Source organism: Kitasatospora sp. NBC_01250 (assembly GCF_036226465.1).
Taxonomy (GTDB): domain Bacteria; phylum Actinomycetota; class Actinomycetes; order Streptomycetales; family Streptomycetaceae; genus Kitasatospora.
The window spans coordinates 1,423,706-1,654,391 of record NZ_CP108476.1 but is presented as its reverse complement, the minus strand read 5'-3'; the positions used below and the strand labels follow the sequence as shown (position 1 = coordinate 1,654,391).

192 protein-coding genes, 2 pseudogenes and 2 riboswitches (2 of these 196 cut by a window edge) are annotated in these 230,686 nt (G+C 73.4%); of the genes and pseudogenes, 107 read left to right on the top strand and 87 right to left on the bottom strand.

The features are described from left to right. A protein-coding gene (locus tag OG500_RS07380) for an ArnT family glycosyltransferase (protein ID WP_329577917.1) crosses the window boundary here: on the top strand, positions 1-1,325 show its 3' portion. 673 nt of this gene lie to the left of the window's left edge; 1,325 of the gene's 1,998 nt are visible here — the last part of the coding sequence; its start codon lies beyond the left edge, outside the window; its stop codon occupies positions 1,323-1,325. 7 nt (positions 1,326-1,332) lie between these two features. Here OG500_RS07380 and OG500_RS07375 read toward each other — a convergent pair whose 3' ends face one another. Next, positions 1,333-1,821: a nucleotide triphosphate diphosphatase NUDT15 gene (locus OG500_RS07375; protein WP_329577914.1), complete on the bottom strand. Its 489-nt coding sequence runs from the start codon at positions 1,819-1,821 to the stop codon at positions 1,333-1,335. Positions 1,822-1,866: 45 nt separating this feature from the next. After that, positions 1,867-3,435 (bottom strand): SDR family NAD(P)-dependent oxidoreductase, encoded by a 1,569-nt coding sequence (locus OG500_RS07370; RefSeq protein WP_442907008.1) that lies wholly within the window; start codon positions 3,433-3,435, stop codon positions 1,867-1,869. 222 nt (positions 3,436-3,657) lie between these two features. On the opposite strand from OG500_RS07370, the gene OG500_RS07365 reads away from it, so the two are divergent. The 14 genes and pseudogenes from OG500_RS07365 (at position 3,658) to OG500_RS07300 (ending at position 21,127) form a co-directional block, all read left to right on the top strand. Continuing rightward, positions 3,658-4,626 (top strand): 2-hydroxyacid dehydrogenase, encoded by a 969-nt coding sequence (locus OG500_RS07365; RefSeq protein ID WP_329577911.1) that lies wholly within the window; start codon positions 3,658-3,660, stop codon positions 4,624-4,626. Between the two features lie 158 nt (positions 4,627-4,784). Then, positions 4,785-5,177: pseudogene (locus OG500_RS07360) on the top strand (metallophosphoesterase); the annotation flags it as partial. A gap of 134 nt (positions 5,178-5,311) precedes the next feature. Beyond that, on the top strand, positions 5,312-7,057 hold the full coding sequence (locus OG500_RS07355) for an ABC transporter substrate-binding protein (protein WP_329577908.1): 1,746 nt from the start codon (positions 5,312-5,314) through the stop codon (positions 7,055-7,057). Next, the gene (locus OG500_RS07350; protein ID WP_327065589.1) at positions 7,058-8,008 is read left to right on the top strand and encodes an ABC transporter permease; all 951 of its coding nucleotides are present in this window, start codon (positions 7,058-7,060) and stop codon (positions 8,006-8,008) included. It abuts the gene before it with no gap. Then, a complete protein-coding gene (locus OG500_RS07345) occupies positions 8,005-8,994 on the top strand; it encodes an ABC transporter permease (RefSeq protein ID WP_329577906.1) in 990 nt (329 codons plus the stop codon). The genes OG500_RS07350 and OG500_RS07345 overlap by 4 nt, the downstream gene beginning before the upstream one ends. Then, positions 8,991-10,676 carry an ABC transporter ATP-binding protein gene (locus OG500_RS07340; RefSeq protein ID WP_329577903.1) on the top strand — a complete coding sequence of 562 codons (1,686 nt, stop codon included), beginning with the start codon at positions 8,991-8,993 and terminating at the stop codon, positions 10,674-10,676. Before OG500_RS07345 ends, OG500_RS07340 begins: the two co-directional genes overlap by 4 nt. Before the next feature lie 230 nt (positions 10,677-10,906). Next, a complete protein-coding gene (locus OG500_RS07335) occupies positions 10,907-11,440 on the top strand; it encodes an NUDIX domain-containing protein (protein WP_329577899.1) in 534 nt (177 codons plus the stop codon). Between the two features lie 95 nt (positions 11,441-11,535). Continuing rightward, on the top strand, positions 11,536-12,765 hold the full coding sequence (locus tag OG500_RS07330; RefSeq protein WP_329577896.1) for a helix-turn-helix domain-containing protein: 1,230 nt from the start codon (positions 11,536-11,538) through the stop codon (positions 12,763-12,765). Positions 12,766-13,168: 403 nt separating this feature from the next. After that, the gene (locus OG500_RS07325) at positions 13,169-13,663 is read left to right on the top strand and encodes an ATP-binding protein (protein ID WP_329577893.1); all 495 of its coding nucleotides are present in this window, start codon (positions 13,169-13,171) and stop codon (positions 13,661-13,663) included. Positions 13,664-13,775: 112 nt separating this feature from the next. Continuing rightward, a complete protein-coding gene (locus OG500_RS07320) occupies positions 13,776-13,916 on the top strand; it encodes a hypothetical protein (protein WP_329577890.1) in 141 nt (46 codons plus the stop codon). Continuing rightward, complete coding sequence (locus OG500_RS07315) at positions 13,913-15,103, top strand: methyltransferase domain-containing protein (protein WP_329577888.1); 1,191 nt, start codon at positions 13,913-13,915, stop codon at positions 15,101-15,103. The genes OG500_RS07320 and OG500_RS07315 overlap by 4 nt, the downstream gene beginning before the upstream one ends. Positions 15,104-15,255: 152 nt before the next feature. After that, the gene (locus OG500_RS07310; protein ID WP_329577885.1) at positions 15,256-18,141 is read left to right on the top strand and encodes a helix-turn-helix transcriptional regulator; all 2,886 of its coding nucleotides are present in this window, start codon (positions 15,256-15,258) and stop codon (positions 18,139-18,141) included. A 343-nt stretch (positions 18,142-18,484) separates the two neighbouring features. Next, complete coding sequence (locus OG500_RS07305) at positions 18,485-20,173, top strand: hypothetical protein (protein ID WP_329577882.1); 1,689 nt, start codon at positions 18,485-18,487, stop codon at positions 20,171-20,173. Positions 20,174-20,350: 177 nt separating this feature from the next. Further along, positions 20,351-21,127, top strand: coding sequence for a thioesterase II family protein (locus OG500_RS07300; protein WP_327065579.1), 777 nt, complete (start codon positions 20,351-20,353; stop codon positions 21,125-21,127). 70 nt (positions 21,128-21,197) lie between these two features. Here OG500_RS07300 and OG500_RS07295 read toward each other — a convergent pair whose 3' ends face one another. From OG500_RS07295 to OG500_RS07255, 9 genes are all read right to left on the bottom strand, one after another. Next, the gene (locus OG500_RS07295) at positions 21,198-22,547 is read right to left on the bottom strand and encodes an ammonium transporter (RefSeq protein ID WP_329577879.1); all 1,350 of its coding nucleotides are present in this window, start codon (positions 22,545-22,547) and stop codon (positions 21,198-21,200) included. Further along, entirely contained in the window at positions 22,544-23,914 is a 1,371-nt protein-coding gene (locus OG500_RS07290; RefSeq protein WP_329577875.1) for an ammonium transporter, read from the bottom strand. Before OG500_RS07290 ends, OG500_RS07295 begins: the two co-directional genes overlap by 4 nt. Positions 23,915-23,999: 85 nt before the next feature. Beyond that, positions 24,000-24,935 (bottom strand): urease accessory protein UreD, encoded by a 936-nt coding sequence (locus OG500_RS07285; RefSeq protein ID WP_327065576.1) that lies wholly within the window; start codon positions 24,933-24,935, stop codon positions 24,000-24,002. Beyond that, complete coding sequence (gene ureG / locus OG500_RS07280) at positions 24,932-25,552, bottom strand: urease accessory protein UreG (RefSeq protein ID WP_327065575.1); 621 nt, start codon at positions 25,550-25,552, stop codon at positions 24,932-24,934. Before ureG ends, OG500_RS07285 begins: the two co-directional genes overlap by 4 nt. Positions 25,553-25,593: 41 nt before the next feature. Continuing rightward, on the bottom strand, positions 25,594-26,307 hold the full coding sequence (locus OG500_RS07275) for an urease accessory protein UreF (RefSeq protein WP_327065574.1): 714 nt from the start codon (positions 26,305-26,307) through the stop codon (positions 25,594-25,596). Continuing rightward, positions 26,304-28,028 (bottom strand): urease subunit alpha, encoded by a 1,725-nt coding sequence (ureC, locus tag OG500_RS07270; protein ID WP_327065573.1) that lies wholly within the window; start codon positions 28,026-28,028, stop codon positions 26,304-26,306. The genes OG500_RS07275 and ureC overlap by 4 nt, the downstream gene beginning before the upstream one ends. Then, entirely contained in the window at positions 28,028-28,456 is a 429-nt protein-coding gene (locus tag OG500_RS07265) for an urease subunit beta (RefSeq protein WP_329577870.1), read from the bottom strand. The genes ureC and OG500_RS07265 overlap by 1 nt, the downstream gene beginning before the upstream one ends. Before the next feature lie 85 nt (positions 28,457-28,541). Then, on the bottom strand, positions 28,542-29,435 hold the full coding sequence (locus OG500_RS07260) for a cobalamin biosynthesis protein CbiX (RefSeq protein WP_329577867.1): 894 nt from the start codon (positions 29,433-29,435) through the stop codon (positions 28,542-28,544). Between the two features lie 3 nt (positions 29,436-29,438). Then, the gene (locus OG500_RS07255; protein ID WP_327065570.1) at positions 29,439-29,744 is read right to left on the bottom strand and encodes an urease subunit gamma; all 306 of its coding nucleotides are present in this window, start codon (positions 29,742-29,744) and stop codon (positions 29,439-29,441) included. A gap of 527 nt (positions 29,745-30,271) precedes the next feature. Between OG500_RS07255 and OG500_RS07250 the strand changes: the two genes are divergently transcribed. Together OG500_RS07250 and OG500_RS07245 are read left to right on the top strand one after the other, a co-directional pair. Then, complete coding sequence (locus OG500_RS07250) at positions 30,272-31,918, top strand: APC family permease (protein ID WP_327065569.1); 1,647 nt, start codon at positions 30,272-30,274, stop codon at positions 31,916-31,918. 311 nt (positions 31,919-32,229) lie between these two features. Then, complete coding sequence (locus tag OG500_RS07245; protein WP_327065568.1) at positions 32,230-33,669, top strand: GuaB1 family IMP dehydrogenase-related protein; 1,440 nt, start codon at positions 32,230-32,232, stop codon at positions 33,667-33,669. Between the two features lie 81 nt (positions 33,670-33,750). Here the strand turns inward: OG500_RS07245 and OG500_RS07240 are convergent, their stop codons facing one another. The 3 genes from OG500_RS07240 to OG500_RS07230 all read right to left on the bottom strand — a co-directional run bounded on the left by OG500_RS07240 (position 33,751) and on the right by OG500_RS07230 (position 37,295). After that, on the bottom strand, positions 33,751-35,388 hold the full coding sequence (locus OG500_RS07240) for a cellulose binding domain-containing protein (RefSeq protein ID WP_327065567.1): 1,638 nt from the start codon (positions 35,386-35,388) through the stop codon (positions 33,751-33,753). 247 nt (positions 35,389-35,635) lie between these two features. After that, positions 35,636-36,325 carry a DUF5995 family protein gene (locus OG500_RS07235; protein WP_329577860.1) on the bottom strand — a complete coding sequence of 230 codons (690 nt, stop codon included), beginning with the start codon at positions 36,323-36,325 and terminating at the stop codon, positions 35,636-35,638. Between the two features lie 115 nt (positions 36,326-36,440). Continuing rightward, positions 36,441-37,295 carry an NAD-dependent epimerase/dehydratase family protein gene (locus OG500_RS07230; RefSeq protein ID WP_329577858.1) on the bottom strand — a complete coding sequence of 285 codons (855 nt, stop codon included), beginning with the start codon at positions 37,293-37,295 and terminating at the stop codon, positions 36,441-36,443. A gap of 158 nt (positions 37,296-37,453) precedes the next feature. On the opposite strand from OG500_RS07230, the gene OG500_RS07225 reads away from it, so the two are divergent. After that, positions 37,454-38,305 (top strand): helix-turn-helix transcriptional regulator, encoded by an 852-nt coding sequence (locus tag OG500_RS07225; RefSeq protein ID WP_329577856.1) that lies wholly within the window; start codon positions 37,454-37,456, stop codon positions 38,303-38,305. A gap of 63 nt (positions 38,306-38,368) precedes the next feature. Here OG500_RS07225 and OG500_RS07220 read toward each other — a convergent pair whose 3' ends face one another. After that, positions 38,369-40,096: a class I adenylate-forming enzyme family protein gene (locus OG500_RS07220; RefSeq protein ID WP_329577853.1), complete on the bottom strand. Its 1,728-nt coding sequence runs from the start codon at positions 40,094-40,096 to the stop codon at positions 38,369-38,371. Further along, positions 40,093-41,880 carry a CoA transferase gene (locus OG500_RS07215; RefSeq protein WP_329577851.1) on the bottom strand — a complete coding sequence of 596 codons (1,788 nt, stop codon included), beginning with the start codon at positions 41,878-41,880 and terminating at the stop codon, positions 40,093-40,095. The genes OG500_RS07220 and OG500_RS07215 overlap by 4 nt, the downstream gene beginning before the upstream one ends. A 252-nt stretch (positions 41,881-42,132) precedes the next feature. Then, a riboswitch (FMN riboswitch) is annotated at positions 42,133-42,260 on the top strand. Positions 42,261-42,448: 188 nt separating this feature from the next. Between OG500_RS07215 and OG500_RS07210 the strand changes: the two genes are divergently transcribed. The 9 genes from OG500_RS07210 to OG500_RS07170 all read left to right on the top strand — a co-directional run bounded on the left by OG500_RS07210 (position 42,449) and on the right by OG500_RS07170 (position 50,018). Next, positions 42,449-43,159: a riboflavin synthase gene (locus OG500_RS07210; protein WP_329577848.1), complete on the top strand. Its 711-nt coding sequence runs from the start codon at positions 42,449-42,451 to the stop codon at positions 43,157-43,159. Further along, positions 43,156-43,803 (top strand): nicotinamide mononucleotide transporter family protein, encoded by a 648-nt coding sequence (locus OG500_RS07205; protein ID WP_327065560.1) that lies wholly within the window; start codon positions 43,156-43,158, stop codon positions 43,801-43,803. Before OG500_RS07210 ends, OG500_RS07205 begins: the two co-directional genes overlap by 4 nt. Continuing rightward, positions 43,800-45,050, top strand: a complete 1,251-nt coding sequence (locus OG500_RS07200) for a bifunctional 3,4-dihydroxy-2-butanone-4-phosphate synthase/GTP cyclohydrolase II (protein WP_327065559.1) — start codon at positions 43,800-43,802, stop codon at positions 45,048-45,050. Before OG500_RS07205 ends, OG500_RS07200 begins: the two co-directional genes overlap by 4 nt. Before the next feature lie 46 nt (positions 45,051-45,096). After that, complete coding sequence (ribH, locus tag OG500_RS07195) at positions 45,097-45,570, top strand: 6,7-dimethyl-8-ribityllumazine synthase (protein WP_329577843.1); 474 nt, start codon at positions 45,097-45,099, stop codon at positions 45,568-45,570. Positions 45,571-45,706: 136 nt separating this feature from the next. Continuing rightward, positions 45,707-45,979 carry a phosphoribosyl-ATP diphosphatase gene (locus OG500_RS07190; protein WP_327065557.1) on the top strand — a complete coding sequence of 91 codons (273 nt, stop codon included), beginning with the start codon at positions 45,707-45,709 and terminating at the stop codon, positions 45,977-45,979. Positions 45,980-46,056: 77 nt separating this feature from the next. Then, positions 46,057-46,902 (top strand): ATP phosphoribosyltransferase, encoded by an 846-nt coding sequence (gene hisG / locus OG500_RS07185; RefSeq protein ID WP_327065556.1) that lies wholly within the window; start codon positions 46,057-46,059, stop codon positions 46,900-46,902. 43 nt (positions 46,903-46,945) lie between these two features. After that, the gene (locus tag OG500_RS07180; RefSeq protein WP_327065555.1) at positions 46,946-47,431 is read left to right on the top strand and encodes a PH domain-containing protein; all 486 of its coding nucleotides are present in this window, start codon (positions 46,946-46,948) and stop codon (positions 47,429-47,431) included. A gap of 227 nt (positions 47,432-47,658) precedes the next feature. Beyond that, complete coding sequence (locus tag OG500_RS07175) at positions 47,659-48,981, top strand: hemolysin family protein (RefSeq protein ID WP_327065554.1); 1,323 nt, start codon at positions 47,659-47,661, stop codon at positions 48,979-48,981. Continuing rightward, positions 48,978-50,018 carry a hemolysin family protein gene (locus OG500_RS07170; RefSeq protein WP_327065553.1) on the top strand — a complete coding sequence of 347 codons (1,041 nt, stop codon included), beginning with the start codon at positions 48,978-48,980 and terminating at the stop codon, positions 50,016-50,018. Before OG500_RS07175 ends, OG500_RS07170 begins: the two co-directional genes overlap by 4 nt. A 94-nt stretch (positions 50,019-50,112) precedes the next feature. On the opposite strand, the gene OG500_RS07165 is transcribed toward OG500_RS07170, so the two are convergent. Both OG500_RS07165 and OG500_RS07160 read right to left on the bottom strand, forming a co-directional pair. After that, positions 50,113-52,296 carry an AAA family ATPase gene (locus OG500_RS07165; RefSeq protein ID WP_442907007.1) on the bottom strand — a complete coding sequence of 728 codons (2,184 nt, stop codon included), beginning with the start codon at positions 52,294-52,296 and terminating at the stop codon, positions 50,113-50,115. A gap of 302 nt (positions 52,297-52,598) precedes the next feature. Then, a complete protein-coding gene (locus tag OG500_RS07160; protein WP_329577839.1) occupies positions 52,599-53,252 on the bottom strand; it encodes a uridine kinase family protein in 654 nt (217 codons plus the stop codon). Between the two features lie 232 nt (positions 53,253-53,484). Here OG500_RS07160 and OG500_RS07155 point away from each other — a divergent pair, with 232 nt between their 5' ends. Then, positions 53,485-54,654: an acyl-CoA dehydrogenase family protein gene (locus tag OG500_RS07155; RefSeq protein ID WP_327065551.1), complete on the top strand. Its 1,170-nt coding sequence runs from the start codon at positions 53,485-53,487 to the stop codon at positions 54,652-54,654. A 94-nt stretch (positions 54,655-54,748) separates the two neighbouring features. Here the strand turns inward: OG500_RS07155 and OG500_RS07150 are convergent, their stop codons facing one another. Continuing rightward, positions 54,749-55,177, bottom strand: coding sequence for a hypothetical protein (locus tag OG500_RS07150; RefSeq protein ID WP_327065550.1), 429 nt, complete (start codon positions 55,175-55,177; stop codon positions 54,749-54,751). Between the two features lie 263 nt (positions 55,178-55,440). Here OG500_RS07150 and OG500_RS07145 point away from each other — a divergent pair, with 263 nt between their 5' ends. The 4 genes from OG500_RS07145 (at position 55,441) to fxsA (ending at position 60,303) form a co-directional block, all read left to right on the top strand. After that, positions 55,441-55,881: an Lrp/AsnC family transcriptional regulator gene (locus OG500_RS07145; RefSeq protein ID WP_101384131.1), complete on the top strand. Its 441-nt coding sequence runs from the start codon at positions 55,441-55,443 to the stop codon at positions 55,879-55,881. Positions 55,882-55,964: 83 nt separating this feature from the next. Beyond that, the gene (locus OG500_RS07140) at positions 55,965-57,614 is read left to right on the top strand and encodes an amidohydrolase (RefSeq protein WP_329577833.1); all 1,650 of its coding nucleotides are present in this window, start codon (positions 55,965-55,967) and stop codon (positions 57,612-57,614) included. A gap of 192 nt (positions 57,615-57,806) precedes the next feature. Continuing rightward, on the top strand, positions 57,807-59,627 hold the full coding sequence (lnt, locus tag OG500_RS07135) for an apolipoprotein N-acyltransferase (RefSeq protein WP_442789116.1): 1,821 nt from the start codon (positions 57,807-57,809) through the stop codon (positions 59,625-59,627). 58 nt (positions 59,628-59,685) lie between these two features. Then, positions 59,686-60,303, top strand: coding sequence for an FxsA family membrane protein (gene fxsA / locus OG500_RS07130; protein WP_327065548.1), 618 nt, complete (start codon positions 59,686-59,688; stop codon positions 60,301-60,303). A gap of 181 nt (positions 60,304-60,484) precedes the next feature. On the opposite strand, the gene OG500_RS07125 is transcribed toward fxsA, so the two are convergent. From OG500_RS07125 to OG500_RS07115, 3 genes are all read right to left on the bottom strand, one after another. Beyond that, a complete protein-coding gene (locus OG500_RS07125; protein ID WP_101384134.1) occupies positions 60,485-60,859 on the bottom strand; it encodes an RNA polymerase-binding protein RbpA in 375 nt (124 codons plus the stop codon). A 301-nt stretch (positions 60,860-61,160) separates the two neighbouring features. After that, complete coding sequence (locus OG500_RS07120) at positions 61,161-62,768, bottom strand: hypothetical protein (protein WP_329577830.1); 1,608 nt, start codon at positions 62,766-62,768, stop codon at positions 61,161-61,163. Positions 62,769-62,895: 127 nt separating this feature from the next. Beyond that, positions 62,896-63,090 (bottom strand): hypothetical protein, encoded by a 195-nt coding sequence (locus OG500_RS07115; protein ID WP_327065546.1) that lies wholly within the window; start codon positions 63,088-63,090, stop codon positions 62,896-62,898. A gap of 457 nt (positions 63,091-63,547) precedes the next feature. Between OG500_RS07115 and OG500_RS07110 the strand changes: the two genes are divergently transcribed. The 4 genes from OG500_RS07110 (at position 63,548) to OG500_RS07095 (ending at position 65,778) form a co-directional block, all read left to right on the top strand. Next, the gene (locus OG500_RS07110) at positions 63,548-63,979 is read left to right on the top strand and encodes an ankyrin repeat domain-containing protein (protein WP_327065545.1); all 432 of its coding nucleotides are present in this window, start codon (positions 63,548-63,550) and stop codon (positions 63,977-63,979) included. A gap of 100 nt (positions 63,980-64,079) precedes the next feature. Next, positions 64,080-64,559, top strand: coding sequence for a GNAT family N-acetyltransferase (locus OG500_RS07105; protein WP_327065544.1), 480 nt, complete (start codon positions 64,080-64,082; stop codon positions 64,557-64,559). 212 nt (positions 64,560-64,771) lie between these two features. Next, positions 64,772-65,104 (top strand): hypothetical protein, encoded by a 333-nt coding sequence (locus tag OG500_RS07100; protein WP_327065543.1) that lies wholly within the window; start codon positions 64,772-64,774, stop codon positions 65,102-65,104. An 11-nt stretch (positions 65,105-65,115) separates the two neighbouring features. Continuing rightward, positions 65,116-65,778: an acyl-CoA thioesterase gene (locus OG500_RS07095; protein ID WP_327065542.1), complete on the top strand. Its 663-nt coding sequence runs from the start codon at positions 65,116-65,118 to the stop codon at positions 65,776-65,778. A gap of 60 nt (positions 65,779-65,838) precedes the next feature. On the opposite strand, the gene OG500_RS07090 is transcribed toward OG500_RS07095, so the two are convergent. The 3 genes from OG500_RS07090 to OG500_RS07080 form a co-directional block, all read right to left on the bottom strand. Beyond that, entirely contained in the window at positions 65,839-66,246 is a 408-nt protein-coding gene (locus tag OG500_RS07090; RefSeq protein ID WP_329577821.1) for a RidA family protein, read from the bottom strand. Between the two features lie 109 nt (positions 66,247-66,355). Next, positions 66,356-67,096, bottom strand: a complete 741-nt coding sequence (locus OG500_RS07085) for an IclR family transcriptional regulator (protein ID WP_327065540.1) — start codon at positions 67,094-67,096, stop codon at positions 66,356-66,358. Next, positions 67,093-68,127: a sugar kinase gene (locus tag OG500_RS07080; RefSeq protein WP_329577818.1), complete on the bottom strand. Its 1,035-nt coding sequence runs from the start codon at positions 68,125-68,127 to the stop codon at positions 67,093-67,095. The genes OG500_RS07085 and OG500_RS07080 overlap by 4 nt, the downstream gene beginning before the upstream one ends. Before the next feature lie 117 nt (positions 68,128-68,244). Between OG500_RS07080 and OG500_RS07075 the strand changes: the two genes are divergently transcribed. From OG500_RS07075 to OG500_RS07065, 3 genes are read left to right on the top strand one after another with little or no spacing between them, the layout of a single operon-like run. Continuing rightward, positions 68,245-69,531 (top strand): amino acid deaminase, encoded by a 1,287-nt coding sequence (locus tag OG500_RS07075; protein WP_329577815.1) that lies wholly within the window; start codon positions 68,245-68,247, stop codon positions 69,529-69,531. Further along, complete coding sequence (locus OG500_RS07070; RefSeq protein WP_329577812.1) at positions 69,531-71,126, top strand: N-acyl-D-amino-acid deacylase family protein; 1,596 nt, start codon at positions 69,531-69,533, stop codon at positions 71,124-71,126. Before OG500_RS07075 ends, OG500_RS07070 begins: the two co-directional genes overlap by 1 nt. Next, the gene (locus OG500_RS07065; protein ID WP_327065536.1) at positions 71,123-71,749 is read left to right on the top strand and encodes a bifunctional 4-hydroxy-2-oxoglutarate aldolase/2-dehydro-3-deoxy-phosphogluconate aldolase; all 627 of its coding nucleotides are present in this window, start codon (positions 71,123-71,125) and stop codon (positions 71,747-71,749) included. Before OG500_RS07070 ends, OG500_RS07065 begins: the two co-directional genes overlap by 4 nt. A 21-nt stretch (positions 71,750-71,770) precedes the next feature. Here OG500_RS07065 and OG500_RS07060 read toward each other — a convergent pair whose 3' ends face one another. Both OG500_RS07060 and OG500_RS07055 read right to left on the bottom strand, forming a co-directional pair. After that, complete coding sequence (locus OG500_RS07060) at positions 71,771-72,649, bottom strand: SGNH/GDSL hydrolase family protein (RefSeq protein WP_329577807.1); 879 nt, start codon at positions 72,647-72,649, stop codon at positions 71,771-71,773. Positions 72,650-72,790: 141 nt separating this feature from the next. Next, entirely contained in the window at positions 72,791-73,687 is an 897-nt protein-coding gene (locus OG500_RS07055) for a hypothetical protein (RefSeq protein ID WP_329577804.1), read from the bottom strand. A gap of 243 nt (positions 73,688-73,930) precedes the next feature. On the opposite strand from OG500_RS07055, the gene OG500_RS07050 reads away from it, so the two are divergent. The 5 genes from OG500_RS07050 to OG500_RS07030 all read left to right on the top strand — a co-directional run bounded on the left by OG500_RS07050 (position 73,931) and on the right by OG500_RS07030 (position 79,986). Then, positions 73,931-74,389: a DUF6299 family protein gene (locus tag OG500_RS07050; RefSeq protein WP_329577801.1), complete on the top strand. Its 459-nt coding sequence runs from the start codon at positions 73,931-73,933 to the stop codon at positions 74,387-74,389. A 535-nt stretch (positions 74,390-74,924) separates the two neighbouring features. After that, positions 74,925-76,562, top strand: coding sequence for an APC family permease (locus OG500_RS07045; protein ID WP_327065532.1), 1,638 nt, complete (start codon positions 74,925-74,927; stop codon positions 76,560-76,562). Positions 76,563-76,662: 100 nt separating this feature from the next. Continuing rightward, positions 76,663-77,505, top strand: coding sequence for an SAM-dependent methyltransferase (locus OG500_RS07040; RefSeq protein ID WP_329577797.1), 843 nt, complete (start codon positions 76,663-76,665; stop codon positions 77,503-77,505). Between the two features lie 145 nt (positions 77,506-77,650). Further along, positions 77,651-78,907: an esterase/lipase family protein gene (locus OG500_RS07035; RefSeq protein ID WP_329577795.1), complete on the top strand. Its 1,257-nt coding sequence runs from the start codon at positions 77,651-77,653 to the stop codon at positions 78,905-78,907. Positions 78,908-78,957: 50 nt separating this feature from the next. Then, complete coding sequence (locus OG500_RS07030) at positions 78,958-79,986, top strand: alpha/beta fold hydrolase (protein WP_327065529.1); 1,029 nt, start codon at positions 78,958-78,960, stop codon at positions 79,984-79,986. A gap of 27 nt (positions 79,987-80,013) precedes the next feature. On the opposite strand, the gene OG500_RS07025 is transcribed toward OG500_RS07030, so the two are convergent. From OG500_RS07025 to OG500_RS07010, 4 genes are all read right to left on the bottom strand, one after another. Beyond that, positions 80,014-80,460 carry an SRPBCC family protein gene (locus OG500_RS07025; RefSeq protein ID WP_327065528.1) on the bottom strand — a complete coding sequence of 149 codons (447 nt, stop codon included), beginning with the start codon at positions 80,458-80,460 and terminating at the stop codon, positions 80,014-80,016. A 4-nt stretch (positions 80,461-80,464) separates the two neighbouring features. Continuing rightward, positions 80,465-80,620 (bottom strand): hypothetical protein, encoded by a 156-nt coding sequence (locus OG500_RS07020; protein ID WP_327065527.1) that lies wholly within the window; start codon positions 80,618-80,620, stop codon positions 80,465-80,467. A gap of 87 nt (positions 80,621-80,707) precedes the next feature. Next, positions 80,708-81,406: a transcriptional regulator gene (locus OG500_RS07015; protein ID WP_327065526.1), complete on the bottom strand. Its 699-nt coding sequence runs from the start codon at positions 81,404-81,406 to the stop codon at positions 80,708-80,710. A 133-nt stretch (positions 81,407-81,539) separates the two neighbouring features. Next, the gene (locus OG500_RS07010) at positions 81,540-82,451 is read right to left on the bottom strand and encodes a glutaminase (RefSeq protein ID WP_329577788.1); all 912 of its coding nucleotides are present in this window, start codon (positions 82,449-82,451) and stop codon (positions 81,540-81,542) included. Between the two features lie 122 nt (positions 82,452-82,573). On the opposite strand from OG500_RS07010, the gene OG500_RS07005 reads away from it, so the two are divergent. Together OG500_RS07005 and OG500_RS07000 are read left to right on the top strand one after the other, a co-directional pair. Beyond that, the gene (locus tag OG500_RS07005; RefSeq protein ID WP_329577785.1) at positions 82,574-83,452 is read left to right on the top strand and encodes an Fpg/Nei family DNA glycosylase; all 879 of its coding nucleotides are present in this window, start codon (positions 82,574-82,576) and stop codon (positions 83,450-83,452) included. Positions 83,453-83,566: 114 nt separating this feature from the next. Beyond that, positions 83,567-85,201 carry an AMP-binding protein gene (locus OG500_RS07000; protein WP_329577782.1) on the top strand — a complete coding sequence of 545 codons (1,635 nt, stop codon included), beginning with the start codon at positions 83,567-83,569 and terminating at the stop codon, positions 85,199-85,201. Positions 85,202-85,207: 6 nt separating this feature from the next. On the opposite strand, the gene OG500_RS06995 is transcribed toward OG500_RS07000, so the two are convergent. The 6 genes from OG500_RS06995 to OG500_RS06970 all read right to left on the bottom strand — a co-directional run bounded on the left by OG500_RS06995 (position 85,208) and on the right by OG500_RS06970 (position 92,447). Then, positions 85,208-87,319, bottom strand: a complete 2,112-nt coding sequence (locus tag OG500_RS06995; RefSeq protein ID WP_327065522.1) for an elongation factor G-like protein EF-G2 — start codon at positions 87,317-87,319, stop codon at positions 85,208-85,210. Between the two features lie 156 nt (positions 87,320-87,475). Next, entirely contained in the window at positions 87,476-88,942 is a 1,467-nt protein-coding gene (locus OG500_RS06990; protein WP_329577776.1) for an MFS transporter, read from the bottom strand. A 75-nt stretch (positions 88,943-89,017) separates the two neighbouring features. Further along, entirely contained in the window at positions 89,018-89,869 is an 852-nt protein-coding gene (locus OG500_RS06985; protein WP_329577774.1) for an isocitrate lyase/PEP mutase family protein, read from the bottom strand. Between the two features lie 82 nt (positions 89,870-89,951). Continuing rightward, positions 89,952-90,839 carry a DMT family transporter gene (locus OG500_RS06980; RefSeq protein WP_327065520.1) on the bottom strand — a complete coding sequence of 296 codons (888 nt, stop codon included), beginning with the start codon at positions 90,837-90,839 and terminating at the stop codon, positions 89,952-89,954. An 84-nt stretch (positions 90,840-90,923) separates the two neighbouring features. Further along, complete coding sequence (locus OG500_RS06975) at positions 90,924-91,382, bottom strand: YchJ family protein (protein ID WP_329577770.1); 459 nt, start codon at positions 91,380-91,382, stop codon at positions 90,924-90,926. Between the two features lie 69 nt (positions 91,383-91,451). Next, positions 91,452-92,447: a LysM peptidoglycan-binding domain-containing protein gene (locus tag OG500_RS06970; protein WP_329577767.1), complete on the bottom strand. Its 996-nt coding sequence runs from the start codon at positions 92,445-92,447 to the stop codon at positions 91,452-91,454. 68 nt (positions 92,448-92,515) lie between these two features. Beyond that, positions 92,516-92,682, bottom strand: a riboswitch (cyclic di-AMP (ydaO/yuaA leader). A gap of 289 nt (positions 92,683-92,971) precedes the next feature. On the opposite strand from OG500_RS06970, the gene OG500_RS06965 reads away from it, so the two are divergent. The 6 genes from OG500_RS06965 (at position 92,972) to OG500_RS06940 (ending at position 101,353) form a co-directional block, all read left to right on the top strand. Further along, a complete protein-coding gene (locus tag OG500_RS06965; RefSeq protein ID WP_327065517.1) occupies positions 92,972-93,397 on the top strand; it encodes a PPOX class F420-dependent oxidoreductase in 426 nt (141 codons plus the stop codon). Between the two features lie 167 nt (positions 93,398-93,564). Further along, a complete protein-coding gene (locus OG500_RS06960) occupies positions 93,565-94,155 on the top strand; it encodes a hypothetical protein (RefSeq protein ID WP_329577764.1) in 591 nt (196 codons plus the stop codon). A gap of 160 nt (positions 94,156-94,315) precedes the next feature. Continuing rightward, a complete protein-coding gene (locus OG500_RS06955; protein WP_329577761.1) occupies positions 94,316-95,500 on the top strand; it encodes a hypothetical protein in 1,185 nt (394 codons plus the stop codon). 324 nt (positions 95,501-95,824) lie between these two features. Then, positions 95,825-97,465, top strand: a complete 1,641-nt coding sequence (locus OG500_RS06950) for an APC family permease (protein WP_327065514.1) — start codon at positions 95,825-95,827, stop codon at positions 97,463-97,465. 127 nt (positions 97,466-97,592) lie between these two features. Next, positions 97,593-100,052, top strand: coding sequence for a SpoIIE family protein phosphatase (locus tag OG500_RS06945; protein WP_329577756.1), 2,460 nt, complete (start codon positions 97,593-97,595; stop codon positions 100,050-100,052). 149 nt (positions 100,053-100,201) lie between these two features. Then, on the top strand, positions 100,202-101,353 hold the full coding sequence (locus OG500_RS06940; protein WP_329577753.1) for an alpha-hydroxy acid oxidase: 1,152 nt from the start codon (positions 100,202-100,204) through the stop codon (positions 101,351-101,353). 12 nt (positions 101,354-101,365) lie between these two features. On the opposite strand, the gene OG500_RS06935 is transcribed toward OG500_RS06940, so the two are convergent. After that, positions 101,366-101,791, bottom strand: a complete 426-nt coding sequence (locus tag OG500_RS06935; protein ID WP_327065511.1) for a DoxX family protein — start codon at positions 101,789-101,791, stop codon at positions 101,366-101,368. 111 nt (positions 101,792-101,902) lie between these two features. Then, positions 101,903-102,607, bottom strand: coding sequence for a Mut7-C RNAse domain-containing protein (locus OG500_RS06930; RefSeq protein WP_442907126.1), 705 nt, complete (start codon positions 102,605-102,607; stop codon positions 101,903-101,905). 307 nt (positions 102,608-102,914) lie between these two features. On the opposite strand from OG500_RS06930, the gene OG500_RS06925 reads away from it, so the two are divergent. Further along, positions 102,915-103,571, top strand: coding sequence for an NAD(P)H-binding protein (locus OG500_RS06925; protein WP_329577749.1), 657 nt, complete (start codon positions 102,915-102,917; stop codon positions 103,569-103,571). 13 nt (positions 103,572-103,584) lie between these two features. On the opposite strand, the gene OG500_RS06920 is transcribed toward OG500_RS06925, so the two are convergent. Further along, complete coding sequence (locus OG500_RS06920; RefSeq protein WP_329577745.1) at positions 103,585-104,292, bottom strand: DUF5825 family protein; 708 nt, start codon at positions 104,290-104,292, stop codon at positions 103,585-103,587. A gap of 42 nt (positions 104,293-104,334) precedes the next feature. Beyond that, entirely contained in the window at positions 104,335-106,251 is a 1,917-nt protein-coding gene (locus OG500_RS06915) for a RiPP maturation radical SAM C-methyltransferase (RefSeq protein WP_329577742.1), read from the bottom strand. A gap of 542 nt (positions 106,252-106,793) precedes the next feature. Here OG500_RS06915 and OG500_RS06910 point away from each other — a divergent pair. Beyond that, entirely contained in the window at positions 106,794-108,563 is a 1,770-nt protein-coding gene (locus OG500_RS06910; RefSeq protein WP_327065507.1) for an ABC transporter ATP-binding protein, read from the top strand. Here OG500_RS06910 and OG500_RS06905 read toward each other — a convergent pair. The 3 genes from OG500_RS06905 to OG500_RS06895 all read right to left on the bottom strand — a co-directional run bounded on the left by OG500_RS06905 (position 108,491) and on the right by OG500_RS06895 (position 114,823). Continuing rightward, a complete protein-coding gene (locus OG500_RS06905; protein WP_329577738.1) occupies positions 108,491-110,827 on the bottom strand; it encodes a LuxR C-terminal-related transcriptional regulator in 2,337 nt (778 codons plus the stop codon). The genes OG500_RS06910 and OG500_RS06905 overlap by 73 nt on opposite strands. Before the next feature lie 193 nt (positions 110,828-111,020). After that, positions 111,021-114,026: an AfsR/SARP family transcriptional regulator gene (locus OG500_RS06900; RefSeq protein WP_329577735.1), complete on the bottom strand. Its 3,006-nt coding sequence runs from the start codon at positions 114,024-114,026 to the stop codon at positions 111,021-111,023. Further along, on the bottom strand, positions 114,026-114,823 hold the full coding sequence (locus OG500_RS06895; protein ID WP_327065504.1) for an exodeoxyribonuclease III: 798 nt from the start codon (positions 114,821-114,823) through the stop codon (positions 114,026-114,028). Before OG500_RS06895 ends, OG500_RS06900 begins: the two co-directional genes overlap by 1 nt. A 316-nt stretch (positions 114,824-115,139) precedes the next feature. Here OG500_RS06895 and OG500_RS06890 point away from each other — a divergent pair, with 316 nt between their 5' ends. Then, complete coding sequence (locus OG500_RS06890; protein ID WP_327065503.1) at positions 115,140-115,919, top strand: GntR family transcriptional regulator; 780 nt, start codon at positions 115,140-115,142, stop codon at positions 115,917-115,919. Between the two features lie 86 nt (positions 115,920-116,005). On the opposite strand, the gene OG500_RS06885 is transcribed toward OG500_RS06890, so the two are convergent. Further along, positions 116,006-117,163 carry an ROK family protein gene (locus OG500_RS06885; RefSeq protein ID WP_327065502.1) on the bottom strand — a complete coding sequence of 386 codons (1,158 nt, stop codon included), beginning with the start codon at positions 117,161-117,163 and terminating at the stop codon, positions 116,006-116,008. Between the two features lie 561 nt (positions 117,164-117,724). Between OG500_RS06885 and OG500_RS06880 the strand changes: the two genes are divergently transcribed. Both OG500_RS06880 and OG500_RS06875 read left to right on the top strand, forming a co-directional pair. Continuing rightward, positions 117,725-118,429, top strand: a complete 705-nt coding sequence (locus OG500_RS06880) for a class I SAM-dependent methyltransferase (RefSeq protein WP_327065501.1) — start codon at positions 117,725-117,727, stop codon at positions 118,427-118,429. Between the two features lie 121 nt (positions 118,430-118,550). Further along, complete coding sequence (locus OG500_RS06875; protein WP_329577729.1) at positions 118,551-118,976, top strand: GNAT family N-acetyltransferase; 426 nt, start codon at positions 118,551-118,553, stop codon at positions 118,974-118,976. Positions 118,977-119,001: 25 nt separating this feature from the next. On the opposite strand, the gene bioD is transcribed toward OG500_RS06875, so the two are convergent. From bioD to bioB, 3 genes are read right to left on the bottom strand one after another with little or no spacing between them, the layout of a single operon-like run. Then, positions 119,002-119,724 (bottom strand): dethiobiotin synthase, encoded by a 723-nt coding sequence (gene bioD / locus OG500_RS06870; protein WP_329577726.1) that lies wholly within the window; start codon positions 119,722-119,724, stop codon positions 119,002-119,004. A gap of 52 nt (positions 119,725-119,776) precedes the next feature. Beyond that, the gene (locus OG500_RS06865; RefSeq protein ID WP_329577723.1) at positions 119,777-121,069 is read right to left on the bottom strand and encodes an adenosylmethionine--8-amino-7-oxononanoate transaminase; all 1,293 of its coding nucleotides are present in this window, start codon (positions 121,067-121,069) and stop codon (positions 119,777-119,779) included. A 10-nt stretch (positions 121,070-121,079) separates the two neighbouring features. Beyond that, complete coding sequence (gene bioB, locus OG500_RS06860; protein ID WP_329577720.1) at positions 121,080-122,369, bottom strand: biotin synthase BioB; 1,290 nt, start codon at positions 122,367-122,369, stop codon at positions 121,080-121,082. 306 nt (positions 122,370-122,675) lie between these two features. Here bioB and OG500_RS06855 point away from each other — a divergent pair, with 306 nt between their 5' ends. Then, on the top strand, positions 122,676-123,491 hold the full coding sequence (locus OG500_RS06855) for a hypothetical protein (RefSeq protein ID WP_329577717.1): 816 nt from the start codon (positions 122,676-122,678) through the stop codon (positions 123,489-123,491). Positions 123,492-123,595: 104 nt separating this feature from the next. Here OG500_RS06855 and OG500_RS06850 read toward each other — a convergent pair whose 3' ends face one another. Next, positions 123,596-126,091, bottom strand: coding sequence for a DEAD/DEAH box helicase (locus OG500_RS06850; RefSeq protein ID WP_442907125.1), 2,496 nt, complete (start codon positions 126,089-126,091; stop codon positions 123,596-123,598). A 161-nt stretch (positions 126,092-126,252) separates the two neighbouring features. Here OG500_RS06850 and OG500_RS06845 point away from each other — a divergent pair, with 161 nt between their 5' ends. Further along, positions 126,253-127,434, top strand: coding sequence for an 8-amino-7-oxononanoate synthase (locus tag OG500_RS06845; RefSeq protein WP_329577711.1), 1,182 nt, complete (start codon positions 126,253-126,255; stop codon positions 127,432-127,434). An 8-nt stretch (positions 127,435-127,442) separates the two neighbouring features. Here the strand turns inward: OG500_RS06845 and OG500_RS06840 are convergent, their stop codons facing one another. Further along, positions 127,443-128,870, bottom strand: a complete 1,428-nt coding sequence (locus OG500_RS06840; protein ID WP_329577708.1) for an MFS transporter — start codon at positions 128,868-128,870, stop codon at positions 127,443-127,445. A gap of 193 nt (positions 128,871-129,063) precedes the next feature. Here OG500_RS06840 and OG500_RS06835 point away from each other — a divergent pair, with 193 nt between their 5' ends. Beyond that, positions 129,064-129,837, top strand: a complete 774-nt coding sequence (locus tag OG500_RS06835; RefSeq protein WP_329577705.1) for an enoyl-CoA hydratase/isomerase family protein — start codon at positions 129,064-129,066, stop codon at positions 129,835-129,837. A 4-nt stretch (positions 129,838-129,841) separates the two neighbouring features. On the opposite strand, the gene OG500_RS06830 is transcribed toward OG500_RS06835, so the two are convergent. Continuing rightward, positions 129,842-130,498, bottom strand: a complete 657-nt coding sequence (locus OG500_RS06830) for a GNAT family N-acetyltransferase (protein ID WP_329577702.1) — start codon at positions 130,496-130,498, stop codon at positions 129,842-129,844. Positions 130,499-130,761: 263 nt separating this feature from the next. Here OG500_RS06830 and tdh point away from each other — a divergent pair, with 263 nt between their 5' ends. From tdh to OG500_RS06810, 4 genes are all read left to right on the top strand, one after another. Next, positions 130,762-131,793, top strand: coding sequence for an L-threonine 3-dehydrogenase (gene tdh / locus OG500_RS06825; protein WP_327065490.1), 1,032 nt, complete (start codon positions 130,762-130,764; stop codon positions 131,791-131,793). Positions 131,794-131,801: 8 nt separating this feature from the next. Continuing rightward, complete coding sequence (locus OG500_RS06820; RefSeq protein ID WP_327065489.1) at positions 131,802-132,995, top strand: glycine C-acetyltransferase; 1,194 nt, start codon at positions 131,802-131,804, stop codon at positions 132,993-132,995. Between the two features lie 51 nt (positions 132,996-133,046). Beyond that, entirely contained in the window at positions 133,047-133,958 is a 912-nt protein-coding gene (locus OG500_RS06815) for a LysR family transcriptional regulator (protein WP_327065488.1), read from the top strand. Between the two features lie 122 nt (positions 133,959-134,080). Beyond that, positions 134,081-134,986 (top strand): Gfo/Idh/MocA family protein, encoded by a 906-nt coding sequence (locus OG500_RS06810; RefSeq protein WP_329577698.1) that lies wholly within the window; start codon positions 134,081-134,083, stop codon positions 134,984-134,986. 97 nt (positions 134,987-135,083) lie between these two features. On the opposite strand, the gene OG500_RS06805 is transcribed toward OG500_RS06810, so the two are convergent. Beyond that, entirely contained in the window at positions 135,084-135,671 is a 588-nt protein-coding gene (locus tag OG500_RS06805; protein ID WP_329577695.1) for a hypothetical protein, read from the bottom strand. Between the two features lie 182 nt (positions 135,672-135,853). On the opposite strand from OG500_RS06805, the gene OG500_RS06800 reads away from it, so the two are divergent. Continuing rightward, positions 135,854-136,669: a Clp protease N-terminal domain-containing protein gene (locus OG500_RS06800; protein ID WP_329577692.1), complete on the top strand. Its 816-nt coding sequence runs from the start codon at positions 135,854-135,856 to the stop codon at positions 136,667-136,669. Positions 136,670-136,700: 31 nt separating this feature from the next. Here OG500_RS06800 and OG500_RS06795 read toward each other — a convergent pair whose 3' ends face one another. Further along, on the bottom strand, positions 136,701-137,270 hold the full coding sequence (locus OG500_RS06795) for an AAA family ATPase (RefSeq protein WP_329577689.1): 570 nt from the start codon (positions 137,268-137,270) through the stop codon (positions 136,701-136,703). Between the two features lie 135 nt (positions 137,271-137,405). Here OG500_RS06795 and OG500_RS06790 point away from each other — a divergent pair, with 135 nt between their 5' ends. The 7 genes from OG500_RS06790 to OG500_RS06760 all read left to right on the top strand — a co-directional run bounded on the left by OG500_RS06790 (position 137,406) and on the right by OG500_RS06760 (position 149,068). Further along, entirely contained in the window at positions 137,406-139,154 is a 1,749-nt protein-coding gene (locus OG500_RS06790) for an acyclic terpene utilization AtuA family protein (RefSeq protein WP_329577686.1), read from the top strand. After that, on the top strand, positions 139,151-140,749 hold the full coding sequence (locus OG500_RS06785) for an acyl-CoA carboxylase subunit beta (RefSeq protein WP_329577683.1): 1,599 nt from the start codon (positions 139,151-139,153) through the stop codon (positions 140,747-140,749). The genes OG500_RS06790 and OG500_RS06785 overlap by 4 nt, the downstream gene beginning before the upstream one ends. A 57-nt stretch (positions 140,750-140,806) precedes the next feature. Beyond that, positions 140,807-142,819 carry an ATP-binding protein gene (locus tag OG500_RS06780; RefSeq protein WP_329577680.1) on the top strand — a complete coding sequence of 671 codons (2,013 nt, stop codon included), beginning with the start codon at positions 140,807-140,809 and terminating at the stop codon, positions 142,817-142,819. A gap of 15 nt (positions 142,820-142,834) precedes the next feature. Beyond that, positions 142,835-144,016, top strand: a complete 1,182-nt coding sequence (locus tag OG500_RS06775; protein WP_327065481.1) for an acyl-CoA dehydrogenase family protein — start codon at positions 142,835-142,837, stop codon at positions 144,014-144,016. 94 nt (positions 144,017-144,110) lie between these two features. Further along, positions 144,111-145,679, top strand: coding sequence for an AMP-binding protein (locus tag OG500_RS06770; RefSeq protein WP_329577677.1), 1,569 nt, complete (start codon positions 144,111-144,113; stop codon positions 145,677-145,679). Between the two features lie 166 nt (positions 145,680-145,845). After that, positions 145,846-146,523, top strand: coding sequence for a TetR/AcrR family transcriptional regulator (locus tag OG500_RS06765; protein ID WP_327065479.1), 678 nt, complete (start codon positions 145,846-145,848; stop codon positions 146,521-146,523). Positions 146,524-146,587: 64 nt separating this feature from the next. Further along, positions 146,588-149,068 carry a SpoIIE family protein phosphatase gene (locus OG500_RS06760; protein WP_327065478.1) on the top strand — a complete coding sequence of 827 codons (2,481 nt, stop codon included), beginning with the start codon at positions 146,588-146,590 and terminating at the stop codon, positions 149,066-149,068. A gap of 52 nt (positions 149,069-149,120) precedes the next feature. On the opposite strand, the gene OG500_RS06755 is transcribed toward OG500_RS06760, so the two are convergent. The 4 genes from OG500_RS06755 to OG500_RS06740 all read right to left on the bottom strand — a co-directional run bounded on the left by OG500_RS06755 (position 149,121) and on the right by OG500_RS06740 (position 152,560). Further along, positions 149,121-150,662, bottom strand: a complete 1,542-nt coding sequence (locus tag OG500_RS06755; RefSeq protein ID WP_442907006.1) for an MFS transporter — start codon at positions 150,660-150,662, stop codon at positions 149,121-149,123. Beyond that, on the bottom strand, positions 150,659-151,213 hold the full coding sequence (locus tag OG500_RS06750) for a TetR/AcrR family transcriptional regulator (protein WP_329577672.1): 555 nt from the start codon (positions 151,211-151,213) through the stop codon (positions 150,659-150,661). The genes OG500_RS06755 and OG500_RS06750 overlap by 4 nt, the downstream gene beginning before the upstream one ends. A 157-nt stretch (positions 151,214-151,370) precedes the next feature. After that, entirely contained in the window at positions 151,371-151,763 is a 393-nt protein-coding gene (locus OG500_RS06745; protein WP_327065476.1) for a cell division protein SepF, read from the bottom strand. A gap of 281 nt (positions 151,764-152,044) precedes the next feature. Beyond that, positions 152,045-152,560, bottom strand: coding sequence for a DinB family protein (locus OG500_RS06740; RefSeq protein WP_327065475.1), 516 nt, complete (start codon positions 152,558-152,560; stop codon positions 152,045-152,047). Positions 152,561-152,709: 149 nt separating this feature from the next. Here OG500_RS06740 and OG500_RS06735 point away from each other — a divergent pair, with 149 nt between their 5' ends. Then, positions 152,710-153,444 carry an SDR family oxidoreductase gene (locus OG500_RS06735; protein ID WP_327065473.1) on the top strand — a complete coding sequence of 245 codons (735 nt, stop codon included), beginning with the start codon at positions 152,710-152,712 and terminating at the stop codon, positions 153,442-153,444. Here OG500_RS06735 and OG500_RS06730 read toward each other — a convergent pair. After that, a complete protein-coding gene (locus tag OG500_RS06730; protein ID WP_327065471.1) occupies positions 153,402-154,106 on the bottom strand; it encodes a TVP38/TMEM64 family protein in 705 nt (234 codons plus the stop codon). The genes OG500_RS06735 and OG500_RS06730 overlap by 43 nt on opposite strands. Next, positions 154,103-155,293: an MFS transporter gene (locus OG500_RS06725; protein ID WP_327065470.1), complete on the bottom strand. Its 1,191-nt coding sequence runs from the start codon at positions 155,291-155,293 to the stop codon at positions 154,103-154,105. Before OG500_RS06725 ends, OG500_RS06730 begins: the two co-directional genes overlap by 4 nt. 141 nt (positions 155,294-155,434) lie before the next feature. On the opposite strand from OG500_RS06725, the gene OG500_RS06720 reads away from it, so the two are divergent. Both OG500_RS06720 and OG500_RS06715 read left to right on the top strand, forming a co-directional pair. After that, complete coding sequence (locus OG500_RS06720) at positions 155,435-156,625, top strand: ROK family transcriptional regulator (RefSeq protein WP_327065469.1); 1,191 nt, start codon at positions 155,435-155,437, stop codon at positions 156,623-156,625. 367 nt (positions 156,626-156,992) lie between these two features. Then, entirely contained in the window at positions 156,993-161,069 is a 4,077-nt protein-coding gene (locus OG500_RS06715; RefSeq protein ID WP_442907005.1) for a Pls/PosA family non-ribosomal peptide synthetase, read from the top strand. Between the two features lie 150 nt (positions 161,070-161,219). Here the strand turns inward: OG500_RS06715 and OG500_RS06710 are convergent, their stop codons facing one another. The 3 genes from OG500_RS06710 to OG500_RS06700 form a co-directional block, all read right to left on the bottom strand. After that, entirely contained in the window at positions 161,220-162,050 is an 831-nt protein-coding gene (locus tag OG500_RS06710) for a hypothetical protein (protein ID WP_329577662.1), read from the bottom strand. Next, a complete protein-coding gene (locus OG500_RS06705; protein ID WP_329577659.1) occupies positions 162,034-162,522 on the bottom strand; it encodes a hypothetical protein in 489 nt (162 codons plus the stop codon). The genes OG500_RS06710 and OG500_RS06705 overlap by 17 nt, the downstream gene beginning before the upstream one ends. 165 nt (positions 162,523-162,687) lie before the next feature. Beyond that, complete coding sequence (locus OG500_RS06700) at positions 162,688-164,052, bottom strand: hypothetical protein (RefSeq protein ID WP_327065465.1); 1,365 nt, start codon at positions 164,050-164,052, stop codon at positions 162,688-162,690. 309 nt (positions 164,053-164,361) lie between these two features. Here OG500_RS06700 and OG500_RS06695 point away from each other — a divergent pair, with 309 nt between their 5' ends. The 14 genes from OG500_RS06695 (at position 164,362) to OG500_RS06630 (ending at position 180,360) form a co-directional block, all read left to right on the top strand. Then, complete coding sequence (locus tag OG500_RS06695) at positions 164,362-164,706, top strand: ATP-binding protein (RefSeq protein WP_327065464.1); 345 nt, start codon at positions 164,362-164,364, stop codon at positions 164,704-164,706. Positions 164,707-164,982: 276 nt separating this feature from the next. Continuing rightward, a complete protein-coding gene (locus OG500_RS06690; protein ID WP_329577656.1) occupies positions 164,983-166,899 on the top strand; it encodes a nucleotidyltransferase domain-containing protein in 1,917 nt (638 codons plus the stop codon). Next, positions 166,896-168,023 (top strand): hypothetical protein, encoded by a 1,128-nt coding sequence (locus OG500_RS06685; RefSeq protein WP_327065462.1) that lies wholly within the window; start codon positions 166,896-166,898, stop codon positions 168,021-168,023. The genes OG500_RS06690 and OG500_RS06685 overlap by 4 nt, the downstream gene beginning before the upstream one ends. Next, a complete protein-coding gene (locus tag OG500_RS06680; RefSeq protein ID WP_327065461.1) occupies positions 168,004-168,795 on the top strand; it encodes an SDR family NAD(P)-dependent oxidoreductase in 792 nt (263 codons plus the stop codon). The genes OG500_RS06685 and OG500_RS06680 overlap by 20 nt, the downstream gene beginning before the upstream one ends. Before the next feature lie 35 nt (positions 168,796-168,830). Further along, entirely contained in the window at positions 168,831-169,262 is a 432-nt protein-coding gene (locus tag OG500_RS06675; RefSeq protein ID WP_327065460.1) for an NUDIX hydrolase, read from the top strand. A gap of 302 nt (positions 169,263-169,564) precedes the next feature. After that, positions 169,565-169,981: a TOBE domain-containing protein gene (locus tag OG500_RS06670; protein ID WP_327065459.1), complete on the top strand. Its 417-nt coding sequence runs from the start codon at positions 169,565-169,567 to the stop codon at positions 169,979-169,981. 55 nt (positions 169,982-170,036) lie between these two features. Next, positions 170,037-170,510, top strand: coding sequence for a hypothetical protein (locus tag OG500_RS06665; protein WP_327065458.1), 474 nt, complete (start codon positions 170,037-170,039; stop codon positions 170,508-170,510). Beyond that, entirely contained in the window at positions 170,507-171,253 is a 747-nt protein-coding gene (locus OG500_RS06660) for a glycerophosphodiester phosphodiesterase (RefSeq protein ID WP_329577650.1), read from the top strand. Before OG500_RS06665 ends, OG500_RS06660 begins: the two co-directional genes overlap by 4 nt. Then, the gene (locus OG500_RS06655; RefSeq protein ID WP_327065456.1) at positions 171,253-172,383 is read left to right on the top strand and encodes a winged helix DNA-binding domain-containing protein; all 1,131 of its coding nucleotides are present in this window, start codon (positions 171,253-171,255) and stop codon (positions 172,381-172,383) included. Before OG500_RS06660 ends, OG500_RS06655 begins: the two co-directional genes overlap by 1 nt. Positions 172,384-172,467: 84 nt before the next feature. After that, positions 172,468-173,571, top strand: coding sequence for an AI-2E family transporter (locus OG500_RS06650; protein ID WP_327065455.1), 1,104 nt, complete (start codon positions 172,468-172,470; stop codon positions 173,569-173,571). 88 nt (positions 173,572-173,659) lie between these two features. After that, entirely contained in the window at positions 173,660-174,616 is a 957-nt protein-coding gene (locus OG500_RS06645; RefSeq protein WP_327065454.1) for an alpha/beta hydrolase, read from the top strand. 143 nt (positions 174,617-174,759) lie between these two features. Beyond that, positions 174,760-175,548, top strand: a complete 789-nt coding sequence (locus OG500_RS06640) for a spermidine synthase (protein WP_327071459.1) — start codon at positions 174,760-174,762, stop codon at positions 175,546-175,548. A gap of 140 nt (positions 175,549-175,688) precedes the next feature. After that, entirely contained in the window at positions 175,689-176,516 is an 828-nt protein-coding gene (locus tag OG500_RS06635) for a class I SAM-dependent methyltransferase (protein ID WP_329577646.1), read from the top strand. Between the two features lie 121 nt (positions 176,517-176,637). After that, positions 176,638-180,360 (top strand): TIR domain-containing protein, encoded by a 3,723-nt coding sequence (locus OG500_RS06630; RefSeq protein ID WP_327065452.1) that lies wholly within the window; start codon positions 176,638-176,640, stop codon positions 180,358-180,360. Here the strand turns inward: OG500_RS06630 and OG500_RS06625 are convergent, their stop codons facing one another. From OG500_RS06625 to OG500_RS06610, 4 genes are read right to left on the bottom strand one after another with little or no spacing between them, the layout of a single operon-like run. Further along, positions 180,361-181,353 carry a hypothetical protein gene (locus OG500_RS06625; protein ID WP_329577641.1) on the bottom strand — a complete coding sequence of 331 codons (993 nt, stop codon included), beginning with the start codon at positions 181,351-181,353 and terminating at the stop codon, positions 180,361-180,363. Positions 181,354-181,357: 4 nt separating this feature from the next. After that, positions 181,358-182,311 carry an AAA family ATPase gene (locus OG500_RS06620; protein WP_327065450.1) on the bottom strand — a complete coding sequence of 318 codons (954 nt, stop codon included), beginning with the start codon at positions 182,309-182,311 and terminating at the stop codon, positions 181,358-181,360. A gap of 26 nt (positions 182,312-182,337) precedes the next feature. After that, complete coding sequence (locus OG500_RS06615) at positions 182,338-183,615, bottom strand: toll/interleukin-1 receptor domain-containing protein (protein WP_329577638.1); 1,278 nt, start codon at positions 183,613-183,615, stop codon at positions 182,338-182,340. Positions 183,616-183,628: 13 nt separating this feature from the next. After that, positions 183,629-184,516, bottom strand: a complete 888-nt coding sequence (locus OG500_RS06610; protein ID WP_329577635.1) for a DUF4231 domain-containing protein — start codon at positions 184,514-184,516, stop codon at positions 183,629-183,631. Between the two features lie 136 nt (positions 184,517-184,652). Here OG500_RS06610 and OG500_RS06605 point away from each other — a divergent pair, with 136 nt between their 5' ends. Further along, positions 184,653-189,683, top strand: coding sequence for a DNA/RNA helicase domain-containing protein (locus OG500_RS06605; RefSeq protein WP_329577631.1), 5,031 nt, complete (start codon positions 184,653-184,655; stop codon positions 189,681-189,683). 17 nt (positions 189,684-189,700) lie between these two features. On the opposite strand, the gene OG500_RS06600 is transcribed toward OG500_RS06605, so the two are convergent. Together OG500_RS06600 and OG500_RS06595 are read right to left on the bottom strand one after the other, a co-directional pair. Next, positions 189,701-191,167 carry an MFS transporter gene (locus tag OG500_RS06600; RefSeq protein WP_327065446.1) on the bottom strand — a complete coding sequence of 489 codons (1,467 nt, stop codon included), beginning with the start codon at positions 191,165-191,167 and terminating at the stop codon, positions 189,701-189,703. Beyond that, on the bottom strand, positions 191,164-191,844 hold the full coding sequence (locus OG500_RS06595; protein WP_329577626.1) for a TetR/AcrR family transcriptional regulator: 681 nt from the start codon (positions 191,842-191,844) through the stop codon (positions 191,164-191,166). The genes OG500_RS06600 and OG500_RS06595 overlap by 4 nt, the downstream gene beginning before the upstream one ends. Before the next feature lie 172 nt (positions 191,845-192,016). On the opposite strand from OG500_RS06595, the gene OG500_RS06590 reads away from it, so the two are divergent. From OG500_RS06590 to OG500_RS06575, 4 genes are all read left to right on the top strand, one after another. Continuing rightward, positions 192,017-192,682, top strand: coding sequence for a DedA family protein (locus OG500_RS06590; protein ID WP_327065444.1), 666 nt, complete (start codon positions 192,017-192,019; stop codon positions 192,680-192,682). Positions 192,683-192,791: 109 nt separating this feature from the next. Then, on the top strand, positions 192,792-193,460 hold the full coding sequence (locus OG500_RS06585; protein ID WP_327065443.1) for an O-methyltransferase: 669 nt from the start codon (positions 192,792-192,794) through the stop codon (positions 193,458-193,460). A 284-nt stretch (positions 193,461-193,744) separates the two neighbouring features. Then, complete coding sequence (locus OG500_RS06580) at positions 193,745-194,338, top strand: hypothetical protein (RefSeq protein WP_329577620.1); 594 nt, start codon at positions 193,745-193,747, stop codon at positions 194,336-194,338. A 101-nt stretch (positions 194,339-194,439) separates the two neighbouring features. After that, on the top strand, positions 194,440-195,510 hold the full coding sequence (locus OG500_RS06575; RefSeq protein WP_327065441.1) for a hypothetical protein: 1,071 nt from the start codon (positions 194,440-194,442) through the stop codon (positions 195,508-195,510). A gap of 35 nt (positions 195,511-195,545) precedes the next feature. Here the strand turns inward: OG500_RS06575 and OG500_RS06570 are convergent, their stop codons facing one another. The 6 genes from OG500_RS06570 to OG500_RS06545 all read right to left on the bottom strand — a co-directional run bounded on the left by OG500_RS06570 (position 195,546) and on the right by OG500_RS06545 (position 203,791). After that, positions 195,546-196,970, bottom strand: coding sequence for a family 2B encapsulin nanocompartment shell protein (locus OG500_RS06570; protein ID WP_327065440.1), 1,425 nt, complete (start codon positions 196,968-196,970; stop codon positions 195,546-195,548). A 293-nt stretch (positions 196,971-197,263) separates the two neighbouring features. Then, complete coding sequence (locus tag OG500_RS06565; RefSeq protein ID WP_329577617.1) at positions 197,264-198,250, bottom strand: aldo/keto reductase; 987 nt, start codon at positions 198,248-198,250, stop codon at positions 197,264-197,266. Positions 198,251-198,329: 79 nt separating this feature from the next. After that, positions 198,330-199,652, bottom strand: a complete 1,323-nt coding sequence (locus tag OG500_RS06560; protein ID WP_329577614.1) for a vWA domain-containing protein — start codon at positions 199,650-199,652, stop codon at positions 198,330-198,332. Further along, positions 199,649-200,917 carry an AAA family ATPase gene (locus OG500_RS06555; RefSeq protein ID WP_327065437.1) on the bottom strand — a complete coding sequence of 423 codons (1,269 nt, stop codon included), beginning with the start codon at positions 200,915-200,917 and terminating at the stop codon, positions 199,649-199,651. Before OG500_RS06555 ends, OG500_RS06560 begins: the two co-directional genes overlap by 4 nt. A gap of 96 nt (positions 200,918-201,013) precedes the next feature. Then, positions 201,014-202,447: a hypothetical protein gene (locus tag OG500_RS06550; protein ID WP_329577611.1), complete on the bottom strand. Its 1,434-nt coding sequence runs from the start codon at positions 202,445-202,447 to the stop codon at positions 201,014-201,016. 252 nt (positions 202,448-202,699) lie between these two features. Continuing rightward, on the bottom strand, positions 202,700-203,791 hold the full coding sequence (locus OG500_RS06545; protein WP_327065435.1) for a hypothetical protein: 1,092 nt from the start codon (positions 203,789-203,791) through the stop codon (positions 202,700-202,702). 124 nt (positions 203,792-203,915) lie between these two features. Here OG500_RS06545 and OG500_RS06540 point away from each other — a divergent pair, with 124 nt between their 5' ends. Further along, on the top strand, positions 203,916-204,683 hold the full coding sequence (locus tag OG500_RS06540; RefSeq protein WP_329577608.1) for an SDR family NAD(P)-dependent oxidoreductase: 768 nt from the start codon (positions 203,916-203,918) through the stop codon (positions 204,681-204,683). 79 nt (positions 204,684-204,762) lie between these two features. Here OG500_RS06540 and OG500_RS06535 read toward each other — a convergent pair whose 3' ends face one another. Both OG500_RS06535 and OG500_RS06530 read right to left on the bottom strand, forming a co-directional pair. Next, positions 204,763-205,494, bottom strand: a complete 732-nt coding sequence (locus OG500_RS06535) for a bestrophin-like domain (RefSeq protein WP_327065433.1) — start codon at positions 205,492-205,494, stop codon at positions 204,763-204,765. Next, positions 205,491-205,628 carry a hypothetical protein gene (locus OG500_RS06530; RefSeq protein ID WP_329577603.1) on the bottom strand — a complete coding sequence of 46 codons (138 nt, stop codon included), beginning with the start codon at positions 205,626-205,628 and terminating at the stop codon, positions 205,491-205,493. Before OG500_RS06530 ends, OG500_RS06535 begins: the two co-directional genes overlap by 4 nt. A 444-nt stretch (positions 205,629-206,072) precedes the next feature. Between OG500_RS06530 and OG500_RS06525 the strand changes: the two genes are divergently transcribed. After that, a complete protein-coding gene (locus OG500_RS06525; protein WP_329577600.1) occupies positions 206,073-206,216 on the top strand; it encodes a hypothetical protein in 144 nt (47 codons plus the stop codon). A gap of 181 nt (positions 206,217-206,397) precedes the next feature. Here the strand turns inward: OG500_RS06525 and OG500_RS06520 are convergent, their stop codons facing one another. After that, positions 206,398-207,153: a TetR family transcriptional regulator gene (locus tag OG500_RS06520; protein WP_329577597.1), complete on the bottom strand. Its 756-nt coding sequence runs from the start codon at positions 207,151-207,153 to the stop codon at positions 206,398-206,400. A 648-nt stretch (positions 207,154-207,801) separates the two neighbouring features. Here OG500_RS06520 and OG500_RS06515 point away from each other — a divergent pair. Then, positions 207,802-209,160 (top strand): GH1 family beta-glucosidase, encoded by a 1,359-nt coding sequence (locus OG500_RS06515; protein WP_329577593.1) that lies wholly within the window; start codon positions 207,802-207,804, stop codon positions 209,158-209,160. Here the strand turns inward: OG500_RS06515 and OG500_RS06510 are convergent. Together OG500_RS06510 and OG500_RS06505 are read right to left on the bottom strand one after the other, a co-directional pair. Further along, positions 209,158-209,281, bottom strand: a pseudogene (locus OG500_RS06510) (FAD-dependent monooxygenase); the annotation flags it as partial. The gene OG500_RS06515 and the pseudogene OG500_RS06510 overlap by 3 nt on opposite strands. A gap of 64 nt (positions 209,282-209,345) precedes the next feature. Beyond that, the gene (locus OG500_RS06505) at positions 209,346-210,251 is read right to left on the bottom strand and encodes a LysR family transcriptional regulator (RefSeq protein ID WP_329577590.1); all 906 of its coding nucleotides are present in this window, start codon (positions 210,249-210,251) and stop codon (positions 209,346-209,348) included. Between the two features lie 140 nt (positions 210,252-210,391). Between OG500_RS06505 and OG500_RS06500 the strand changes: the two genes are divergently transcribed. From OG500_RS06500 to OG500_RS06490, 3 genes are all read left to right on the top strand, one after another. Beyond that, the gene (locus OG500_RS06500) at positions 210,392-211,246 is read left to right on the top strand and encodes a 3'(2'),5'-bisphosphate nucleotidase CysQ (RefSeq protein WP_329577587.1); all 855 of its coding nucleotides are present in this window, start codon (positions 210,392-210,394) and stop codon (positions 211,244-211,246) included. 48 nt (positions 211,247-211,294) lie between these two features. Beyond that, positions 211,295-211,891 carry an NADPH-dependent F420 reductase gene (locus OG500_RS06495; protein WP_329577584.1) on the top strand — a complete coding sequence of 199 codons (597 nt, stop codon included), beginning with the start codon at positions 211,295-211,297 and terminating at the stop codon, positions 211,889-211,891. A 319-nt stretch (positions 211,892-212,210) separates the two neighbouring features. After that, a complete protein-coding gene (locus OG500_RS06490; protein WP_329577580.1) occupies positions 212,211-212,768 on the top strand; it encodes a hypothetical protein in 558 nt (185 codons plus the stop codon). Between the two features lie 124 nt (positions 212,769-212,892). On the opposite strand, the gene OG500_RS06485 is transcribed toward OG500_RS06490, so the two are convergent. The 4 genes from OG500_RS06485 to OG500_RS06470 are packed head-to-tail and all read right to left on the bottom strand — an operon-like array spanning position 212,893 to position 217,919. Continuing rightward, positions 212,893-213,528, bottom strand: a complete 636-nt coding sequence (locus tag OG500_RS06485) for a sarcosine oxidase subunit gamma (RefSeq protein WP_329577577.1) — start codon at positions 213,526-213,528, stop codon at positions 212,893-212,895. Next, on the bottom strand, positions 213,518-216,388 hold the full coding sequence (locus OG500_RS06480; protein WP_329577574.1) for a sarcosine oxidase subunit alpha family protein: 2,871 nt from the start codon (positions 216,386-216,388) through the stop codon (positions 213,518-213,520). Before OG500_RS06480 ends, OG500_RS06485 begins: the two co-directional genes overlap by 11 nt. Next, positions 216,385-216,678: a sarcosine oxidase subunit delta gene (locus OG500_RS06475; RefSeq protein WP_327065423.1), complete on the bottom strand. Its 294-nt coding sequence runs from the start codon at positions 216,676-216,678 to the stop codon at positions 216,385-216,387. Before OG500_RS06475 ends, OG500_RS06480 begins: the two co-directional genes overlap by 4 nt. 23 nt (positions 216,679-216,701) lie before the next feature. Next, positions 216,702-217,919: a sarcosine oxidase subunit beta family protein gene (locus OG500_RS06470; protein ID WP_327065422.1), complete on the bottom strand. Its 1,218-nt coding sequence runs from the start codon at positions 217,917-217,919 to the stop codon at positions 216,702-216,704. A gap of 366 nt (positions 217,920-218,285) precedes the next feature. On the opposite strand from OG500_RS06470, the gene betA reads away from it, so the two are divergent. Then, positions 218,286-219,965 (top strand): choline dehydrogenase, encoded by a 1,680-nt coding sequence (gene betA, locus OG500_RS06465; protein ID WP_329577567.1) that lies wholly within the window; start codon positions 218,286-218,288, stop codon positions 219,963-219,965. Positions 219,966-220,113: 148 nt separating this feature from the next. On the opposite strand, the gene OG500_RS38055 is transcribed toward betA, so the two are convergent. Beyond that, entirely contained in the window at positions 220,114-220,332 is a 219-nt protein-coding gene (locus tag OG500_RS38055; RefSeq protein WP_442907004.1) for an FAD-dependent oxidoreductase, read from the bottom strand. Next, the gene (locus tag OG500_RS06455; protein ID WP_327065420.1) at positions 220,329-220,649 is read right to left on the bottom strand and encodes a bifunctional 3-phenylpropionate/cinnamic acid dioxygenase ferredoxin subunit; all 321 of its coding nucleotides are present in this window, start codon (positions 220,647-220,649) and stop codon (positions 220,329-220,331) included. The genes OG500_RS38055 and OG500_RS06455 overlap by 4 nt, the downstream gene beginning before the upstream one ends. A gap of 214 nt (positions 220,650-220,863) precedes the next feature. Between OG500_RS06455 and OG500_RS06450 the strand changes: the two genes are divergently transcribed. Further along, positions 220,864-221,613: an IclR family transcriptional regulator gene (locus OG500_RS06450; protein WP_329577563.1), complete on the top strand. Its 750-nt coding sequence runs from the start codon at positions 220,864-220,866 to the stop codon at positions 221,611-221,613. Positions 221,614-221,691: 78 nt separating this feature from the next. On the opposite strand, the gene OG500_RS06445 is transcribed toward OG500_RS06450, so the two are convergent. Then, complete coding sequence (locus tag OG500_RS06445) at positions 221,692-223,263, bottom strand: amino acid permease (RefSeq protein ID WP_327065418.1); 1,572 nt, start codon at positions 223,261-223,263, stop codon at positions 221,692-221,694. A gap of 107 nt (positions 223,264-223,370) precedes the next feature. After that, a complete protein-coding gene (locus tag OG500_RS06440) occupies positions 223,371-224,867 on the bottom strand; it encodes an aldehyde dehydrogenase family protein (RefSeq protein WP_329577560.1) in 1,497 nt (498 codons plus the stop codon). A gap of 194 nt (positions 224,868-225,061) precedes the next feature. Here OG500_RS06440 and OG500_RS06435 point away from each other — a divergent pair, with 194 nt between their 5' ends. From OG500_RS06435 to OG500_RS06415, 5 genes are all read left to right on the top strand, one after another. Beyond that, positions 225,062-227,584, top strand: coding sequence for a GcvT family protein (locus OG500_RS06435; protein ID WP_442907003.1), 2,523 nt, complete (start codon positions 225,062-225,064; stop codon positions 227,582-227,584). A 77-nt stretch (positions 227,585-227,661) separates the two neighbouring features. Beyond that, positions 227,662-228,783: an aromatic ring-hydroxylating oxygenase subunit alpha gene (locus OG500_RS06430; protein ID WP_329577554.1), complete on the top strand. Its 1,122-nt coding sequence runs from the start codon at positions 227,662-227,664 to the stop codon at positions 228,781-228,783. A gap of 305 nt (positions 228,784-229,088) precedes the next feature. Then, the gene (locus OG500_RS06425) at positions 229,089-229,928 is read left to right on the top strand and encodes an SDR family oxidoreductase (RefSeq protein WP_329577551.1); all 840 of its coding nucleotides are present in this window, start codon (positions 229,089-229,091) and stop codon (positions 229,926-229,928) included. 7 nt (positions 229,929-229,935) lie between these two features. Next, the gene (locus OG500_RS06420) at positions 229,936-230,091 is read left to right on the top strand and encodes a hypothetical protein (RefSeq protein ID WP_329577548.1); all 156 of its coding nucleotides are present in this window, start codon (positions 229,936-229,938) and stop codon (positions 230,089-230,091) included. 195 nt (positions 230,092-230,286) lie between these two features. Beyond that, positions 230,287-230,686 carry the start of a cytochrome ubiquinol oxidase subunit I gene (locus OG500_RS06415; RefSeq protein ID WP_329577545.1) on the top strand. The gene runs 1,082 nt beyond the window's last position, so the window shows 400 of its 1,482 coding nt (coding positions 1-400); it begins with the start codon at positions 230,287-230,289; the stop codon falls past the right edge of the window.

The following is a 230,686-nucleotide window of genomic DNA, read 5'->3' as shown; positions in this document are numbered from 1 at the left end:
GCCGGCTGGCCCAGCTGGCGCTGGCCGGCCTGGTGACGGTGGCCGTCTCGGCCGCCTGGATGGCGCTGGTGACGCTGACGCCGGTCGCGGACCGGCCCTACGTGGACGGGACCACGGACAACTCCGCCTACAGCATGGTGGTGGGCTACAACTTCCTGAACCGGTTCTCCGCCGTGGGGCTGACGGCCGAACGCACCGGCAGCGTGACCGTCGACCGCAGCCGCACCACGGCCATGCCCGCGCAGGACGGCGGCCCGCAGCTGAATCCGACGGACGGCCGCACCGGCACGGCGGGGCCCCCGCCCGGCGACCAGGGCGACGGCGGCTGGGCGAAGCTGCTGCGCTCCCGGTTCGCCTCCCAGGTCGGCTGGCTCTACCCGCTGGCCGCGATCTCGCTGCTGCACGCCCTGCTCCGGCGGCGCCGCGCACCGCGCACCGACCCGCTGCGCGCCGGGTACCTGCTGTGGGGCGGCTGGGCGACGGTCTTCTTCCTGTCGCTCAGCGCGGGCAGCATCGGCATGCACACCTACTACCTCGGCTCGCTCGCGGTCGCCCTTGCCGCGCTCGGCGGCGCCGGGACGGTGCTGCTCTGGCGGGACTTCGGCGAGGGCGGCCCGCGGGCGCTGGCGCTGCCGGCCGCGGTGGCCGCGAGCGTGCTGTGGAGCGGCTGGCTGAGCTGGCGGCTGCCCACCTTCCTGCCCTGGCTGGCGCCGACCGCCGTCACCACGGCGGCCCTCGCGCTGGCCCTGCTCGGCACCGCGAAGAGCCGCTGGTTCGCCGGGCTCGGCGCCGGCAGGGCCAGGATCGCCACGGCGGGCATCGTCGCGGGCCTGGTGGCCGCGCTGCTGGCACCCACCGCCTGGGCCGCCTCGGTGCTGGACCCGAAGTACGGCAGCGACCTGCGCGGTGCGGTGGGGCCGATGGCGGCGCACCGCGCCGCCGCGCAGCCCGTCAGCACCCGGCTGACGCCGCAGGAGCAGGAGCTGTTCGCCTATGTCCAGGCGCACAACGGCGGCGCCCGGTACCTGCTCGCCGCCTACCCCTGGCAGGCCTCCTCGCCGTACATCCTGGCCACCGCCGCCAGGGTGCTGCCGATGGGTGGTTTCACCGGCCAGGTGCCGTCGCCGACGGCCGAGCAGCTGCGCGAGCTGGTCGCCGACGGCCGGCTGCGCCACGTGCTGATCGGCCGGGAGCCGAGCGGCGGGGTGATGCGGGGCACCACGGACTGGGTGCGCGCGCACTGCACCCAGGTGCCGCCCGGCGACTACGGACAGCCCACCGCCACCGCCCAGGTGCTCTACCGGTGCGGCCAGCAAGCAATCTGACGGCTCGTCAACTACCTTGCGCGGTAGGGTAGGTGAAGACGCCCGGTGGCAGCGGTGCCGGGTCCGCCAGCCAGCGTGCCAGCACCCAGGCGGAGGGCCCGAACATCGGCTCGGGCAGTGCCGTCAGGGCGACCCGCTCCCAACCGCCGCACGCGTGCGGCTCGGTGACCTCGGCCACCGCGTCGCTCGGCGGCGCGAGCACCGCGGCGGTCAGCCGCGGGCGCCCCTCCAGGTGGTCGAGGACCACCCCGAGCACCCGCATCCGCTCGGTGGGCAGCCGGATCCCGGTCTCCTCGGCCAGCTCGCGGGCCGCCGCCTGCTCGAACGACTCCCCGGGGTGGTCGACCTTGCCGCCGGGCAGGCTCCAGGTCGGCGGCTCGCCGGCCACCGTCCGGCGCCCGACCAGGACGCTGCGCCCGTCCGGCGTCGGCACGATCACGCCCGCGCCGATCAGCGGACCGCGCGCCGCCCGGGGTCCGCCCGGCTCCGTACTCACCACGTCACCACCCTCACCGTTCACGACACGCCCCCTGCGCCGGACTCACCAGGCCGAGGGCTCGAAGTCCTTGAGGAAGCATCCGTACAGGTCCTCGCCGCGCTCGCCGCGCACGATCGGGTCGTAGACCCGGGCGGCGCCGTCCACCAGGTCCAGCGGCGCGTGGAAGCCCTCGTCGGCCAGCCGCATCTTGTCGGGGTGCGGCCGCTCGTCGGTGATCCAGCCGGTGTCCACGGCGGTCATCAGGATGCCGTCGCTCTCCAGCATCTCCTTGGCGCTGGTGCGGGTCAGCATGTTCAGCGCGGCCTTGGCCATGTTGGTGTGCGGGTGGCCGGCGCCCTTGTAGCCGCGGCTGAACTGGCCCTCCATCGCGGAGACGTTCACCACGTACTTGCGCCGCGCCGGGGAGGCCGCCATCGCCTTGCGCAGGCGGCTGACCAGGATGAACGGCGCCGTGGAGTTGCACAGCTGGACTTCGAGCAGCTCGATCGGGTCGACCTCGCTGACGGTCTGCACCCAGCTGTTGGAGTCGGCCAGGTCCGGGACCAGGCCGCCGGCGTCGATCGCGGTGCCCGCCTCGATCCGGGCCGGCGAGGCCGACCCGCTGACCAGCGCCAGCGAGGTGACCTGCTCGGCGCTGAGCGCCTCGCGCGCCCCGGTGGCCTGCCCCGGCAGGGCGGGCCGGTCGACGCTGCCGCTGCCGAAGGTGCCGATCACCTCGCTGGCCGGCAGCTGGCCGGCGGGCAGCGGCGCGGACTCGGCGGCCACCAGCTCCGCGTAGGCGGCGGGGGAGCGGCGCACGGTCTGCGCCGCGTTGTTGATCAGGATGTCGAGCGGCCCCTCGGCGGCCACCGCGTCGGCCAGCGCGACCACCTGGGCGGGGTCGCGCAGGTCGATGCCGACGATCTTCAGCCGGTGCAGCCAGTCCGCGCTGTCCGGCATCTCCTTGAAGCGGCGGATCGCGTCCTTGGGGAACCGGGTGGTGATCGTGGTGTGGGCACCGTCACGCAGCAGGCGCAGCGCGATGTACATGCCGATCTTGGCCCGGCCGCCGGTGAGCAGCGCGCGCCGGCCCGTCAGGTCCGTCGTGTCGTCGCGCTTGGCGCGGCTGGAGCGGGCGCAGTCCGGGCAGAGCTGGTGGTAGAAGGCGTCCACCTCGACGTAGCGCTGCTTGCAGATGTAGCAGGAGCGCGGGCGCTGCAGGATCCCGGCGATCTCGGTGGTGGTCGGGGTGGAGAGGCCGAAGACACCGGCGGTCTCGTCGTCGATCCGCCCCGGCGCGCCGGTGGCGGTGAGCGAGGTCACGGCCTTGTCGTTCGCGGTCTTGGCGGCGCGGGTGGCCTGGCGGCGGCGCTGCTTCACGGTGCGGAAGATGCCGGCCACGGCCCGCCGGACGGCGATCGCGTCCGGGTGGTCGACCGGGAGCTCGTCCAGCTCGGCCAGCACCTCCAGGCAGAAGCTCAGCCGCTCGGGGTCGATGCCCGGGCCGAACTCGACCGCCTCGTCCGAGGCGGTGCCGTCCGTGCTCTCCGCGACCTGCGTGGTCGTGCCGGTCGGCATCGGGTCGTCGATCGGCCCCCGCCGGTCGTGCCGCTGCTCCTCTGCCGTCGTCATGCCTCTGCCGCTTCCTTGATCGCTCGATCGTGCTGGATGTACCAGTGAACTTTACGGAGTGGCCGGGGGAGGGCCAAACGGGGTGCCGGTCGCGGGCCCCGCCCGGCCCGCCGCCCGGTTGCCGAGGTCGGGCAGGCGTGCTACTGCCGCGTCACGCCGGGGGCGGGTCGTGGTCGAGCAGGCCAGCGGCACCGGTCGGTGGGCGCTCGGTAGATTCGGGCCATGACCACTGAGCCGACCGCCCCGCCGTCCGAACCCGTCGTCCTGCTGCCGTACCCGCCCGAGGAGATCCCCGGGCTGCCGGACGGCCTGGAGGCGCACGTCTTCGACGGCGACGCCTGCGACGGCCGGCCGGGGCCGCCGCCGGCCGAACTGCTCGCGCGCGTCGAGCTGTTGGTGACCCCCTACCTGCGGACCGGAACGGTGCTGCCGCTGCTGCCGGCGATGGAACGGCTGCGGGTGGTGCAGACCCAGACCGCGGGCGTGGACGACATCCTGCCGCACGTGCCGTCCGGCGCCCTGCTGTGCAACGCCCGCGGCGTGCACGACGCCAGCACCGCCGAGCTCGCGGTGGCGCTCACGCTGGCCGCGCTGCGCGACATCCCGGGCTTCGTCCGCGGCCAGGACGCCGAGCAGTGGCGGGCCGGCTTCTACCCGGCGCTCGCCGACCGCACGGTGCTGATCGTCGGCTACGGCGCGGTCGGCGCGGCGATCGAGGAGCGGCTGCGGCCCTTCGAGTGCGAGGTGCTCCGGGTGGCCCGCACCGCGCGGACCGGACCGGCGGGACCGGTGCACGCCCTGGCCGAACTGCCCGCCCTGCTGCCGCGGGCGGACGTGGTGGTGCTCGCCGTGCCGCTCTCGGCCGAGACGAAGGGCCTGGTGGACGGCGCCTTCCTCGCGGCCATGGCGGACGGCGCGCTGCTGGTCAACGTGGCGCGCGGGCCGGTGGTGGTCACCGAGGCGCTGCTGGCCGAGCTGACGGCGGGGCGGCTGCGGGCGGCGCTAGACGTCACCGACCCCGAGCCGCTGCCGGCGGGCCACCCGCTCTGGCACGCGCCGGGCGTGCTGATCACCCCGCACGTGGGCGGCAGCTCCTCGGCCTTCCTGCCCCGCGCGCGCCGGCTGATCGGCGCCCAGCTGGCCCGCTTCGCCAAGGGCGAGCCGCTGGCGAACGTGATCCCGCTGGGCTGAGCCGTGATCCCTCCGGGCTGAGCCCCCTGGCGCCGACCGGCGCGTGGGGGAGAATGGGCGCAGCGTCGAGAGCGGTTCCCGGCCCGGCCGCCGCGACGCCGGCACCCTACGGGCGGCCCCGCCGAGGAGGCAACGGCTTGACCGGCACCCTGTGGGCGGCCGGCATCGTCGCCACCGACGAGGCGCTGCTGCACCACGACCCGTACCCGAGCCGGGAGGCCTGGTGCGCGGCCCGGGTCGAGCTGACCGAGGCCCGGCTGGCGCAGTGCGACCCGGCGCTGCCCACGGTGCTGGTCAGCCACTTCCCGCTGCACCGGGAGCCGACCCGGGTGCTGCGCCACCCGGAGTTCGCGCAGTGGTGCGGCACCGAGCGGACCGCCGACTGGCACCGGCGGTACCGGGCCGCCGCCTGCGTCTACGGCCATCTGCACATTCCGCGCACCCTGCTGATCGACGGCGTGCGCTTCGAGGAGGTCTCGGTCGGCTACCCGCGCGAGTGGCGCCCGCGCGGCGGTCCGGCCCGGCCGCGAGCGGTCTTCCCCGCGGCCTGACACCGGTCTTCCCCGCGGCTTGACCTGGCATCAACTGCCCTCACTGGCACCAACTGTGTCGTCCCGTAACGGGCGTATGGCAGTTCCCTGCTGATCCTTGACCGTCCGAATGCCGCCCCCGCATAGTTTCGGGCATGTCCCTGCCCAGTACCGCGGATCGACCCCGAAGCGCTTTCTCCGGCAAGCGCAGTCTCCTTCCAGCGGCGGCCGGACTCGTCCTGCTCGCCGGCCTGACCACCTCCTGCGGTGGTGCGGCCGGGGGCAAGGCGAGCGCCGCCTTCGATCCCGCCACCTGCCAGGGCGGCACGCTGACCGTCCTGGCCCACGTCGGGCAGGGCAAGTTCGACCCGGCGGAGCTCTACACCTCGGGCGGCGGCAAGGTGCCGACCCTGGTGTTCCGCACCCTCACCACCCGCGACCACACCACCGACGGCCCGAACGGCGCCAAGGTCGTCCCGGACCTGGCCACCGACACCGGCGAGCCCAGCCAGGACGCCACGGTGTGGACCTACCACCTCAAGCCGGGGCTGAAGTTCGAGGACGGCACGCCGATCCGCTCGGCGGACATCAAGTACGGCATCGAGCGTTCCTTCGCCCCCGAGCTGCCCGGCGGCCCGCCCTACCTGCGGGACTGGCTGATCGGCGGCGAGCAGTACCAGGGCCCGTACAAGGGCGGCGGCGACCTCGCCTCGATCGAGACCCCGGACGACTCCACCATCATCTTCAAACTCACCAAGCCCGAGGGCGACTTCCCCTACCTGGCCACCGCCACCCAGTTCGCGCCGGTGCCCAAGGACAAGGACACCGGCACCGACTACCAGAAGCACCCGATCTCCTCGGGGCCCTACGAGGTGGTCAGCAACGACAACGGCAAGCAGATGGTGCTGGCCCGCAATCCGTACTGGTCGCGCGGCATCGACGACCAGCGGCTCGCCTGCCCCGACAAGATCGTCTACACCTCGGGGCTGGACCAGTCGGTGATCAACCAGCGGCTGATGGCCAGCAGCGGTGACGACGCCCGCGCGGTCAGCGGCGACACCGACATCGACGCCGGCGTGCTGGCCCGGCTGAACAGCGACTCGGCGCTGCGCAAGCGGGTGGCGGTCGGCACCTTCGGTGAGACCTACTACCTGGCCTTCAACCCGAAGGTGAAGCCCTTCGACAACCCCCTGGTGCGGCAGGCGATTTCGTATGCCGTCGACCGGCAGGCGGTGATCAACGCGGTCGGCGGCACCGCGGTGGCCAAGCCCGCCACCACCTTCCTGCCCGACCAGCCCGCCTTCGGTTACACGCCCTACGACTACTTCCCGGCCGGTGCCGACGGCGACCCGGCCAAGGCCAAGCAGGTGCTGGCGCAGGCGGGTTACCCGAACGGCCTGAGCATCACGCTGAGCCACGACACCGGAACTCCGGAGACCGGCCCGAGTGTTGCCACCGCGGTCCAGCAGGCGCTGGCCAAGGCGGGGATCACGGTGGGCCTCGATCCGTCCGCGGACGACGACTACGACACCAAGATCCAGACGCCCGCCCAGGAACCCGGCTTCTTCCTCTCCGGCTGGGGCGCCGACTGGCCCTCCGGCGGCCCGTTCCTGGCACCGATCTTCGACGGGCGCCAGATCCTCTCCGAGGGCGGCAACTTCAACACCGCCCAGCTCGACGACCCGCAGGTGAACGCCCAGATCGACGCCGCCAACCGGCTCACCGACCCGGCGCAGTCCGCCAAGGCCTGGGGGCAGCTGGACGCCGAACTGGGCAAGCAGGCCTGGCTGGTGCCGCTCTTCCACCCGGTCTACCAGCGCCTGTTCGGCACGGCGGTGAAGAACGCCTACGTCAGCCAGTGGAACGGCGTCTACGACCTGTCCCGGATCTCGGTGAAGTAGGTGGCGACGACCACCGGCACGCTCTGGCGCCGGCTGCGCGCCGACCGGACGGCGCTGGCCGGCCTGGCGGTGGCCGCCCTGCTGGTGCTGATCGCGGTGGCCGCCCCGCTGATCAGCGCCCTGGAGGGGCAGAACCCGACGACCTTCCACAACGAGCTGATCGACTCCGCCACCGGCGGGGTCCCGATCGGCCCGTTCGGCGGCGCCAGCGCCCGGCACTGGCTGGGCGTGGAGCCGGGCACCGGGCGCGACCTGCTCTCCCGGCTGGTCTACGGCGCCCAGATCTCGCTCGCGGTGGCGCTCGGCGCCACCCTGGTGCAGAGCCTGCTGGGGCTGCTGCTGGGCCTGGCGGCCGGGCTCGGCAACCGGCTGGCCGACACCGTGCTGAGCCGCGCGATGGACCTGGTCATCGCCTTCCCCGGCCTGGTCTTCGCGATCTCGCTGATGGCCGTGGTGCCCGGCGGCTTCCCCCGTCCGGTGCTGCTGATGCTGGTGCTCGGGGTGCTGGGCTGGGGCGGTACCGCCCGCCTGGTGCGCGGTCAGGTGCTCACCCTGCGCGGGCTCGACCACGTGGCGGCGGCCAGGCTCGGCGGCGCCCGGCCCTGGCGGATCGCGCGCCGCGAGATCCTGCCCGCGCTCGGCGCCCCGGTGATCACCTACGCGGCGCTGCTGCTGCCGGCCAACGTCACCGCCGAGGCCGGGCTCTCCTTCCTCGGGGTGGGGGTGCGACCGCCCACCGCCTCCTGGGGCCAGATGCTCGCCAGTGCCAGCACCTGGTTCCAGGCCGATCCGACCTTCGTGCTGCTGCCCTCGCTGCTGCTCTTCGCCACCGTGCTCGGCTTCACGCTGCTCGGCGAGGGCGTGCGGGTCGCGCTCGACCCGCGGGCGGTGTCCCGGGTGCGGCGCCCGGGACACCGCCCGCGCGCCGTCCCGGAGAGGACGAACCCGTGATCCGCTTCCTGATCCGACGGATCGTCAGTTCCCTGGTCCTGATGCTGATCCTGTCCCTCGTCGTCTACCTGGTCTTCTACGCGGCCCCGCACGATCCGGCCCGGCTGGTCTGCGGCAAGGGCTGCGACGGGGCCCGGCTGGCGGCGGTGCGGCACAAGCTCGGCACCGACCTGCCGCTCTGGCAGCAGTACTGGCAGTTCCTGCACGGCCTGGTGGCGGGACGGCGGTTCGACGCCGGTGCCGACACCACCACCTGCGCCGCGCCGTGCTTCGGCTGGTCCTTCCAGAGCGACCAGCCGGTGTTCACCCTGATCACCCAGCGGCTGCCGGTGGACGTCTCGCTGGCCGCCGGGGCATCGGTCATCTGGCTGCTGCTCGGCATCGGCACCGGTCTGCTGGCCGCGCTGCGACGCGGCCGGCTCAGCGAACGGGTGCTGACCGGGGTGACGCTGGCGGGCGTGTCGATGCCGGTCTTCCTGGTCGGCCTGCTGCTGATGCTGCTCTTCTGCGCCGAGCTGCAATGGCTGCCCTTTCCGGCCTATGTGCCGATCACCCAGGACCCGTTGGCGTGGGCGGGCAACCTGGTGCTGCCCTGGTTCGCGCTGGCCCTGACCATGGCCGCCGCCTACGCCCGGATGAGCCGCGGGCTGCTGCTGGAGACGCTCGCCGAGGACCACATCCGCACCGCCCGCGCCTACGGCCTCACCGAGCGCCGGATCGTGATCGGCCACGCGCTGCGCGGCGCGCTCACCCCGGTGATCACCATGCTCGCCATGGACCTGGGCGGGCTGATCGGCGGCGCCCAGCTCACCGAGTCCGTCTTCGGGTTCGACGGTGTCTCGCGCCTCCTGGTGGACGCCGTCAACCAGGTCGACCTGCCGGTGGTGGTCGGCGTCACGCTGGTGGCCGGCTTCTTCATCATCCTCGCCAACGCCGCCGCCGACGTCCTCTACGCGGTGGCCGACCCCAGGGTACGGTTGCAGTGAACCAGGTCGCCGAGAATCTCCAACCCCTGCTGGCGGTAGACGACTTGACGGTCGCCTTCGGCGGCCCGGTGACCGCCGTCGATGGCCTCTCCTTCACGCTGGGCGCGGGCGAGTCGCTCGGGCTGGTCGGCGAGTCGGGGTCGGGCAAGAGCACGGTGGCCGCGGCGCTGCTCGGTCTGCACTCCGGCACCGCCGCCACGGTGGCCGGCAGCGTGCGGCTGGACGGGGTGCAGGTGCTGGGTGCCACCGAGCCTCAACTGCGCCGACTGCGCGGCGCCGTGGCCGCGATGGTCTTCCAGGACCCGCTCTCCGCACTCGACCCGTACTGGCCGATCGGCGCCCAGATCGCCGAGGTGTACCGGGTGCACACCGGGGCGAGCCGGGCGGCGGCGGAGCGGCGCGCGGTCGAGGTGCTCGACCGGGTCGGCATCGCGGACGCCGCCCGCCGCTCCCGCGCCCATCCGCACGAGTTCTCCGGCGGCATGCGCCAGCGGGCGCTGATCGCCATGGCGCTCTCCTGCTCACCCAAGCTGCTGATCGCCGACGAGCCGACCACCGCATTGGACGTCACCGTCCAGGCCCAGATCCTCGACCTGCTGCACGAACTGCGGGTCGAGCACGCGATGGCGCTGCTGCTGGTCACCCACGACCTCGCGGTGGTGGCCGGTACCACCGAACGGGTGCTGGTGCTGCGCGACGGGCGGGCGGTGGAGCAGGGGCCGGTGGCCCAGGTGCTGGGCGAACCGCGGGAGCCGTACACCCGCGAGCTGCTCGCCGCCGTGCCGCGCCTGGACCAGCGGCGCCCGGAGGCGCCGGCCCTGCTCGACTCCCGTGGTGACGTGCTGATGAGCGTCCGGGAGTTGCGAAAGGAGTACCCGGGAACGGCGCGCGGAACGCTCGGGCGGCGCAGCCGCCTGGCGGCGCTGGACGGCGTCGACCTCGACCTGCACCAGGGCGAGGCGCTGGGCGTGGTGGGGGAGAGCGGCAGCGGCAAGACCACCCTCGGGCGGCTGCTGGTCAGGCTGCTGGAACCCACCGCCGGACGGATCGAGTGGACCGGTCGCGAGATCGGCCACGCCTCCGAGCGCGCGTTGCGGCCGATCCGCCGTGACCTGCAGATGGTCTTCCAGGATCCGCTCTCCTCGCTCAACGCGCGGCGCACGATCGGCGACGCGATCGCCGACCCGCTGCTGCTGCGCCGTCCCGCGAGCAGCCGCGCCGAAATCCGTGACGAGGTCGGACAGTTGCTGGAACGGGTCGGCCTGGACCCACAGTGGTCAGTGCGCTACCCGCACGAGCTCTCCGGTGGCCAGCGCCAACGCGTAGGCATAGCACGGGCATTGGCGCCAGCGCCGCGGCTGCTGGTGTGCGACGAGCCGGTCTCCTCGCTGGACGTCTCCACCCAGGCGCAGATAGTCCGGCTGCTGGCCGAGCTGCGCGCGGAACTTGGGCTGACGCTGGTCTTCATCGCCCACGACCTCGCGGTGGTCCGCCAGGTCAGCGACCGGATCGCGGTGATGCGCGCAGGCAAGGTGGTCGAACTCGGCCCCGCGGACACGGTCTATGAGCAGCCACGGCACCCGTACACCCGCTCCCTGCTGGCCGCGGTGCCGCTGCTCGATCCGGATGCCGAGCACGAGCGCCGCCGGGTGCGGGCAGCGGGGGTGCTGCGGTCGGCGTGAGGGGCGCGTAGATCGACATGGGTGAAGCGGCGGCGTCGAGAGCGGCGTACGGCGACCTCTGCCCGTTGGCTCGAAACCCACGTTCTCCGAGATTTCCCGGATCCAAGTCCAGCGGCAGGCGCCAGGCTGTCGGGACCCGCTATTCGTCAACGTGACGCAAATTCGCTGGAACAGTCCAGTGAACCCTGACGGTCTGACATGCTGAAGGTCCATAGAGAGAGGCCGCAGCGATGCAGTGGAAGATCCACGGGGAACGTCCGATCTATGAGAACCCCTGGGTGAACGTTTGGCTGGTTGATGTCGAGCAGCCTGACGGGCGCCGTTGGGAACATCACGTGCTGAAGCTGCGGCACTTGGCTGTGACCGCTGTGGTCAACAGCGAGAAGCAGGTTCTCATGATGTGGCGGCACCGCTTCATCACCGACTCGTGGGCGTGGGAACTGCCCATGGGCCTGATCGAGGAGGACGAGACTCCGGCTGAGGCTGCGGCTCGTGAGGCGCTGGAGGAGACGGGCTGGCGGACCGGAGAGGTCAAGCCGCTCATCTACGCTCAGCCGGCGAACGGGATCATCGACTCTGAGCACTTCGTCTTCCGGGCCGAGGCCGTCGAGTACGTGGGGCCACCGACCGAGCGCAACGAGTCGGACAGGATCGAGTGGATTCCCCTGTCCGACCTGCGCGGCATGATCGACCGCCGCGAGATCGTCAGCAGCGGGTCGCTGGTCGGCGTGCTTTACCTGTTGCTCGATGAGGCGGGCATCTGAATCAGTCCGGTGGCACATGTTCCGGGTACTGTCTCTCAAGAGGCTGAGTCGTCAGGCGCAGGCGGCATCATTGCGGACCAGCAGGGAGGGCCACAGTGCTTGAAGAGCGCGAATCGATCGGGAAGCGCATCCGCCGTCAACGACTCCGGCTGGGCATGCCGCAAGCTGACTTCGCGGCTGCTGTGGGTAGGACGCAGGGGTGGGTTTCGAAGGTCGAGCGAGGGTTGATCGAGCTTGATCGCGCCGCCGTCATCAACGAGGTTGCGGCGGCTCTGCACTGCCACCCGAACGACCTGATCGAACGGCCCTTTGTCGCGGGGAAGGCGTCCGAGAATCAGTGGCAGGTGGCTGCGGCATCGATTCTTCGGGAACTGCGCCGCTACGACTTGGTGCCGGTTTTCGACGGAACACCACGCTCTTCGGCGAGTCTGTGGCAGGAGACGGCTCGACTTCACCGACTCCGCGATTCGGCGGCGAACGTCGCGATTCTGCGTGTCTTGCCTGATCTCCTGCGCGAGGCCCGTGCCCTGGCTGAGGCCGCAACGGGCCACGAACGGGAAGAGGCATTCGGGATCTACGCGGTGTGCTGCAAGTTCGCCCACACGGCAGCGCATACCCTCGGCCACCCCGAGTTGATCGCCATGGCTTGCGAACGCGCGGCCTGGGCGGCCGGCCGGTCCGGGGACGCGGTGCTGCCGGCCGTGGCCGACTGGATGCGGGTCTGGGACATGTGGGCCACCGCGGACTGGGAGGACGCGCTGGCACTCTCGGACAAAGCGCTCAGGTCGATTGACTCCGAGTATGAGGCTGGTAAACCCCTCGCGGTCCGGGCCTGGGGCACTCTGCAACTCCGTGCGGCGGTGTCGGCCGCTCGCGCCGGCAACCCCGAGGAGACAGAAGACCGGATCTCCCGCGCGCGGTCAGCGGCAGCCAGGCTGGAGACCACGGATGCTTCCGTGTTCGATCGGCACTCGCTGACCTTCTCCCCCGGGAATGTTCAAATCCACGCCATCTCCGTCCAGTTGGAGATGGGGGACCACGCCAAGGCTCTGATTCTGCACGAGCGTGCAGACCCCGCGCAGGTCGCCACGCTCCCCAACTCCCGGCGTGGTCACTATCGGATGGATCTCGCCCGCGCGTGGCTGTGGGACGGCAACCGGGAGAGAGCACTTGTCGAGCTAGAAGAAGCCGAGCGCATCGCCCCCCAGCTCGTTCGGAACCACCCGATAGCACGGGCCACCCTGCGCAAGATCGTGTACGCCGAGCGAAGCAGTACCCGGGAGAAGCTGCGCCGTATGTCGGACCGCTTCCACCTGGACGGATAGCGGTATTCCTCGGATTCATATTCAGCTGTAATCGGCCGCCTACTGTCTGTTGCATGAGCGGACGACGCATCAACCCCGCAGGCGCGAACGGTCCCGCATCGACCTGGACGCCCCGGTTGGGAGATCTGGCAAGGGACTCGGCCACCGAGCGCACAGGCGTTGTGGTCGACGTGCCCGGCGAGGGCGTCTACTCCTACCACCTTCGCCCCCCGGGCGGTGGAGAGGAGTGGACGGCCCGGCGCGACGGTTCCACCCTCCAGCCGGCCGAGGGGCAGGGGCCACGGCGTACATCGAGTCAGAAGTGCTGCCGGAGTGAGTTGCTCAACATCTCCTCCGGTGGGGAAGACCCACCCGCCGCGACCGCCCTTGAAGCCGGCCCGCAACCCGAGACGGGGGCGCGCTGATGAGTCCGTTGGACACGGCGGCGTTCCCGGTGCCGTACGAGTGGGGTGTCGAGCCCGACGCGGCGGCTGTTCCGGCGGCCCGGCGGTTGATCGTCGACATCGCGCGCTTCTGGAAGGTCCCGCTGTCGGAGGACGCGTTGCGGGATGTGGAGCTGTGCGCGGGCGAGTTGCTGGCGAACGCGGTGGAGCACACCAAGGCCCGGTGCCTGGTGACCGTCCGCTGGACGGGCCTGCGGCTGCGGGTCGAGGTGGCGGACAGCAGCCTGCACCTGCCCGATCCGTCGGCCACACAGGACATGGTCACCGGTGGTCGGGGGCTGCTGCTGGTCGCCGGTCTGGCGCACTCGTGGGGCTGGGCCCCGGCGGGTGCAGGCAAGGTCGTGTGGTTCGAGTGCGCCGCCGACCAGCCGGTGACCGGCGACCAGCGCATTGCCGTCCTGGTGGACGCCGCGCAAGCCAGAACACCATTCACCTCGAAGGGAGCTCACGCGTGAGTACACCTCCCCCGCCGCACCGCCCGCCGATACCCGGTCCGATGCCGCCGGACGGCAATCGCACGGCGGCCTGACCGAGTGCATCGACCAGCGAGTCAAGGAGAGAGCAGATATGGGATGGGGAACCGGTAAGGGTGGAAGCTCCGGCGGCGGCAAGCACGGCGGAGACAAGGACTTCAGCAAGGACAAGCCGTCCAAGGACGGGCAGCGGCCGACGCCGGACCCGAAGCACAAGGGCGGCGCGGAGAAGTGACGCACGATCCCCAGCTTGACGAGCAGGCCGCCTCGCGCGGCCTGCTCCGCTCGGTGACGGCCGACCTCGGGCACGAGATCCCGGACGAGTGGGCCAAGGCGCTCACCGCGGTCCCCCGTCACCTCTTCATCCCCGATCGGATCTGGGTCGGCGACGACAACGAGCCGCTCATCCGCGCGGACGACCCGGCCGGCTGGCTCCGGGCCTCCTGTGCGAACGCTCCTGTGGTCACCCAGGTGAACGACGGGGCGGCCCCGGGGGAGGGTGCGGTGTGGCCGTCCTCGTCCGCGTCCATGCCGTCGGTGGTGGTGCGGATGCTCGAAGACCTCGATGTCCGCGAGGGCATGCGGGTGCTGGAGATCGGAACGGGAACGGGGTGGAACGCCGGTCTTCTCGCGTACCGTCTCGGCGATGCCAACGTGACCTCGGTCGAGGTGGATGCCCAGGTGGCTGCCACCGCCCGTACCGCGCTCGGTGCCGCCGGCCTGCGTCCCGAGGTGGTCTGCGCCGACGGCGGTGGAGGGTGGCCTCCTCGTCAGCCCTTCGATCGGATCATCAGCACGTGCGCGGTCAACCGGGTACCGACGGCCTGGCTCGCTCAGGCGCGCCCCGGCGCGGTCATCCTCACGCCGTGGGAGAACCCGTGGATCGGCTGGGGCACGCTGCGCCTGGTGGTCGGCGACGGCCGCGCCGAGGGCCGTTTCATGCCCTACGGGTCGTTCATGCTGATGCGCTCGCACCGCACGGATCTGCGGATCTTCCGCGACGTGGTGCGTGACGACCACCTGCCGGACGAGTCGACGACCGACCTGGACCCCTGGGTCGTGTCCGGATCGGACGCCGATGTCCAGTTCGCCATGGGCTCCCGGCTCGGCGATGTGTGGCACGCCCGGCAGCACGATCCGGACGTGGACGGTGTCGCGGTGCGGCTGTGGCTGGCCACCACCGACGCCTCCTCATGGGCGGCGGTCGACTGGGACGGGGACCCGGAAGCAACGCGGTTCGCGGTGTGGCAGCACGGGCCCCGCCGGCTCTGGGACGAGACCGAAGCCGGCTACCGCTGGTGGCTCGACAACGACCGCCCCGGGCCCGGCAGGTTCGGCCTCACCCTGACCGGCAACGCTCAGCGCCTCTGGCTGGACGCCCCGGGCACTGTGCTGCCGCGCTTCGGGGAGTCGGTGGCGTGATGGTCCCTGGATACTCGGGAGGTGCGCTCAGCCGCAGAGCGGCGGTGCTCCTTCAGCCGGCCGCGAAGACACCCATGGGTGACGAGCCGTCATAAACTGGACATTGCTTAAGGACTAGACCATTGCAGCGCCTCGGCGCCACACTCTTCGTCATGAACGACGTGACGGCTCTCCTGGGTCGCGAGACGACCCTGCTGCGTTGCCGGGCCGGTCTCGCGGGTGGTGGCGCGGTGCTGCTGACCGGGCCGGGCGGGATCGGGAAGTCCGCGGTGCTGGACGCCATGGCCGCCGAGGCGTCCGCGAGCGGAACGCTGGTGCTGCGCAGCGGTTCCTCGGCGCTGGAGGCCGGGTTGCCGCATCTCGCGCTCTACGACCTGTTCGCGGGCCCGCTCGCGGAGCCGGACGCGCGGGTCGGGGGGCCGGGCGACGGGCTGATAGCCCCGCACCTGCGTGCCGCGCTGGACGTCGCGCTGCTGCGCGCCCCGGCCGGTGAGGGCTCGCCCGGCCGGCCCGCCGGTCCCCGCCCGGATCCCCGCACCGACCGGGCGGTGGACCAACTCGCCCTTCGGGTCGCCGTGCTGGAGCTGCTGCGGGCGCTGGCCGCGCGCCGTCCGGTGCTGCTGGTCCTGGACGACGCGCACTGCCTGGATCAGGAGAGCGCCCGGGTGCTCGCCTTCGCCGCTCGCCGGATCGGCGGGCACCGGGTCCAGGTGCTGGCCACCGAGCGGCTCACCGAGGGAGCCGAGCCCAGCTGTCTCGACCTGCTGCCGGAGCCCGTGACCGAACTCGGGCTGAACCCGCTGCCGCCCGCCGTCATCGATGAACTGCTCCGCACCCGAGGCCGGCTGACGCCGAGCGATCCGGTCACCGGGCGGATCAGGCTGGCCAGCGGCGGCAATCCCGGCTACGCCCTCGAACTCGCTCAGGCGGCAAGCCGCTTGCCGACCGCGATCCGCGCCGACGACCCGCTGCCGGTGCCGCGCAGACTGCACGTCCCGCACGCGGACCGGCTGGCGACGCTGCCGCGCGCGACCCTCGACGCGTTGCTGCAGCTGGGCGCAGTCAGCCGGTTGTCTGCGGCGCACGTAGATCAGGCGGCGCACGCAGGTCATGGCGTTCACGCAGATCATCGGGCTCACGGAGATCATGCGGCACAGGCAGCCCGCCCCGGTGCCGACCGGCAGGCGCTCGCCCCGGCGCTCGCCGCCGGCCTGCTGGTCCACGGGCCGGGCGGCGAGCCGCACTTCGCCCACCCGCTGCTGCGTGAGCTGGTCTACGCCGACGCCACCCCGGAGGAGCGCCGGCAGTGCCACGCCCGCCTCGCGGCAGAGCTGGAGGACCCGCTGGAGCGGGCCCGCCACCGCGCGCTGGCCTGCCCCGAACCGGACCCGGGCCTGGCGGCCGAGCTGGCCGCCGCCGCCCGCATCGCGGTCGATCGCGGGGCGCCCGCACTGGCCGCCGAGCTGGCCCGCCTCGCCGCCGAACGCACGGCCGACGAACCGGAGTTGGCCGCCGACCGACTGCTCGACGCGGCCCGCCACGCGCACGACGCGGGCCAGGGCGAGGCCGCCGAGCAGGCCTGCGCGGCCGTCCTGCGCACCGCCAACCGGGCAGCCCGGGTGGGCGCGCGGCTGCTCCTGGTGCAACTGGCCGGCGGCGACCGGTCGTCGGTGCCCGCGCTGCTCGACGCGGCGCAGGCGGACGCCGGCGAGGACCCGCGGCTGCGTGCCGCCGTCCAGCTGCACCGCGCGGAGCACGCGCTCAGCACCGGGCGCTGTGACCTGGGCCTGGCCGAACTCGCCGAGGCCGAGCGCCACGCGCAGCACAGTGGCGACCCCGAGCAGCAGATCGAGGTGATCGCGCTGCGCACCCCGATCGAGATGCAGCTGCGCCCCGACCGGGTGCTGCCCTCGCTGCGGCAGGCCGCCGCGCTCGCCGCCGGGCGTCCGGCCGCCGCGCTGACCGCCGCCTCGATCCAGGTCCGCTGCTGCCGGGTGGTGTGGCTGCTGCGCGCCGGGTCGGTCACCGAGGCACTGGCGGAGGTCGACGAGCTGCGCCGGGAGGTGGAGGGCGCCGGGCGGCTCAAGGACCTGGCCGACGTGCTGCACCTGGTCGCCTCGGCGAACGAGCGGGCCGGGCGCTGCGCCCAGGCCTACCAGGCCGGCCGCTACGGGGGCCGGCTGCGCCGGGAGCTGGGGCCGACCCCCGCGCCCGGACTGGTGCTCAGCGCGGCGGCCGAGCTCAACGGCGGCACCGTCGAGCGTGCCACCGAGCTGGCCACGGCCGCCGTCCGCGCCGCCGAGGCGGCCGGTGACATCGAGTGGGCCGCCTACGCGGTGGGCCTGCTGGGCCGCGCCGACCTGCTCGGCGGACGCTTCCCGCAGGCCGCCGAGCACCTGGGCCGCTGCCGCTCGCTGCTGCGCGGGCTCGGCTACACCGATCCGGCACTCTTCCTGGTGGACGCCGACCTGGTGGAGGCGCTGTGCGCCTCGGGCGCGCCGGAACGGGCCTGGCGGGCGCTGGAGGAGGCCACCTCGGAGGTCGCCCGGCTGGACCGGCAGGTGCTGCGGCTCGGACTGGCCCGGGCCCGCGCGCTGCTGACGGCGCGGGACGGCGATCCGCGCGGCGCCGCCGACGAACTGCGCGCCCGGCTGCCGCGTGCGCACCCCTACCCGCTGGAGCGCGCCCGCGCGCTGCTCACCCTCGGTGACCTGGAGCGGCGGGCCAGGCGCCGGGCCGCCGCCCGGGCGGACCTGCGAGCGGCGGCCGAGGTCTTCGCCGCCGCGCGCTGCCTGCCCTGGCTGGCCCACACCCAGGAGCGGCTGGCCCGGCTGGACGGGGTCGACGGTCCCGCGCCCGCGCTCAGCGACCTGGAGGGCCGGATCGTCGAGCTGGTGCGCGGCGGCGCGACCAACCGGCAGATCGCCACCACCCTGCACGTCTCGGTCAAGTCGGTGGAGGGCAGCCTGACCCGGCTCTACCGAAGATTCGGCGTGCGCGACCGCACCGAACTGACGGCCCGTCGACTGGTGGGCTGAACGCGCCCGGCGCGGCCGGTGGCGACGGACAGCCATGACGGCGGCCCGTCAAGGGTCTCCCCTCGGAATCGCAAGTCATGGGCAAGGGTGGCACTTTGACTTCGATTCATTGACCGGGCCGGGGTCGCGGGCTACGTTTTGCGCTCGACGCGGCATGCGCAGACCCCCACCCTTCTCACACCGCGTCGTGCCCGCCATCCTCTGCCGCCCCGGCCGTCGCCCCGGTCCCGGTTCGCCGTGCCCGGGTGCCGTGCCGACGGCGCGGGATGCGCTCGCGGGCGACCCCGCCCGCCGAGCACTCGTCCGCCCCCACACCAAGGGCGATGTCCGCCAAGGAGTCCGTATGGACAAGCACCCAACGGAACGCCGATCTCGATCCGCACGACTGGCACCGCTCTCCGTCCTCGGCCTGCTGGTCGTCTCGCTGTCCACGGCCTTCGCCGGCAGCGCGAGCGCCGTCCCGTCCGCCGGGGCCGACGGCTCCGCCGGGGTCTCCGTGACCCGCTCGTGCGCCGCGCCCACCCACCCGGGTGAGCTGGCCTGCCTGGCGCTCAAGCGCACCGACCTCCACCAGCTCGCGCTCTCGCCCGACGCGGCCCACTCCGGCTACGGCCCGACCGACCTGGCCAGCGCCTACAACCTGCCCACCACGGGCGGCTCCGGCCAGACGGTCGGCATCGTGGACGCCCAGGACGACCCGAACGCCGAGTCGGACCTGGCCACCTACCGCTCCACCTACGGGCTGCCGGCCTGCACCACGGCGAACGGCTGCTTCAAGAAGGTCGACGAGAACGGCGGGACCAGCTACCCGACCGGCGACACCGGTTGGGCCGGTGAGATCTCGCTCGACCTCGACATGGTCAGCGCGGTCTGCCCGAACTGCCACATCGTGCTGGTCGAGGCCACCTCGGCGAACATGAGCGACCTGGGCACCGCGGTCAACCAGGCCGTCGCGCAGGGCGCCAAGTTCGTCTCCAACAGCTACGGCGGCTCCGAGGACTCCTCCGACCTCAGCGCGGACAGCCAGTACTTCAACCACCCCGGGGTGGCGATCACCGCCAGCGCCGGTGACTCCAACTACGGTGCCGAGTACCCCGCGACCTCGCAGTACGTGACCGCGGTCGGCGGCACCGCGCTGACCAAGGCGTCCAACGCCCGCGGCTGGAGCGAGAGCGTCTGGAACACCAGTGCCTCCGAGGGCACCGGCTCCGGCTGCTCGGCCTACGACCCCAAGCCGTCCTGGCAGCACGACACGGGCTGCGCGAACCGGATGGAGACCGACGTCTCCGCGGTCGCCGACCCGGCCACCGGCGTCGCGGTCTACCAGACCTACGGCGGCAGCGGCTGGGCCGTCTACGGCGGTACCAGCGCGGCCTCCCCGATCATCGCCTCGGCCTGGGCGCTGGCCGGCGCCCCGAACCCGGGCGACCGCGCCAACCAGTACCCCTACAACCACACGAGCAGCTTCAACGACGTCACCACCGGCAACAACGGCAGCTGCTCGCCGTCCTACTTCTGCACCGCGGGCCCGGGCTACGACGGCCCGACCGGCCTCGGCACCCCGAACGGCGTGAGCGGCTTCACCGCGGGGACCACGACCACCGAGACCGTCACGGTGACCAACCCGGGCAGTCAGAGCAGCACGGTGGGCACCGCGGTGTCGCTGGCGGTCTCCGGTTCCGACTCGGCGGGCAAGGCATTGACCTACAGTGCGACCGGGCTGCCGGCGGGTCTGTCGATCAGCTCCGCCGGTGTGGTCTCGGGGACGCCGACCACGGCCGGTACCTCGAACGTGACGGTGACGGCGAGCTCGGGCAGCGCCTCGGGCAGCACCAGCTTCAGCTGGACCGTCGCCACCGGCGGCGGCGGTGGCTGCACCGGGCTGACGGCGTGGAGCGCGAGCAGCTCGTACGCACCGGGCGACCAGGTCTCCTACAACGGCCACAAGTGGCTCTCGACCTGGTACTCGACCGGGGCCGCCCCGGGCGCGCCGGGCTCCTGGGCCGTGTGGACGGACCAGGGCACGTGCTGACCTGATCAGCAGCGGACCCGGTGGGCGATCGTAGGGGAGAGCGGTGGCCCACCGCAGGGCCGGGCCGCGATGGCGGGGACCATCGCGGCCCGGGCGCGTTCCACCGGCCGACCAGGTGTGACCGGGGCGGCAGGCCGGACCTTTGCCTGCGTCCGCGATACCTGAAAGGCTCCCCTCATGTCTCTGCTGCCCATGAACCCCACCAACTCCACCGGCGCCTGGGTCCGCCCGGTGGTCGCCCGACCGCAGGCCCGCCGTCGGCTCTTCTGCTTCCACCCCGCCGGTGCCGGCGCCCTGCTCTACCGCGACTGGCCGGCCGCCATGCCCGCCGATGTCGAGGTGCTCGCCGTCCAGCTGCCGGGCCGTGAGGCGCGGCTGGCCGAGCCGCACCTGACGGACTACGGGCAGGTCGTCGAGCAGCTCTTCGCGGCGATACGGCCGCTGCTGGACCGTCCCTACGCGCTCTTCGGGCACAGCATGGGCGCACTGATCGCCTACGGCATCGCCATGGCCGCCCCGCGGACCGGCCCGCAGGCGCCCACCCGGCTGACGCTCAGCGGCTGCCCGGGTCCGGGCTCGGCCCCGCGCAAGCCGGGCCGGGCGCGCTGGTCGGACGCGCAGCTGGTCCAGGACCTGCGCGAGATGGGCGGCACCCCGGAGGAGGTGCTGGAGAACGCGGGCCTGCTGGAGCTGATCCTGCCGACGCTGCGGGCCGACTACGCCGTCTACGAGTCCTTCCGGCCCCCGGCCGGCCCGCAGCTGGCCTGCCCGGTCTCCGTCCTCGGCGGGCAGGACGACTCCGTGACGGTCGAGGAGCTGGAGCGCTGGGCGGGCACCACCACCGCCGACAGCTCGGTGCGGCTCTTCCCGGGCGGTCACTTCTTCCTCACCGGGGAGTCCACCCAGGCGGTGTTCGACGCCGTGACCGCCGACCTCGCGGGTCAGAACACCTAGGACCTGGCCGACCGGAACGCCGTCGCCCCGGACCCGGCGCGGGCCCGGGGCGACGGCGTTCCCGCAGGCCCTACTCGCCCAGCCGCTGCGGGTCGGCCGCCAGCATCCGGCGCACCTGGTCGAGCAGCGCGCTCGCGTCCACCCCCTCGCCGCCCGGGCCGCCGCTCGAGCCCTCGGAGTCGCCCCGCAGTGCGTCCGCGATCTCCTTGAACTGCGCGTCCCAGTCGTTCTGGTAGACCTGCTCGTGCTCCTCGGCCGCGCTGGACTGGCGCAGCCCCACCGTCAGGTCCACCAGCTTGCCGATCAGCGCGGTCATCCCGAACGAGAAGAGCCCGAGCACCAGCACCGCCACCAGCTGTTTGCCCAGCAGGTCCCAGCCGCCGCCGTAGAAGACGCCCTTCTTCGCGGTCATCACGCCGGTGGCCGCCAGCCCCACCATCACCATGCCGAACAGCCCGCCCCAGCCGTGGATGCCGACCACGTCCAGTGTGTCGTCCACCCCGAACCGGTACTTCCAGCTGATCGCGAAGGCGCAGGTCAGTCCGGCCAGGAAGCCGATCGCGGCGGCCCAGGCGGGCGTCACGTCGCCGGCCGCCGGCGTCATCGCGACCATGCCGGTGACCGCGCCCATGCACATGTCGAGCAGGCCGACCTGCCGGGTGCGCCAGTAGCCGGTCACCGCCCAGCCCGCCATCGCGGCCCCCGCGGCCAGCTGGGTGTTGACGAAGCCCATCGCCGCCGCGCCCGGCACACCCAGCGACGAGCCGGTGTTGAAGCCGAACCAGCCGAACCAGAGCAGCGCCAGGCCGATCACCACCAGCGGCAGGTTGTGCGGCCGGATCGGCTGGCGCTCGAAGTCCGCGCGCCGCCCGGCGACCACCGCCAGTGCCAGCCCGGCCGCGCCGGAGCTCAGTTCGACCACCGTGCCGCCGGAGAAGTCGACCGCGCCGACCTGCCGGGCCACCCAGCCCTCCGGCGCGAAGACCCAGTGCGCCATCGGGACGTAGACCAGCAGGGTCCAGGCGCAGACGAAGACCAGCCAGCCGCGCATGGTGGCGCGCCCGGCCACCGAGCCGCTGATCAGGGCCACGGTCACGATGGCGAAGGACATGTGGAACACCGAGAAGGTCACGGTGGGGGTGTCGCCGGTGCGCGAGTCGAGCCCGACACCGGTCATGAAGACGTGGTCGAGCCCGCCGATCAGCCCGTGCCCGCCGACGTCGGTGCCGAACGCGAGCGAGTAGCCGACGGTGAACCAGATGACGCTCACCAGCACCACGCAGCCGAAGCACATCTTGAGCATCGCGATGACCTGGCCGGTGCGCACCATGCCGCCGTAGAAGAAGGCCAGGCCCGGCGCCATCAGCAGCACCATGGCGGCGGCCATCATCAGCCAGGCGCTGTCCCCGCTGTTCGTCACTTCTCCTGCTCCCGTCGGGTCAGCACCGCGCGCAGCTCGGCCAGCAGCGCGGCGTCCGCCGCCGGGCTCCGGTCCCCGGTCTCCTCGGCGCCGACCGGGACGGGCACCCGGGCGGCGACCAGGCGCCGGCGGATCTCGGCGATCGTCTCGTCGTCGTAGGCCTGCTCCTCCTCCGCGCCGGGCACGTGCTCGTACTCCTCGGCGGCCCGGAAGCCGACCGTCTTCTCCACGGCCTGGGCGATCAGCCAGGTCACCCCGAAGGAGAAGGCCGCGCAGGCCAGCACGGCGACCGCCTGGCGCCACAGCAGGTCGAGGCCGCCGCCGTAGAACAGGCCCTCGCGGCCGCTCATCCGGGCGGTGGCGAACAGGCCGATGGCCAGGGTGCCCACGATGCCGCCCCAGCCGTGCACGCCCACCACGTCGAGCGTGTCGTCGTAGCGCATCTTGTACTTGAGGTTGATCGCGAAGGCGCAGACCACACCGGCGACGAAGCCGATCACCAGCGCGCCCACCGGCGAGACCTCGCCGCAGGCCGGGGTGATGGCGACCATGCCGGCCACCGCCGCCGAGGCGACCCCCAGCATCTCGACGTGCCCCAGCCGCCACTTCTCGATCAGCGGCCAGCCCACCATCGCGCCGCAGGCGGCCAGTTGGGTGTTGAGGAAGGCCATCGGCGCGTTGTGCACGTCCTGCAGCGCGGAACCGGCGTTGAAGCCGAACCAGCCGAACCAGAGCAGCGCGAGGCCGACCACCACCAGCGGCAGGTTGTGCGGGCGGATCGGCTCGCGCTCGAAGTCCCTGCGCTTGCGGACCACGATTGCCACCGCAAGCCCGGCCGCACCGGAGTTGATCTCCACCGGCAGGCCCCCGGCGAAGTCGAGCGCCCCCAGGTGCCGGGTGATCCAGCCGTCGGGCGCGAACACCCAGTGCGCCATGGGCACGTAGACGAAGAGCGTCCAGGCGACGACGAACCAGAGCCAGCCGCGCATGGTGGCGCGGCCGGCGATCGAGCCGCTGATCAGCGCCACGGTGATGATGGCGAAGGCCATCTGGAAGCAGGAGAAGATCACGGTCGGGATGGAGCCGGTGCGGCTGTCCAGGCCGACGTCGTGCATCATCCAGTGGGCCGGGGAGCCGATCAGGCCAAGGCCCCCGACGTCCTTGCCGAAGGCCAGGCTGTAGCCGATCGCCAGCCAGAGCAGGGTGACCAGGGCCAGGCAGACGAAGCTCATCTTGAGCATCACCAGCACGTGTTTGGTCTTGACCATGCCGCCGTAGAAGAAGGCCAGGCCGGGGGTCATCAGCAGCACCATCGCGGTGCTGGCCATCAGCCAGGCGGTGTTGCCCGTGTCGAGCGTGGTTGGCATCCGAGGATTCTCCGGTTCGGGTCGCCGCGCCTGTCCTTCGCGGTGACGGTTCGTCAGTTCGTCGGGGTGAGGAGGTGACGGTTCGTCAGGACTTGCGCACGGCGGGCGCCGGCACGCCGATCAGCAGCCGGCGCACGGCGTCCCAGGCGTGGTGCAGGGCCGCGCCGACGGTGGGGGAGTCGCCGCCCAGCAGCCGGACCCAGGCCCCGGCCTCCTCGGGCAGCACGCTGACCCCGTACAGCAGGCCGCTGCCGGCCAGGGCCCGGTGCAGCACCTCGGCGACCTCGGCCGCCGGTGCCAACGGGGTGACGGCGTAGAGGGTGGCGACCAGGTCGTGCCCGCCCAGCACCGCGGGGCCCTCGACCCCGTCGGGACCGGCGGCGGGTGTCAGGCGCACGGTGTCCAGTGCGAGGAGGCGCCCGTCGGGCCGGCGCCACTCCAGGTCGGCGGCGAACACCCGGTAGGCGTTGCGCTCGCCGTGCGCCAGCCGGCCCGCCAGGACGGTCTCCCAGGCCAGCACCGTGGCCGAGGGGTCGGCGCTGATCACGGTGCGCTGGTAGAACCGCGATTCCCGGAACGGGATCACCGGCTCGGGCAGGTACTCGACGTAGGCCCCCTCGCCCGCGCTCAGGTGGACCTGCTGGGTGGCGTAGTCGGTGGTCATCGAGTGGATCCGGGTGGCCGCCTGGGTGCTGAGGTGGACGGCGGTGCCGGCGCCGCACCGCAGGTCCAGGCGCAGCCGGTCGGCCTGCACGATGCCGCCGCCGGTGGACATCAGATAGGTGATCGCGAGGTCCGGGCGGGCCGGGTCGAAGTAGAGCGGCCGCATGATCTGCAGTGGCGACTTCTGGTAGTGACCGACCAACTCGGTGCGCCCGCCCGCCTGTTCGAAGTCGAGCTCCAGCAGTCCGACCTTGCCGGGCGCGCCGACGCCGAGGGTGGCCGGCCGGCCCGCGTGCCGGCGCACCTCGGCGGGCACCCGGGCCGGCTCGTAGTGCGCGGGCGCCAGCCGGCTGCTCACGCGGGCACCGGCCGGAAGGACTCCAGCAGCTCCGCCACGCGGTCGAGACCGTCGCCGGTCAGGCTGTTGGTGAGCACCACGGGGCGCCCCTCGCGGACCCGATGCGCGTCGGCGGTCATCGTCGCCAGGTCGCAGCGGACGTAGGGGGCGATGTCGACCTTGTTGATCACCAGCACGTCCGAGTCGGTGATGCCGGGGCCGCGCTTGCGGGGCATCTTGTCGCCCTCCGCCGTGTCGAGCACGAAGAAGAACATGTCGACCAGTGCCGGGCTGAAGGTGAGCGTCAGGTTGTCGCCGCCCGACTCGTAGAGCAGGGTGTCGATGTCCGGGTACCGCTCCAGGAGTTCGGCCCCGGCCGCCAGGTTCATCGTCGGGTCGTCCCGGACGGCGGTGTGCGGGCAGGCGCCGGTCTCCACGCCCACCACCCGCCCCGGCTCGAGCACCCCGGCCAGGCTGCGGCGCACGTGCTGGGCGTCCTCCTGGGTGTAGATGTCGTTGGTGACCACCGCGGGCCGCCGGCCCCGGGCGATCAGCACCGGGACCAGCGCCTCGATCAGCGCCGTCTTCCCGGAGCCGACCGGCCCGGCGACACCCACCCGCAGCACCTCGTCCGCCATGTCCTGTCCTCTTCCTGCTCGATCCGACCCCTGAGGGGGTGTCATGTGGCGAACAGCCGTGCCTCGGCCCGCTCGTGGCGTGCGGACATGGCATCGGCGATCGGCGCGAAGCCGCCGAGGTCGGCCAGCTCCCGTCCCAGGGCCGCCGCGGTGACCTCGGTGATCACCGGCGCCGTGGCCCGCAGCGTCGACTGGGCGCGGCGGTGGTCGGTCAGCCGCAGGCGCAGCGCCGCTCCGGTGAAGCTGACGGCGAAGGCGAACAGGTCGCTGGCCACCGCCTGTTCGGCCGACACACCACCGGCCGCATAGGCGACGCCGGCGGCCACCGGCTGGCAGCCGGGTGCCACCTTGGCCGCCACCAGCTCGGCGTACCGGTCCAGCAGCGGGCTCTGAAGGGCGAGTTGGGCGGTGTCCAGCAACTGCCGCCCGGTGCGCACGCAGGCCTGGCGCAGCTCGCGGTTGAGCTTGCTCGCGAGCAGCCGCTGGTCGACCTCGGCCACCGCCGCGAAGTCACCGGCCTCGGCGGCCCGGTGGGCCAGCGCCAGCGCGGTGGCGTCGGCCGGGCCGACCGAGTGGCGCAGCAGGTCGGCCAGCAGCTCCGGCATGCTCTGCTGGTCCACCTGCTTGGCCTGCAGATAGCCCTCCAGGCCGTGCGAGAGGGTGTAACGGCCGCTGGGGAACGCCGAGTCGGTCAGCTGCAGGCCGGCCAGCAGGGCCGACAGCGGGCTCGGCGCGGGCGTGGGCGCGGCGCTCACGCGAGGTAGAAGAGCTGGTTGAGCGGCAGCGTCTCGGCGGGCGCGATGGTGGCCGGCACCCCGTCCAGGGTGACCTGGTAGGTGTCCGGGTCCACCACGATCCGCGGGGTGGCGCTGTTGCGCACCATGTGCTGCTTGCCCACGGTCCGGCAGTGCCGCACCGCCAGCACCCGGCTCTCCAGGCCGAGTCCGCCCGGCACGCCGAGGTCGAGGGCCGCCTGCGACATGAAGGAGACCCGGGTCGCCTGCCGGGCGCGCCCGTACGCCCCGTACATCGGCCGGTAGTAGATCGGCTGGGTGGTGGGCAGCGAGGCGTTCGGATCGCCCATCAGCGCCCAGTTGATCAGGCCGCCCTTGATCACCAGCTTCGGCTTGGCGGCGAAGGAGTTGATCGGCCACAGCACGATGTCGGCCAGCTTGCCGGGCTCCAGCGAGCCGATGTGCTCGGCGGTGCCCGCGGCGATGGCCGGGTTGATGGTCAGCTTGGCCAGGTAGCGCAGCACCCGGGCGTTGTCGTGGCGTTCACTGTCCTCGGCCAGCTTGCCGCGCTGGTCCTTGCAGTGGTGCGCGGTCTGGAACGCCCGGGCGAAGGACTCGCCGACCCGGCCCATCGCCTGCGAGTCCGAGGAGAAGATCGAGATCACCCCCTCGTCGTGCAGCACCGTCTCGGCGGCCACCGTCTCGCTGCGCACCCGCGAGTCGGCGAACGAGACGTCCTCGGGGATGTCGTGGCTCAGGTGGTGGCAGACCATCACCATGTCGAGCAGCTCGTCGATCGAGTTGACCGTGTAGGGCAGCGTCGGGTTGGTCGAGGAGGGCAGCACATTGGGCTCGCCGGCGATCCGCATGATGTCCGGTGCGTGGCCGCCGCCGGCGCCCTCGGTGTGGAAGGTGTGGATGGTGCGGCCGTCGATCGCGGACAGGGTGTCCTCGAAGAAGCCGGACTCGTTGAGGGTGTCGGTGTGGATCGCCACCTGCACGTCGTACTCGTCGGCCACCGACAGCGCGGTGTCGATCGCGGCGGGCGTGGTGCCCCAGTCCTCGTGCACCTTCAGCCCGCAGACGCCCGCCTCGACCTGCTCGCGCAGCGCCTGGGGCAGCGCGGCGTTGCCCTTGCCCAGCAGGCCGACGTTGACCGGCAGGTCCTCCACCGCCTGGTACATCCGCCCGATGTTCCACGGCCCCGGGGTGCAGGTGGTCCCGTTGGTGCCGTCCGAGGGGCCGGTGCCGCCGCCGATCAGGGTGGTGATGCCGTTGCTCAGCGCCTCCTGCGCCTGCTGCGGGGCGATGAAGTGGATGTGGGTGTCGATCCCGCCCGCGGTGGCGATCAGGTGCTCGCCCGAGATCACCTCGGTGCCCGGGCCGATCACCAGCTTGGGGTGCACGCCGCTCTGCAGCCGGGGGTTGCCCGCCTTGCCGACGGCGGCGATGAAGCCGTCCTTGACCCCGAGGTCGCCCTTGACGACGCCGAGCACCGGGTCCAGCACCACCACGTTGGTGATCACCAGGTCGAGGGCGCCCTGCAGGTTGGTGGCGGCCGGGTCCTGCGCCATGCCGTCCCGGATGCCCTTGCCGCCGCCGTAGACCGCCTCGTCGCCGTAGTGGCCCTGGTTGAAGTCCTGCTCGACCTCGACCACCAGGTTGGTGTCCGCCAGGTGGAAGCGGTCGCCGACGGTGGGACCGAACAGGTCGGTGTACTGCTTGCGGGGGATCAGCGCCATCAGGACTCGCCCCCGCCGTGCTCGCCCGTGCCCCGGACGCCCGGGACGGGCTCGCGCCGCGCCCCCAGGAAGCCGCGTGCCACGGCGCGCTCCAGCGCCCTGACCCGGGTGTCGGCCGAGCCGAGGCCGCCGTCGACCAGCCCACTGAAGCCCACCAGGCGCCGGTGGCCGGCGTAGGTGGTCAGCTCCACCTCGCGGGTGTCACCGGGCTCGAACCGCACGGCGGTGCCGGCCGGCAGGTCCAGGTGCATGCCGTAGGCCCGGTTGCGGTCGAAGTCCAGCGCCCGGTTCACCTCGTAGAAGTGGTAGTGCGAGCCGACCTGCACCGCTCGGTCGCCGGTGTTGCTCACCGTCAGCCTGGCCTTCGGCCGGCCGGCGTTCAGCTCGACCGGATCGTCTCCGTACAGGTACCGGGCACTGCCTGACATCGGGCATCTCTCTTCGGACGTGGGGGGTGGGTACGTGAGCGGGGGAAGGGAGGGGAGTGCTGCTGCTGGGGCGCCGCGACGCCGTTCAATGGCGGTGGGGCGCCAGGGAGTTGTGCGAGTGCGGGAACCCGTGTCCGTGCTCGGCGTCGAGCCCGGCGGCGATGCCGTCGACGCCCTGGAGCAGCCGGCCCACCGCGCCGGCGGCCCGGGCCCGCAGCACGCCCGCGACGGCGCGGGAGCTGAGCAGCGGCCCGCCGTCCTCGGCGCCGGGGACCACGGGCGCGGCTCCGAAGGCGGCCGGCAGCAGGACGACCCGCCGCGCGCCGAGCAGCCGGCAGCGCTCGACGCCCTCGGCCGGGCTCGGGTCGCCGTTCTCGAAGGCGACCTCGACCCAGCGGTGCGTGCGGTACTGGCGCACCAGGCGGGCGATCCGGAACAGCTCCGCGTCCTCGAAGGGCCCGGCGGCCGGCGCCGTCAGCAGGATCGCGGTCGGCTCGCCCGCCGCCTGCTCGCCCGCGGCCCCGTCGCCCGCCGTCCCGGTGCCTCCCGCCGGGGCTCCCTCCGGCGGCGCCAGGGCGCGGCCGGTGCCGCCGCGCAGCCAGCCGATCAGGTGCTCGGTGCCGCCGAACGGCTCGGCGAGCGCGAGCCGCCCGCTGTTCGCCGGGCCGGAGAGCCAGCGCAGCGTCCGCGCGGTGTCGGCGATCAGTCGCGGATCGCGGCCCAGGCTCATCGGGACCACGCAGACCGGGCGGTCGGACTGCGCCAGCAGCGCGGCGACCGCGCCCGCCAGCGCGCGGCCGGGCCCGACCGCGCGCCACTCGGACCGGCCCCCGGCCAGCGCCCGCAACCGCTCGCCGCCGCCGCTCTCGTGCCCGCCGACCAGCACCAGCGCGGCCTCGCCCGCGCTGCCGGTCGCGGCCCCGGTCGCGGTCGCCCGTGCCGCCGCCGGGTCCAGTGCCGTGTCTCCAGCCGTCGGCACGGCTCAGACCCCGACCGGGTCGTGGCAGGAGACGAGCTTGGTGCCGTCCACGAAGGCCGCCTCGATCTGCAGCAGCGGCAGCATCTCCCGCACCCCGGGCATCACCTCGTCGGTGGTGACGACCTTCTTGCCGATCTCCATGCACTCGGCCACCGTGTGGCCGTCCCGGGCCGACTCCAGGATCGCCTCGCTGATCAGGGCCACGGCCTCGCTGTAGTTCAGCTTGACGCCGCGGTCACGGCGCCGCCGCGCCAGCTCGGCCACCACGTAGACGTAGAGCTTGTCGATCTCCCGCGGTGCGAGATTCATCGGGGCACTCCTTTCGGATGCGGGGGTGGTGGGCCGGAAGGCGGCGTGGCCGCTGCACGGTCGATGCCGATCGATTCCACATGGTGGAAGAAAAGTTCCGGATGGGAGAAACGTAGATCGGCCACCCAGTGCCGTCAACATCCTGTTGAAAGGCTTGGCCATCTTTTGAGAGGTTTGGCCATCTCTTGGGGATCGCGGCGCGGCGCGGCCCGGTGATCGGCATACGCCCAGGTGGGGACCCCTGTACGCTGTTCGTCCGAGTGAACGAAAAACGGACACGAGATGACAACGATCGGACGATTTGAGCTTGATCTGAGGCTTACGTCCGCTTTCGTCGCCTAACTTGGGCCAGATTGCCCGGCCCAGGCCGCGCCGTTCGCCGACCCTGCAACCTGCAGCAGCTGCGAGCCGCGGACCCCGCCGCCGGCGGCCCCTGCATCCGGCAGGCCGTCGCGCCCCGCGGACCCTGGGCCACCAAGCACAGGGCCCAACCCGGGGCGCCTGGGGACAAGACGGAGGACGATACGTTGAGCGCGCCCGAGTCGGGGACTGCGTCCCAGAATTACCGCCGCACGCTCGGCACGATCAGCCTCACGGCCGTGGGCCTGGGCTCGATCATCGGCTCCGGCTGGCTGTTCGGCGCCGAGCGCGCGGCCCGCCTGGCCGGGCCGGCCGCGATCATCGCCTGGGTGATCGGCGCCGCGGTGGCCCTCACCATCGCCCTGACCTACACCGAGCTGGGCTCGATGTTCCCCAAGGCCGGCGGCATGGTGCGGTACGGCCAGTACTCGCACGGCTCGCTGACGGGTTACCTCGCAGCCTGGGCCAACTGGATCGCCATCGTCTCGGTGATCCCGGGCGAGGCCACCGCCTCCGTGCAGTACATGAGCTCCTGGCACTTCGGCTGGGCGCACCACCTGTACAACGGCAAGGAGCTGACCGGCACCGGCGTGGCCCTGGCGAGCGTGTTGTTGATCGGGTACTTCCTGCTCAACTGGTTCGCGATCACGCTCTTCGCCAAGACCAACACCGCGATCACCGTCTTCAAGGTGGTCGTGCCGACGCTGACCGCGGGCAGCCTGCTGCTGGCGCACTTCGACACCCACAACCTCCAGGACCACGGGGGCTTCACCCCCAACGGCTGGAGCTCGGTGTTCACCGCCGTCGCGCTCTCCGGCATCGTCTGGGCCTACAACGGCTTCCAGTCCCCGCTGAACCTGGCGGGCGAGGCCCGCAACCCGGGCAAGTCGCTGCCCAAGGCGGTGATCAGCTCGATCCTGATCGCGCTGGTGATCTACATCGCGCTGCAGTGCGCCTTCCTGCTCGCGGTGCCCTCCCACGACCTGGCCAACGGCTGGGGCGGTCTGAACTACGACTCGCCGCTCGCCAACCTGTCGATGGCCTGGGGCCTGAACTGGCTGGCCATGCTGCTCTACGCGGACGCCTTCATCTCGCCCACCGGGACCGGCATGATCTACGCCGCCACCACCTCGCGGATGATCCAGGGCGTGCAGGAGAACGGGCAGCTGCCCTCGATCTTCGGCCGGGTCGACCCCAAGACCGGCATCCCGCGCCCGGCGCTGCTGCTCAACCTCTTCATCGCCTTCCTCTTCCTCGCGGTCTTCCGCGGCTGGGGCTCGCTGGCCGAGATCGTCTCGGTCGCCACGGTGATCTCCTACATCACCGGCCCGGTTGCCGTGATGGCGCTGCGCCGCCTGGCCCCGGACCTGCACCGCCCGGTCAAGCTGCGGGCGATGCCGGTGATCGCCCCGATCGCCATGATCTTCGGCTCGCTGGTGCTCTACTGGGCCCGCTGGCCGCTGACCGGCAAGGTGATCTTCCTGATGGCCGCCGGCCTGCCGATCTGGGCCTGGTACGAGCTGCGCAAGCCGTGGGCCGAGATCAAGCCGCACCTGAAGGCCGGTGTCTGGGTGATCGGCTACCTGCTGGTGATGGCCGGCACCTCGTGGGCCGGGTCCAAGGACTACGGCGGCCACGGCTACCTGCCCGAGGGCTGGGACCTGCTGGTGGTCGCCCTGATCGGCCTGGCCTTCTACGCCTTCGGCGTGCGCAGCGCCTGGGCGAACCCGTCGCTGGCGCAGATCCGCCAGGAGCTCGCGGAGGCCGAGGCCGAGCGCGAGGTGGCCGAGGAGCCCGCGTCCGCGCGAGCCTGACGCCGCCGGCGCGAGCCTGACCGACCGAGACACCCGAAGCCGGCTGACGGAATCCCGTCAGCCGGCTTCGGCCGTTCCGCAGCCGTGGTGAGCGGCCATGGCAAGCCCGCTGCCTTTGGAGCTTCCTCCAAGGCCATCCGCCGCTCTGGTGATCTCCCTTGTGTGGATCTTCAAGGATCGCGTGTGAACTGGCTTTCGAGCCGGGGATCAGTCAGGATCGACGGTTGGGTGCGGGGCGCCCGAGTGCGCCCTGCGGCCGAGCCGCATCCGCACCTGAGGTGTACTTTTCTCCCAGCCAGAGAGCCCCATTCATGCGCTTCCTGAACGACCTCAAGCCCGCGTACGACCTGACGTACGACGACGTCTTCATGGTCCCCAGCCGTTCCGCCGTGGGCTCCCGGCAGGGTGTCGACCTCTCCTCCAACGACGGCACCGGGACCACCATCCCGCTGGTGGTCGCCAACATGACCGCGATCGCCGGGCGCCGGATGGCCGAGACCGTGGCCCGCCGCGGCGGCCTGGTGGCCATCCCGCAGGACATCCCGACCGAGGTCATCGCCGACGTGATCGGCTGGGTCAAGCAGCGCCACCTGGTCTTCGACACCCCGATCACGCTGGCGCCGAGCGCCACCGTCGCCGACGCGCTGGCGCTGCTGCCCAAGCGCGCCCACGGCGGCCTGGTCGTGGTCGAGGACGGCAAGCCGGTCGGTGTGGTCACCGAGGGCGACTGCCAGGGCGTGGACCGGTTCACCAGCCTCGCCCAGGTGATGTCCCGCGACCTGCTCCTGCTGGAGTCGGACATCGACCCGCGGGCCGCCTTCGAGAAGCTCAACGAGGGGCACCGCAAGCTGGCGCCGGTCGTCGACGCGGCGGGCGAGCTGGTCGGCATCCTGACCCGCAAGGGCGCGCTGCGCGCCACCCTCTACACCCCGGCGGTCGACGCGGGCGGCAAGCTCCGGGTCGCCGCCACCGTCGGCATCAACGGCGACGTGGCAGGCAAGGCCAAGGCGCTGATCGACGCCGGTGCCGACGTGCTGGTGGTGGACACCGCGCACGGCCACCAGGAGTCGATGATCAGCGCGCTGCGCGCGGTGCGCGGGCTGGACCCGCGGATCCCGATCGTGGCGGGCAACGTGGTCTCCGCCGCCGGTGTGCGCGACCTCGTCGAGGCCGGTGCCGACATCCTGAAGGTCGGGGTCGGCCCGGGCGCCATGTGCACCACCCGGATGATGACCGGCGTCGGCCGCCCGCAGTTCTCCGCGGTGCTGGAGTGCGCCGCCGAGGCACGCCGCCTGGGCAAGCACGTCTGGGCGGACGGCGGCGTGCGCCACCCGCGTGACGTCGCGATGGCGCTGGCCGCCGGTGCCTCCAACGTGATGATCGGCTCCTGGTTCGCCGGCACCTACGAGTCGCCCGGCGACCTGCAGACCACCGCCGACGGCCGCCAGTACAAGGAGAGCTTCGGCATGGCCTCGGCCCGCGCGGTGCTCAACCGCACGGCCGACGAGTCCGGGTACGACCGGGCCCGCAAGGCGCTCTTCGAGGAGGGCATCTCCACCTCGCGGATGTTCCTGGACCCGGCCCGCCCGGGCGTCGAGGACCTGATCGACTCGGTGATCGCGGGCGTCCGCAGCTCCTGCACCTACGCCGGGGCCGCCAGCCTGGAGGAGTTCCACGAGAAGGCGATCGTCGGCGTGCAGAGCGCGGCCGGCTACGCCGAGGGCAAGCCGCTGCACTCCAGCTGGGCCTGATCGCCCCGCGCGGGTGACCGAGCCCCCCGACCCGTTCGCCGGGTCGGGGGGCTCGGCCGTGTGGACGGACGCCGGGAGCGCTCAGCCCTGGTAGGTGGCCCAGAGCTTGGAGAACTGGTACGGCGTCTGCTGGATGTTGGTGCACTTGAACAGGCTGCCCGTGCAGGCGTTGCCGTCCCGGGTGACCTCCCAGAACGACAGCTCGCCCAGGTGGTTCTGCTGCGCGAAGGTGAGCAGCTGCTGGGCGTCGTTCAGACCGAACACCTCGTCCGCGTTGTCGTTCTGGCCCAGCATCGGGGTGACCCCGACCATGGCCCAGGTCTGCGCGGTGGTCAGGTTCGGCCAGACCTGGGCGATCTGGGCCTGGGTGGACTGCGCCGCCTTGATCGCGTAGGCGCCCATCTGGCCGGACGGGTTGGGCGCCTCGGTGTCGCCGAAGTCCATCGCCATCACGTTGACCGCGTCCACGGTGACGCCCGCGGCCTTGGCGGACTGCAGGATGTAGACGCCGTCGGTGGTCAGCCCGCTGGGCAGCACCGGCAGGGTCAGGGTGACCTTGAGGTCACGGCCCTTGGCCCGCTGGGCGGCCTGCACGGCGGCGATCGCGGCCGAGCGCCGGTCCACCGAGGCGTGGTCGGAGACCGCGGAGCCCTCGATGTCGAAGTCGATCCGGTCCAGCCCGTAGGCGTCGACCACCTTCTGGTACTGGGCGGTCAGGGTCGGCACGTCGGTGCAGGACTGGGCCAGCTCGGTGCCGTTGGCGCCGCCGAAGGACGGGCGCACGTCGCCGCCCGCGGCCCGGACGGCGTCGAAGTCCGCCTTGTCCCAGCCGGTGCCGGGGTCGTAGGCGTTGAACCAGCTGGCCGTGCAGGGCGTGGTGCCGTTCACGATGAAGCCCAGCGAGAACTGCTTGAGGCCGGTGGTCTGGGCGATCTGCGCCAGGTTGGGGGTGGGGTAGGCGCCCAGGTCGACGAAGGGGGCGGCCACGCCGGGGGAGGTGCCGCTGCCCGCGACGCCGGTCACCGGGGCGGACTGCGCGGATTCGTTGCCGAGCGCGTCGAAGGCGGTGACGGTGAAGGTGTGACTGCTGCCCGCCAGCAGGCCGTTGACCGTGACCTTGGTCGCGGTGGTGGTGGAGGCGACCACCGAGGAGCCCTCGTAGACGTTGTAGCCGGCCACCCCCGAGGGGTCGGTGGAGGCGTTCCAGGAGAGCGAGACCGCGTCCGGGCCGGTGCCGGAGACCGCCAGTCCGGCGGGGACGGTGGGCGGGGTGTTGCTGACCGGCACACCGGCACACGGCTGGTTGTTGATCAGGCAGTTGGCCGGCGGCACCTGGGTGCCGGTGGTGGCGATGTCCATCCCGACCGCCGGGGCGCTCGCCCCGGGGGCCAGCGGCGCGGCCCAGCTCGGCGAGGTGACCGTGTAGTGGGTGCCGGTACTGGTCGCCGTGCTGGTCAGGGTGCCGTTCCAGGTGCTGCTGACACTCTCGCCGGTGGGCAGGTCGAAGGCGAGGGACCAGGAGTTGACGGTCGCCTTCGTGTCATTGGTGATCGTGTAGTCGGCCTCGAAGCCGCTCTGCCAGGTCTGCGGCTGGGTCAGGGTGGCGACCAGCCCGGTGATCCCGCTGGCGGCCTGCGCACCCGTGGGGAGCGAGAGCGGCAGAACGACGCCGGTCAGTAGCGTGGTGGCTACGAGGGTGGGCAGGGTGACGCGCCTCATGGGCGGGTCCTCCTTGACGTGGGGCGGCAGCACGGAGCACGCCGCCAGGACAGTGGGGGAGTGCCGCGGCACCCCCACATTGGTAGAGACCAATGCAGCACGTCAATAGGGGTGGGGCGAACCGCTCGTGATTTAAGGTCAGCTTCTGGTTCGGCCCCGGCAGCCCCCTGTCCGGCCCCTGACCAGGCCCTGGAGGACGGGCGGCCGGACCCTTGCCGGCTCGGCGGAACACCCTTGCCGCCCCTGGTCAGCCTTCCACCGGGGTGAGCAGAGCGCGGCTGACCATGCCCACCGAGTCGTCCAGGGCGGCGACCACGGCCCGGTAGGCGAGCGGTGCGTGGCGCAGCTCGCGCAGCGCCAGCACGGTGGCCCAGGCCGCCGCCCGGGCACGGTCGATGCTCCAGGCCCCGAGCACGTGCAGCAGCGGCTCGGTGAGCCTGAGCGGGTCGGACTCCGGCAGCAGCTCCGCCCGGACCTGCGCCTCCACCTGGGCCAGCAGATCGTTGATCCGGTGGTAGTCCGCCTCGAAGGAGAGCGGATCGCGGCCGAGCCGCGCGGCGGTGTCCATCACGGCGAGCGGCAGGTCGTGCTCGATGTGGGTGTTCATCCCGGACAGCGCGGCCTGGAGCGGGTGCACCCCGGGCCGCCGGCGCAGCTCGAAGAGCGGGCGCCAGCAGGCCGGCGGGCGCCGCCCGGCCGCATCCGCGTCGACGGCGGCCAGGTACCGCCCGGCGAAGAGCACGTCCAGCGTCGCCAGCGCAGCGGGGTCGGCGAAGTATCCGTCACCCAGTCTGGCGTCGACCAACTCGGTGACGGTCAGGTACATCCGGTGGAAGACGCCGACCCCGTCGCCCGGCGGGAACCCGGGCGCGAGCCCGCGCATCCGGGCAATGACCTGATCGACCGTCAGGATCGGCTCCTGGAGCAGCTCTGTCATGGCGTCACCTCCGGCCTCCGGGTGGGGAGTCCAGCCTGTCAAATCGAGCGGCTGTGCGGGATCGACCGGACGGGTGATCCTGGTGTTCGGACGCTTCGCGGCTGGGGGCAGGGCCTCACAGCGCCCCGGCGTCGCGGGCCGTCCACACCGACGGGTAGAGCGGTCGCCAGCCCAGCTCCGCGCGGAGCGCCGCGTTGCTCGCCGTCATCTCCCACGGGTCCCCGTCCACCAGCGCCGCCGCCCCGGCCGGCAGCGTCTGCCCGTGCAACTGGTGCAGGTCGAGGCTGCTGACCGGGGCGTCGTCCGCCACGTTGTAGGTCCGCCCGGCCGCCTGCGGTGAGCTCAGCGCCCGCCGGAGCGCCTGCGCGACGTCGGCGTGGTGCACCACCGTCAGCCGCTTGTGCGCGGGCCACCGGCCGGTGAAGCGCAGTGCGTCGCGCAGGTGGCTGTCGCCCTCCCCGTACACGAAGGCCAGTCGCAGCACGGTCAGCTCCAGCGCTCCGCCCAGGGCCCGCAGCCCGGCCTCCGCCTGCGCCTTCGAGACGGGGTAGGCGGTCGCCCCCGCCCCGGGCTCGGCCGGGTCGCTCTCCACGGCCGGGCGCCCGAGGCCGCCGGGGTGGACCAGGTTGGTGCTGGCCTGGACGAACCTGGTCACCCCAGCCCGAGCCGCCTGCTCGCCCAGCGCGACGGCCGCGTCCCGGTTCACCGCGAGGGCCTCCTCGTCGGGCACCCCGCGGAAGGCCGCCGCCACGTTCACCACCGCCGTGGCGCCCGCCAGCGCCTTCGCCCGGTCCCCGGCGTCGCGCAGGTCGCCGGTCACCACCTCGACCCCGGCCCGGGCCGCCGCCTCGACCCGCGCGGCATCGCGGACCAGGACCCGCACCGCGTCGGCCCCCGCCCACTGGACGAGCCGCGGCAGGAACCGCCGCCCCACCTGGCCGGTCGCTCCGGTCAGCAGGATCTTCGTCATCGTGCGCTCCTCATGCTCTGCCCGGACGGGTGTGCCGGGCTCGGCACCACAGTGCAGCGCCCGGGCGCCGGGCGGCAGAGACCTCCTGAGCAGCGGATGCGCCAGCCAGGGACCGGCGGTCCCTGGATCCGGCGGCCGGAAGGTCCGATGCTAGAGGCATGACCGATCGCCGGGAACTCGCCGACTTCCTCAGCCGCCGCCGGGCCCGCCTCACGCCCGCGGCCGTCGGGCTGCCGCCCGGCGCCCGCCGCCGCACCCCCGGGCTGCGCCGGGAGGAGGTCGCCGGGCTGGCCGGGCTCTCGGTCGACTACTACGCGCGCCTGGAGCAGGCCCGCGGCCCGCAGCCGTCACCGCCGCTGCTCGCCGCGCTGGCCCGGGCGCTGCGGCTGAGCGACGACGAGCGGGACCACCTCTTCCACCTCGCCGGCCACGAACCGCCGCGCGGGCAGCGGACGCTGACGCATGTGCGGCCCGGGCTGCTGCTGATCCTGGACCGTCTGCACGACACGCCCGCCCAGGTGATCTCCGACCTCGGCGACGTGCTGGCGCAGAACGCGATGGCCGCCGCGATGAGCGGGCCGCTGGGCCAACTCCCGCCGGGGGAGCGGAATATCGTGCGGCGCTGGTTCACCGTGCCCGGGGCCAGGGGCCTGTTCCCGGCAGCCGATCACGAGCAGCTCGGCCGGGCCCACGTGGCCAGTCTGCGGGCCGTCCACGCGGCCCGGCCCACCGATCCCGAGGCGGCCGCACTGGTGGCGGAACTGCTGGCCAGGAGTGCCGAGTTCCGCGAGCTGTGGGAGCGGCACGACGTCGCGGTCCGGCGCAGCGGGCGCAAGACCTTCCTGCACCCGGTGGTCGGGCCGCTCGAACTGGACTGCGAGGTGCTGGCGGGGGCGGGCGAGGGGCAGTTGCTGGTGGTCTACACGGCCGACCCCGGCAGCGACACGGCCGGGCGGTTGGAGCTGCTGCGGGTGGTCGGCCAGCAGCAGCTGGCCGGGCAGCGCGGCTGACTGCCCTGGCTGACCGGCATGGCCGACCAGTGCGGCCGGCCAGCCGTCAGAACTGCTTGCCGGTCAGCGCTCAGCGCAGGCCAGGGCGGTCAGCTCGGTGCGGGAGAGCTTGCCGGCCGCGCTGATCGGCAGCGCCGCCAGGGCCAGCAACTGCTCCGGGAGCTTGCGGCGTTCGAGTCCGCGCTCGGACTCCAGGAACCGGTTCAACTCGGCCAGGGTGGGGGTGGGCAGGCCCTGGCGCGGTACCACGCAGGCACAGAGCCGCTCGCCGAGGTCCGGGTCCGGGACGCCCACGCAGACGGCCTCGGCCAGCGCCGGGTGGGCGCCCACGTGCCGCTCCACCTCGGCCGGACTGATCGAGTAGCCGCCGCGCTTGACCAGTTGGCTGCTGCGGCGCAGCAGCCGCAGCCGCCCGTCGGTGGTCAGCAGGCCGTGGTCGCCGCTGCGGACCCAGCCGCCCGGCGCCCGGCGCCGCGCGTCCAGCTCGGGTGCGCCGAGGTAGCAGAGCGGGGTCATCGGGCCGCGCGTCCACAGTTCGCCCGCAGTGTCCGGCGGCAGTTCCCGGCCGTGCTCGTCCCGGACCGTGAACGCGCAGACGGCCGGGTCGGGGTGGCCGAGCAGCGTCGTGTCCTCGGTCCAGGCGTGGTGCTCGATACGGCAGTTGACGCCGTCCGAGGAGCCGTAGAGGTTGCTCACCGGGCAGCCGAAGCGCTCCAGGCAGGCGGCGAGCAGCGGGGCGGGCAGCCCGTCACAGCTGGCGATCACCGCGCGCAGCGAGCCGAGGTCCTCGTCCGGCTCGGGGGGCAGCAGGGTCATCCGGCGGAGCATGGTGGCCACCCCGAACAGGTGGGTGGGGCGGTGGCGGGTGACGGCCCGCAGCGCGGTGCGGGCGTCGAAGCCGTCCAGCAGGACGAGGGTGGCGCCGTGCCGGTAGAGCGAGACGACGCCCAGCGAGCCGTACGAGGAGGCCAGCGGCACCAGCACCAGCGGGCGTGGCCGCGGGACGCCCGCGTACACCGCGCGCAGGTAGTTGCCGCGGCCGCCCGCCATCGCATTGTGCGAGTAGGCGATCATCTTGGGCGCGGACTCGGAGCCGGAGGAGACCAGGATCCGGGCCGGCGCCTGCGGGTCGGCGCCGACCGGATCAAAGGCGGCCGGGTCGAAAGCGCCCCCATCGAGGGCACCCGGATCAAGGGCGGCCGGGTCGGTGCCCGGCCGCTGAGGATGCAGCAGCGGGGTGCCGGACGGCGCAGCCCGGTCGAAGCTGAACAGCAGCGGCTCGACCGGGAGCCGACCGAGCAGCGGTGCGATCTCGCGGACCGTCGCCGCGGTGGCGATCAGCGTGCCGGCCCGGGAGCGGGCCAGCAGCGAGAGCGCCTCGCCGCTGCCCCGGCCGTCCGGGAAGGTCAGGGCGACCGCGCCGAGCGCCGCCACCGCCAGCTCGGCCACCACGGCCGGCCAGCCGTTCGGCAGCCGGATCGCCACGATCTCCCGTTCCGCGACCCCGGCCCGGCGCAACCGCCCGGCGACCGCGCACACCCGGCGGTCGAGCTCGGCGTAGTCCAGGCTCCCGCCCGGGTCGATCACCGCAGGCCGGTCGGGGTGGCTGTGCACCCGCTGCCGGAACAGCCGGTAGAGGTCCTGGTCCGGGTAGTGGCCCTGCGCCGACCAGGTGCGCCGCAGCTCCTGGGGCACCAGATCGGGCAGTTCGACGCCCCGCCGGGAGAGCCAGGGCCCGCGCTCGTCGGCCGTGCGGTGGCCGGGCGCACGGCGCCGGGTCGGTGCGGTCATCGGTGGAACTCCCAGGGGGCGCGGGGCAGCAGGCAGCCGTCGCGGTGGAGGGCGTCGGCGAAGCGGGGGTCGGCGGCCAGCTCGGCGGGTGTCGCCGGGCGGGCAGCGGGGCTGGGCGCGGGCGCGGCGGACGCGCCGGCCGGGGAGACCGTGTCGAGCAGGGTGACGGCGGCCGACCAGAGCGAGGTCTCCACCCGCTGGCCGCGGCCCGTGACGGTGCGCGCCAGCAGTGCGGCGAGCACCGCCTCGGCGCTGATCAGGCCGCCGAAGACGTCGGTGATGGTCATCAGCGAGGGCGCGGCCGGCCGTCCGGGCGGGGTGACCAGGGCCGCCAGCCCGCTGTGCGCCTGCACCGGGTAGTCGGTGCCGAACGGTGCCTTCGCCCCGAACACCTCGCCCCAGCCGGAGGCCCAGGCGTGCACCAGCCCCGGCCGCTCGGCGAGCAGCCGCTCCGCGCCCAGCCCGAAGGCCTCGGCCTTGCCGGGGGCGAGGTTGTGCAGGAAGACGTCGGCCGTGTCGACCAGTTCGCGGATCGTGCGCTGCCCGCCGGGCGAGCGCGGATCCGCCTCGACCACCTGCTTGCCGTGGTTGAGCGCGTGGAACCGGGCCGAGACCTCGCCCGTCATCGGCGGCACCCCGCGCAGCGGGTCGCCGCCGAGCGGCTCCACCCGCACCACCCGGGCGCCGAGCAGGGCGAGCAACCGGCTGGCCAGCGGCCCCTGCAGGCGCCGGGTCAGCTCCACCACGACCACTCCGTCCAGCGGTCGCCCCGGTGGTCCCGGTGGTCCCGCTGCGCGCTGCTCGCCCCGGGGGCCCGGCGGGCCGACCGCACCGGGCGCCGGGGCGATCCGCCACGGCGGCCCCGGGTGGCCGGCGGGGCCGCCCGTGCGGACCGGGAGGATCCCGACACCCGCGGCGGTCGCCGCCGCGGCGAGCTCGTGGTAGGGCAAAGCGGCGGTGGCCGCGCAGAGTTCGGTGGGCAGCGAACAGCGAGCGGTGGCGTACCGCAACTGGAAGGGCGGCCAGCCGCGCCCGATCACCCGGCGGTCGACGCCGAGCCGCGACCAGAACGCCAGCCACTGGCCCGGCTCCAGCGCCTCGATCTCGAACCGCACGCCGTCGACACTGCTGAACGGCGGCCCGTCCACACCAGGCCCGTCCACGGCCGACCCGTCCACACCAGGCCCGTCCACGGCTCCCGGTGCCCGCGCCGGTTCCGCCCGCTCCTCGAACTCCGCCGCTTCGTCGGCGGTGGCCGCCGCGATGTACTGGCCGACCGTCACCAGCGCCGCTCCCGCGACGGAGGTGCGCACCTCACGGACCGGGTGCCCGTGGAGCCCCGCGTACCTCGCGGCGAGCAGGCCCTGCACCGCCAGCACCCCGGCCGCCGCGCTCGCGTAGTCGATGCCGAGCGGTGTCGGCCGGCCGTAGCGCCGCCCGTGCACCGCGCTGATCCCGCAGGCCGCCTGGACCCCGGCCTCGTCGGCGAGCGGGAGCCGCACCGGCCCGGCCCAGTCGATCACGCAGTCGACGCCCGGTGCTCCGGAGCCGCCGAGCCCCAGCCACCCGGCCGCGCTCCCGCAGCTGCGCTCCGCGGCCCGAGGCGGCGCCGCCGTGCAGCCCAGCGCCAGCAGGTGACGGGTGGCCAGCCGAACCGCCGTGCCGGTACCGGCCGTTGCCAGCGGTACGCCGGTGAGCGGGGCGGTCGGGGAAGGCGTGCTGCCGGATCGGCGAAGGAGCGAACCGTCGGCCACGGCGGGCCAGTTCGCGCTGCTCCGTGGCATCGGTCCTCATGGGGGTGACAGCGGGCGGCGGAAGGTGCGGGTGAGCCTGATGGGGCACGGATGAACTCGCGTGCTCTCTGTGACGAGAGTATCACTTGAGGTGATGGCTGATGATCGAGTGCCCCGCGCGCACATTCCCGCCCATCGAGTGAAAGAGAGCACAGTGCAGGCCTCTCCCGGAGCGCTTGCGGATCATGGCACAATGACGGCAGAACCAAGCAGCAGTACAGAGCAGTGCAATCAGTGACGTTCAGCGCACTCCGGGGTCGGTGAAAATCCGAACCGGCGGTTACAGTCCGCGACCCGTCCGCAGCCAGCGGCCGGTTGACCAGGTGAAACTCCTGGACCGACGGTTAAAGTCCGGATGGGAGGCGTGCGCGACGGATCGAGCGGTGCCGTGGTCCCCTTCCCGGGGTGGCCGCGTTCTTCAGGCGGTGGCGCGGTGCGTCCACTCCCGTTCAGGGGTGGCGTCTCCGGCGTTGCGACGCCTGTGCTCCCGTTGGATCCGTGTCTGCTTCCCAGTCTTTGCCGCCCCGGAGTCCGCGCCTCTAGCGCGAGGAGAACCCGGGTGTTCACCGGCATCATCGAAGAGCTCGGCGAGGTCGTCTCCATCGAGGAGTTCGGCGATTCCTCGCGCATCCGCCTGCGCGGCCCCCTGGCCTGTACCGGTGCCCGCCACGGCGACTCCATCGCGGTCAACGGCGTCTGCCTCACCGTGGTCGACAGTCCCGAGGAACTCGGTTCCGGGAGCGGCGAGTTCAGTGCCGACGTGATGGCCGAGACGCTGCGCCGCTCCAGCCTCGGGGCGCTCGGGCCCGGTTCGCGGGTCAACCTGGAACGCGCGATGGCGCTCGGCGCCCGGCTCGGCGGCCACCTGGTCCAGGGGCACGTCGACGCCACCGGCGCCCTGGTCGGCCGCGAGCCCGGCGAGCTCGACGCGGACGGCAAGCCGCGCTGGGAGGTGCTGCGGTTCTCGCTCCCGGCGGACATCTCGCGCTACCTGGTGGACAAGGGCTCGATCACCGTCGACGGCGTCAGCCTCACCGTGGTGGAGGCCGCCGCGGACAGCTTCACGGTCAGCCTGATCCCGGCCACCCTCGCGCTGACCACCCTCGGGGCCAAGAAGGTCGGCGAGCCGGTCAACCTCGAAGTGGACGTGCTCGCCAAGTACGTCGAGCGACTGCTGGAGTCCCGGGCGATCCCCGGCCTCACCACCGCCGGCCTCACCGTCGCCGGCCTCACCACCGCCTCCGACGAAGCCCCGAAGGACGCCTCGTGAACTGGCTCAACAGCGTCGCCTTCTCGATATTCGGTCAGCGCGTGCTGTGGACCGACATGATCGGCAACCTGCTCGGCCTGGGTGCGCTGGCGCTCGGCTGGCGTCGCTCGATCGCCAGCTGGCCGGTCCAACTCCTCTCCGGCGTAGTGCTGTTCGGCGCCTTCGCGACGGGCCACCTGTCCGGCCTGGCCGGCAAGCAGGTGATCGTGATCGTCACCGCGCTCTGGGGCTGGCTCCAGTGGCGGCGCGGCAAGCGCGACACGGGTGAGATCGAGGTCCGGTTCGCCACCTGGACCGAGCGCCTGCTGCTCGTCGGCGCCACCGCGGTGGCCACCGTGGGCCTGGCGCTGCTCTTCACCCACTACTCCTGGATGTCCTGGAGCCCGTGGTCCGACGCCTACATCTTCACCGGCACGCTGGCCGCGATGGTCGCCCAGGCCCGCGGCTGGGTGGAGTTCTGGATCGCCTGGATCGCCGTCGACGTGGTCGGCGTCCCGCTGGCCTTCAACAACGGCTACGCCTTCTCCGGCCTGACCTACAGCATCTACTTCGTCCTGGTACTGGCGGGCCTGCGCGCCTGGTGGCTGCGCAGCCGCACCCCCCGTACCGCCCCCGCCCCGACCTTCCAGGGAGTAACGGCATGAGCACCAGCTCCACTGACCTGACCCTCGACCCGGTCGAGCGCGCCATCGCCGACATCGCGGCCGGCCGCGCGGTGATCGTGGTCGACGACGAGAACCGCGAGAACGAGGGCGACCTGATCTTCGCCGCCACCGCCGCGACGCCCGAACTGCTGGCCTTCACCATCCGCTACACCTCCGGTGTGATCTGCGTGCCGGTCACCCAGGAGGACGCCGACCGGCTGAACCTGCCGCCGATGACCCGGGTGAACGAGGACCGCAAGGGCACCGCGTACACCGTCTCGGTGGACGCCCGCGAGGTGGAGTCCACCGGGATCTCCGCCGCCGACCGCGCGCTGACCGTCCGTCTGCTGGGTGAACCGGACAGCACCGCTTCGGACTTCACCCGTCCGGGGCACGTCTTCCCGCTGCGCGCCGTGGACGGCGGCGTCCTGGTCCGGCCGGGCCACACCGAGGCCGGCGTCGACCTGGCCCGGCTGGCCGGCCTGCCCCCGGCCGCCGCGATCTGCGAGGTGGTCAACGACGACGGCACCATGGCCCGGCTGCCCGACCTGGTCGCCTTCGCCCGCGAGCACGGCCTGGCGATCATCTCGATCGAGGACCTGATCGCCTACCGCCGCCGCACCGAGCAGCACGTGGACCGGGTCGCGGTCACCGGGCTGCCCACCCTGCACGGCGAGTTCACCGCCGTCGGCTACCGCAGCACCCTCGACGGGGTCGAGCACATCGCCCTGGTCGCTGGCGGCCTGGACGCCGAGGGCCGGCTGCCCGACGGCGAGGACGTGCTGGTCCGGGTCCACTCCGAGTGCCTGACCGGCGACGTCTTCGGCTCGCTGCGCTGCGACTGCGGTCCGCAGCTGCAGTCCTCCCTCGCACAGGTGGCCGAGGCCGGCCGCGGCGTGGTGCTCTACCTGCGCGGGCACGAGGGGCGCGGCATCGGCCTGGGCCCCAAGCTGCGCGCCTACGAGCTCCAGGAGCGGGGCCACGACACGGTGGACGCCAACCTGGAACTGGGCCTGCCCGCCGACGCCCGCGACTACAGCATCGGCGCCCAGATGCTCACCGACCTCGGGGTGCGCTCGCTGACCCTGCTCACCAACAACCCGGAGAAGCTCACCGCGCTCACCGACCACGGACTCAAGGTCAAGGGCCGCGAGCCGATCCCGGTGCAGGCGGGCGAGCACAACCTGGCCTACCTGCTGACCAAGCGCGACCGGATGGGCCACGACCTGCCGTGGCTCGTCGGCTGAACCCGTTTCGTCCCACCCGACGTACCGACCGGAAGGAACCACCATCGTGAGCGGCCACGGAGCCCCCGAGATCACCGTCGACAACGCCCAGGACCTGCGGGTCGCGGTGGTCGCCGCCCAGTGGCACACCCAGGTGATGGACGGGCTGCTGGACGGTGCCCGGCGCGCCCTGAAGGAGCTGGGGATCGCCGAGCCCACCGTGCTGCGGGTGCCCGGCACCTTCGAGCTGCCGGTCGCCGCCAAGCGCCTGGCCGAGCGCGGCTACGACGCCGTGGTCGCCCTCGGCGTGGTGATCCGCGGCGGCACCCCGCACTTCGACTACGTCTGCGAGGCGGCCACCCTCGGGCTCACCCAGGTCAGCGTCGACACCGGCGTCCCGGTCGGCTTCGGCGTGCTGACCTGCGACAACGAGGAGCAGGCGATCGACCGCGCCGGCCTGCCCGGCTCGGCGGAGGACAAGGGCCACGAGGCGGTCACCGCAGCGGTCGCCACCGCCGCCACCCTGCGCGCGCTGGGCTGACGCGCGCCGTCACCGGGCGGGACGCCGACCGTCGAACCGGCGTCCACCTCGGTGTCCAGCTGGGTGTCCAGCGCGGTGTCCACCGTGCGGGACGCTTTCCACCCGCCCCGCGATACCCCGTATGGTGAGAGCCATCATGGCTTCCAAGACATTCGAGGAGCTCTTCGTCGAGCTCCAGCAGAAGGCCGCCACCGGCGACCCCGCGTCCTCCCGTACCGCCCAGCTGGTCGAGCAGGGGGTCCATGCCATCGGCAAGAAGGTGGTCGAGGAAGCCGCCGAGGTCTGGATGGCCGCGGAGTTCCAGACCAAGGAGCAGACCGCCGAGGAGATCTCGCAGCTGCTGTACCACCTTCAGGTGATGATGGTCGCCCGTGGTCTGACCCTCGACGACGTCTACGCCTACCTCTGACCCGCCCCGCGCGCGTCCCACCGCAGTTCTCCCACGTTCCGTACCGCACCGCTCCCACAGCGAAGGACTCTCCTCTCATGCTGCGCATCGCCCTCCCCAACAAGGGTTCGCTCTCGGGTCCCGCGGCGGAGATGCTCCATGAGGCCGGCTACCGCCAGCGCAAGGACCCCAAGGAACTGGTCCTGGTCGACCCGGAGAACCAGGTCGAGTTCTTCTTCCTGCGTCCGCGCGACATCGCGGTCTACGTCGGTTCGGGCCGCCTGGACGTCGGGATCACCGGGCGTGACCTGCTGCTGGACTCCGCGGCCGGTGCCGAGGAGGTGCTGTCGCTGGGCTTCGGCGGCTCGACCTTCCGGTTCGCCGGGCCGGCCGGCTCGCCCAAGGACGTCAAGGGCCTGGAGGGCCGGCGGATCGCCACCTCCTACACCGGCCTGGTCGAGCAGCACCTGGCCGAGCACGGCGTCACCGCCACGGTGACCAAGCTGGACGGTGCGGTGGAGACCGCGGTGCAGCTGGGCGTGGCCGATGTGATCGCCGACGTGGTGGAGACCGGCACCAGCCTGCGCAATGCCGGTCTCGAGGTCTTCGGCGAGCCGATCCTGGTCTCCGACGCCGTGGTGATCCGCCCCAAGGGCGCCGGCGAGGACCCGCGGATCGAGCAGTTCATGCGCCGGCTGCAGGGCGTGCTGGTGGCCCGCCGCTACGTGCTGATGGACTACGACATCCGGGCCGAGAAGGTCGGCGAGGCGGTCGCGCTGACGCCGGGGCTGGAGTCGCCGACCGTCTCCCCGCTGCACACCGAGGGCTGGGTCGCGGTCCGTTCGATGGTGCTCCGCAAGGAGGCCCAGCGGATCATGGACGACCTGTGGGGGATCGGCGCCCGGGGCGTCCTGGTCACCAACATCCACGCCTGCCGCCTCTGACGTCCCCGTCGACGTCCCGTACGTGACCGGGAGTTCCACCGCCATGCCTGCCACCGCCGACAACCGCCCCGACGCGCCCGTGCTGCCCGCGCTGCCCACGGTGTGGGCCCCGCGCCGCAACCGCCTGGTGCTGCTGCCGGCCAGCGCGCTGCTGGTGCTGGTCTTCGGCGGCATGGCGGTGATCCTCCCGGCCAGCTGGCAGCTGAACGACCGGATCATGCTCACCCTGCTGGGCCTGGTCTTCGCCGGGGTGGGCCTGATGCTGGCCCGCCCCAAGGTGCTGGCCGACGCCGAGGGCATCACGGTGGTCAACTTCCTGCGCAGCCGTCGCCTGCAGTGGGCGGAGATCGTGCGGGTGAACCTGCGCCAGGGCGACCCGTGGGTCACCCTGGACCTGACCGACGGGACCTCGCTGGCCGCCGTCGGGATCCAGCCGGGCGGCGGGCGCGAGCAGGCGGTGCGGGCCGCCCGCGGCCTGCGCGACCTCGTCGAGGTGCACGGCGCGGCGAGCGAGCCCAGCACGGTCTGAGACCCGCTCCGACGGGTCCGGGAGCAGGCTCCAGGGCACCCCCACAGGTGCCAAGGTTTCGAACAGGTATCGTTTAGCCTGGTAAAGGCAGGGCAAAACCGCCCTGGCCCTGTGGCCCAGCGACCTGAGGAGTGACTCTCCCCCTCGATGGACGATCCGTCCGGCAGTAGTACCGCCGCCTCTCTCCCGAAACCCAGACCCTGGACCGATCGAGAGCAGGCGGCACTGTGATCACCGCCTGGCTGCTCCTGGGAGCGGCCGTTCTGCTGATTCTCGCCAACGGCCTCTTCGTGGCCGCCGAGTTCTCCCTGGTCACCGTGGACCGCAGCGCGGTCGAGCGGGCCGCCCAGGGCGGCGACCGCCGAGCGGTGGGCCTGCGCAAGGCGCTGCGCCACCTCTCCTTCGAACTGTCCGGCGCCCAGCTCGGCATCACCGTCACCTCCCTGGTGGTCGGCATGCTCGCCGAGCCGGCGCTCTCGGTGCTGCTCGGCCCGGTGCTCACCGGGATCGGTGTGCCCGAGGGAGCCGCCACCGGCGTGGCCGTGGTGGTCGGCATGCTGGCCGCCACCGTGCTGCAGATGGTGATCGGCGAGCTGGTCCCGAAGAACTGGGCGATCTCCCGCCCGTTCCAGGTGGCCCGGGCGCTGGCCGGCCCGCAGCGCGCCTTCTCCGCGGTGTGCCGCCCGCTGATCGCGGGCCTCAACGGCAGCGCCAACCGCCTGGTGCGCTCGCTCGGGATGGAGCCCACCGAGGAGCTGGAGCACGCCCGCACCCCCGGCGAACTGGCTTTCCTCGCCCAGCACTCGGCCAGGGCCGGGGCGATAGAGGAGGACGCCGCGCTGCTCTTCGTGCGCACCCTGAGCCTGGCGGAGCTGACCGCCCAGAGCGTGATGACGCCCCGGGTGGACGTCGCGGCGCTGCAACGCGACGCGACCGCCGCCGACGTGGTGAACCTGACCCGGGCCACCGGCTTCTCCCGCTTCCCGGTCTACCGGGACAGCCTGGACGAGGTCACCGGGACGGTCACCCTCAAGGACGCGCTCGGCGTGCCGCCCGAGCGCCGCGCCGAGGTGCGGATCGCCGAACTGGCGGGCGCGCCGCTGCTGGTGCCCGAGACCCTGCCGGCCGAGCAGCTGCTCGACCAGCTCCGCCGCCGCCAGCCGATGGCCATCGTGATCGACGAGTACGGCGGCACGGCGGGCGTGGTGACCCTGGAGGACATCGTCGAGGAGATCGTCGGCGAGGTGCGCGACGAGCACGACCCGGGCACCACCCCCGAGCTGCTCGCGGTGCCGCCGGTGGCCGGCCGCCCGACCTGGCTGGCCGACGGACGGGCCCGGATCGACCAGCTGGAGAGCATCGGCCTGAACGCCCCGCACGGGCCGTACGAGACGCTGGCCGGCCTGCTCGCCGACCGGCTCGGCCGGCTGCCCGCCCCCGGTGACCAGGCGGACCTGCCCGGCTGGGAGCTGACCGTGCAGGCCGTGGACCGGCACCGCACCAGCCGGGTGCGCCTGGTGCGCCTGCCCGAGGCGGGGGAGTCGAAGTGATCTTCCTGCAGCTCTTCGCCTCGGTCCTGCTGCTGCTCGGCAACGCCTACTTCGTCGGCGCCGAGTTCGCGGTGATCTCGGTGCGCCGCAGCCAGCTCGAACCGCTGGCCGAGGCCGGCGACAAGCGGGCCAGGACCATGATGGGCGCGCTCTCGCAGGTCTCGGCGCTGCTGGCCGCCGCCCAACTGGGCATCACGGTCTGCTCGCTGCTGCTCGGCGCGCTCGCCGAACCGACCATCGCCCACCTGCTGGAGGGCCCCTTCCAGGCGGTCGGGATCCCGGCACTGCTGGTGCACGGGGTCTCCTACGTGCTGGCGCTGGCCCTGGTGGTCTTCCTGCACATGGTGATCGGCGAGATGGTGCCGAAGAACGTCGCGCTGGCCGCTCCGGCACGGGCCGCGCTCCTGCTGGGCCCGCCGCTGGCGGGGCTGGCCCGGCTGCTGGCGCCGCTGATCCGGTTCCTGAACGCCTTCGCCAACCTGGTGCTGCGGGCCTTCAAGGTCGAGCCCAAGGACGAGGTGGAGTCGGTCTTCACCTCCGAGCAGCTGCTCTGGATCATGGCCGAGTCGCGGGCGGCCGGTCTGCTGGCCGAGGCCGAGCAGGAGCGTCTGGAGGACGCGCTGGAGCTGGGTCACCGCCCGGTCCGCGAGGTGCTGCTGCCGTTCGACCAGCTGGTCACGGTCGACCCGACGGTCACCGTGCGCCAACTGGAGCAGCTGGCGGTGGCCACCGGGTTCTCCCGCTTCCCGGTGCTCGACGCGGAGCAGCAGATCGTCGGCTACCTGCACATCAAGGACGTGCTGGAGCTGGAGGACCCGCAGGCGCCGGTGCCGGTGCGGCTGTGGCGGCCGGTCACCGTGGTGGGGGAGCGGATGCCGCTGGACGACGCGCTCACCGCGATGCGCCGCGCGGCGGCCCACCTGGCGGCGGTCACGGCGGCGGACGGGCGCACGCTGGGCCTGGTGACGCTGGAGGACGTGCTGGAGGAGCTGGTCGGCGAGATGCACGACCCGGACCACCGGCAGGCCGTCGCCTGACCGCTCGCCATGACCGATGCCGGGGCCGACCCGGGCGCGCCGCTCGGGCCCGCCCGGGTCGGCCCCGTCCGTCGATCGCTCGGGCCCGCCCGGGTCAGCCCCGTCCGTCGATCAGCTCGCCGTAGGCCTGCACCAGGTCGGGCAGCCGCAACGTCGCCAGGTCCTCCCGGTTCGGGCGCTCGCGGCACAGGGTGAGCCGCAGGTCCCGGTAGGCGCAGGACTTCTCGTAGAGGGTCCGGATGAACCGCCCGTTGCCCAGCTCGTCGATCCAGCCCTCGCCGACCACGTGGGCGCAGATGCTGGCCAGCTCGTCCGCCGCGTCCTCGTCCCAGCCGTCGCCGACCCGGGCGGCCAGCGCGCTGCCGATCGCGGTGAGCTCGGCGGGGCGGTAGCTGGGGAAGTCGACCCGGGTGGTGAAGCGGGAGTTGAGGCCGGGGTTGGCGGCCAGCAGGCGGTTCATCCCCTCGGGGTAGCCGGCCAGGATCACCACCAGCCGGTCCCGGTTGTCCTCGGCCCGCTTGAGCAGCACCTGCAGCGCTTCGTCGCCGTACGCGTCGCCCTTGCTGTAGCCGGAGTTGGCCAGGCTGTACGCCTCGTCGATGAAGAGCACGCCGTCCAGCGCCGAGTCGATCAGCTCGTTCGCCTTCACCGCGGTCTGACCGAGGAACTCGCCCACCAGGTCGGCGCGCTGGGCCTCCACCAGGTGGTCCCCGGAGAGCAGGCCGAGGGCGTGGAAGACCTGGCCGAGGATCCGCGCCACCGTGGTCTTGCCGGTGCCGGAGGGCCCGGAGAAGACGAAGTGGCGCTTGGGCGGCTGCACCGGCAGGCCCTGCTCGGCCCGCAGCCCGGCCATCCGCAGCTGCGCGGAGAGCGCCCGCACCTGACGCTTGACCGGGTCCAGGCCGACCATCTGCTCCAGTGCCGCCAGTGCGGCGTCCAGCCGCCGCTGCCCGGCCGCCGGATCCTCGGGCGTGCCGGCGGCACCGCCCGCCCGGAGTGCGGCCGGTTCGCCGCGGCCCGCCTCCTGGCCGGCGCCGGGGCCACCGTCGGCGGGCAGGCCCTCGGCCGCCACGCCGTCGGTGGGCGCGCCGTCGCCGCCCCCGGCCTCGGTCCCGCCGGACCGCTCGGCCACCGGCCGATCGGTCACCTGGAGCGGCCCGAGGTCGGGCTCCTCGGCGCCGGTGCCGTTCTCCGGCCCCGCGCCCTCCAGCTCCCCGCCGCCGGGGAAGCCGGCCTCCGGACCGCCGCTCTCCGACCAGCCCGCTTCGCCGAACGCGCCCTCACTGAACGCGCCCTCACTGAACGCGCCCTCACTGAACGCGCCCTCACTGAACGCGCCCTCGCCGTAGCCCGGGTCGCTGTAACCGCCTTCGCCGAACGCCGTCTCCAGCACCCCGCCGGTCCCGCCGAGCAGGTCCAGCGCGGCGGTGTCCACCCCCGTCGGCCCCTCCGCCAGGCCCTCCCCGGCGCCGAAGGCGGGCAGCTCCTCCAGCAGTCCGAGACCGTCCTCGGCGGCGATCGCCGCCAGCCGGGCGGCGGTGTCCATGAAGGCCGGGTCGGCCCGGTGCACCGAGCGGTAGAGCGGCAGCGCGGCCGCGCTGCGCCCGGCGCCCTCGTAGGCCCGGGCCAGCCAGTAGCGCAGCTCCTTGCGCTGCGGCTGCTCCGAGCGGCAGCGGGCCAGCGAGGCGGCCAGCGGGGTCTGCGCCTGGGCGCACATGTCCAGGCGCACCCGGGCCATCCCGCCGAACAGTCCGGCCTCGATGCCGAGCAGCGGGTCGTCGAGCAACTGGTCGGTGTCCCTGATGAGTTGCTCCCAGTCCTTGAGCAGGTAGGAGCGGCAGGCGTGCAGGAAGCGCACCGAAGGGTCCTGGTCGGCGGGCGGGCACTGGACCATCGCGCGGTCGAGCTCGGCCAGGTGCCGGCCGTCCAGCCAGTGCGAGGCGTGCGCCAGCGCCAGGTCCCGCTGGTCCTCCAGCACCGGCTGCACCCACCAGCCCAGCCAGTACCAGGAGCTGAGCGGGCGCTGGTGGCGACGGCGCTGTTCGCCGAAACGTTTCTTGTGGCGGTGCATGGCCAGCAGCGCGCCCGAGGTGTCGCAGCGCAGCGCGTGCAGGCCGAGCCAGGCGTCGGCCATGCTCGGGTCGAGCCGGACGGCGGTGCGGAACTCCTCCTCGGCGCGCGCGTAGGCGCCGGCCGTGTAGGCGTCCATCGCCCGCAGCCAGGCCCGGTCGGCGGGCCCGTAGGGCCCGGTGCCGCCGGAACGGTCAAGACTGGTCACTCACGCCCCCCGTGGTGTGCACCGAGGCCCGGTCGTTGGCGGGTCAGCGCCGTGCACCCCGGACGCAGCAGCGTCTGCCCGGAATCGTACCCGCGTGACGCTGATCCGGAAGAGTGCCGTGCAAGTCCAAATCACTGGTACGCGTTGACCGTTGGCGTACTGACGGTTTGCTGTCGTGTCTGCTCGGGACCATGCCCAGCGCGGGCCGCCGGAAAACGGCGCGGCACCTCCGGCTCACGGGGGAACGAGTCGGAGGTGCCGCGTCTAGTTGCGAGATCAACAATCTCGCTCCGTGGAAGAACCTAGTTCCTTCGGCTGTCCCCGGTCAAGCGACCGCTTAGCGGGCCGCTCGAGCGATCACCGGGCGCGGTCGCGGCTGGTGGGAGCGGTTCACCGGTGCGCCCGTCCACCAGCAGGTCCGCGTGCGGACGGCTCGGGTCGGCGGCGAAGTGCGCGTTCTCGGCGCTCGACCAGTCCGCCCAGAAGTCGGCCAACTCCGGCCCGTCCCGGCGCAGTCCGCGGGCCCTGGCGTCGGCGGCGGGCAGCTCCATCCAGATCAGCGCGGCCAGCGCGGGCCGCACCGCCCGCCGCCCGGCGCCCACCCCCTCCAGCAGCACCACCGGAGCGGGGGCGATCTCGCGCGCTCCCCGGAAGCGCCGGGCACCCCAGTCGTAGGCCTCGAACCGGGCCTTCGCCCCGTGGGCCAGTGGCGTCAGCACCCAGTCCCGCAGCCGTCCGGTCCACTCGAAGAACTCCTGGTGGGTGGCCAGGTCGTCCAGGTGCACCACCGGTGCGCCGCCCAGCGCCTCGGACAGCCGGCCGGCGAAGGTGGTCTTGCCGCTGCCCGCGTGGCCGTCCACGGCGACCAGCCGCACCGCGCCGCAGGACGGTGGCAGCGCCCGCAGGCGGTCGGCGAGGGCGGTGAGCTCGGGGCCGCGGCCGTGCGGGTGATCCATGGAGCTACTGTACGGGCGCTGACCTGTGGCTTTGGGCCTGATGGCCGATTGTCGGCGGGAACAGGCGAGGGTGAAACGGGAGGGTCGTGACGGATTGCCCTTGATCGGGCATACTCGCTTGGCCAGACATGTGAACGCCCGTTCACCGCGACCCGGTCGCGGGGGTTCACCCAGCTCCCCCACCCTGCGCCCGACGGACACCCCGGGGCCCGACCGAGGAGGCGACCACCTCATGAACGCCGCACCCCCCAAGCCCGTGGAGCGCCGGCTGCCCAGCGACGAGGCCAGGGAACTGCTCGCGCTGACCCGCGAGCTGGTCGACCGCGAGCTGCGGCCCCGGGCCGCCGAGGACGAGGCGGCCGGCCGGTTCCCGCGCGAGGTGTTCCGGACCCTGGGCGAGGCGGGCCTGCTCTCGCTGCCCTACGCGGAGGAGCACGGCGGCGGCGCGCAGCCGTACGAGGTCTACCTGCAGGTGCTGGAGGAACTGGCCGCCGGCTGGCTCGCGGTCGGGCTCGGGGTCAGCGTGCACACCCTGTCCTGTCACGCGCTGGCCGGTTTCGGCAGCGAGGAGCAGCGCAAGCGCTGGCTGCCCGGGATGCTCGGCGGCACCCAGCTCGGCGCCTACTGCCTCTCCGAGCCGCAGTCCGGCTCCGACGCCGCCGCGCTGCGCACCCGTGCCGACCGCTCGGCCGAGGGCGGCGACTACCTGGTGCGCGGCACCAAGGCCTGGATCACCCACGGTGGCCGCGCCGACTTCTACAGCGCGCTGGTGCGCACCGGCGAGGACGGCCCGCGGGGCATCAGCTGTCTGCTGATCCCGGGCGACGCGCCGAACCTCTCGGCCGCTCCGCCGGAGCACAAGATGGGCATGAACAGCTCGCCCACCGCCCAACTGCACTTCGACGGCGTCCCGGTGGCCGCCGACCGGCTGATCGGCGAGGAGGGGCAGGGCTTCCAGATCGCGCTCGCCGCGCTGGACTCGGGCCGCCTCGGCATCGCGGCCTGCGCGATCGGCGTGGCCCAGGCGGCGCTCGACCTGGCGGTCGAGTACGCGGGCAACCGCAAGCAGTTCGGCCGCCCGATCGCCGACTTCCAGGGCCTGTCCTTCATGCTCGCCGACATGGCCACCCAGATCGAGGCCGGGCGCGCGCTCTACCTGGCCGCCGCCCGCCGCCGGGACGAGGGCCTGGCCTTCTCCAAGGAGGCGGCGATGGCCAAGCTCTTCTGCACCGACACCGCGATGCGGGTGACCACCGACGCCGTCCAGGTGCTCGGCGGCTACGGGTACACCCAGGACTTCCCGGCCGAGCGCTACATGCGCGAGGCCAAGGTGCTGCAGATAGTGGAGGGCACCAACCAGATCCAGCGTCTGGTGATCGGCCGTCACCTCACCCGCGGCTGAGCCGGATCGGGCCGGGGCCGGAGCAACAGCCTCCGGCCCCGGCCCGACGCGTATCCGCCGGGCCCTGCCCCAACTCGCCCCGGGGTCAGAACACCTAGGCCGTCCGCTGCAGCGGCAGCGAGCCGGCCCCGCCCACGTGCGAGAACGGCTGGGTGCGCCAGTCGAGTTCGGCCGGCAGGGTGAGCAGCGCGTCCAGTGCGTCGGCCGGCTCGGCACCGGGTTCCGGCTCGCACTCGGCCAGGTCCTCGGCGGGCAGCCCCGAACCCGCGCACAGCGCGGGGGAGAACGGGTGCCAGGCGGTCCGCAGCACCGCGTGCTGCGGCAACTGCTCCTCGTCGCCCAGCAGGGCGATCGGGCGGTCGCACTCGGGACAGTGCACCCGGATGATCTCCCAGGTCTCGGCCTCGCCCGGATCGGTGCCGGGGATGTGGCCGAAGCCCGGGACGAGATCGTCGCCCTCCGGTTCTTCGTGCGACATCAGAGTGCTGTCGGCGCCGACGGCGCGCTGCTCAGCTGCAGGCATGTGATCCCCCTTGGATCTGGCCGGGCCAACTCGGCCGGGCCACCAGCAGCCTTTCCCTGTCCCACCCGCTCATAACCCTGCAGGTCGGCGCAGGGTGATGCACTCCGGTGTGGCCTTCGCCACATCCCGCTGGCATGTGCCGCCCGCCGCGACCCGGAGCGCCGGTACGGCACCGCCGCCGGACGCGCACGCCACCCGGGCCGTCGCCCGCCGGCGCCGTGCGTGTCCGGCGCGCGCCGGGCTTTCGGGTAGGTTTGCGCCTTGTGGAGGATCTCGATCAGCGCATTGTCCAGTTGCTCGTCCAGGACGGGCGGATGAGCTACACCGACCTGGGCAAGGCCACCGGCCTGTCCACCTCGGCCGTCCACCAGCGGGTCCGGCGCCTGGAACAGCGCGGGGTGATCCGCGGCTACTCCGCGATCGTCGACCCGGACGCCGTCAACCTGGCGCTGACCGCCTTCATTTCGGTCAAGCCGTTCGACCCCAGCGCCCCGGACGACGTCCCCGAGCGACTGGCTCCGCTGCCGGAGATCGAGGCCTGCCACAGCGTCGCGGGGGACGAGAACTACATCCTCAAGGTCCGCGTCGGCGCACCCGGCGACCTGGAGGACCTGCTGGCCCGCATCCGCAGCGCGGCCGGCGTCTCCACCCGCACCACGGTGGTGCTCTCCACCCCGTACGAGGCACGGCCGCCCAAGCTCTGAGCCGGCCGGTGCGGGCGGCCGGTCGGTCCAACTCACGGGGGTACCGTCCAGAACCGGGACAACTCGGGTGCAGACTGTCCCCTATGACCGAACGCACCTCCCGCACCGTGCTGCTGCGCGGCGGCACCGTCTACAGCCCGGCCGACCCCTTCGCCACCGCGATGCTGATCGAGGGCGAGCAGATCGCCTGGGTCGGCAGCGAGGGCGCCGCCGACGCCTACGCGAGCGTCGCGGACGAGGTGGTCGACCTCGCGGGCGCGCTGGTCACCCCGGCCTTCGTGGACGCGCACGTGCACGCCACCGCCGCCGGTCTCGCGCTCACCGGCCTGGACCTCACCGACTGCCCCTCGCTGGCCGAGGCGCTGGCCCGGATCGCCGACTTCGCGCGCGGTGCCGAGGGCGTGCTGATCGGGCACGGCTGGGACGAGACCCGCTGGCCCGAGGGCCGCCCGCCGACCCTGGCGGAGCTGGACCGGGCGGCCGGTGGCGCCCCGCTCTACCTCTCGCGCACCGACGTGCACTCCGCGCTGGCCACCACCGCGCTGCGCGCCCGCACCCCGGGCCTGGCCGAGCTGCCCGGCCACCACCCCACCGCGCCGCTGCGCGCCGACGCCCACCACGCCGTGCGCCGCGCCGCGCTCGACCAGCTGACGGACGATCAGCGCCGCGCGGCCCAGCTCGCCACCCTGCGGCGGGCCGCCTCGCTCGGCATCGCCGCGCTGCACGAGTGCGCGGGCCCCGAGATCTCCTCCGAGCACGACCTGGCCGCGCTGCTGGCGCTGGCCGCCGAGGAGCAGGGGCCGGAGGTCTACGGCTACTGGGGCGAGCTGAGCGAGCGCGGTGGCGTCGAGCGGGCCCGCCGGCTCGGGGCGGTCGGCGCGGGCGGCGACCTCTTCGTGGACGGCGCCTTCGGCTCCCGCACCGCCTGCCTGCACGCCCCCTACGCCGATGCCGCCGGGCCGGACGCCTCCCAGGGGGAGGTCCCGCAGACCGGCACCGCCTACCTGACGGCCGACCAGGTGGCCGACCACGTCACCGCGTGCACCGAGGCCGGTCTGCAGGCGGGCTTCCACGCGATCGGCGACGCCGCGGTCGACGCCGTGCTGACCGGCGTGCGCACGGCCGCCGACCGCCTGGGCGTGGCCCGGGTCAAGGCGCTGCGCCACCGGGTGGAGCACGCCGAGGCCCTGGACGACAAGACCATCGCGGCCTTCGCCGAGCTCGGCCTCACCGCCTCGGTGCAGCCGGCCTTCGACGCCGCCTGGGGCGGCGAGGAGGGCATGTACGTCCAGCGCCTGGGCAGCGAGCGGGCCCGCGCGCTCAACCCGTTCGCCGCGCTGCTGCGCGCCGGCGTGCCGCTGGCCTTCGGCTCCGACGCCCCGGTCACCGCGCTGGACCCGTGGGGCACGGTGCGCGCCGCCGCCTTCCACCGGACCCCCGAGCACCGGATCTCGGTGCGGGCCGCCTTCGCCGCGCACACCCGGGGCGGCTGGCGGGCGCTGGGCCGCGACCAGGAGGGCGTGCTGGTCCCGGGCGCCCCCGCCACCTACGCGCTGTGGCGTGCCGGCGAGCTGGTGGTCCAGGCGCCCGACGACCGGGTGGCCGGCTGGTCCACCGACCCGCGCTCCGGCATCCCCGGCCTGCCCGACCTCACCCCGGGCACCGAGCTGCCGCGCTGCCTGCGCACCGTGGTGCGCGGCCGGACCGTGTACGAGCGGGCACTCTTGGGCTGACCTGCGGATTCTCAGACAACGGCGACTTCCGGTCGGTGCCGCCCGGCGGGTACGGTCGTGCCAAAACCCAGCGCGGGAACCCGCGCGCCCGCCCGGCCGGAACCGCGTTCCGGCCGGGTTCCCGCACAGGTCCGACCCACGAAGGTCGGGTTCGGCACCAACGTCCGATTCAGCCAGAGAGATGGTGCGCAGGTGGCATTGCCCCTCGACGAGGCTCCGCACGCCCTTGACCCGGAGCCCGGGAAGAGCACGCCGCAGGAGCCGCAGCCCGCGCCGGCGGGCCGACTTCAGCGCCTGCGCACCAAGGTGCGCGGCGGCTGGCGCCGCAGCGCGCTGGCCGCCGCGGCCGGGCTCGCGCTGGCCGCCGCCTTCCCGCCCTACGACGTGTGGCCGCTGTCGGTGCTGGCGGTCGCCGCGCTGTCGCTGCTCACCCGGGGCCGCACCTTCCGCCAGGGCGCCTGGACGGGCTTCGCGTTCGGCCTGCCGTTCTTCCTGTGGCTGCTGGACTGGATCCGGGTGATCGGATCGGACGGCTGGGTGGCGCTCTCCGCCATCGAGGCGCTCTTCCTCTGGGCGCTGGGCGGCGGCCTCGCGCTCACCTCGCGGTTGCGCTGCTGGCCGCTGTGGGCCGCCTGCCTGTGGGTGACCGAGGAGTGGGCCCGCGACCGGGCGCCGTTCGGCGGATTCCCGTGGGGCCGGCTGGCCTTCGCCAACACCTCCAGCCCGTTCACGCCGCTGGCCGCGCTCGGCGGCGCACCGCTGGTCACCTTCGCCGTGGCGCTGACCGGCACGCTGCTCGGCTACCTCGCCCTGCCCTGGCTGCGCCGCCTGGCCGCCCGCCGCTCGGCCCCGGCGGTCGAACCGGCCGGCGGCCGGGGCGCTGGCCAGGGTGTCGCGGCAGCCGCTGATCCGGCCGCCGAGCCCGCTGCCGCCCCGCCGGCCGACCAGCGCGACGAGCCGGTCACCCCCGCCGCGCCGCGCCCCCGCCACCGGGTGCTGCTGCCGCTCGGCGCGGGTGCCTGCGCGGCGCTGATCGTGGTCAGCGGCTACGCCGTCCCGGTGCCCACCACCTCCAAGGACACCGCCAAGGTCGCGGTCATCCAGGGCAACGTCCCGCACCCCGGGATGGACTTCCTGGGCCGCCCGATGCAGGTCCTGGACAACCACGCCGCCGAGACCGAGGCGCTGGCCGCGAAGATCAAAGCCGGCCAGGCGCCCCAGCCCGACCTGGTGATCTGGCCGGAGAACTCCTCCGACCTCGACCCCTACAGCGACCCGCTGGCCTACGAGCGGATCACCGAGGCGGTGCGCACGATCGGCGTCCCCACCCTGGTCGGCGCGCTGGTGGACGGCCCCGACGCCCAGCACGTGCAGAACGAGGGCATCGTCTGGGACCCGATCAGCGGCCCCGGCGCGCACTACACCAAGCAGCACCCGGTCCCGTTCGGCGAGTACGTGCCGTTCCGCTCGGTGCTGGCGAAGGTGATCACCCGGTTCCAGCGGGTGGCGCACGACTTCTACCCCGGCAAGGGCACCGGCGTCATGCAGCTGGGACCGGCCCGGATCGGCGACGTGATCTGCTTCGAGGTCGCCTACGACGAGATCGTCCGGGACACCGTCAACGACGGCGGCCGGGTGCTGGTGGTGCAGACGAACAACGCCACCTACGCCCGCAGCGGGCAGCCCGACCAGCAGTTGGCGATGTCCAGGCTGCGGGCGGTCGAGCACGGGCGGGCCGTGCTGATCGCCGCGACCAGCGGCATCAGCGCGATCATCCGCCCCGACGGCAGCATCGAGAGCCGCACCAGTGAGCTCACCGCTGCCGCGCTCAGCGCCGACGTGCCGCTGCGCGACGGCAAGACGCTGGCGGACCGGCTGGGCGCGGCGCCGGAGTGGGCGCTGGCCGTCATCGGCCTGCTGGCCTGCGGCGCCGCCGTGCTGATCGAGCGCCGTCGCCGGCCCGGCAGCGGAACACAGCCGACCGCCGAACCGTTGTCCACGGTGGCGCCCTGAGCGCTCGGGAGCGGCCCGAGTGGCGGGCGGGGGCGTCGCGATGGAGTGGACTCGTACCGTGACCCAGCACGTTGACCCGACCCGCGTTCCCGGCCAGCCCGGGGCCCCGAGCCGCCGCCGCGGCCGACTGCGCCGTGTGCTGCCGCTGCTGGTGGCCGCCTGGCTGGTGCTGGAGATCTGGCTGGTGATCCAGGTCGCGTCGGTGACAGGGTGGCTGGCGGTGCTGCTCCTGCTGCTGCTCGGCGTCGTGGTCGGCGGGCGGCTGATCAAGCGCGCCGGGCTGAAGGCGCTGCGGGCGGCCTCCGCCTCCTTCGAACAGGGCGCGGTGCCGCCCTCGGGCGCGGCCGAGACGGGCACCAGCCTGACGGTGCTGGCCGGGCTGCTGCTGATCCTGCCCGGCTTCCTCTCCGACCTGATCGGGCTCACCCTGCTCTTCCCGCCGACCCGGTCGCTGTGGCGCCTGGCCGGGCGCCGGGCGGCCGTCCGGGTGCTGCGCACGCCCGGTGGCGGCGACCCGCTGGCCGACGCGCTGCGGCTGCAGGAGCAGATGCGGATCCACCGGCCCGACGGCAAGATCGTCCAGGGCGAGGTGGTCGACCCGGCCGATCACCAGGGCGGTGCCGGGTCGGCCTGGCGCCCGGGCGAGGACGACCAGCGACCGCCGCTGGGCCGCTGACGGAGCCCGACCCGACGGCCGGTCCGCGCCGTTGACGGCGCGGACCGGCCCGGGCGTCGGACGGCTTCTCGGACGGCTCACAGAGAGCCCTCGGACCTCAGCGGTCCGAGGGCGTCCGACCGGACATGCACGTGGGCCCCGATCCGGATGGATCGGGGCCCACGTGTTCGTGCACTTCTGGTCAGGCGCTCTTACGGGTGTCCCGCGGGTGGACCGCCAGGTTCATCCCGCCGGAGCGGAGCACGGCCAGCCGCTCGGCCAGCACCTCCTCCAGCTCCTCGCGTGTCCGGCGCTCCATCAGCATGTCCCAATGGGTCCGGGTCGGCTTGGTCTTCTTCTCCTCCGGCTCGTCACCGTCGAGCAGGACGGCCTCGGTGCCGCAGAAACGGCACTCCCACACCGAGGGGATCTCCGCCTCGACGGAGAAGGGCACCTCGAACCGGTGTCCGTTCTGACATGCGTACTCGACGGTCTGGCGCGGAGCCAGGTCAATGCCACGGTCGGTCTCGTAGCTAGTGGCGCCGAGTCGCGTGCCTCGGAGAGCTCGCTCGCTCATGAATCGTGCCTCCAGGGCTTATGGCCCACAGGACTAGTTGGGGTCGCTGTCTTCGTCGTTCGGTCAACGCTCGACTTGCGACGAAGATTCCCGTCCCGGGACATGCGTCGTCTGTCGTGCCGCCCCTGTTTGTACCCATCTCCGTCCGATTTGTCACATCTGGACTGGGTTATCACCCTGAGTGTCACGAAATTCGCGCCCCGTGACCGAATCGGCTTTCTTAACGTGCAAGGACGGCTTGCCGGAGCGTATCGGGGTGCTTGCCGAATTGGCCATTCGTCCAGCTCATCCGGCTGCCGGTTCAGCGCGGGTTGCCCAGCTCCGCCTTGCGCAGCTCCACCCGGGACGCGGTGGCCCCGGCCGTGGGCGGGACGGCGGGCTGGGCCACCTGGGGCTGGTGCTGCGGAAGCGGCGGGGCGGCGGCCTCGATCCGGGTGTCGCGGTGCGGCATCAGGGCGATCACCGCGTCCCGCAGCCGGGGCGGTGCCTCCTCGTCCAGCGGGTCGACGGTGGCCGGCACCTGGAGGCGGACCGGTGGCTGGCTGCCGATCCGGGCGTAGCCGCGCCCGGGCGGGGTGTGAGCGGCGGGCACCAGGTCCAGGGGCACGCCGAGGGCGAGCCGCAGGTCCTGCGCGCCGTGGCCGCCGAGCACCACCCGGGCCCGGGCGGCCGCCCGCACGGTGGGCGAGATCCGGTCCACCGCCTCGATCGCGTCCACCACCACCACGGTCACCCGGGCCGCCCGGCCCTGTCGCAGCGGCAGCTCCAGCAGGCCCTGCGGGTCGGGCCGGCCCTCGGCCTGGGCCAGCTCGGACAGCTCGGTGGGGTGGTCGAGCAGCAGCCACAACGGGCGGGTGGCGTCGGCCGGCGCGGGCTCGCCGTGGTAGCGGGCGGCGTTCAGCGCGGCCAGCCGGCGCTCGGTCTCCCGGGCCGCCCAGTCGAGGGCGGCCAGCGCGCCGCGCAGGCTGGTCTCCACCGTGTGCACGCCCGGGCGGTTGACCAGGCAGGCGTGCTCGCCGGTGCCCGCGCCGTCGATCACCAGCACGTCGCCGTGGGCCAGCGCCTGGAGCGCGATGGTGCGCAGCAGGGTGGAGGTGCCCGAGCCGGCCGAGCCCAGCGCCAGCAGGTGCGGCTCGCCCGAGCGGGCGCCGGTGCGCCAGATCACCGGCGGCTGGTGGCCCGAGCCGCCGTCGTGGCTGACCGGGATCATCCGCTGGGTGGCCTGCGGGTCGGTGAAGCCGAGCACGATCTCGCCCGGCGTGGTCACCCAGGTCTGCGCGGGGACGTTGCCGGGCAGCGGGGCCAGCGCGGTGATCTGCAGGCGGCTGCACTCCAGGTCCCAGTCGAAGCGGTACTCCCGGGCCCGGCCCGCCTTGGCCTGCACCACCTGCTCGATCCGGGCCCGGGCGGCGGGTTCGGTGTCGGTGAAGTAGGCCGGGTAGCCGAGCTCCAGGCCGGCGAGGCGGCCCTCGGCGTCGAAGGACCAGGTGGCGAAGGCGTCCTGGTACCGGCCGTCGGGGCGGTAGAGCGGGCAGACGTCGTCCGGCGCGGCCAGGTAGGGGGTGAGCGCGGCGTAGAGCGCGGGCAGCTTGACGTCGGCCGGGTCGGGCTCGGGGACGGGGGCGGGCTTGCGCTCGCGTCCGCTCCAGGCGGCGCTGGCCACCAGGGCGACCACCGCGAAGAGCGGCCCGTGCGGCAGCAGCACCACGCCGACCAGCGCGGCGACGGTGAGCAGCAGCGTCGGGCCGCGCCGCTCCTTGGGCGTGGCCTGCCAGCGGGACCTGGCCCAGTCGGTGTGCCGGCGCAGGCCGCGCGCGATCAGGGTGAGCGGCGCGAACATGTCGGCGGCGTGGTCGCCCGCGGTGCGGGCGAGGTCGCGGCTGCGGGTCAGGTGGCGATTGAGGGACATGGTCCTGTGACTCCCCGGGCGATCGGACGGGCTGGGCGGCGGGACGGCCGCTGTCCGCCGCCGGCTGGCGGCGGGCCGGCGGCGGCCCGGGGCGGTGGGACCCGCACCCGGACCGCCGGTGCGCGGCTCAGAACTTCAGGCCGCCGACCAGGTTGGCCAGGCTCGCGCCGCCGGCCTGGATGCTCGGCGCGATCGCGGTGCCCGCGAGGTAGAAGCCGAAGAGGGCGCAGACCAGGGCGTGCGGGACCTTGAGGCCGTCCCGGCGGAAGAAGAGGAAGGCGATGAAGCCGAACAGGACGACGCCGGAGATGGAGAGGATCACGGGGACTGCTCCTCGGTGAGGCGGGACAGGGGCCACTGCCGTGGACTGGCAGCGCCGGGGCGTTCCCCTGCTGCCACACAGTTGGGACAGTGTCACGGAAAGTGCCACAATCGTGACAAAAAGTAATAGATGATGGAACGGGGCAAATGGGTGGTCTTCCGGCGAACCCGCAGGCCGGGGGTGGGAACGCGGGTTCGGGCCGGCGCCCGGTGTGGGCCGGGCGGGCGGTTTTCCCGCCTTTTCCGTCGCGGTGGGTGTGACCGGCGTGAATCTCCCGCGGCGCGCCGAATTCGCTCGAACGGCGGCGCGGCCCGGGCCCACGCGTGTCGGGTCGGCGTCCGGCGCGGCACGGCTTGCCGGGCGGGCCCCAGGGCGGGCTCTGGTCACGAAGATCGCGGACGACTACCGTTCCGAGGGCTGGACCGCTGGTGTCCGCCACCGATCGAAAGGGCTTGTGATGACCGACTCAGCCGAATCCCTGCCGTCCGCCGCCGGCGCCGAGGAGCCCGAGGAGGCCGCGCTGATCGAGCTGGCCGGCCGGATCTTCGAGGCCGCCCGCGGTGGCGACGCCGAGGCGCTGGGTGCCTTCCTGACCGCCGGGGCTCCGGTGAACCTGGCCAACGACCGCGGTGACACGCTGCTGATGCTGGCCGCCTACCACGGCCACGCCGCCGCCGTGCGCCTGCTGCTCGACCGCGGTGCCGACCCGAACCAGGCCAACGACCGTGGCCAGACCCCGCTGGCCGGTACTGTCTTCAAGGGGGCCGACGAGGCGCTCGACGCCCTGCTGGCCGGTGGCGCCGACCCGCACGCCGGTCAGCCCTCGGCCTTCGACACGGCCCAGATGTTCGGCAAGCAGGAGCTGGTGGAGCGGTTCTCCGGCCGCTGAACCACGCGTGGCGGCGGATCCCGGCGGGGTGGTGCCAGGGGTGCTTGGTAGAGGAAAAGGTCCAATCATCGGATAATCCGGTGGCCTTATGATTGCCGTCATGGAGCTGCGGATCACCGGATACGACCACCCCGACGCCGAACTGCTGACCGCGGAGGTGCAGCAGGAGTACGTCCGCCGTTACGGCGACATGGACATCACCGAGATGCGGGCCGAGCACTTCGCGGACCCGCACGGGGTCTTCGTGGTCGGCTATCTGGACGGTGTGCCGGTCGCCTGCGGCGGCTGGCGGGTCAAGGACAGCAGCTATCCGTACCTGCGTGACGGCGATGTCGAGCTCAAGCGGATGTTCGTGGTCCCGACCGCCCGGGGCCGGGGCCTGGCCCGGCTCGTGCTGCGCCACCTGGAGGCGGCGGCCGGCGCGGCCGGGCGCACCCGCGTGGTGCTGGAGACCGGCACCGAGCAGCCCGAGGCGGTGGCGCTGTACGAGTCGGAGGGATACCGGCCGATCACCAAGTTCGGCGTCTACCGGGATGCCCCCGAGTCCATCTGCCTGGGCAAGGAGCTCGACCCCCGCTGAATTCCGCGCGCGGTGCCGCCGATTGGCTGGTTACTTGACTGATGACGGTGAATTATCCGTACTCCGGTCGTGGGGAACTGCCATCAGGTGGCGGAAGATTCGTGAATTGGGCGGTTGGACTGGGTTAGCGTCGTCCTCGCTGCGTCCTTGGGCACTCCCGGTAAACCCGGGTGTGCCCGTCCCTGTCCAACCCCTATTTCTCGGGAGACACCGTGCACGACAATTGCCAGCCGGAAAGCACTGCGGTCGCCGCCGACGGGGTCCAGCTCGCGGTGAACGCGCTCGCCGAATTCCCCGTCAAGGGTGGGGCCGGAAACATGGCCGGGCGCATCGCCGCGGCTGCCGACCTGTGCCGGGCGGTGGACAAGGCGCTGGACACCCTGGTGGTGCGGATCGCGGCCGAAGCCGCCGAGGAGGGCTGGACCGCGGGCCGGATGCGGGCCGCGAACGCCGGCTACCACGCCCGCCTGGAGCAGGCCCTGGCCGGGCCGCGGCGCAGCGCCGGCTCGGTCGGGGCGGCCGCCCGCACCCAGGCCAACGGGTGAGGGGACACCACATGACGACGCACCGCAACGCCCACGTCCTGCACTGCCCCACCCGCTGGAGCGATGTCGACCAGAACGGGCACATCAACAATGCCCGACTGGTCGGCTACATCCAGGAGGGAATCTACGACCTCTTTCACCACCACGCGCAGGCCGTTCAGGATTCGCTCTTTTCGGCGGGTTTCCTGATCGCCCGGCACGAGATCGATTATCTGGAACAGTTGCACCACCGGCCGGAACCGCTGCTGGTGCGGTTGATGGTCGAGCGGCTCGGCCGCAGTTCGGCACACGTTCGGGTGGACGTCTGCCGTGACCCGTTCACCTACATGACCGCACGGACCGTCGTGGTGGCCAGGGACCGCGCCTCGGGGCGGTCGCGCAAGCTCAGCCAGCCCGAGCGGCGGTTCCTGTCCGACTATCTGACGGTCACCCCGTCGGTGATGGCCGCCAGCAAGCCGCGGGTGCCGACCCCGTCGGTGCTGGCCGGTTCCAAGCCGCGGATGTCGACGCCGTCCGTGGCGGCCGGCCCCAAGCCGGTGACGGCCCGCTCGGTGCTCACCTACCAGAGCACCTCCGCGACCCGCCCCGGCACCGTGCCGCGCGGCCAGGGCCAGCAAGTGCGCAAGGTGCCGCTGCCGAGCCGGCTGCCGGCCCGGGTGCTCTGCCGGGCCTGACCCGGTGCCCGCCGCGGCCGGACCCCGTCGGGGCCGGCCGCGGCCGCCGGGTCCGCGCACTCAGTCCAGCACGGCCTGTGCGTCGATCTCCACCAGCATCACCTCGTGGGGCAGTTCGACGAAGACCGTGGTGCGGCACGGCTTGACCCCGCCGGGCGGCAGGTTCTCCTCGATGAAGGCGGCGTAGGCCTCGTTCATCGGCGCGAAGTGGGCGTGCTCGGTCAGGTAGACGCGGAACATCACCACATCCGCCACGGTGGCGCCGCCGGCGGTCAGGATCGCCTTGATGTTCTCCAGGGTGCGCCGGGTCTGCGCCCGGACGTCACCCTCGTGGAGGTAGGTGCCGGTGGCCGGGTCCTGTGGGCCCTGCCCGGAGACCTGCAGGATCGGGCCCTTGCGCACGCCCTGGGAGAACACCCAGGCCGGGGCCGGGGCGCCGTCGGTGCGGATCTCGGTCTTCTCGCTCATGCTGCTCTCTCGGGGGTTCGGGGGCGGTGGGTTCTGGGGTGCTGGTTCTGCGGATGCCGGTTCCGGGGGCGGCGGTTCGGGGTGACGCTCCGATCGCGCCGACGGCCGCTCAGCAGGCGCCGCAGGCGGCGGAGACCGCGGCGGTGGTGGCGAGCAGTTGGGGCAGCAGCTCCAGCACCTGCTCGTAGGGCAGCACCAGGTCGGGCACCGAGAGCGAGGCCGCCGCGACCACCCGCCCGGTGGCGTCGCGGATCGGGGCGGCCACGCAGTTCATGAACGGCTCGTGCTCGGCCCGGTCCTGGGCCCAGCCCTGCTGGGCCACCTGGGCCAGCTCGGCCAGCAGCGCCTTCGGCGTGGTCAGGGTGCGCTCGGTGAAGGGCGTGAACGTCAAGGCGGCCACCAGCTTCTGGCGCTCGGGCAGCGGCAGGTCGGCGAGCAGCACCTTGGCCACCGCCGCGCAGTGCATCGCCACCGGCAGCCCGATCCGGGAGTACATCCGCACCGGCTGGCGGGACTCGAACTTGTCGATGTAGACTACCTCGCCGCCCTCCAGTGCCGCCAGGTGGACGGTCTGGCCGGTGGCCGCGTTCAGCTCGGCCAGGTGCGGGGCGGCGGTGCGGCGCACCGAACGCTGCTCCAGGGCCCGGCTGGAGAGGGCGAACAGGCCCGCGCCCAGGTGGTAGCGGAACTCGCCGTCGCGGTAGACCAGCCGGGCCTCCTCCAGGCTCTGCAGCAGCCGCAGCGCGGTGGTCTTGTGCACCCCGAGCAGCCCGGCCAGCTGCTCCAAGGAGCGCTCTCCCTCGGCCAGTTCGGTCAGCAGGGTGAGCGCGCGGGTGACCGTCTGGCTCATCCGGCACCGCCCACGGGGGTCTCCACGCCCGCCGGGTGGACCCGGGTGGCCGCCCACTGGGTCTCGGTGGCGCCGAGCAGCGCCGCCACCAGGTCCGGTGGCGGCAGGGTGCCCTGGTCGCCGGCGGAGGTGAGCGCGGCGGCTGCGGCCAGGTGGCCCAGCCGCAGCCGCCGGCGCTGGTCGAAGCCGCGCAGGGTGCCGGCCAGGTAGCCGGCGGCGAACGCGTCGCCGGCCCCGGTGGGCTCCACCACCTCGACCCGCAGCGCCGGTTCGCTCACCCGCCGGCCGTCCGCGTCGATCGCCGTGACGAGCCGGCCGGCGTCCTTGACCAGCACGGTGGCGGGGGAGGGCAGCAGGGCGCGCAGTTCGTCCGGGTCGCCGGTGCCGAGTGCGGCGGCGGCCTCGTCGGCGCCGAGCAGGACCAGGTCGGCGGCGTCCAGCAGGGCGGGCAGCACGGCCGGGTCGCGGTGCTGCCAGAGCGCGGGGCGCCAGTTGAGGTCGAAGCTGACCAGCCGCCCGGCCCGCGGCGCCGCCAGCAGGGCGCGGACCAGCGCCAGGCAGCTGTCCGAGAGCGCGGCGGTGATGCCGGACAGGTGCAGCAGCCGGGCGCCGGCCAGCAGGGCGGTGACCGCGGGCTCCGCGAGCAGCTCCGGGCCGAGCGCCGCGGCGGCCGAACCGGTGCGGTAGTAGTGCAGCCGGCTCTGCCCGGGGCCCAGGTCGTGCGGGTGCGGCCCGGCGCTGCCGACCTCCTTCACGTACAGCCCGGTGGGGCGGTGCGGGTCGAGGGCCACCGCGGAGGTGTCCACCCCGTGGGTGGCCAGCGCGGCGAGCAGCCGCCGCCCGAAGCCGTCGGCGCCGACCCGGCTGAGCCAGGCCGTGGGCACGCCGAGCCCGGCCAGCGCGCAGGCGACGTTCGACTCCGCGCCGCCGACCCGGCTGTGGAAGCACTCCACGGCCTCCAGCGGCCCGGGCCGGTCGGGGAGCAGCACGGCCATCGATTCACCGAGGCAGACGGCTTCCACCGTTGTCACCAGGCGCTCCCTTCGTTGACCGGTGTCGTGCCGCATGTTAGAACGGCATAGCAACATATGCAAAGGATGTTGCAACATGTGCAACAATCCACGTCAAGGGCGGTATAGGGCGCAGTGGTGGAGCAGCGGACAGCAGGGATCGACCGGGCCGCGGTGGCCGCACTCGCGCAGGAGCGGCTGGACTGGCGGTTCAAAGCCGTCCCGGCCGAGGCCTGGGGGCTGACGGTGCGCGAGTACCTCGCCACCGGCCCCACCCTGGACCAGCTCGCCACCCCGCTGCTGACCCTGGACGCGGGCGCGCTCGACCACAACCTGCACACCATGGCCGACTGGTGCGCGCGGGCCGGTGTCCGGCTCGCCCCGCACGGCAAGACCACCATGGCCCCGGCGCTCTGGCAGGCCCAGCTGGACGCCGGTGCCTTCGGCATCACGCTGGCGAACCTGTCGCAGCTGCGGGTGGCCAGGGCCTTCGGGGTGAGCCGGGTGCTGGTCGCCAACACGCTGCTCGATCCGGGCGGACTGGCCTGGCTGGCCGGCGAGTTGGACGCGGACCCGGACTTCCGGGTGAGCAGCTGGGTGGACTCGGTGGGCGCCGTCCAGCAGATGGACCGGGCGCTGCGGGCCGCCGGGGCCGAGCGCCCCCTGGACGTGCTGCTCGAACTCGGTGGCCCCGGTGGGCGCACCGGCGCCCGTGACCAGGCCACCGCGCTCGCCGTGGCGCGGGCGGTCGACCAGGCGCCCACCCTGCGGCTGACCGGCGTCGGCGGCTACGAGGCCGCGCTCGCGCACGACAGTACGCCCGCGGGCCTGGCGGCGGTGGAGGCGTACCTGGCCGCCCTGGTCGAGCTGCACGATGCGCTGCGCGCCGCCGGCCTCTTCGCCGCGGCGGACCAGGTGCTGGTCAGCGCGGGCGGCAGCGCCTACTTCGACCAGGTCGCCCGGGTGCTGGCGCCACTCGCCGCCGCCCACCGCGACACCGTCGTGGTGCTGCGCTCTGGCGCCTACCTGGCGCACGACGACGGCTTCTACCGCGCGATCTCGCCGCTGATCCGCGGTGCGGGCGGCCGGCCGCTGCGCTCCGCGCTGCACGGCTGGGCCCGGGTGGTCTCGCGCCCCGAGCGCGGTCTTGCGCTGCTGGACGGCGGCAAGCGCGACTTTCCGGCCGACCTGGGTCTGCCGGAGCCGCAAGTCACCCGTGCCGGACGGCCGTTGGCCGGAGCCGTGACCGCCCTCAACGATCAGCACGCGTTCCTGCGCGACAGCGACGCCGAGATCGGCGAGGTGGTCAGGCTCGGCCTGTCCCACCCCTGCACGGCCTTCGACCGCTGGACCCTGATCCCGGTGCTGGACGACACGACGGCCGAACACCCCCGGGTGGTCGACCTGGTGCGGACCTTCTTCTGATGTCCGGCCTGCTCTTCCGCGGGGCCACCGTGGTCGACGGCACCGGCGCGGACCGCTACCGCGCCGACGTGCTGGTGCGCGACGGCGTGATAGCCGACCTGGGCAAGGGGCTGACGGCACATCAGGTCGTCGATGCGCACGGGCTGGTGCTCGCACCGGGCTTCATCGACATGCACAGCCACTCCGACCTGCGCGTGCTGGTCGAACGCGACCACCTCTCCCGGGTCACCCAGGGCGTCACCTGCGAGGTGCTCGGCCAGGACGGCCTGTCCTACGCCCCGGTGGACGACCGCACACTGCCCGAGCTGCGCCGCCAACTGGCCGGCTGGAACGGCGATCCGGCCGGTTTCGGGTGGGACTGGCGGACCGTCGGGCAGTACCTGGACCGGCTGGACGCGGGCATCGCCGTCAACGCCTGCTACCTGGTCCCGCACGGCACGCTGCGCACCCTGGTGCTGGGCTGGGAGCGCCGCCCGCCGAGCGCGGCCGAGCTCGACGCGATGCGCGAACTGCTGGCCCAGGGGCTGCGCGAGGGCGCGGTGGGCCTGTCCAGCGGCCTGAGCTACACCCCGGGCATGTACGCCGACACCGACGAACTCGCCGCGCTCTGCGCGGTGGTGGCCGCCCACGGCGGCTACCACTCGCCGCACCAGCGCTCCTACGGCGCCGGCGCGCTGGCCGGCTACGCGGAGATGGTGGAGATCTCCCGGCGCACCGGCTGTCCGCTCCACCTGGCCCACGCGACCATGAACTTCGCGGTCAACCGGGGCCGGGCCGGCGAGCTGCTGGCCCTGCTGGACCGGGCCCTCGCGGACGGCCTGGACCTGAGCCTGGACAGCTACCCCTACCTGCCGGGCTCCACCACCCTGGCCGCCATGCTGCCCAGTTGGGCCACCGAGGGCGGCCCGGACGCCACCCTGGCCCGGCTCGCCGATCCCGCCGCGCGCGAGCGGATCCGGCTGGCGCTGGAGGAGCAGGGCAGCGACGGCTGCCACGGGGTGGTCGCCGACTGGTCCGCGGTCCAGATCTCCGGCGTGCGCACCCCGCAGCTGGCCGACGCCGTCGGGCGCACGGTGGCCGAACTGGCCGCCGCGCGCGGCGGCACCGGCACCGAGGCCTTCTTCGCGCTGCTGCGCGCCGACGAGCTGGGCACCACCGTCCTGCAGCACGTCGGGCACGAGGAGAACGTGCAGGCGATCATGCGCCACCCGGCGCACACCGCCGGCAGCGACGGCCTGCTGGTCGGCGCCCGCCCGCACCCCCGGGCCTGGGGCACCTTCGCCCGCTACCTCGGCCGCTACAGCCGGGAGTTGGGCGTGCTGACACTGGAGCAGGCGGTGGCCAGGATGGCCGGACGCCCGGCCCGGCGGCTGCGCCTGCTGCGCCGCGGCACCATCGCGGTCGGCCACCACGCCGACCTGGTGCTCTTCGACCCCGCCACGGTCGCCGACACCGCCACCTTCGAGCAGCCGCGCCGAGCCGCCACCGGAATCCAGCACGTCTACGTCAACGGCACCGCCGTGCTGCGCGACGCCCGCCCCACCGGAGCGCTGCCAGGCCGCGCGCTGCGCCGCACCGATCGAGGGACCCGATGACCTTCCGCAACCAGCTCGCCGCAGCCCGGGTGATCGCGGTGGTCCGCGCCGCCGTGATACCCGATGCCGCCGCGCTCTGCGCCGCGCTCGCCGAGGGCGGCATCCACTGGGTCGAACTCACCTGCACCACACCGAGGGTGACGGAGCAGCTGGCCCGGGCGGCGGCGGTGGACACCGGCTGCCGGCTGGGCCTGGGCACGGTGCTGACGGCCGAGCAGGCCCGGGCGGGGATCGAGGCCGGGGCCGAGTTCCTGGTCACGCCCGGTTGCCGCCCGCCGGTGGCCGAGGCGGCGCGCGCGGCCGGCGTCCCCGTGGTGCTGGGCGCACTCACCCCCACCGAGGTCGCGCACGCCGTGGAGCTCGGGGCCGACGCCGTGAAGATCTTCCCGGCCCGGGCGTTCGGCCCCGGCTACTTCAAGGACCTGCGCGGCCCCTACCCGGAGGTCCCGCTGGTCGCCTCCGGCGGGGTGGACGCCGCGAGCGCGCCCGGCTACCTGGCGCAGGGCGCGCTCGCGGTCTGCGCGGGCGGCGAGGTGGTGCCCGCGGCGGCGGTCGAGGCCGGCGACTGGGCCGAACTCACCCGCCGCGCCCGGGCGTTCACCGCGGCACTGGCACCCGCCTGACGAGTCCCCGGGCCGCCCCGGTCAGAGTCTGGCCTGGAAGGCGTCCGCGATCACCTGGTAACCGGTGTCGTTGGCGTGGATGTCCTCGCGTGCCATGTTGGTCCAGCCCATGATCCGGGCGACGTTCAGCGGCACCCGCTGCCCGTCCAGCGGCACCAGCGGCAGGAAGGAGTTGGTGCTGAACGCCTTGGCCACGTCGGCGGTCGGCACCCCGTGCAGCGCGTCCACCAGGTCCAGCGTGCCGTTCAGGGCGTCGGCCACCGGAACCGACACCGAGGCCAGCACCTTGCCCTGGGTGCCGGTCAACCAGGCTGCCAGGAAGGGGTCGTAGAGGTTCATCCCGACGATCCGGGTGTGCGGCCCGGCGGCGGCCCGCAGCCGGGCCAGGATCGTGCCCAGGTCGCGGCCCGCGGTGGCGACGCCCTTGGCGGCACAGGCCGCGTCCAGGCTCTCGGCGGTCGCGCAGCCGTCCACGTCGTTGGCGCCGATGTCCAGCGTGACCACCACGTCGTCGTGCCGGTGCGCGGCCAGGAAGGCGGTCGCCGCCCCCAGTTGGGGCTGAGTGTACGGGTGCGGGTAGTCGCAGCCGCCGTTGATCATCGAGCCGCTGGTCTCGCCCGGGCAGCCCAGGTCGGTGAAGGAGAACGGGTGGCCGTCCCGGGCGGCCCGCCGCCCCAGGGCGGTGGCCAGGTCCTGCGCGTAGCCGTGGCCCACCTCCGAGCCGCCGCCCGGCAGGCTCTGGTACCCGGCCGCCAGCGAGTCGCCCAGTGCCAGGTAGTAGCGGGTGGCCGGGGCGGTGGCGGCGGAGGCGGGCGGGACGCCGAGGCCGAGCACGGTGGCGCCGAGCAGTGCGGTGCAGACGGCCGCGGACAGGCGGCGGCCACGACGGTGCGAACGCATGAACCCTCCCGGGCGGCCCGGCGCGGCCCGGATGGCGGCGCGCGGGCCGGACCCGGCGAGGCTACTGCGAGGTCGGGGCGGCGGTAAGTGGCCGGACCCGCTGGATGTGCGGCGGGTTTTCCGGGCCGGCCCCGGCGACCGTCAGGGCAGCGCGACCAGGTTCAGCGCGAGCAGGTCGGCCAGCGGCTCGGCGATGCTGCAGGTGCCGAAGGCGGTGAAGGCCGCGCGCGCCGCGCGCACCTGCCCCTCGTCCAGGCCGGTCAGCTTCGCCGCCAGCACCGCGCCGTCCCGTTCGCCCAGCACCGCGGCCAACTCCGCGTGCTCGGCGCCTTCCAGGGCCGCGTGGGTGGCCAGCAGCACGTTCAGGAAGCCGTGGTGCGCGAAGCCGGTGGCCTCGTCGTCGTGGCGCACCGCGTGGTGCAGGCCCGCCGTGCACTTGAAGGCCAGCTTCCGGTAGACCGCCGCGCAGAGGAAGGAGGCCAGCTCCAGCTCGCCGGGGAAGGCCGCCGCGCTGACGCCGCCGGTGCGGAACTTGGCCCGGTAGGCCGTCCCCTCCAGCTCGTCCAGGCCGAGCAGCAGCTCGGGCCCGCGGGGCAGTTCGATCGCGGCCTCCACGCCGGGCGCGTACTCGGGCAGCAGCCGGTCCAGTTCGGCCCGCACGGCCCGCACGCCCTCGGCGGCGGGCTTGCCCTGGTCGGCCAGCACCTCCAGCCCGGCCAGCCGCAACCTGGGGTCGGCCGCGACCGCGCGCAGCGCGTCCGCCAGGCCCGCGCTGCCCTCCGGCACGATCAGGCCCACCGGCAGCTGCCCGTCGAGCGGCGCCTCGCCGGCGGCCAACTGCTCGGACAGCGCGCCGATCCGCCCGGCGGAGCAGAGGAAGGGGCCGACCAGCTCCGCGTACCAGGCCGAGTGGTGGGCCAGATGGGCGGGGACGGCCTGCGGCAGTGCCAGGTCACCGGGCGGGAAGATCGCCGCGTCGTCGCAGAGCCCGGCGAAGAGCGGCGGGATCACGCTCTGGGGCGTCTGAGGGGTCGTCATCGCTGCTCGTCCTTCTGGTCGCGGCGGGGCACGCCGATGTGCCCCCTGGACCCGAGCCTGCCGCAGCCGGGCGGGCCGGGGCAAGAGGGGCCCTGCTACGGCGGGTCCCCGGGCCGGTCCGCGCACCCGCCCGGGACACGCGCCGAACGGGTGAGAATGCGCGACCCCGCTCCGGGGAGGCGGTACCTCTTGGCGCAAAACGCGCTGTCACCGGATGCGCGATGATCGTCACTGGAGGTAGTCGTGCGAGTCCGTTCCACTTCCGCTAGGGCCCTGCCGCGGGCGGCCGGTCTGCTCGGTGCGGCCCTGCTCGCCCTGCTGGGCGCCGCAACCCCGGCCGACGCAGCCGCGGGGGACATGCTGAGCGTGGACTCCGTGGGCACGCTCGCCTCGGACGGCACGGTCACGCTCTCGGGGACGTACCAGTGCTCGACCGGCGGCGCGGTCTTCGTCACCAGCAACCTGCGGCTCGGGCAGAGCGAGGCCAACATCGGCGACGGCGTGCGCGCCCTGTGCGACGGTAACAAGCACGGCTGGATCAGCCAGGGCAAGCCCGCCCAGCTGCACCCCGCGCTCGGCGCCGCCCGGGTGGAGGCCACGCTGACTCACCTGACCCAGGGGCCGGCCTGGTGGCTGCCGGTGCTGCCGGAGTTCCTCGCCCAGCAGGGGCAGGACATCACCCTGGTCGCCAGCGGCACCTGAGCGCGACCGGCCCGGGGCGGGCCGCGGCGGGCGCCCGGAGTACCTGGCGGGCCGGGCGCCCCAGGCACCAGACGTGTCCGAAGCACCGCGCGGGCACAAGCGTCCGCACCCGCCCCGACCGGCCGTCCATCGCGCGGGGGCCCGGCGGGGCGGGTTCGGCAATTCGTCGGACACGGAAAGCAACGGCACTCGAAACCCCCACAGACCGTTGCGCAATACACCGGAAATGAAGGCGACGGGCGGGCGGGCCGACGGTAATGCAGAACAGTGGCAGAAGGCTCAAATGAAGCTCAAATGTTGGTACGGACTCTCCCAGGTGTAAGCGGTCAACTGCCCCTACGGCGCTGACCTGCAGCGATCCTCACGCCCTGCGAGGGGCGGTCGGAAGCCGAATAGCGGTGCTAATCCGACGCTAAGAGGTGAGCGCGAGATCGCGTGAACGTAACTATTCGGCTCAGGGGTCTTTGCAGATCCTTAATGGCCAGCTAGCGTTCACCGCACTCTCGCCCGCCATCTTTGAAGAGGGTCCCTACGCATGGCTGTTGTAGACAGAATTAAGACCTCCGGTACCGATGCCAAGCTCCGACGCGAGGTAGGCCTGGTCGGCCTCCTCTGGGCCTCCGTCGGCTCGATCATCGGCTCGGGCTGGCTCTTCGGAGCCAAGAACGCCGTCATGGTTGCCGGACCAGCGGCGGTCATCTCGTGGGGGATCGGGGCCGTCGCGATCGTGCTGCTCGCGCTGGTCCACGCGGAGCTGGGCGGCCTGTTCCCGGTCGCGGGCGGTACCGCCCGTTACCCGCACTACACCTTCGGCGGCCTGGCCGGCATGTCCTTCGGCTGGTTCTCCTGGCTGCAGGCGGCCACCGTGGCACCGATCGAGGTCGAGGCCATGATCGGCTACGCCAAGGAGTGGTCCTGGGCCGACGGCTTCCAGAACGCGAACGGCACCCTGACGGCCTCCGGCATCGTGGTGTCGATCGCGCTGATGGGCGTCTTCGTGGCCGTGAACTTCCTCGGTGTGCGGCTGCTCTCGCACACCAACAGCGCCGCCACCTGGTGGAAGGTCTTCATCCCGCTGGCGACGATCTTCATCCTCGCCTTGACCCACTTCCACCCGAGCAACTTCACCTCGCACGGCTTCATGCCGATGGGTGTCAAGGGTGTGCTGGGCGCGATCAGCACCAGCGGCATCATCTTCGCGCTGCTCGGCTTCGAGCAGGCGATCCAGCTCTCCGGTGAGAGCAAGAACCCCAAGCGGGACATCCCGCGCGCGGTCATCGGCTCGGTGGTGATCGGTACCCTGATCTACACCCTGCTGCAGGTCGTCTACATCGGCGCGCTGCCCGGTGCCAGCTTCGTGCACGGCTGGGCGAACCTCGCCTACAAGGGCATCGAGGGCCCGTTCGCCGGTCTGGCCACCGTGATCGGCCTGGGCTGGCTGGCCTTCGTGCTGCGGGTGGACGCGGTGATCTCCCCCGCCGGCACCGGCCTGATCTACACCACCTCCACCTCGCGCATCTCCTACGGCCTGAGCAAGAACGGCTACGCCCCGCGTCTGTTCGAGAAGACCGACAAGCGCGGCGTGCCGTGGTTCGGCCTGCTCATGTCCTTCCTCACCGGCATCATCTGCTTCCTGCCCTTCCCGAGCTGGCAGCAGCTGGTCAGCTTCATCACCTCGGCCAGCGTGCTGATGTACGCCGGTGCCCCGCTGGCGCTGGGCGTGCTGCGTGACCGGATGCCCGAGCGCGAGCGCCCCTACCGCCTGCCGGCCGGCAAGATCATCGCCCCGGCCTCCTTCGTGATCGCCAGCCTGATCATCTACTGGTCCGGCTGGGACACCCTGTGGCGTCTGGGCGTCGCGATCATCCTCGGCTACGTGCTGCTCGGCTCCTACGCGGTCTACGCGATCCGCAAGGGCCTGCCGAACGCGCCGAAGCTGAACTGGAAGGCCGCCCAGTGGCTGCCGGTCTACCTGATCGGCCTGGGCATCATCTCCTACCTGGGTGGCTTCGGGCCGAGCGCCCGCAACGTGCTGCCGCTCTGGTGGGACATGCTGGTGATCACCGTCTTCTCGCTGGGCATCTACTTCTGGGCCCGCGCCGTGGCGCTCCCGGTCGAGGAGATCCAGCGCAACATCGACGACGTCGAGGTCGTCGACGAGGGCGGCCACTGACCGTCCGCAGTATGCCGCTCCCCAGGGCCCGCCCCCGCGTACTCCGCGGGTGCGGGCCCTGGGCCTTTCGCCTGGACCTCGGCGTCCTACCATGCCGGGTATGACAAGTGACGTGATACCCGAGGGCGTTGGCCGGACCGCGATCGGCGTGGCCCGGGTCCGCGCGCTGGAGAGCGCCAGGACCGACCGCCTCTTCGAGGACCCCTACGCCGCCGCCTTCGTGGCCGCCGCCCTGGACGGGCCCCCGCCGGCGCCCCGCACCGACGTCTCCCCGGCGATGATCCTGCTCGCCCACCACCTGGTGATCCGCACCCGCTTCTTCGACGACTACCTGACGGCCGCCGGCCGGGCCGGCTGCACCCAGGTGGTGGTCCCGGCGGCGGGTCTGGACACCCGGGCGTTCCGGCTCGACTGGCCGGCCGGCACCAAGGTCTTCGAACTCGACATGCCCGCCGTGCTCGGCTTCAAGGAGCGGGTGCTGGCCGAGCAGGGCGCCCAGGCGCCGGTGGCGCGCACCACGATCGCCGTCGACCTGCGCGAGGACTGGGCCGGGCCGCTGGTCGAGGCCGGGTTCGACCCGGCGGCGCGCACCGTCTGGCTGGTCGAGGGCCTGCTGGTCTACCTCGGAGCGGAGGAGGCCGCGGCGCTGCTCGACACCATCGACTCGCTCAGCGCCCCGGGCAGCCGGCTCGCCCTCACCCACGGCAGCAAGGACCGGCGCCGGGCCGGTGCCTCGCAGGTCGTGGCGGGTGCCGAGCACGCAGCCGAACTGGCTCCGCTGGTCGCGATGTGGCGCGGCGGTCTGGACGAGGACCCGGTGGGCTGGCTGGCCCGGCGCGGCTGGCGTGCCGAGCGGCACGACCGGGCCGAGCTGGCCGTCGGCTACGGCCGTCCCGCCGACTACGTGACCTCGCAGCGCAGCCTGGTGACCGCCGAACGCTGAGTGGGCGCGGGACGGTTGTGGCGGTGGCCGCCACAGCGGCGCCCGCCACCGGTGTGCGCCGCCCACATGGGAGCGCCGGAGCAGTACCCCTACGGTGGCGGGCACGGGCCACTCGGGGCCCCGGGGACAGGGGAGTTGACCGCGTATGCGCAGACGCTTCGGGTGGTCGGTGACGGTGCTGCTGGCCCTGGCGGGCCTGGTCGTCCAGGCGTTGCCGGCTTCGGCGGCCACCTCCTACCTCACGCTGGAGGCGACCTACGGCAACGTCGCCAACGGCTGGGACCACGTCGAGCGCTACCTCGACAGCACCCCCGGCTTCCACCAGGAGCAGTTCCCGCCGGACGGCCGCGGCGACCAGGACGGGCAGCGGGTCACCTTCTTCGGCGGCGTCAAGGAGCCCTTCTCCGGCCGCTTCCTGCTCTACTCCGCGCCCGGCTGGAACACCGGGGCGCACCAGGTGCCGGTGCTGCTGGTGCACGGCGCCAACGACAACGCCGACCGGGCCTGGGCCGACCCGGGTGAGTCCGGCGGCTACGGCTGCGGTGCGCTCTCCTGCCCCGACACCGGGCTGATGCAGGACCTCGCGGGCCGCGGCTACCGGGTCTTCGCCATCGGCTTCGCCCAGAAGCAGGGCGACAACCTGATGCAGGCCCAGGAGGTCGGCGACGCGATCGCCTTGATCCGCGCCAAGCTGGGGGTGCCCCAGGTGGACCTGGTCGGCTGGAGCAAGGGCGAGATGTCCGCCCGGGCCTACGTCTCCTCGCTCAAGCCGAGCTGGGGGCGCCCGTACGCGGGCGACGTGCGCAAGCTGATCACCCTGGGCGGGCCCAACGGCGGCTACGACTACCCCTACGCGCACGGCTGGGCGCACGACTTCAGCATCTGGCCCGAGTGCGGCGGCAGCATCAACGCCCCCTCCCCGCACCTGGACATGACCTGCTACGGCACGGTCACCGCGCATCCCGAGTTCTCCTTCGTGCCGACCGGCGGGTACGACGACTACCCGGGGCAGCGGCAGATGCTGGCCCGCTGGGACCAGACCTTCGGCGTCGACCAGACCCAGCAGGACTGGTACACGACCTACTACGGCGGCCAGGGCTTCTACACCTCCGGCACCGGGATCCAGGCGGCCATCGACGCGGGCTCGCTGGTCGTCCCGCTCCAGCAGGCCGGCGTGCCCGCCTCGGTCAGCACCTACCTGCTGGCCGGCGGCAGCCCCGACGTGGTGGGCATCTTCAACGAGGACCGTGGACCCAGCGACGGCGTGGTCTTCGAGGCCAGCGCGCTGGACAGCACCGGCATCGGCAAGCTGGCCGGCACCGCGCTGATCACCGGCGCCAACCACCTGGAACTCGGCTGGGACAGCGCGGCCAGTGCCCAGGTCGTCAGCTGGCTGGGCTGAACCGCACCTCCCCGCCCCCACCGCCACACCTGATGGAGGAAGCCCGAGCGATGCCCACGATCACCACCACCCGGTTGAGCGTCCACTACGCCGAGCGCGAGGGGAGGGCGGGCGAGCCCGTGCTGCTCGTCCACGGGAACGTCTCCAGCAGCGCGTTCTGGGCGCCCACCATCCGCGACCTGCCGCCGCGCTACCGGCCGATCGCCCCCGACCTGCGCGGCTTCGGCGGGACCGAGCCGCTGCCGGTGGACGCCGGCCGCGGCGTGCGTGACTACAGCGACGACCTGCTGTCGCTGATCGAGGCCCTCGGGCTGGGCCGGGTGCACCTGGTCGGCTGGAGCCTCGGCGGCGGCGTCGCGCTCCAACTGCTCCGCGATGCGCCAGGGTTGCTGCGCTCGGTCACCTTGGTCAACCCGGTCTCGCCGTACGGCTTCGGCGGCACCCAGGGGGTCGAGGGGCGGCTCAACGCGCCGGACGGCGCCGGGGCGGGCGGTGCGGCGGCGAGCCCGGAGTTCGTCCGGCTGCTCGCCGCCGGCGACACCGGCGACGCCTCCCCGTTCTCCCCGCGCAGGGTCCTCGCCGACTGCTACGCGGCGCAGCCGCTGGCCGACCCCGAGCCCTACCTGGCCGCGATGCTCAGCACCCGCTGCGGGGACGGCCACTACCCGGGCGACAGCCGGGCCAGCCGGTTCTGGCCCGGCTTCGCACCGGGGGAGCGCGGGGTGCTCAACTGCCTGGCGCCGACCCGTTTCCGCCTGGACGACCTGGAGCGGGTCGACCCCAAGCCGCCGATCCTGTGGCTGCGCGGCGAGCAGGACGTGATCGTCTCCGACACCTCGCTCTTCGACCTGGCCCACCTCGGCGCGATCGGCGCCGTGCCCGGCTGGCCGGGGGAGGGCGTCGCGCCCGCGCAGCCGATGGTCGGGCAGACCCGTGCGGTGCTCGCGCGCTACGCGGCGGCCGGCGGCCGGGTGCGCGAGGTCGCGGTGCCGGAGGCCGGGCACAGCGTGCAACTGGAGCGGCCACGGGAGTTCATGGCCGCGCTGTCGGGGTTCCTCGCCGAACAGACCGGTGACTGATGTGCCGCGGGGGCGGTGGCCGCCGGGTCAGCTGCCGCGCAGCGGGCGCTCCTCCTCCACCAGGCGCTTGAACTGGGCGAGGTCGCCGCGCACGGTCTCCTCGATCGCGTGCGACTGGGCGAAGCCGTGCGGCCCGCCGTAGACCTCGTGGACGGCCTCCGGGTCGTACTCGACCCGCACCTGCACCCGGGTCGAGCCGTTGTCCAGCGAGCGCAGCGCGAAGGTGCCGCGCAGGTGGGCGGCGTCCAGGGTCTGCCAGTTCATCACCTGGTTCTCACCGTGGTCGCTGATCGCGGTCTCGAAGACCCGCTCGGCGCCGGCCACCTCGATGTCGCAGTGGGCGCGGTTGCTGCCGTGCGGGTGCGCGTGCCGCAGCCCGCTGACGAACGCCGGGTACTGGTTGACGCGGTGCAGTTGCTCCCAGGCCACCTGGACCGGGACCTCGACGTCGATCTGTTCTTCCAGTGTGCTCATCCGCTTACTCCGCGTCCTCATAGGGGTCGCCCTCGGCGCGGGACTCGTCCTGGGCGTGCTGGACCTGTTCGGAGGTGACGCCCTCCAGCCGTTCCTGCGCCTCGATCTGGGCAGCGCGCTGCTCCGCGTCCTCGCCGGACTGCGGACTGGCCATGGACATCGGTGCCTCCCTGTTCGAGCGGGGCCGGGCCGGCGTGGCCCGCCGACATGTCCAGCGTGCGCCCAGGGCCGGGAGCGGGCAACCGGCTCAGGCCAGGCCGAGGCCCGGGTCGTCCTCCGGCGCGGCGGCGGGGCCCAGGTCGGCCAGGGTGTTCCAGAACATCAGCTCGTAGGCCTGCAACAGCCGCCCGTAGCGGCGGCCCTCGGCCAGCCGCTGCTCGTCCAGGCCGCCGGCCTCGATCACCGCGACCGCCTCGTCCTCCAGCTCCGGGGCCGGGGTGGCGAAGAAGTCGAAGAAGGCGCAGGCGGCGTCGGAGAACCCGTAGTGCCGGCGCAGCGCCCGCGCCGTGATCGCGCAGTAGCCGCCCCAGGCGGCGAAGTTGGCGGCCAGCGCGAGCACGATGGCGGTGGGCTCGCCGTTCAGTGCCAGCCAGGCCAACTGGCCCGGGTAGGCCTGGCAGCCGGCCAGCGGTTCGCGCTCGCCCAGCGCCTGCTCCGACAGGCCGCAGCCGGCCGCGAACGCGCCCAGCGCGTCCAGCGCCTGCGACTCGCCCTCGGCCAGGCGCGCGAAGTAGCCGCCCGCGGGGGTGTCGGCGCAGCGCGCGGCCAGCACCAGGAAGCTGCGCCGGTCGCTGCGGATGATCCGGTGCTGCTGGGCGGCCAGTTCGGCGAGCACCGCGACCGGGGCCACGCCCTCGTCGATCCGGGGGATCAGGCGGTTCTCCCGTTCCGCCGGGGTGAGCTCCCGGCGGACGGTCAGCAGGGCCTCGCGGGGCGTGGGGGTCATCGGCGGCCGTCTCCCTCGGGCACGGAACAGCTGGACTGTTCGGCGGGCCGGGCCGGGTCGAGCCCCGCGTCGGACCGCCCCGGCCAGCGTAGCCGGGTCGGCCCCGCGGGTGGTCCGGCGCGCTGAGGGCCCGTCAGAAGACCGACCAGCCGGTGGCGGTGGTGAAGGCGTCCAGTGCGGCGACCGCGCCGACCGAGTTGCCGGCCCGGTCCAGCGCCGGGCCCCAGGCGCAGAGCGTGCCGCGCCCCGGGACTATCGCCAGGATCCCGCCGCCCACCCCGCTCTTGCCGGGCAGCCCGACCCGGAACGCGAAATCGCCGGCCGCGTCGTAGGTGCCGCAGGTGAGCAGGACGGCGTTGATCCGCTTGGCGTCGCTGCGCGAGAACAGCCGGCTGCCGTCCCTGCGCAGACCGTGCCGGGCCAGGACGAGGCCGGCCAGCGCCAGGTCCCGGCAGCTGGCGGCGATCGCGCAGTGTGCGTAGTAGTGCGAGAGCACCGCCTCGACCGGGTTCTCCAGGTTGCCGTAGCTGGCGATGAAGTGGGCCAGGGCGGCGTTGCGGTGGCCGTGTGCGGCCTCCGAGGCGGCCACCACGGGATCGGTGTCCAGTTGCGGGTTGCCGGACTCGGCGCGCAGGAACTCGCGCACGGCGGCGCCGGCGTCCCCGGTCAGGGTGAGCAGGTGGTCGGTGACCACCACCGCGCCGGCGTTGATGAACGGGTTGCGCGGGATGCCCTGCTCGGACTCCAGCTGGATCAGCGAGTTGAACGGCGTGCCGGAGGGCTCGCGGCCCACCCGGTGCCAGATCCCCTCGCTGCCGGCGGCCAGGGTGAGGGCGAGGGTGAAGAGCTTGGAGATGGACTGCACCGAGAACGGCACCTCCCAGTCCCCGGCGCCGTACACCTCGCCGTCGACGGTGGCCAGCGCCAGGCCGAAACTCCCCGCGTCCGCGGCGGCGAGCGCGGGGATGTAGTCGGCCACCCGGCCGGTGGTCAGCAGCGGGCGGGCGGCGTCGACCGCGCGCTGTAGTTCGAGCTGGTAGTCCATGGATTCACCCTGCATATGATCACTTTTTCATGGCGCGGCGCCCTGGACCAATGCCTCGGACAATGCCCCGCCGACATCCGGTGGACGGGCGGAGCGCCCGGCGGACGAGCAGACTGGGGGATGTGCCCGAGCTGCCCGAAGTCGAAGCGCTCAGCGTCTTCCTGACCGACAACCTGGTCGGCCAGGTGATCGGCCGGGTCCACCCGGTGGCCGTGAACGCGCTCAAGACCTACCAGCCGCCGGTCACCGCGCTGGAGGGCCGCACGGTGACGGCCGTCGGCCGGCGCGGCAAGTTCCTGGTGATCACCGCCAGTGCGCCACCGGCGGCGAACCTGCACCTGGTGATCCACCTGGCCAGGGCCGGCTGGCTGCGCTGGCAGCAGAACATGTCGGACGTGCCGCCGCACCCCGGCAAGGGGCCGCTGGCGCTGCGGGTGCGGCTGGCGGACTCCAGCAGCGGCTTCGACCTGACCGAGGCCGGTACCAAGAAGGGGCTGGCCGTCTCCTGCGTGGCGGACCCGGCCGAGGTGCCGGGCGTCGCGCGGCTGGGCCCCGACCCGCTGGACCCGGCCTTCACCGTGGCGGCGCTGCGCGCGATGCTGGCCGGCGAGCGGCGGCAGCTCAAGGGGATGCTGCGGGACCAGAGCGTGCTGGCCGGGATCGGCAACGCCTACTCGGACGAGATCCTGCACGCCGCCCGGATGTCGCCGTTCAAGCAGGCCGCCCGGCTGACCGAGGCCGAGACCGAGACGCTCCACCGGGCGATCGGCGACACCCTGCGGGATGCCGTGGCACGCTCGCACGGGCTGGCGGCGGGCGAGCTGAAGGCGGAGAAGAAGACCGGCCTTCGGGTGCACGGCCGGGCCGGCCAGCCCTGCCCGGTCTGCGGCGACACGATCCGCGAGGTCTCCTTCGCCGACTCGGCGCTGCAGTACTGCCCGACCTGCCAGACCGGCGGCAAGCCGCTGGCCGACCGGCGGCTGTCGCGGCTGCTCAAGTAGGGCCGACCGGCTGCGGCGGGAATCGGTTGGTGCACGTCAAGAGGTGCATGGTCGGGGCCCCGGCGGGGTAGGGCAGCCTCGTTTCCCGCATTCCACCCTCAGCTGGAGCTGCCCATGCCCGCCGACGCCCACCTCAGCCATGCCCGTGGTGAGACCGAACCGCCCCTGCTGGCCGAGACCATCGGCGCCAACCTGGCCCGCACGGTGGCCGCCTTCGGCGAGCGCGAGGCGCTGGTCGACGTCCCGGCCGGGCGCCGCTGGACCTACCGTGAGCTGGCCGACGACGTGGCCGTGGTCGCGCTCGGTCTGCTCGCCCAGGGGGTGCGGCCCGGCGACCGGATCGGCATCTGGTCGCCCAACCGCGCGGAGTGGATGCTGCTGCAGTACGCGACGGCGCGGATCGGCGCGATCATGGTGAGCATCAACCCGGGCTACCGCACCCACGAACTGGAGTACGTGCTGCGCCAGTCCGGGACCCGGATGGTGGCGGCCACGCCGCGCTACAAGACCTCCGACTACGCGGCGATGCTGACCGAGGCCCGGCCGAACTGCCCGCAGCTGCGCGAGGTGGTGCTGTTCGGCGAGGACTCCTGGGAGCAGCTGCTCGTGGCGGGGCGGCAGGGCGACCCGGCGGCGCTCGCGGCCGTGGAGGCCGGGCTGCGGCCGGACGATCCGATCAACATCCAGTACACCTCGGGCACCACCGGGTTCCCCAAGGGCGCCACCCTCTCGCACCGCAACATCCTCAACAACGGCTACTTCGTGGCCGAGTTGTGCGAGTACACCGAGCGCGACCGGATCTGCGTGCCGGTCCCCTTCTACCACTGCTTCGGCATGGTGATGGGCAACCTGGCGGCCACCACGCACGGCGCCTGCGTGGTCATCCCGGCGCCCACCTTCGACCCCGCCGCCACGCTGGCCGCCGTCGCCGCCGAGCGGTGCACCTCGCTCTACGGCGTGCCGACCATGTTCATCGCCGAGCTCAACGACCCCGGTTTCGCCGACCACGACCTCGGCTCGCTGCGCACCGGCATCATGGCCGGATCGCCCTGCCCGGCCGAGGTGATGAAGCAGGTCATCGAGAAGATGCACATGGGCGCGGTCTCGATCTGCTACGGCATGACCGAGACCTCACCGGTCTCCACCCAGACCCGGTCGCAGGACGGCTTCGAGCAGCGGATCGCCACGGTCGGCCGGGTCGGCCCGCACCTGGAGGTGAAGGTGGTCGACCCCGGCACCGGCGCCACCGTGCCGCGCGGCGAGGCGGGGGAACTGTGCACCCGCGGCTACTCGGTGATGCTCGGCTACTGGGACGAGCCCGAGCGCACCGCCGAGGCCGTCGACCCGCAGGGGTGGATGCACACCGGCGACCTCGCGGTGATGGACCAGGACGGCTACCTCGCCGTCACCGGGCGGATCAAGGACATGGTGATCCGCGGCGGCGAGAACATCTACCCGCGCGAGATCGAGGAGTTCCTGCTCACCCACCCCGACGTGCTGGACGCCCAGGTGGTCGGGGTGCCCGACGAGAAGTACGGCGAGGAGCTGATGGCCTGGATCCGGCTGCGGGCCGGCGCGCCGGAGCTGACCGCCGAGGCGCTGCGGGCGTACGCCACGGGCCGGCTCGCGCACTACAAGATCCCGCGGTACGTGCACCTGGTGGACGCGTTCCCGATGACCGTGACCGGCAAGGTGCGCAAGATCGAGATGCGGGAGGAGGCGGTCCGGCTGCTCGCGGGGCACGAGTGAGCCCGGTCAGTCCGTGGGCTTGGCGACCTTCTCGGCCAGCGCGCCGGGCATCGGCTCGTACCGCAGCGGTGTGCGGGTGAACGAGCCGGTGCCGTGCGTGAGCGAGCGCAGGTCCACGGCGTAGCGGGTGAGTTCGAGCTCGGGCACCTCGGCGCGCAGCAGGCTCCGGCCGGCTCCGGCCGCCTCGGTGCCGAGCACCCGCGCGCGGCGCACCGACAGGTCGCTGAAGACCCCGCCCAGGTACTCGTCCGGGACGAGTACGCCCACCTCCGCCACCGGCTCCAGCAGGCGCACGGTGGTCTGGGCGGCGGCGTCGCGCAGCGCCAGCGCGGCTGCCGACTGGAACGCGGAGTCCGAGGAGTCGACCGAGTGGGCCTTGCCGTCCACCAGGGTGACCCGCACGTCCACCAGCGGGTAGCCGTCGCCCACGCCGTGCGCCAGCTGGGCCCGCACGCCCTTCTCCACCGAGGGGATGAAGTGCCGGGGCACCGCGCCGCCGACCACCTGGTCGACGAACTCGAAGCCCGTGCCGCCGGGCAGCGGCTCCACCAGCAACTCGCAGATCGCGTACTGGCCGTGGCCGCCGGACTGCTTGACCAGCCGGCCGTGCCCGGTGGCCGCCGCGCCGAAGGTCTCGCGCAGCGCGACCTGGTAGGGCACCTGCTCGACCTGGACGCCGAACTGCTCGCCCAACTGGTGCAGCAGCACGCCGATGTGGGCCTCGCCGGTGCACCAGAGCACCAGTTGGCCGGTGGCGGGGTTCTGCTCGACCCGGACGGTCGGGTCCTGGGCGGCCAGCCGGGCCAGGCCCTGGGAGAGCTTGTCCTCGTCGCTGCGGCTGTGCGCCTTGACGGCGATCGGCAGCAGCGGCTCCGGCAGCTCCCACGGAGTGAGCACCACCGGGGCGGCCGGGTCCGAGAGGGTGTCACCGACCCGGGCCGCGGTGAGCTTGCTGACGCAGACCAGATCGCCGGCCACCGCGTGCGGGACCGGGCGCTGCTGCTTGCCGAACGGGCTGGTCAGACCGGCGATCCGCTCCTCGGCGGTACCGTCGCCGGCCACCTCCTCGGTGGCCGCGGGCCCCGCGGAGCGGCCGGCCAGGTGGACCAGCAGGTCCGGGTGGACGGTGCCGGAGAAGACCCGGACCAGGCTGAGCCGCCCGACGTACGGGTCGCCGGTGTTCTGGATCACCTGGGCCACCAGTGGGCCGGCCGGGTCGGCCTTCGCCGCTCCGGCGTCCAGCGGCTCGGGCAGCGGGCGGTCCGTCGGGGCGGGGAAGGCGGAGACGATCAGGTCGAGCAGGTCGACCGCCCCGGTGCCGTCCTCGCCGAGCGGCAGCAGCGGATGGATGGCGTCGTGCAGCACCGCACCGCGCAGCCCGCGGGCGAGTGCCCCCGCAGCCAGCGGCTCGCCGCCGACATAGCGCTCCAGCAGCTCGTCGTCCTCGCCCGCGATGGCCTCCACCAGCTGCTCGCGGGCCGGCCCGGTCGGCGGGGCGGGCTCCGACTGGCCGTGCGTCTCGCCGGAGAGCAGCTCCACGGTGCCGCGCAGCCGCCCCTCGCTGCGCACCGGGAGGTCCACCGGCTGCACCGAGTCGGGGCGGCCGTCGCCGAGCGCCTCCCGGCAGGCCGCCAGCACCGCGTCGAAGTCGGCCCTGGCTGCATCCATATGGGTGACGGCGATGGCGCGCGGCAGCCCGAGCAGCGCGCACTCCTGCCAGAGCGCGCGCACCGGACCGGTCACCGGATCGGTCGCCGAGACGACGAAGACGGCGGCGTCGGCGGCCCGCAGCGCGGCCCGCAGCTCGCCCGCGAAGTCGGCGTGACCGGGCGGGTCGAGCAGGTTGATCTTGACCCCCTGCCACTCGACGGGGACCAGGGACAGGCGCACCGAACGCTGCTGCTGGTGCTCGATCTCCTCGTGGTCGGAGACCGTGCTGCCCTCGTCGACCCGGCCCGCCCGGGTCAGCGCCCCGGCGGCCAGCGCCAGCGACTCGGTGAGGGTCGTCTTGCCGGAGCCGCTGACGCCGACCAGGACGACATTGCGCAGGTGCTCGGGGTGATCGGCGACGGGCGCCCGCCCGGCCGCCCCCGCCCGCGATGCTGCTCGCTCGGACATGCCGGTGCTCCTCGATTGCGCAGGAGAGGTGGGGTGGGTGGAGAGATCGGTGGAGAGCTGTCCTTCGAGCTTTCCACCCAGGTCGGCCGGGGTCCACCGGGACATCGGGGTTTCCCGTTGCCCATCGGGTGGGAAACGGGAAACCGCCTTGCTGCCTCAGCGTGAGCCGGCCGCGGCCGGGGCGACGGACGCTTCGGCCGTCGGAGCGGCACCCGCGGCGGTGCCCGCGCCCGTCCGGCGCTGCACGGCGGCCAGCACCAGGGCGGTGGCCACCGCCAGGACGGTCGCCACGACCACCGCGATCCAGGCGTGCCGGAAGGCGTCCAGCGCCTGCTGCGCGCTGCGCGGGGTGCCCAGCACGCTGACCACCACCGCGACCCCGACCACCGCGCCGATCTGGCGGCCCATCGTGGTCACTGCCGAGCCGGTGGCGAACCGGGTGGGCGGCAGCGCGGTGGCGGCCGCGCCGATCAGCGTGGGCAGGGTGAGCGCGACCCCGACGCCGGTGAGCAGCATCCCGGGCAGCAGCTCGCCCGCGTACCCGGGAGTGGTCCGCACCGTCGCGATCCACCAGGCGATCCCGGCCGTGAAGCAGAGCAGTCCGAGCGCCGCCAGCCGGCCGTGCCCGAGGCGGCGCAGCAGCGGCCCGGCGCCCAGCGTGATCGGCGGCACCAGCAGCGGCCCGGGCGCCATGGCGAGCCCGGTGCGCAACGCGGAGTAGCCCCAGACCTGCTGGCACCAGAGCACCGAGGTCAGCAGCATGCCGGAGAACGCGATGGTGAAGAGCAGCGCCGTCGCGTTGGCGGCGGCGAAGACCGGCACCCGCAGCAGGGGCAGTTCGACCACCGGCGCGGGGTGCCGGGCGGAGCGCAGCAGGAAGCCGGCCGTCAGGACGACGGCCCCGGCCAGGCTGCCGATCACCCGGGCCGATCCCCAGCCCCAGCCGTCCGACTTGACCAGGCCGATCGCGAGCAGCGCGATGGCGGCGGTCAGCAGCAGCGCGCCGACCAGGTCGGGCCACGGGCCCTGGCTCCGGGCGCGGGGCCGGGGCAGCACCCGCAGGCCGGCCACCAGCCCGGCCGCCCCGACCGGCAGGTTGACCAGGAAGACCCAGCGCCAGTCGGCCTCGACCAGCAGCCCGCCGAGCACCGGGCCCAGGCCGGCCGCGATCCCGCCGATCGACGCCCAGGCCCGGACGGCGCCGGGTCGCCGCTGCGGCTCGGTGGCGTCCAGCAGCAGCGCCAGCGAAGTGGGCATCAGCAGCGCACCGCCGAGCGCCTGCAGCAGGCGGGCGCCGACCAGCCAGCCGACGCCGGGCGCCAGCGCGCAGAGCGCGGAGGAGAGCGTGAACAGCGCCAGCCCGGCCAGGAAGGCACCGCGGTGGCCCACCCGGTCGGCCAGCCGCCCGGCGGGCACCAGCAGGGCGGCGAAGACGATGGCGTAGCCGTTGAGCACCCAGGAGAGCGAGGTCAGCGTGCTGCCGTGGAAGTGCTGGTTCATCGCGGGCAGCGCGACGTTGACGATGAAGAGGTCGAGGTTGGAGACGAAGACGGCGGCGGCCACGACGAGGAAGACGGCGCGGGAGCCGCCCGGTCGCGCGTTTGGATTTCCAACTATGTGCATGACGTGGCACGGTAGTGGGAGTGGGTTTGGAAACGCAACTCTATGAGGTTGGAGAGAGGCGGACGCCGGGTCGGCTCAGTCCGTCCCGGGCACCGCCATCAGGGCGTTGGCGTCGCCGAAGGGCAGGGCCTCGGCGAGCGCGGCGAAGCTGCCGGTGCGCAGGACGGCGTCGGCCGCGCGCCGGGCCGCGCCGAGGGCGACCCGGGAGAACCCGGAGCCGATGCTGATCCGCCGCGCGCCCAGCTCGCCGAGCTGGCTGACCGTCAACTCGGCCAGTGGGCCGGCGGCCAGCACGTTGACGGGGCGCGAGACCGCGGCGCAGACGGTGCGCACGGCCTCGGCGTCCGGCAGGCCGGGGGCGAAGAGCACATCGGCGCCCGCGGCCTCGAAGGCCTGCAGGCGCCGCACCGTGTCGGCCAGGTCGGGGCGTCCGTGCAGGAAGTTCTCGGCGCGCGCGGTGACGGTGAACGGGAGGTCCAGCCGCCGGGCCGCCGCGACGGCGGCACGCACCCGCTCGACGGCCACCTCGAACGGATGGATCGGGGCCTGCTCGTCGCCCGTGGCGTCCTCGATCGACCCGCCCACCAGGCCCGCCTCGGCGGCGAGTTCGATCGTGGCGGCGATCGCCTCGGCGTCCGGGCCGAAGCCGCTCTCCAGGTCGGCGGAGACCGGCAGGTGGGTGGCGCCGACGATCGCGCGGGCGTTGGCCAGCGCCTCCGCGCGGTCGACCAGCCCCGCGCCGTCGGGCCGGCCGAGCGAGAAGGCCAGGCCCGCGCTGGTGGTGGCCAGGGCGGCGAAGCCGAGACCGGTGAGCAGGCGCGCGGTGCCCGCGTCCCAGGCGTTGGCGACGACGAACACGTCCGGGCCGGTGTGGAGTTCGCGGAAGGCGAGCGCGCGGCGGCGCTGGTCCTCGAGGGAGAGCTGCACGGAGAATCCTCTGCTGAAGGCGACGGTGGCAGTTGTGACGGTGAGGGCGGTGACGTCGGGGGACGGACGCGCGGGCGGCGGGTCAGGGCCGCCGGGAGAGCGCGACGCCGCCCAGGCAGAGGCAGCCGCCGAGCAGGGTCAGCAGCGCCGGCACCTCGCCCAGGACCGCCCAGGACATCACTACCACCAACGCGGGCACCGCGTAGGTGGTCGCGCCCATCCGGCCCGCCGTGGTGCGGGAGAGCGCGTAGGCCCAGGTGCTGAACGCCAGGGCGGTGGGGAACAGGCCCAGGTAGACCAGGTCCAGCGTGGCCGAGGCCGGGGCGTGGGCGAGCTGACCGGCCAACTGGCCGCTGAACGGCAGGCAGACCACCATGCCGATCAGGCAGCTGAACGCGGTGGCCTGCAGCGGGGTCGCGTGCTGCAGCGCGGGCTTCTGGGCCACCACGCCGGCCGCGTAGAGCAGGGCGGCGACCAGGCAGAGCAGCACGCCGAGGTACGAGGCGCCGCTGCCACCGGACTTGGACAGGCCCACCACCACGGCTCCGGCGAACGAGACCGCCATCCCCGCCATCAACCGGCGCGGAAACCCCTCGCGCAGCAGCCAGCCGCTGAGCAGCGCGATCACCAGGGGACCGATGTTCACCACCATGGCCGCGGTGCCCGCGTCGACCTTCTGCTCACCCCAGTTGAGCGCCAGCATGTAGAGCCCGAACCAGAGTACGCCGCTGAGGGCTATGCCGGGCCAGGAGGCGCGTGGCGGCAGGCCCTCGCCGCGCACCGCCCAGATCGCGAGCAGCGCCACCGAGCCGACCGCGAGGCGGCCCAGGGCCAGCACGCCGGGGCTGTAGTGCTCGGTGGCGGAGCGGATCGCCACGAAGGAGGAGGCCCAGAGCAGGACGGAGGCGGTGGCCGCGGCCACCGCCTTGGAGTTGAGTCGGGTGGTGCCGGCGGTGGCAGGGAGGTCCATGGGGGCAAACTAATCGGTGACCGAAGCTTCCAGCACGCAATTTATCGGTGCCAGGGCCTCACCAGCGGTGCGGTGGCGGTTCGTTCAGTCGGTCGCGGTGATCGTGCCGTCCAGGTAGACCCAGGATCCCTCGTGGCGCATGAAGCGGCTGTTCTCGTGCAGCCGTCCGTCGAGCCTGCCTTCGACGTAGTGGGCGACGAACTCGACGGTGCCCTCCTGGTGGAACGGGCCGCCCTCGGTGCTGCCCAGGATGTCCAGGCGCTGCCAGTGGAGCCGCGGGTCGAAGTCGACCTCGGCGGGCCGGGTCCGCGGGTGCCAGCTGCTCAGCAGGTAGGCGCTGTCGTGGACCACGAAGGCGCTGAACCGCGATCGCATCAGCTGCTCGGCGGTGGCCGCCTCGGCCTCGCCCCGGTGCAGCCTGCGGCAGCAGTCGGCGTAGCTCGCCGGCCGGCCGCAGGGGCAGGGGAGTGACCCGTCGGACGCGGCGGGCGCGAGGGCGGGGGCGGGCCTGGCCGGGCGGGTGCGATTGCTGCGCTTGGACATGACCCCATTCTGACGGGCCCCGGCGGTGCCCGGTGACAGTCCACCGGGCACCACCTGACCGGGCACTCCCTAGGAGGGGAGCTGCAGGTGCTGCCCGGGGAAGATCAGGTCGGGGTTGCCGCCGACGGTGCCGAGGTTCTCCTGGTAGAGCTGCTGCCAGTTGTCGACGTGGTGGTCCATCGCGATGGCCCAGAGCGAGTCGCCGCTCTGCACCGTGTAGCCCTGACCGGCGTCGCTCTGCCCGGTCGGGGCCGCCTGGCCGGTGGTGGGGCCGACCGGGGCCGCGGGCACGGCCGGTGCGGGTGCCACGGGAGCGGTCGGGGTGGTGTCGCCGGCCGGCGTCTGGGCGGTGCCGGGGGCGGTCGGTGCGGCCGGGGGCGTGGTCGCCGTCGGGTTCGGGCTCGCGCTGGGGGCGGGCGTGCTCGGCGCGGGTGCGCTCGGGGTCGGCGAGGCGGTCGGGGTGGTCGGGCCGCTGGTCGGCGCGGTGGAGGGTGCGGTGGTCGGCGCCGTCGGCGTGCTGCTGGGCGTCCCCGTCCCCGTCCCCGTGCCGGGGGCCGGGGTGGTGGGCGCAGCCGGCGTGGTGGCCGTCGTCGTGGGCGTGGGGCTCGGCGTGGGTGCCGCGGTGGGCGCGGTCACCGGCGCGGGCGAGCCGACCGGTGCGGGGGTACCGCTCGCGGGCGGCGTGCTGGGCGCGGTGGGCGCCGCAGGCGCGGTCGTCGGGTTGCTGCTGGGCGTTCCGGTCGGCGCGGCCAGCCCGGCCACCGCCGCGCAGCTGCCCCAGACGCTCGGTCCCTGGCTGGCGAGCAACTGCTCCGCCACGGCGATCTGCTGCGCCTGGGTGGCGTGCGAGGCCTGCGCCGCGTACTGGTCGCCGCCGTTCGCGACCCACTGGCGCTGGGTGAGGTGCAGTCCGCCGTAGTAGCCGTCGCCGTTGTCGGCGGTCCAGTTGCCGCCGGTGACGCACTGGGCGAGCGAGTCCCAGGTGGTGACCGGCGCGGCGTGCGCGCCGGTCGCGGTGAGCAGCGGCAGGGCGACGCCGACGCCGGCCACGGTCGCGGCGGCCACGGCGCGATCGGTCTGGGTCGGGCGGCGGTGCCGGCCCGGGCCTGAGAACACCCCGGATATGCCCATGGAACATCCCTCTCCGCACGCCTGCGAGGTGAGCTGTCGGGTTCGGGCCGGGAGGCTGGCCCGGCCGCCCGCCCGGACGGATCCGGCGGACGGCTTCACCCCTAGCCGCGTGGGGACGGCGCTGAACCTGGGTCCCCCGCGCCTGCCCAGAAGTCGGTGATCGAGGACCCGGAGCGCGGTGGGCAGGACTCGGCGTACCTCGTCCGGGCACCCGCGTCGGCGGGTTGCAGGGAGACTAGACGGATCATCACTCCGATAACAACCCCGCATCGCACACGTCACACAAGAATCACGGAAGCTGCGCGGTGCTCCGTATCGACACCTCTTGCGCGTACTGCGTCAGGTCCGCCCGCCCGACGGGTGACGAACCCGCCCGGCGGGCGGGTGTCCGCCGCTAGGTTGGGCGCTGGAACCGTCATCGACCGACGGACCGTCAACTCGACGCAGAGGAGAGGCCCATGGCCGACGAGGCCAAGATCCGTGAGCTGTTCGCCTCCCGGATCAACGGGGTGCTGGTGACCCTGAAGCGGGACGGACGGCCGCAACTGTCCAACATCCGCTACGCCTACGACCCGGCGAGGGAGCTGATCCGGGTCTCCGTCACCGCGGACCGGGTGAAGGCGAAGAACCTGGCCCGGGACCCGCGGGCGAGCCTGTACGCGACCAGCGAGGACTTCTGGACCTGGGCGGTGGCCGAGGGCACCGTCGAGCTGACCCCGGTGGCCGCGGCGCCCGACGACGACACGGTGGAGGAGCTGATCGACCTCTACCGCGCGCTCGACGGCGAGCACCCCGACTGGGACGACTACCGGGCCGCGATGGTCCGCGACCGCCGGCTCGTGGTCAAGCTGCACGTGGAGCACTTCTACGGCCAGACCCCCTGAGACCGGGGCGGAACAGCGGCGTGGGACAGGGCCGGGCGGGCCGGTGCGGCGGCCCGCCCGGCCCCGCGCGCGGGTTTGCCCGATCGGCGGACACCGCGCCGCGTGCCGCAGCACGATAGGAGGGGCGCCCGGGCCCGGGTGTGGGCGGGCGCGCCGGGAGGTGGGCTGTGCACGAGCTGGAGCCGGCCGTCGAAGCGGCCGAGGGCGATCCGCACTGGTGGTGGGAGGTGGACTCCGCGCTGATGGGCAAGGCCTCCGCACTGGAGGTGTCCATGTACTGGGCCCTCGGCCTGACCCGCTGGGCGGCCGGCCACGACCCCAGAGTGGCCGGCGGCGATCTGGAGGCCGTGCGGACCCTGTTGGGCCTGGCCATCTACCGCGCGGCCCAGGGCGAGGCCGTCACCGATCCGGGCCGGATCCCCACCCTGCTGCCGCTGCTGACGCTCGCTCGCGGCGTGGCCAGGAGCACCGCCGAGGCCCGGCCGCTCGGCTACGGCGACCGGGGCCGGCTGCGGTTGGCCGACCGCGCCCGGCTGCGCGCGGTGCTGGCCGATCCGGACCGGGCGGTCTTCGAGGGCCTGCGGAAGGAGACGGTGCTGGTGCTGGTCGCCAACACCGACCACGCCCGCACCGAGCTGTGCCGGCGCGCCAACGACGCGACCGTCTGGAAGGACCGCCCGCTGATCACCATCAGCACCCGCGAGGCCCACCTGCCGGAGCACGGGCTGCTGCCCTGGGACTGGTACAGCACGGGGTGAACGCCGCGCCCGGACCCGCCGCCACCTGCGACGACGTGCACCCGGTGGCGGGGGTCGGCCCGGTGGCCCCGGCGCCGTGCGGCGGGGGCGGCTCCCGTACGCTCGGGTGCTCCACGGGTGGAGCAGGACAGCGTAAGCAGTACAGGGGGAGGCCAGAACGATGAGCGCCGACGATGTGTGGCGGGCGCCGGATCCGGACGCGGAGCCGGTGCGCCGGCCGGATCCCGCGCCGTACCAGGGCCCCGCGCCCCACCCCGCTCCCGCGCCGCACCAGGGCGGCTGGCCGCCGCCCGGCCTCGCCTGGGGCTACCGGCCGCCGCCGCCCCGGCCCGGCGTCATACCGCTGACGCCGCTGGGCATCGGCGAGGTGATCAGCGGCGTCTTCCGCACCCTGCGCCAGTACGCCAAGGCCCTGCTGGTCCCGCTGTCGCTCGCGGCCCTGGTCGTGCTCGCGCTGTGCGGGGTCTACCTGGCGGTCGGCTACAGCGCGGTCGGCGGCATCATCGATGACGCCCGCAGCCAGGTGGACTACCAGCTGACCGACGGTCAGGCGACCACCGTCGGCATCACGGCGGTCGTCGGCGTGCTGCTCCTGCTCTGCTGCTTCTGGGGCTTCTCGCTGGTGGCGACCACCGTGAGCACGGCGGTGCTGCGCCACGCCGCGGTCGGCCGGCCGGTGACGGCCGGCCGGCTCTGGTCGGAGAGCCGGCCCTACCTGGGGCGGGTGATCCGCACCCAGCTGCTGCTCGGCCTGGCCGCGCTGGGCGGCCTGCTGGTCGCGGTGCTGCCCGGGGCGCTGATCGGGCTGGCCACCGGCAGCGCGGCCGTCTTCGGCGTGCTGACCGCCTGCCTGCTGCTGCCGGTCGCGGCGTTCGGCGGCTATGCCGCGGTCCGGCTGGCGCTGGTGACGCCGGTGCTGATCCTGGAGAACCAGCCGCCGGTGGCGGCGGTCCGCCGGGCCTGGCGGCTCAACGAGGGCTCCTGGTGGCGCAGCCTGGGCATCCCGTACGTGGTCCGGATGATCGGCTCCTTCGCCGCCCAGGTGGTCACCGTGCCCGCGATGATCATCGGAGTGGTGGTCATGGTCAGCACCAGCGCCCCGACCGAGCGGATCGACGAGTACGGCGAGGCCGTGACGAGCAGCGTGCCGACGGCCTTCGGCGTCTTCTTCCTGATCGGCTGCGTGCTGGTCGGCTACGGGCTGGCGATGGCGCTGGCCGCGCCGCTGCAGCCGTTGACCGACGGGCTGCTCTACCTCGACCGGCGGATCCGCCGCGAGAACCTGGCGGCGGTGCTGGCCGCCGAGGCGCAGCGTGCGGCCTCGGCGGAGCGCGATCCGAGCTGACGTCGAGTCGGTCCGGCAGGACCGAGGGGTCGGTCCGGAAGGACCGGGGCCTGGGCCGGGCAGGGGAAAGGTTCCCGGCCCAGGCCGGACCGGGTGGGTGGGGCAGGGCCTGGCGGGGCCGGGTCGAGCCTGGCACGCCCCGGCGCGCAAATCAACGCTTGCTGACATGATTCTCCGTCACATCCATATCAGCAGGTGATGATCCCTCGCCCGCTAGGCCGGACGGCTGGCGATGATGGCGCCCGTTCGGCGTGCGGCACGCGGGCCGGGGCCGTTCTGCGGGAGCGTCGGGCTGACCCCCGCCGTCGTCCGAGAGGACCAGCCATGGCAACGCCCGCTCCGGCGCCCCCGAACAACTCCCAACGGCACGTCCTGCGCCGCGAGGTCGGCATGCTCGGCCTGCTCTGGGCCTCGGTCGGAGCGATCATCGGCTCCGGCTGGCTCTTCGGCGCCGAGAAGGCCGTCACGGCCGCCGGTCCTGCCGCACTGCTCTCCTGGGGCGTCGGCGCGATCGCCATCGTGCTGCTCGCCCTGGTGCACGCCGAGCTCGGCGGCCTCTTCCCGGTGGCCGGCGGCACCGCGCGCTACCCGCACTACGCCTTCGGCGGCTTCGCCGGCATGTCCTTCGGCTGGTTCACCTGGCTGCAGGCCGCCACCATCGCCCCGATCGAGGTGCAGGCGATGATCGGCTACGCCCGGCACTGGAGCTGGGCGGACGGCTTCCAGAACAAGAACCAGACGCTGACCGGCTCGGGTTTCGCGGTCGCCGCGGTGCTGCTCGCGATCTTCGTCGCGATCAACTTCCTCGGCGTCAAGTGGCTGGCCCGCACCAACAGCGCGGCCACCTGGTGGAAGGTCGCCGTGCCGGTGGTGACGATCCTGATCTTCGCGTCGCAGGAGTTCCACGGCTCCAACTTCACCTCGCAGGGCTTCGCGCCCTTCGGCGCCCGCGGCGTGCTCTCGGCGATCAGCACCAGCGGCGTGATCTTCGCGCTGCTCGGCTTCGAACAGGCCATCCAGTGGGCCGGCGAGAGCACCCACCCGCGCCGCGACATCCCCCGCGCGGTGCTCGGATCGGTGCTGATCGGCAGCCTGGTCTACATCCTGCTCCAGGTGGTCTTCATCGGTGCGCTGCCCCCGGACACCTTCGCCAAGGGCTGGGGCAACCTGACCTACCAGGGCATCAGCGGCCCGTTCGCCGGGCTGGCCACGCTGATCGGGCTCAGCGGGCTGGCCACCGTGCTGTACATCGACGCGATCATCTCGCCGGCCGGCACCGGCCTGGTCTACATCACCTCCAGCTCCCGGATCACCTACGGCCTCAGCCGCAACGGCTACGCGCCGCAGGCGATGCAGGCCACCGACCGGCGCGCGGTGCCCTGGGCCGGCCTGCTGATCGCCTTCGTGGCCGGTGTGCTCTGCTTCCTGCCCTTCCCCAGCTGGCAGCGGCTGGTCAGCTTCATCACCTCGGCGGTGGTGCTGATGTACGCGGGAGCGCCGCTGGCCTTCGGCGTGCTGCGCAAGCGCTTCCCCGACCTGGAGCGGCCCTACCGGCTGCCGGCCGGCGAGTTCGTCTCGCCGCTCGCCTTCGTGATCGCCAGCCTGGTCATCTACTGGTCCGGCTGGGACACGCTGTGGCGGCTGGGCGCCTCGATCCTGCTCGGCTACCTGCTGCTGGGCTCCTACGCCGCCTACGCCCGGTCCAAGGGGCTGCCGGGCGCCCCCCGGATGGACTTCCGGGCCGGCCAGTGGCTGCCCGTCTACCTGGTGGGCATGGGCGTGGTCTCCTGGCAGGGCCAGTTCGGCGCGGGCGCCGAACACCACCTGCCGCTGTGGTGGGACATCCTGGTGATCTCGGTCTTCTCCCTGGCCGTCTACTACTGGGCGCTGGCGGTGTCGCTGCCGGCGGCCGACATCGAGCGCAACATCGCCGATGTCGAGGTGCTCGACGCGGGCGGCCACTGACCGCTCCGGCCCGTCACCGAGCGTGGCCCGGCAGGCGGTCTCCGGTCACTGCCCGGAGCGCCGCAGCGCCGAAACGGGAAGTCCGATGGAGGATGAGGAGAGAGCGCGACCGGGCGAGGTGGACGGCATGGACGACTCCCGCTTCCCGTTCCTCGACGGCGTGGCAGGGGTACTGGTCGACGGCGGCGGCAGGATCATGGACTGCACGGCCGCCGCCGAGACGCTGCTGGCCCTCCCCGCAGGGGTGCTGCGCGGGCGCCGGGTCCGCGAGCTGCTGGCCGCACCGGCCGAGCCGGCCGGCCCACCGAGCACGGCCGGGCCGCAGGGCTACGCGCGGCGCGGCAGCAGTTGGGCGGGGCGGGTCAGCGTCCACACCGGCGACGGGCGGCTGATCGCGCTGGAGGTCCGGATACTGGTGCTGCGCGGTGCGCCCTTCGGTGACCGCAGCAGCGCCCGCTATGTCGTGCTCGGTGCCCGGGCCGGCGCCGCGGACCGCTGGCGCCAGGACCAGGCGTTCACCCGCGAGCTCTTCCTGCAGGACCGGCTCGGCCTGGTGGTCTTCGACCAGGACCTGCGGATCGTGCGGACCAACACCCACCTGCTGCCCTACTCCGGCATGCCGGTCACCCTCACCGGGCGCAAGCTGGCCGACTTCCTCCAGCCGCAGGACGCCGCCGCCTTCGAGCAGCACCTGCGCGAGGTGATGGAGACCGGGCGGCCGCTGGTGCTGGCCGAGGAACTGGCCCGCACCGTGATAGACCCGCGCGGCGGCCGGATGATGGCGATCTCCGCGTTCCGGCTGCAGGCCTCCGACGGTGCGGTGATCGGCCTGACCGCGCTCTTCAACGACATCACCGACGAGTACCGCACCCGGCGGCGCCTGGCGCTGCTGCACCAGGTCACCGTGGCCACCGGGCGCTCGCTGTCGGTCACCGAGAGCGCCCAGCAGCTGGCCGAGGCGCTGGTGGGCGACTTCGCGGACGTCGCGGTGGTGGAGGTGGCACCCGCCGTCTTCACCGGCGAGGAGCCGGCCCCGGACCGCGACGGCCTGCTGCTGCTGCGCCGCACGGCCGTGGCGGGGCCGCCCGAGGCGGTGCCGGCCACCGGGGACAGCGTGCAGGTCGGACCGGACGGCGCGGAGGCGGCCGGGCTCGCCGCGGACCTGGGGGAGCCCTGGCTGGTCACCGCCCCGCTGATCGCCCGCGGCCTGCTGCTCGGCCGGATCGGGGTGCGCCGCGACCACTGGAAGGAGGCCTTCGAGGAGGAGGACCGCACGCTGCTGCGCGAGATCGCCGCCCGCGCCGCGCTCGCGCTGGACAACGCCCGCCGCTACACCCGCGAGCACCGTGCCGCGATCGGCCTGCAGCGCAGCCTGCTGCCGCCGGCCGTCCGCTCGGTCGCCGCGGTCAGCACTGCCAGCGTCTACCTGCCGACCGACACCGTGGGCGGCGTGGGCGGTGACTGGTTCGACGTCATCCCGCTCTCCTCGGCCCGGGTGGCGCTGGTGGTCGGCGACGTCACCGGGCACGGCCTGCACGCCTCGGCCACCATGGGCCGGCTGCGCACCGCCGTGCGCACGCTGGCCGACCTGGACCTGGAGCCGGACGAACTGCTGGTCCACCTGGACGACCTGGTGGCCCAACTGCTCGTGGAGGCGGCGCTGGCGGCCGACGGGGAGGTGGACCTGGAGGCGGAGGGGCTGGACCCGGGCCGCTACGGCGCCGGTGTCCAGAGCCACCCCTGGGCCGAGGCCGAGGCCGAGGGCGAGCGGGCCGCCGGCCGGGCCGCCCGGCCGGAGCCCGGCTCGTTCGGCGGGACCTGCCTGTACGCGGTCTACGACCCGGTCGCCCGGACCTGCACGGTGGCCAGCGCCGGCCACCCGCCGCCCGCCGTCGCCCACCCGGACGGCAGCACCGAGTACCTGCCGGTGGCGCCCGGGCCGCCGCTGGGCGTGGGCGGGCTGCCGTTCGAGGCCACCAGGGTGGTGCTGGAGCCGGGCAGCGTGCTTGCGCTCTACACCGACGGGCTGATCGAGCGCGGCGAGGGCGACATCGACAGCGGGATGGACGAGCTGACCAGGCGGCTGGCCGCGGTCCGGGCCCAGGACCTGCCGCTGCCGGAGGCCGGGCAGCGGATCATCGCCGGACTGCCGCCGACCCGGCTGCACGACGACGTGACCCTGCTGCTGGCCCGCACCAAGGTGGTGCCCGCCGCCGACACCGCCGTCTGGTCGGTCGAGCCCGACCCCGCGGCGGTCGGCCGGGTGCGTGAGGACGCCACCCGGACGCTGGTCGCCTGGGGCCTGGAGGAACTGGCCTTCACCACCGAGCTCGTGCTCAGCGAGCTGGTCACCAACGCGATCCGCTACGCCGGCGGGCCCGTGGTGGTGCGGCTGATCCGGGCGGACATGCTGACCTGCGAGGTCTCCGACGGCAGCAGCACCCAGCCGCGGATGCGCCGGGCCCGGCTGACCGACGAGGGCGGGCGCGGGCTCTACCTGGTGGCGCAGCTGACCAGCCGCTGGGGGAGCCGCTACACCACCTCGGGCAAGACGATCTGGACCGAGCAGGAACTGCCGGGGCGGTAGCAGCGGTAGCGGCGGGTGCGCGGCGGCCCGGACCGTGCGGCGGGCTTTCGCACGGCCCCCGATCGGAGGAGAGTAGCGAACTGACTTATCGTCAGATCCATTCGCACACAAGACCATTGGTGCGATGGACGGGGCAGGGGTGGTGGACTGTGGCGCAGTTGCCGACGGCGGGGCGGGTGCCGGTGCAGGGCAGTGGGCACGGAGAGGAGCAGACGCTGGCGCGGCTGCTCACCGTGGCGGAGTACGAGGAGCCGGCGCGGGCCCGACTGCCCGCCCCGGTCTGGGACTTCCTGGCCGGTGCCAGCGGTACCGAGACGCTGCCACGGGCGGTGCGCCAGGCGCTGGACCGGGTCCGGCTCCGGCCCTCGGTGCTGGTCGACGTCGACCGGGTGGACCCGGCGGCCGAGCTGCTCGGTGCCGCGCTGGGCATGCCGGTGGGCATCGCGCCGATGGCCTACCACCGGCTCTGCGATCCGCAGGGCGAGGTCGCCACCGCCCGGGCCGCCGGAGCGCAGGGTGCGCTCTTCATCGCCTCGATCTTCGCCAGCCGGACCCTGGAGGAGATCGCCGCGGCCGGTGCCGGACCCTGCTGGCTCCAGCTCTACTGGCTGCGCCGCCGGGAGGCGCTGATCCAGCTGATCGCCAGGGCCGAGGCGGCCGGCTTCCGCGCGCTGGTGCTCACCGTCGACGCCCCCCAGGTCGCCCGGCGGCTGCGGGACGACCGCAACGCCTTCACGCTGCCCGATCACGTCCATGCGGTCAATCTGGACCCGGAGTTGATGACCGCCAGCCATGTCCGGCAGGACGGCCGGTCGGCCATCGTCCGGCACGCCCGCGAGCAGTTCGACGCCTCGATCACCTGGTCCGACCTCGGCTGGCTGCGCCGGCAGACCTCGCTGCCGCTGGTCCTCAAGGGCATCCTGACCAGCGAGGACGCCCGGCGGGCGGTGGACGCGGGGGCGGCCGGCATCGTGGTCTCCAACCACGGCGGACGTCAACTGGACGGCGCGATACCGGCGATCACCGCGCTGCCGGAGATCACGGCCGCCGTGCGCGGGCGCTGCGCGGTACTGGTGGACGGCGAACTGCGCACCGGCGTCGACGTGTTGAAGGTGCTCGCGCTCGGCGCGGACGCGGCGCTGCTGGGCCGCCCCGCACTGTGGGGGCTGGCGGTGGCGGGCGAGGCCGGGGTGAGCGCGCTGCTGGCGCTGCTGCGGGAGGAGTTGACGGAGGCGATGGCGCTGGCGGGGCGTCCGCGGGTGCGGGACGTGGACCGGGGGCTGGTGCGGGTGCTGGGCTGACGGCGCCTCGGATCAGCTGCGCTCGGTCTGCGCGGCGCGGTGCACGCGCAGCGCCCAGCGCACCAGCGGGACCTGGAGCGGCAGGCGGGCGAGCGCCGCGGTGCGCAGCGGGAGCGGGCGGTCGCGCCAGTCGGCGGCCATCTTGACGTTGGCCGGGAAGACGGCGACGAAGAGTCCGGCGGCGGCCAGCGCGCCCAGCCTGCGGGTGCGCGGGGCGGCGACGGCCGCCCCGATCGCGAGCTCGGCCGCCCCGCTCGCACGGGTCCAGGCGCGCGGGCTGCCGGGCAGCGCACGGGGCACCATGGCGTCGAAGGTGCGGGGTGCGACGAAGTGCGTGATGCCCGCGCCGATCAGCAGGCCGCCGAGCAGCCGCGCGGAGCGCGTGGACCCGGGGGAGGCCGAGGGCCGCACGCCGGGGCGGGGCGAGGATGCGGGCACGGGGCACTCCATCGTTCGGCGACCCGCCGTCGGGGCGGATCCCGCTGCGGTGTCGTTACCGGAGAGTAGCTCCTGGTCGTGGCGCGCGGAAGCGTCAGGTCCGGACAGGCCCTATGGCCGGGCCGGCTGTGTCGGCCGGCCGGGGCCGAACTCGCCCAGCGCCTCGTCCACGATCGCGGTCAACCGGGCGTGGTGCGCCCCGCGCCAGTACACCTGCCCGCAGTCCGCGCAGCGGGCGAAGGCGTCGTAGGAGCGCTCCGTGCCGTCCTCCAACTGCTCCTGCACAGTGGCCTTCGCGGCCTGCCGCAGTTGCCCGTTGCAGCTCGTGCACCTGGTCCAGGGGGCCAGTGGCGGCGCGAACCGGGAGAGCACGTCGCGCAGTTGCTCCTCCGGGCGGTGGCTGTAGACGTATCCGCCCGCCCACAGCTCGCGGCGCCGCAACAGGCCCCGGTCGCGCGAGAGCAGCACCCGCTGCTCGGCGGCGGAGCGGGCGGCGAGCGCGGCGTCGCCGATGTCGGGGTTCTCGTAGGCCGCGTCGATCCCCAGTAGGCGCAGCCGTCGGGCCAGGGTGCCGAGATGGACGTCGAGCAGGAAGCGGGGCGGGCCGGGCAGCGGCTGCGGCCGGGTCACCCCGCGCACCGAGATCTGCTCGCCGTGCCGGGGCAGGTGTCCGGCGGGCACCGGGCGGCCGTCGGCCAGCAGCTCGCCGACCTCGGTCAGCGGCACACCGAGCGACTCCACCAGGTGGCCGAGGGTGGCGGCGCCGTCGGTGCGCACCATCGACCGGCCGATCCGCCGCGCCGCAGGGAGGAACATGCGCAGCTCGGCGGCCACCTCGAGCCAGACCTCGGGTCGCTCGACGGCAGTGGTGGTCGCGGCGGTCGCGGAGGCCGCCGCGGGCTCGACGTTCTCGATGTGCTCCACACCGTCCAGCATGCCAGCGCGGGGGCGGCCGGGGCCAGCAGGTTTCCGGGCCCGGCGCAGGGCCGGTCTGGTCGGTCGGGCCGGCCCCGGGACGCGCAGCTGTCGGTCGGGGCCGACGGTCCGGTCGGCGGTGCGCCATCCGGTGCTGACACGGTGTCAGAAGCCTGCCGCGGAGCGCCCGGCCGGTAACGTGGCCCGCATGCGTATCGTCATTGCCGGAGGCCATGGTCAGATCGCCCTCCACCTGGAGCGGCTGCTCGCCGAGCGCGGGGATCGCCCGGTGGGCCTGATCCGCCGTGCCGAGCAGGAGGCGGACCTGCGGGAGCGCGGCGCCGAGCCGGTCCTGCTCGACCTCGAAACCGCCGACCGCGCGCAGGTCGCCCAGGTGCTGGCCGACGCCGACGCGGTGGTCTTCGCCGCCGGTGCGGGGGCGGGCAGCGGTGCCGCGCGCAAGGACACGGTCGACCGGGCGGCGGCCGTCCTGCTGGCCGACGGCGCCGAGCAGGCGGGGGTGCGGCGCTACGTGATGCTCTCCTCGATGGGCGCCGACGCCCGGGCCGGGGACGGCGCGGACCCGGTCTTCGGCGCCTACCTGCGGGCCAAGGGCGCGGCCGACGACGACCTGCGCGCGCGCCCGGGCCTGGACTGGACGGTGCTGCGCCCGGGGCGGCTGACCGACGACGCGCCCACCGGGCTGGTCCGGCTGGCCGATTCGACCGGCCGGGGCGCGGTGCCGCGCGCCGACGTGGCCGCCGTCATCGCCGCGCTGCTGGCCGACCCGGCGCCACTGGTGGGACGCACGGTGGAGCTGGTGTCGGGCGAGGACACCGTGGCGCGGGCCGTCGCCACTGCCTGACGTTGCGCCCGCCTCACAGCACGATCGGTGCGTGCGCCCAGCGCCGGACCCGGTAGGGCAGCCACCAGAACAGCTCGCCCACCTGGCCGACCAACTGCTCGCCGCGCAGGTCGGCCAGGATGTGCGCGGGCAGATCGGCCTGCGGGGCGCCGTCCACCAGGCGCTCGATGACCTCCTGGTAGTCCGGCTCGTCGACCGTGAAGCGGCGCAGTTCGCCCCAGCGGCGGTCGCGGATCTGGACGAACCCCGGGCCCTTGCGCCACAGGCACTTGCCCACGTGGTGGGTGTCGGTCCACAACCGCAGTGCCGCGTCGGGGTCGGCGGGGCCGAGCAGGGCGGTCGGCGGCTGGAGGTGGCCGAGTTCCTCCCAGGCCTCGGCCCGCGGACCGAGGCGCAGGGTCCAGTCGACCTGGACGGCGCGTGCGGTCAGGTCCCGGATCAGGCAGAGCCGGTGGACCGTCGCCGAGGCGGTGGCGGTGGCGGTGGCGGTGTCGGTAGTGGTGGCGGTGTCGGGGCTGGTGAGGTCCACCGTGCCCGGGATCTCCACCCGGCGGGCGCCGAGGTCCCAGAGCCGCTGGGCGGCGGGCCCGCTCGGGCCCGCCACCTCCACGGTGCCGAGGGACATCGACGGCAGGTACCGCGTGACCGGCTCGACGTCACGCCAGGCCCGGACCGCCACGGTGGCCGGTCGCGGCGGCGCGGTGAGTGCCGTGGTGTTCATCAACTCTCCTGCTGCTGTTGGGGTTTGTCCGGAGAGGTGCGGTCAGGCCGGCACCTGTTCGGGCCGGGTCGCCGGCCAGTCCTCGGCCTCCTGGCGGGCCCGCCGGTAGCCGAGCCTGAGCAGCTCCTGGTTGACCGCGGGCGGCGCGACCTGGACGTACTGGCCGTTGTCGGTGAAGACCAGGCCCTGGGCCGACCAGCGGTCCAGCAGTGCCTGGACGGCTACCGCGTCCGCCTGTGCGCAGCCGGGCCGGGCGGCGACCTTGCGGGCCAGTGCGGCCGGTGCGTGCGGCTGGTCGAGCAGTCGGAAGGCGGCCAGTTCCAGCGGCTCGGAGAGCTCCAGGACGGTCCAGTCGAAGGCCCGGCGCCGGCTCACCAGGACGATCCGGTCGCCGAGGTCGGTGTGGGTCAGCCGACTGGCCGCGTGGTGCTCCTGCCAGGCGGCCAGCGCCTCGTTCAGCCGGGCCACGGTCGGCTCGCCGATGCCGCGCGGCGGCACGTCGAAGATGTAGGCGAGGTCGAGCAGTTCGGCCTCCGGCAGGTCGTAGACGACCCGGTAGGGGAGGGCCGGGCGCAGCTCGGAGAAGCCGAGTTCGGGCCGGTTGAAGTACGGACTGAACCGCTCGATGGCGATCCGGGCGGACAGGTCGCCGGGCGGGTCGAGGTGCTCCAGCGCCGGGAGTTGGCCGATCACCCCGTCGTAGTCCCGGTCCTGCTCGCCGGGGAAGCCGTGCAGGTAGTTCCAGGCCACCGAGAGGCCGGCGGCCGAACCGTCGCGCAGCATCCGGACGTTCTGGCAGCCGCTGACGCCCTTGTCCATCAGGTCCAGCACCCGGTTGTTGAGGCTCTCGATGCCGGGCTGCACGTAGACGAGCCCTGCGTCGGCCAGCGTCCGCAGCTGGGACTGGCGCATGTTGGCCTTGATCTCGATGTGCAGCCGCAGGTCGTAGCCGGTCTCGATCAGGCGGGGCAGCAGGGTGGTCAGGTAGCCCATGTCGAGGATGTTGTCGACCACGAACATGTCCAGCACCTGGTGCTCGCGGGCGAGTTCGACGATCTCGGCGAAGAAGGCGTCCGGGTGCTTGCTGCGGAACTGCATCGAGGAGCCGTTGAGGCCGCAGAAGGTGCAGTGGTGCTTCTCGCCCCACCAGCAGCCGCGCGCGCCCTCGACCACCAGCTTCGGCTCGGTCCAGGTCCGCGCGTGCGAGGCGGCCAGCCGCTCGAAGTAGCCGCGGTAGTCCGGCCGGACGATCGCCGCCGGCGGCAGCGGGGTGGTGCTGATCGGGTTGGCCCGCGGGCCGGACGCGTCGCGCCAGCACAGGCTCGGCACCGTGGCGAGGTCCCGGCCGGCCGCCAGCGCGTTGAGCAGCTGGGGAAAGGCCACCTCGCCCTCGCCGCGGACGACGTGGTCGACGAAGGGGAAGTTGCGGTGCATCGCCTCGCCCTGCGCGCCGTCGCAGTTCGCGCCGCCCAGCACGGTCACGATCCCCGGTGCCAGCCGCTTGACGTGCTTGGCGGCGGCGAGCGCGGCGGTGTTCTGCTGGAAGGTGGAGGTGAAGCCGACCACGTCCGGCGCTGCGGCGACGATGGCCTGCGCGATCTCCTGGACGAACCGCGGTGCCTGGCGGTGCAGTTCGACGGCCTGGCGCAGCCGGTCCTCGTCCAGGTGGCTGCCGAGCAGCTCGGTGAACTCGGCCTCGCGCCACTGCGGGTCGTCGTACAGCGCGGAGGAGAAGACCCAGTCCCCGCAGCCGAGGAAGTAGGAGTCGAGCGAATAGTACTCGTAGTCGCCGAGCGTGAACTCCCCTTGCCGGGTGAGCCAGTCGACGTACTCCAGGTTGGCGTGCAGCACCTCCGCCTGTCCGTCCGTCTTCTCGTCGACGGCCCGTTTGAGAATGCCCAGGGCCAGCGACGGCACGTCGATCGGCGACCAGGGCATGTTGACCAGGAGCACGCGCACGGTCTTCCTCTCCTCTCCATTGTCCTGCGTCGGGACCTCTTGCGTCGCCGGGACTTCTTGCGCCGGGAGTTCCTTCGCCGGGCTTCCTGCGTCCGGACTTCCTGCGTCCGGACTTCTTGCGTCCGGACTCCTTGCGCCGGGACGGCCGGCCGTCCCGGCAGCGGTGCCCGGGACGACCGGCGGTGGTTGCCCGGGTCAGCTCATCAGGCCGGCGTGAGGGCGCGGAGCGTGATCGGGATCCGAACGGTGACTCCGATCGGCGGCATCTTGATGTGCGGCTCGGCGGCGGACAGCTTGTCGCCCTTGATGACGTCCTTCTTCATGGGTGCTACCTCCTTCAGGATCTTCGGTGACGGCCGCCGGTCGCTCCGGCGTGCCGCCTTCAGGAGACCAAGGGGCCGATGGCCGCGGCCAGAGCAGGAAACTGGCAGCAGCCGGTGGCAGATCCGGCGCCCTGCCAGGCGGATTCCTGTCATGGCCGGCGGCCGGGCGGGCTCCCTAACCTGGGCCCTCCGGCCGCTCCCGCCTACCGAAGGAGTCCGATGTCCGCTGCTGCTGCCGGCGGCACGCCAGGGGTGAGCCCGCTGCGTGCCGTGCTGCGCCGCCACGGTGTGCAGGTCGGCCTCGCGTTCGTTCTGCTGCTGGCCTCGGTGGCCGCCTCGCTGACCGTTCCGCTGACGGTGCGCAACCTGGTCCAGGACCTCGGGCAGCATCGATCGGCCGCGTCCGACGCGCTGGCGCTCGTGGTGCTCGCACTCGTCGCCGCGCTGGCCGCCGCCTGGGGCTCCTTCGTGCTGGGCCGGATCGGCGAGCTGACCGTGCTGGAGACCCGGGGGCGGCTGATGCGGCACGTGCTGCGGATGCCGGTGCTGGACGTGCGCCGGATCGGCGCGGGGGACCTCACCAACCGGGTCACCGCCGACACCGCGCAGCTGCGCACCATGCTCGACGTGGGCATCACCGCGCTGCCCGCCTCGGCGATCACGGCCGTCCTGACGCTGGTCGTCATGGGGCTGCTCGATCCGGTGCTGCTGCTCATCGTGGTCGCCACCTTCGCGGTGGCGGGCAGCGTGATCGCGGTCTTCGTGCGCAGCGCGCGCCGGGGGTCACTGGCCCAGCAGGAGGCACTGGGTGCGCTGGCGCAGGGCTTCAACTCGGCGCTCGGGGCGCTGGCCGCGGTCAAGGCCAACCGCGCCGAGGGGCCGATCGGCGACCAGGTGACGGGCACGGCCACCGCCGCGACCGACGCCGCCGTGGCGGCCGACCGGCGGTTGGCGTTCATCACCCCGGTGATGGGCCTGGGCCAGCAGATCGCGATCGTCGGGGTGCTGGCCGGCAGCGGCGCCCGGCTGGCCTCGGGCAGCCTCAGTGCGGCGGACTTCGTGGCCTTCATGATGTACCTGTTCCAGCTGGTCACCCCGCTCACGGTGCTGGCCACCGGTTTCGGCCGGCTGCAGACCGGCCTGGCGGCGCGGAGCCGGGTCCAGGAGGTGCTGGACCTGCCGGCCGAGGAGCCGGGCCCGGCCCAGGAACCGGACCCGGACCGGCACGCCCCTGCCCTGCGGCTGAGCAACCTGGCCGGCGGCTACGGTGGCGAGCGGGTGCTGCACGGCGTCAGCTTCGAGGTCGCCCAGCGCGGCCTGACCGCACTGGTGGGGCCCTCGGGGGCCGGCAAGTCGACCGTCCTCGCCATGCTGGAGCGGCTGTTGCCGCCGGAGCGGGGCACCGCGGAACTGCACGGCGTCGACCTCGCCGAGTGGCCGCTGGACGTGCTGCGCCGCCGGATCGCCTACGTCGACCAGGAGTTCACCCTGCTGGAGGCGAGCGTCCGGGAGAATCTGCTGCTGGGCCGTCAGGGCGGACGCACCGATGGCGAGTTGTGCAGCGCGCTCGCCCAGGTCGGACTGGCGGAGCAGATCGCCGCGCTGCCACAGGGCCTGGACACCCGGCTCGCCGGCGCCGTCGACCTCTCCGGTGGCCAGCGCCAGCGGCTGGCGCTGGCCCGGGCGCTGCTCTCCGAGGCCGAGGTGCTGCTGCTGGACGAGCCGAGCTCCCAGCTCGACGGCGTGAACGAGCAGTTGCTGCGGCAGGCGGTCGACCGGCTGGCCGCCGACCGCGCGGTGGTGGTGGTCGCGCACCGCCTGTCCACCGTCCGGCACGCCGATCAGATCGTCTTCCTCCAGGACGGCCGGGTCCACGGCATCGGCACGCACGACCGGTTGGTGGCCGACTGCCTGGGCTACCGCGCGCTGGTGGCGGGCCAGAGCGGTGGGTCGGCGCGGGCGGCGGGACCGCTCGGCTCGCCGGTGTGAACCCAGCGCGCCACCTGGGCCCGGGAACCGCAGCCGAGCCGCTTCATGATCTCCCGCATGTGGTTCACCACCGTCCATTCCGAGATGAGCAGTTGGCGGGCGATCTGGCGGTTGCCCAGGCCGTCCGCCACCAGCAGCGCCACCTGATGCTGACGCAGTGTCAGAACATCGCTGCCAGCGGCCTTCTGGCCCTGGACGGCGATGGCGGGGTGTGCGGCCGGTGCCGGCCGGTCGGCCGTTCGGCGGTACTGGACGGCCAGTTCGGCCAGCAGCAGCGGCAACGGGACGGCTGCCCCGGCGCGCTGCGCCTCGTCGAACTCCCGCTCGCTGAGCATGGGACGGTAGCGGCGCTCGATCCGGCTGACCGCCAGGTCGGGCTCGGTGGGCGTGCCCAGGCAGGCCTCCCGGCCGGCGTGGAAGCCCGCCAGCACCCGGACGGCGCCGCGCGCCCGCACCTCGGCGGCCGACAGCAGCGGACTCGCCGCGATCGTGAGGAACGCGCCGAGGACGGCGGGCGCGCCGAGGGTGCGCAGGTTCGCCATCGCCCGTTGGTGGCAGTCCTGGGCGGCGGCCGAGTCGCCCGTGGCCGCCAGGAAGAGGCTCAGGTGGAGCAGGGCGCCGCCCGCGCCCACGACGTCCTGTCGGCGCAGCGCGTCCGGCAGGGCGCGGCGGACCGCCTCGACGGCCCCGGCGCTGTCGCCGCTCAGGAACCGGGCCAGGGCCGCCTCCAGCCGGATCCGCGCGGCACCCCGTTCCGCTCCGCCGGCGGCGCCGTCCCGCCGTGCGCACTGCAGCGCCTGCTCCGCAGCGCGCTCCAGCAGGGCCGAGCCGGCGGCAGTGTCGTGCCAGAACTCGCGCACCGCGCAGAGGCGTTGCCAGCGCGCGCCGTGCGGACCGGTCGGCGCTCCGGTCGCCACCGCCTGGTCGAGCAGCGCCTGCAGGCCGTCGGCCTCGCCCGCCTGCAGGCAGGCCTCGGCGAGCAGCAGGGCCAGCCGGTCCTGCTCGCCCGGCGGGCACGCGGCGGCGAGGGCGCGCAGCTGCCCGGCCGTCGCGAGCTCGATCCCGGTGGCATCGGCGTAGCCCCGGGTGTCCTCGATCAGGTCGAGCGCCTCGCCGGCCGGTCCCGCGCCGAGCAGGGTGTCGAGCGCGGTGCGGATGTTGCGCTCCTCGCAGTGCAGTGCGGCCAGCCCGCTCTGCTGGGCACCCTCCTCGATCCGCCGCGCGCCGGCCCGGGCCAGCCGCGCGTAGTAGCGGGCGTGGGCCAGGCGCGCCGCAGGCCGGTCGAAGCCGGGCTCGCGCGGATCGGGCGGCGGCTGGGCGGGGACGTCGAGCGGCAGGTGCAGGCGCACCCGGGTCAGGCCGCTGAGCCGCCCGGACGGCAGCCCCGAGAGTGCGAGCAACTGCGCGTCGACCAGGGTCTGCAGCGCCACGGTGAACTCCTCCACCGGCACGCCGGTCACCTGGCGCAGCGCCTCCGCGCCGAACCCGCCGGTGAACAGCACCGCGTGGGCGAGCAGCCGGCGTCCGGCCGCGGTGAGCTGCGGGACCGGCCCGCTCGGCCGGCCCCGCCGGTAGGCGTTGAGCAGCCGGACGAGTTCGGGGCCCTCGGGCCCGGCGCGCCGCTCCAGTATCGCGGTGAGGACCTCGGGGCCCTCCAGCCCCGCCACCCGGGCCGCCAGCACGAGTGCGCCGGGGACGCCGCGCAGGTCCACGCAGGTCTGGGCGATCTGGTGCTGATTGTGCCGATCGATCCGGAAGTCCGGGTTCAACTCCCGTACGTGGGAGGCGTAGAGCTGGACCGAGGGGACCTGGCAGAACTCCTGCAGCGCCACCCCCGAGCAGTCGGCGGGCACCGCGAGCGGGGCGACCGGGCAGCCGGTCAGGCCGGGTGCCGCCGCGCGACGGCGCGCGGTGGCCAGCACCCGGACGCCCCCGGTCCGCGCCGCGGCCAGGGCTGCGCGGCCCAGCTCGGGATCCAGTGCGTCGATCCCGTCCAGCAGCACCAGCTGCTCGGCGCCGGGCGGGGACAACGGGTCGGCCCGGTGGCGCAACAGGGCGCTCGACTCCGTGACCGGGCCCCGGGTGGCCGCGACGACCACCAGCCCGCCGGTGCGCCGCCAGTCGGCGGCGACCGCCTGCGCGAGCCAGCTCTTGCCCACCCCCGGCGGCCCGTGCAGCACGACGCCGCCCCCGGCGTCGGCCGCCAGCAGCGAGCGGACGGCGGCGACCAGCTCGGCGGCATCGCCGACCGGTCGTGCCGGCAAGGCTTTCTGAGTACGCGTCACGACTTCCCCCAGGCACCTGAGCAGCGCGGTGGCGGGAGGGAGCGACGTGGGAAGTCGAGCCTGCGCCATTCATTTCAGCTGCTGAGGTCAGCTTTCCCGCACACACCAGCTCTGTCAACCGGTTGCGGAAGCGCTGTCAACCGGTGGTCGGCCGTGCCCTCGCGGTGCGGGGTCACGGTCCGCCGAGGCGGGTGCGGACCGTTTCGAGTTGGGAGGTCGCCTTCAGTTCGGTGTACAGCTCGGCGCTCTGCTCCCAGTGCTCCCGGGCCAGGCCGGGGTCGCCCATCGCCTGGTGGTCGTCGCCGATGCGCAGGTGACAGGCCGCCAGTGAGAACCGGTCGCCGATCGCGGCGCAGATCTCGCGGGCCTGGTGGTGGCGGGCGAGAGCCTGGGCGGGGTCGGTCGCGCGTTCGACGTCGCCGAGGCCGTTGAGTGCGAAGATCTGGCGAGTCCGGTCGCCGGCTCTGGTGGCCATCGCCAGGGCCTGGTGCAGCACCCGTGCGGCCTCGGCGGGCTGGCCGAGGTGGTGCAGCGTCATGCCGAGGTTGGCCAGGGCCCTTCCCTCGGTGACGTGATCGCCGACCTCCCGGGCCAGTTCGAGGGCCTGACGGTGGTACTGCGCCGCCTGCTCGAAGTTCTCCGTCCGCTCGCAGACCGCGCCGAGGTTGTTCAGCACGATCACCTGGCCCGCGCGGTCGCCCGCCGCTCCGTAGGCGGCCATCGCCCACGTGAAGTGGTCGATCGCTTCCTCGTGGCGACCCAGCTGGGCGTAGGTCGCGCCGAGGTTGGTCAGCACCCGGCGCTCTCCGGCCTGGTCCGCGAGGTTCCGGAAGTCGAGGAGCGCGGCCTGGAAGCACTCGATGGCCTCCGGGTAGCGGCCCAGCAGCCAGTACGACCCCGCCAGGTTCGTCTGGGCGGTGGCGTGACCGGCCAAGTCGCCCGTGACCGTGGTGGATTCGGTGGCCGCGGTGTGGAGGGTCAGGGACTTGCCGTAGTGGCCGTAGTGGTCCAGATAGCGGGCGAGGATCGCGGAGAGGTCGCTGCTGTGCTGTGTGGCGGCGGCGACGGGGTGCGTGCCGGCGGCGATCAGGTTGGTCAGCTCGGTGTCGAGCCAGTTGCGCGCGCTCTCCTCGCCGTGCAGCGGGTCGGTGGGCGTGGCGGGTTTCGGGGGATGCGGGCGCCGGTGCGACTCGTGGGGGTAGAGGACGTCCGCCGCTGCCGCGGCGGTGTGGCCGTAGTAGTCGAAGAGCCGTTCCAGCGCGGCCCGCCCGGTGGCGTCGGTTTCCTCGGACCGGGCGAGACCGCGGGCGTGCTGGCGCAGCAGGTCGTGGAACGTGTAGCGGCCGGGGGACCGCTCGATGAGCAGGTGGTGGTCGTGGAGTTCCTCGACGAGGTCCTCGGTCCCGGTCAGCGGCAGATCGGCGAGGGCCGCCAGGGCGTACGCGGAGAAGTCGTCGCCGGGGTGCAGTCCCGCGAGGCGGAAGAGCCGCTGCTGGTCGGGGGCCAGGGCGTCGTAGGACACGGCGAAGGCCGCGGCGACGCTCTGGTCCTGCGTCCGGAGCTCGGTGGGCAGGCTGATCCGGTCGCGGAGCCGGGCGAGCAGGTGGGAGGGGGTCCAGGTGCCACGGTGCGCCAGGCGCGCGGCGGTGATGCGGATGGCGAGGGGCAGGTGGCCGCAGAGCCTGACGATCTCGGCGACGGCGTCCTCCTGGCCGACGATCCGGTCCGGGCCGCAGATCTGGCCGAACAGGGCGACAGCCGTGCCCGGTTCGAGGACGTCCAGCGAGAGCGCGCCGGCTCCGGCGAGAGCGGGCATCCGGCGCCGCGACGTGACGAGGACCAGGCAGCCGGGGGATCCGGGGAGCAGGAGCCGGACCTGTGCGGCGTCGACGGCGTTGTCCAGGACGATCAGGAGGCGGCGGTCGGCGGCGACGCTGCGCCACAGCAGTGCACGCTCCTCGGGATCCGCGGGAAGGGCGTCCTCGCTCACCCCGACGGCGCGCAGCAGCCGGGCCAACGCGGCGCCGGGCTCCAGCGGGGTCTGGCCCGGGGTGAAGCCGTGCAGGTCGATGAAGACCTGGCCGTCGGCGTACCGGTCGGCCAGGGCGTGGGCGACGTGGACGGCCAGCGCGGTCTTGCCGACCCCGGCCATCCCGTCGATCGCGGAAATCACGACGGCGCTGGTCGCCGGGGCGGCCGCGGCTGCCAACAGGCGGTCCGTTTCCGGGCCGCGGCCGGTGAAGTCGGCCACGTCCCGCGGGAGGCTGTTGCGGGGCGCGTACCCGGCCGGGGCATTCGCGGTCGTCGCGGCCCCGGCGCCCGGCCTGCTGCCGCGGCGTCCGGTGCCCGCGGTCCGGCCCGGTGCCGTCCCGCCGCTCTCGGACTGCTCCGCCGGGTCGAGCAGCGAGGGGTCCGCGGCGAGGATCCGGAGCTGGAGATCCGCGACCTGCGCCGAGGGCTCGACCCCGAGTTCCGCGACCAGCCGCTTGCGCAGGTCCTGGTAGACCGCGAGGGCTTCGGCCTGGCGGTCGGCACCGTACAGCGCCAGCATCAGCTGCCCGTGCAGCGCCTCCCGCAGCGGGTGGGCCCGGGTGAGCCCGCGGAGTTCGGCGACCAGCTCCCGGTGCCGTCCCAGCCTCAGGTCCGCGCCGACACGGTCCTGCCACGCGTTCATGCGGGTCTCGTCGAGCTGGTGGGCCCGCGCGGCGCCGTCGACACACGGTGGCAGGTCGGTGAACGGCTCGCCGCGCCACAGGTCCAGTGCGGTGCTCAGCGTCCGCCGCGCCGCCGAGGCCTCACCCGCGCGCAACTGCTCCGCGCCGAGCCGGCACCCCTCGACGAACTCCTCCACGTCCAGCTCACCGGGATCCGTCCTGATGAGATAGCCCGGCGCCACGGTTCGCAGCCGCAGCCCCGTGTCGTCACCGAGCATCCGGCGCAGGCGCAGGACGTGGTTGCGCAGCGACGCGATGGCGGTGGCGGTGGACGGACGGTCCTCGCCCCACACCGCCGACGCCAGTTGCTCCGCCGACACGACCCGGTTCGCGTTCACCAGCAGCATCACCAGCACCGCGCGCGGACCGCCCGAGGGCAACACCACCTCGCCGTCCGGGAGGGTGACGTGCACCGGCCCCAGCAGGTTGAAGCGCACGGGGCCGGGACGCTCGCTCGGGTCCATCAGATGTCGTACGCGACCGTGACCGGTGCGTGGTCCGACCACCGCTCGGCGTGGGTGGCGGCGCGCTCGACCAGGGCGGTGGTGGCGCGGTCGGCCAGGCCCGGGGTGGTGATGTGGTAGTCGATCCGCCAGCCCGAGTCGTTGTCGAAGGCGCGGCCGCGGTAGGACCACCAGCTGTAGGGGCCCGCCTGGTCGGGGTGGAGGCGGCGGACCACGTCGACGTAGCCGGCCTCGTCCAGGACGCGGCCGAGCCAGGCGCGCTCCTCGGGCAGGAAGCCGGCGGACTTCTGGTTGGCCTTCCAGTTCTTGAGGTCGGCCTCCTGGTGGGCGATGTTCCAGTCGCCGCAGACCACCACCTCGCGGCCGTCGGCGGCGGCCCGGGCGCGCAGGCCGGTGAGGTGGACGAGGAACTCCGCCATGAAGCGTTCCTTCTCGTCCTGGCGCTCGGTGCCGACCTCGCCGGAGGGCAGGTAGAGGCTGGCGACGGTGAGTCCGGGCAGGTCGATCTCCACGTACCGGCCGGTGCCGTCGAACTCCGCCGAGCCGAACCCGACCTGGGTGCGCTGCGGTTCGGTGCGGGACAGGACCGCGACGCCGGCCCGGCCCTTCGCCGCGGACGAGGCCCAGACGGCGTGCCAGCCCGGCAGCTCGCGCAGCTCGGGCGGCAGTTGGCCGCTCTCGGCGCGCACCTCCTGCAGGCAGAGCACGTCCGCCTCGGTGGCGGCGAGCCATTCCAGGAAGCCCTTCTTCGCGGCGGCCCGAATCCCGTTCACATTCACAGTCGTTACCACAGTCACCCGGGCAGCCTACCGGGCGGACGGCAGGGGCCACGGCGGCCTGCGGGAGGGGTGCGCGGGGTGCGGCGGGTGTGCGCTGTGATGCCTGGGAGTTTGCTGGGTGTTTCGGGCTCGTCAAGGCTTGTCATTGGTCTTGACCATCTCCCGGCGGGCAGCCTAGGGTCGCTTACTGCAAAGACCTTTAATAAAGAAGGACGGATAAAGTCCGCGCCCCTACCTGGCGATACGCGCCGGTGCGGCCGGGGCGCACCCTGTCCTTCAGGATGCCGGCGGTCCCGTCCACAGCGGCCGACCGCGGGCCAGGGTGGAGGACACGGTGGGGACAGCTCAGCTCGCGGCGGTACCGGAGCCGAAGTACTGGCACCTGCGCACGGTGCTGCTGCGCGCCATCGACTCGGAGTTCTCCACCGGTGAGGTGATCCCCAACGAGCGTGAGCTCGCCGCCCGCTTCGGCGTGGCCCGGGCCACCCTGCGCCAGGCCCTGGACCAGCTGGAGCTGGAGGGCCGCCTGGTCCGCCGCCGCGGTATCGGCACCCTGGTCGCCGCCCCGCGGGTGGGCGTGCCGGTGAGCCGGCGCGAGGAGGGCTGGCCGGGCAGCAGCCGCGAGCAGTCCTGGCAGACGGTGGACTGCGTGAGCGCCGCCGCGGCCGAGAAGCTGGCCAAGGCGCTGGGCGTCCCGGTGGGCGAGACGGTGCACACGGTGCGCCGGGTGCGGGTCGAGCAGGGGCAGACGGTGGCCACCGAGTCGCTGCACGTGCCGGAGTCGGTGCTGGCCCAGCTGCCCGAGATCCGGCTGTCGGGTGCGCCGGCGGAGGGCGAGGACCAGGCCCGTTCGGTGCTGCGCCGGCTGGAGCGGCTCACCGTGGAGGGCGAGTCGCGGGCCGTGGAGCTCGGCGTGGCCGAGGCCGAGGAGGGCGCGCTGCTCCAGCGCCCGCCGGGCACGCCGGTCCTGGTGGTCACCACCCAGTACGCCTCGGGCGGTCGGCTGGCCGCGCTCGCGGTCTCGACCTACCGCGCCGACACCTGCCGGCTGACCTTCGGTGAGACCGGCCTGGTCGAGGTCACCCCGGTGGCTCCGGTGCGCACCGCCTCCTGAACCGCGAAGACCGATAAGAAGGCCTGAGGGCCGGACCTCCCAGGAAGGGGTCCGGCCCTCGGTCGTGTCAGGCTCTCGGTCGCCGGTCAGCTGCGGGAGGTCGGCTGGTCCACCGCGAAGAGCTGCTCCTCGACCTGGTCCAGCGCCACCCGCAGCGCTCCCAGCGCCACCACGTCCTCGCCCAGCGTGGAGAGCGCCACCTCCGGCGCCCGCAGGCAGTAGAGCGCGAGTTGCTCGCGCAGCGGCGAGAGCACGTCGTCCAGCCCGGCCGCCCAGCCGCCGATCACCACCAACTGCGGGTCGATCGCCAGCACCAGGGCCGCGACGTCGTGCACCAGGCGCTGCAGGAAGCGGTCCATCGCCACCTGGGCCACCGCGTCGCCCGCCCGGGCCAGGGCCAGCACCCGGGCCACCGCCGCCTCGTCCAGCGGGTCCAGCGGTTTGGCGCCGGTGGAGAGCAGGCGCTCGGGGGTGGCCTCCTGGCCGAGCAGGTGCAGCGCGCCGATCTCGCCGGCCGCGCCGCCGAAGCCGCGGTGCAGCCGTCCGTTGATCAGTGACCCGGCGCCGGGGCTCAGGCCGGCCAGCACGAAGACCACGTCGCCCATGCCGACCGCCGCGCCCTGCCAGTGCTCGGCGATGGCGGCCAGGTTGGCGTCGTTCTCGATCAGGACGGGGCAGCGGAACGAGCGGCGCAGCCGGGCGCCGAGGTCCAGGCCGGTCCAGCCGGGCATCGCGGTGCCCAGGCGCACCGAGCCGTCGCGGTCCACGATGCCGGGGGTGCCCACCCCGACCGCCCACAGGTTGTCGCGGGAGACGCCGGCCTTGCGCAGCACCTCGGCGACGGCCGCGCGGGCGGCGCCCAGGCGCTCCTCGGCGTCGAGCGTCTCGTCGACCAGGCGCGCGAAGGTGCCGATCTGGCGGCCGGTCAGGTCGGCCAGCACGACGCGGACGACGTGGACGCCGATCTCGACGCCCAGGATGTGCCCGGCCTCGGCACGGAAGCGGAACCAGCGGGCCGGGCGGCCGCGCTGGCGACCGCTCTCCTGGGCCTGGTCCACCTCGGCGACCAGGCCGGACTCCATCAGGCCCTCGATCACACCCTCGACGGTCGGCCGGGACAGCCCGGTGTCGCCGACCAGCTGGGTCAGCGTGACGGCCTGCCCGTCGCGCAGCGCGCGCAGGGTGACCGCGGCGTTGATCCGACGCAGCAGCGAGGAGTCCCCTCCGGTGAGCCGATCCGCCAAGTCGCTGCCTTTCCGCGTTCGCGCGACTGCAGGTGGCGCGCGGTGACAAGTGCACGGTGAGCTCCGTTGCTCCGCGGCACGGGCCGTCCGGCGGCGTCGCGAGGAGCACCGCACGCCGGAGGGCGTCAGCCGGATCGTACCCGCGGGGCATCCTGGTCGCGAGCAAATGCGCAGCTCATGACTGGTTCGGTATCGAAAGTTGACCTAGGCCGTGTCTCACAATTCGCGTCGGATCAGCGCGCGGCTCCCCCAGCCTTCGGCCGGGAGGTACCCCCACCACCCAGCCTGGCGGCTGGGTGGCGCCCGGCTGGGCGTGCCGGCGAAGCGTCCTCGTACTGGGTCGTACTTGGATGATTCGCCGGTGCGTCCAGGCGGGCAGCGACATCAGCAGCTGACGCTGCGGGCCGGCGTCGCGCGCCTGGCGGGAATTGTGAGACACGGCCCAGGCCGTGACTGACGGGATGTCAGGCCGTGCGGGGGGAACCCCGGCGATGTGCACTAGGGTCTGCTCAACCACCACACGCTACAAGTGCACGCACGCCACGAGCAGAGGAATGCACCATGTCCGATCTCGTCAGCCCGCCGGCTCAGTGCCCGGACCCGCCCGCCGCGGACGTGAACGAGGAGTTCGTGCGCGCGCAGACGCGGCTCGGGGCCCTCCCGTTCGTCCCGGAGATCAGCCTGTACACGGCGCAGGAGGCGATCGCGCTGTGGGAGCGGACCGAGTCGGCGCGTGGCCGGGTCGGACTGCCGCCGCCGTTCTGGGCCTTCGCCTGGGCGGGCGGACTCGGGGTCGCCCGCTATGTGCTGGACCACCCGCAGGCGGTGGCCGGCCGGTCGGTGCTCGACCTGGCGGCCGGGTCGGGGCTGGTGGGGGTGGCGGCGGCGCACAGCGGGGCGCGTACCGTGCGGGCCGCCGAGATCGACGCCTACGCGGTGGCGGCGATCGGGCTCAACGCCGCGGCCAACGGGGTGCGGATCGAGGCCGAGTGCGCGGACCTGCTGGACGGGGACGGGGCGCCGGCCGAGGTGGTGCTGGCCGGTGACGTCTTCTACGAGCGCGCGATGGCGGCCCGCTTCCTGCCCTTCCTGGAGCGCGCGCACGCCCGCGGCGCGCTGGTGCTGGTCGGCGACCCGGGGCGGGCCTACCTGCCGCGCGAACGCTTCACCGCCGTCGCCGAGTACGAGGTGCCGGTGCTGGCCGACCTGGAGGACAGCGCGGTCAAACGCACCACGGTGTGGCGGCTCTCGGAGCGCTCGGCCTGAGCGGGGGCTCGGCCCGAGCGGTTGTCCGGCCCGAGTGCCCGGCCCGAGTGCCCGGTCCGGGCGGCCGTCCGACCAGTGGAATTCCCGGAGCCGGCCCGGCGGCAGCTGGTAGGACGGTCCGATGAGCGAGCTGACGACCCGTCCTGCCACCACCCCCGAGATCCCCGCGCTGCTCGCCTTCTGGGCGCGAGCGGCCGAGGGCACCAGCATCAGCGACGACCCGGCCGGCGTGGCCCGGCTGATCGAGCGCGACCCCGAGGCGCTGATCGTCGCCGAGCGCGAGGGCGTGCTGGTCGGCACGGTGATCGCGGGCTGGGACGGCTGGCGTGCCAGCCTCTACCGGCTCGCGGTCGACCCGGACCAGCGTCGCCGGGGCATCGGCGCCGCGCTGCTGGCGGCGGCCGAGCGGCGCTTCACGGCGCTCGGCGGCCGACGGGCGGACGCGATGGTGCTGGAGCGCAACGAGCTGGGCCGACGGACCTGGCAGGCGGCCGGCTACCAGCGCGAGGAGCAGTGGCGCCGCTGGGTCAAGCCCTTGGGGGCGTAGTGCAGCAGGAGCACGAGGGCGTCCGCTACGCCTGGGCCGCCGTGAAGGCCGCCGCATCCCACTGCCCGCCGAGGGCCGGCGCCAGGCCGGCGGCTGCCAGCCCGGTGAAGTCCGCCGCCCGGGGCGCACCGGTCGGCAGCGCGCCGAGCAGCGGGGCACCGGCGGCGATCGGCAGGTCGATGACGTTGCAGCGGGTGGCCAGGTCTGGCTCGCTGGGCCAACTGCCCACCACCACACCGGCGATGGCCAGCTTGCGGGCCCGCAGCGCCTCGGCGGTCAGGGTGGTGGTGTTGAGCGTGCCCAGGCCCGGCGCCGCCACCAGGAGCAGCTCGGCGCCGTCCACGGCCTGCGCCAGGTCGGCCAGGGTCAGGCCGTCGGCGTCGTAGCGGACCAGCAGGCCGCCGGCTCCCTCGACCAGCACCAGGTCATGGGAGGCGGTCAACTCATCGATCACCGCAAGGAACTGAGGAACCGTCACGAAAGGCTGCCCGGAGCGCAGCGCGGCCCGCTCCGGGGAGAGCGGCTCGGGGTAGCGGACCAGCTCGCGGATGGTCAGCGGCGCGTCGGTACCGACCAGCCGGGCCACCTCCTGTGCGTCCCCGGGCTCGTCCGGAGTCACGCCGGTCTGGCCCGGCTTGAGCACCGCGGTGCTCAAGCCGGCACGCACCGCGAGCGCGGCCACCGCCGCCGTCACCGCGGTCTTGCCGACCTCGGTCCCGGTCCCGGTCACGAACAGCACCCGACTCACTGACCCACCTCGTTCATCCGTCGTCCCTTGTCCCGCCGGTCGCCGTGCCGGTTCATCCCGCCACCGCCGCCGCGCGCACCGCCGCACCGATCCGGGCGAGGTCCTCCTCGCCCGTGACGTACGGTGGCATGGTGTAGATCAGATCGCGGAACGGCCGCAGCCACACGCCCTCGCGGGCCGCGGCCTCGGTGGCCGCCCGGACATCGACCGGGTGGTCGAGCTGGACCACGCCGATCGCCCCGAGCACCCGCACGTCCGCGACGCCGGGCGTCTCGCGGGCCGCTGCCAGGCCCTCCTGCAGCCCGGTCTCGATCCGCTTGACCTCCCGCTGCCAGTCCTGGCCGAGCAGCAGGCCGATCGAGGCGTTCGCCACGGCCGCCGCCAGCGGGTTGCCCATGAACGTCGGCCCGTGCGCGAGCACCGGCACCTCGCCCCGGCTGATCCCCTCGGCGACCCTGCCGGTGCACAGGGCGGCGGCCATCGTCAGGTAGCCGCCGGTCAGCGCCTTGCCCAGGCACATCACGTCGGGGCTGATGCCCGCGTGGTCGGCGGCGAACAGCGCGCCGCTGCGCCCGAAGCCGGTGGCGATCTCGTCGAAGATCAGCAACACGTCGTGCCGGTCGCACAGTTCGCGCAGCAGCCGCAGATAGCCGGGGGAGTGGAAGCGCATCCCGCCGGCGCCCTGCACGACCGGCTCCACGATCACGGCGGCCAGTTCCCCGGCGTTGCGTTCGATCAGCTCGGCCAGCTCGGCCGCGTAGCCGGGGTCGACCTCGGCGTCGAAGCCGGCCGGCGGCTCGGCGGCGAAGAGCTGGCGGGGCAGCACGCCGCCCCACAGCTGGTGCATCCCGCCCTCGGGGTCGCAGACCGACATCGGGTGGAAGGTGTCACCGTGGTAGCCGCCGCGCCAGGTGAGCAGCCGCTGCTTGCCGGGCCGCCCGATCGACTGCCAGTACTGCAGGCACATCTTCATCGCGACCTCGACCGCCACCGAGCCGGAGTCGGCCAGGAAGACGTGCTGCAGCGGCTCGGGGGTGATCGCCACCAGTGTCTCGGCCAGCCGGACGGCGGGCTCGTGGGTGAGCCCGCCGAACATCACGTGGCTCATCCGGCCCAGCTGCTCGCGGATCGCGTCGTTGAGCACCGGGTGGTTGTAGCCGTGCACCGCCGCCCACCAGGAGGACATCCCGTCCACCAACTCGCGGTGTCCGCCCGCCGGTTCGGCCAGCCGCAGGCGTACGCCCGCGGCCGACTCCACCACGAGGGGTGTCTGGGTGCCGGGCATCGGTCCGTAGGGGTGCCAGACGTGCGCCCGGTCCAGGGCGAGCAGGGTCGAGGTGTCCATCACGGCAGCCTCAGGCGTTCGGGGCGAGCTCGGTGCCCGCGCCGCGCAGTCGGACCCGCACCAGGTCGGAGCGGAGCTCGTTCTCGTTCTCGGTCCGGGGCTGCTCGGCCTGCTCGGTCTGCTCGGCCTGGCCGGTCGCGGCAGCCTCCGGCGCGGCCTCGCCGCACGGCCCGCAGCCGCCGCCCGCCGCCTGACCGTGACCGCCGCAGCCGCCGCCCGCAGCCGCCGCCTCGTGCCCGCCGCAGCCGCCCGCCGCGCCGTGCCCGCCGCAGCCGCCGGCCTGCTCGGCCAGCTCGGACCGGTGGCGGGGCAGGGTCTGCTCGCCCTGGCCCTCGACCTCGAAGCCCGCGTCCTTGATCATGTCGAGGTCGGCCTGGCCGGCCTGGCCCTCGCTGGTCAGGTAGTCGCCCAGGAAGATCGAGTTGGCGATGTGCAGGCCCAGCGGCTGCAGGGTGCGCAGGTGCAGCTCGCGTCCGCCGGCGATCCGCACCTCGGAGTCCGGGTGGACGAAGCGGACCATCGCCAGGATCCGCAGGCAGTGCTGCGGCGTGAGGTGCCACTCCTTGGCCAGCGGGGTGCCCTCGAACGGGATCAGGAAGTTGACCGGCACCGAGTCCGAGCCCAGCTCGCGCAGCGCGAAGACCACGTCGACCAGGTCCTCGGGGGTCTCGCCCATGCCCGCGATCAGGCCGGAGCAGGCCGACAGGCCCGCGCCGTGCGCCTTCTGCACGGTGTCCACCCGGTCCGCGTAGGTGTGGGTGGTGGTGATCTCGCCGTAGGTGCTCTCGGAGGTGTTCAGGTTGTGGTTGTAGGCGTCCACGCCGGCCGCCCGCAGCCGCTCGGCCTGGTTGTCGGAGAGCAGGCCCAGGCAGGCGCAGATCTCGACGGCCGGTTCCTGCTCCTTGATCGCCGCGATGGTGTTGGTGACCCGGTCGATGTCCCGGTCCGTCGGGCCCCGCCCGCTGGCCACCAGGCAGACCCGCTTGGCGCCGCCCTGGACACCGGCGGTGGCGGCCTCGGCGGCCTGATCCGGCTTCAGCCAGGTGTACTTGAGGATGCCCGTGTCGGCGCCCAGGCGCTGCGAACAGTACGAGCAGTCCTCGGGGCACAGGCCGCTCTTCAGGTTGACCAGGTAGTTGAGCTTGACCCGGCGGCCGAACCACTGCTGGCGCACCCGACCGGCGGCGGCGACCACGTCGAGGAGTTGGTCGTCGGTGGTGGCCAGCACGGCCAGGGCCTCCTCCCGGGTGGGGAGCTCGCGGTTCAGGCCTTTGGCGATGAGGGTGTCGAGCAGATCCATGGAGCTGATCCTGCCCGGACGACCTCAAGCGGCGCCATAGCGAATCGGCCAGAAGATCGCCGTGCGGGTGTGCGAGTTGTCACAGTGCCGCCAAGCCGGATCGTTCGTCCCCGATCACACGCCCGTGGGCTGCGGGTTTCCTGGCCGGCGGCTGGGAGCGGGCCCGGCGGTGAGGCCGGCCGCTCACCACCTCCTGGGCGTCGTGCGCGCCGCCTCGTCCCGCGCACCGTCAGCTCCGGCCGCCTGCCGTGCTTCTGACGGATCCCCGCTGCTCCGGGTGGTCGAGCGGTTGCTTAGAATCTCGCCATGACCACCCAGGGGGACTCCCACCCGATACCCGTCGACTCCGATGACGCGCCGAGCCGGGTCAGAAGCGGTGTGCTCGGCAATCCGAGGCGTCTGCTGGTCGGGTCCGTCACGGTGGTCGCACTCGGTGCGGGCGGCTGGATCGTCTCCTCGCCGCACCCCGGCGACTGGCTGCCGGGGCTTGGCCCCTCCAGCAAGAACCTCCCCTCCCCGTCGGTGGTCGGCGGCCCGTTGCCGGCCTCCTCGGAGAACCCCAACCCGTTCGACGTCAACAGCCTCTTCCCGGCCGCCCGGCCGATAGACTTGGAGGCCTACAAGGGCCGGCTCGCGGGCGCCCGGCAGGGGCCGGACTGCGCGCAGGCCCTGCAGGACGCGGCCCAGAACGTCCTGAAGGACCAGAACTGCCAGGGCTATCTGGCGGTCGAGTTCAGCCGCCAGGACGGCAAGGTGGTGACCAGCTCGACGGTGCTGCGGTTCCCCAGCGACCAGGCCAGTGCCAAGGTGGCCCAGCTGATGCGCGGACAGGGCAGCGTGGCACGGTGGGTGCAGGCGGACGGCACCTTCGCCGCCACCGCCTCGCCCGGCGCCGCGGTCTCCCCGTCACCCGGTGGTCCCTCGACCGTCGCCTTGCCGGGTGCCCCCGCCAAGGCGGCCGACCAGCCGCCCAAGGTGGAGTCGGTGCGGCACTACGTCACGGTGACCAGCTCCCGCTTCGTGGACGGGCACAGCCCGGTCACGCCCCAGGACCAGCAGGATCTCGACCAGGCCACCCATGCGGCCTCCTACACGGTGGACGCCGCCTTCATCTGGAGCTGACCGGCCGACCGCTGACCGGCCGACAGCCGGCCGGGCAGCAGCCGACCGGGCAACGCCGAAGCGGGGACCGACGATCCGTCGGTCCCCGCTTCGGCGTTGCGGCCTCAGCCCAGCCGGTCGACCGCGGTGACCCGCAGCACGGCCCGCCCCTCGGCGTCCGAGCCGAACAGGTCGACGACGGCGCTGATGCCCCAGTCGTGGTCACCCGCCGGGTCGTCGAAGATCTGCCGCACCCGCCAGCTGCCGTCCGCCTCGTCCTCCTCGATCAGCAGCATCCGTGGACCGCGGGCGTCGGGGCCGGTGCCGAGGTCGTCGTGCTCCTCGTAGTAGGCGTCCATCGCGTCCGCCCAGCGGTCCGCGTCCCAGCCGTCCTCGCTGTCCAGCTCGCCGAGTTCGCGGTAGTTCTCGAGCGAGCACAGCTCCACCCGGCGGAACATCTCGTTGCGCACCAGCACCCGGAAGGCGCGCGCGTTGGCGGTGACCGGCAGCGGCCGGCTCTCCACCTCGCGCTCGTCCTCGTCCTCCTCGGTGGGGTTGGCGAGTTGCTCCCACTCGTCCAGCAGGCTGGAGTCGACCTGGCGGACCAGCTCGCCCAGCCAGGCGATCACGTCCTTGAGCGCCTCGGTCTTGCTGTCCTCGGGGACGGTCTGCTCCAGCGCCTTGTAGGCGCCGGCCAGGTAGCGCAGCACGATGCCCTCGGTGCGGGCCAGGTCGTAGTGGCCGACGTAGTCGGTGAAGTTCATGGCGCGCTCGTACAGGTCGCGCACCACCGACTTGGGCTGCAGCTGGTAGTCGCCGATCCACGGGTGGGCCTGCCGGTACACCTCGTAGGCGTGGTTGAGCAGCTCCTCCAGCGGCTTGGGATAGGTCACCTCCTGCAGGCGCTCCATCCGCTCCTCGTACTCGATCCCGTCGCGCTTCATCTCCCCGATCGCCTCGCCGCGCGCCTTGTTCTGCTGCGCGGCCAGGATCTGGCGCGGGTCGTCCAGGGTCGCCTCGACCACCGAGACCACGTCCATCGCGTAGCTGGGCGACTCGGTGTCGAGCAGCTCGAAGGAGGCCAGCGCGAAGGTGGACAGCGGCTGGTTGAGCGCGAAGTTCTCCTGCAGGTCGACGGTCAGGCGCACGATCCGGCCCTCGGCGTCCGGCTCGGCCAGCCGCTCCACCACGCCGCCGGCCAGCAGCGAACGGTAGATGGCGATCGTCGAGCGGATGTGCCGGCGCTGGGCGGAGCGGTCCTCGTGGTTGTCGGTGAGCAGCTTGCGCATCGCCTCGAAGGCGTTGCCCGGGCGGCCGATCACCGCGAGCAGCATCGCGTGGCTGACCCGGAAACGGGAGACCAGCGGCTCGGGCTCGGCGGCGATCAGGCGCTCGAAGGTCTCCTCGGTCCAGCCGACGAAACCTTCCGGCGCCTTCTTGCGCACCACCTTGCGCTTCTTCTTCGGGTCGTCGCCGGCCTTGGCGAGCGCCTTGTCGTTCTCCACCACGTGCTCGGGCGCCTGAGCCACCACCTGGCCCACCGTGTCGAAGCCGGCCCGCCCGGCCCGCCCGGCGATCTGGTGGAACTCGCGGGCCCGCAGCACCCGCACCTTGACCCCGTCGTACTTGGACAGTGCGGTGAACAGCACCGTGCGGATCGGCACGTTGACGCCCACGCCCAGCGTGTCGGTGCCGCAGATCACCTTCAACAGGCCTGCCTGGGCCAGGCGTTCGACCAGCCGACGGTACTTGGGCAGCATCCCCGCGTGGTGCACGCCGATGCCGTGGCGCACGAAGCGCGACAGGTTGCGGCCGAACTTGGTGGTGAAGCGGAAGTTGCCGATGAGCGCGGCGATCGCGTCCTTCTCCGCCTTCGAGCACATGTTGATGCTCATCAGCGACTGGGCCCGCTCCACCGCCTCCTTCTGGGTGAAGTGCACGACGTAGACCGGCGCCTGGCCGGTCGTCAGCAACTCCTCCAGGGTGTCGTGCAGGGTGGTGCGCTTGTACTCGTAGAAGAGCGGCACCGGACGGGTCACGGAGCGCACCACGGTGGTGGCGCGCCCGGTGCGCCGGGTCAGGTCCTCCTCGAACCGGCGCACGTCGCCGAGCGTCGCGGACATCAGCAGGAACTGCACCTGCGGCAGCTCCAGGATCGGGATCTGCCAGGCCCAGCCGCGGTCCGGCTCGGCGTAGAAGTGGAACTCGTCCATCACCACCTGGCCGATGTCGGCCCGGTCGCCGTCGCGCAGCGCGATGTTCGCCAGCACCTCGGCGGTGCAGCAGATGATCGGCGCGGTCGGGTTCACACTGGCGTCGCCGGTCATCATGCCGACCTGCTCGGTGCCGAAGATCTTGCACAGGTCGAAGAACTTCTCCGAGACCAGCGCCTTGATCGGGGCGGTGTAGAAGGTCCGCTTGCCCTCCGCCAGCGCCGCGAAGTGCGCGCCCGCCGCCACCAGGGACTTGCCGGACCCGGTGGGGGTCGCCAGGATCACGTTCGCGCCGGTGAACAGCTCGATCAGCGCCTCCTCCTGAGCGGGGTAGAGCGTGATGCCCCGCTCCTCGGCCCACGCGGCGAAGGTGGTGTACAACGCGTCGGCGTCGGCGGGCCTGGGCATCAGATCAAGGAGGGTCACCCGCCCTATCTTGCCTGCTGCCCGTCTGGCTGGGCAAAGATCGGGTCCGCCGGGTGGCTGTCGCCACCCCACAGCCGCCCGCCGCGCCCTTGTGCCAAGGCGCACATTGCCTGCCTCCCGCCCGCCGTGCCAGGCTGCCGCCCATGATCCAGCACCCCGCCGCGGCCACCAGGGCCAGCGCCCCCGCCGTCGTCTTCGACTGGCTCGACGAGGCCGCCGAGCTGCGCGCTCGCGCCGGCCTGACCCGCACGCTGCGCGACCGGCCCGCCCAGGACCCGGTGCTCGACCTGGCCAGCAACGACTACCTCGGCCTGACCCACCACCCCGAGGTGACCCGGGCCGCCGCCGAGGCCGCGCTGCGCTGGGGCGCCGGGGCCACCGGATCCCGCCTGGTCACCGGTACCACCGAGCTGCACACCGAGCTGGAAGTCGAGCTGGCCGACTTCTACGGGGTGGAGGCCGCCCTGGTCTTCTCCTCCGGCTACGCCGCCAACCTGGCCGCGCTCACCGCGCTCACCGACCCCGACACGCTGATCGTCTCGGACGCCTACAACCACGCCTCGCTGATCGACGGCTGCCGGCTGTCGCGCGCGGACGTGCACCGGGCCCCGCACGCCGACCCCGGGGCCGCCGCCGCCGCGCTCGCCGGGCGCCACCAGCCGCGCGCGCTGCTGATCAGCGACACCGTCTTCTCGGTGGACGGCAACGCCGCCCCGCTGACCGGGCTGGCCGACGCCGCCCGGGCCCACGGCGCCGCGCTGCTACTGGACGACGCGCACGGCCTCGGGGTGCTGGGCACCGGCGGGCGCGGCGCGCTGACCGCCGCCGGGCTCGCGGGGGAGCCGGACGTGGTGGCCACCGCCACCCTCTCCAAGTCGCTCGGCTCCCAGGGCGGGGTCGTGCTCGGGCCCCGCCGGGTGATCCGGCACCTGGTCGAGACCGCGCGCACCTTCATCTTCGACACCGGGCTCGCCCCCGCCGCGGTCGGGGCGGCGCTGGCCGCGCTGCGCCTGCTGCGCGCCGAGCCGGCCCGCGCCGAGCGCGCCCGGGAGGTCGCGCGCACCCTGGCCGCCCGCCTGACCGCCGCGGGCCTGCGGGCGAGCGAGCCGGACGCGGCCGTGGTCTCGGTCCGCGCGCCCGGCCCCGAGCAGGCGGTGGCCTGGGCCGCGGCCTCCCGCGCCGCCGGACTCGCGGTGGGCTGCTTCCGCCCGCCGTCCGTGCCCGACGGCTACTCCCGGCTGCGCGTGACGGCCCGCGCGGACCTGGCGGAGGAGCAGATCGACTTCGCGGTCCGCACGCTGAGCGTGACGGCGCCGCTGGACTGACCCGGCCCTCAGACCTGGGCGGGCACCGGTTGCTCGTCGGCGGGCGTCGGCTGCTGGGTCGGCACCGGTTGCTGGGCGGGTGCCGCCTGCTCGGTGGGTGCCGCCTGTTCGCTGGGTGCCGCCTGCTGGGACGGTGCCAGCTGTTCGGCGAGTGCCGCCTGCTGGGACGGTGCCAGCTGCTCGGTGGGCTCCACCTGCTCGGCCGGTGCCACCTGCTGGGTCGGCGTCGGCTGTTCGGTGGGCGCCCCCTGTTCGGCTGCCCGCTGGGCCGCCCGCCTTCCGCGCCACGCCGGAGTGAGCGCGACGAGCACCAGCGGTGCCGCCGCACAGGCGAAGCAGAGCGGCAGCGGCCACCGGCCCGCCAGCGGCCCGGCCGCCGCGGTGCCCAGCGCCGACCCGGCGTTGAAAGCGGTGTTCACCCAGCTCCCCGCCCTGGTCCGGTGCTCGGCCGCCGCCCGCTCGTCCGCCAGCACGTACGCCGTGGCCAGGGTCGGGCTCACCAGCAGTCCGACCGCCGCCACCGCCATCGCCAGCGCGAGCAGCCCGCCCAGGCCCACCGCGACGCCCGCCAGCGTCAGCAGCCCGCCGAGCCCGGCCGCCGTCGCGGTCAGCCGGGTCGCCACCGGGCGCTGCCAGCGCACCGCGCCGTGCGCCAGACCGCCCACGGCGCTGCCCGCCGCCAGCGCCGCCTCCAGCCAGGCCAGCGCGCCCGCCTGCCCGCGGGCGCCGACCGCGACCACCAGCAGCAGGCTGAGCCCGCCCAGCGCGAGCCCGAGCGCCCAGGCCACCGCCACCGGTCGCCCGATCCCGCGCAGCCGCCCGCCGCCGCGCCGCGCCGTGCGCGCCCCGCCCGGCGGCTCGGCGGCGGTCACCCGCGCCGGAGCGAGCCGGGCCAGCGCCAGCGCGCCGACGATCACCAGCACCGCGCTCAGCACCAGCCCCGGGGCGCCGCCGATCAGCCCGACCAGCAGCGGCCCGCTGACGTACAGCAGCTCCTCGGCCACCGCGTCCAGGCTGAAGGCGCGTTCCAGCAGCCCGTGCGGGCCCAGCAGTTCACTCCAGCGGGCGCGCAGCACCGGCCCGAGCGGGGGAGCGCAGGCTCCGGCCGCGGCCGCCAGCGCCAGCAGCGCCGGCTCGCCGCGGACCAGCGTCAGCGCGAGCAGCAGCCCGCCGTACGGCAGGCTCAGCGCCGGCAGCACCCGGCGCACTCCGTGTCGGTCGATCAGTGCGGCGCGCACCGGCGCCAGCGCGGCGCAGGTCAGGCCGAAGAGGGCCAGCACCGCGCCCACGGCGGTGTAGGAGCCGGTGCTGTGGCGCACCGTCAGCACCAGCGCGAGCGAGACGGTGCCGTAGGAGAGCCGCCCGACGAGGGCAGCGGCGAAGACGGGTGCGGCGCCGGGTATGCGCAGCAACGCCCGGTAGGAGGACGAAGACATGGGAGTTCCTCAACTCAGATCGATCCGGGTCGGCGAAGCCTGCGGGGACGCCGAGCAGTCGCACCCGGTTGACGTCACGGGTGCGGTCGGCGGGGCAGGCTACGCACGGAAGAGGAACATGGCCGCAGACTAGCAGCGCCCGGGCCGCTATCGTCAAGGGTTCACAGCCGTTAACTCATCTGGAGGCCCCGCCATGTCACGGTTCGTCACCCTGGAGGTCGCGGACGCCGTCGGCACCATCCGACTGGCCCGCCCGCCGATGAACGCGCTGGACATCGCCATGCAGGACCAACTGCGCGAGGTCGCGCAGGAGGCCACCGAGCGCCCCGAGGTGCGCGCGGTGGTGATCTGGGGCGGCGAGAAGGTGTTCGCGGCGGGCGCGGACATCAGGGAGATGCAGCGCATGTCGTACACCGACATGGTCGCGCGGGGCGCGGCGCTGCAGCAGGCCTTCACCGCGGTGGCCCGCATCCCCAAGCCGGTGGTGGCCGCGGTCACCGGCTACGCGCTCGGCGGCGGCTGCGAGCTGGCGCTCTGCGCCGACGTCCGGATCGCTGCCGAGAACGCCAAGCTCGGCCAGCCGGAGATCCTGCTCGGTCTGATCCCGGGGGCCGGCGGCACCCAGCGGCTGGCCCGGCTGGTCGGCCCGGCCAAGGCGAAGGACCTGATCTTCACCGGCCGCCAGGTCCGCGCCGAGGAGGCGCTGCGGATCGGGCTGGTCGACCAGGTGGTCCCGGCCGAGGAGGTCTACCAGGCCGCCCTGGCCTGGGCCGGCAAGCTCGCGGCCGGCCCGGCCTGGGCGCTGCGCGCGGCCAAGGAGGCGGTGGACCGCGGCCTGGAGAGCGACCTGGACACCGGCCTCGCGCTGGAGCGCTCGCTCTTCGCGGGCCTGTTCGCCACCGAGGACCGCGAGATCGGCATGCGCAGCTTCGTCGAGGACGGCCCGGGCAAGGCGAAGTTCAACTGACCGTTCACCGCGGCCGGCTGAGCAGCACCTCGGCCCCCACCGGCCGGTAGCCGGCCGCCTGGAAGGCCCGCACGCTGGCCGCGTTGCCCGGCGCCTGCTGGGCCCAGATCACCTCGCCCTCGGGCAGCAGGTGGCGGGCGCTGATCGCCAGCGCCCGCCCCAGCCCGCGCCCGGTCGCCTGCGGGTCCACCTCGACCGCCGCCTCCCAGCGCCCGGCCACACCCACCCCGAGCACCAGCACCCCGCCCGGCACCGTCCACACCCGCACCCCGTCGCGGAACCGCAGGGCCCGCACGACCCTGGGGTGTTCGAGGTCCGCGATCTCCACCAGCGGCAGCGGCGGCGGGCCGGGCAACCGCCCGGCCACCGTCAGCAGGTCCACGTTGCCGATGGTGCGCCCGGTGCGCCCGGCGAGGGCGGTCAGGAATCCGGGGCAGAGCGGCGCGGCCAGCGGCTCGGCCACCGCCTCGGCGAGGGCCGTGTGCACCCAGGCCGGGTCCTCGGCGGTGAAGACCACCGCGTGCGCGCTGAACGACAGCACCCCCGCCGTCCGCGGTCCGGGCTGCGGCACGATGGTGACCTCGCCGTTCGGGGGCGGGAACCGGCCGCGGGCCGCGTCGGCCAGGAAGCCTGCCAGGGTGCGTCGCTGAGGGTTCGTCATGCCTTTGAGCCTAACGATCTCCGACCATCCGTGATCCTCCGAACGGGTGAGGACCGGCATGGTGCCGGGCCGCCCCCACCCAGCTCGGGCACGATCGTGAAGCCCTGCTGTCGCCGTCGTTAAGAATTCCTCGATGGACCACACCCCCTCCCACCAGGCAGATTGCTCCGTGCCCGGCACGGAATGGCGCCGTCGCCGGGCTTCAGGTCTTTGGTCTTGCGCTCTGCCCCCGATCTCCCCTCCCGCGCGTCAGGAGCCCCGCCGTGAAGGCACTCGTCAAGAAGCAGGCCGAGCCCGGACTGTGGCTGACCGACGTCCCGGAGCCCGAGATCGGCCCCGCCGACGTGCTCATCAAGGTGCTGCGCACCGGCATCTGCGGCACCGACCTGCACATCCGCAAGTGGGACGGCTGGGCGCAGCAGACCATCCGCACCCCGATGACCATCGGCCACGAGTTCGTCGGCGAGGTCGTGGCGCTCGGCCCGGCGGTCACCGACGTCAGCGTCGGCGACCTGGTCAGCGGCGAGGGCCACCTGGTCTGCGGCAAGTGCCGCAACTGCCTGGCCGGGCGGCGCCACCTGTGCCGCAACACGGTGGGCCTGGGCGTCAACCGGGACGGCGCGTTCGCCGAGTACGTCGCGCTCCCCGCCTCCAACGTCTGGGTGCACCGGGTGCCGGTCGACCTGGACGTGGCGGCGATCTTCGACCCGTTCGGCAACGCCGTGCACACCGCGCTCTCCTTCCCGCTGGTCGGCGAGGACGTGCTGGTCACCGGCGCTGGCCCGATCGGCATCATGGCGGCCGCGGTCGCCAAGCACGCCGGTGCCCGGCACGTGATGATCACCGACGTCAGCCCGTACCGCCTGGACCTGGCCCGCAAGGTCGGCGTCTCGCTGGCGCTGGACGTCTCGCAGCACACCATCGAGGAGGGCCAGCAGAAGCTCGGCCTGCGCGAGGGCTTCGACGTGGGCCTGGAGATGTCCGGCCGCCCCGAGGCGCTGCGCTCGATGATCGACAACATGACGCACGGCGGCAAGATCGCCATGCTCGGCCTGCCCGCCGAGGAGTTCGCGATCGACTGGGCGAAGGTGGTCACCTCGATGATCACCATCAAGGGCATCTACGGGCGCGAGATGTTCGAGACCTGGTACGCGATGTCGGTGCTGCTGGAGGGCGGGCTCGACCTGACCCCGGTGATCACCGGCCGGTACCCGGCGCAGGACTTCGAGGCCGCGTTCGACGAGGCGGCCGGTGGTCGCTGCGGCAAGATCATTCTCGACTGGACCTCTTTCTAGGAGCCCCCGTGTTCGACTCCGTACGCGAAGACATCGCCGTCACCCTGGACGAGATCCGCGAGGCGGGCCTCTTCAAGCCGGAGCGGGTGATCGGCACCCCGCAGAGTGCCGCCGTCACCGTCACCGGCGGTGGCCGCCCGGGCGAGGTGCTCAACTTCTGCGCCAACAACTACCTGGGCCTGGCCGACCACCCCGACGTGCTCGCCGCCGCCAAGGACGCGCTGGACCGCTGGGGCTACGGCATGGCCTCGGTGCGCTTCATCTGCGGCACCCAGGACGTGCACAAGGAGCTGGAGGCGCGGCTGTCGGCGTTCCTCGGCCAGGAGGACACGATCCTCTACTCCTCGTGCTTCGACGCCAACGGCGGTGTCTTCGAGACCCTGCTGGACGAGCGCGACGCCGTCATCTCGGACGCGCTCAACCACGCGAGCATCATCGACGGCATCCGCCTGTGCAAGGCCACCCGCAAGCGCTACGCCAACCGCGACCTGGCCGAGCTGGAGCAGTGCCTGAAGGAGACCCAGGACGCCCGGCGCCGGCTGATCGTCACCGACGGCGTCTTCTCGATGGACGGCTACCTCGCCCCGCTGGCCGAGATCTGCGACCTGGCGGACCGCTACGGCGCCATGGTGATGGTGGACGACTCGCACGCGGTCGGCTTCACCGGCCCCGGCGGACGCGGCACCCCCGAGCTGCACGGTGTGATGGACCGGGTCGACATCATCACCGGCACCCTGGGCAAGGCGCTCGGCGGCGCCTCCGGCGGCTACGTCGCCGCCCGTCGCGAGATCGTCGCCCTGCTGCGCCAGCGCTCGCGTCCGTACCTGTTCTCCAACTCGCTCGCCCCGGTGATCGCGGCCGCCTCGCTGACCGTGCTCGACCTGATCGAGAACTCGCACGACCTGCGCGAGAAGCTCGCCGCGAACACCGCGCTGTTCCGCTCGAAGATGACCGAGGCCGGCTTCGAGATCCTGCCCGGCGAGCACCCGATCGCGCCGGTGATGATCGGCGACGCGGCCAAGGCCGGCCGGCTCGCCGAGCTGCTGCTGGAGCGCGGCGTGTACGTGATCGGTTTCTCGTACCCGGTCGTGCCGCACGGCCAGGCCCGGATCCGGGTCCAGCTGTCGGCGGCGCACTCCACCGAGGACGTCGAGCGGGCGGTGGCCGCCTTCATCGACGCCCGGGCCGCCCTGGAGGCGTGATCGCGCCGACAGCGTGATCGAGAGGTGCGTCCACGCTGGCAGAATGGCGGAGTGATCGACGCCAGACGCCTGCGGACGCTGCGCGCCGTGGCGGACCACCGGACGGTGACCGCCGCGGCCGCGGCGCTCTACCTCACCCCTTCCGCCGTCTCCCAGCAGCTCGCCGCGCTGGAGCAGGAGACCGGGCACGCGCTGCTCGCCCGGGACGGCCGAGGGGTGCGGCTGACGGCGGCCGGTGAGATCCTGCTCAGCCACGCGGACGCCGTGCTCGCCCAGCTGGAACGGGCCGAGGCCGACCTCGCCGCCTATGCGAGCGGCGCCGGCGGCCAGGTCACGGTGGCCTCCTTCGCCACCGGCATCGCCCTGGTGCTGGCGCCGGCCATCGCCACGCTGGCCACGGCCGCGCCGGGCGTGCGGCTCAAGGTGCTGGACGCCGAGGGCGATGCGAGCCTGCCGATGCTGCTCGACGGCCAGGCCGACCTCGCCGTGGCCGTCGAGTACCGCGGCGCGCCCCGCGGCGACGACCAGCGCCTGGCCCGGTTCCCGCTCTACGCCGAGCCGTTCGAGGCGGTGCTGCCGCTGGACCACCGGCTGGCCGGACAGGCGGGCCCGGTGGCGATGGCCGAGCTGGCCGCCGAGCCGTGGATCGGTCCCTACCCCGGCAACCCCTGCCACGACGTGGTGCTGCTCGCCTGCGAGCACGCCGGCTTCGCACCGCAGCTGGTGCACTCCTCCGACGACTTCAGCGCCGTGGTCGCGCTCGCCTCGGCCGGCGCCGGGGTGGCGCTGGTGCCGCGCTCCGCGCTGCGCGGGGTCGACCTGACGCGGGTGGCGGTGCGCGCGGTGGACAGCGAGCTGGCCACCCGCAAGGTCTTCGCGGCGGTACGGGGCGGGGCCGAGCAGCACCCGCTGATCAGACCGGTGCTGGACGCGCTGGCCACGGCCGCCGCCGAGCTGGCCTGATACCGATCCGCCGGTCGCCCCGATCCTGCCGGTCGTCCTGATCCTGTCGGTCGTCCTGATCCTGTCGGTCGTCCTGAATCGCCGGCCGACCTGATCCGCCGAGTGTCCCGAGGAGCCAGAACATGACTGCCCTTCCCATTGCGGTGATCGGCCTGGGCGACATCGCCCAGAAGGCCTACCTGCCGGTGCTCACCGCACTGCCGGGCCTGGACCTGCGGCTGATGACCCGCGACCGGGCCAAGCTCGACCGGATCGGCGACGCCCACCGGATCGGGTCCCGCTTCACCGATCTCGACGAGCTGATCAGGAGCGGCCCGCGCGCCGCCTTCCTGCACTCCGCGACCGACACCCACGCGGCCATCGCCGAACGGCTGCTCACCGCGGGCATCGACGTCTACGTGGACAAGCCGCTCGACTACCACCTGGCCGAGTCGCGCCGGCTGACCGAACTCGCCGACCGCCTCGGCCGCTCGCTGATGGTGGGCTTCAACCGACGCTACGCGCCCGGGTACGTGCAGGCCAAGGAGCGGCCGCGCGACCTGATCATCCTGCAGAAGAACCGCGAGGGACTGCCTGAGGCAGCGCGCACGCTCGTCCTGGACGACTTCATCCATGTGGTGGACACCCTGCGCTTCCTGGTCCCCGGTGAGATCGAGCACGTGGACGTCCGCTCGCGCAGCCGGGCCGGCCTGCTCGAACACCTGGTGCTGACCCTGGCCGGCGACGGGTTCACCGCGCTGGGCGTGATGAACAGGGTGAGCGGCTCGACCGAGGAGGTGCTGGAGGTGTCCGGCGCCGACAGCAAGCGCAGCGTGGTCAACCTCGCCGAGGTGATCGACCACCGCGGCCAGCCGACCGTGCGCCGCCGCGGCGACTGGGTGCCGGTGGCCCGGCAGCGCGGCATCGAGCAGATCGTGCTGGCCTTCCTGGAGGCGGTGCGGGCCGGGAGGACCGTCGACGCCCACGACGCCCTGCGCACCCACGCGTTGTGCGAGGAGATCGTCCAGCGGGTGGCCGAGCAGGCCTGACTCGCCGGCCCGGGGACGACCCGCAGCCCGGGAAACGACCTCGCCCGCCGTACGGCCAGGACGGCCGTGCGGCGGGCGAGTCGGTGCTGCTGGTGCCTCAGGAGGCGGACGGCGAGGCCGAGGCACCGTCGGCCGGGGCGCCGGACGGCTTCGCGGGCAGCAGCGGCGCGCAGGTCTTGTAGGCGGCGGCCGTCGCCGGGTCGGCGGTGTTCAGACCGCGCAGGCCGCCGGTGGCCGGCAGGGTGACGCCGTGGTCCTTGAGGCAGCCGGTGAACGCCTGCATCGCGGTGCTGTTGAAGCCGCCGGCGCCGCCGCGCCCCTGGCCGCCCTGCGGGCGCAGCGAGGCGCAGGCCTGCATCGCGGCCTGGCGGGTCGGGTCGGCCGAAGCGCCGCCACCGTAGAAGCCGCCACCGCCGCCACCGCCGCCCGGGGCGCCGCTGGGACGCCCGCTCGGGTGACCGCTGGGCCGCCCGGTGGGCATGGTGACACCGTGCTGCTGCAGGCAGGACGCGTACGCGGCCATCGCCTGCGAGCCCTTGCCGTCGGCGGAGGCCGAGGCGGACGGCTTGGCCGAGGCGGCCGAGGAGGTCGAGGCCGTGGTCGACGACGAGGAGCAGCCGGTCAGCAGCAGTCCGGCGGCGAGCAGAGCGGCGGCGCCGACGGTGCGGATGGTGGTCCGGGACAAGGCCGGTGCCTCCTGATTCGGTGCGGGAAAAGCGAAGGGGTGCCGTTGGCGCAGCGGGGGCTTGACGCCAACGGCAGTAACGACTCAACAGCACCGTGGTTTAGGAACCCTGGGCCTTGCTGGGAGCTTCCTCTCACCCACTGCGGTCGCGGGGTGGCCGCGTGCGCGGACAACCGGGCGCTATGTCCCTGTTCGTCCGCTCTCGTCGCCCGATGGTTGCGCCATCGCGCACATGGATCTCCCAGCGTCCTCGAAGCCCGCATAAGGCGAACCCGGGTCCGGCGATGGGGTTATTGCCACCTGACCCCGATGGGGGTATCAAGGGGTTATCCCTGCCCGCACTCGCCCCGCGAGTCGGCCGGCCAGGACCGGGTGAACCGGGCGGTCGTGTCCAGGTCCGCCAGGCCCTCCAGGCCCGGGCCCGCACCGCGCTCAAGCTCGCCCTCGAACGGGCCCGCGCCGAGGACGGACCCGTGGTCGGGACAGGGCACCTGCTCGCCGGAGTGCTCGCGGAGGGCGGCAACCTCGCGCTCCACGTGCTCGGTGCGCTGGAGATCAACGTCGCCCAGCTCACCGAGACCCTCGCCCGCACCGACCAGGGCGGCGAGCCCGGCGAGGAGGGCGCCGCAGCCGGCGAAGCGGCCGAGTCCGCGCTGCGGTTCAGTGCCGCCGCGGCGGCGGCCCTGGAGTTGACGGTCAACGAGGCGCTGGCGCTCGGCCACAACTACATCGGCTGCGAGCACCTGCTGCTGGGCCTGGTCGCGGAGCCGGACGGTGCGGGCGGCGGCCTGCTGCGCGAGCTGGGCGCCGAGCAGCGGCTCACCCGCCGCGCCGTGGTGGCGGCGCTGGCCGGCTACGTGCACCTGCGGGCCACGCAGCCCCAGCCGCAGCCCTCCGCCGACCAGCTGCGGGCGGTGACGGAGACCGTGCGGGCCGAGCTCCAGGCCGAGCTGCGGCCACTGGCCGAGCGGATCGCGCGCCTCGAAGCCCGCGGCTGACCGACCGCTCCCGGCCCGTCCCGTTCACTGCTCACGAGGCGTGTTCCAGGCGCCCCTCGCTGCTCGCCCTGATCCGCCGGGCGAGCAGCGGCACGTCCACCGGCCGGGTCGTGTCGACGCGGTGCACCGGACCGAGGCCCAGCGGCTCGGCCGTCCGGCTCCACAGCGCCCACCGCTCCTCGGAGGCCGGCCCGTCGCCGTCCAGGTGCACCGGATGCCTGCTCGCCGCCCGCTCCGCGAAGCGCTGCCGCGCGACCGCCAACGGGGCGTCGCACCAGACCTCCTGGACCTCGTCCACCCCTGCGCGGGCGAGCCCGGCGACCGCGAACCCGCGCAGACTGCTCAGCCACGGGCTCTCCAGGACGGCCCCCTCGGGCGCCTGCCCCAGCAGCGTCCACAGCGTCTCCGCCGCGGCCCGGCCCAGCGCATTGCTCCACTCCCGCGCGGTGACGCCGGGCGCGGGCGCCACCCCGAGGGCGTCGGCCAGACTCTCCTTGACCGCGTCCTTGCTGAACAGCGGCAGCCCCAACTCCCGTGCCAGAGCCCGGGCCAACGTGGTCTTCCCGGCGCCGGGAAGACCGTTCACGAGTACGGTCACCATGGGGTGATCGTAGAGCCCGGCCGTGCCCGCCGGGAGAAAAACAAGCACGCACGATTGCTTTTTTCTCCGCACTGACCCACCATCAACTCCGAGCCACCCGCAACCGCCCGCCCGCGCGACCGAGAAGGCGCCCGCATGCCGCACCCCGGACCGGACTCCACCGCCCCCGCCACCCCGCCCCCGCCGCTGCGCGTCGGCAACGCCTCCGGCTTCTACGGCGACCGCTTCTCCGCCGTGCGCGAGATGCTCACCGGCGGGCCGCTGGACGTCCTCACCGGCGACTACCTGGCCGAGCTGACCATGCTGATCCTGGCCCGCGACCGGCTGAAGGACCCGAAGCTCGGCTACGCCAAGGTGTTCCTGCGCCAGTTGGAGGAGTGCCTGGGCCTGGCGGTGGACCGCGGGGTGCGGATCGTGGTCAACGCGGGCGGCCTGAACCCGGCCCAACTGGCCGAGAACATCGCCGAACTGGCCGCTCGGCAGGGCATCGCGCTGCGCGTCGGCCAGGTCGCCGGGGACGATCTGCTGTCCCGGGCGGGCGAGTTCACCACGCCCGCCGGCCTGCTCGCGGCCAACGCCTACCTGGGCGCCTTCGGGATCGCCGAGTGCCTGCGCGAGGGCGCCGACCTGGTCGTCACCGGCCGGGTGACGGACGCCGCCCTGGTGGCCGGCCCGGCCGCGGCGCACTTCGGCTGGGGGCCGGCCGATCTGGACGCGCTGGCCGGTGCGGTGGTGGCGGGCCATGTGCTGGAGTGCGGCGCGCAGGCGACCGGCGGGAACTACGCCTTCTTCACCGAACACGACGTCACCCGCCCGGGCTTCCCGCTCGCCGAGCTGCACGCCGACGGCAGCAGCGTGATCACCAAGCACCCGGGCACCGGCGGCGCGGTCACCCTCGGCACGGTCACCGCGCAGCTCCTCTACGAGACCGCCGGAGCCCGCTACCTCGGCCCGGACGTGACGGCCCGGCTGGACACCGTGCGCCTGGAGCAGCAGGGCCCGGACCGGGTGCGGATCAGCGCAGTGCGCGGCGAAGCACCGCCGCCCACCCTCAAGGTCGGCCTGAACCGGCTCGGCGGCTGGCGCAACGAGGTGGTCTTCATCCTCACCGGGCTCGACATCGAGGCCAAGGCGGCCCTGGTCCGCGCCCAGCTGGAGCAGGCGCTCGACGAGGCGGGGAGCCGCCCGGCCGAGCTGCGCTGGACTCTGGCCCGCACCGACCGGCCCGACGCCGCGACCGAGCAGCAGGCCAGTGCGCTGCTCCAGCTCACGGTGCGGGACCGGGACCAGGCCAGGGTCGGGCGCGCGGTCGGCGCGGCGGCCGTCGAACTCGGCCTGGCCGGCTACCCGGGCTTCCACCTGACGGCGCCGCCGGGGCCGGGGGCGCCGTACGGGGTCTTCGAGGCCGTGCACCTGGACGCCACGCTGGTGGAGCACTGGGCCGTGCTGCCCGACGGCACCCGCCGCGCGATCCCGCCGGCCGTGGTCACCGCCCCCGTGCCGGCCCGGCCCGCCGGCGAGCCCGACCTCCCCGACCCGCTCCCGGCGGGCCCCACCCGCCGCGTCCCGCTGGGCCTGGTCGCCGGGGCCCGCAGCGGCGACAAGGGCGGCGACGCCAATCTCGGCGTCTGGGTCCGCACCGAGCAGGCCTGGCGCTGGCTCGCCCACGAACTGACGGTCCATCGGCTCAAGGAGCTGCTGCCCGAGACCGCCGAGCTGACGGTCACCCGCCACCTGCTGCCCAACCTGCGTGCCGTCAACTTCGTCGTCACCGGCCTGCTCGGCCGGGGCGTGGGCGCCCAGGAGCGGTTCGACCCGCAGGCCAAGGCGCTGGGGGAGTGGCTGCGCTCCCGCACCCTCGACATTCCGGAGGTCCTGCTGTGACCGTGCTCGCCACCCGGCTCGACCCGGGGTCGGCGGACCACCTCGCCCACCGCGAGGCGATGCTCGCCAAACTCGCCGGGCTCGACGCCGAACACGCCAAGGCGCTGGCCGGCGGCGGTCCCAAGTACGTCGAACGCCACCGCGCGCGTGGCAAGCTGCTCGCCCGTGAGCGGATCGAGCTGCTGCTCGACCCGGACTCGCCGTTCCTGGAGCTCTCGCCGCTGGCCGCCTGGGGCAGCGACTACCCGGTCGGTGCCGGGCTGGTCACCGGCATCGGCACGGTCGAGGGCACCGAGTGCGTGATCACCGCCAACGACCCGACGGTGCGCGGCGGGGCGAGCAATCCGTGGACCCTGCGCAAGGCGCTGCGGGCCAACGAGATCGCGCTGCGCAACCGCCTGCCGCTGATCAACCTGGTCGAGTCGGGCGGCGCCGACCTGCCCAGCCAGAAGGAGATCTTCATCCCGGGCGGCGCGCTCTTCCGCGACCTCACCCGGCTCTCCGCCGCCGGGATCCCCACCGTCGCGGTGGTCTTCGGCAACTCCACCGCCGGTGGTGCCTACGTGCCGGGCATGTCCGACCACACCGTGCTGGTCAAGGGGCGGGCCAAGGTCTTCCTCGGCGGTCCGCCGCTGGTCAAGATGGCCACCGGCGAGGAGGCCGACGACGAGTCGCTCGGCGGCGCCGAGATGCACGCCCGGGTCTCGGGTCTGGCCGACCAGTTCGCCGTGGACGAGCCCGACGCGCTGCGGCTGGCCCGCCGGATCGTGCACCGGCTGCACTGGCGCAAGGCCGGACCGGCGCTCGATCCGGCCGCCCGGCCGCCGGTCTACGACGAGGAGGAGCTGCTCGGCATCGTGCCGAGCGACCTCAAGGTCCCCTTCGACCCGCGCGAGGTGATCGCCCGGATCGTCGACGGCTCCGACTTCGACGAGTTCAAGCCGCTCTACGGGTCGAGCCTGGCCACCGGCTGGGCCACGCTGTTCGGCTACCCGGTGGGCATCCTGGCCAACGCGCAGGGCGTGCTGTTCAGCGCGGAGTCCCAGAAGGCCGCCCAGTTCATCCAGTTGGCCAACCAGCGGGACATCCCGCTGCTCTTCCTGCACAACACCACCGGCTACATGGTCGGCAAGGAGTACGAGCAGGGCGGCATCATCAAGCACGGCGCGATGATGATCAACGCGGTGTCCAACAGCACCGTCCCGCACCTGTCCGTGCTGCTCGGCGCCTCCTACGGGGCCGGCCACTACGGCATGTGCGGGCGGGCCTACGACCCGCGCTTCCTGTTCGCCTGGCCCAGCGCCAAGTCCGCGGTGATGGGACCGGCCCAACTGGCGGGCGTGCTCTCGATCGTGGCCCGCCAGTCGGCCGCCGCCAAGGGCCAGCCCTACGACGAGGACGCGGACGCCGCGATCCGCGCCATGGTCGAGCAGCAGATCGAGGCGGAGTCGCTGCCGGCCTTCCTCTCCGGACGGCTCTACGACGACGGGGTGATCGACCCGCGCGACACCCGCACGGTGCTCGGGCTGTGCCTGTCCGCGATCCACAGCGCACCGGTCGAGGGGGCGCGCGGCTATGGCGTCTTCCGGATGTGAGGGTGTGACGGCGTGAGGGATGTGCAGGGCGTGCGCGAAGAAGTGAAGGACCGTCAGATGATCACCAGCCTGCTCGTCGCCAACCGCGGCGAGATCGCCCGCCGGATCTTCCGCAGCTGCCGCGAACTCGGCATCACCACCGTGGCGGTGTACGCGGACCCGGACGAGGGGGCGCCGCACGTCCTGGAGGCGGACAGCGCCGTCCGGCTGCCCGGAGCCGCCCCCGCCGACACCTATCTGCGCGCCGACCTGCTGGTGCAGGCCGCCCTCGCGGCGGGCGCGGACGCGGTGCACCCGGGGTACGGGTTCCTCTCCGAGGATCCGGCCTTCGCCCGCGCGGTGCTGGCGGCGGGGCTGGCCTGGGTCGGTCCGAGCCCCGAGGCGATGGCCGCGATGGGCTCCAAGAGCGCGGCCAAGCGCCTGATGGCCGCAGCCGGGGTGCCGGTCCTCGAACCCGTGGAGCCCGAGGCGGCCACCGCGGCCGATCTGCCGCTGCTGGTCAAGGCGGCGGCGGGCGGCGGCGGTCGCGGCATGCGGGTGGTGCGCCGACTGGCCGACCTGGCAGGCGAGCTGGCCGCGGCCTCGGTGGAGGCGGCGGCGGCCTTCGGTGACGGCGAGGTCTTCCTGGAGCCGTACCTGCCCAGCGGCCGGCACGTCGAGGTGCAGTTGCTGGCCGACGCGCACGGCACCGTCTGGGCGCTGGGCGAGCGCGACTGCTCGGTGCAGCGCCGGCACCAGAAGGTGCTGGAGGAGACCCCGGCGCCGGGCCTGCCACCGGCGCTGCGCGCCGAGTTGGCCGCGGCGGCCGAATCGGCCGCGCGCGCGATCGACTACACCGGCGCCGGGACGGTCGAGTTCCTGCTCGCCCCGGACGGCCGGTTCTTCTTCCTGGAGATGAACACCCGCCTCCAGGTGGAGCATCCGGTCACCGAGTGCGTCACCGGCCTGGACCTGGTGGCCCTGCAACTGGCCGTGGCGGAGGGGCAGGCGCTGCCCGCCGAGCCGCCCGCCGCGCGCGGCCACGCGATCGAGGCCCGGCTCTACGCCGAGGATCCGGCGGCCGGCTGGCAGCCGCAGAGCGGCACCCTGCACCGGATCGAGTTCCCCGCCGAGCACCCCGTGGCCGGCACCGAGCGGCACAGTGGCCTGCGGATCGACTCCGGCGTGGTGAACGGCAGTGCGGTCGGGGTGCGGTACGACGCGATGCTCGCCAAGGTGATCGCCTGGGCGCCCACCAGGGCCGCTGCCGCGCGCCGGCTGGCCGACGCGCTGCTCCGGGCCCGGATCCACGGCCTGACCACCAACCGTGCGCTGCTGGTCCACGTGCTGCGCCATCCCGCCTTCCTGGCGGGGGAGTTGCACACCGCCTTCCTCACCGAGCACGCGGCGGACCTGCTGCCCGCCGCTGACAAGCGCGAGCTGCCGCTGGCCGCCCTGGCCGCCGCGCTCGCCCAGGCCGCCGCCCACCCCGGCCCGCTGCCCGCCGGCTGGCGCAATCTGCCCTCCCAGCCCCAGGTCAGGCGCTATCGCGCCGCGGACGGGCAGGAGTTGACGGTCGGCTACCGCCGGACCAGGGACGGCCTGCTGGCCGAGGAGCACCCGGGCGTGCGGCTGCTCGACGCGACCACCGAGCAGGTCGTGCTGGAGGTCGACGGCGTGCGCCGCACCTTCGGGATCGCCCGCTACGGCGACGTGATCGAGGTCGACACGCCGGCGGCCTCCGTCACCCTCACCGCCCTTCCGCGCTTCGCCGAACCCGTGGTGGCACCGACTCCGGGTGCGCTGCTCGCCCCGATGCCCGGCACGGTGATCCGGCTGGGCGCCGAGGTCGGCGAGCGGGTGGCGGCCGGCCAGCCGCTGCTCTGGCTGGAGGCGATGAAGATGGAACACCAGGTCACCGCGCCGGTGGACGGCACGGTGACCGAACTGCGCGCCCTGGCCGGGCAGCAGGTCGAGCTCGGCGCGGTGCTGGCCGTCGTCGAACCCGTCCGGCCCGCCGACTGCGCCGACCCCGCCGATTCCGACGGCCCCACCGGGCCCACCGCGCCCGCCAGTTCCGTGATCCAGTAGACCGGAGGACCCCGCATGTCCGCACCGAGTACTTCCGAGAGCCCGCTGATCGAGACCCCCGAGCGGATCGCGCTGCGCCGCGCGGTCGGCGACCTGGGCCGCCGCTACGGTTCCGGCTACTTCCTCGCCAAGGCGCGGGCCGGTGAGCACACCGACGAACTCTGGTCGGATGCAGGAAAGTTGGGCTTCCTCGGGGTCAACCTGCCGGAGGAGTACGGTGGTGGCGGCGCCGGCGTCTACGAACTGGCGATCGTCCTGGAGGAGTTGGGCACGGTCGGCTGCCCGCTGCTGATGCTAGTGGTCTCCCCGGCGATCTGCGGCACCATCCTGGCCCGGTTCGGCACCGAGGAGCAGAAGCGCGCCTGGCTGCCGGGCCTGGCCGACGGCAGCCGCCGGATGGCCTTCGCCATCACCGAGCCGGACGCGGGCTCCAACTCGCACAAGCTCTCCACGGTGGCCAAGCGCGACGGCGGCGACTGGGTGCTGAACGGCCGCAAGGTCTTCATCTCCGGCATCGACGGCTCGGACGCGGTGCTGGTGGTCGGCCGCACCGAGGACGCGCGCACCGGCAAGCTCAAGCCCGCGCTGTTCATCGTGCCGCGCCGGACCCCGGGTTTCGAGTACCGGCCGATCCCGATGGAACTCGTCTCCCCCGAGCGCCAGTTCCAGGTCTTCCTGGACGACGTCCGGCTGCCCGCCGATGCCCTGGTGGGCGAGGAGAACGCCGGTCTGCAGCAGCTGTTCGCCGGGCTCAACCCCGAGCGGATCATGACCGCCGCCTTCTCGCTCGGGGTGGCCCGCCAGGCGCTGAACACCGCCGTGGAGTACGCCAAGGGCCGTACCGTCTGGGACACGCCGATCGGCGCCCACCAGGGCCTGGCCCACCCGCTGGCGCAGTGCGCCATCGAGGTCGAGCTGGCCCGGCTGATGATGCGCAAGGCCGCCCACCTGTACGACGCGGGCGACGACGCCGCGGCGGGGGAGGCCGCCAACATGGCCAAGTACGCCTCCGGCGAGGCGGCCACCCGCACCGTCGACCAGGCCGTGCAGACGCTGGGCGGCAACGGCCTGACCCAGGAGTACGGCCTGGCCGCGCTGCTCGCCGCCACCCGGGTCGGCCGGGTGGCCCCGGTCAGCCGCGAGATGATCCTCAACTACGTGGCCCAGCACACCCTCGGCCTGCCGCGCTCCTACTGAGTGGTCACGCCGGGGCGTGCGCGCCCCGGCACCCGGGTAGCACCTCCGGCACGGCCTCCACCCGGCCGTGAGTCGCCGATCCGCAGGAGTCCCCATGGCGTTCCGCAGCGAGTACCCCGACGTCCCCGTCGTCGACCAGCCGCTCCACGACGTGGTGCTGGCCGGCGCCGCCCGCTACGGCGACGCCCCCGCCCTGGTCGACGGCGTGACCGGCGAGACCCTGAGCTACACCGAACTCGCCGCCGCCGTCGGCCGGGTGGCCGCCGGGCTGGCCGAGGCGGGGGTGGCCAAGGGGGACGTGGTGGCGCTGCACAGCCCCAACTCGATCGCCTACCCCGTCGCCGTGTACGCGGCCGGCCGGGCGGGCGCCGTCGTCACCACGGTCTCCTCCCTCGCCACCCCCGAGGAGCTGGCCGGCCAGCTGCGCGACAGCGGCGCCGGCTGGATCATCACCTGCTCGGCGCTGCTGCCGGTGTCGCTGGCGGCGACCGATGGCGGCAAGGGAGTGCGCGAGATCTTCCTGCTCGACCAGGGCGGCCCGGCCGGCTACCGCACCCTGGCCGACCTGCGGGCCTCCACCGCCCCCGAGCCGCAGGTCGCCATCGATCCGGGCACCGACCTCGCCGCCCTGCCCTACTCCAGCGGCACCACCGGCCTGCCCAAGGGCGTGATGCTCACCCACCGCTCGATCGCCACCAACCTCGCCCAGATCGACGCCGTCGAGCCTGGCGTGGTCGGCGAGCGGCTGATCGCCGTGCTGCCCTTCTTTCATATCTACGGATTGGTCATCCTTCTGCACCGCCCGCTCCAGGTCGGCGCCACCGTGGTGGTGCTGCCCCGCTTCGACCTGGCCCAGTTCCTGCGCACCATCCAGGACCACCGCATCGAGGGGCTGGTGGTGGCCCCGCCGATCGTGCTGGCGCTGGCCAAGCACCCGCTGGTCGACGAGTTCGACCTCTCCTCGATCCGCTACGTGCGCAGCGCCGCGGCCCCGCTCGACGCCGACCTCGCGGCGGCCTGCGCCGACCGGCTCGGCCTCGCCACGGTCCAGCAGGGCTACGGGATGACCGAGCTCTCGCCCGCCACCCACCTCGTCCCGCTCAGCGACCCCGATCCGGCCCCCGGCTCGGTCGGCAAGCTGGTGGCCGCCACCGAGCTGCGGGTGCGCTCGCTGGACGGCGGCGGGGAGGACCTCGGGGCCGGCGAGCAGGGCGAGATCCTGATCCGCGGTCCGCAGGTGATGAAGGGCTACCTGGGCCGCCCCGCCGACACCGACACGATGATCGACCCGGAGGGCTGGCTGCACACCGGCGACGTCGGCTACGTCGACGAGCGCGGCTACCTGTTCATCGTCGACCGGGTCAAGGAGTTGATCAAGTACAAGGGCTACCAGGTGGCGCCCGCCGAGCTGGAGGCGCTGCTGCTGACCCACCCGGGGATAGCGGACGCCGCCGTGGTCGGGGTCACCGACGAGGACGGCACCGAGCGGCCGAAGGCGTTCGTGGTGCGGGCCCCGGGCAGCGAGCTGACCGGACCCGAGGTGATGGAGTTCGTCGCCGCCCGGGTCGCGCCGTACAAGAAGGTCCGCGCGGTCGGCTTCCTGGACGCGGTGCCGAAGTCCGCCAGCGGCAAGATCCTGCGCCGGGAGCTGCGCGGCCGCTGACCTGGGATCAGTCCTCGGCCCCGGGCCCGTCTGGGAGGATGGGAGGATGCGGGGCCGGGGACCGCCCTCCCCGGGGACCACCCCGCCACCCCACCCCGGGGCCCGCTTGGTCCCCCCATCCGGGGCCACCCAGGACCCCCTCACACCCCGCCCGGAGCGCACCGCCATGACCACCGCTGCCCGCACCCCGCAGCAGGACCGCAGCCGCGCCACCCGCCGCCGACTGCTGGAGGCGGCCGTGGACTGTCTGGCCGAGCGCGGCTGGAACGGCAGCACCGTCACCGTGGTGGCCGAACGCGCCGGGGTGACCCGCGGCGCCGCCCAGCACCACTTCCCGACCCGCGAGGACCTCTTCACCGCCGCCGTCGAACACGTGACCGCCGAGCGGCTGGCCGCCGTCCGGGCCGGCACCGGCGAGCTGCCGCCGCCGGGGCCGGCCAGGACCGAGGCCGTGGTGGACCTGCTGGTCCGCCTCTACACCGGGCCGCTCTTCCGTGCGGCCCTGCACCTGTGGGTGGCCGCGGCGACCGAGCAGCCGCTGCGCGAGCGGATCATCGCCCTGGAGAACCGGGTCGGTCGCGAGTCCCACCGGGCCGCGCTGGACTCGCTCGGGGTGGACGGGAGCGCGCAGGGCGTGCGCGAGTCGGTCCAGGCCACCCTCGACCTGGCCCGCGGCCTGGGCCTGGCCAACCTGCTCACCGACGACACCGCCCGGCGCACCGGCGTGGTGCGCCAGTGGACCCGGATGCTGCAGGCGGCGCTGGACCAGGCCGCGCTCGATCGGGCCGTCCCCGGGCAGCGGCCGGCTGACGGCGCGTCGCCCGCCGCGCAGCCGGACGCCTGACGCAACGCCAAGCCCAGGCCCACCACCGGTCGCCGCCCCGCTGATCAGCGGGCAGTCTGGAACAGTGCACGCACCTCAGACCGGCCCCCCGCCCGAAGGGGGCGCGCAGCCCGGCGGCTCCGGCGTGTCCGGGATCGTCCCGGCGGCCCTGGACGGCCACCGCCTGGTTCCGCTGGCCACCGCCCTGCTGGACGCCGACGGCCTGGTCCTGCACTGGAGCGAGGACGCCGAGCGGCTGCTCGGCTGGCGGGCCGAGGAGATCGTCGGGCACTTCGCCGCCCCGCTGCTGACCACCTCCCAGCACCGCCCCGAGGTGCTGGACCTGTACGAGAACATCCTGGCCGGCCGCCGCTGGTCGGGGATCTTCCCGGTGCGGCACAAGGACGGCCACGAGGTCGAGCTGGACTTCCGCACCTACGGCATCACCGGACCGGGCGGCCGCCCGCTGGTCCTGGCCACCGGCTCCGACGTGCGCGCCATCCAGCAGGTGGAGGCCAACCTCGCGGTCCTGGACGGCTTCTTCACCCAGTCGCCGATCGGCATGGCGGTCTACGACACCGAGCTGCGCTACGTGCGGATCAACCCGGCGCTGGCCGCGATGAACGGCCTGCCGGTGGCGGCCCACCTGAGCAAGCGGATCGACGAGGTGCTGCCCGGGATCAACACCACCGAGATCGAGGGCGTGATGCGCGAGGTGCTCGCCACCGGCGAGCCGGTGATCGACGCCCGCTCGCACGGCCGCACACCCGGCGCGCCGGGCAACGACCACGCCTGGTCGGCCTCCTACTTCCGGCTCGCCGACGCCTCGGGCCGGGTGCTCGGCGTCAGCTCCTCGCTCATCGACGTGACCGAGCGCTTCCAGGCCGAGGCCCGCGCCGCCCGCGCCCAGGAGCGGCTGACCCTGCTCGCCGAGGCCAGCGCCCGGATCGGCACCACCCTGGACATGCAGCGCACCGCGGAGGAACTGGTCTCCGCGGTGGTCCCCAGGTTCGCCGACTTCGCCACCGTCGACCTGCTCGACCCGATCCTGCAGGGGGAGGAGCCCGGCCTGCTCGCCCCCGACCAGGGGGTGCTGCTGCGCGCGGTGGCCTCCGGCGAGGCGTACGGGGCGGGGCTGACCAACGTGGCCGACGCGGTCGGCGAGACCACCGCCTACGACTCCAGCCGGATCTACACCAAGAGCCTGCGCAGCGGCCGCCCGATGGTGGTGGCCGAGGTGGACGAGGCGGCGCTGCGCCGGATCGCCCCGCGCGAGGAACGGGTGGAGCCGGGCCTGGCGGCCGGCATCCACTCCTACCTGCTGGTTCCACTGCTGGCCCGCGGCATGGTGCTCGGCGGCGCGGAGTTCGTCCGCACCCGCAACCCCGAGTCGTTCAGCGAGGCGGACGTGGCACTGGCCGAGGAGCTGGTGGCCCGCACCGCCGTCTGCATCGACAACGCCCGCCTCTACCGCCGCGAGCGCGACACCGCGCTGACCCTGCAGCGCAGCCTGCTGCCGCAGGAGATCCACCGCACCCTGGGCCTGGAGATCGCCTACCGCTACCTGCCCAGCAGCGTGGTCAGCGAGGTCGGCGGCGACTGGTTCGACGTGGTGCCGCTCTCCTGCGGCCGGGTGGCGCTGGTGGTCGGCGACGTGATGGGCCATGGGATCAGGGCGGCGGCGACGATGGGTCAGCTGCGCACGGTGGCCCGCACCCTGGCCACCCTGGACATGCCGCCGGCCCAGGTGCTCGCCCGCCTGGACGAGACCGCCACCGGCATCGGCGAGGGCCAGTTCGCCACCTGCGTCTGCGCGGTCTACGACCCGGTGGACCGCAGCTGCACGGTGGCCAGCGCCGGCCACCTGCCCCCGGTGGTGATGGGCACGGACGGCGTGGCCCGGGTGCTGGACGTGCCGCCGGGGGTGCCGCTGGGGGTGGGCGGGGTCTCCTTCGAGAACGTCGAGTTCACGCTGCCCGAGGGCAGCGTGCTGACCCTCTTCACCGACGGCCTGGTGGAGCGCCGCGGCGAGGACATCGACCGGGGCATCAACGAGCTGTGCGCCACCCTCGCCGCCCGGGGCCGCACCCTGGAGGCGCACTGCGACGCGGTGGTCTCCGCACTGGTGCGCGGCGACAGCGAGGACGACGTGGCGATGATCATGGCCAGGGCGCTGCCGGTGCCCAGTGACCGGATGGCCACCCTGCAGCTCACCGGCCAGGGCCCGATGCCCGCGCGGGCCCGCCGCTTCACCCGTTCCACGCTCGCCGACTGGGGCCTGGCCCCGCTCGCCGACTCCGCCGAACTGCTGGTCAGCGAGCTGGTCACGAACGCCCTGGTGCACGCCCAGGAGCCGCAGCGGCTGCGGCTGTTCCGGGACCGGATGCTCACCCTGGAGGTGGCCGACTCCGGGCGCCAGGCCCCGCGGCTGCGCCCCTCGGGCTCGCAGGACGAGGGCGGGCGCGGTATGCACCTGGTCAACGAGCTGGCCCAGCGCTGGGGCAGCCGGCCGACCCGCAGCGGCAAGGTGGTCTGGGCGGAGCTGGAGCTGCCGCTCGGCAGCTGACGGGCCGTGCCGCCCGGTTCGCCACCGGGCGGCACGGCCAGGCCGGGGCCCGTCAGACCCGGCGCAGCAGCCGCCAGGCCAGGCCGGCGCCCAGCAGCACCAGCACCGCGGCGAGCACCGCCGCCAGGCCGATGCCCCGCACGAACGCCTCCTGCGCCATGCCCACCAGCGCCTGTCCGGCCTCGCCCGGCAGGTGCTGGGCCGCCGCCACCGCCGAGCCCAGCGACTCGTGGGCCCTGGCGGCCGTCTCCGCATCCACCCCGGGCGGGGTGCCGCCGCCGCGGTAGACGGCGGTGAGCACCGAGCCGAACAGCGCGATCCCCAGCGCCGTGCCCAGCTCGTAAGCGGTCTCCGAGACCGCGGAGGCCGCCCCGGACCTGGCCGGCGGCGCAGCGCTCAGCACCAGGTCGGCGGAGAGCGTGTACACCAGGCCCTCGGCCGCGCCGACCGCGAGGAAGATCACGGCCAGCAGCAGGAACGAGGTGTCCTGGCGCAGCAGCCCCAGGGCGCCCAGCGCCAGTCCCAGCAGCGCCATGCCGCCGACCAGCGCCGCCCTGGGCCCGGCCGAGCGGGTCAGCCGGGTGGTCAGGATCGAGGCGGCAGCCGCACCGGCGAAGGCGGGCAGCTCGGCCAGCCCGGCCGTCAGCGGCGAGAGCCCCCGTACCAGCTGGAGGTACTGCGACATGAAGAAGACCACGCCGGCCAGCCCGAAGACCGCGATCAGCGCCCCCAGCACGGCGGCGGTGAACCGGCGGTCGGCGAACAGCCGCACGTCCAGCAGCGGGTCGGCCAGCCGCAGCTGCCGGCGCACGAAGAGCCAGAGCCCGAGCACGCCCAGCACGGCCGCGACCGGCACCTGCCACCGGGCCACGCCGTGGGCGGCGGCCTCGGTGATCGCGTAGACCAGCGCGATCAGGCCGGTCATCGAGCAGAGCACGCTGAGCAGGTCCAGCCGGCCCGGTCGCGGGTCCTTGGACTCCGGCAGCAGCCAGCCCCCCAGCACCAGCAGGAGCGCCACGACGGGCAGGTTCAGCAGGAAGACCGAGCCCCACCAGAAGTGCTCCAGCAGCACCCCGCCGACCAGCGGCCCGGCCGCGGCGCCGGCGGTGGCGGCCGCGCCCCAGATGCCGATCGCCCTGGCCCGCTCGCGGGCCTCGGGGAACAGCGCGCGGATCAGCGACAGCGTGGAGGGCATGATGGTAGCCCCGGCCACGCCCAGCAGCGCCCGGGCGGCGATCAGCCAGCCGGGGCCGGGCGCGTAGGCGGCCAGCAGCGAGGCCGCGCCGAAGGCGGCGGTGCCGATCAGCAGCAGCCGCTTGCGCCCGATCCGGTCGCTGAGCGCGCCCATGCTGACCAGCAGACCCGCCAGCACGAAGGAGTAGCTGTCGCCGATCCACAGCAGTGCGGTGGAGCTGGGCGCCAGGGTCTCGGTGATCGAGGGGATCGCCAGCACCAGCACGGTGGCGTCGACGACGACCAGCAGCACGCCCAGGACCAGGACGGCCAGGCCCGACCAGCGCCGGCGGTCACCGGTGCCGGCGGTTCCGAGGGTGGTGGAGGTGGTGGACATCGCGGTGTCGAGCGTGCTGGTCATGAGGTTCCTGTCCTTCGCAGGGCCCCGCCGAGGAAGAGCTCGGTCAGGGCGAAGGCGCTGTCCCGGGGGGCGAGCCGGCCGTCCTGGACGGCCCAGCCCACGCCGGCCAGCAGGTCGAAGAAGGCTTCGCTGAGCCAGCCGGCCGGCAGCTCGATCCGGAAGGCCCCCTCCTGCTGGCCGCGCAGGAAGAAGGCGCGGACCCGGGCGTCCTGCTCCTCCCAGAGCGCGCACAGCTCCGGGTCGTCGAAGAGCTGGTTCTCACCGGCCAGGAAGGCGCAGAGCGCGGCGTCGGGCACCAGCAGGTCGATCAGCCGGCGCAGCGCCTCGGCGGTGTCGCCGGTCTCGATGGCGGCGGTGTCCAGCGCGCTGTTGTAGCGGCGCAGACCGAGCAGACCGACCTCGCGGATCAGCGCCTCGCGGCCGGGGAAGATCCGGTGCAGCGAGGCCCGGCTGATCCCGGCGGCGCGGGCGATCTCGTCCAGATGTGCGGTCGGCTGCCGGGAGAGCACGCCGACGGCTGCCTTGAGGACCGCGTCACGATCGATTGCCATGAGTCCAGGATAGCTCGGATGAGACATGCATGTCTCAGCTGAGACTTTTGGCGCCGAACTGCGGCATCGGCCGACCGGCGGCGGGCAGCAAAAAACCGGAGGCGGCTACTGCCGTCTCCGGTCTGCGCTGCTCCGGGTCAGTGCCCGGTGCCCGCGGTCAGCTCTGGTTGTAGAAGCCGCTGTCGTCCAGCGGCCGGTCGATCACCATCACCTCGACCTGCGGCGGCGTGAGCAGGAACACCCGGCGGGCGATCCGCTCGATGCCGCCGCGGGTGCCGAAGACCAGGCCCGAGGCGAAGTCGACCATCCGCTTGGCCTCGCCGTCGTCCATCTCGGTCACGTCCATCACCACCGGGGTGCCCGAGCGGATGTGCTCGCCCACCACCCGGGCGGACTCGAAGCCGGTGGGCTTCACCGAGACGATCTTGGTCGGATTCGGCAGCACCGGAATCGTGTCGGCGGTCGCCCACGACTCCTCCTCGTACACCGCGGCGGGGTAGCTCCCCGAGGGCATCAGCCACCCGTGGTGCTCGTCGCGAAGTGCTCCCATGCCGCGCCTCCCTGTCCTGTCCCCGTCTGGTTCCGGGCGTCACTGCGGCCAACTGACGCGTCATCCACTGCCCGGAACTGTCCGAGTATCGCACTGATCACCGTCTCGGCGCCCGCCCTGGCACGCCGTTCGGGTGGTGGCGCCTGCCGGTGGCACGCGCCGTCCTCATCGAGAGCGGACGCAGCCCTCCCCTCCCGCGGTTGCGGGCGGTTCCCGGGATCACCCGAGCGGCCTTGTCATGCTGGGGAATTGACGCAGGATCATGCGCCGGTGACGCGCTCTCATTCCCCGGTGGTACCGTCGACCGCCTCGCGCAGCAGGTCCGCGTGGCCGTTGTGGCGGGCGTACTCCTCGATCATGTGGACCTGGATCCAGCGCAGCGTCACCTTCTCGCGGCCCTTCTGCCGGACGGCGGCGACGGTGTCCAGCGACAACCCGGCCACGGCCTGCTCGGCGAGCTCGACCTCCCGGCGCCAGGCGGCGAAGTCGGCGGCCGGGTCGGCCTGGTCCACCCCGTTGAAGTCGAGGTCCCGGTCCTCGTCGGTGCAGTAGAGCGGGGTCGGGTCACCGTCGTGCAGGATCACCTGGTACCAGTAGTGCTCCACCTCGGCCATGTGCCGGACCAGGCCCAGCAGCGAGAGCGAGGACGGCGTCACCGAGCGCAGCCGCAGCTGCTCGTCCGTCAGTCCCGAGGTCTTGAGGGCCAGCGTCTTGCGGTGGAAGTCGAGCCAGGCGGCGAGCATGGTCGTCTCGTCCGCGGCGTTCGGCGGTTCGATCCGCTCCGTGGTGTCGGTCATGGGCGCCATCCTGGCCCAGTCCCGGGGTCGGTGGCGAGACATTTGACAGCGCTAGGCTCCCTTCGATCACGACGAGACGAAGCGGTTCGACGGCTGACGACCGAGGGATGCCGGGCCGCCGCGCCCGCAGGAGAGCTACGGAGGGGCACATGTCACGACCCGTCACCCTGGTGACCGGCGGCAGTCGCGGGATCGGTGCGGCGGTCTGCCTGCGGCTGGCCGCCGACGGCCACGACCTGGCGATCGGCTACCGGCGCGACGCCGAGGCCGCCGAGGAGGTCGCCCGGCAGGCCCGTGCGGCGGGTGCCACGGCGCTGGCCGTCCAGCTGGACACCGCGGCGGAGGACCAGGTGGAGCGCTTCTTCGACCTGGCCGCCGAGCGCCTCGGCCCGGCCACCGGGCTGGTCAACAACGCCGGGGTGACCAGCCCCCGCGGACCGCTGGCCGACCTGCGCACCGAGGACCTGCGCCGGGTGGTGGACGTCAACCTGGTCGGCTACCTGCTCTGCGCCCGCCGTGCCGCGCGCGACTTCGGCCGCGGCGCGGCGATCGTCAACGTCTCCTCGGGCGCCGCCACCCTGGGCAGCCCCGGCGAGTACATCCACTACGCGGCCACCAAGGCCGCCACCGACACCCTGACCATCGGGCTGGCCAAGGAGCTGGGACCGGCCGGTATCCGGGTCAACGCGGTCTCGCCGGGCACCATCGAGACCGAGATCCACGAGCTCAGCGGCGAGCCGGACCGGCCGGCCCGGGTCGCCCCCAGCGTCCCGCTGCGCCGGGCCGGTCGGCCCGAGGAGATCGCCGGCGCGGTCGCCTGGCTGCTGTCGCCGGACGCCTCCTACACCTCGGGCGCGATCCTGCGAGTGGCCGGCGGCATGTGAGCGGGCCCGGACCCGGTCGACGCGGCCCGGTGCCTGGCCCGCCAGGCACCGGCCAGGCTGAGCACGCCCAAGGCCACGATCACCGCGCCCGACAGGAGGAAGGCGGGCGAGGTGGGCGAGCCGGCCGAGGCGCCGGCCACCACGTAGGCCGCCGTGCCGGGCAGCACACCCAGCGCGGTGGCCGCCAGGTACGGGCGCACCCGCACTCCGGAGAGCGCCGCGCCCAGGTTCACCGCCTGGAACGGGACCCCGGGCACCAGGCGCAGCAGCAGCACGCTGCGGAACCCGTGCTCGGTCAGGCCCCGGTCCAGCGCCAGCAGCGCCCGCCCGCGCAGCAGCGGGCGCAGCGCCCGCTGACCGAGGCCGCGCCCCAGGCCGAAGGCGAGCGCCGCGCCCGCCGTGGTGCCGAGCACCGCCAGCGGCACGCCCCAGCGGGCACCGAAGAGCACCCCGGCCGCCACGTTGAGGGCCGGCTTGGGCAGGAAGGCGAGGGTGCCGAAGGCGAAGAGCGCCACGAACGCGGGCGCCCGCCAGACACCGGGCACCGCGGTGGCCACCTGTCGCGGATCCCAGCACAGCAGCGAGGCGGCGGCCCCGAGGAGGATCAGCACCAGCAGCGCGAGCCGGGCCCAGGGTGCGCGCGCGGCACGGCTCAGGTTCATGCGGGGGAGTTTAGAGGGTCCGCCGACCGGGGTGCGTCGGCCCGCGCCGTCCGCAGTGTGCCCGCGGTGAGGGTCAGCGCCGCCGCCAGCGCCGTCACCAGAGCGAAGGAGACCCGCAGCGAGCTGCCCTGGGCGATGGTGCCCACGATCGCGGGCGCGATCAGCCCCGAGGTGTAGGTGACGGTGGCGACGCCGGCGATCGCCCGGCTCGGGTTGGGCCCGGCGTGGCCGGCCGCCGCGAAGGCCAGCGGGACCACCACGGCGATGCCTGTGCCGAGCAGTGCGAATCCCGGGATCGCCACCGCGGGGCTGCCCGCGGCCACCACCAGCACCCCGCCGGTCGCCGCCACCGCCCCGCCCAGCCGCACGGTGGGCACCGGGCCGAGCCGGCGCACCACCGCGTCGCCGGCCAGCCGGGCCGCGGTCATGGTGAAGGCGAAGGCGGTGTAGGAGACCGCCGCGGTGCCGGCCGTGGCCCCGGTCAGGTCGCGCAGGTAGACGCCCGACCAGTCGCCGCCCGCCCCCTCGGCGAAGACCGCGCAGAAGCCGACCAGGCCGATCGCCAGTGCCGAGCGCGGCGGCAGCGCGAACCGCGGCGGCGCCTCGGCCTGCTCCCCGGGCCGCACGTCCAGCAGGCCCGCGCCGGCCAGCCGGCCCAGGACCAGCAGCACCGCCGCCGCGAGCGCCAGGTGGATCCGCGCGTCCAGGTGGGACCGGGCGGCCAGCGCGCCGAAGGCGGAGGCGACCAGGCCGCCCAGGCTCCACATCCCGTGCAGTCCGGACATGATCGACTTGCCCAGCCGCTGTTCGACCTCGACCCCCTCGGCGTTCATCGCCACGTCGGCCATGCCCGAGGTGGCCCCGTAGACCAGCAGCGCCAGGCAGAGCCAGGGCAGGCCGGGGGCGAGCGCCGGCAGTGCGAGGGCCGCGCACCACAGCGCCAGCAGCAGCCGGATCGCCGCGCGGGCGCCGAGCCGGTGGGCGATCCGCCCGGCCAGCGGCATCGCCAGCGAGGCCCCGACGGCGGGCATCACCAGCGCCAGGCCCAGCTCGCCCGCGCTCAGGTGCAGCCGGTCCTGGAAGGCGGGGATCCGGGTGGCGAAGCTGCCGGTGACCGCGCCGTGCACGGCGAAGACCAGCGCGATGCTGACCCTGGCCCGGCGCAGGGGTCGATCGGATGACGGCATGGCTGGGTCCTCCCCGTTCGGCGCGGCGCGGTGCGACGCATGGTGTGGTGCGCGGTGTGGAGCGGCGTGCAGTGTGGGCGTGCGGTCCGATAAATTATCAGGAAGGGTCCCTGATGAATAGATCTGGAAGGATGCGTGCCCATGACCATCGCGCGCACGGCCACCCCCAGCACCGCCCGTGCGATCAACGACCGGCTGGCCCTGGAGCTGCTGCTCAGCCACGGACCGCTGACCGCCACCGATCTGCGAGAGCTGACCGGGCTCTCCCGCCCCACCATCGCCGACCTGCTGGAACGCCTGCAGCGGGGCGGCCTGGTGGCCATGGTCGGCGAGCGCGGCGAGCAGCGGCGCGGCCCCAACGCCCGGGTCTACGCCCTGCGCGCCGACCGGGCCCACGTGGCCGGCATCGACGTGCGCACGGTCGGGGTCACGATGACCGTCGCCGACCTGACCGGCCGCAGCCTGGCGCGGGCCGCGCTGCCGGTGGGCCCCGAGGGGACGCCGCCGGACTTCGCCGACCAGGTGCTGCGCGCCCTGCTCGCCTGTGCCGAGCGGGCCGGCGCAGGCGAGCTGCACACCGTCGCGGTCGGCGCGCCCGGCCTGGTCGACCCCACCACCGGCGAGCTCAGCACCACCTCGCGGCTGCAGAGCTGGCACGGCGAGCTGGTCACCGCGCTGCGGGCCGGGCTGAGGGCGGAGGTGATCCTGGAGAACGAGGTCAACCTGGCCGGCCTCGCCGAGCACCGGGTCGGCGCCGCCACCGACCGCGACACCTTCGTGCTGCTCTGGCTCGGCCACGGCACCGGTGCCGCCGTGGTGCTGGACGGGCGGCTGCGCCGCGGCTTCTCCGGCGGCGCCGGCGAGATCGGCTTCCTGCCGGTGCCCGGCACCGGGGGCCTGCCCGGCACCAGCAGCTGCGACGGCGGCTTCCACAGCCTCGCCGGCGGTCGGGCCGTCTGCGAGCTGGCCCGGGCGCACGGGCTGCTTCAGGGCCCGAGCACCCAGGACGCCCCGGCCGCGGAGGCGGCCGTGCTGGCGGCGATCGCGGCCGGTCCGGCGGGCGAGCCGTTCCTGGACGAGCTGGCCGAGCGGGTCGCCCTCGGCGCCTCGGCGGTCACCGTGCTGCTGGACCCGGGCTGCGTGGTGCTGGGCGGCGAGGTCGGCCGGGCCGGCGGCAGCGCGCTGGCCGAGCGGGTGGCCGCCCGGCTGGCCCGGCTCTCGCCGGTGCGCACCGAGGTCCGGGCCGGCGCGGCCGGGGGTGGCGCGGTGCTCAGCGGCGCGGTGCTGACCGCCTCGGACGCGGTCCGCCGCGACCTGTTCGGCGGCCACTGAGCAGGTCCGTCGGGCAAGGCCGTTGAGCAGGTCCGTCAGGCAGGTCCGTCGGGCAAGGCCACAGCTCCCACACCTTCACGCGCGGCCGGGGCACGGTTCTTCACCGGAGCGGACCGCCTTCACAGCAGTGGATCATGCCTTCACCTGGGGCTGGACGCCTGCTGTGCAGTCAATGAGGTTTTGATGAGCAAATGCCCGATTCGTCGTGGTCGCGCTCCGTGAGCACTTACGCTCAGTTGCGGGTTCAGGCAAATGGGCAGGAGCGGGGCATTTCGCAGCCGCCCGTCGCAGATCCGCGTGCCCAGACACGCGGCCGGAGACTCCCGTCCGTGCCTGACCCGCAAGTGATCCGGCGAGAGCAAGGTACATGGAAGCACTAGAAGACCGAGGCGCCCACCTGCGCCCACCTCGGGGGGAAGCACCCGGCGAGACCGCCGGGGCACTGTGGCCGCTGGCGCCCGCCCCACCCGTGCGCACGCTGGTGGACATCCTGGAAGCCGCCGCCCGTGCCTGCCCGCAGGCGCCGGCGCTGGAGGCCGACGGCCGGACCTTCGACTACGGAGCGTTGTTGGCGGCGGTCGACGACCTGGCCCGGAGACTGGCCGCGGCCGGCATCGGCCGCGGCGACCGGGTCGGCGTCCGGGTGCCGTCGGGCACCGTGGACCTCTACCTCGCGATCCTCGCCGTGCTGCGCGTCGGTGCGGCCTACGTCCCGGTGGACGCGGACGACCCCGACGAGCGCGCCGAGCTGATCTGGAACGACGCCGCGGTCTGCGCCGTGATCGGCGCGGGCTGTGCGGTCCGGCCCGGCCCGACGGTGGCCCCCGGCGGTCGTCCGGCCCGGCCCACCCCTGAGGACGACGCCTGGATCATCTTCACCTCCGGCACCACCGGACGCCCCAAGGGCGTTGCGGTCAGCCACCGCTCGGCGGCGGCCTTCGTGGACGCCGAGGCCGGGATGTTCCTGCGCGAGGACAACCTGCGCCCCGGTGACCGGGTACTGGCCGGGCTGTCGGTGGCCTTCGACGCCTCCTGCGAGGAGATGTGGCTGGCCTGGCGGCATGCCGCCTGCCTGGTGCCCGCTCCCCGTTCGCTGGTCAAGGCCGGCACCGACCTGGGCCCCTGGCTGGTCGAGCGCCGGATCACCGTGATCTCCACCGTGCCGACCCTGCTCGCACTGTGGCCTGCCGAGTGCCTCGACGGGGTCCGGCTGGTCATCGTGGGCGGCGAGGCCTGCCCGGCCGAGCTGGTCGAGCGGATCGCCGTGCCGGGACGGGAGTTCTGGAACACCTACGGCCCCACCGAGACCACGGTCGTCGCCACGGCCGCCCGGCTGCTGCCCGGTCGGCCGGTGCGGATCGGCGCCCCGCTGGACGGCTGGGAGATCGCCGTCGTCAACAGCGAGGGCAGGCCGGTGGCCTGGCACGAGACCGGTGAGCTGCTGATCGGCGGCGTCGGCACCGCCCGCTACCTGGATCCGGCCAAGGACGCCGAGAAGTTCCGCCCGCACCCCGCGCTGCGCGGCTCGCGGGTCTACCGCAGCGGCGACCTGGTGCGGGCCGAGCCCGAGGGGCTGGTCTTCGTCGGCCGGGCCGACGAGCAGGTCAAGCTGGCCGGGCGCCGGGTCGAACTCGGCGAGATCGACGCCGCGCTGCAGGCGCTGCCCGGCGTACGGGCCGCGGCCGCGGCCGTGCGCAGGACCGCTGCCGGCGGCGAGGTGCTGGTCGGCTACCTGGTGGCCGAGCGGCCCGAGGCGCCGTTCGACACCGATGCCGCCCGCGCGCTGCTGCTGGAGCGGCTGCCGCAGTCGCTGGTCCCGGTGCTGGCCCTGGTGACCGGCCTGCCCACCCGCACCTCCGGCAAGGTGGACCGCAACGCGCTGCCCTGGCCGCTGGCCGGCGCGGCCGAGGACCCCGGCGCCGAGGACCCGGCGCTGACCGGCACGGCCGGCGAGCTGGCCGCGCGCTGGCGCGAGCTGCTGGGCCTGCCGGTGACCGCCGAGAGCGACTTCTTCGCCCTCGGCGGCACCAGCCTGGCCGCCGCCAAGCTGGTCTCCATGCTGCGCGGGCGCTGCCCCGGCGTCTCGGTCGCCGACCTCTACGGCCACCCGACGCTGCTGGCCATGGCCGCCCGCCTGGACGAGCTGACCGGCGAGCGCGGCACCGCGGCGGAGCAGAGCGCGCGTCAGGCCGCCCCGAGCGAGCCCGCCCAGGTCCGTGCGGTGCGCCCCACCCCGCGCCGGGCCGGTCTGGTCCAGTTGCTGGTGCTCACCGTCGCCTACACGATCAGCGGCCTGCGCTGGGTGCTGGCGCTGGCCGCGCTCGACAACCTGACCGGGAAGCTGTCGTGGGCCCCGCACGCCCCGTGGTGGCTGATCATCACCGGCTGGCTGGTGCTCTCCAGCGCCGCAGGCCGGCTGCTGCTCGGTTCGGCGGCCGCCCGGCTGCTGACTGCTGGCCTGAAGCCCGGCAGCTACCCGCGCGGCGGCTCGGTGCACCTGCGGCTGTGGGCCGCCGAGCGGGCGGTGGCGGTCTTCAACCTGGCCTCGCTGCTCGGCACCCCCTGGGCCCGGCACTACGCCCGCGCGCTGGGCTGCCGGGTCGGCCAAGGGGCCGACCTGCACACCATGCCCCCGGTCAGCGGCCTGGGCCGGTTCGGCACCGGCTGCTCGCTGGAGCCCGAGGCGGACCTGGCCGGCTGGTGGCTGGACGGCGACGTGCTGCACCTGGGCACGGTGGAGGTCGGCGCCGGCGCCCGGGTCGGCACCCGCTCGATGCTGATGCCCGGCGCCCGGCTCGGCGAGGGCGCGGACCTGGCGCCCGGCGCCTGCCTGTTCGGTGAACTGCCCGCCGGTGAACGCTGGCACGGCTCGCCTGCCCGCCCGCTGGACGGCGCCGGGGCGGCCCGGGCCGGCGAGGGCTGGCCGGCTCCGGCGCACGGGCGCTCGCGCGGCTGGAACCTGGCCTACGCGCTGGCCCTGCCGCTGCTCAGCCTGCTGCCGGTGCTCGCCGCCGCGCCCGCCCTGCTGGTGGTCTTCCACCTGGTCGACCAGGACCGCTCGCTGGGTGCGGTGCTGGTCCAGCTGCTGGCCGTCTCCCCGCTGGCGGCGCTGGCCTCGATGGTCTGCTACGCGGGCCTGCTGGTGCTGCTGGTACGGGTGTTGAGCATCCCGATCAAGCCCGGCTTCCACCCCGCGCACGGCAGGGCCGCGTGGTGCACCTGGGTGGTCAGCCGCCTGATGGCCACCGCCCGCGGCGCGCTCTTCCCGCTCTACGCCAGCCTGTTCACCCCCGTGTGGCTGCGGCTGCTCGGCGCCCGGATCGGACGCCGGGTGGAGGCCTCCACGGTGCTCGCGCTGCCCGGCCTGATGCGGGTGGGCGACGGCGCCTTCCTGGCCGACGACACCCTGATCGCACCCTTCGAGGTGCGCGGCGGCTGGCTGCGCCTGGGCACGGCGGAGGTGGGCCGCCGGGCCTTCGTCGGCAACTCCGGCATCGTCGGTCCCGACCGCAGGCTGCCGGACGACGCGCTGGTCGGCGTCCTGTCGGACACCCCGCCCGGGGCCGAGCCGGGCTCGTCCTGGCTGGGCCGGCCCGGTCTGTCGCTGCCCCGGGTGGCCGAGACCGGAGACCTGAGCCGCACCTACGACCCGCCCCGGCGCCTGATGCTGGCCCGCGCGGCCGTGGAGCTGTGCCGAGTGCTGCCGGTGCTCTGCGCCGTGGTGCTGGGCGACCTGGCGGTGGTGGCGATGCAGGAACTGGTCGACAGTCAGGGCCTGGTCCTGGGTGCCGCCCTGGTCGGCCCGGTGCTGATCGGCGCGGGCGTGGCCGCCTGCCTGGTCACCACCGCGGCCAAGTGGCTGCTGGTGGGCCGCTTCCGCAGCGGGGAGCACCCGCTCTGGTCCTCCTTCGTGTGGCGCAACGAGCTGTACGACACCTTCGTGGAGGAGCTGGCGATGCCGTGGCTGGGGCAGACCCTGGTCGGCACCCCGTTCCTCAACGTCTGGCTGCGCTCGCTGGGCGCGCGGATCGGGCGCGGTGTCTGGTGCGAGACGCACTGGCTGCCGGAGACCGACCTGGTCCGGGTCGAGGACGGGGCGAGCGTCAACCGCGGCTGCGTGCTGCAGACCCACCTCTTCCACGACCGGGTGATGCGCCTGGACGAGGTGCACCTGGGTACCGGGGCGACGCTGGGCCCGCACTCCATCGTGCTGCCCGGCTCCGCGCTCGGCGAGGGCGCGGCGGTCGGGGCCTCCTCGCTGGTGATGCGCGGTGAGGCGCTGCCGGCCGGAACCCGCTGGGCGGGCAACCCGGTCGCGGCCTGGCCCACCGGCCACCGCACCGGCCACGCGGGGCGCCGGCACAGCACGCCCGGACGGCACCGCTCGGCCGCCCGGCCCCGCCGCAGCGCCGGCACCGATGCCTCGCCGGGGCGCCAGCGCTGACGAGGGCGCATCCAGGCCCGAGGGGCCGGCCCGGGCGGCACCAGCCGCCGTGGCCGGCCCCTCGGTCTTCCCCGTTCACGGCGGGGAGCAGCGCCACGTCGGATTCGGGCTCACGGGCGGGTTCGGCTTCTGGCTGTCGGCATCGTCTGATCAGGTGAGCTCTGAGAGCCGAGCCCGTAGCGGTCCGTTCAGATCCAGGTTGTCGCCTCGGGAGACGGTCTGCAGGAGTTCGGTGATGACCACGAGCTCGGCGAATCTCCCCACCGGAGTGTCGAGGATGTGGCCGAGCCGCTGCCGGACTTCGGTGGCGGTGTCCGGTACGAGGAGACTGTAGGAGTGCAGCAGTGCTGCGTCGTACCCGGCGGGCGCGGTACCCCAGCCTTCCCAGTCGAGGATCGTGAGGGTCGGGCCTGTGAGGTTGGCCCAGTGCAGGTCGCCGTGGGCGGTCGTCCAGGCGGGCACCTTGGTGTCGACGGGGGTGCCGAGGAACTGCGGCATGGCACGGTCCAGGTACTCCTGACGGACTGCCACCCGGTTGCTGGGGACGGCGGCGATGGCGTCGAGGGCGGTGCTGAGTCCGTTCCACCAGGCGTCGTCCAGGTCGGGCGCTTTCCGTAGGGTCGGCTCGTGAGTGGTGATGGCAGGGACGGTGATCCTGTCGTAGAGCTCTGCCAAGTAACCGTGTTCGTCCTCGGTCCAGGTGTGCCGGCCCCTCAGCCGTGCTCGGGGGACCGCAGGAGGCATGAGTCGCTCCGCCTCCTGCGGCCCCTCCCAGAGCTTGCCGCCGGCCTTCTCGGCCGGGGCGGACACCAGACGGAGCCAGCCTTCGCCGGACGCCGTGGTGACCGGGCGGCTGAGGGTCCGTCCGCGCCAGCCCCACGACTCGTGGGAGCCGTTCGCGGTCGCGCCGAGCATCGTCGCGACGGTGGCGTGTGCTTCGCGCATCCGCTCGGCGGTGTTCGGCTCAGGTTCCGAGTACATCAACGACCCTTCGGAGTACGTCCCGAGACAACGGCGGTCGGCCGACGGCTTCGGCTGCCTGCTTCCAGTGTTCCGGGTTTCTGGTCGACAGGAGCACACACTTCACCCCAGCGGCAGATGCCACGACGGCGAGGGCCACTTCGGCAGGAGCCCAGCCGGGGTTGATCAGCTCGGACAGCTCCGGGGTCACCATGCCGGGGATCTCGCCGCCGTGGAGCGGGGCGGAGGCGAACACCTCCAGCCCCGCTGCCGCCGCATCGGCCAGCGGTCCGCGTCCGTTGAGGGCCTGAGCGACGGGTGCCAGGTGGACGAGCGAGATCGGGAGCTGGACGGCTCGAAGGTGGTGGTTCGAACGGATCGAGCCATCGTGGCCGACCACCTCAAAGTCGACTGCGTCGACCGCGGTCGTCGTATCAGCCGGTCCTTCGACCCGGACGCACAACACGTCCTGATCATCCGTGAACTCCAGCAACTGCTCTAAGGTACACAGGTATTGGTACAGAAATCCCCATGCTGCCGCGGTCGGCCATTCATCTCCCCCTCTGGTAGGCGTACAGGGAACCCGATGAAGCCTGGCACTTGCTGTCCATGCTTCCGAATCCTGGTGGCTCCTCGTTTCGCAGCAGGACGTGGGCGGTCAGGCCAGGAAAATGGAGGCTCGCTCATCGAGTTCCTGGGCTGCGGATACGCCGCGGCTCTTGAATTGGGCCAAGTTCTTGCGCATCTCCAGCACCGCACGACGCGTCCGGACCGACTGCACGCCCTCCATGCTGTCCAGTGCCCTGTTCCAGGTACCGCACGCCTGCTCGATGCCGCCGTCGGCCAGTTCCATCTTGGCCTGGGCAACCAAGTCAAGGGCCTTGATGCGGGCGTACGTGGTGGCCGGCCTGGTGGCTGCGGCTGCTGCGTAGTTCTCGGCGGCGCCCTTGCGGTCGCCGAGTCGGGCGAAGACCTTCGCGGAGCGGGAGTTCACGGTGGCGCGCGCCGGGCCCCAGGAGCGGGCCCAGTACGGCATGTCGTCCAGGTCGGCGGTCTCCAGCAGGTCACGGGCCCGTTGGACCGCCAGGACGGCAGGGCGTCGCTGGTTGGTGGCGGCCAGGCCATGGGCGTGGGTGATGGTGAAGAGGGCTTCGGTGCCAGCGTCCACCCGACCGGCGGCCCAGGTCAGCGCGGTGTCGGACAGCGCGAAGGTCTTGGAGGGATGACGGAGCTTCATGCCCTGCTGGGCGAGGGTCCGCAGCACGAAGGCGTCGTGGCCCACGATCCCGGACTCGACGGCGAGGGCGTATGACTGGTGGTAGTAGCGCTGGGCGAGGCCCTGCTCTCCGGCGTCGTACGCCTTCCAGCCGGCCAGGTGCACGCCGACGGCCGCCGCCGAGAGCATCTGCTGCCGGTCCTCGTGCGTGCGGAAGCTGCCCCGGCACAGTGCGGCGACGTCGGATCGTAGGTACTGGATCAAGGCTGAGCGTCCGTGCTGGCCGCCGTGGCGCTCGTCGATCTCGGTGAACATGCTGATCATGTCGCGGACGGCGACGACTTCGGCGGCACCGGCCACCGAGCCGCTGCGGACGGCTGCGGTGCGTTCGGCGCTCTCGCGGACGTACTCCAGCGGCAGGTGGATCGCGGCGACCGAGTACGCCGAGGCGGCCAGGAACTTGCGACGGTCCAAATCAGCTCTCCACACCCGCGCGAGGACACCCACCGGATCGGGGCCGATGGACAGCCCAAGGCCCGGGTCGGATTGTTCCACCGACCGTAGTCCGAGCTCGGCGGGGGTGTAGGGCCGTCCCGTTCTGCGGAACAGGGCTTCGCAGATGAAGGCCGGGGTGTCGCCCTCCGGGTCGGACCCTCGCAGCCACTTGTGAACGGTCGAGGGGTTCGTCCGCAGGTGCACGCCGACTTCGGCCGCCACTCGGACCACGCCTCGGGCGAGGGCATCGAACGTCATCTCGGCGTCGGTGATGGCTGCTTCGAGCTGGTGGTTCGTCACGGGCTGCGCCATGACCTGTCCCTTCCTCGGCACCAGGGTGCGGTAAACACGGTAAAGAGAACCGAGCCTTCGCAGCAGGGTCTTGGGCGAAGGAAAGCCAGTTGACTTGGCGTCAGTCACTCGGAGTCGCGAGCCGTCACCGGTTCGGGGCAGCCTGGTGACTGCCTCCGACCGCTGCTGCCCGGACACCCCCCGTTGTCCGAGGCCGGCAGCCCTGGCGACCAGGAGCGAGCGACCGTGACCCCCAACGTGTTGACCAGAGCAGAACCGCCAGTACGGCTTGCGGAAGCATCGCTGCCGTACCAGCTTCAGTCCGCCTCCGTGGCCCGCCGGTTGCTGTGCGACAAGTTCGCTGACTCGGACCTGATCCACCTCGCCGACGATGCTGAGCTGGTTCTCACCGAGCTGGTCTCCAACGCCGCGAAGACCGGATGCTTGACCACGATGCAGGTCAGCGTCGCCCAGGTGACCAGCCGGGTGGGCCGCGTCGTGCGCATCGCCGTACGGGACGGCTCCCGCACCCTGCCCGTCCTGGTCGCCCCTGACATCGGTGACGAGTCCGGCCGGGGGTTGGCCTTGGTGGACCACTTGGCCGTCGTCTGGGGCGTCGAGCTGGACGCCCGTGGCAAGACGGTGTGGGCCGACCTCTCCATGGAGCGGGTGTGAGCGGCCGGCGCAGGGGCGAACACCGCGATCCGGTCTGTACCGCCTTGACTGTGCTGTGGGCGCTCGGCCACGCCGTTGTGCTCGGTCTCCTGCCGGTCCTGATCCAGCACGATGACGCGCCTGCCATGGACCAGGCCTCGACCTCCGAGTCGGCTCCGGACACGCCGCCCGCCGCCTGACTCCTCGCTCCCCCAGGCCCCGACCGGAGAAGACCGATCCCCGGCCGGGTCGCCCCATCACTCCAAGACGTACTGCGCATCCTCGTGGAGGAATCTCGTGTCCATCTCCCCTGAGCACGCCCCCACCCCGCCCGCCACGATCGCCTTCAGCGGTCCCGACAACGTCGGCAAGACCAAGCAGATCGGCATTCTGGCCCGGCGCATCGGGCCGACCGCCCGCATGGCCGGCCCGCTCGACGACTACGACCCGCGCTGGGGCGGCATCAAGGCTATGGGCATGGGCACTTGGTGGTTCGAACGAGGCCCCGTCGAGGAGGTCGCCGACGTGCTGGCCAGCTCCTATCTGGAGCGCTCCCGCACGTCGGCTGCTGGTCCAGTGCGCCTGATGGACCGAGGGATCCCGATGCTGGAGGCCTCCCTCGCCGCCACCATCGCGGTGCGCGAGCACACCGGCACCGAGCCGGCCGCCGACCGGGCCCGCGAGCTGCTGGCGCCCTTCGCCGCTGACCTGCTGGCAGCCGAAGCCATCGAGCACGGCATCGTGCTCCTGCACGACGACGACCCGGTGATCGGCACCGCCCGCAGCCTGTCCCACGAGCGGAGCGTCACCCCGACCTACGCGGACTACCAGCGCCACCTGCACCAGCAGATCTACCGGCTGGTGCGCGAGGACAGGTGGGCGGAGACCATCGTGATCGGTGAGCACCGGGTGATGGCCGTCCAGGACGAGATCCGGCGACGGCTGCACCCGTTCACTCCCCTCGTGCCGCCGCGCGCCCTGCCCGGGGTGCGCGTGGTGGCGCTCGGCGGCATGTCGGAGAGCGGCAAGAGCACCGCGGGCGAGTACTTGCGGCTGCACCACGGCTACGGGCGCCTCAAGATCGGCTACCTGATCGAGGACGCCGCCAACCGCGCCGGCATCACCGACCCCTACGAGATCCCGGCCGTGGTGCGCGCCGAGCTGCTGGTCGACGGCCTCGACCGGTTCTGCGCGGCCCACCACTTCCTCGACCGGGTGACCATCGAGTCCCTGCACGACCAGGAGGCGACCGCCGAGCTGCAGCGGATGCTCGGCAGCCAGTTGGCCATCGTCTACCTCGACACCACCCCTGGCGTCCGCGCCGAACGCGGCACCGCCGGGCCCGAGGACCTGGTGGAGCGCGACACCGTCAAGGCCAGGCGCGGAGCCGCCGAGGTCGCCGCGCTCGCACACGAGGTGATCGACAACAACGGCAGCCGGTTGCACCTGGAACGGCGCCTGGACGGCATCGCGCTCGCCCACCGCTGGCCGCTGCGCGAACCGAGTACCGCGCCGGTCAACGCCCTGGGCCTGCCCGTCCACCTGGAGTCCTACCTGTCCGCGCTGCTGGACGTCACCACCGTCCAGCAGCCGCCGCTGATCGACCTCCTCGCGGTCACCGGCAGCGGAGCGCGTGGCAAGTACCAGCACGGCTGGTCCGACCTGGACGTGTTCGTGGTCGCCGGCCAGGACAGCATCCCGTGCCTACGACAGGTCCTCGCACGGTTGGAAGCTGACCTCGGCGGCGTCAAACTCGGCCTCACCGTGCTGACCCAGGACGAGTGCCGCACCGGCGCGGTCACCTCCCGCCTGCTGCACGTCCTCGCCCTCATCGGCTCCGGCACGCTCGTCCCGCTGTGGTGCCGCCCAGGACTCGCGCTGCCCGCCCCCGACGCGGCCACCGACGTGGCCGCGAGCGTCGAGGCCGGCGTGCAGGCCGCCATCGAGATCCGCCGCCAGCTCCTCAAAGGAGCCCCCGACCTACGGGCGCTGTACAAGATCACCGCGCTGCTGGCCAAGGTGATGCTCCGGTTCGAGGGCACCGAGTGCGCCTCCGACGACGACGCGCTCGCGGTCCTCCTCGACCGCCGTTCCGGCGGGCACACCGACCTGCGGCACCAGGCGCGTGAGAACCGGGACGCGGCGGTGGAGCTGGCCAACACCGTCCTCGGCCACTGGCTGGCCACCTTCGCCCTGCCCACGAGCCGCACGTGAGCACCCCGATGAAGCCGGTGCCGGCCTTCCGAAAGGTCCTCGACCCCGCAAGCGCCGACGCCGAGGTCCGCGGTTGGCAGGCCGTCGCCCACGCGCTGCCGGTGCCCGAGCTGCTGGGCCACGTTCAGCTGTCCGGCAAGCACCTGGTCTCCTACGAGGACGTGTTCGCCAGCGGCCGGTGCACCATGCTGATGGGCGACCTCATCGCCACCGCCGACCGCCACCCGGGCGCCTTGCCCCGGGTCACTGCCCTGGTCGACGCCGTGTGCGACAGCCTGCTGGACGCGGTGGCCGCCAGTGGCCGGCCCGCGCCGCTGGCAGCCTGCGTGCCCGGCCTCTACCTGGATCGCATCCGCCCCGGCGGCCGGATCGACACCTGGTACCTGTCCGGCCGCCTGTCTCTCCCCGGCCCGCGCACCGGCGGCCCACTGCCACTGAGCACCCTCACCGGCCACACCTTTGTGGTCAACGGCATCCCGCTGCGGCTCGACCTCCCCGGCGCGATCCGAGATGCCCGGGAAGCCCTCCGCTCCGGCCGCCACTGGCTCACCGCCCTTACCCAGGGCGACCCGACCGAGCCGAACATCGCCGATCCGCTGTGCTGGCTCGACTTCGAGTACGCAGGGCGAAACGCCCTCTCCGGGGAGATCGCCGTCATGCTCTGGTACCTGCTGGGCATGGGCGGCTGGCTGGTGCCCACCTACCAGCCCGACGTCTACGCCCGTACCCTGCCGCTGCACCTACCGCCCGTCGCCACCCCGCACCTCCAGCCCGTCGAACACGACGAGCGCCATCGCCGCCTGGAGATCCGGTACACCTGGCCGGTCGGCCCCGGTCGCCAGGCGGCGATCACCCGCCTGCTGCAACGGGTTCGAGCCGACCTCGCCCTGGCGGCCGGCCTCAGCCCGGACCGCTTCCTCGCCCAGATCCGGCACTTCCTCACCCTGCGGATCCTCGGCGTCATCCCGCCCGCACGGCTCACCGGCTCCGACCTGCTCCTGCTGCTGGCCAAGCTCGCCGAGGCCCAGCACCCCGAGACGGTCTGCGAAGACTTCACCCGCACCGATCCGCTGCCTGCCACTAGCCCCGACGATTGGACCGACGATGACCACGCCCCTGCTTGAACTCCCCATCGCCGCACGGCCGCTCCAGGGCCGCGTGGCCCTGGTCACCGGCGGAGCCACCGGCATCGGAGCCGCGATCAGCCGTGCCCTGGCCGCAGCCGGAGCCACCGTCGCCATCAACCACCTCGCCCAGATCGACCGGGCCCGCACGGTCCTCGACGACGTCCGCCGCGAGGGCCGCACAGGCATCGAGGTCAGCGCCGACCTCACCGACCCGAACGCCGTGGCCATGCTGACCAGCCAGGTCGAATCCGAACTCGGCCCGATCGGGATCCTCGTCAACAACGCCGGCGCCTACCCCCGCATCCCGTGGGGCCAGCTCGGCGAGGACGACTGGGACCGCGCCATCGAGACCAACCTCACCATCCACTACCGCACTTGCCGCACCGTCACCCCGGGCATGGCCGAACGCCGGTGGGGCCGCATCGTCAACATCGGCAGCGTCAACGCCCGCGCCGGACGCCCGGGCCTGGCCGCCTACAGCACCGCCAAGGCCGGCCTGCTCGGCCTCACCAGGTCGCTGGCCAGGGAACTTGGACCGGCAGGGATCTGCGTGAACACTGTTCTGCCTGGGGCCATCCAGGTCGAGGCGGAGAACGACCTGCCCGCCCACCACCGTGCCCGACCGGAGGACCAGATCCGTCGCCAGTGCGTCCCGCGCCGAGGCCGCCCCGAGGACGTCGCCGCAGCGGTCACGTTCCTCGCAAGCCCCAGCGCGTCCTTCGTCACCGGCCAGTCGTTGCACGTCGACGGGGGATGGATCCTCCACTGACCAGCACCGCCACACCGCGCAGGAAGCAGGCCACCATGCTCAGGCGAGTCCGAGCCGTCCTCGTCACCCCGAACAACACCACGCTGCTGATCAAGCGCATCCGCCCCGGCATCGCCCCGTACTGGGTCATCGTCGGCGGCAAGGTCGACCCGACCGACGCCAGCCCCGAGGACGCCCTGCTCCGCGAAGTCCGAGAGGAGATCGCCGGCGAAGCCCGGATCGTCTCCCTTCTCCACACCATCGAGGCCGACAACGAGCGCCAGGACTTCTACCTCGCCACCATCGAGAGGTGGAACTTCGAGGACCGCACCGGCCCCGAGTTCAGCCGGGAAGGCCGCGGCGAGTACCTCCTGGAAGAGATTCCCCTCACTGCCGAGGCGCTCGACACCGTCAACCTCCTGCCTCAGGAGATCGCCACCGTCCTGCGTGACGCTGTCGAGCAGGGGGAACTCCTAGCTGTTCGGTAAGCCCAACGCGGGGAACGGCAGCTCAGCCGGTTGCCAGGTCCATACTGACAGCGACTGTCAGCTACGGGCCGGCGCCGGTTGGCTGTTGGAGCACGCCGGCTACCGCCCCGGCAAGGAGATTGTTGGCGGCATTCACTGCTCGGAGCGCCGGACCCTCACGCCCACGACAGGGCGACTGCGACGAGTGCGGATAGTGGGCTTACCTCATTGAGGACCAGGGGGCCGCCGGTGTGTGTCGGGGCGGGGTCGATGGGGCAGGATGGGACACCGCTGTCGATCATCACGAGACCCCGGGGAGTGCCATGGGTCAGCCCGCCCGCCCGGTCCACCAGTACCGCATCGGCGAGGCCGCGGCCATGCTCGGCGTCAGTGCCGACACCATGCGCCGCTGGGTCGACGCCGGGAGGCTGCCCGCCGAGCGGGACGAGCACGGCCACCGGATCATCGCCGGGGAGCGGCTCGCCGCCTTCGCGCGGGAACTGGCCAAGCCCGGCGCGGCCGAGGCCGAGGGCCGGCTCTCCTCGGCGCGCAACCGGTTCCCCGGCATCGTGACCCACGTGGTGCTCGGTGACGTGGCCGCGCAGGTGGAGATCCAGGCCGGGCCGTTCCGGGTGGTGTCGCTGATCAGCCGGGAGTCGGCCGAGGAGCTGGCGCTGGCCCCCGGGGCCCGGGCGACCGCAGTCATCAAGTCGACCAATGTGATGATCGAAGGCAGCTGATCCCGCGAGTCGACACCGTCCGCACTGTCCGCACTGTCCGCACTGGAGGAGAGCCGTGTCCCGAGCCGTCCTGCCCACCACCCAGGCCGCGGTGGTGGCCGCCACCGCGGTGGCCGAACGCCACGGCCGCCGGGTGACGGCCACGCACGACATCGGCGACGACCAGACCTTCGCCGGCCTCCACCGCCCGGGCGCCCCGGTCGGAGCTTCGCGCGGCACCGACTGGACGCACCAGGACCTGGCCCACGTCCCGCACGAGGCGCTGCTGGAGTTCGGCGGCGTGCCGGGGATCTCGGTGCGCCTCTTCGACCACGACGAGGTCACCGTCACCGTGGAGGGCGTGGCCTTCGAGGACGTCCCGCGCGACAGCATGCCGGCCTTCCTGGACGCGGTCTGGTCCGGCCTCGCGCACACCAAGGTGCACCGCTTCCCGCCCGGGCTGACCCTCAAGGTCGCCGTGCCCGGCGAACCGACCTACAGCGAGCTCGTGCTGCGGGCCACCGCCTGGATCAACGGGATCGCCCGGTGAGCGCCGGGCAGCCGGGCGCCGGTGGACCCGTCGACGTCGCGCCCCGTCCGCTGGCCGTGGCCCACCGCGGCGACCCGTACCGGTTCCGCGAGAACACCCTGCCCTCGGTCGCCGCCGCGCTCGCCGCCGGCGCCGACGCGGTGGAGGTGGACGTCCAGCTCACCCGCGACGGCGTCCCGGTGCTGCTGCACGACCCGACCCTCAAGCGCCTGTGGGGGCTGGACCGCCCGGTGCGCGCGCTCACCGCCGAGAAGTTGGCGGCGCAGCGCTTCGCGGACGGCCAGCGGGTCCCCGCGCTGGCCGAGGCGCTCGGGCTGCTGGCCGACCACCCCGACGCCAGGCTGATGATCGACCTGGACGAACCGGCACCCGCCACGGCCGCCTGGCGGGCCGTCAGCGAGGCGGGCGCCGAGGACCGGGTGCTCTTCTGCGGACCGGCCGCGGCCATGTTCGCGGTGCGCGAGCTGGCCCCCGAGGTGCCGCTCGCGCTGACCTGGAAGCAGCCCGGCGTGCCGGTGGCCGCGCTACTGGCGGACCTGCGCCCGCGCTACCTCAACCCGCCCTTCGGCCTGGTGGACCGGGCGCTGGTCGAGCGGGCCGCCGACGCGGGCCTGGCGGTCAGCACCTGGACGGTGGACCGGCGCAGCACCATGCGCCGGATGCGCGCGGCGGGTGTCGCCTCGCTGACCTCCAACCGGATCGGCCTGCTGCGCTCCGTCCTGGGGCCGGTGGGCGGCCACTGATGCCCGAGGTGCTCGACCGGCGCGCGCTGAACCGCGCGCTGCTGGCCCGTCAGCACCTGCTGGCACCGGCCGCCATGACGCCGCAGCAGCTGATCGGGCACCTGGTCGGGCTCCAGGCCCAGGCCGTCGACCCGCCCTTCTACGGACTCTGGTCGCGGCTGGCCGACTTCACCCCGGTGCAGCTCGGCGAGCTGCTGGAGCGGCGTGCGGTGGTCCGGCTCGGCCTGCAGCGCGGCACCATCCACCTGGTCACCGCCGAGGACTGCCTGACGCTGCGGCCACTGCTGCAGGGCGTCCTGGACCAGGGGTTGCGCGGTGCGTTCGGCCGGAGGCTGGCCGGCCTGGACCTGGCGGCGCTGACCGAGCGGGGCCGGCGCCTGGTCGAGGAGCGCCCGCGCACCTTCCAGGAACTGGGCGCCCTGCTCGGCCCCGAGTACCCCGAGCACGATCCGGCCGCGCTCGCCCAGGTGCTGCGGGCCCGGCTCGCGCTGGTGCAGGTCCCGCCGCGCGGCCTGTGGCGCAACTCCGGCGCCGCCGCGCACACCACGGCCGAGCAGTGGCTGGGCCGTCCGCTCGCCGAGCCGGCCGACCCCGCCGACCTGGCGGCGCGGCGCGAGGAGCTGGTGCTGCGCTACCTGGCCGCCTTCGGCCCGGCGAGCGTGGCGGACCTGCAGAAGTGGTCCGGGCTGACCCGCCTCTCGGCCGAGGTCCGGCGGCTGCGCCCGCGGCTGGCGGAGTTCCGCGACGAGGCGGGCCGACCGCTCCACGACCTGCCCGAGGCCCCGCGCCCCGCGGGCGGCACGCCCGCCCCGGTGCGGCTGCTGGCGCCCTTCGACAACCTGCTGCTCTCGCACGCGGACCGCACCCGGGTGCTGCCGGAGGCCCACCGGCCGCGGGTGATGACGCAGAACGGGATCGTGCTGGGGACCCTGCTGGTGGACGGGTTCGTGGCCGGGATCTGGGAGCTCGTCCGACCGACGGCGCGGGCCGAGGAGGCGACGGTGGCGGTGCGCCCGTTCGCACCGCTCGACCGGGCCGCTCGGACGGCGGCCGAGCAGGAGGCGCGCCGGCTGCTGGCCTTCGCGGAGCCGCAGGTGTCACGGGCACGGGTGCGGTTCGACGCGCCCTGATGATCCAATTCGGGCGAATGGTCATCATGTGTGCTGGTATGTCTGGAAAGTGAGAGCGGGTCGGCAACGGGCGGAGGCACCAGCATGGCGGGCCGATCACCGCAGGAGCGGCCGCCCGCCGCCTACCGTCTGCCGCCCGCCGTGCGACTGGCGGCGGCCTGGTCGGTGGCGGTGATCCTCTTCATCACCGTCGGCGCCGTGATCGTCTACGCACTCGTGGCGCTGCGCGCCGCCACCGTCCCGCTCTTCCTCGCGCTGCTCGGCACCGCGCTGCTCTACCCCGTGATGCCCTGGCTGGTCCGACGGGGGCTGAGCCGCGGTCTGGCCGCCGGGCTGACCTGCGCGGTGCTGGTCGTGGGGGTCTCCGGGGTCCTGGCGGTGCTCACCAACTCGCTGGTGCACAGCGCCCCGCAGATCGCCCACGCGCTACAGCAGGCCGGCGAGCAGATCGCCGACCGCCTGGGCCCGCTCGGCGACCGGATCAAGTTCGCCCTCTCCCAGTCCGCCGGCTCCGGCAGCTCGCTCGTCTCCTCGCTCGCCGACGGCGTGCTGTCCGGGCTCGGCCTCGCCACCCAGGTGATCACCGGCGGCGTGCTCACGCTGGCCCTGGTCTTCTTCTTCCTGCGCGACGGCCACCGCGGCGGCGACCTGGTGCGCTCGGTGCTGCCCGGCGACCGGTCCGAGACGGTGATCGCCTGCGCCCTCAAGGCCTTCACCGCGATGGCCGGCTTCATGCGCGGCACCACGCTGATCGCGCTGATCGACGCCACCTTCATCACCACCGGCCTGCTGATCCTCAGCGTCCCCGGCGCGGCCGGTCTGGGCGCGCTGGTCTTCCTGGGCGCCTTCGTCCCGTTCATCGGAGCCTTCCTCTCCGGCACGGTGGCGGTGCTGGTCGCGCTGGCCGACGGCGGCCCGAGCCGCGCGCTGTGGACGCTGGGGGTGGTGCTCGCGGTGCAGATGGTGGAGGGCAACATCCTGCAACCGCTCATCCAGAGCCGGACGGTGGAACTGCACCCGGCGACGATCATGATCGCGGTGGTGGCCGGCGCCGGAGTGGCCGGGATCCTCGGCGCGCTGTTCGCGGTGCCGCTGAGCGCCGCCGGCCTCGGCATCGTCAACGTGCTGCGCGCCGGGCCGGGCGGGGCCGCCGGGAGCCCGGCCGAGGAGGCGGTCGCCGACGGGTGAGCGGTCGGCGGGTGAACGGCTGACGGGTGATCACCGCCACGGCCCCCGCGACCGGCCGGGCGGCGGCGCACCCAGTACAGTCGGCGCTGTGGAATTCCGAACCGACATCCTGGGCGCCCCCTACGAAGCCGCCGACCTGGAGCTTCGCCCCGACGACGAGGGGCCGGTCGGTGCCACGCTGGTCCGCCGCCTGACCCCGCAGCCCGACGGCGGCCCCCGCCGCGCGGTGCTCTACCTGCACGGCTACGTGGACTACTTCTTCCAGACCCATCTGGCCGACCACTACGCCGCCCTCGGCTACTCGTTCTACGCCCTGGACCTGCGCAAGTACGGCCGCTCGCTGCGACCGCACCAGTCGCCGAACTTCATCCGCGACCTGACCGCCTACGACGAGGAACTCGACGCGGCCGTCCGGATCATCCGCGAGCAGGACGGCCACACCGAGCTGCTGGTCAACGGCCACTCCACCGGTGGTCTGATCGCCGCGCTGTGGACCTCCCGCCGGGCCGGGCGGGGGCTGGTCGACGGGCTCGTCCTCAACAGCCCCTTCCTCGCGATGCCCACCAACCCCGCGGTCCGCACGCTCGGCGCCCCGGCCGTCGGCGCGCTCGGGCGGCTCGCCGCCACCCGCAAGCTGCCCGCCCCGCTCAACCCGCACTACGTGCACAGCCTGCACCGCGACCACCGCGGCAGCTGGGACTTCGACCTGACCCTCAAGCCCGCCGAGGGCTTCCCGATGTACGCCGGCTGGCTGGCGGCCATCCAGCACGGCCACCGCCAGGTCCGGCGCGGCCTGCGCATCGACTGCCCGGTGCTGCTGATGGCCTCCACCGGCAGCATCTCCACCAGCAAGTGGCACCCCGACCTGCACCGGCGCGACGCCGTGCTGCGCGCCGACGACATCGCCGCCCTCGGCCCGCGCCTGGGGCCGCTGGTGACGATCGTGCGGATCGAGGGCGGCATGCACGACCTCGTGCTCTCCGCGCCCGAGGTCCGCACGGAGGTCTTCGCCGAGCTGGACCGCTGGCTGAAGGCGTATCAGTGACCGCAGTGCCGGGCGACCCGGCGGGCGGCTCGTCGGCTGATCCGTCGGCTGATCCCTCGGCCGGGGCGTCGGCCGATCCGTCGGCCGGGGGGAGCGAGCCGCTGCCGGTGCAGCGCGCGGTCGCCTTCGGCACGGCGAAGCTGATGCCCGACCTCGACAGCGCCGACGCCTGGCTGCTCACGCTGGACGGCACCCCGCAGTCCTACGTCGACCTCGCCGAGCCGACCCACCTCGAATTCGAGTACACCCGCCGCCTGGGCCACCTCGCCGACACCCTCGCACCCGAGGGCCGGGCCCTTACCGTGCTGCACCTGGGCGGCGGCGCGCTGACCCTGCCGCGCTACCTCGCCGCCACCCGCCCCGGTTCGCACCAGCGGGTGGCCGAGGCGGACGGGCCGCTGGTCGAGCTGGTCCGCGAGGTACTGCCGTGGACCGATCCGGGCATCGAGGTGACCGTCGCCGACGCCCGCGAGGTCCTGGCGCACACCGCGCCGCGCTCGCTGGACCTGGTGATCGCCGACGTCTTCCAGGGCTCGCGCACCCCCGCGCACCTCACCAGCACGGAGTTCGTCGAGCTCGCCGCGGCCGTACTGCGTCCCACCGGCTGCTACGTCGCCAACCTCGCCGACAGCGCCCCGCTCGACTTCGCCAGGGCCCAGGCCGCCACCGTGCGCGGGGTCTTCGAGCACAGCTGCCTGGTCGCCGAGCCCTCGGTGCTGAGGGGCCGCCGCTACGGCAACCTGCTGCTGATCGGCTCGCCTGCGCCACTGCCCGTCGAGGCGCTGACCAGGCGGCTGGCCGGCGACCCGTTCCCGGCCCGGCTGACCAGCGGCCCCGAGCTGCGCCGGCTGATCGGCACGGCCACCGCCGTGTCGGACGAGCAGGCGCACCCCTCGCCGCCCCCGCCGGCCGGGGCGTTCAGCATCGGCTGAGGCCGGGGTCTGGGCCGGGACTGGGTGGCCGGGGTCTCGGCCCGCGGGGCGGGGGCGGGGGAGGAGCGCCGGCTGACCCGGTGTCAGAATGACCGGGCCGGCCGCCGATCCGGGTGGGCCGCCGATCCGAGGAGTGTAAGGTGTCGACCGCCCCGTCCGACCCCGAAGGCCGTGCCGGGTCCGCGCTGCGCCCGGTGCCCGAGACGGCTCTGTGCACGCTCTACCACCGCGCCGCCGAGGCCCGCAGACCCGACACCGTGCTGCGCGACCCGAAGGCCGTGGAGCTGGTCGACCGTCACGACTTCCCCTTCGAGGCCCGGTTCGGCCGGGTCGTGCCCGCGCTCGCCCGGCTCCAGGCGCTGCGGACCGCCGCCTTCGACCGCGAGGTGGCCGACTTCCTGCGACGGGACCCGCGCGGCACCGTGGTCTGCCTCGGCGAGGGACTGGACACCCAGTACTGGCGGGTCGACAACGGCCGGGCCCGCTGGCTGGGCGTCGACCTGCCCGAGTCCGTCGAATTGCGCGAGCGCCTGCTGCCGGCCGCCCCGCGGCACCGGTCGCTGGCCGCCTCCGCCACCGACCCGGGCTGGCTGGACGAGGTCGACCCGGCCCAGCGCGTGCTGATCACCGCCCAGGGCCTGCTGATGTACCTGCCACCGGAGGAGGTGCACGCGCTGGTCGCGCGCTGCGCCGCCCGGCTGCCCGGCGCGACCTTCGTCTTCGATGCAGTCCCGCACTGGTTCAACCGGCTCTCCCAGGCGGCCCGCCTGCGCGAGGGCGGCTGCCGGGCGCCGACGATGACCTGGACCATCGGTTCGCGCGCCCTGCTGGCCGACCCGCGCACCGTGCCGCTCACCGCCCGCCACGGCTGGTTCATCCGGGTCCTGGCCCTGGACCTCCCCGACCGCCGAGCCCGCCTGGTCCGCTCCCTGGGCCCACTCGACCTCCGGCGCCGCCCGGCGGCCTGAGCGGCCGACGGACTGACCAGCGACCCCGGCGCCCGTTGAGCGCACCGATCCCGCTGAGGACTACCGGGCAGGCCAGCGCTCGCCCGCCTATGATTCCCTCCGACTGCGATCGGAGAATCACATGGCACGGGGGGTGTCCGCTGCGGTGCGGGCGGTCGGCAACCTGTGGGCTCAGCCTGCCGGTGTCCGTTGGAACCGGCACGCGGCATGGTGGGCGGCCTGTGGCCTGTCCTGGCTGGTCTGCTACCCGTTCTTCGGGCCGGTCCTGTCGCTTGCCGCGCTGGTGGTCCCGAGCCTGGCCTTCAGTCCGCTGCTCGTGAGCCTCGGGTTCGTGCTGCGCCACCGTGCTTCGAAAGACCTCCGGTTCTCCTGGTCGCCGAAGCAACTCCGCGTCCCGGCAAGCTGCTTCCTGGCCGTCCAGACCGTCTCAGCCACGGCGCTCGCCATCCACCTGGCCCAACCGCTCTCCCCGCACTACCGGTTGGCGTACCTCGTCGCCGTTGTCCTGTCGTGCCTTGGCGGTCTGGCCGCGCACGCTCTCCGGGCAGACCTCGGAGGCGGGGCGCAGGAGGCGCCACGGTCCAGCACACCGGAGCGGCTCATCGTGCTCAGTGCGCTCGCCAGCGCCGCGGGCTTCGGCCTGTTCGCCTGGGCCGTTCGCCGTGGCACCCTGCCGATCGCCTACGGGGAGCAGCGGTTCAGCCCGCGCTGGCGCTCGGTTGCCGGGGTCTACGGCTGGCTCGACGGGCAGCTCCACACAAGCCTGTTCGGCCCCTCCGTCGAGCAGCCGTACTGGCCGTTGCTCCCGGCCGGCGCCGGGCTGGTCGTCGCGCTGGTCGCAGTCGGCGCGAAGCAGGCCGCCGGCCGTGCGACCCGCGAACCGTTCACGGCCGAGGAGGAGAGCAACGGTGGGAAGGTCTTTCTCAGTTACTCGCGCAACGACGCCGACTTCGCTCGCGCGCTCACTTCTGCCATCCAGGGCCAGGTGCGCGAGGTGTGGGTCGACTGGCAGGCGATCAAACCGTCCGAGAAGTGGCGCCAGTCGATCGCCGACGGCATTCGGGAGTCGGATGCCCTGATCGTCCTGGTCAGCCGTAGCTCCCTCGCCTCACCGTACTGCTGGGACGAATGCCGCCAGGCGATCGAACTGCGCAAGCGCATCCTCCCGGTGGTCATCGAGGCGGACCTGGCCTCCGGCACCACGGCCGTGCTGCGCGACGCGGGCTGGGACGAGCTGACCGAGTTCCAGCGACTGGACATGTCCGAACCGGACCGGTTCGAGGATGACGTGCGCCGTGTCGTCTCCTTTGTCGCGCAGGAACACCGCTGGGTGGCGGGCCACACCCGGCTGGGCCTGCAGGCCCATGACTGGCAGCAGAGCGGACGCAGTGAAGGCTTCCTGCTCCGTGCGGACGAACTCCGCTCGGCGCAGTGGTTGCGGGACTACGTGCCGAGCGACTCCTCGTTCCGCGCCGCACTGACCGATGCGCAGCATGCGTTCATCGACGCTAGTCGCGCCGCCCTGCGCCGGCGCGGTATTCGGTTCAGGACCGGGGCGGCGGCGGTCCTGCTCGCGCTCGCGGGCCTCGCCTCGCTGGTGGTCGCAGTCCAGGCCGGGGCACAGACCGCCCAGCGCCAGACCCTCTCCCGCACGCTCGCGGCTGCTGCGCAGAACGAGGCCGCCGGACACCTCGACACCTCCTCGCTGCTCGCCGCGGCCGCGTACACGGAGTCCGACACGGCTGAGGCGCGCAGCGCGATGGCCGACCGGCTGATGCACTTCAACCACGCGGTGGAAGTCCTGCCCGGCACGGGCACTCCAGGCGCCGGAGCGGCCAGGCTGGTCTTCAGCGTCAACGGCTCGGTCCTCGCCGTGGAAAGCTCGGACGGTACGACACAGCTCTGGGACACCCGTGGCTGGCGGCTGCGCGCCACCCTGCGCGGCGTCCTCCCGGTCCAGGGCGAGCACGGGCTGAGCACGGACGGCCGGTGGGTGGCACTGCTGGACGGCGCGCGGATCACGGTGACCGACACGACGACGATGCGTGTGGCAGGCTCCTTCGACCTGCTGGGCGCCGGGCTGGTCGGATCCTGGTTCGGCGGTCTGAGCCCCGATGGCCGGACCCTGGTCGGATCGTTCGGCACCGTGGCGCAGATCTGGAACGTCCTTAATCGGCGCGAGCTGTCCCAGAGCTCCTGCGCCACCTTGTCGTTGAGCCCTTCGGGCAAGGAGATGTGGTGCCAGCAGGACGGTGGGACGTGGCTGCGTGACGCCCAGTCCGGCCTTGCCTCCCTTGACGTCCGCATCACGGGCAATCCCACCCTGATGGGCTGGGAGGCCGACGACGAGCCGCTGATCGCCCTGGCCGACAGCACCGCAGCGGCCCTGCCCGCCGATGGCAGGGGCGAGCCGTGGATCCCGGAACAGGGAATGAGCCTGCAGGCGGTGTCCGACGACGGAACCCGCGCGCTGCTGACCGGCGGTACCCGGCTGACGTACGAGGTGTGGGACCTACCGGGCCGCCGCAAGCTCGGCGACGTCACCGCGGCCCAGCTGACGCAGCAGGGCCTCTCTGTCACCGGTTCCAGCAGCGACGAACAACTCGCCACTCTGGCGGACCTCACCCCGACCTACGGCATGCTGCTCAGTACGGGCGGCGAGCGGGGCAGCGGCGTCTGGTCCGCCTCCCGGGGCAGGCTGGAGGCGGACGACAACCAGATCGCCTACACCCGCGACGGTCGCACGGCGGCCACCGTCACCGCGACCGCGGCCGTCGCCGTCTGGGACCGCGGCCCCGACGGCCGTCTCGTCTCCCAGATCCCGGACGGCGACCTGAGCGCGGTCCGCTACTCCGCCGTGAGCCCCGACGGAAAGACCGTGGCGGCGGTGGACAGTGGCACCGTGCGGTTGTTCAGTACCCGTACTGGCGCCGCCGGCACGACCATTGGGCTCACCGGTACGGGAAACGGTGTCGTCTACAGTCCTGACGGCAGCCGTCTGGCGGTGAGCGAGACGCTCGGCACCGGCGTGTCGACCGGCCAGGGCGAGGCTGTGCGAACGGTGGTCGAACTGTTCTCGGTGGCCGACGGCAAGCGCACCGTGCTCCTGAACAGTCCGAGCCCACCCGATGCGAAGGAATGGACCAGCGGCCTGGCCTTCGCGCCCGACGGCCGACGCCTGTACCTCGGGCTGTCCCAGGCGATGACGGTCTACGCCTGGGACCTGTCCACAGGACGGGTGGTCCAGGAGTTCGGCCCCGAGGGCTCCGGGCACATCGAGGCTGTGGCCCTGAGCCCCGACGGCCGCTCGCTGGTCACCGTGGATGTCGAGCACACGCTGCGCCAGTGGGACACCACGACCGGCAGGGTCCTCTGGTCGTTCCAGGGTGCCTCGCAGACCGTTGCCTTCAGCCCGGACGGCCGGACCCTGGCGGCCGCCTCGGATTCCGGGCAGTCCCTGTTGATCTGGAACGCGGCGACCCACCAGAGCACCGGTACCCCGTTCGACGTGGGTTCCCCGATCGGCGCGGTTCAGCTGTCCGGCGTCGACGGAGTCGCGGTCGTCACCCTGGCTGCCACGGCGGACGGCGGTGGCGTTCTGGTGCTGGACCTGCTGCACCGGGCCGTGGTCGGCCCGGTCATCGCACGCGTGGGCGCGGGGTCGACCGCGCGGCTGACGTCCGACGGCAGGTACGCCGTGGCCGTGGGCCCGGGCGGGATCCTGACCGCGGTGGTCGACCCGGCAGCGTGGAAGGACTCCCTGTGCTCCTTGGCCGACCAGCGGTTTCCCCGCTCGGACTGGCTCTCCTACGCACCCGATCAGCGCTACCTGGCGGTGTGCTGATCACTCGCCGGGTGGCCGGGTCGGCCGGCGTCGGCGTCCGACCCGGCCCACCGTCGTGCGGCGGTCCCAGTGGACGAGTTCCATCACCTCGCTCGCCCAGCGTGGCCACCGCCCGGGGGGATAGGGAATGAACCCCACGGCGGTGCACCCGGCGCGCGCCAGCCGCGCAGCCAGCGCCTGCCACTCCCCGGGCGTGCTGCGGTGGCGGTCCAGAGCGGGTCCGCCCAGCCCCAGGTCACTGAGGACGAGGACGCGAGTGCCACGGGGCGGCGGTGAGTACTCCTCCCAGGAGAGCCGCGCCCCGGCCCCGGCACCGCGCAGTGGGGAGTGCTCGAAGTAGCGGATCTCGGTCCGTTCACGGCCGACCGTGTTGCGCACTTGACCGATCAGTTCCTGCTGGTCGCGGTGGAACGGTTCCATGCCGAGCCCGAGATCCACCAGCACCTGAACGCCGAACCGCAGGGTGGGCACCCCGTGCCGGGGCACCTGTGCCAGGGGTCGCCCGGTGGCGAGCCGATGAACCGTCCTCGCGATGTCCAGCTCGCCCTCCCAAGCCGCCCGCGACAGCGCGGCCTGCAGGACCGCGGAGGTCGAGCGTGGGGCCAGCAACGGCAGATTGCGCGGGCCGGCGGCATCGGGACCGCGAGGGGCAGCGGCCGGCAGGGAAGGAACACTCCAGTCGGGCAGGACGACCGGCTCTTGCGCGACGGGCGTGAGCAGCAGCGGGGCAGATGGCGCCGTGGACGCGACCGTGCCGCCGCTCTGCGCCGGAGATGCCGCACGGACGGGAGCGGGCGTCCTGGTGCGCTCTGCGGACGGCTCGGCGAGTCGGCCACCTGGGCTGCCGATTCCCTTGACCTCCTGCTCCGCGGCTTCCGGCACTCGTTGCGAGAACCCCAGCAGTCCGGCCACGGCCCGCTGCGCGGCAGTGTCCTCGGCGCCGGCTGATGCGAACGCCCTGACGAGGTCGCCCAGCCAGATGTCACCGGCCACCGGGTCACAGCTCCGGCTGCTGGGGCTTGATCAGGGTCAGGCTCTTCAGCATCGACCAGCGGCTGTCCTCGGTGTCGATCCCCAGTGCCGTGCAGGCCCGCAGGGCGTCCAGGTACTCGGCGGTGCTCGGTGTGCGCACCGCCGTTCGGCGGGCCTCCGACCGGGCCCGGTCGAGCTCCTGGGCCAGCTCCAGTGCCAGGCGTTCGTCGGCAGGTCCGAACGGTGTGCCCTCGCCGCGGTAGTGCGCGGCGGCGATCTCGACCAGACGCTCCACATCCGGCTCGGGAAGGGAGGCGACCACACAGCGGCGGAGGAAGGCCTGGGGCAACTCACGCTCCTCGTTCGTCGTGATGATCACCAGAGGGGAGCCCGACGAAGGGGCCGAGCCCTCGCCCGCGGTCTTCCTGCCGACCTTCTGCCCGGTCTCCGACACCGTGAACTGACGCGAACCCAAGGGCACCAGAAGACTGTTGGGCATGTCCGGGTCGGCCTTGTCGATCTCGTCGATGAGCACGACGGCGCCGCTGGGCGAGCGGTTCTCGTTGACCTCGTGCCAGGGATCAGTCCGCCTGGCCCCGGCCTTCGGGCCTACGGCGGCCGAGGCGGGGTCGAGCGCCCACCACAGTGGCCCGGGGGTCACGTAGTCGTCGTCGGTCAGGGCGGTCCCCTTCTCCCGTACCTGGGCGTCGCTCAGCCGTCGGATGTGGTCGTAGGTCCACAGCAGATCTCCCCCCTTGGTACGGGAGGTGACCACGTGCTCGTAGTAGCGCCACCCGCGGATACGTGCGACGTAGGCGGCGAGGGAGGACTTCCCGCACCCGGGCTCGCCGCGGAGCAGCAGCGGGCGCTTGGTGGCGAGGGCCACGTCGATGGCCAGCCCGACCTCGTCGGGCATGACGTAGACCAGGCCGTCCCGACGGTCGGGGGAGTCGGCCGGCCATGGCGATGGTGTTCCCACCGCAGCACCATCGGTGTCCAACTTACTTACCTCCATTGGCCGTTCAGTCGATTGAGCAGGTTCTTGAGGTCCTGGGTCAGCTGGTAGCCGCCGAACTCGGCTTCTTCCGCGAGGAGCGGGGAGAGGACGACGAGGTCGTCGACCTTCCACTCACCGACGGTCGCGGCGTCCGGGACGGAGTCACCGGTCAGCAGGATGATCAGGAGCCAGGGAAAGAGGTCGTGCAACCGTTGGAGGACCTCGGCGACGACTGCCGGGCGGACCGCGCTGACGTCGATCGAGAGGCAGTGCAGCTCTTCGGCCCGCGGCCTGAACTGTGCGGGCCGAGCGGTCGGGGGGAATCTGATCAGTCCGCGCACGGATTCGACGCACTGATCGAGGAGCTCCGCTGCCGTGTCCTCGCCCAGGGGTATGCCGCCTGCGGCTTCGAAGTGGTAGAGGTGGAACTGCAGGCACATCGCACGGTCGACGTACTGTCCGGCGGTCGTCTGTTCGCAGGCGTTGAGGAGAACGGCTCGCCGCTCGGACTGCGCCGGGGGCGGGATGATCCGCCGGGCGGCCTCCGCGTTGATCCAGGTCGGCGTGATCTGGGCGACCAGCTGGCCGAGCTTGCCCGGATCGATGTGCGGGGCGATCGCGTTGATCGCCCGCCTGAGGCCGGCACTGTTCGAGGTGCCGAGCAGTTGGTGGGCCAGGAAGGTGCAACCTCCCGCGAGGGCGTTCACGTTTCCCAGGTCGGCCTCCGGCACACCGAGCGCCCGCGCCACTTCGGTCAGGACACCCTGGTCGGCGGTCTGCTTCAGGTAGGTGGCGATCTTCGAGATCCAGCTGCGCATGTGGTCCTCGCCCGCGCGCAGGTCCGGCAGGTCCGCGAACTCCCGTAGGACCGAGTCGGCGAGCCGGCCCAGGTCGTCGTCCTGGCAGGCGCCCGGTGCCAGTCGGGCGACCTGCACCGGCAGGACGTCCGTGAACCCCTTGTCCCGCAGGTCATTCGACGTCACGTCACCGACCAGGACCGGGACCACCAGGAGCGAGGGGTTGAGCGCGCGTCGCCACATCAGGATGTTGACCTCGCGCATCACCCAGTGCGAGTCGAGGGCCGCTTCGTTGAAGAGGATGATCGCCGCATCGCATTCGGCCAGCCACGTGTAGAGGACGGGACACCAGTCCTGCCCCGGACGGAGCGCCTCCACGTCGACCCTGACGTCGTGATTCCTCGCCCTGAGCCCTTCGACGAGGCGATCCCGCAGCCGCCCGGCGAGTGGATCCCCCTTGGAACTGTGGCTGATGAAGATCTGCGCCATAACGGGCCGGCACCTATGCCGTGGTCCATTTGACCATCCAGGCGTCGTTCTGCACCGAGATGATCTGCTCGCACCTGGCGACGAAGTCGTCCTCCGCACCCTCGGTGGGGGTCTCCGGTGTCCCCCAGCGCACCAGGAGGGCTGCCAGCTCACTCGCCGTCCGGGCGTACTCCAGTTCCTGGTACGCGAACTTGGCCGAGGCGGCGTGGGCGGCGACCGCGGTCGACGCCGTGGCGACCACCGCGATCCAGCCGCTCACCTGCTGGATCGCGGAGACGGCTGCCAGGCTCCCGAGCCCCGCACTGAGGAGGCTCAGCCCGACCTCCGCCCGACGTACCCGGACGAGACGGTCGTGCATGCGCAGCGCCTGCGGGCGGTAGTAGCCCTGGATCTGCTGGTCGACCCGGTTGGTCAGGTAGCTCTCGAAGTCCCGCACCCGCGGGAGTCCCCGCTCGACGGGCTGGAGGCCAGTGGTGTGCCGTGCCAGGTCGACGGCGTCCAGCTCCAGTTCGGCCAGCCGCTCGCGCAGTCTGAGCTCGGCCCCGGCATCGCGGTACGGCGTGACCCCGGCGAGGTAGGTGTAGGCCTCCGACTTGAGGGATTCGGAGACCGCCCGGAGCCGGATCCAGTCCTGGGTGGCCTGGGCATCTCCGCGACCGGCCGCCAGCGGGACGGCGGCACCCGTGAGCGCGGCGGCGACGGCGAGCAGGCGGCCGGTCAGCTGCGAGACGTCCATCAGCTGGGACGCCAGGGTGCCCAGCACGGCCGTCGCGATGCCGAACGCCAGAGCCAGGCTCCGGCTGCGTCCTATCGAGCGCTTCTGCGCCACGGCAGCCTGTGACCAGACGTTCTGACGGCGCCAGACCAGCGCTATCGGCGAGAACCCCCCAGGTGCTTCCACGGGATGATTCTGGCGGACGACCAGGGCGTTGGGCAAAGAGCTGGAACGGCGAACGGCCCCGCCTGCCCGACCTGCTCCGCACCTATCATGGCGGGTGCCGGCCGGCGGCGGTGCCGAGCGGGAGGGGGAGGCGACCGTGGGGTTCCGAGACGTCGAAGCGCGTTTCCCGTCAACCGCGGCCGAGGCCCTGGCCGGGCTGCTCTTCGGCACGACACCGCAGTGGCGCGGGAGCACCGTGCGACTGTCGGACCTCGTCTCGTACGACACACCGGCCGACCAGGGGCCGGGCCCGGGGGTCAGGGCGGCCTGCGCGGCGCTGGTCCGGGGCTGGTTGCGAAGCGAGGCCGAGGCGTTCTCCGGGGCGGAGCGCCGGCTGATCACCGACAGCCTGGTCCACGCGCTCGCGTCACTGCCGGCCTTCGAGTGGACCGCCTTTGACGCGGCCGTGGCCGGCTGGGGGAGCACCGCCGACCAGCTGCACCGCGCCTGCGCCCCGGGCCTGGCCAGGATGCCTCGACGGCTGTTCGTGGTGTACCGCGGGATCCTTGACGGCTTGTGCCTCCATCTCCTCCATGCCGTCGTGCAGAAATCACCGTGGCTGCAACGGGTGCTGCCGAAGTGCAGCACGCTCGCGACCGAGGTGGAGCGGCTGCGGGCACTGACCACCCGCACGCGTGCGGGCATGGACGAGGACGAAGCCTTCGAGCGGCGCTACCTCGCCGAGTCGATCCGGAGGTACCAGCGGATCACGCTCGTCGGTGCCGGGCAGGATGCGGGGCGACCCACCGAGCCACCGCTCGATCTCGGCTACATCAGCCGGGCCGTCGTCGTGCGCGGTGACCAGAGCGGGGCGGGCGCGGCCACCATGGCCTTGGAGGAGGTCCTCGCCACCAGTCCACGGGTTCTGCTGCGCGGACCCGCCGGCGCCGGGAAGAGCGCCTCGGTGACCTGGCTGGCTGCAGCCGCCGCGGCGGCTGCAGAGGGTCGCGGTCCCGGATTCCTCCAGGACCGCGTTCCCTTCGTGCTGCCCGTGCGGGCGCTTCGCGCACGGCATCGTGAGCTTCCCGCCCCTGAGGAATTCCTCGCGGCTGCCGGTTCCGCGCTGGCGGGCACGCAGCCGACGGGCTGGGTGCAGCGGGTGCTTGCCCAGAGGCGCGGCCTGATCCTGGTCGACGGGGTCGACGAAGTCCCGGACGAGGACCGCGACATGGTCGGCGTGTGGCTCGAGCGGCTGGTGGCCGCCCTCCCGGAGGCCCTGTGGCTGGTCACCAGCCGCCCCGCCGCCGTCCCCGCCGACTCGCTGGTCCCGGCCGGGTTCACCGACCTGTCCCTGGGTCCGATGGACGAGGAGGCCGTCGCTGGTTTCATCCGGCGTTGGCACCGCTCGGCGCGGATCGGCGATCCCGGCGACGACCGGCTTCCGGACCAGGCCGAGGAGCTGATAGCGGCGCTCAGGGTCCGCGGGGACCTGGCCGACCTCGCCACCAGCCCGCTCCTGTGCGCGCTGATCTGTGAGTTGAACCGCTCCGGGCAGTTGCCCGCAGCCCGCACCGGGCTGTACACCGCCGTCCTGACCGGACTGCTCTCCCGCCGCGACCCGGAACGGACGAGCGAGCCGAGCGAGTCGTCGCGCCTTTCCCGGCAGGAGCAGACCGCCGTCCTCCAGCGCCTGGCGTACTGGCAAGTCCGCAACGCGCAGAGCGAGATGGATGTCGCTACGGCGGTCGCCCTGGGGTCGAAGGCGCTGCCCATGCTGCGGGACGCTACCGCGGCGGAAGGCCGGGAGGAGGTCTTCCGGCACTTCCTGGTCGTCACCGGGGCTCTCTGGGAGCCGGCCGCTGGGCGTGTCAGCTTCGTGCATCGAGCCATCCGGGACTACCTCGCGGCTCAGGCGGTGCTGGCTGACCGGGACTTCGATCTCCTGGTGCGTCACGCACTGAACCCCGAGTGGCGGGACGTCGTGCGCAACGCGGTGGCGCTCGCCCGGCCGAGCGAAGCGGCGGCGCTGGTGCGCGGCCTGCTGGAGCGGGGTGACGGCTCGCTGCCGCGCAGCCGCCGTGTGGAGCTGTTCGTGCTCGCTGCTGAGGCCGTGCAGGAAGCCGCTGGACTGGACCCGCGGGTGTCGCAGGCCGTCCGTTCCTGCCTCGCCTCCATGCTGCCGCCCCGCGACGAAGCCGAGGCCCGTGCTTTCGCGCAGGCGGGGGCCGGCCTGCCCGGTCTGCTGCCCGTGCAGGCCGACGGGAGAACCGGTGGGCCCGCTCGTGACGTGGGTGGCACGCAGGCCGCAGCGGTCCTCCGATGGCGCTCGGAGCAGCCGAACCCGGCGTCGTCGACCCCGGTCCGCCGCCGGCGACCCGAGCTTCCCGCACTGACCGGAGGAGCTCGGCAGCTGGCCGTGGCGCTCAGTGTGGCGACCCGGATCGAACCCGAGCTGATCCGCGCGGTGCGGTTGCGGGTCTTCCCGTACCTGGATGCGGGCGACGAGGCCGACCTGTGGTTCAGTCCCTGGGCCGGGGCCCGCACCCGCACCGCGATGGCGCTGCGCCCCGAGGTGCTGGCCGAACTGCGCGACGAGCTCGCCCGGAAGCTGGCGGAGAGCCGCCCCGACGACCCGATCCGCACGGTCGGCGGCCTGATAGCCGAGACACACGTCGCGCTCTCCCCGGCGCTCCTCCTGGAGGAGCGGGTCAACTGGATCGTCGTCTGCGCGGGTTCGGAGCAGACGACGGCCCTGGAGGAGGCGCTTCGGCCGGCCCTGCGTGCCTTGGTCGACGAGGGACGCGACGGCGTCGGCGACTGGCTGGCCGGCGCCTGGCAGCGGCTTCCCGCTGCCGCCAAGGAGAGCGTCACCGCCTGGCAGCTCGTCACCGCGGCCGGGCAACGGCTGCCGGAACTGAAGCTGGAGCAGCCCCGGGCACCTGAGCGGATCAGCAGTGCGGACGTCGCCCTGGTGGCCGACCTGCTGCCCGACGTGGCCTTGCCGGTGTCGCGCGAGGGCCGTCTTCTCCACCTCGGCCCGGCCACCGCCGGGGCGCCCGTGATGATGGTGCCCGACACGCATCCCCGCGTCCTGGACCTGTTGCCGGCCGATGGTGCGCCTGGCCGGGTCCGCACCGTGACGGTCGCCGAAGGGGATGTCCGCACGCTGCGGGTCGGCGAGGCAACCGTCCGGCTGCGCACCGCGAGGGGGGCGGTGTACGAGTTCCCCGCACCCTCGCAGCCTCTCGGACCTGTCACCGGAACCTCCGCGGCCTCACCCGGCAGCGGCGAAGGACCCGTCGAACCGGTCGGCGTCGACGGGTCGCCGAACGTGCTGCTGCGGGGACCGGCCTCGGTGATCGCCGACCAGGCCCTGAGCGGCGTCCTGGCGCTACGGCTGGCGGAGCGATTCCTGCAGGCGCACGGCCGTCGGCCGAGCCAAGCTGCGCTCCACTCCTGGGAGCGCAGCGTGCCGGCACTGGCGAACGCGCTGGTCCGGGCAGGTCTGGGAGCGGTGGAGGTACTCCTGGAGTACGGGTTGCCACTGACCAGTCGGTCCGCGGACGCCGTGCTTGCCGGGGTGCACCCCGACACCGGTGAACCCTCGTACGTCGTGGTCGAGCTCAAGGCCTGGAGCGCGGCGGAGCCCGTGGACGACGGTGCGGAACTCTGCCGGGCCGACGGGTATGGCCGGGCTGTCGTGAACCCGATCGAGCAGGTGCGCTCGCACTGCGAGTACCTGGTCTCCATCAACGAATCCGTGGCCGCACACCCGGAGCGGGTGTGCGGGGTGGCGTATCTGTACAACGCGACCGAGTTCGGTGTCTCAGGTCTGCTCCAGCTGGGCCAGAGCGAGCAGGGCCGACTGTTCACCGCCGAGAGGTCCAGCGACCTCCGTGCCTTCCTGCGGGCCAGGCTGCGGCCGGAATCCGGCGCTCCGGCGGCCGACCAGCTGCTGGCCGGGAACATTCGGCCGCCTCGGCAGCTGATGGCCGTCGCCGCCGAACTCATTCGTGGCCAGGGGCAGTTCATCCTGCTGGGCCAGCAGCGACTGGCGTACGAGACGGTCATGCAGGCAGTCGGCCGCACCCGGCGTTCGGAGCAGAAGGAGGTGATCGTGATCACCGGCGGGCCCGGGACCGGCAAAAGCGTCGTCGCGCTCGCACTCCTGGGGGAGCTGCACCGCCGTGGCAACACCGCGGTGCACGCGACCGGTTCGCGCTCCTTCACTCAGGCGCTGCGCGAGCTGGCAGGTGCCCGTAGCCGCGAGAGCCGCAGCCTGTTCCGGTACTTCAACAGCTTCACGGCCGGCGAACCCAACAGCCTGGACGTGCTGATCTGCGACGAGGCCCACCGGATCCGGGAGACCTCACCAAACCGTTTCGCGCCCGCCCATCAGCGCGCCGGCCGCCCGCAGATCGACGAGCTGATCGAGGCGGCTCGCGTGCCGGTCTTCCTTCTGGACGAGCACCAGATCGTCCAGCCCGGTGAGGTGGGCGGGGTGGAGCTGATCAGGGCGGCAGCGGCGGCCCAGGGCCTGGACTGCCGGGTCGTCGCACTGGGTGAGCAGTTCCGATTCGGCGGAAGTGATGTGTACGTGGAGTGGGTGGGGCGTCTCCTGGGCCTGACGGCCGGTGGGCCGGTCCGCTGGGACCCAGACGGGAAGGTCGTCCTCGGGGTAGCCGAAAGCCCTGAGGAACTCGACGCTTTCCTGGCGGCACGACAGACGGAGGGCTACACGGCCAGGATGACGGCAGGTTACTGCTGGCCGCGGACCGGAGTGCCGCAGGACGGCCCCCTTCCGCTGGACGTGCGGATCGACGGCTGGGCGCGCCCCTGGTGCCTGTTCGGTGACCGTGCCGTCGCAGGTGCCCCACCGTCGAGCCTGTGGGCCACCGACCCGGCCGGATCCGGCCAGGTCGGCCTCGTCTACACGGCACAGGGCCACCAGTTCGACTGGAGTGGGGTCATCCTTGGTCCTGACCTGGTGTGGCGCACCGACCGGTGGCTCTGCGACCGCACCGCCTCCCGTGACCCGGCGTTCGGGAAGGGCGTCAGCGACGCGGATGTCGATCGCATGATCCGCAACAGCTACCGGATCCTGTTGACCCGCGGCATGGTCGGCACCGTGCTGTACTCCACCGATCCGGAGACCCGGGCCATGCTGCGCGGCCTCACCCCGCCGTAAGCAACGACCGAGGCCGTTCAGGCCGGATCGGGGGCGGTGGTTCGTGGTGGCTCCGGGGTGGGCCGGCGGCTGTCGGCGGTGGCCGGGCGGTTGGGCAGCAGGGCGGCCGGGAGGAGGCCGAGGGCGGCGACGGCGGCCAGGGTCAGTAGGGCGGGTGGCAGGCCCGCGGCGCTCGGGGCGGTGGTGGTGGTGGTGCCCGGTGACCGGGGCGACATGAGGCTCGCGGCGATGGCGATCCCGAGGGTGGGGCCGATGTTCATGGCCGTCTGCTTGAGCCCGCCGATCACCCCCGCGTAGCCGGGCGGGGCTTCGCCCACCACCGTCCCGGTGGCGCTGACCATGACGGCGGCGTACCCGGCGCCGAGGACGGCGAAGGCCGTGCCGCCGAGCGCCCACCCGCCGGCCGGGGTGAGCCGGGAGAGGGTCGCGATGCCCAGGGCGACGAGCGTCATCCCGGTGAGCGCGGTGCGGCGCGGGCCGTGGCGGCGCAGCGCCGCACCGGCGACGGGCGCGCCCAGGATCATCAGCGCGGTCAGCGGCAGGCCGTACAGGCCGCTGGCGAGCGGGTCGAGCCCGCGGACGTCCTGCAGGAAGAAGGTGACGGTGAAGAGGGCGCCGAACATCCCGGCGCTGGTGGCCAGCAGGAGGGCCATCGAGGCCGTCACCGGGACCGAGCGTGCCACCACGGGCGGCACCAGCGGGTGCGCGCTGCGGCGTTCCCGCAGCACGAAGGCGATGGCGACGGCCGCTGCGGCCGTGAAGCCGAGCAGCGTCGGCGGTGCGGTCCAGCCGTGGCCGGGCACGGTGGAGAGCGTGCCCACCAGCACCGCGAGTGCGCCCGAGAGCAGCAGCGCGCCGCTCGGATCCAGGCGCTCGGCGCCCTGCCGTGGTGCGCCCTGCCGTGGTGCATCGGGCCCGGGTGCGCGCAGCAGCAGGGCGAGGGCGGCGATGGCCAGCGCGACCGGCACGTTGAGGACGAACACCGCCCGCCAGCCCAGGTGCGTGACGATGGCGCCGCCGAGTACCGGGCCGGCCGCGGCCGCCAGGCCGATCGCGCTGGTGCGGATCGCGATCGGGCCGGCCAGCCGGTCCGCCGGGTAGCCGAGGCGCAGCAGGGCGAGCGTGGCCGGCTGGAGCAGTGCGCCGAACGCGCCCTGCACCGTGCGCAGGACGATGACCCAGCCGATGTCCGGTGCGAGCACGATGCCGGCCGAGGCGGCTCCGAAGCCGAGCACGCCGACGGCGAGCAGCCGCGGGTGCCCGTACCGGTCGCCCAGTCGGCCGGCCAGGACCAGCAGCGCGGCCACCGCGAGCAGGTAGCCGGTGCTCGTCCACTGGACCTGCGTCACGCCGGCGCCCAGGGTGCGCTGCAGGCTGGGCTGCGCCACGGTCAGCACGGTGCCGTCCAGCGCGACGATCATCGCGCCCGCCACGCTGACCAGCAGCGCCAGGCGCGGGCTCGGAGTCAGCGGGGTGGGGGTCATGGGCGCACCGGGCCGAGGTGGGCGTCGAGTGCGGCGTCGATCAGCCGGTCGAGGTGGTCGTCGCCGGGAGTGGCAGTGGGAGTGGCAGTGGGCGTGGGCGTGGGCGCGGGGGCCGCGCCGAGGATGAGCTGCAGGCTGCCGTAGGTCCAGAGCTGGGCGATGCCGTGCAGGTTCGCCCAGAACGCTGCCGTCGCCACGGCGGGCGACGGGGCGGGCGACGGGGCGTCGGCCGGGGCGGACCCGGCCTGGCACTGGGCGACCAGTGCCACCATGCCCTCGAAGAGCGGGCGGGTGGACTCCCGCAGCCGGGGCCGGTCCGTCTGCGGCTCGCCGTTGCGCTCACTGTCCAGCAGGTCGTGCCGGAACATCAGTTCGAACATGCCGCGGTGCTCCAGTGCGTACCCGACGTACTCCCGCCCGATCGCCGCCAGCTGCTCGCGCGGTGAGCCGGCCGAGGCCAGGGCCGCGGCGAACCTGGCGCCGAGGTCCGCGAAGCCCCGGTGGGCGATCGCGGAGAGCAGCGCGTGGTGGGTGGGGAAGTAGCGGCGCGGCGCGCCGTGGGACACACCGGCCCGGCGGGCGATCTCGCGCAGTCCCAGTGATGCGCTGCCGTCGGTCATCACCAGGTCGACGCCGACGTCGACCAGCCGCTCGCGGAGGGAGTTCTCACGATCCATGGACAGTGTCTACCAGGTGGCCGTAGACACTGTCTACACGATCGCGGGCGGGTCGGGATCCCGGCGGTGCCGAGCCGAAAGGAACCTAAAGCGGCAGTAAAGCGTTCGGGCTGGAGATGGCAGGCTAGGCTGCCCTGTCGACGGACTGATCCGCGTTCTGGAGGAACCGGCCTTGCACATTGAACAGTGGATCGACGGCGCGCCCCCTGGTGCTGTCTACGCGCTGGTCGGGCTGATCATCGGCATCGAGAGCCTCGGTATCCCGTTGCCCGGTGAGATCGCCCTGATCGCCGCCGGCGTGCTGGCCTCGAAGGGGACGGTGAATCCGGCCCTGGTCGCGCTCTGCGCGGTGGCCGGCGCCATCATCGGCGACTCGATCGGCTATTCGATCGGGCGCAAGGGCGGCAAGCCGCTCTTCGAGAAGCTCGGCCGGAAGTTCCCCCGGCACTTCGGCCCCGAGCACGTGGAGACCGCCGAGCGGGCCTTCCACAAGTGGGGCATGTGGGCCGTCTTCTTCGGCCGGTTCATCGCGCTGCTGCGGATCTTCGCCGGGCCGCTGGCCGGCGCACTGCGGATGCCGTACTGGAAGTTCCTGATCGCCAACGTGCTCGGCGGTGTGACCTGGGCCGGTGGCACCACGGTGGCCGTGTACTACGTGGGCAAGGCGGTGGAGAAGTACATGCAGGGCTTCTCCTATGTGGCCCTGGGGATCGTGCTGGTGGGCGGTGGGGTCATCGGGCTGGTGATCAAGCGCCGTGCGGCGCGGGCCTTCGGCGCGCCGGCGGCGACCGAGGACGCGGCACCCGCGGCGGCGACCCGGGTGACCGCGGGGGAGTGAGCGCGGACGGCAGGTCGGCAGGCCGGCGGCCCTGACGGGTGGTCATTCCCGCTGCCCGTGCTGCCCGTAGGATCGGCGGTGGAAAGCTCGGCAAGGCGTGGAGGTTCGGATGACCCAGCAGCAGTGGACCGCGGTGGACGAGTACCTGGAGGAGGCGCTCGTCGGTGAGGACGCGGCGCTGACCGCCGCCCTGGCGACCAGTGAGCGCGCCGGCCTGCCGCACATCGCCGTCTCGCCCACCCAGGGCAAGCTGCTGCACCTGCTGGCGCTGACCGCCGGGGCCCGCCGGATCCTGGAGGTCGGCTCGCTCGGCGGCTACAGCGCCATCTGGCTGGGCCGGGCGCTGCCCGCCGACGGCCGGCTGATCTCGCTGGAGATCTCCCCGGCGCACGCCGCCGTCGCGCGGGCGAACCTGCACGAGGCCGGCCTGGAGAAGGTGGCCGAGGTCCGCACCGGGCGCGCGGTCGACAGCCTGGCCGAGCTGGTGGACGACGGTGCCGAGCCGTTCGACCTGGTCTTCATCGACGCGGACAAGCCCAGCAACCCGGAGTACTTCGCGTGGGCGCTGCGGCTCACCCGTCCCGGTTCGCTGATCATCGTGGACAACGTGGTGCGCCGCGGTGCCGTCGCCGACGCCGAGAGCACGGATCCGGCGGTGATCGGGGTCCGGCGCCTGAACGAGCTGGTCGCCGCCGAACCGCGGGTCGAGGCCACGGCGGTGCAGACGGTCGGCAGCAAGGGCTACGACGGCTTCATGCTGATCCGTGTGATGAGCTGACTGGCAGGCCTGGTTCGCCGCGGAGCCCCGGTGCGTGAGCGCCGGGGCTTCGGCGTTGCGGCTTCGGCGTTGGGGCTTCGGCGTTGGGGACTGGTGTCGGGCTTCGCCGGTGGGGTTCGGCAGGGGGTCCGGCGCGGGCCCTGACGGCAGGGCTTGTTCGAGTCGTGCTACGCGCGTCACTAACTATTCACCGCATGAACCCTTCAGCGGGCGCCGAGCCACTGCTGTCATGGACGCATCCAATCCGGTCGGCCTGACAACAGGTCAATTCCCTGGGAGCGTCCATGCGTTCATCGAAGCTGCGGTGCCTGAGAGCTTTCCTGGCCGTCACGCTCGGATCTGCGACCGGTGCCCTCGCGCTGGTCGGGGCGACCGGCGCCCAGGCCGCGCCGGGCCACCAGTGGCCCGGGCACACCGGCCCCACCGTGGCTGCCGCCGCGGCCAGTTGCTCGCAGGCCTACCTGCCGCTGCCCGACCCCTCGTGCACGCCCGGCGCCGTGAATCCGGACGTCACGCAGGACACCATCGACTCCACCATCTGCGTCTCGGGCTGGACGGCCACCGTGCGGCCGCCGACCTCCTACACCAACCGCCTGAAGGCGCAGCAGATCGTGGCCTACGGCTACGCCGACACCACCATGTCGGACTACGAGGAGGACCACTTCATACCGCTGGAGCTCGGCGGTTCACCGACCTCCCCGCTGAACCTGTGGCCCGAGCCGCACGCCACGGTCGACGGCGGCAGCTCGTACGGCAAGGACGGGGTGGAGACCAAGCTGAAGAACGCCGTCTGCGCCGGCAAGGCGGGGCTGACCGCTGCGCAGAACGCGATCGCCACGGACTGGACCACGGCCCTCAGCACGCTCGGCCTGGGCTGAGCCGCACGGATCGGGCCGGCTTGCGCCGATCCGGTGTCAACGCTCTCCTGTCCCGGCGGGGGAGTCCGGCGGGCCGCGGCCGTCCGTGCCCATAGTGGGCCATGGAGCGTGCCGAACCCGAGCCTGTGCTGGTCAGCCGACGTGCCGCGCTACGGGCGGGGGTGGCGACCGGGGTGCTGGGTGCGAGCGGGGCGCTGGGCGCGGCCGGGTGTGGCGGGGGTGGCGGCGGCGGTGCTGGGCATCCCGGCGGTGGCGCGAGTTCGCCCACCGCTTCGGGCGCCGCTCCGGGGGCCCCGACAAGCCGCGCGTCCGGCACGGCTGCGGCCGGCCTGCCGGCCACCAGGCCCTGGGTGCCCGGGCCGGGGGAGATCCAACCGGACGTCAAGCTCCGGGCGGTGCAGCTGGTCGAGGCGCTCGGCAGCTGGCCGTCCGGGGGTTCCGGGACGGCGGCGGCACAGGCCCGCGTCACGGCGCTCGGCGGTCTCGACCCTGCCCTGGCCGACCAGGCCGGCCCGCTGCTCCCGTCGGCCGACCGCGCCGCACTGCAGGTGATCGACGCCCAGTACGGCGGCATCCTGGCCGACTCGGCGAGCGTGCTGGTGGTGTGCGACCAGTGGACCGGTGCCGCCGGCTCCCCGAGCGCGGTCGCGCGGGGCGGCACCACGGTCGACGTCCGGCTCAGTGCCGCGGCGCCGCGGTGGACGGTGACCGCGCTGCACCCCGCCGCGCCGGGGCCGGTGGCCGCCACCGTCTCCGCCGCGGCCGGCCGGGTGCTCGCGAACAGCCGGATCGAACTGCCGCCCGCCGCGCTGGCCGACGTGCGCAGCGGCGCGGTCCACGACAGCGTGCTGGAGGCGATGCTGACGCTGGCCCGGACGTACACGATGTCGGTCAGCGTGGTGCGCTCGGGGCATCCGCTGGACGTGTTCGGCACCGACCGGCCCAGTGACCACCCGCTGGGGCGCGCGTTCGACGTCTGGCGGATCAACGGGCTGACCGTGGTGGACCCCGGCACGCCGCACGACCTGGTGGACGGCTTCATGCGCGCGGCAGCCGCCGCGGGCTCCTACAACGTCGGCGGTCCGCGGCAACTGTCCGGGGGAGGGACACCGAACCAGTTCTTCACCGACGACACCCACCACGACCACGTCCACGCCGGCTTCACCGGCTGAGCCGGGTGAAGCCGGCGTGGACGGCCGATGGTGCGTCAGGAGCGCGGGCCGGCCACCTCGACGTTCTCCAGCACGCCGAGCGCGTCGGGCACCAGGACGGCGGCGGAGTAGTAGGCGCTGACCAGGTAGGAGATCACGGCCTTCTCGTTGATGCCCATGAACCGCACGTTCAGGCCGGGCTCGTACTCGTCCGGGATGCCGGTCTGGTGCAGCCCGATCACGCCCTGGTTGTCCTCGCCCGCACGCATCGCGATGATCGACGAGGTGTGCCCGCCCGCCACCGGGATCTTGCCGCACGGGAAGATCGGCACGCCGCGCCAGGCCGGGATGTGGTGGCCGCCGATGTCCACGCTGCCGAAGTAGATGCCGCGCTTGCTGCACTCGCGGCCGAAGGCGGCGATCGCCCGGGGGTGGGCGAAGATGTGCGAGGTCTCGCGGCGCAGGCTGAGCAGCTCGTCCATGTCGTCGGGGGTGGGCGGGCCGGAGTGGGTCTGGATCCGCTGGTCGTACTCGGCGTTGGCGAGCAGGCCGAACTCGGGGTTGTTGACCAGCTCGTACTCCTGGCGCTCGCGCAGCGCCTCGACGGTGAGCTTCAACTGCTGCTCGATCTGGTTCATCGGGTCGTTGTAGAGGTCGGCGACCCGGCTGTGCACCCGCAGGACGGTCTGCGCCACACTCAGTTCGAACTCGCGCGGGGCGAGTTCGTAGTCCACGAAGGTGCTGGGCAGGTCCGGCTCGCCGTCGTGGCCGGCGGCCAGCTCGATCTCGGCCTCACCGTGCTGGTTCTGCGCCTGCTCGGTGTCGGTCAGGTAGGTCGCGATCTGGTCGCGCAACTCCGGGGAGGCCGCCGCCAACTCCTGGAAGGTGGCCCACGGCAGGGTGAGCACGGTGCCGGCGGTGGCCGCCTTCACCGTGTACTCCCACAGCGCGTCCGACTGGCGGATCGCCTCGTCACCGAGGTGGTCCCCGTCGGCCAGGTGGCCGAGGACGGCGGACTCGCCGTACTTGCCGGTGCCGATCCGGTCGATCTTGCCGTGGGCGATCAGGTAGATCTCGTCGATCGGCTCCCCGGCCTGGACGAGCACCTCGCCGGGAGCCACCTCGCGCTGGGTGAACCGACCGGCCAGCTGGGCCAGCACCGCGTCCTCGTCGATGCCGCGCAGCATCGGCACCTCGCGCAGCGAAGGCGGCACGACCCGCACCTCGTTACCGGTCTTCACGAAGCTCACCCGGCCACGGCCCACGGCGTAGCTGAGCCGGCGGTTCACCCGGTAGGTGCCGCCGGAGACCTGCACCCAGGGCAGCGCGCGCAGCAGCCAGCGCGAGCTGATGCCCTGCATCTGCGGTTCGGACTTGGTCGTGGTGGCGAGGTTGCGTGCCGCCACGGTGCTCAGACTGAGCTGGGCGCGCACCTGGATCTGCTGCGGTTCGGTCGGGGCCGGCCCGGTGTCGGTCGTCATCGGCTCTCTCCCAATTCGTCACGGTCGCGGGGCGGACGGGTGAGCTCCGCCGCCCGCGATGGAATCCGTTGCGTAGTCAGATTCCATCGCTGCCACGGCCAATCGGGTGGGATAACGAGCGAATCGGTGGACAGCCGGGGAAGCGTGTTCCCGGCTTCGCGCCCCCCTGGCGCGTCCAGCGCCGCAACCGGGGCTGAGCTGGGCGGACCCGGCCGCGGACCGGCGCGATTCCGGCGAACGGATCAGCGACAGCAGCAGGGTTTTTCGAGCCCCGAGGGCCGGCCCTGCGAGGGTCAGTGCGCCTCGTCCAGCCGGGCCCGCTGCTCGGCCGTCAGCTCCAGGTCCACCGCCGCCAGGCTCTCGGTCACCTGCGCCACCGAGGAGGCCCCGACCAGCGGGATCACCGGCACCTCGCCGCCGATCAGCCAGGCCAGCACCACCTGGTTGGCGGTGGCCCCGGTCTCCTTCGCCACCGCCGCCAGCGCGGCCCAGCGCGCCGGGGTGCCGGCGTGGTCGAACCCGGGGTCGGACGGCTGCTCCGGCCTGCTGTAGCCACCGCCCAGCAGCGGCGAGTAGGCGACCAGCGCGAGGCCCGGGTCGGACCGCAGGTAGCTGAGCACGTCGCCACCGGCCACGCCGATGTTGCCGTCCGCCGAACGCAGCGTCGGCATGTCGGTGCGGTGCCGCAGGTAGCTGTGGTGGTACTGCAGCACCTCGTAGCCGGGCAGGCCGGCCGCCGCCGCCAGGGCGCGGGCCCGCTCCACCCGCCACGCCCAGTGGTTGCTCACCCCCAGCAGCCCGACGCTGCCCTCGGCGACCAGCTCGGCGAAGGCCGTCACGGTCTCGTCCAGCGGCACCCGGTCGTCCTCGATGTGCGCGTACAGCAGGTCCAGCTTCTCCACGCCGAGCCGCTCCCGGCTGGCCGCCGAGGAGGCACGGATCACCTCGGCCGACAGCCCCTCGACGTTCTTGCCGAACGTGGTGCTCGGACTGAGCGGACGGCCGCCGAGCTTGGTCGCGATGACGATCTCGTCACCGATCCCACGGCTGCGCCGCCAGCGTCCGAGCAGCGCCTCGCTCTCCCCGCCCTGCGTGCCCCGCGCCCAGAAGGCGTAGTTGTTGGAGGTGTCGACGAAGCTGCCGCCGGCCGCCACGTAGGCGTCGAGGATGGCGAACGAGGTCTGCTCGTCGGTCCTGGTGCCGAAGTTCATCGCACCCAGGCTCAGCACGCTCACCTCGCGCCGGGTGGCCGGGTTCTGACCGATCGTGCGGTACTTCATGGGTGTCGCTCCTCGGGCTCGGGGCTTCGGGCGGCGCTCGCGTCCGGGGAGGAGTCTGCAAGGTGGAGCGCACTCCATGTCAACGGGTCGCGGAGGTCGAACCGATCTCGACCACGCGCGCCCACGCCGGTGGTGCGTCCGGCACGTAGTCGGGATCGTTCTCGTCCCACGACCCGCGCGTCCGCAGCCGCGGGAACAGGCCCACCACCGTCCGGCACGGCGGCCGGGTACCCGGCCAACGGGTCTGTCCGTCGGTCAGGACGACGATCACGTCCGGCCGGGGCCCCGTCCGCAGCGCTGTGGCGAAGCCCGCGCGCAGATTCGTGCCCCCGCCGCCCACCAGCGTGATCCCCTCGGCCCGGCACAGCGGCTGCACGGTCCCGGCCGCCGCGTCGCACGGCACGACACTGATCAGGTCGCGACGGCCGCCCACGGCCCGGGAGATCGCGGCCACCTCGCGCAGCGCGCTGCCCAGTTCGGCGTCGCTGACCGAGCCGGAGGTGTCGATGACCACCGACACCCGGGGCGGCCGGCGCCGCAGGCTCGGCAGCACGGCACCGGGCAGCGCGGCCGAGCGGCGCGCCGGACGGCCGTACGTGTAGTCCTCGCCCGCACCGGCGCCGGAGGTCGCCGAGCGGACCGCCGCCCCCAGCAGTTCCCGCCACGGCTGCGGCGGCTGGAACGCCTCCTCCGCCCAGCGCCGCCACCCCTTCGGGGCGCTGCCGGGACGGCCGGTGATGCCCTGCGCCACCCGGAACCGGACGGCGTCCCGCTCCTGCTCGCTCAGGCCGTGCGCGCCCTGCGCCCCCAGCTCCCACTCCCGCTCCAGGCCGTCGGCGCCGCTGCCGCAGTCCAGCCAGGCCATGCCCAAGGTGCCGGGGCCGAGCCCGAACTGGCGCAGGTACTCCTCCAGCAGCTGGCCCTCGGGCAGCCCCAGGGCTCCCGGCCGGACGGCGCCCGCGGGCTCGGCCAGTCCTTCACCGAACACGTCGTCGTTGATCTCGCAGTCCGCGGCGATGTTCATCCGTAACCGTTCCCCGCGGCCGGTCAGGCCGCGCTCGCGGGCGACCCGGTCGCTGCGCCCGTGATGGTCGCGCAGCAGGTGCGACACCTCGTGCACCCAGACGCCGGCCAGCTCCGTGATCGGGGTGCGCGCCACGAAGGCCGGTGAGACGTAGCACCGCCAGTGCCGGTCGACGGCCATCGTCGGGACCTGCCGGGACTCGACGGTGTGCAGCGCGAACAGGGCCGTCGCCAGGTAGGGGCGGACCCGGGCGGCGTGCAGGCGGGCGGCGAAGAGCTTCTCGCGGTCGAGTTCGATCGGCGCGGTCGGCGTGCCGGGTCTGGCCGATGCGCCGGGAATGGACGGCGTGCCGGGTCCGACCGGCGTGGTCGGGGTCATCGGCGGGCCCCGGCGGTGGCGGCGGTGGCCCCGGCGGCGGTGTGCGGTCCCGTCGGCGCTGCCGCCCGGTCCGCTCGCCGGGTCAGCGTCACGGCCCCGGCGAGCCGCTCGATCGATGCCGGGACGTCCCAGTCCGGCCGGCGCAGCGCGGCGAGCGTGGTCGCGGGGACGACGACCAGGTCCGGGGCTCCGGTCTCCAGTGCGCGCGCCAGCAGCGCCCAGGCCGCGTCCCAGCGGGACTTCTCCGGCTGCCGGCGGACCGCGGCCACCACACCGTCGAGCACGGCCTGCCGCAGATCCCCGCGCTCGGGCAGCGTGGCGCTCGCCGGGTCGGCGAGCAGCACCTCGGGATCCGGCAGGTCCATCCGGTCCAGCGCGGCCAGCAGCTCCAGCCCAGGACCGTCGCCCACGGTGCCCCTGACCAGCAGGGAGAGCACGTCGCGGGAGGAGCCTGCCGCGGTCGCGAAGGCGATCAGACGCAGGGTCGTCTCCCAGCTGCGCGGCGACGGCCACGGTCCGCCCCGGCGGCTCTCGCCGGTCGGCAGCCGGTGCACGAGCGTGGGGCGGGCGGTGAGCAGGCCGCACACCGCGCGACGGGCGACGTCCACGGCCCCGGGCAGCCGCTCGCGGTCCAGCCGCGGCAGGGTGGCCCGGGGCCAGGTGCCGCCGAGGCCGCGCACCACGACCTCGTGGTCGTGGGTCCACTGCAGATGGACGAACCGGTTGGCCAGCGGCGGGCTCAGCTCCCAGCCGTCGGCTGCCGAGGCGCGCGGATTGGCGGCGGCCACGATCCGTACGCCGGGCGGTAGTTGCAGCGTGCCGATCCGCCGCTCCAGGACCAGGCGGAGCAGGGCGGCCTGCACGGCCGGCGGTGCGGTGGAGAGCTCGTCGAGGAAGAGCAGTCCGCGGCCGGTCCGGACCAGGCGCACGGCCCAGTCCGGCGGGGCCATCGGGACGCCCTGCTGCGCGGGGTCGTCGCCGAGGACGGGCAGGCCGGAGAAGTCGGAGGGCTCGTGCACGCTGGCGATCACCGTGGTCAGCGGCAGGTCCAGGGCGGTGGCGAGTTGGGTCAGCGCTGCGGTCTTGCCGATCCCCGGTTCGCCCCACAGGAGCACCGGGAGGTCGGCGGCCACGGCCAGGGTGAGGGCTTCCAGCTGGGTGTCCTGGCGTGGCTCGGTGGTCGCGTCACGCAGCAGGGCCAGCAGTTCGCCGGCCACCTCGAGCTGCGGGGCGATGGTGGGGTCGGACGGGGCGTGTGCGGGCATGGGTGATCACCTGTGTCGGTTGTGGTGGTTGTGGTGGTGGGGCGGGTGGGACCGGGCTCAGCCGGTCGGTTCGGCGGTTCGGTTCGGCGGGTGGGTTCAGCCGGTCAGCGCGTGGCGCGGGTGCCGGCGGTGGTCACGGGGGCGGGGCGGGTTCGGCGGGAGACGGTCGGGGCCGGGGCCGACCAGCCCGGCCCGGTAGAGCCCATAGCTGATCCGCCGCAGCGCGGCCGTCTCCAGCTCGTCCCGCAGGGCGCCGGGGCGCAGCAGGGCCTCCGGGCCCAGCAGCTCCTCGACGACGGTCAGCGCACCGGCGATGTCGCCGTGGTCCAGGCGCTCGCGGACGCCGGTGAGGCTGTCCGGACGGCGGTGCGCCAGGTCGATCGCCTGGAGGCAGGGCAGCGGTGTGCCCGAGAGTGCGGCCAGCAACTCCTCGCGGCGGATCTCGGCGGGGTCGTGGTCCAGCGGGGCGAGGACCCCGTCGACCAGGCCGATCCGGTGCCGGGCTCCCCGGCAGTCGACCAGGCGTGGCTGCCCCGCGTGGCCGGTGGCGGCGCAGGGAGCGGTCGTCCGGTGCTCCGGTACCAGCGCCGAGGCCACCAGTGGATGCAGCCGGTCCGGGTCGATCGCCCCCGCACGGAGCAGCTCCAGGTCGGGCAGCAGCCAGGTCGCCGCGTCGGGCAGGACCGGCAGCACGCGGTCGTCCGGGGCCGTGGACACGGAGGTGACCCGCGCGGACGGCGGGCCGACGCCGCTCGGGTCGGTGACCAGCTCCAGGACGAGCCGGCGCCGGGAGCCGAGCCGCACGCTGACGGCACCGACGGGGTGTGGGCCATGGGCACCGGCGGGGTGGCCCTCGGCGAGGAGCAGGATCGCGGCCTCGGCCGCCCACCGGTCCACGGCGCAGGAGCGACCCGGCGGCAGCAGCCCCGGTGGTAGCGGAAGCGGCGGCAGCCGAGGCGGCGCGCCGGTGGGCTGTTGCCCGGCTCCGGAGCGCAGCCGCAGCTCGTCGGCCCGGCTCGCGTCCCACAGGTGGCGGTGCAGGTCGAGGCGGAACCGCGGGTGCGGGCGGGCATGCGGATGGAGGCCGGCGGCGCTGTCGGGGCCGGTACCGTGCCACAGCGCGAGGCTGACCCGCTGGCCGGCGTCCGCCCAGGCGGGCGGGGTCCGGACCACCAGGTGCACCGGGCGGTCGCCGGCACCGTCCGCGGTTGGGTAGCGGGCGAGTGAGACGGTCAGCCCCGGGCGCAGCAGTCCGTCCGGGGCGACCCTCGGCAGGTGCCAGCGCAGCAGGTCGGGTGCCAGTCGGCGGAGGTCGGCCCGGACCCGTGCCGTGAGTTCCCGGCCGTGGGTGCGCGCCAGGGTTCGCAGACCGAGGTCGACGTCGACGCCTGCGGCGGCGCACGCCCCTGCCCAGTCCCCGGCGGAGCGGCGGGCGGTCGCGGTTGCGATCATGGCGGACGGCACGGCGAACTCGCGCACGCGCAGCCAGCGGGAGAGGTGGGAATCCCCACGCGCAGTCGGAGTGAGCATCAGCACTCACCTTGCGCGGATGGGACCCCCAATCTGTGAACAGAGTGAGTGGTCATCGGCAGGGACTCTAGCGCTCCTCGCCACGGCCTGCGAGGGATTTTCCGGCGGACATCGGCGGCCACCGGGGGCGGACATCGGCGGACATCGGCGGCCACCGGGGGCGGCCGGATGCCCGGGGCGCCGGAGGGACTGTCGGACCGTCAGGTCATCAGGCTGTCGCAGCCGTATGCCGGTCATCGGGTCGTCAGGTCATCAGGCCGTCGCACCAGGACGCCGGTCGGCGGGGCGGCGGGGCGGGATCGGCGTGGCCGGGAAGTCCCGCGGGCCGGTCCACAGGGCCGGCACGGCGTCGCAGCGGCGGGCGAGCTCGTAGGCGATCGACTCGTAGTTGACCCGCCAGCCGTGGAAGTGCGGCCAGGCCAGTATGGTCGGCCGCTCGGCCTCGAAACCGGAGGCGATGATCATGGTCACCGCCGCGTCGAACTCGGCGTAGCTGATCCGGATCGGGCTGTTCGGCTCCGGATCAGGGTCGTAGTCGATCCGCAGCACCCGTGCGATGTCGCGCAGCGCCGTGAAGCCGGCACGCAGCACCAGCCGGGCCTCCGGCGGCGCGCTGCGCGGGCTGAGCGAGAGCTGGATCGCGGCGGCGTCCATCACCGCGATCAGCCCGACGATCCAGCTGCGGTGCGCCTGCGGGGAACGGAAGGAGACCAGCACCGGGTAGTTGGAGTGGCTCTCGCCCAGTTCGGCGGCCAGCCGCTCCCAGTCGCGGTAGAGCTGCGGCAGCGCCGTCTCGGTGTCCACCAGGGACTGCCGCGCCAGCAGTTCGGGTCCCCAGGCCGGCTCGCCCGCCCGGGACTGCAGCAGCGTCACCTCGACCTCCCGGCGGTTGTACGAGCCGTACAGCGTGGGCAGGTAGGCGATCTGCAGCGCGATCACCACCGGTCCGCTGGCGGCGGCCAGGAAGTCCAGCGCCGAGAGCCGAAGCCGGTCGCCGCTGGCGAAGCCGAGGGTGAAGAGGCTGGAGCCGGCCTCTCTTATCGACACGCTCCAGCCGAGTCCGGAGTCGGCGTAGGTCAGCAGCGTGAAGGAGGCCAGCAGCGCGCAGAGCCAGCAGAACAGCATGCCGACCAGGATCAGCGGCGCCAGCCAGGCCTGGGCCCGGTCATGGGCCCGGTAGCTGCGGAACGGCGCGGCGCAGGCGTGCAGGACGGCGCGCAGCGACCGCCACAGCCGGGTGACCAGCGAGGAGTAGAGCCCGCGCGGCACCACCAGGGTGCGCAGAATGCTGGCGATGGTGAGCGCGAGCAGCAGGACACCGGCCAGTGCGGAGATCAACCTCATGGCCGACATTCTCGATCATCGGCGGCTCTGGTGCGGGAGCGACCGGTGGGTGGGCGGCCGATAGGGTGCTGCCGATGATCATAGGGGCGGGTCGGCCGGCCCGATCCGGGGGGAGCGGGGAACGGTGCGACAGCAGCGGCTTGCGGTGGTGTCAGGTGGCGGGACCGGGATCGGCAAGGCGATCGCGGCGCAGCTGGCGGCCGACGGCCGCCGGGTGGTCGTCCTCGGGCGGCGGGCGGAGGTCCTGGAGCAGGCCCGCGCCTCGATCGACCGGGCGGTCGGCGCGCCCAGCGTCGTGCCGGTGCCGGTGGACCTGACCGACGCTCAGCAGGTCGGCGAGGCCGCGGCGGTGATCGCCGAGCTGGGGCCGGTGGACGTCCTGGTGAACAACGCGGGCGCGGTGATCACCGCGCCCGCCGACGAGACGCTCGCCGCGCTGGCCGATGCCTGGCGCCGGGACCTGGACACCAACCTGCTGACGGCCGTCCTGCTGACCACCGCGCTGCAGGAGCGGCTGCGCCGTCCCGGCGGGCGGCTGATCATGATCAGCTCCGCCGCCGCCCAGCGCGGCGGCGCAGGCGCGCACTCGGCCGGCTCGTACGCCGCGGCGAAAGCGGCGCTGCACGGCTGGGCGTTCGGGCTGGCCCGCGCGCTGGGGCCGGACGGGATCACGGTCAACGTGCTGGCCCCCGGGTACATCGAGGACACCGAGATCTTCGGTGACCGCTGGAGCGAGCGTTTCCACGCCGAGAAGGTGGCCGACACGCTGGTCGGCCGGGCCGGCACCCCCGCCGACGTCGCCGCCGCCGTCGGTTACCTGGCCTCGCCGGCCGCCGGGTACCTCACCGGGCAGGTGATCGGTCTCAACGGCGGTGCTGTGCTGGGGCGTTAAGGACGGCGGCTGCGGGGCCGGGGCGTTGGCGACGGCGGCTGCGGGGCCTGCTGCCGGGCGGCTCGACGCGCCTGGGGCGTCAACTCTGCTGGGACAGTTGGGCGAAGCGCTGCAGGCTCTGCTGGTAGGCCACCGGGGTGACGTGCATCGGGCCGGTGTAGGGGTGCGTCATGTGCAGCACCAGGTAGATCCCGAAGCCCACCACCGCGCCGACCAGGCCGAGTGCGATCGCCTCCCGGTGGTGGAAGGTCAGGCCCGCGATCGGCGCGTAGAGCAGCACCAGCAGGCCGGTACCGATCAGGGCCGGGTAGAGCGGGGCGGGCAGGGTCAGCGAGGCGTCCGCCAGACGGATCTGGCGCTTGGTCGAGACGTCGTCCAAGTCGCTGAGCTCGGCGGTGCGTTGGGGTGAGTCGGGCAGCGACTCGACGTGCGTGCGCACGGTGTCAAGGCTGGTCCAGGTGGCCGGGTCGGAGCTGCCGTGGGTCATCGCCTGGAAGTCCGGGCCGATCACGTCGACGACGTAGGAGCGCAGCAGCGGGCGGGTGCTCGCGTCGGCGTCCGTGTAGGCGGCGTTGAGCGCGCGGGCCTCGTCCCAGGTGTGGCCGCGCGCGGTGTTCAGGTTGGACCAGGACCCGGCGATCAGGAAGGCGGCGACCAGGATGAAGGACGAGAGCGACGCCGAGCCCAGGAACCCGAGCGCGCCGCTGGAGAAGGAGCCCTCGCGGGAGCGCGTGGTGCGGCCGAAGGCGGCCAGGATGCCCACGGCCAGCGCGGCGCCGAGGATTACGGCGAGGATGATTCCCAGACTCAACGACGTCTCCCTGCAGTGTGGTTGATGAAGGTGGCAGCCGCGGCGATGACGGCCGGGATGGTGATGGCGACCAGGGCGAAGGCGCTCTGCGGCTCCTGCGCCACGGACAGGTTGTCCGGGGGCCGGGTGGGCACCGCGGTCACCGCATGCGTCTGGGTGGGAAGCGGCGGGGGTGGCAGGACCGGGGCCGGCTTCGTGGGCGGTGGCGCGGTCACTGGTTTCAGCGGGGCAACTGCCTTGGGAGCGGCCAGCTTTGGCGCAGCCGGCTTGGGTGCGGCCAGCTTGGGAGGGGGAGGGGCCGCGGCGTGGGTGACCGGGGCGGCCGGTGGCGGGCTGGCGGCGGGATGGGGCGCCGGCGGTGCGGGGGGTTTCGGGGGTGGCGGCGGAGTGGGTGGCGGAGGGACCGTCGGGGGCGGTGAGGGTGGTACCGGTGGTGGTGGCGGATTCGGGGGCGGCGGCGGGGTGGGAGGCGGTGGTGGCTCGGGCGGGCACGGTGGCGGTGGTGGGGGCGGCGGGCACGGGTGCGGGGGGAGCGGCGGGTAGGGCCAGACCGGGACCACGGGCCAGTGGTGGGGCGGGTGGTCGTGCTGCTGCCCGGGACCGTGGTGCTCGTGGCCGTCAGCGTGCTCGGTGTGCTCGTCGTGTCCGGTGAGCACGTCGTGTTCGTTGCCTTGGTGCGCCTCGTCGTCGCCTCGCATGTCCAGGACGATAATCAGGCGTGATTGGGCCGAAGTGCTGAATGGTTTCCTTTCCCGGGGAATTGACCCTTGCGGGGGGCGCGGGCTCGCCTCGTCGTACGTGCGGCGAACTCATGTTCCGTTTCGGCCTGCAGTCCGGGGTGCAGTTCGGTCGGGCAGATCGGCGAGAAGCCCGGCGGGGCGCCCGGCAAGGCCCCGGGCGGGATCAGCCGGCCAGGTACCGGCGGAGCAGCGACTTGCACTCGGCGATCAGTGCGGGATCGCCGTCCCGGTCGTACTGGAAGGCGAGTTTGAGCACCGCGTCCGCGCATTCGAGGGCCACCCGCAGGGCCAGCGGGCCGGGTCCGCGCCCGTCGCCGGACAGGTGCTGGGTGGTGAGCCGATGCAGCAGCTGGGCCACCGCGCTGTTGTTGTCCAAGGCACCGTCGAGCAGGTGTTCCACATTCTCCAGGGCGGGCGGGGTGGGACCGGTCAGGCCGAAGTCGAGCGCGCCGAAGCCGGGCACCGCGCGCTTCATCGCCACGAACTCCTCGACCGCCAGGTCGACGAACCCGCCGATGTCCTGCGGGGACTCCGCGGCCAGCCGCCGGGTCAGCCGGTCGAGGTACCGCCTCAGGTTGCGCCGGGCGAGCGCCGCGAGCAGGCTCTGCTTGCCGGTGAAGAACTGGTAGAGCGTACCGATCGGGACGTGGGCGCGGGCCGCGATCTCCTTGGTGGTCAGCGCGGCCGTGCCCACCTCGTCGAGCAACTCCGCGCAGGCGTCCAGGATCCGCTCCAGGCGCTCCTGGCTGCGCTGCTGCACCGGCCGGCGCCGCAACTCGGGATCGGTCGCCTCGAACAGCGCGCCGCCGCCCACCCCGACCGCACCGCTCACCGGTTCAACGGCCGCACCGGCAACGCCGCCGGCCGCCGGCTCACCGTTCACCTGGGGTGCCCGGCTCTTCGGGTTCCGCTCGTTCATGTGCTGCCCAGCTCCCGTCCTCACCGCCTGCACGACTACTGTGCCGCATCCGGTGCGCAGCAGGCGAATCACCATCGTGAGGAATCCTCATTTTCAGCGGCGATCCGGGGAGCCGGGGGAGCCGAGGGCGGCTTCCGCCGGTGCAACTATGGGCCAGCTGCCGCTGCATGGGGCGCCCCCGACGGCTGAAGCGCCGTCCTGCCCGGCGTCCGCACCGCTTCGCGGCTGGGGCCCGTGCGGGAGGTCGATCGGCCCGATCGCCGTCCCATCTTCGGCCCTGTGCCGCAGGGTTGCTTGCATGAGTTCTGCTCATCTTCGTCGATGGAGCTGCCATGGGCGGTGCACGATGGCCACACGGGTGAACTCGCCTGTGCTCACTACCATCGCCATGCCAGGACGTGGCGTTGCTGCGTGGCCTCGGGCCGATGGTTCCGCTCTTCGATCGACTGGCCCAGGATCCGGCCCATCGGTCATGGGCTCGCCGATCCGATCCACCGCGCCGACCGGGCGGCTGCGGGATCGGGGCGGTGCTGTCCTGGGCCTTGCTGCTTGCGGCCTTCGGTCGCCGACGGCTGTTTCAGCTCTGGTGTTTCGGGAGTGAGCCACTAACATGAGGTCTCCTCGCATTTTGCGAAAGGGGATGGGGAGATGGCGAATCGACGTGACCTGCCGGTGGCCTTCCGCTGGGGCGCCTCCACGGCGGCGTACCAGGTCGAAGGGGCGGTGGACGAGGACGGGCGTGGGCCGTCGATCTGGGACGTGTTCACGGCTCGCCCCGGGGCCGTGCGCGACAGTCGCACCGGCGAGATCGCCTGCGACCACTACCACCGCCATACCGAGGACGTGGCGTTGATGCGCGACCTAGGCCTGGACGGCTACCGCTTCTCGATCGCCTGGCCCAGGATTCAGCCCACCGGCGCCGGTTCGGCCAATCCGGCCGGTCTCGGTTTCTACGATCGGCTTGTGGACGACCTGCTCGCCGTCGGGATCTCCCCGCTGCCGACGCTCTTCCACTGGGACCTGCCGCAGGCCCTTGAGGAGGGCGGCGGCTGGTTGGCTCGTGACACGGCGTACCGCTTCGCCGAGTACACCGAAATCGTCGCCGACCGGCTCGGTGACCGCGTGCCCGCATGGATCACTCTCAACGAGCCCTTCGTCCACATGGTGTACGGCTACGCGCTCGGGATCCACGCTCCGGGGCGCACGCTGATGCTCGACGCGCTTCCGGTCGCGCACCATCAGCTGCTCGGGCACGCTCTGGCGGCCGAGGTGTTGCACGAGCGCGGCCACGCCGTGGTGATCGCCAACAACCTCAGCCCGGTGTGGCCGGCGAGTGACGCGGCGGCGGACATGGCGGCCGCCGCCGCGTACGACGTCCTGCACAACCGGCTGTTCACCGATCCGCTGCTGCTCGGGCGCTACCCGGACCTGAGCGCGTACGGCGTGTCACCGGACCTCGGCGGGTGTGTCCGGCCCGGGGACTTGGAGCTCATCGCCGCTTCAGGGCTGGACGGGCTCGGCGTCAACTACTACAACCCGACCCGGATCGCCGCGCCGACCGACCCCGGCGGTCTCCCGTTCACCGAGGCCGAGATCACCGGTGTGCCCCGAACCGCCTTCGGCTGGCCGGTCGTTCCGGACGGCCTGCGCGAACTCCTGGTCGGCCTGCGGGACCGGTACGGCGACGCACTTCCGCCGATCACCATCACCGAGAACGGCTGCTCCGTCGCCGACCGACCCGCCCCCGACGGCACCATCCCCGACCAACCGCGCATCGACTACCTGGCCGGCCACCTCGACGCCCTCGCCGCAGCGATCGCCGAAGGCGTGGACGTGCGGGGCTACTTCACCTGGTCCCTGCTCGACAACTTCGAATGGGCCGAGGGGTTCAGCCAGCGCTTCGGCCTGGTCCACGTCGACTTCGCGACGCAGCTGCGCACGCCCAAGGCCTCGTACGCCTGGTACCGCGACCTGATCGCCGCCCACCGAGCCCACCGAACAGGGTAGTTGGCCTCCAGGGGAGAGGTCGGCCTCGTGGACGGTGGGCGGGGATGCCGTGGACGTGCAGGACGCGCGCGAGGGTGAGGCCGCCCAGGCCCGCGCCGATGAGCGTGACCGGTGCCGGCATGGTGTTTTCTTCGAAGTCATGGTGGAACGCTGTTCCATTCGCACGCGCGGCCGTGCGGCGTCGGCTACGACGCTCCGCAGGTGGCCAGTGCGGTTCGCGCCAGTGCGCGCAGCCAGGTGTGGGCGTGGTCGGTGTCGTAGCGCTGATGCCACGACAGGTAGACCGGTGCCGAGGGCAGTTCGACCGGAAGGGGGAGCACGACCAGACCGAGGCCGGCGGCCGCGGTGCGTACGGTGATTTCGGGGACGCTGATCAGGAGGTCGGAGCCGCGCGCGAACTCCAGCGCGGCCGCTTCGGTGGGCGCGGCCGCCACCACCCGGCGGGTGAGGCCGAGTCGCGCGAGGGCGTCGTCGACCGCGTTGCTGAGGTTCCCACGTCGCGAGACGGTGACGTGTTCGGCGGCGGCGTACCGCTCGGCGGTGACGGTTCGGGCGCGGGTGAGAGGGTGTCCGCGCCTCACGACGGCGACGAGGCGGGTCTCGCCCACCTTCTCGGCGCGGATGTCGGGTGCGCTCGGACGGTTGGCGTTCGCCTCCAGATCGACCTCGCCACGCCGCAACTCGGGGGTGTCGACGCTCGATTCCGCGACGAAGCGCAATCGCACGCCCGCCGCCTGTCCGCGTACGGCCGCGAGCAGCGTGGGGCCACTCATGGCGACCAGGGAATCGTGCCAGCGGAGTGTGAAGGTGCGTTCCAGGGTTGCCGGATCGAGTTCACGGCTCGGTGCGAGCACGCCCCGGACCTGGTGCAGCAGCTCGTGCACCTGCTCCCGGACGGCGATCGCGTAGGGCGTCGGGGTCATGGCGCGGCCGGTGCGCACCAGGATCTGGTCGCCGGTCGTGCGCCGGATCCGGCCCAGGCTCCGGCTCATCGCGGGGGCGGTGACGTGCAGTCGTGCGGCCGCTCCGGCCACGCTGCCCTCCTCCAGCAGCGCGTCGAGCGCGGTGAGCAGATTCAAATCCAATTGCATGGGAGTAATCCCAGCCGTACTTGACATGCATTTGATGTTAATGGAGGGGGTGGATAGCGTCGTCACCACGGCGCAGGGCGGAACGCGCGTCCTGGCCCGAAATCCTCTTCACCACCCTTTGTTCAGACGGGAGTTCCACCATGTCCGAAACGCTTCAGAGCACTGACGTCACCGGCACCGGCACCGTCACCGTCACCGTCTCCGTCTCCGTCTCCGACGCCGACCTGCTCGACCGGACCGCGGCCGCCGTGCGTGAGGCCGGTTCGGCACTGCGCGAGCGGTACGGCGAGGTGGTCCCCTACCGGACCCGCGAAGAGCTGATGAGCGCGCTCGCGGCCAACGACGACACGGCCCTCGGCATCCTGCGCCCCCGCCTCACGAGCCTTCGCCCGGACGCCGGCTGGGTGGAGGACGAGCTGGACGGCGGGGCGCTGCCGGCCGGCGAGTGGTGGGTCGTGGATCCGGCTGAAGGCAACGTCAACCACCTGCACGCCCTGCCGGAGTGGGCGGTGACCGCCACCCTCGTGCGCGACAACCGGCCGGTGCTCACCGTGGTCCACCTGCCGTTGACCGGCGAGACCTACACCGCGCTCACCGGCGCGGGCGCCCACCTCGACGGCCGGCCGCTGAGCGTCTCCCGGACCGCGGACCTCGGCCTGAGCATCGTGGCCACCAGTCAGGCCCGGCCGGACGAGGCCGAGAAGGTCGTGCGGCGCGTCGGCTCCTCGATCACCGCGATGCTCTTCGACGCGCTCGTCGTCCGCGTCGCCGTACCCGCGACCCTGCACCTGCTGAACGTGGCCGCCGGCCGGCTCGACGCCTTCTGGCAGTTCGCCGGCGCCCGGGCGGACCTGCTGCCCGGCGCGCTCCTCGTCAGCGAGGCCGGCGGACGGATCTCCGACGCCGAGGGCCGCCCCTGGACCCCGCAGAGCGAAAGCTTCCTGGCCACCGCGCCCGGCGTCCACGCCGAGGCCGTCGCCACGCTTTCACGCTGACTCTGCACCACACCCGCAAACCCGCACGCACGGAAGGACCAGATCATCATGACCACGATCGCCGTTCTCGGAAACGGCCGCGTCGGCGGCAACCTGGCCACCGCCCTCACCCGGGCAGGACATGAGGTGACCGTGGCGGACCGCGCGCCGGGCGCCGCCGCCGACGCCGCCCGAACAGCCCGGATCGTCATCAACGCCACCCCGGGCGCCGGCTCCCTGGACCGGCTCGCCGCGCTGCGCGACGAACTGCGCGACAAGATCCTCGTCGACGTCTCCAACGCCACCGTCGACGGACCGGACGGACTGCCCGCCGACCTGATCTACCCCGGCTCGAGCCTCGCCGAGCAACTCCAGGAAGCGCTCCCCGAAACACACGTTGTCAAGACACTCAACACCATGCTCTTCCCGGTGATGACCGCGCCGGCCACGCTCGCCCAGACGCCCACGGTGTTCCTCTCCGGCGAGGACCCCAGGGCCAAGCAGACCGTCCGCGAACTCCTCACCGACCTCGGCTGGCGCAAGGAGTGGATCACCGACCTCGGCGGGATCCGGACCGCCCGCGCCACGGAGGCCGCGATCCTGTTCGTACCCCACGTGATCCGGTCCAGCGGATTCGTCCCCTTCGCGATTTCGATCACCCGCTGACCCCGGACGGCGGTGCCTGCGTCCCGACCCGTGCCGACCAGGCGTGCTGGGGTGGGGGCTGCAGGGAGCCGGCCGGCGGCGTGGGCGGTCCGGCGAAGCTCGGCCTCGGCCCGTACCGCGAGAGGTGGAGAAACCGTCACAGACACGGCGGCCGCTGACCGAGTGTGCCGTTGGGCGGGCAAGGACGAGCGTCGACCGCACGGCCGGGCAGGCTCGCCCGCGTCGAATGGACAGCCGGCGCATGGGAAGATCGGTTCCCCGGCACCATCCGCACCAGAGCGGTCGGCGAAGCCGTCCGAATCGTCATCGAGGAGCAGCTGTGACCGAGCAGCCCGGCCCGCAGCAGCGCATCGCCGACACCATCCGCCCGGCCATGCTCAACGGCCTGCAGGATGTCGAGCTGATCGGCGACCCGGGCACCGAGTGCATCAACGAGTGGGTCGACTGGATTGCCGCAGTCGTCGCCGGCCAGGTCGTGCAGTCGATCGCAGCCGAACGCGACGCCTTCGCGGACCGGGTGGACACCCTCACACTCGTCGCCAGGCGCAACCAGGAGGGATGCAAGGATGCGACCCGAGACGTGCAGCGACTCGAGGCCCGTGTCGCCGAGCTGGAAGCGGAGCTGACGCAGCTGCGTGCACCCGGAGTCGTGCTCCCCGGCCCGGGGGCGGAACTCGACGCGGGATCGGCAGCCGGCAGGCCTGCCCAGTCCCTCCGGGACCGGCTCCGCGCCAGGTACCCCGCGACCGCAGCGGCTCTGGACCGCCGGGATGCCGAGGCCGATCCGAGCCGGAACACCGAGGGCTGCCCGGATGACCCGAACGACCTGCCGCACCCGTTGAGCTGCCCCGGGCACGATGAGCCTGTGGCACTGTGACGTCCCGCTGACGTCCCGGCTGCACCGACACACGCGGCGCAGGACTGTGAGGTGCCGGCGCGACTGCGGTGAACCCGGCATGCGGGTATGACAGAGCGGGTTCCCGCACGACGCCCGGACCCGTTCAGGGTGTGAGCCGGGGGTGGCGGTACTCCTCCATCGCGTCGAGGAGCCAGTCCGTCAGGTACTGCGCGAACGACCCCCGCACGAGTAGCCGGTAGGTCGGCTCCGCGTCGACCTGGTGGAGGATCACCTGGATCTTGCCGAGCAGCGTCTGTGCACAGCGGCCCGGCCCGAAGGCGCGGGGGTGCAGGTCGAGCGAGCAGCCCTTCTCCAGGACCTGGCGGGCGGCGGGACCGGACAGTTCGAGGGTGGTGCGGTTGGCGGAGACGTCCACGACCGATCCGGGCTCGTCCGCCAGCGCCGCCCGCAGCAGGTCGGCGGTGGCGCCCGCGGAGCCGTCGGGGCCCAGCACGAGCCACTCCTGCGGGCCCAGCCAGAGGACCTGGAGGCTTCCCGCCTCGATGACGGTGTTCGGGGCGGTCGGCAGTGGCGAGCCCAGCGCCGCGGCGATCCTCCCCCAGCCTCCGGCCGGGGGCGCCCCCATGGCGGCCGGCCCGTGCGGGTTGAGCTGGAGGTCGAGTTGCGCGAGGAAGGGCACCTCGCGCAACCGGACTCCCCGCTCTCCGCCGGTCGAGTGCGCCGCGAGGACGTCGGCGAGGTGCCCGAGTGGGCTGCGCCGGTGGGTGTCAGCCGTCACGGCGGGTCCCCTTCGGGTCGTAGAGGACGGGGTCGGTGATGGTCGCGGCGACCACGCCGTCGGGCAGCGGCGCGTAGACCCTCTCGCCCAGCCGCTCCCGCCCGCCGACGACGAGTGCCAGGGCGAAGGTGCGACCGAGCGCCGCGCTGCGGTAGCTGGAGGTGACGTGCCCCAGCGCCCTGGTGGGCGGTGACACCTCGGCGTCCGCCACCAGCTGCGCGCCCTCCGGTAGCAGCACGGCGGGATCCACGGGCAGCAGGCCGACCAGCTGCCTGCGGTCGCCGCGCGCGGTGTCGGCACGGCGGAAGGAACGCTTGCCGATGAAGGGCTTCCGCTGGGAGACGACCCACTCCATGCCGAGGTCCTGCGGGGTGACCGTGCCGTCGGTGTCCTGGCCGATGACGGGGTAGCCCTTCTCGGCGCGCAGCACGTGCATGGTCTCGGTGCCGTACGGGGTGATGCCCAGCGGTGCGCCGGCCCGGATGACGGACTCCCAGGTGGCGAGGCCGTACCAGCCGGCGACGTTGATCTCGAAGGCCAGCTCGCCGGAGAAGGAGATGCGGCAGATCCGGGCCGCCACGCCGCTCGCGAGGCGGGTCTCACGGGCCGTCATGAAGGGGAAGGCGTCGTTCGACACGTCCAGGTCCGGGGCCAGGGCTGCGACGACCTCGCGCGATCGGGGGCCGACGACCGCGACCGTGGCCCACTGCTCGGTCACCGAGGTGAACCGCACGCGCAGCTCGGGCCATTCGGTCTGCGACCACTCCTCCAGCCAGTCCAGGACGCCCGCGGCGTTCCCGGTCGTGGTCGTCATGATGTAGTGGTCGGCTGCCAGGCGCAGGGTCACGCCGTCGTCGAGGACCATGCCGTCCGCCCGGCACATCACCCCGTACCGCGCGGAGTTGACGGCCAGCTTGGCGAAGGCGTTGGTGTAGACACGGTTCAGGAACTCGCCCGCGTCGGGCCCGATGACGTCGATCTTGCCGAGGGTGCTGGCGTCCATGACGGCGACGCCTTCGCGGGCCGCGCGGCACTCGCGCTCCACGGCCGCCGCCATGGACTCCCCGGGCCGCGGGTAGTACCAGGGGCGCTTCCACTGGCCGACGTTCTCGAAGACCGCGCCGTGCTCGACGTGCCAGGGATGGATCGCGGTGGTGCGCACCGGGTCGAAGAGGGCGCCGCGTTCACGCCCGGCGAGCAGCGCGAAGGAGACGGGTACGTACGGGCCGCGGTAGGTGGTGGTGCCCACCTCGCCCGGCGAGCGGGCGCCGAGCAGCCGGGCGATGACGCCGGTGGCGCTCACTCCGGACGCCTTGCCCTGGTCGTGCGCGGTGCCGATGGTGGTGTAGCGCTTGATGTGCTCGACGGAGCGCATACCGGCTCGGATCGCGCGCTGCACGTCCGCGACCGTGGCGTCCCGCTGCAGGTCGACGAAGTGGTCGTGCCACTCGGAGGGGTCGCCCGTCTCGCCGGGCACGAGCCACACCGGCCGCGGCCGGGCCGGCGGGAGGTCGCCGGAACTGGGCGGCACCGAGGGCACGCTGGTGGGGAAGCCTGCCAGGTCGGCTGCCTCGACCCCGGCGGCGAAGGCGCCGCCGAGGCACCCGGCGAGGTCGAGGACGCCCAGGGCGGCTCCGACGCTGACGACGTTCTGTGCGGCCTGCGCGGGGACGAACGCCGCCAGGTCGTCCTCGTAGCGGGTCGTGCCCTGGGACTGGCTCCACAGATGGACGGCCGGGTTCCAGCCGCCCGAGACGGCGAGCAGGTCGCAGGCCACCTCGCGGACCGGGCCGCTGATCGCGTCGTCGGCATCGAGCTCGGCGATGCGGACCGCCGACAGACGATCGTGACCCCGGGTGCCGACCACGGCCGATCCGGTGCGGACCTCGATCCCGGCACCGCGCGCGGAGGCGACGAGATCGGCGGGCGGCTCCGGCCGGGTGTCGACCAGTGCCGCCACCCGGGCCCCGGCCGCGACCAGGTCGAGCGCGGTGGCGTAGGCGTGGTCATTGGTGGTGAGGACCACGGCCCGGCGGCCGGGGAGCACGGCGTACCGGTTCACGTAGGCGCGCACGGCGGCGGCGGACATGACGCCCGGTCGGTCGTTGCCGGCGAAGACCATCGGCCGCTCGTGGGCGCCGGTCGCCAGGACCACCCGGCGGGCCCGGATGTGCCACAGACGCTGCCGGGAGACGCCGGGGACGGGGTGCGGGCCGAGGTGGTCGGTGCGGTGCTCGGCGACGAGCAGGTAGTTGTGGTCGTGGTAGCCGATCGCCGTGGACCTGGTGAGGATCCGGGTGTCGCTCTGCGCGGTGAGCTCCGCACGGGCGTCCGCCACCCAGTCGAGCGCCGGGCGGCCGTCGATCGACTCCCGCCCCGCGAGCAGGGATCCACCGAGTTCCGGCTGGTCGTCGACCAGGACGACGCGGGCGCCGCAACGCCCGGCCGCGAGGGCCGCGGCGAGTCCGGCCGGGCCGCCGCCGACGACCAGGACGTCGGTGTGGATGTGCATCTTGTCGTGGACGGCTTCGTCGGGCCTCGGGTCGAGGCGGCCGAGGCCCGCGAGGCCGACCGCCGAGAGGCCCTCGTACAGCTCGATCGTGGTCGCGAGGAGCATCGGCTCCGAGCAGGGCCCGTCGACCTGGACGAGGGCGCTCGGCTCCTCCACGCCTGCGGTGCTGATGCCGCGCGGCCGCCCGCGGTGGAGGCTGGGACCGACCCGCAGCACGCCGTTGGCGAGCAGGGCGGAGGCGAGCGTGTCGCCGCGCAGGCCGGTGTACGCCACGCCGTCGAAGGTGAAGCGCAGGGGAGCGGAGCGGTCGACCCGTCCGCCGCGGGGGAGACGCCGGGGCTGCGTCATGCGGTCACCGGCTTCGGCCGGCCGGCGGCCGTCGGGCGATCGCTCGGCACGGCCAGGATCTGGTGGGTGACGGTGTGTCGGACGACGTTGAACCAGCGCCGGCAGCCGGCGGCGTGCGACCAGCGTTCCGCGAAGGGGCCCTTGGTGTTGTCGCGCACGAACAGGTACTCGCCCCACTCGGCGTCGGACAGGCCCTCGGGGTCCGCCGGGTAGGCGACATGGGCCTGGCCGCCGTAGTGGAACTCGAGCTCGTCCCGTTCGCCGCACCAGGGACAGGCGATCAGCAGCATGCGTGGTCCTCCGGTCAGTGCGGTCAGTGCGCAACGGCGGCGGCGCCGTGCTCGTCGATCAGTGCGCCGGTGGTGAACCGCTCCAGCCCGAAGGGTGCGTTCAGCGGGTGCGGCTCGCCGGTGGCGATGGTGTGCGCGTACACCCAGCCGGAGGCGGGCGTCGCCTTGAAGCCGCCGGTGCCCCAGCCGCAGTTGAGGAAGAGGTTCTCGATCGGCGTCGGGCCGATGATCGGCGAGGCGTCGGGGGTGACGTCGACGATGCCGCCCCAGGTGCGCAGCACGTGCGCCCGGGCGAAGACCGGGAACAGTTCGAGCGCCGCGGCCATCTGATGCTCGATCTGGTGGAAGGAGCCGCGCTGGCCGTAGCCGTTGTAGGGATCCACGCCCGCGCCCATGACCAGCTCGCCCTTGTGGGCCTGGCTCACGTACACGTGCACGTGGTTGGACATCACCACGGTGGGGTGCACGGGTTCCAGCAGCTCGGAGACGAGCGCCTGCAGGGGGTGGCTCTGCACCGGGAGCCGCAGTCCGGCCAGGTCGGCCAGGACGCTGCTGTGCCCGGCGGCGGCCAGTGCGACCCGCCCCGCGCCGATCGGTCCCCGGCTGGTCCGCACGCCGACGACGCGGTCGCCCTCGCGCAGGAATCCGGTCACCTCGCAGCCCTGGATCAGGTCGACGCCGTACTCGTCCGCCTTGCGCGCCAGCGCCCAGGCGACGTGGTCGTGCTTGGCGATGCCGGCCCGGGGCTGCAGCGTCGCGCCGAGCACCGGGTAGCGCACGTCGGGGGAGGTGTTGACGATCGGGCAGAACTCGCGCACCTGGTCGGCGTCCAGCCACTCGGCGTCGACCCCGCCGAGCCGGTTGGCGTTGACCCGGCGAGTGCCCTCACGGACGTCCTGCAGGGTGTGGGCGAGGTTGAGCACGCCGCGCTGGCTGAACAGGAAGTCGTACTCCAGCTCCTGCGGCAGCACCTCCCAGAGCTTCAGCGCGTGCTCGTACAGCGCCGCGCTCTCCTCGCAGAGGTAGTTGGACCGGATGATGGTGGTGTTCCGGGCCATGTTGCCGCCGGCGAGCCAACCGCGTTCCAGCACGGCGACGTTGGTGATCCCGTGGTTGCGGGCGAGGTAGTAGGCGGTGGCCAGCCCGTGGCCGCCCGCCCCGACGATGACCACGTCGTAGGAGCGCTTGGGGTCGGGGGTGCGCCACAGCCGGTCGGGGTGCTCGGGCAGCTGGTGGGACATCGCGGGACTCCTGGGGAGAGACGGCGTCGGTCTCTGGGGAATCGGCGTCAGGAGCAGATCCTCGCTGTGCGCCGTGGGTGACTCACCTCCTCAGCGGTGTTTCAGACTACGCACACTGTTGCGTCTAACACAACAGATTGACCAGAGGATGGCAGGGGGCCTTGACGATCCCCGAGTAGGTCCCGAAACTGTTGCGCACTGTGAACACAGTTTCTTGTGAAGAAACTTGCTGTTCAGCGGCAACGACGGGCGCCGCGCGTCACCGTGCCCTCGCGAACCCGCCGGAACCCCCCCACTGCAACCCGCAGCAACCTCGCCAGACTTGCGCAGACGGCGTCACCGCCCCGAGAGCAATGGCAGGACACCATGGCCTTGAAGCAGTACGACTTCATCATCGTCGGCGGAGGGTCGGCAGGCTGCGCGCTCGCGGCCCGGCTCAGCGCGGACCCGGCCAACCGGGTGCTGGTGCTGGAGGCGGGCCGGCCGGACTACCCCTGGGACGTCTTCATCCACATGCCGGCCGCCCTGACCTTCCCGATCGGCAGCCGGTTCTACGACTGGAAGTACGAGTCCGAGCCGGAGCCCTTCATGAACGGGCGGAAGATCTACCACGCCCGGGGCAAGGTCCTCGGTGGCTCCAGCAGCATCAACGGCATGATCTTCCAGCGCGGCAACCCGCTCGACTACGAGCGTTGGGGCGCCGACGCCGGCATGAAGGACTGGGACTACGCCCACTGCCTCCCCTACTTCAAGCGCATGGAGAACTGCCTCGCCGACCGGGAAGCCGGCGGCCCGGCCGCCGACGGCCGAGGTTTCCGCGGGCACGACGGCCCCCTCGTCCTGGAGCGCGGGCCGGTCGCCAACCCCTTGTTCTCCGCGTTCTTCGAGGCGGTCCAGCAGGCCGGCTACCCGCTCACGGACGACGTCAACGGCTACCGCCAGGAGGGCTTCGCCCCCTTCGACCGCAACCTGCGCCGCGGGCGCCGGCTCAGCGCCGCCCGCGCCTACCTGCACCCGGTGCTCGGCCGCCGCAACCTCGACCTGCAGACCCGCGCCCACGTCGGTCGTGTCCTCTTCGAGGGCAGGCGCGCGGTCGGTGTGGAGTACCGCCGAGGAGGCACCACGCACCGCGTGCGGGGAGGCAAGGTGATCCTCTCCGGCGGCGCCGTCAACTCCCCGCAGCTGCTGCAGCTCTCCGGCGTCGGCAACGCGGCGGAGCTGGGCGCGCTCGGCATCGACGCCGTCCAGCACCTGCCCGGCGTCGGTGAGAACCTGCAGGACCACCTCGAGGTGTACGTCCAGCACGCGTGCAAGCAGCCGGTGTCCGTGCAGCCCGCCATGAAGCTGTGGCGGCGCCCGTTCATCGGCGCGCAGTGGCTCTTCCTGCGCTCGGGCCCGGGCGCGACCAACCACTTCGAGGGCGGCGGCTTCGTCCGCAGCAACGAGGACGTCGACTACCCCAACCTGATGTTCCACTTCCTGCCGATCGCGGTGCGCTACGACGGCTCCGCACCGGCCGGCGGGCACGGGTACCAGGTGCACATCGGCCCGATGTACTCCGACGCCCGGGGTTCGGTGAAGATCAGGTCGACGGACCCGCGCGAGCACCCGGCTCTCAGGTTCAACTACCTCTCCACCGCTCAGGACCGCCGGGAATGGGTCGAGGCGATCCGGGTCACCCGCAGGATCCTCGGGCAGCCCGCCTTCGCCGAGTTCAGCGACGGCGAGATCTCGCCCGGACCGCAGGTCGAGACCGACGAGGAGATCCTGCAGTGGGTCGCCGAGGACGGCGAGACCGCCCTGCACCCCTCGTGCACCGCCAGGATGGGCACGGACGAGATGTCGGTCCTCGACCCGGCCACCCTGGGGGTCCACGGCCTGGACGGGCTGCATGTGGTCGACGCGTCCGCGATGCCGTACGTGACCAACGGCAACATCTACGCCCCCGTCATGATGCTCGCCGAGAAGGCCGCCGACCTCATCCTCGGCAACACTCCCCTCGAACCGGACCACACCGAGTTCTACCGCCACCGCGGGAACACCTGATCCGCACCGAGCTCCCGCGGCCCGCACGGATCCGTTCGGGGTGGGCCTCCTCTAAGCCCCGATCGGCGCCGTGGCAGCGGGAATCGGCGTGAGCGTGCGGCGCAGCCGGTTGAAGAGCTTGGGCTGGTCGACGGCGAGCACGGCGACGTCATGCCCGTGGCGCCGGTAGACGGGGAGCTGCCGAGCGCGAGCGCGCCGGCCTCCAGGCCGCCCTTGAGGAAGCCCCCTTGGACAGCGGCGGCCGGTCGTACGGGGGGTGGCGTTCCTCGCCGATGACGGTGATCGAGCCGTCGTAGCCCTCGGCGCGCAGCCCGCGGACGGTGCTCAGGCCGGCCAGTGAGCCGCCGACCACGGCGATGGACGTCATGCCGGCTCGCCGACCGTGACGTGCAGGACGACGCATCCGTCCTCCACCGTGACCCGGTGCGTCCGCAGCGCCGACTTGGCCGGCGGAGACGTCGGTCGGCCGGTGCGGAGGTCGAAGGAGGCCGCGTGCAGGGGACATTCGACGAAGCAGCCAGCCAACCAGCCGTCGGCGAGCGAGGCGTCCTGGTGGGTGCAGGTGTCGTCGACGGCGTACAGGGTCCCGTCGGCGTTGAAGACGGCGATCGGCGCCGGTACGCCTGTCGTCACTCGGAGCGCTTCGCCGGGCGGCAGTTCGTCGATCCGGCACACCGTGATCATGGGAGCCTCCAGCTTCGGAACCTCGAATCCGCTCGAGGTGTATCGTATTGCACAACACGATTCGGATTACGCAACATGCTTTCGAGCTGCTGAGGGCTTGTCAAGGGGACGAATGCCATCGGCGGGAAGCTGTGCATAATGTTGCGCTATGAGCAACAGTCAGAACGGTGGGTCCCCTGGGGGGCCGGGCCCCTCGCGGCGGGCGGAGTCCCCGGTGCAGTCCGTCGACCGGGCCGTGGCCATCCTGGAGATCCTCGCCCGCCGTGGTGAGACGGGTGTCACCGAACTCGCGGTGGAGCTCGGTGTGCACAAGTCGACGGCCTTCCGCCTCGCCGCCGCCCTGGAGATGCGCGGCCTGGTCGAGCAGCCGGGGGAGCGCGGCAAGTACCGCCTGGGCCTGGGCCTGGTCCGGCTGGCCGGCGCCGCCACGGTCCGGATGGACCTGTCCCAGCAGAGCCGTCCGGTCTGCGAGCGGCTGGCCGTCCAGGTCGCGGAGACGATCAACGTGGCGATCCTCGACGGCAACGAGGCCGTCAACATCGACCAGGTGTTCGGCCCATCGGCTCTGACCACGCACAACTGGGTCGGTCAGCGCACGCCGCTGCACGCGACGTCCAGCGGAAAGGTGCTCATGGCGTACCTGCCCGAGGAGGCGCTGAAGGCAAGGACCGCCGCCCCCCTGGAGCGCTACACTCCGCGCACCGTGACCGATCCCGGTGCCCTGCTCGCGCAGCTGAAGCTGGCCGTCACGGACGGCTTCGCCTACTGCGTCGAGGAGTTGGAGCCGGGACTCAATGCCGTCGCGGCGCCCGTGCGGGCGCACAACGGGCAGGTGGTGGCGGCCATCAGCGCCTCCGGGCCGTCCTTCCGGCTGACCGAGCACCGCATTCCCGAGGTGGCTGCCGCGGTCCGGTCCGCGGCGGAGGAGGTCTCGGCCCGGCTGGGCTATCTCCGCCTGGAGTAGTCGGCCGTCGGGTGGCCGGCGGAACGGGGCACAGGGTGGTCCCGGGGCCGTCCTGTCGGCACGGTACTTGACGGATCGTCAGGCCTCGGTCGCCAGGCCATCGTTCGTCACCGGCTCGGCGGCGGTGTGCTGCGGTGTGCCGCCGCGGCTGCCGTAGCGCAGGTACAGCAGGCCGCCGACGGCCGAGACCACCGCGGTGAAGACGATGGCGCCCCACGTGTAGTACCAGTGGTCGTCGCCGTAGACGGCGGCTCGCGGCCACGCCAGATTGACGGTCATGGCCACGCCGTAGCCGACGGCCACGATGTTCACGACCAGACCCCAGCGGCCCAGGGAGAAGTACGGGCCGTGGTCCGCGCGCGGCCACCGGCCCCGCAGGCGGCGCAGCAGCATCGGGGCGGTGACCAGCAGGTAGGGCAGGTAGAAGAGGATGATGGCGACCGAGGTGAGGATGTAGAAGACCCGCTGGTTGCCGATGTTGACGAGCAGCAGGGCGATGGTCAGCACGCCGGTGACGACAGCCGGCGCGACCGGGGTGCTGGACCTGGGGGAGACCTTGGCCAGCGCGGCGCCGAAGGGGAGGCGTCCGTCGCGGGCCATGGAGAAGAGCAGTCGGATGGCGGCGGTCTGCACGGCGAGGCAGCAGACCGTGATGGCGATCGCCGAGCAGATCAGGAAGGCGTCGCCCAGGCCGGTGCCGAGGGTGGACTTGACCAGGTAGGGCATGCCGAGCGTGCCGAGCTCCGAGGCGTTGATGTTGCCGACCGCCATCATCCCGACGAGCATGAGCAGCCCGCCGGCCAGGAAGGCGGCGGTGACGGCCCGCAGGATCGCCCGGGGGGCGTGGCGGCGCGGCTCGGTGGTCTCCTCGGCCAGCATGCCGGCCGTGTCGAAGCCGTAGAAGACGTACGCGCTCATGATCGACGCCACCAGGAAGGCGCCCAGGTAGCCCCACGAGTGACCGGCACCGGTGCCCGCGGTGTGCAGGACGACCTGTGGGCCGCGCTTGATGTGCACCGCGAGCATGATGATGAGCAGGGTGACGCCGATGAGCTCGACGGCGACGCCCAGGTTGTTGATCTTCGCCATCAGGCGGACGCCCACGATGTTGACGATCGTGGTGAACACGACCAGGCCCAGGGCGAGGACGATCGCGTTCTGCGCGCCGTTCGGCGTGGTCGTCACTCCGGCGTCGGCGGCGCCGCCGACGACCTGGAAGGCCAGCGAGACCTGCGGCAGGATGACCTGGTACGCGACGGCGACGGCGGCCGCGGTGACGATCGCGCCGATGGTCATGATCCAGCCGGCCATCCACGAGGCGACCGGTCGCGCGATCTGTTTCGACCACTGGTACACGCCACCGGCCAGTGGGAACTGGCCTGCCATCTCGGCGAAGCAGAGGGCGACGGCCCCCTGGCCGATGAAGACCAGCGGCCAGGTCCAGACGAAGGCCGGGCCGCCGGAGGCGAAGCCGAAGCCGAAGAGCTGGAACACGCCGGTCATGATCGAGATGTAGCTGAAGCCCGCGGCGAAGCTGGAGAAGGAACCGAGGGAGCGCTGGAGTTCCTGCTGGTAGCCGAAGCGCGCGAGGTCGGTGGAGTCGTTGGTGGGTGGGGGCGCGGTGGTCCTGGTGGTTCCCGGGTTGCTCATGGTCGCTCCAGTGGCAGGCAAGGGGGTCGGGGGACGTGCTTGCGGCGCGGACCGGGTGGAGTCGGCAGGTGCGGACGTGGCGGCCGGGGGAGTGCAGTGATGCCGCGTCAGCCACCGAACCAGTGCTGGGCGGCGGGGGTGATGGTGCGCCAGATGTGCTTGGACTCCTGGTACTCGCGCAGGCCGGACGGGCCGAGTTCGCGGCCGGTGCCGGACTGCTTGAAGCCGCCCCATTCGGCCTGCGGCACGTACGGGTGGTAGTCGTTGATCCAGACGGTGCCGAGCCGGAGCCGGGATGCGACGCGCTCGCCGCGTCCGGTGTCCTGCGTCCACACGGCGCCCGCCAGACCGTACGGGGTGTCGTTGGCCAGGGCCACCACCTCGTCCTCGTCGTCGAAGAGTTCGACGGTGAGGACGGGGCCGAACACCTCCTCGCGGACCACCGCCATGCCCGGGTGGCAGCCGTCCAGGACGGTGGGCCGCAGGAAGAATCCCGCCTGGAGCTCGGGCTCGGTGGGCCGGCTGCCGCCGGCGCGGAGCACGGCGCCCGCGGCGAGGGCGCCCGCGATGTGGTCCTCGACCTTCCGGCGGTGCTCGGCGGAGACCAGCGGGCCGGTCTCGGTGCCCTTGTCGAGCCCGTCGCCGAGCCGGATGAGGTCGGCTCGGCGGGCGAGCTCGGCGGTGAAGTCGGCGTGCAGGCTGCGGTGCAGCAGCAGTCGCGAGCCGGCCGAGCAGACCTGGCCGGAGTGCAGGAAGGCGGCGGTGAGCGCGAAGTCGAGGGCCGCGTCGAGGTCGGCATCGGCGAAGACGATGTTGGGGTTCTTGCCCCCGAGTTCCAGGGCGACCTTCTTGACCGTGTCGGCCGCCGCCCGCATCACCGAGCGACCGGTGGCCAGGCCGCCGGTGAAGGAGACCAGGTCGACCGCGGGATGCCGGGCGAGTGCGGCGCCGACCGCGCCACCGCCCAGGACCAGGTTCGCTGTTCCGCCCGGCGCGCCGGCCTGCTCCAACTCCGCCTGGAGCAGCCGGAAGAGACGGATCGTGGTCAGCGGTGTGACCTCGCTGGGCTTCGCCACCACGGTGTTGCCGGCCGCCAGGGCGGGAGCGAGCTTCCAGACGATCTGCAGCAGCGGGTAGTTCCACGGTGTGATCAGTGCGCAGACGCCCACGGGCTCGTGGACCACCCGGCTGATCGCGTCCGGCCGCCCGGTGTCGATCGTCCGGCCGGCGTCCGAGGTCACCAGCGCCGCGTAGTAGCGCAGGACGGCGGTGGCGTCGTCGACGTCCATCCGGCTCTCGGCCAGGGTCTTGCCCGTGTCGAGCGTCTCCAGCCGCGCCAGCTGTTCCCGCTGCGACTGGAGCGCGTCGGCGGTGGCGGTGAGCACGCCCGCGCGGTGCGCGGACGGCGCGCGGGCCCAGGAGCCCTCGTCGAAGGCGGACCGGGCGGCGCGGACCGCGCGGTCGGTGTCGGCTTCGGACGCCTCGGCGACCCCTGCCAGGGTCGAGGAGTCGAAGGGATTGACGACCGCTCGCTGTCGGCCGTCCTCGGCCGGCGTCCAGGCGCCGTCGATCAGCAGGCAGGCCGGGTCGAGGGATGGGGGCACAGGAGCCGCCTTTCTCGCGAGTTGCGCGATACGAGACGTTTGTCTCCATGCGCAACTTGTCGGCGAGTATGGAAGGGCCCCATATCCCTGTCAAGGGAGGCTGCTCGGATGGCATACGGCCGGGCCCGGCGGCGGGTCTTGACAGCTTGTGATGTGGGCCCGACCCTGTTTCTCATCGCGCAAGCAGATGCGTAATGTGCAACTCGTACTGTCGGGCTCAGCCGCCGCAGCCACCTCCCGAGGGGACGGATGCTTTGACAGTTCAACCGAGGGTCGTGATCGTCGGTGCCGGCATCGTCGGCTGCGCGCTGAGCGACGAACTCACCGCGCGCGGCTGGACCGACGTCACGGTGCTCGAGCAGGGACCCCTGTTCGCCACCGGAGGGTCGAGCTCGCACGCGCCGGGACTGGTCTTCCAGACCAACTCCTCCAGGACCATGACCGAGTTCGCCTCCTACACCGTCCGCAAGTACTCCGCCCTGACCCTCGACGGCCAGTGGTGCTTCCAGCAGCTCGGCGGACTCGAGGTGGCCACCACCCCCGAGCGGCTCGCCGAGCTGACCCGCAAGCACGGGCTGGCCGCCTCCTGGGGGGTGCCGGGCGCACTGCTCGACCCCGGGCAGTGCGTCGCCCTGCACCCGCTGCTGGACCGCGACCGGATCCTGGGCGGCTTCCACGTGCCCACCGACGGCCTCGCCAAGGCGGTGCGCGCCGGCGAGGCGCAGGCCCGGCGTGCGATCGGGCGCGGCGCGCGGTTCATGGCGCACCACACGGTCACCGGGATCGGGTCCGCGAACGGCAGGGTCACCGCCGTCGTCACCGATCAGGGCAGCTTCCCGGCCGACGTGGTCGTCTCCTGCGCCGGGTTCTGGGGGCCGAGGATCGGCCGGATGGCCGGGCTCGCCGTCCCGCTCGTTCCGCTGGCCCACCAGTACGCCAGGACCAGCCCGGTTCCGGCGCTGGCCGGCTGCAACACCGGGGAGCTGGAAGCCTCCAAGCCGATCCTGCGCCACCAGGACCGCGACCTGTACTACCGCGAGCACGGTGACCGCATCGGCATCGGCTCCTACGCGCACCGCCCGATGCCCGTCGATCTCGGCGAGGTGCCCGCCCCCGGTGGTCCGGTCATGCCCTCGATGCTGCCCTTCACGAAGGAGGACTTCGAGCAGCCCTGGGCCGATTCGCAGGCGCTGCTGCCCGCGCTCGCCCGGGCCAGGGTGGACGAGGGCTTCAACGGCATCTTCTCCTTCACCCCCGACGGCTTCCCCCTCCTGGGCGAGGCGCCCGAGCTGCGCGGCTTCTGGGTCGCCGAGGCGGTGTGGGTGACCCACTCCGCGGGTGTGGCACGGGCGATGGCGCAGTGGCTGGTCGAAGGCACCCCGCGCACCGATGTGCACGAGTGCGATCTCAACCGCTTCGAGCCGGGGCAGCTCGCCCCCGCCTACGTGCACCGGCGCGGCTGCCAGAACTTCGTCGAGGTGTACGACATCATCCACCCGCTGCAGCCGATGGAGGACCCCCGCCCGCTGCGGGTCAGTCCCTTCCACGCGCGCCAGCGGGACCTGGGCGCCTTCTTCCTGGAGGCCTCCGGCTGGGAGCGCCCGCATTGGTACGAGGCCAACCAGGCGCTGCCCGAGGTCGCCGGCATCCCCGGGCGCGGCGCCTGGGCCTCCCGCTACTGGTCCCCGATCGCCGGCGCCGAGGCCCTGGCCACCCGCGAGCGCGTCGCGATGTACGACATGACGGCGCTCAAGCGCCTGGAGGTCACCGGCCCCGGCGCGCAGGCGTTCCTGCAGTACCTGACGACGAATCAGCTCGACAAGCCGGTCGGCTCCGTCACCTACACCCTGCTGCTGGACGAGACCGGTGGGGTGCGCAGCGACCTGACGGTGGCCAGGCTGGGCCCGGGCCGCGGCTGCGGCGAACGCTGGCAGCTCGGTGCCAACGGCAACCTCGACCTCGACTGGCTCATCCGCCGTCTCCCGTCAAACGGTTCGGTCCAGGTCCGCGACACCACCGCCGGCACCTGCTGCATCGGCCTGTGGGGACCGCTCGCCCGTGACCTGGTCCAGCCGCTCACCGACGCGGACTTCTCGCACCAGGGCTTCGGCTACTTCAGGGCGAAGCAGGCGTACCTGGACAATGTGCCGGTCACCGCGATGCGGCTGTCCTACGTCGGCGAACTCGGCTGGGAGTTGTACACCACGGCCGACAACGGGCAGAAGCTCTGGGACACCCTGTGGGAGGCCGGACAATCGCTCGGCATCGTCGCCGCCGGACGCAGCGCCTTCAACAGTCTTCGCCTGGAGAAGGGCTACCGCTCCTGGGGCACCGACCTGACCGCCGAGCACAACCCCTATGAAGCCGGGCTCGGCTTCGCCGTGCGCATGGACAAGGGGGACTTCCTCGGCCGCGACGCGCTGCTCGGCACGACCGAGGAGACGGTGGCGCGCAGGCTCGTCTGCCTCCTGCTGGACGACCCGCGGGCCGTCGTCATGGGCAAGGAACCGGTGTACGTCGACGGCGCTCCCGCGGGGTACGTCACCAGCGCCGCCTACGGGTACAGCATCGGCGCCTCCATCGCCTACGCGTGGCTGCCGCGCGCCGCCGCCGACCCCGGCCGCAGGGTGGAGGTCGAGTACTTCGGCGAGCGGCTGCCCGCAACCGTCACGCAGGAGCCGCTGTTCGACCCGAAGATGGCCCGCATCCGCCGCTGAACAGGTGTCGGGCGGACCGGGGCCGTCATCCGGATCCATCTCCAGCCGTGCCTTCCTCCGACGAAAGGCCTACCGCCGTGACCGCGAGCGAGCTCCCGCCGAGCCTGATCCGCACTCTCCCGGGCTCCTCCTACACCGACCCGCAGACCTTCGCGCTGGAGCAGGAGAAGATATTCGAGCCGATGTGGTTCTGCGCCGTGCGCGCGAGTGACCTGGACAAGCCGGGCAGCTTCCGGACCGTGCAGGTCGGCCGGGAGAGCGTGCTGGTCACCCGGTCCCGGGACGACAGCGTCAGGGCCTTCCTCAACATCTGCCGCCACCGCGGCGCGCGGCTCTGCACCGAGGAGCAGGGCGAGGTCAAGCGGAACTTCCAATGTCCCTACCATGCCTGGACCTACGGCCTGGACGGCAAGCTCGTCGCCGCGCCCAACCTCACCAGCATGCCGGACGTCGACCGCACCACCTACGGCCTGGTCCCGGTGCACGTGCGCGAGTGGCTCGGCTATGTGTGGGTCTGCCTGGCCGACGAGCCGCCGTCCTTCGAGGCCGACGTGATCGGCGCCGCGACGCAGCGCCTGGGCGATCCCGAGGCGATCGAGCGCTACCGGACCGAGGAGCTCGCGGTCGGCCGCCGGATCCGCTACGAGGTGGGAGCCAACTGGAAGCTGATCGTCGAGAACTTCATGGAGTGCTACCACTGTGCCACCATCCACCCCGAACTGACCGATGTGCTACCCGAGTTCGCCGGAGGCTACGCGGCGCAGTACTACGTGGGCCACGGCGCCGAGTTCGCCGACGACGCCGAGGGTTTCACCGTCGACGGCAGCGCGGGCGTGGACCGGATCCCGACCGTCTCCGAGGACCAGGACCGCAGGTACTACGCGATCACGGTCAAGCCGCAGGTGTTCGTCAACCTGGTGCCCGACCATGTCATCGTGCACCGGATGTTCCCGCTCGCCGCCGACCGCACCGTCGTGGAGTGCGACTGGCTCTTCCTCAAGGACGTCGTCGAGGCGGGCCGCGACGTCTCCCGCTCGGTGGAGCTGTTCCACCGGGTCAACCTCCAGGACTTCGAGGCGTGCGAGCGCTGCCAGCCCGCCATGGACTCGCGCGCCTACCGGACCGGCGGTGTGCTGGTGCCGAGCGAGCACCACATCGGCGCGTTCCACGCCTGGGTCCGTGACCGGCTCCGCGGCTGACAGCGTCTTACGGGCATCCACGCGGGAAGGCTGGGAATCGCCGGCGTGCCCGCCCCGACCCCGGTCCAGGCGCCGAGTCCGCTGAAGACGAGGTACCCGATACCTCCGGACCGTGCGGCGTCCGGTAGCCCGATTGCGTGGCGCCCACTATCGAACGGGTGAGCACAGCGCGGCGCTTCGGGCTTGTCGTGCCTGGTGGTGCTTCCCTCGCCGAGAGGGTGTGGAGCCTGGACAGAGCATGGGCACAGGAGGCGGGCAGTCCGCCACTGACCGCCGGGCCGCCCACAGATCCGAAAGGAGAAGTCGTGGCAGGCAGTGCCGGTGGGAATCGCGGGGTGATCCACTCACAGCTCCTGGCCGGGCAGAAGGCGCTGGTGACCGGTGCCAACTCCGGCATCGGCAAGGCGACGGCGATCGCGCTCGGCCGGGCCGGCGCGGACGTCGTCGTCAACTATGTCGTCGGCGCGGACGAAGCCGAGAAGGTGGTCACGGAGATCGAGGCCTTCGGGGTCCGTTCCTACGCGCACGAGGCCGACGTGTCCGACGAGGAGCAGGTCGTCCAGATGGTCTCGCGCATGGTGGACGAGCTCGGCACCATCGACATCATGGTCGCCAACGCGGGCCTGCAGCGGGACGCTCCCGTCACGGAGATGACACTCGCCCAGTGGCACAAGGTCATCGACGTCAACCTCACCGGCCAGTTCCTCTGCGCCCGGGCGGCGGCCAAGGAGTTCCTGCGGCGTGGTGTCGTCCCGGAGGTGTCCCGCGCTGCCGGGAAGATCATCTGCATGAGCTCGGTCCACCAGATCATTCCCTGGTCGGGGCACGTGAACTACGCCTCCTCCAAGGGCGGCGTCGGCATGATGATGCAGACGCTCGCCCAAGAGCTGGCGCCCAGGAAGATCCGGGTGAACGCCGTCGCCCCCGGCGCCATCCGCACCCCGATCAACAAGGACGCCTGGGACACCCCCGAGGCCGAGGCCGACCTCCTGCGGCTGATCCCCTACAGCCGCGTCGGCGACCCGGAGGACATCGCCAACGCCGTCGTGGCAGTCGCCTCCGACCTGCTCGACTACGTGGTGGGCACGACGCTCTACGTGGACGGCGGAATGACGCTCTTCCCCGGCTTCGCCACCGGCGGCTGACACCTCGATGGAGGACCACATCACGCCCCGCCGAGTGACGGCCCTCGGCGGGGGAGTCGCCGGGTTGTTCGCCGCGCGGGCGCTGCGCCGGTCGCCCGTCGCCGTGACCCTTGCCGACCGCTGCGCCCACCTCTTCCAGCCGCTGCTGTACCAGTGCGCCTAGAGTCGGCCACGGACGCCCGGGAGCGGTTCACCGGCTTCCGCAGCAGGCTCGGAGCGCTGCTCACCCGGTCGATCGTGTCCGCCTCCGGGGCGCGCCGCGAGCGCGCGGCACCTGCGCCGGAACCTGCGCTCCGACCGACCCCGCCCGGCCCGCTCACTGACCCAGCGCCACCCGGCTCGAGCCATCGAGGCACACATGCACAGCACCACGCTTCTTCTCGCGAGCACCCCGCCCCAGATGCTGCCCGCGCGCGAGCTGATGGCCTTCACCCTGGGCTCCCACATCCTCCTGGTCCCGTTCGGTGTCGCGCTGCCCTTGATCACGCTCCTGATGCACTACCGCGGGCTGCGCAAGGGCGATGCCGTGGCCCTGAAGCTGGCCCGGCGCTGGTCGGCGGTGATGGCTGTGCAGTTCGCCATCGGGATCGTCACCGGCACCGTCCTCTCCTTCGAGTTCGGGCTGCTGTGGCCGAGGATGATGGGCCGCTGGGGGGACGTGTTCGGTCTCGGATTCGGCGTCGAGGCCTGGGCGTTCTTCCTTGAGGCCGTCCTCATCGCGATCTACCTGTACGGCTGGCGCAGGCTCAGGCCCTGGA

Coding starts and splice junctions, on each gene's coding strand:
- OG500_RS06835 (WP_329577705.1), top strand. CDS start 129,064: ATGTCACGGTTCGTCACCCTGGAGGTCGCGGACGCCGTCGGCACCATC.
- OG500_RS06725 (WP_327065470.1), bottom strand. CDS start 155,293: ATGCCGTCATCCGATCGACCCCTGCGCCGGGCCAGGGTCAGCATCGCG.
- OG500_RS06615 (WP_329577638.1), bottom strand. CDS start 183,615: ATGGCGCAGATCTTCATCAGCCACAGTTCCAAGGGGGATCCACTCGCC.
- OG500_RS06700 (WP_327065465.1), bottom strand. CDS start 164,052: ATGGCGCAGCCCGTGACGAACCACCAGCTCGAAGCAGCCATCACCGAC.
- OG500_RS06420 (WP_329577548.1), top strand. CDS start 229,936: ATGGAGGACCACATCACGCCCCGCCGAGTGACGGCCCTCGGCGGGGGA.
- OG500_RS06965 (WP_327065517.1), top strand. CDS start 92,972: ATGGCCGACGAGGCCAAGATCCGTGAGCTGTTCGCCTCCCGGATCAAC.
- OG500_RS06475 (WP_327065423.1), bottom strand. CDS start 216,678: ATGCTGCTGATCGCCTGTCCCTGGTGCGGCGAACGGGACGAGCTCGAG.
- OG500_RS07090 (WP_329577821.1), bottom strand. CDS start 66,246: ATGAGCGAGAAGACCGAGATCCGCACCGACGGCGCCCCGGCCCCGGCC.
- hisG (WP_327065556.1), top strand. CDS start 46,057: ATGCTGCGCATCGCCCTCCCCAACAAGGGTTCGCTCTCGGGTCCCGCG.
- OG500_RS07370 (WP_442907008.1), bottom strand. CDS start 3,435: ATGACGACGGCAGAGGAGCAGCGGCACGACCGGCGGGGGCCGATCGAC.
- OG500_RS07110 (WP_327065545.1), top strand. CDS start 63,548: ATGACCGACTCAGCCGAATCCCTGCCGTCCGCCGCCGGCGCCGAGGAG.
- OG500_RS06730 (WP_327065471.1), bottom strand. CDS start 154,106: ATGAACCTGAGCCGTGCCGCGCGCGCACCCTGGGCCCGGCTCGCGCTG.
- OG500_RS06480 (WP_329577574.1), bottom strand. CDS start 216,388: ATGACGCAGCCCCGGCGTCTCCCCCGCGGCGGACGGGTCGACCGCTCC.
- OG500_RS06455 (WP_327065420.1), bottom strand. CDS start 220,649: ATGATCACGGTGTGCCGGATCGACGAACTGCCGCCCGGCGAAGCGCTC.
- OG500_RS07120 (WP_329577830.1), bottom strand. CDS start 62,768: ATGTCCCTCAATCGCCACCTGACCCGCAGCCGCGACCTCGCCCGCACC.
- OG500_RS07065 (WP_327065536.1), top strand. CDS start 71,123: ATGACCTTCCGCAACCAGCTCGCCGCAGCCCGGGTGATCGCGGTGGTC.
- OG500_RS07060 (WP_329577807.1), bottom strand. CDS start 72,649: ATGCGTTCGCACCGTCGTGGCCGCCGCCTGTCCGCGGCCGTCTGCACC.
- OG500_RS07235 (WP_329577860.1), bottom strand. CDS start 36,325: ATGACAGAGCTGCTCCAGGAGCCGATCCTGACGGTCGATCAGGTCATT.
- OG500_RS07000 (WP_329577782.1), top strand. CDS start 83,567: ATGCCCGCCGACGCCCACCTCAGCCATGCCCGTGGTGAGACCGAACCG.
- OG500_RS07160 (WP_329577839.1), bottom strand. CDS start 53,252: ATGGATCACCCGCACGGCCGCGGCCCCGAGCTCACCGCCCTCGCCGAC.
- OG500_RS06630 (WP_327065452.1), top strand. CDS start 176,638: ATGGCACGGGGGGTGTCCGCTGCGGTGCGGGCGGTCGGCAACCTGTGG.
- OG500_RS06980 (WP_327065520.1), bottom strand. CDS start 90,839: ATGGACCTCCCTGCCACCGCCGGCACCACCCGACTCAACTCCAAGGCG.
- OG500_RS06710 (WP_329577662.1), bottom strand. CDS start 162,050: ATGTACTCGGAACCTGAGCCGAACACCGCCGAGCGGATGCGCGAAGCA.
- OG500_RS07200 (WP_327065559.1), top strand. CDS start 43,800: ATGAGCACCAGCTCCACTGACCTGACCCTCGACCCGGTCGAGCGCGCC.
- OG500_RS07215 (WP_329577851.1), bottom strand. CDS start 41,880: ATGCCACGGAGCAGCGCGAACTGGCCCGCCGTGGCCGACGGTTCGCTC.
- OG500_RS06515 (WP_329577593.1), top strand. CDS start 207,802: ATGGCGAATCGACGTGACCTGCCGGTGGCCTTCCGCTGGGGCGCCTCC.
- OG500_RS06675 (WP_327065460.1), top strand. CDS start 168,831: ATGCTCAGGCGAGTCCGAGCCGTCCTCGTCACCCCGAACAACACCACG.
- OG500_RS06840 (WP_329577708.1), bottom strand. CDS start 128,870: ATGTCTTCGTCCTCCTACCGGGCGTTGCTGCGCATACCCGGCGCCGCA.
- OG500_RS07070 (WP_329577812.1), top strand. CDS start 69,531: ATGTCCGGCCTGCTCTTCCGCGGGGCCACCGTGGTCGACGGCACCGGC.
- OG500_RS07040 (WP_329577797.1), top strand. CDS start 76,663: ATGACAAGTGACGTGATACCCGAGGGCGTTGGCCGGACCGCGATCGGC.
- OG500_RS06975 (WP_329577770.1), bottom strand. CDS start 91,382: ATGTCCAAGCGCAGCAATCGCACCCGCCCGGCCAGGCCCGCCCCCGCC.
- OG500_RS06520 (WP_329577597.1), bottom strand. CDS start 207,153: ATGAACGAGCGGAACCCGAAGAGCCGGGCACCCCAGGTGAACGGTGAG.
- OG500_RS06755 (WP_442907006.1), bottom strand. CDS start 150,662: ATGACCAGCACGCTCGACACCGCGATGTCCACCACCTCCACCACCCTC.
- ureC (WP_327065573.1), bottom strand. CDS start 28,028: ATGGCGCTGATCCCCCGCAAGCAGTACACCGACCTGTTCGGTCCCACC.
- OG500_RS07180 (WP_327065555.1), top strand. CDS start 46,946: ATGCCTGCCACCGCCGACAACCGCCCCGACGCGCCCGTGCTGCCCGCG.
- OG500_RS06795 (WP_329577689.1), bottom strand. CDS start 137,270: ATGGTGACCGTACTCGTGAACGGTCTTCCCGGCGCCGGGAAGACCACG.
- OG500_RS07085 (WP_327065540.1), bottom strand. CDS start 67,096: ATGAGCCAGACGGTCACCCGCGCGCTCACCCTGCTGACCGAACTGGCC.
- OG500_RS07290 (WP_329577875.1), bottom strand. CDS start 23,914: ATGCCAACCACGCTCGACACGGGCAACACCGCCTGGCTGATGGCCAGC.
- OG500_RS06560 (WP_329577614.1), bottom strand. CDS start 199,652: ATGACCCCGACCACGCCGGTCGGACCCGGCACGCCGTCCATTCCCGGC.
- OG500_RS06880 (WP_327065501.1), top strand. CDS start 117,725: ATGTCCGATCTCGTCAGCCCGCCGGCTCAGTGCCCGGACCCGCCCGCC.
- OG500_RS06995 (WP_327065522.1), bottom strand. CDS start 87,319: ATGTCCGAGCGAGCAGCATCGCGGGCGGGGGCGGCCGGGCGGGCGCCC.
- OG500_RS06800 (WP_329577692.1), top strand. CDS start 135,854: ATGTCCCTGTTCGTCCGCTCTCGTCGCCCGATGGTTGCGCCATCGCGC.
- OG500_RS06650 (WP_327065455.1), top strand. CDS start 172,468: ATGGCGGGCCGATCACCGCAGGAGCGGCCGCCCGCCGCCTACCGTCTG.
- OG500_RS06865 (WP_329577723.1), bottom strand. CDS start 121,069: ATGGACACCTCGACCCTGCTCGCCCTGGACCGGGCGCACGTCTGGCAC.
- OG500_RS06830 (WP_329577702.1), bottom strand. CDS start 130,498: ATGACGAACCCTCAGCGACGCACCCTGGCAGGCTTCCTGGCCGACGCG.
- OG500_RS06930 (WP_442907126.1), bottom strand. CDS start 102,607: ATGTTCCTCCCTGCGGCGCGGCGGATCGGCCGGTCGATGGTGCGCACC.
- OG500_RS06845 (WP_329577711.1), top strand. CDS start 126,253: ATGATCCAGCACCCCGCCGCGGCCACCAGGGCCAGCGCCCCCGCCGTC.
- OG500_RS06505 (WP_329577590.1), bottom strand. CDS start 210,251: ATGCAATTGGATTTGAATCTGCTCACCGCGCTCGACGCGCTGCTGGAG.
- OG500_RS07310 (WP_329577885.1), top strand. CDS start 15,256: ATGAACGACGTGACGGCTCTCCTGGGTCGCGAGACGACCCTGCTGCGT.
- OG500_RS06875 (WP_329577729.1), top strand. CDS start 118,551: ATGAGCGAGCTGACGACCCGTCCTGCCACCACCCCCGAGATCCCCGCG.
- OG500_RS06850 (WP_442907125.1), bottom strand. CDS start 126,091: ATGCCCAGGCCCGCCGACGCCGACGCGTTGTACACCACCTTCGCCGCG.
- OG500_RS07020 (WP_327065527.1), bottom strand. CDS start 80,620: ATGTCCATGGCCAGTCCGCAGTCCGGCGAGGACGCGGAGCAGCGCGCT.
- OG500_RS07045 (WP_327065532.1), top strand. CDS start 74,925: ATGGCTGTTGTAGACAGAATTAAGACCTCCGGTACCGATGCCAAGCTC.
- OG500_RS06770 (WP_329577677.1), top strand. CDS start 144,111: ATGGCGTTCCGCAGCGAGTACCCCGACGTCCCCGTCGTCGACCAGCCG.
- OG500_RS06670 (WP_327065459.1), top strand. CDS start 169,565: ATGGGTCAGCCCGCCCGCCCGGTCCACCAGTACCGCATCGGCGAGGCC.
- OG500_RS06595 (WP_329577626.1), bottom strand. CDS start 191,844: ATGGATCGTGAGAACTCCCTCCGCGAGCGGCTGGTCGACGTCGGCGTC.
- OG500_RS06435 (WP_442907003.1), top strand. CDS start 225,062: ATGTGCAACTCGTACTGTCGGGCTCAGCCGCCGCAGCCACCTCCCGAG.
- OG500_RS07355 (WP_329577908.1), top strand. CDS start 5,312: ATGTCCCTGCCCAGTACCGCGGATCGACCCCGAAGCGCTTTCTCCGGC.
- OG500_RS06920 (WP_329577745.1), bottom strand. CDS start 104,292: ATGAACACCACGGCACTCACCGCGCCGCCGCGACCGGCCACCGTGGCG.
- OG500_RS06775 (WP_327065481.1), top strand. CDS start 142,835: ATGTCCGCACCGAGTACTTCCGAGAGCCCGCTGATCGAGACCCCCGAG.
- OG500_RS07035 (WP_329577795.1), top strand. CDS start 77,651: ATGCGCAGACGCTTCGGGTGGTCGGTGACGGTGCTGCTGGCCCTGGCG.
- OG500_RS07365 (WP_329577911.1), top strand. CDS start 3,658: ATGACCACTGAGCCGACCGCCCCGCCGTCCGAACCCGTCGTCCTGCTG.
- OG500_RS06495 (WP_329577584.1), top strand. CDS start 211,295: ATGACCACGATCGCCGTTCTCGGAAACGGCCGCGTCGGCGGCAACCTG.
- OG500_RS06990 (WP_329577776.1), bottom strand. CDS start 88,942: ATGCACATAGTTGGAAATCCAAACGCGCGACCGGGCGGCTCCCGCGCC.
- OG500_RS06720 (WP_327065469.1), top strand. CDS start 155,435: ATGACCATCGCGCGCACGGCCACCCCCAGCACCGCCCGTGCGATCAAC.
- OG500_RS06570 (WP_327065440.1), bottom strand. CDS start 196,970: ATGACGACCGACACCGGGCCGGCCCCGACCGAACCGCAGCAGATCCAG.
- OG500_RS06780 (WP_329577680.1), top strand. CDS start 140,807: ATGATCACCAGCCTGCTCGTCGCCAACCGCGGCGAGATCGCCCGCCGG.
- betA (WP_329577567.1), top strand. CDS start 218,286: ATGGCCTTGAAGCAGTACGACTTCATCATCGTCGGCGGAGGGTCGGCA.
- OG500_RS07140 (WP_329577833.1), top strand. CDS start 55,965: ATGACCGAACGCACCTCCCGCACCGTGCTGCTGCGCGGCGGCACCGTC.
- OG500_RS07245 (WP_327065568.1), top strand. CDS start 32,230: ATGCGCTTCCTGAACGACCTCAAGCCCGCGTACGACCTGACGTACGAC.
- OG500_RS07255 (WP_327065570.1), bottom strand. CDS start 29,744: ATGAATCTCGCACCGCGGGAGATCGACAAGCTCTACGTCTACGTGGTG.
- OG500_RS06575 (WP_327065441.1), top strand. CDS start 194,440: ATGGAGCGTGCCGAACCCGAGCCTGTGCTGGTCAGCCGACGTGCCGCG.
- OG500_RS07225 (WP_329577856.1), top strand. CDS start 37,454: ATGACCGATCGCCGGGAACTCGCCGACTTCCTCAGCCGCCGCCGGGCC.
- OG500_RS06790 (WP_329577686.1), top strand. CDS start 137,406: ATGCCGCACCCCGGACCGGACTCCACCGCCCCCGCCACCCCGCCCCCG.
- OG500_RS07025 (WP_327065528.1), bottom strand. CDS start 80,460: ATGAGCACACTGGAAGAACAGATCGACGTCGAGGTCCCGGTCCAGGTG.
- OG500_RS07015 (WP_327065526.1), bottom strand. CDS start 81,406: ATGACCCCCACGCCCCGCGAGGCCCTGCTGACCGTCCGCCGGGAGCTC.
- OG500_RS07010 (WP_329577788.1), bottom strand. CDS start 82,451: ATGGACTACCAGCTCGAACTACAGCGCGCGGTCGACGCCGCCCGCCCG.
- OG500_RS06545 (WP_327065435.1), bottom strand. CDS start 203,791: ATGAGGTTGATCTCCGCACTGGCCGGTGTCCTGCTGCTCGCGCTCACC.
- OG500_RS07220 (WP_329577853.1), bottom strand. CDS start 40,096: ATGACCGCACCGACCCGGCGCCGTGCGCCCGGCCACCGCACGGCCGAC.
- OG500_RS07305 (WP_329577882.1), top strand. CDS start 18,485: ATGGACAAGCACCCAACGGAACGCCGATCTCGATCCGCACGACTGGCA.
- OG500_RS07265 (WP_329577870.1), bottom strand. CDS start 28,456: ATGTCAGGCAGTGCCCGGTACCTGTACGGAGACGATCCGGTCGAGCTG.
- OG500_RS06470 (WP_327065422.1), bottom strand. CDS start 217,919: ATGTCCCACCAGCTGCCCGAGCACCCCGACCGGCTGTGGCGCACCCCC.
- OG500_RS06750 (WP_329577672.1), bottom strand. CDS start 151,213: ATGGCAATCGATCGTGACGCGGTCCTCAAGGCAGCCGTCGGCGTGCTC.
- OG500_RS06715 (WP_442907005.1), top strand. CDS start 156,993: ATGGAAGCACTAGAAGACCGAGGCGCCCACCTGCGCCCACCTCGGGGG.
- OG500_RS07150 (WP_327065550.1), bottom strand. CDS start 55,177: ATGCCTGCAGCTGAGCAGCGCGCCGTCGGCGCCGACAGCACTCTGATG.
- OG500_RS06600 (WP_327065446.1), bottom strand. CDS start 191,167: ATGACCCCCACCCCGCTGACTCCGAGCCCGCGCCTGGCGCTGCTGGTC.
- OG500_RS06810 (WP_329577698.1), top strand. CDS start 134,081: ATGACTGCCCTTCCCATTGCGGTGATCGGCCTGGGCGACATCGCCCAG.
- OG500_RS06855 (WP_329577717.1), top strand. CDS start 122,676: ATGACCACCCAGGGGGACTCCCACCCGATACCCGTCGACTCCGATGAC.
- bioB (WP_329577720.1), bottom strand. CDS start 122,369: ATGGATCTGCTCGACACCCTCATCGCCAAAGGCCTGAACCGCGAGCTC.
- OG500_RS06565 (WP_329577617.1), bottom strand. CDS start 198,250: ATGAAGTACCGCACGATCGGTCAGAACCCGGCCACCCGGCGCGAGGTG.
- OG500_RS38055 (WP_442907004.1), bottom strand. CDS start 220,332: ATGACGTCCATCGCCGTGGTCGGCGGCTCACTGGCCGGCCTGAGCACC.
- OG500_RS06745 (WP_327065476.1), bottom strand. CDS start 151,763: ATGGGAGCACTTCGCGACGAGCACCACGGGTGGCTGATGCCCTCGGGG.
- OG500_RS06955 (WP_329577761.1), top strand. CDS start 94,316: ATGAGCGCCGACGATGTGTGGCGGGCGCCGGATCCGGACGCGGAGCCG.
- OG500_RS07240 (WP_327065567.1), bottom strand. CDS start 35,388: ATGAGGCGCGTCACCCTGCCCACCCTCGTAGCCACCACGCTACTGACC.
- OG500_RS07300 (WP_327065579.1), top strand. CDS start 20,351: ATGTCTCTGCTGCCCATGAACCCCACCAACTCCACCGGCGCCTGGGTC.
- OG500_RS07230 (WP_329577858.1), bottom strand. CDS start 37,295: ATGACGAAGATCCTGCTGACCGGAGCGACCGGCCAGGTGGGGCGGCGG.
- OG500_RS06950 (WP_327065514.1), top strand. CDS start 95,825: ATGGCAACGCCCGCTCCGGCGCCCCCGAACAACTCCCAACGGCACGTC.
- OG500_RS06680 (WP_327065461.1), top strand. CDS start 168,004: ATGACCACGCCCCTGCTTGAACTCCCCATCGCCGCACGGCCGCTCCAG.
- OG500_RS06555 (WP_327065437.1), bottom strand. CDS start 200,917: ATGCCCGCACACGCCCCGTCCGACCCCACCATCGCCCCGCAGCTCGAG.
- OG500_RS06735 (WP_327065473.1), top strand. CDS start 152,710: ATGTCACGACCCGTCACCCTGGTGACCGGCGGCAGTCGCGGGATCGGT.
- OG500_RS07325 (WP_329577893.1), top strand. CDS start 13,169: ATGAGTCCGTTGGACACGGCGGCGTTCCCGGTGCCGTACGAGTGGGGT.
- OG500_RS07320 (WP_329577890.1), top strand. CDS start 13,776: ATGGGATGGGGAACCGGTAAGGGTGGAAGCTCCGGCGGCGGCAAGCAC.
- OG500_RS06945 (WP_329577756.1), top strand. CDS start 97,593: ATGGACGACTCCCGCTTCCCGTTCCTCGACGGCGTGGCAGGGGTACTG.
- OG500_RS06900 (WP_329577735.1), bottom strand. CDS start 114,026: ATGGACCCGAGCGAGCGTCCCGGCCCCGTGCGCTTCAACCTGCTGGGG.
- OG500_RS06550 (WP_329577611.1), bottom strand. CDS start 202,447: ATGCTCACTCCGACTGCGCGTGGGGATTCCCACCTCTCCCGCTGGCTG.
- OG500_RS06500 (WP_329577587.1), top strand. CDS start 210,392: ATGTCCGAAACGCTTCAGAGCACTGACGTCACCGGCACCGGCACCGTC.
- OG500_RS06445 (WP_327065418.1), bottom strand. CDS start 223,263: ATGAGCAACCCGGGAACCACCAGGACCACCGCGCCCCCACCCACCAAC.
- OG500_RS07030 (WP_327065529.1), top strand. CDS start 78,958: ATGCCCACGATCACCACCACCCGGTTGAGCGTCCACTACGCCGAGCGC.
- OG500_RS06580 (WP_329577620.1), top strand. CDS start 193,745: ATGCGTTCATCGAAGCTGCGGTGCCTGAGAGCTTTCCTGGCCGTCACG.
- OG500_RS06925 (WP_329577749.1), top strand. CDS start 102,915: ATGCGTATCGTCATTGCCGGAGGCCATGGTCAGATCGCCCTCCACCTG.
- OG500_RS06585 (WP_327065443.1), top strand. CDS start 192,792: ATGACCCAGCAGCAGTGGACCGCGGTGGACGAGTACCTGGAGGAGGCG.
- OG500_RS06910 (WP_327065507.1), top strand. CDS start 106,794: ATGTCCGCTGCTGCTGCCGGCGGCACGCCAGGGGTGAGCCCGCTGCGT.
- OG500_RS07190 (WP_327065557.1), top strand. CDS start 45,707: ATGGCTTCCAAGACATTCGAGGAGCTCTTCGTCGAGCTCCAGCAGAAG.
- OG500_RS06765 (WP_327065479.1), top strand. CDS start 145,846: ATGACCACCGCTGCCCGCACCCCGCAGCAGGACCGCAGCCGCGCCACC.
- OG500_RS07055 (WP_329577804.1), bottom strand. CDS start 73,687: ATGACGACCCCTCAGACGCCCCAGAGCGTGATCCCGCCGCTCTTCGCC.
- OG500_RS06655 (WP_327065456.1), top strand. CDS start 171,253: ATGCCCGAGGTGCTCGACCGGCGCGCGCTGAACCGCGCGCTGCTGGCC.
- OG500_RS07125 (WP_101384134.1), bottom strand. CDS start 60,859: ATGAGCGAGCGAGCTCTCCGAGGCACGCGACTCGGCGCCACTAGCTAC.
- OG500_RS06640 (WP_327071459.1), top strand. CDS start 174,760: ATGCCCGACCTCGACAGCGCCGACGCCTGGCTGCTCACGCTGGACGGC.
- OG500_RS07155 (WP_327065551.1), top strand. CDS start 53,485: ATGAACGCCGCACCCCCCAAGCCCGTGGAGCGCCGGCTGCCCAGCGAC.
- OG500_RS06740 (WP_327065475.1), bottom strand. CDS start 152,560: ATGACCGACACCACGGAGCGGATCGAACCGCCGAACGCCGCGGACGAG.
- OG500_RS07095 (WP_327065542.1), top strand. CDS start 65,116: ATGACGACGCACCGCAACGCCCACGTCCTGCACTGCCCCACCCGCTGG.
- OG500_RS07335 (WP_329577899.1), top strand. CDS start 10,907: ATGCAGTGGAAGATCCACGGGGAACGTCCGATCTATGAGAACCCCTGG.
- OG500_RS07105 (WP_327065544.1), top strand. CDS start 64,080: ATGGAGCTGCGGATCACCGGATACGACCACCCCGACGCCGAACTGCTG.
- ureG (WP_327065575.1), bottom strand. CDS start 25,552: ATGGCGGACGAGGTGCTGCGGGTGGGTGTCGCCGGGCCGGTCGGCTCC.